Here is a 226,513-nt window from a genome sequence, read left to right as displayed (position 1 = left end):
CGACCTCCTTGATGAGCAGGAGGGCGGCGTTGCAGACCAGGAGCGCGTCGGTGGGCGCGCCGGCGCCGAACCCCAACGCCACCGTCAACGCCTCCCGAAGCTCCGGCGGCAGGCGCCGGATGTCGGCTTCGACCGGCAGGAACAGCTGGTTGAGGCAGGAGTAGCTGACGTCGGCCTCGAACTCGGAGCCGGACGCCCGCAGCACGCGCATCCCCGACGTGACGGCCAGCTCGGCCGCGGCGGCCAGGAGAGCGGACTTGCCGATGCCGGGGTCGCCCCACATCAGCCGCGCGTCGCCATGGCGCCGGGCCCCGTCGAGAAAGGCGGACAGCTCTTCGAGCTCGGCACGGCGGCCGAAGAGTGCGTTGCTGGCCATGGTCACCTCGCGGCGTCGGTCAGTGCCTCACCGGCTCCGGATGAAGACTGCAGCGATGCTAGTCGTCATTCGATCATCTTTGAGGGCTGCTGCCGCTTCTGTCCGGAGGAGAGCGTGATTGGGCAAATGAACGCGACCATCGGGCAAGTCTTCCCGCGTCGCCGTCCACGGGCAGAGGTGTCCAGAGTGCTGCCGAGCGGCCGGACCGGCCTCCGTGTGGTGGGAGCCTGGACACCTCCACCACATCGGAGGCTTTCGCCATTGATCGATCCGTACTGTCAACGTCTCGTGGTCACCACGGCTGGCGGGCTGCCCGCAGGATCAAGTTCGTCACCATGTCAGGGTGGCTCATCATCGCGACGTGTGAGCTGTCGATCTCGACGGTGGTGGCGCCGGCTCGCTTCGCCATCGCGCGCTCGGCTTCGGGCGGGATGATCCTGTCCTGCCGGGCGATGAGGTACCAGCTCGGCACCGACCTCCACGCAGGTGGACCGGACGGGGTGACGAGCGCCGTCGGCGCGCCGGGCCGCTGGGTCGCGGCCATGAAGCCGGTCGTGCTCCGCGGAAGATCCTGAGCGAAGAGGGTGCGGAAGTAGGCCGGGTCGATGTAGGCGTCCCCGTCTCCGGGGGGACCCGGGAAGGGGCGCACGATGAGGTGGTCGGTCACGTCTGTGTGGCCGCCGCCCAGCGTGTCGGCAGCAGCGACGCTCTCGCCCTGCTCCGGAGCGTGGGCCGCAACGTAGACCAGTGCCTTGACGTTCGGGATTCCGGTGGCGCCGTTGCCGATCACCGCGCCGCCGTGGGAATGGCCGACGAGCACGACCGGACCTTCGACGGCGGTCAGGAACTGACGGAGGTACTCACCGTCCGCCTGCGGCCCGCAGAGCGGATCGGAGAACGCGACCACCTTGTAGCCGGCGGCGAGCAACCGGCGGCGTGGGTGGTGGCGGTGCCGAGCGGGTCGAGGGACGTCTCGACGGCGCCGGCGACGGTGGCCCGCTGCTCACCGTGACAAGCCCCGACGTGCCCCGCTGCTCGCGTACGTCCTGGAAGCGAGCCGGTCAGGTGGCCTTGGGGGCGCAGCGCATGCCGATGTAGACACAGCCCGTCCCGTCCGGCAGCGTTGAGAAGACCACGGGTGTGTAGTCCTCGCTGAAAGCCGCGCCTACCCCCGTACCGGCGAAGACCGTCTCCGTCACCGGCGACAGGTCGATCGCGAGGGGGTCGGAGAAGGCCTTCATGCCGTCGACGAACTCATAGAGCGCGTGCCCCGCACTGTCCTTCTCGGTCACGGTGATGATCACGCCCTCGCGCCGGTACGTGCCTACGAGGGGCGCCCAGTCGACCACGGGCCGCGTGGCCGGAGGGGCGAAGGGCTCCGCCATGGTCACCCCCGCCAGCTCGGCGAGGAGCTCGCGGTAGAGCGCCGCGTACACCTCACGCGCACCGCCGCCGTTGGTGAGCAGAGCGACCGCCACGCCCGCCGAGGGCACCACGCGTAGGTAGCCGTACTGGCCGATGGAGGCGCCGTCATGGCCGTAGCCGGCGATGCCGTTCCAGTCGTACAGGGTCCAGCCCAGGCCCCAGCCGTCCGAGCTGACGGTCCACTTGTCGGGGCAGTCCACCGCCCGGAGCTGCATCTGCGCGACCGTCTTCTCGTCGAGCACGCGGGTGCCGTCCACGGCCACTCCGCCGGCGAGGTGCATCCGTGCGAACCGGGCGAGGTCCCCGGCGGTGGCTATGACCCGGCCGTACGGGCCGGCCGAGCGTGGCATCAGGTCCCAGGACGGCGCCGGTTCCGGCTCCTGGCCCGGCTCGCCCAGGTGCCCCATGGCCGCACGGAACCGCAGCGCTTCCTCGGGCAGCGTCATGGTGTGCGTGAGGCCGAGTGGGGCCAGGAGCAGTTCCTTGAGCGCTTCGTCCCAGACTCTGCCGGTCACCACCTCGATGATCCGGCCGAGCACGTTGTAGCCGACGCTGCTGTATGAGATCACGCTGCCGGGCGGGCAGTCGAGCGCCACGGCCTTCGCGGCCTCGACGTACTTGGCGAGGCAGTCGTCGCCGCGCCCGCTGTCGTGGGTGAAGTCGCAGGTCAGGCCGCTTGTGTGGCTGAGCAGCCGGCGGGTGGTGATCGCTTTGGTCGCTTCAGGGTCGGCGGCGGAGAACTCCGGCAGCACGTCCACGACCGGCGCGTCCAGGTCCAGTTCGCCGGACTCGGCGAGCTTCATGATCAAAGTGGCTGTGTAGATCTTGGCTATGGAGCCCATCTGGAAGACCGAATCGGTCGTCACGTTCACGCCGGTGCCGCGGTGCAGGACGCCGGTGGCCAGTTCGTGGACGGTGCTGTCGACGAGGATGGCGAGGGCCGCGCCTGGCACATGGTGCTTGGCGCAGAGTTGATCGAGACGACGTTGCCAGTGGGCGAGATCCAGCTTCCGGCCGGCGGAGTCCCGCGTTCCCCATGCCCCGTTCGTGGCCCAGTTGCCGTGCTCGTCCCAGCTCACGTTGTTCGGCATCGCAGATTCCCCTCTCGGATGTGCGTCGCTCTCGACGCTTGATGCGAACACTGTACGCAGAACGGAACAGCGTGCGCAATTGCGTACGGCGTGCGCTATGATGGTGGAGACGTACCGGCGGCAAGAAGGGGTGAGGTCGTATGCCGGCCAACACGAAGCCGATCGCATCGGTCTGGACCCGTTCGCGTCCTCCGCAGCGAGAGCAGCTGACCCGGGAGCAGATCGTGGCCGCAGCCATCGAACTGCTGGATGCGGAGGGGGTCGAGGCGCTCAGCATGCGCAAACTCGGCGCCCGGCTCGGCGCCGGGGCCACCTCCCTCTACCGGCATGTGACCAACAGGGACGAACTCATCCAGCTAGCCGTCGACGACGTGTGCGGAGAGCTCGATCTGCCGGCCCCCGCGGACCCCGCGCAGTGGCGCGCGGCGGTCGCCCACACGGCCACCGAAGTGCGGGCCATGGTCCTGCGCCACCCTTGGGTCGCCCTCGAGCTCGGTCAGATCGGACTCATCCACATCGGCCCGAACGCCATGCGGATGTCGTCGGAGCTGCTCGCGTGGTTCGAGGCGGCCGGCTTCCCGGCGCGCGAGAAGCAGCCGGCCGCGGGGACGCTGATGTCGTACGTCATCGGGATCGCAACCGCCGAGGCCGCGTACATCTCGCTGATCGCCCGCAGTGGTAGCACCGAGAGTGCCTGGGTGGCGAGCCGAAGCCAGGACTTCGACGAGGGCGCCGACCCGCGTCAGCTCCGCGAGGATCACTTCGCGTACGGCCTGGACCGTGTCCTCGACGGCCTGGCCGCCCGGCTCGACGGTCGTGGGTCTGGACGTCTTCAGCCCTGACAGATCTGACAGACGTGCCCGGCAAGATCATCACGCTCTGGCCTGCGTCGAAGGGGCTGGAACCCGAGCTAACAGTGGGACTGCCATGCCTGGCCTGGGCGACGGAGGCCGGGCCGCCACGCCGGACGTCTTCATCGGCATGAGCCGTTGGCGACATCTTGGGCCTCAAAGGCAGGCCCCTGACGTGTGAAAGGCGATGCACGCCGAGGCCCTCGGCGCCCCCCGGGGCGCAGAAGTCAAGACAAAGACGAGCCAGGGGTAGGGCTAGGTCCTTTGGAGTTCGCTACACGATGTCGATGCCGGCCGTGCGCATGTTTGCCTCGAACAACGCCGCCAGTCGGTCCAGGCAGGTTTTCTGCTCTTGTCCGTGCCGGCTGAGCAGGCTGTACCGGATCGCGGCGTCGTCGCGGTCCCGAAGTCCGGCCGGAGTCGGCGGCAGTTCGGGGTCTCACCCGCGCTTGTCCAGGGTTGTCTGACCTTCCAGCAGGTCAGAGGACGGCGCGAAATGCTGGGACGACGCCTTCCTCCGGGCCTTCGGGCAGGCTTCTCAGCTCTGCGGGCTCAGGCCCGCCACGGCCAGTCGGAACAGCCGGTCCGCGCGGGCGGCCGGGTCAGGGTGGTGCTCTGTGGCGAGGACGATGCCGACGATCAGTGCGATCAGGTCGGCGACGGTGATGCCTTCCGCCACCGCTCCGTCCTGCACGGCGCGCTGAAGCAGGGGGTTCCCCGCCTCTGCCATCATCGCCGAGCAGGTGTTCTCGTGTACGGGGTCGGGCTCGGCCCCGTCGTAGGCCAGTGTCGCCGCCAGCTCTCGGGCCGCGACGCAGTAGGTGACGACGGCACTGAGCCATTCCAGGAGCGCGTCACGGCTGTCTCTCTTGCCTGCCAGCTCGCGGGCGCGGGCGGCCAGGGCCTCGATCCGTTGATGGGAGACCGCCTCCAGCAACGCCCGGCGGGTGGGGAAGTGGCGGCGTACGGTGGCCGAGCCGACCCCCGCGATGCGGGCGATCTGTTCCAGGGAGGCGCCGGCCCCGTACGCGGCGACCTCCTCCTCGGCCACGGCGAGGATGCGCGCGTAGTTCCGCCGGGCGTCCGCGCGCTGGCGGTCGGACATGGCGTCATCTCCAGAGTTGCTAAGTGGCGGGGTCCGCCATATCGTACCGCAAAGAAAACGGCGGGCCCCGCCGTTTAATGCCCTGAGGAGCACCATGTCCGCAGATCCCGCACCCGTCCTGGTCAGCGGCGCCACCGGCAGACAGGGCGGAGCCACCGCGCGTGCCCTGCTCGCTGCAGGCGTTCCTGTACGCGCCCTCGTGCGTCACCCCGGCACCGACCGAGCCAAGGCCGTCGAGGCGCTCGGCGCCGAGCTGGTCACCGGCGATCTCCACGATCGCGATTCGGTGGTCCGGGCCGCCGAGGGCGTACGAGCCGTCTTCTCCGTTCAGATGGCCGCCCTGACCGCCGAAGGATTCGATTTCGACGGAGAGGTGGCCCAGGCCGTCAACCTCATCGAGGGCGCGAAGGCCGCGGGAGTGCCGCAGTTCGTACACACCTCCACCAGTGGCGCCGGTCAGCACACCGAGACTCCTGGCTGGATCGCAGGCCGCTGGGGCTCGCTGGACGGCAGCCTGGGAGCCAAGAGCACGATCCAGGACCGGGTTCGCGCGGCCGGCTTCTCCCGCTGGACGATCCTCAAACCGGGTTTCTTCATGGAGAACTTCCTGCCGTCCATGGCTTTCCTGTTCCCGCGCGGTGTCGAAGGCGGCCTGGTGAGCGTCGTGAAGCCGGACACCCGGCTGTCCCTCGCCGCGGTGGACGACATCGGCAGGGCGGCCGCCGCGGCCATCGCCGAGCCGGAGCGGTTCCATGGCGTCGAGCTGGAGCTGGCGAGTGACTATCTGTCGATGACGGAGGTCGCCGAGGTTCTCTCCCACGCGCTGGGCACGTACCTGTCCGCGCCGGACATGACCGAGGAGCAGGCGCTCGCCGCCGGAATGCCGGCGATGGGCGTCTCACACGAGTGGATGAACATAGCCGGCCAGCCGGCCCGCCCGCAGTACGCCAGGGACCTCGGCCTTTCGCTCACCAGCTTCGAGGAATGGGCGCGACAGCACCTGCGGCCCACGGCTTGACGCAAGGTCTGAGGCAAGCATTTCCGATCTCAGAACCGGCGGGTTACGGGCTGAACTACTGGAGATGCTGTTAGCGCGCCTGCTACACAGGACTATTCACGCCGCGGGTGAGTGCGAGCACCGCGGCGACCACGGCCCAGCCGGCCGGAGCCGCGAGGTCCTGGTCCAGAGGCATATCCCGTTGGATTTCCGGCCGAAGCTACGGGGACCTCCAGTGGGACCAGGCTGAGGGGAAGTAACGGCTCTTATGCCGTGGAGGTGTGAATGAGGTGGAGATCAGGGAATTGCCGGTACTTTGTCGCAGTCGCCGATCGTCGTCACGTCCTGGGCGAGGAACTCTGCGCCTTCTTCCGCCTCGTCCGCTGATCAGGCGGTCGAGACCGGTTTCCCGAGCCTCGGGCCGGGATGATCGTCAGCAGGTTATGGTGGCGTTCCGGTCCACCCAGATCTGTTCGACGCCCTTGTCGCCGAACACGGAGGCGAAGATCGTGCCATGGTAGTCGCCGCTGACGCACGGTACCGTGCTGCTCGCGGAGTGGGACTTCTCGGAACCGGTTCTCTCGCCGAACCACTCGTAATAGGGCGCGTCATTGTTCGGCTCCAGCCAGATGACCAGCCAGTCCACGGTGGCCGGGGCGGACTGGTCGCATTTCGCGCCGCCGGTCAGGCGTATCTTGCCGTCCACGACGTGGGGAGTGTCGAAGAATACCTCGCAGCCCGGGTATACCTCCGACGGCCGGGTTTCGTACGGCGGTTGGAGGGCGGCGCTCGCCACCCCGATTGAGGTGATGCTGAGCACGGCGGCGGTGGTCGCCGTGGCCAGTACGGCGAATGTTCGGAGCCGATTCATGAATCCTCCCATCGGGACCGATTGTCCTTGTGTTCGATCATCTTTCTCGGCAGCGCCAGGTACGTACCGTCGTCTCATGACAGCGCGGGACCGGACCGCGATCAACGACGGATCGCCGCACATGCGACAGGCTCCGCCTGTCGATCCTGGTCAAGCCCGCCGACGCGCTGGAACATGAGGGTGTGGATCTTCACCAGCTTGATTACGCCATCGCGGTCGCCGACGAACTGCACTTCGGCAGGGCCGCGGCCCGGATGCACGTCACCCAGCAGTCGGTCAGCGAGCAGATCCGCAGGCTGGAACGTGAGATCGGCGCTCCGCTGTTCACCCGCACCAGCCGCCGGGTGACCCTGACCCGGGTGGGTGAGGCGTTCCCGCCCGAGGCCCGCCGGGGCCGCCATCCGCCACGCCCTGGACACCGGCCGGTGGGCCGCCACCGGCCGCGTCGGCTAGCTCCGGATCGGCTACGCCGAGGACCTCGGCCCGCGGCTGTTCCAGCTCGCGGTGCCCGCGCTGCGGGACCGGTTCTCCGACGTACGGGCGCTTCCCTATCCGATGACCACGTCCAGCCAGATCGTCGCGCTCGGCGACGGCCGCCTGGACATCGGCTTCTGGTGGAACGCCGAGACCGGGCCCGGCCTGGACTCGCTGCTGGTGACCCGCGAACCGCTCGTCGTGGCGGTGGCCGCCCGGCATTCCCTCGCCGCCGAGTCCGCCGTCGATCCGGTGCGGCTCTCCGGCCTGCCGCTCATCGTGGTCGAGCGGGACGTCAATCCCTGCACTCCCAGCGCTTACAGGACGTCACCTCGGCAACGGACGTCTCACCGGCCGCCGGCGGAGGCTTACCCCTGGGCGGCGTGCTCAGGAGCGGATGTCACCGGCGAGCGCAGTGAAGCCGGTGTCAGGAGCGGGCCAGGTCGGCTTCGACGTTCCCCGCCATCACCGAGAGGGTCCGTATGGTCTCGGCGTACTGGTCGAGCGTCAGCCCGCCCAGTACGGTCGCCCGGCTCCCCTCCACGCGCTTGCTCGCCTCAAGGTGGGTGGCGCGACCCGCCTCGGTGAGCGCGACGGCGCCCCCGCCGGTCGAGACCGCCCAGCCGCGCGCGGTCAATCCTGCCAACGGGTCCGGCCCGCCGTCCGTGGAGAAGTGGGTCAGTGCGGTGGTGAGCTCCTCGCGCGTGGTGTCGCCACGGCTCAGAAGGTTGAGCGCCTGCCATTGACGTCTGCTGAGGCCGAGATCGGCGAGGGTGCGGGCGAACTGCTCCTCCAGCAGGTTGTGCAGGTGCATGAGCCAGTAGCCCAAAGGCTTGTCCACGAAGACCTCCATGTAAGATGACATATAGTTGTCTACTACTATGCATGGAGGCTCTGTGACCGGCAAATCGGACAGCTACGTGGCCGAGATCGAGGCCGCCGTCGTCGGCATCCGCCGCAGCCAGCGCCGCCGTACGCTGGCCCGGCTGTCCGAACGGCGTGGCGAAGCGGTCGGGCAGCACGCGGAACTGCGCGACGCCGTCTACGAATTGCTCGACGTGATCGAGGCCGCCGAGGCGAACGGCGACGCGCTCACGGTCACCGACGCCGCGGCCATCCTGGACGTGGATCAGCCGCGCTCCAGCAGACTCGCCGGGCAAGCCCTCCGGGCAGGGCTGCTACGGCGCGAGGCCGACCAGCTTGACGGCCGCCGCTCGCTGCTTGCGCTGACGACGGACGGCCGCGCTGTGCTCGCCCGGATCAGGGACTTCCGCCGCGCCGTCATCGCCGAGGTCACCGCGGAGTGGACGGAGGAGGAGCGGGCCGCGTTCGCCTGCCTGCTCAACCGGTTCGTCCGGGACTTCGCCACGCGCACCCGCTCGTAGCAGGCCCCCTACCCGGGTAACGCTCTTCGTCGGTGGATGTGGAGGAGAGCCGACGTCACCGGGGCCCTTCCTGGCACACCTCTTGAGGGGCACTGGCCCAAGATCAAAGGTTCGGCACCACTCTTGAAGGCCGCGGTGTCCGCTGCTGCGATCTCACTCGGGCGGTGAAGGCCTCGATAGCGTCCACGAGCGCCTCGAAGGCGCGCAGCGGTGGCGTCGAACCAGGCCGGGCGGGGCGCCAGTGTCCGGGGTGAGACCGGCATCGCCTGGCTCGGCAGTGGCATGTTCCACTTGCGCTGAGGCCGGCTCGTGAGGATCGGCCGGCGCGAGCGGCTGCCTGACCAGGGAGGTTCGGCCTGCCGCCCTGGCCCAGGGGCCGGGTTGTGCTGAGCGAGAACACGGTGAAGTCGCACGTCCGGGCCGTCCTGCAGAAGCTGGACCTGCGCGAGCGCGTGCACGTGGTGATCCACGTCTACGAGAACGGGCTCGTCGCTCGCCATGAATTCCATCCTGACGGGTGGTCCCGGGTTCACCCCTTGGGGTGAGGCCGGACCTGTTCCGCCCGGCCTAGCTTCGAGACTGTGCGTTTCCTTCGTCTCATACCTCTCAGCGTCGTCATGCTCGTCGGCTGGACAGCCCCGGCCTTTGCCGGTGACCAGGAGCTGATCGACGGGTCGTCCGTCGAGACGATCGTCCGCGTCCGGGATGGGGACGACAACGCGGTGACGCCCCGGATGCCGTTCCGTGCCGCGTCCTTGAGCAAGCGCCACACCAAGATCACTTATCGAGTTGGATCCTCGCGCTCGCCCGAAACGAGGTCTTCATGACTGCGTCCTCCACGCGCTCCAGTTCTGCCAGATCAACTGCCATCGATGTCACGTGGTTCTTCGCGATCGCCGTCCTGCTGTGTTTCGCGCTGTCCGTTCCGATGGTCTTCCGGCTCGTCCCGACGGACTTCTACAACCTGATCACTCCGATCCTGCAACTGACCCCGCTGCTCGCAGCGATCATCATGTGGCTTGCCCGACGACCCGGAACGTTCCGAGAGACGTTCGCCACCAGGTGGCGCGGCACACCCAAGTGGGCCGGCATCGGCATCGGCCTCATCGCCGCGATCGCCGCGATCCAAACCGCCATCGCACTGACATTGGGGATCTGGCGGCTCAACCCGCTTGACCAGATCTTCGCGGCGACCATATGGATCGTTCCGGTCTTCCTCATGCAGTCGGTCTTCGCCATCGGCGAAGAGTTCGGCTGGCGCGGCTGGCTGGCGACGCGCGCCGCGTCATGGGGATTCTGGCCGCTGGCCGTTGTCAGTGGTCTGGTCTGGATCGTCTGGCACCTGCCGGTCCTCGCCGTCATCGGTGATCGACCAACCTGGGACATCGTCGTCTACTTCGCGGGCATGCTGCCATGGGCGCCGCTGTTGCTCGCACTTCGCCGGCAGTCGGGGAGTGTCTGGCCCGCGGTTCTGACGCACGGGGCGATCAACAGCGTCCGGGTGTACCTGCTGCAATCCGTCCCCGACGCAACGGATCACCTGCTCATCGAAGTGATCGGCTGGGTGCTCACGCTCGCCGCTGCCGTGTGGCTGATGCGCCCGAGCCGGGCGCAGCCCGTCCGCGGGTCTTTTGAAGGATAGGTTGATTCCTGCTCGAGTTCGGCCGTTTCCTGGGCCAGACCTGATCCCGCGCACGCCGACCGGCGGCGGCACGGTCCGCGAGGAGGCGGTGGACGACCGGGCGGCGCTGGCCTGGTTCACCGCCGAGAGCACCGTGCTCGTCGCGGTGCTCTCCCAGGCCGCCGCCCAGGGGTTCGACGCCCACGCCTGGCAGCTCGCCTGGGCCGTCGCCGGCTTCCTCGACCGCCGCGGCATGCGGCACGAGCGCCTGGCCGTCCAGACCACCGCGCTGGCCGCCGCGCGGCGCGCCGGCGACCGGCTCGGACAGGCGTGCGCCCACGGCAACCTCGGCTGGGCCGACGCCGCCGCCGGCCGCTTCGAGGAGGCCCACGGCCACCTGCTGCTCGACCTGTACGGCGAGCTCACAGGTCAGGCCCGCGTCCACGGCAACCTGTCCACCATTTACGGCATGCAGGGCCACCGCCGCGACGCCGATGTCCGGCGGCAGGCTCGGGCCGCCGCCATGGCCGTTCTCGCGCCTGCTCTGTCTCGCTGCTCTGTCTCGCTGCGGTCGCGGGAACGCGACCGGCGGGCTCAGCTCCAGGTCGCCTGTTTGAGAATCGTGCCGAGCCGGCTGTTGCCCCACTGGTCGAAGATGAGGATCTTCGACTTGGGCAGGTGCCAGATCCGCTGCTGATAGGAGACGCCGGTCCGCTTGGCCGACTGCGTCGTGCAGCCGACGCGCCAGACGCGGTAGGCGGCCTTGTGTCCCGTACCGACCGGGCGGAGACCACGGGCGACGAGCTTGCCGGGGAAGTCCTCCACGTAGCGCTTGTCGGGTGCGCAGGCCGCGAGCCCGTTGCCCGGGTGGTACGGCTCCTCGGGGTCGTAGGGGTTGCCGTGGCGGGCCAGGGAGATGCCCTGCGGCCCGACGAGGTAGAACCCACGGCACTCGACGGCGAGCCGGTCGCAGCCGCCGGTCTTGACGTGGATGCCCCACATGTCTTCTTTTCCGACTTTCCAGGTCTTGGGGATCTGGAGCGTCATGCCGCGGAAGACGAGCGGCTTGGTCTCCGCGCTCTGCGCGGGTGCGCCGGTGAACAGGAGGGAGGCGGTCACAACCAGGGTCGTCAACATGATCCCGAGGCTAGGGAAGCCCGCTTGTGGCTCGGCTGCAACGCTCTTGTAGCACGCTCGAACGGCCACGCCGGACTTCCGGCACCGTTCCTTCCCCGGTCGTCCACCGGCGGTCAGCGCGTTCCGAGGGGAACCTCGAAGAGCCTGCGCACCGGGCCGACCGGCCCCGGCCTGTTCGGCGTCCTCGGCTCGCCGCCCAGCGCGGCGACCGTGCCGACCCGATGCCCGACCAGGTCTGGGAGGAGGCGGCACGGCATTACGACGAAGCGGGACTGGCCGCGATCGTGCTGATGGCGGCGGTCACGAACCTGGTGAACCGGCTCAACGTCGTCACCCGGCAGCCCGCGGGGCAGAAGCGGGGCTGAGCCGAGTGGCGAACACGGGGGATCGCTCATGACCACGCGCAGCCGGCCGCGATGGCTGTCCACAGTCCTTTACTGGTATCTGGCTGCGTCGTTCTTCATCGGCTTCGTCACCAAGTTCTGGCCCGGCCCGACCTTCTTCGGTCCGGCCTACGCGGAGAAGTTCGCCGACTGGGGTTGGCCGCCGTGGATGCGGTTCGTCGTCGGCATCATCATGATCGGCGTGGCGCTGGCGAACTGGCCGCCGGACTGGCGGGACCTTCTCCATCCCCTGGACGAGCGGAGTGCCCGCGTGGAGCCGGGCCCGTCCGTCCGGTAGGTGAAACCGGCGTGGCCGTGATCGAGGGGACGATCACGGCCACGCCGGTGTGCCGGCGTCAACGGGTCGCCGGTTCGGCACCTCCGTCGTGAGCCGGCGAGAGGTCGACGACGACCTCGTAGATGCTGGGCCGCGCGGCGATGTGCAGACCGGGGTCATTGAGCAGCCGTTGGGCGCTCTCCTGCCATTCGGGGCTGGGCGTCGTCGATCAACGATCGGTGCAGCCGGGCGCGGACGAACCCGGGCTGCCTGGCCATGATCTTCGCGTTCTCCTCCTTTGCCGAGACAGGGGAGAGCGTCAATTGGCCATGCCGATGACCTGCTGGACCGTTTCCGGCCGGTCGAGCACCGCGAGCATGGCGTGGGCCACGTCGGAGCGCGAGACGTACCGGCCGCCCGGCACGTTCTGCCCCATCGCCGTCCGGTAGGCGCCGGTCATCGGCTTGTCGGTCAGCTGCACGGGCCTGAGCACCGTCCAGTCCAGGCCGCTGTCGCGCACGGCGTCCTCCATGACGGCCAGATCCAGGTACTGCGGGCGCAGCGCGGCCTTGACGATCGGATACACCAGGTAACGCAGGAACGGACCGTCACCAGGGTCGTGCCGCGGCGGGTTGGGGCGGCCGGGCGAGGGGGTGGTCCCCACCGGGGCGGCGCTCACCACGATCAACCGGCGGATTCCGGTGGCCCGCATGGCCGCGAGGATCACTTCTGTGCCTCTGGACGCCACCCCGGCCGCGGCGTTGTTCGGCGGGCCGAGCGCCGACAGGACGGCGTCGGCGCCTTCGAGGGCGGGCAGCAGGGACGCGACCTCGGCCGTGGCCAGATCGGCCGCGCGCACGACGCGGACGGGCCGCCCGTCCAGCCTGGCCGGGTCGCGTACGACGGCCGTGATGTCGTGCCCCGCGGCCAGGGCCTGGTCGAGCAGCTGCCGGCCGACGCCACCGCTGGCGCCGAAGACAGTGAGTTTCATGGACGAATCCCTCCGCGTTCCGTTGAACGGTGTTGCCAGGGAGAGGCGATGCCGGTGAGTGCGGACACTCGCTCGCCTCTCCCCCCACGATGACGGTGGGGGTGCGGCATTGGTGACGACTCTCGCGGGGGATGGCCCGCGGGGCCGGCGCACGATGACACGGGCCGTCGGCACGATGACACGGGGCGCCGCGGAAATGTGACACCGGTCAGGCCCAAGTGTCGTACGTGGCCCAGGATGTGGCGGCGCTGACGAGGGCCACGCGGCCTGAGTGGGTGCTCATCTGCTCGAACGGCAGCCGGGCCTCGTCGAGGCGGCCGCTGCGGGGTCAGGGCCTCGGCGTACGGGAAGGCGCGCCGGGTGGCTTCGACAAGCTGCCCGCCCGGCCCGCGTACGGATCGTGGGGTCAGGCGTTGCCCAGAACGAGCCGTCCGCAACGGTCGCCGATCATCATCGACGGGGCGTTGGTGTTGCCGGAGGTGATGCTGGGCATGATGGCGGCGCTGGCCAGCCGCAGGCCGCTGACGCCGCGTACGCGCAGTTGGGGATCCACGACGGCGTGCCGGTCGGTGCCCATCCGGCAGGTGCCGACCGCGTGGAAATCGGCCTGCGAATAGGTACGCACCGCTTGGATCAGCTCCTTGCGGGTGTTGACGTCAGGGCCGGGGATCGCGTCGTCGTCGATCACCCAGTCGCGCAGTCCCTTCGAGTTGATCAGCTCGATGGCCAGCCGGTAGCCGTCAAGCTGCGTCTCGAGATCTTCTCTGGTCCGCAGGAAGTTCGGCTGAATGATCGGGGGTACGGCCGGATCGGCGGACCGTAGCCTGACATACCCTCGGCTGGTCGGGTGCAGGTTTATCACACCGACCGCCTGCGAGTTCCCGGAGAAGGGCGGATACCCTCCCTCGGCCAGGTAGTAGACCTGGCCCTGGAACCTCGGCGTCCCCGGCACCCGGCCCCTGCCGGTGAAGAAGCTGACGTCCATCGAGGTGAGGTGCGTCGCGGGCTCGGGTGTGCGGAGTCTCTTCAACGCCACCGAGACCAGGTGGTCGTGCAGGTTGGCACCCACGTCGGGCAGGTCGGCGACGACCGGGATGCCGAGTGGTTCCAGGTCCCGCGCCGCACCGATGCCGGACAGTTGCAGCAGGCGAGGGGTGTTGACCGTGCCCGTACTGAGGATCACCTCCCGCTCGGCCCGGACGGTGAACTGTCGGCCGCCGGCGTTGACGACGACACCGTCGATCGCGTTGCGGCGATCGAACCTCAGCCGCGCGACCTCCGCGTTCGTCATGATCGTCAGGCGCGGGTCGGTGAGGTACGGGACCAGGAACGCCGTGAACGCGTCCTGGCGAATCCTGTCCATCACGTTGAGCTGCGTGAAGGAGACGCCGAACTGGGTCGCGCCGTTGTAGTCGGGGTTGAACGTGTAGCCGAGGTCGACGGCCGCCTTCACCGTGGCCTGGGAGAGCAGGTTACGCCGCGTCAGCTCGTCCGACGGCTTGATGGGCCCGGACAGCGCTTCCAGCGACGGTCGCACGCTCGCGTAGTCCCAGCCGGTGGCGCCCTGGGCGGCCCACCCGTCATAGTCAGCCGGATTGCCGAGAACCCACACCATCCCGTTCACCGAGCTGCCGCCGCCCTCGAGCTTCCCGCACACGAACGACTGCCGCACGTTCGACAGCTCCCGCTGCGGCACCGACTCGTACGGCCAGACGAGCCCCGAGTTCGGCGCCGCCGCCATGGCCGACTTGGTGAAGTCCCGCACCACCGGCAGGTCGTTCGTGCCGCCGGCCTCGATCAGCAGCACACTCGCCCCCGAGTCCGCCAATAATCGCGCGGCCAGCGTGCACCCGGCCGAGCCGGCTCCCACGATCACGTAGTCGTGGCGGCGCGTTGCCGCGGCTGCCGTCCCCGTGGTCGAGGCGAACGCCACCGAGGCCGCGGACACACCGAACATCGCGAGCAGATTTCGTCTGGTGAGGCTCCCGTCCCGCACCCGGCGAGCGATCTCGTCCGGGTCCCGCCAGGTGTTCTGATCCTTACCGGCCATCAGCGTCCCTTCGCGTTGGAGTGGCGCAGCCGCGCCGCCGAGCCGGTCCTCGACCGACGGTGATGGGATGAGTACGAGGTTTCCCCACCGATGAACACCCGGGACGTCGGCGCGAAGCCAGGCGGCAAGGAGAGCTTGCCGTACTGTGGGTTCCCTGTCCTTGACGGCCCGCGCCATCATCTTGCCCGTCCGCGCCGTCACGTGACGTTGTCGCTCGCCCCTCACCGGAACCGCTGAAAATCGTGCCTGTGTTCGCTGGGGGACATCCCATAGGCGGCGCGGAAGGCGCGGCTGAAGTGAGCGGGGTTGCTGAACCCCCAGCGAGCGGCAATGACGTGGACGGAGCAGGTGCGCCAAAGGGGATCGACGAGGTCGCGGTGGCACTGTTCGAGCCGTCGTCGGCGTATCCAGCCGGCGATGGTCAGGCCGGCGTCGTTGAACAGCCGGTGCAGATGCCGGGTGGAGATGTGATGGGCCGCGGCTGTCATGCTCGGCGACAGGTCGGCGTCGCCCAGATGCTGGTGGATGAACGCTTTGGCCTGGTGCAGGAGAGTCAGCTGGTGAGCTGGACCAGCGGGTCGGCCGTCGTTGAGCTCGTTGGCCAGAAGCGCGCTCAGGAGCTCCAGCAGAACGGCACCCAATCGTGGGCCGTCGGCGGACCGGAACTGGCTCGTGTCGGCAAGAACCCGGCCAAGCGTCTGAGTGAGCAGCATGCCGACTCCGGTCCGGCCGGACAAGGGCCTGACCATGATTTCTCTCAGGTCATTCGCGGCCAGCGGCAACAACGTACGAGGCACCTGGAGAACCGTCACCCCGGCGGCTGTGCCGTCGTCCGCGGCCATGTGGGAATCGAAGGTATGTGAGCTGTCGAACGCCACCAACCCGCCCCGATGCAAGATCATGTCTCTGTCGAGTTGGGAGATGCCCATGTATCCGCATGGATTCAGGGCGAGCTGACAGGCCTCCGGGACAGCCCGCCGGATCAGCCTCTGGGGCCGACGTGATCGCATCGGCGGGAACTTCAGCACCGACACCTGAAGGACATGAAGATCCAGTACTCGCGTCTCGGCGCGGAAGTCGTCGGCGTGGTCACAGCTGATGGCGGTCGGGAGCAAGGATCGAGCGGTCATCTCGACCCAGGAGTCGTATCTGTCCGCTGCGGGCAGCTCATCCGTACGGAACACAGACTCGATCACGGTTCCCCCAGTGATCTGATGAAGGTGAGCCGCTCCTGCGCCGGCACCTCGGCGGAGCCGACCACGTCCATGGCTCTCCACATCGAAGCATCGCCCGGCGCCCGACCGACCCAGCATCACCCGATCAAGCTCCCGCACACAACCCGCACGGCCCCGAGCTCCGTTGACACAGCGGCACCGAAGTGTCACTGCGGCGCTGACACCGGCGCCGGCGGCCGGCGCGGTAGACCTCGCGGGCCTTACGTGCCCAACAAGAGCACATCTTTGTGACCTGCGAGAAGACACCAGAACCCCCGGGATGACCATCGCCTCCGCGCGGGCGCGACGAGCTCACGCACGTGCGCCTCTATGGCAGGGCGGGCACGGCCGGCGCGGTGTCGGTCCAGCCGGCCTCGAGCATGGTCTGGGTGCGGGTCTCGTTGAGGGACAGCTTGCCGCTGATCGTGCTCGTCCGGCTCTCGGACAGCAGGAGCATCGTGCTGGTGTCCACGATCAGGCCGGTCCTGTCCTTGATCGTCAGTCCGTTCTTCTGAACAGCCTTCGGATGGTCGATCGACAGTGCCGCGCCGGCTCTGCCCACGCTGTCCTTGGACTCTCCGCGCGAACGGACAGCGGGCATCGTCAGCAAGGCCTGGTAGGCCGCGGCGCGGACGTTCTTGGGCGCCGGAAGCTGAGAGAGCAGCCCCGGCAGCGCCCCGATGATGTACTGGTCCACGTTGTTCTGCTTGACCCGTGAGACCCGCGCGGCCTCGGAGAGCCAGGATTTCAACGCGTTCGGGTCCGCGGGTAGTCGCTGGACCTCGTCGTACGTCAGCCACTGCCCGGCCAGAAAGAACTTGTCGTCGTTGCCACGTATGGGCCCGACGCGGCCCTTGTCCGGCTCGGCCGACAGCGTCACGACCTGGCCGTCGGCCGTGCGGGTCCACTTGGCGGGCGAGCCGTCGCGGCGCCACGCCTTCCGGTCCGCCGCGCTCTTCGGGTACGCCCCCGCCTTCCGGTATCCGATCCACGCCTTGCCGTCGCGCGCGGTCCATATCTCGCTGAGCGTCTGCTCCACCACCCAGTAACGATTCGCGCCGCTGCCCATCTGGTGGGGACCGGTGAGCTGGGTCAGCACCCTCGTATGCCAGTAGGCGCCTTCCGAGGGGGCCGACGCGGCGGCCGCGAGCCGTGTCTGCGATGCCTTCATGACGCTCGGCAGGCCCAGCAGGGCGGCGGCGCCCACGGCGGCCAGGCCGGCGTCGGCGGTGGTCAGCGGCCGGACCGGTGCGGTCGCGAGCTTCATGTGTCTCCTCCAGAGGTTCCAGGCGATGTCCTCCAATACGCCTGCACCTGGGCCCAGCAGGCGGAACTGGGCTTCACCCAGCCCCAGTTCTGGCTTCTGCGCAACCTGTCGAAGAACGACATCTCATCCGACGGCCACGACATGACCATCCCCGAACTCCAGCAGGCCATGAGCTCTTACATCAGGCCCGAAGACGACCTGGAGGCGGAGGCGGAAGTCCTGGTGGAGCGCGGCTGGCTCACCCGTGACGGCGACGGACGACTGTGGATCACCGAGCGGGGGGACGAAGCTCGTGCCAGTCTCAAGCAGCACGCGCCGGCGATCCGGGCCCGCATCCACCAGGGCATCGACGAGGCCGACTACGTGACCACGCTAAAGGTGCTGCAGCGGATGATCGACAACGTCAGAGGCGAGGCACAGGCGTCATAGGCGCACTCCCCGAGCCTCGACCGAGCGAGCATTTTGAAGAAACGAGGAATACTCATGCTCAAAGTAGCCGTGATCATCGGCAGCACGCGCCCAGGACGTAATGGCGAGGCTGTGGCGAACTGGGTCCACAACCTCGCGGCCAAACGCACCGACGCTGAATTCGAGCTGGTGGACCTCAGGGATTTCGACCTGCCGCATCTTGACGAGGAGATGCCGGCGGTCACCGGCCGGTACAGCCGGGCGCACACCCGGAAATGGGCCGCGAAGATCGTTTCCTTCGACGCGTACGTGTTCGTGACACCCGAGTACAACCGGTCGGCACCCGGTGTGCTGAAGAATGCCATTGATTTTCTCTACACCGAATGGAACGACAAGGCGGCGGGGTTCGTCAGCTACGGCGTCGAGGGCGGCAGCCGCGCCGTGGAAGCGCTGCGACTGGTGATGGGCGAACTCCAAGTCGCGGATGTGCGTACCCAGGTCGGACTGTCGCTGGCCACCGACTTCGAGAACTACAGCGTGCTCCGACCGGCAGCCCGGCATGAGGACCTCCTCATGACGATGCTGGATCAGGTGATCGCTTGGGGTGAGGCGTTGCGGCCACTTCGTCACCAGCTCGCTGCGGTTGGTGATCAGGGGTAGGCAACGGTTCCTGAGTCGAGGGCGCTGCCATACTGCCTTCGAGACCGGCATCCTGGCAGGGTTCGTGCCGGCTCGCGCGTCGGCAGGGCTGACCGGCAGCGCCATCCGCAACGACGCCGATCATCTGGAAAGGTTGAGCTGCACAACCTCACCGGCCGTGTCGTCGAGTGCCCACTCGATGAGGTCGACCGGCCACCGCGGCAGTTGTCCTGGCCACCCCGGCACCGCCCACGACGAGGACCGGGCGGGAGCCGGTGCGGCGCTCACCCCGTCCTCGAAGGCCCGGTCCGCTGCGGGCAGGCGACCGGGCCTGGTGGTGGTCAGAAAATCGAGGTCGTTCCGCCGGGGTTCCCGAGCCAAGGCGTGTTGTAGGCGTAGTGCGCGCCTGTGGTGGAGATCATCACGTATCCGGGGGTTCCGTCCGTGCGGTAGCTCACGTCCGAGATCTCACCGGGGATTCCGGACGGAGAGCCGCCGATGTACTGCGCGTTCCCGTAGGCGTAGATCTCGCCCGCCTTGCTGACCAGCACGTATCCCTGGCCGTCGCGGGTGGGTGACATGGCGACGATGGCGCGGCTGTACCCAGCCGGGCTGCCGCCCCAGTACTGGGCGTTCCCATACGAATAGACCTGCCCTGTCGAAGTCAGCAGCCAGTAGCCGCCTCCGTCCGGCGTCATCTCGACGTCGACGAACCGGCCGCTGTAACCCGCCGGGCTGCCGCCACGGTACGCGGCCGTGCCGTAGGCGTAGATCTGACCGCCCGCGCTCATCATGACGTACCCCTGGTTGTCGGGCATGGCGGCCATGGCGACGATCTCCTGGAGGTAGCCGGTGGGGCTGCCGCCCTTGTACGGAGCGTTGCCGTAGGCATAGATCTGACCCGCCGAGGTCAGCAACCAGTAACCGCCACCGCCCGAGGTGACCTTGGCGTCGACGAACCGTCCCGTGTAGCCGGTGGGGGAGCCGCCGTAGTACCCGCCGTTCCAGGCATAGACCTGCCCGGTGCTGGAGACGTCGGTGTAGGAGTTGGCGCCCGTGATGTGCACGCCTCCGCCGTTCTGCACCACCTCCGGCGTCGTGGCGGTTCCGATGCTGATCGGGGACGGTGTGCGCCCCGTGATGGTCGTGCCGCGGCCGGCGTTGGCGGGACACTGCACGATGTTGTTCTTGATGGCTTCGAAATGCACATGCAGGCCGGTGGAGTCGCCGTTCATGGCGGTGTGGCCGATCAGCTGGCCGCGGGTGACGGTCGCGCCGTTCGGGACCAGCGGTTCGGTGGACGACTCCGCCAGGTGCGCGTAGCGGGTGACCCATCCGCCGGAATGCGCGATGTCCAGATAGTTGCCGTATCCCGCCGATTCGGCCTTATGCCAGACGACGGTGCCGTCGTAGGCGGCGTAGACCGGGGTCGAGGCAGGGCGGGCGATGTCGGTGCCGGCGTGGGTGTGCGGGTGGGGGAGGAGGCGTGGCTCCCCGCAGGTGCCCGAGACGATGCCGTCCGCCGGCCACCAGAGGTTCCCATCGGTCGCTGCCTGTGCGTGCGGGGCGGTGGTGAGGAGGAGGGCGGTCAGGAGCTTGATGGTGCTTCTGAGTCCGATCCTCGCGACTGGGGTGAGCATGGCAGGTCCTCTTCTCCTTGCAGTCATGACCGGCTCACTCAGAGGCCGGCGGACAGGTTGACGCCGGTTCCGACGGCCCGCTGGGTGGTCACGCCGCTGACGGCGTTGCCGGACGAGGCGACGGTGAGCTGGTTGGCGCCGCGCTGGTAGGACAGGCCGACGCCGGAGCCGTTGCCGCGTACGACGTTGCCGGTGACCGCGACGTTGCCGGTGCCGTAGTTCACCTGCTTGACGGCCAGGTAGGTCGTCCCGGTACCGCTGAACTGGAAGACGCGGTTGCCCATGAGCGTGCTCGCGGCGTCGCCCTGGACGGTGACGCCGATGCCGTTGGTGGCGAAGTCCTCGACGTAGTTGTCGCTGACGCTGGTCGCGAACAGCCGGCCGGCGTTGATGCCGGTGCCGCCGACGCCGTAGACGTGATTGCGTTCGACCGTCCAGCCGGCGGCGTTCTCGAGCTTGATCGCGTCGCCGCCGCTGGCCGCGACCCAGTTGTCGGTGAGGTTCCAGTCGGTCACCGTGTTGCCGCTGTCCTGGACGTAGATGCCGTGCTGGCCGGAGTCCTCCACGAACAGCCCGCGCACGCTGCCGTTGACCAGGGTGTTGGTCAGCGTGGTGCCGTTACGCGAGGTGTTGGTGATGCGCAGTCCGTTGGCCTTGGCGTTCTGGATGTAGAGGCCCTCGACAGTGCTGCGCCATGAGCGGAGCACGACCCCGTCGCCGCCCGTGGGGTTGTTGGCCGCGTTGCCGTCGATCGTGAGGTCGCGTAAGACGATCGGCTCGCCGGCGAAGGCGTAGTTGCCGGCCCACGAGTCGGAGGCCAGTACCGCGGCGAGGTTGCGGCCGTCGCCCTCCTTCAGGAGGGTCGACGGGCTGTCGCCGCGGTAGGTGCGGTTGCCGAGCAGGGTGATGGTGCTGATGATCGTGCACGGACCGTCGATGACGATCTCGTCGCCGTCGGCCGAGTTGTCGATCACCGACTGGATGGTGGCGGCGTCGCCGTTGTTGTTCGCGCAGGTCGCGGTGGCCCGCGCGGCCATCGCGGGACCCGCGCCGGCGAACATCGCGACGGTCCCGCCGACCGCGACCACCACGAGGGACGTGACCGTCAGGACACGGCGGCCGGCGCTTCTCAGGAATGCCATGGGATTCTCCTCCGCTTCCGCGATCGCCCGTGATTCGGGGGATCGCTCAGATGCTCAGAAGTGAACGGGGAAGCCCGGCGGCGCGACAGTGCACCCCCGCACCATCGCGACCGCCCAGGAAAATGACGCGACTTTCACCGCCGCGTTCTTCTGCCTTACCGAACGCGTACGAATCGCTATTATTTGAGGCGCCCGGTAATCGCAGGCAACGACTACCGAGGGTTGCCACGTCACCCGAAGGGCGGCCGTAATATGACGGACGCGGTGACCGGAAAGTCAGCCGAACCGGCCGGGACGGTACTCGTAACGTTCAAGGGCGAACAATGGAGGCTGGCTCGCGGGCGGTTGCTGACGATGGGCCGCAGCCGTTCATGCGACGTTCGTTTCCCGGATGACGAACACCTGTCGCGGCGCGCGGGTTCGCTGCTCGTCCTCAACGACTGCGTTCTGGTCCGCAACGACTCGCGACACAAACCCCTCGTCATCCGGCCACCGGCCGGCGAGGACCGCGTCGTCGAACCGGGGGCCGCGACGACCTCCCTGCCGTTCGTGGTCTTCTCGGTCCTGTTCGCCGGGCGCGGCGGATCGACCGTGACGGTGCGGGTGGACGCCCGGCCGGTGACGTCGCCGGCCGGCCGGCCCGCCGAGGTGGCGACCCGTTCTCCCGAGACGGTCACCTCGCCCATCACGTTCACCAACGCGCAGCGGACCGTGATCTCCGCGCTGTGCGAGCCGCTGCTGATGAGGACCGGCCCTCATGCGGCTCCGGCGACGTACGCGCAGATCGGACGGCGGCTGGGCAGACAGCCCCAGTACATCCGCAACGTCGTCAAATCGCTGCGGGAGAGCCTGGCCGGCCATGGGATTCCCGGACTGACCACCGACGACGAGGACGCCGCGCACGACGACTTCCGATGGGCGCTGGCCCGCTGGGCCGTACGCAGCGCGGTCATCAGCGCGGAAGACCTCCACGACCTGCCGCCCGCCCCGGAGACCGGTGAAGACCATGGACCCTGACCGCACGTCCGATCGTGGGACACCCGGGCCGAGCGACGAACCGGGCACCAAGGGCGGCCCGGACCTGCCCCCGCCCGCGTCCGGCGAGCCCAACGGCCTTTTCATCGGCCCCGTGGACGATCCGAACCGCTACGAGCTGCTCGGGGACGGCATACCCGGCGGTCAGGGCCTCACCTGGAAGGCCAGGTATCGAGGCGATCTGAGCTCACCCCTGCCGCTGGCCGTCAAGCTGCTCCGTCCACCGCAGGACGCCGGCCCGCACTGGCCCTCCGTACGCGATCGGCAACGCTGGCGCGACCACGCCGTACTGCTGCGGCATCTGCGGTTGGACCACGTGGTGCGGTTGGACGAGGTGTTCCTCGGCGCGGCTCCCCACCCCTCCGGCAGTCCGCCGCCCGAGACGACGGCCACGACCGTGACCATGGCCTACCTGGTGATGGAGTGGGTCGAGGGCCCGACGCTGCACACCCTCCTCGCGGGCAGCCGGGCGCGCGCCGACACGATCAGCGATCGCCTCGGCCACGTGGCCCAGGCGGGCGAGGCGCTGGCCGATCTGGCCTCCATGACGCGGTCGGGCGGCAATCCGAGCCTGCACCGGGATCTCAAGCCGGCCAACTGCATCGTGCACACCGGGCGCGGTCTGGTGCTCATCGACGTGAGCACCCTGCGTCTCATCGACGACGGATTCGACTTCGCCGGCTGGCACACACCGCCCTACACCGCGCCTGAGGTGCTGCGCGCGCCGCACCTTCCCCGAACCGTGGCCGCGGACGTCTACTCGCTCGGCGCGCTCGCCTTCTTCTGCCTCACCGGCCAGGATCCCCCTGCCGCCGACGCTCCTGGCAGCGGGGCGTCCATCGAGCGGGAGTTGCGCGCCGTGGCCGAGGAGGCCGGGGCCGGGGATCGCCTCACCTCGTACGTCCTGGCGGCGCTGGCCGCCGATCCCGCACGCCGTCCGGCCGACCTGCGACGCTGGAGCCGCGACTTGCTTCAGGCCGTCACCCCCGAGGGTGACGGCTCGCACCGATGGTCATGGCCGCGCCTCGCCACTGTGGTCGTCACGCTGGCCCTCGCCGGTACCGCGAGCGCTCTGGCGCTGCCCGTCCTCCTGGCCCGTACGCCGGCTCCGACCTCCTCGCCGTCCGCTTCCGCCGGCAGTACGGCGCCGGCGTCGACCACGCCGGCGACCCTCACCGGCAACGCGGTCAAGGCCGCCGGGACGATCACCTCGCCGGCCGACCGCGCCGACGTGAAACACTGCTCCTACTTCTCCGGCACGGCCGCCCTCCGGCCCGGCACCACGCTCATCCTCGCGATGCGAAATCTCGACAACGGCGACCCGACGAAATACATCCAGTTCGTCTTCGGCTACGAAAAGCCGGCCGGGCTGTCCACCTGGAGAGGGGCGCAGTTCTTCGGCGGCCCGCGCACCGGAATGGGCCAGCATTATCGGGTGGAGCTGATGGCGGTGGACCTCGCCTCCGCGCGACGCGTCCATGACTCGGGCAGCGAAGTCGACGAATCCCTCGTCAAGTCGGGGACCTCTTTGGCCGGCGTACGCGTCCGCCGGATATCCGGCCTGGGCCCGAACGGATGCGTCGGCCCACCCAACGGCTGACCGGCGCCATTCCAGGATCCACCGGACCGGGTCGGGTGTCCGCCTCGACGGCGAACGGTGCGGGATTGCCGCCAGCGGTATGGGCTGGGCGGTGAGAGGGACCTGACGTTCCTCGTGCGAGTCCCGCCTGGCGGTACGGAGGTGGCGTCGGGCTCCGCAGGAGTGGTCCCGTCGGCGGGGCGTGTACGGCATGCGTAGATACGCGCGAATCACGCCCACGTCCGTCTGGCGCAGTGCTGGGAGTGGTCTGCACTTGTGGCCTTCCTCATCGTCGGCCGGCCGGGCGGGTTCACCGCCGGAGATCAAGTCTCCGTCACCGCGCCCAGACAGGCGTGATGAGCTCGGCGGCCTCGGCCGCTTGCCGTACCCCTTCGTGGTAGACCGACGACCAAGCGGCACGGTCGTCGAGATCGCCGAGGGCTTTCTGCGCGGCCGGGTCCGGCGCGAGCCGTACCGCCATTGCGTGCTGTGGCATGTTCGCCGGGAACAGATGGGCCAGCGGTTCGATGACGATCATCGTCTGGAGGCTTTCGGCGAGGTCGGCGGTGGTGCCCGATCGGAGCGCGCCGTCCATGTAGCGTCGGCCGTTGATCGTTATCGGTGGGGCGCCGGCTCCAGGGTGGAGTCACCGAGGATGGCGAACACCTCGTTCAGCCGCTCGTGATCTGTCTTGACCGCAGGCTCGCCATCTGCCTCGGGCAGCACCGAGAGCCGCTCCAGGTCTTGTCCCGTGGCCGGCGCCGCACCGACGATCGCTCCTGACGTCCGCACGCCTGCCCGGGGTCGGCGCAGAGCTGCGAGGTCAAGGTGGTGCGGGCCCACTCCTCCCACGTGCCGGTGACCGGTCGCGGTCGCGTGACGAGCCCGCTCACGGGCGGGGCGTCATCCCGGCGAAGAGCGCGTCGAGGACGCGGTCGACGTACTCGTGGGTCAGCGGCTCCTGGGTGATCAGCAGCCGGAAGTACAGCGGGCCGGACAGGATCGCCATCGCCAGGTCGAGGTCGAAGGCGGGCGACAACTGGCCCTGGTCGCGGGCCGTCCGCAGCCGGGCGACGGTCTTGTCCCGCTGCGGGGCGATGAAGCGTTCGTTGAGCGACGCGGCGATCCGGTGATCGTGCTGCGCCTCGCCGACCAGAGCGTAGAACAGGGGACCGTAGGGCGGGCCGCTCAGCAGGTCCACGGCCGCGTAGATCTGTGCGCGCAGGTCGGCGGCGAGGTCGCCGGTGTCGGGATAGTCCAGGCCGGGCTCGTTCAGCGACAGCAGGGAGTCGAGCAGCAGGGCTCCCTTGGACGACCATCGGCGATAGAGGGTCTGCTTGCTGGCGCCGGCGCGGGCGGCGACCGCCTCCATGCTGAGGTTGGCGTAGCCGATCTCCTGGCCGAGCTCCAGCGTGGTCCGCATGATGGCCTCGGTCCGGTCGGCGCCGCGACGGTGGGGTGTGCGGGTCATGCGACCACCTTATCGGTACGGAACGTTCCGTACTTGACACCGGTGTCCATACGCCGACATCATCTTATCGGTACGGAACGTTCCGTACTGATAGCCATCCCTTGGAAAGAGCCGCTTTGTGATGCCCGTTTGCCCCAACGGTGATGCCCGGCGTGCGGGACCGGACGCTCCAGCTCATCACCGAACACGTCCGCACGATCATGTCGGGCAGCGTCGGCGACCCGGAGAAGGTGGCGCCCGCACAGGAGTGAGACCCGTCCGTTGACCCAGCACCAGAATCGAGTCATCAGCATGCCTGCCTCGTCCCACCCCGGCCCGTTCGCCGGCTGGCTGGGCGGCCACGCCGCCCCGCTCACCCACCTCGACCCCGAGGCGCCCCTCGACGACCTGGAGCCGCTGCGCGACCTCATCGGCGACGCGAGCGTCGTCGCGATCGGCGAGCACTCCCACTTCATCGACGAGTTCATCCGCCTGCGCCGGCGCCTCCTGCGTTTCCTGGTCGAACGCTGCGGCTTCACCGTCCTCGCCTTCGAGTACGGCTTCAGCGAAGGCTTCCCCCTCGACACCTGGGCCCAGGGCGAGGGCGCGGACGACGACCTGACGGGCCACCTCGCCGAGACGATCCCCGTGGGCGTCGACGACCCGCTGCGCTGGATCCGCCGGCACAACGCCACAGCCTCACAACCGGTGCGTTTCGCCGGCATCGACATACCGGCGGCCGGCGGGTCCCTGCTCCCCGCCCTGGCCCCGGTCGCCGACTACCTGCGCCGGATCGACCCCGAAGTCCTGTCGTCCATCGAGACGGCGATGCGGATCGCCGGATCGTTCGCCGGAACCTCCGCGCCCGCGGCCGCGCCCGCGTGGTCCCGCCTGCCCGCCGCCGACCAGGACGCCCTCACGGCCGCCCTGACGCGCCTGCTCATCCGGTTCCGCGCCGTCGAGCCGCTGTACGTCTCCCGCGGCGACCGGCTTGGCTACGACATCGCCCTGCGCCGCCTCGAAGGCGCCTGCCAGGCCGACTACGGCTTCCGCGCCATGGCCGGCCTGTTCGCCGGGGCCGGGCTGACAGCCGACACCTCGGCCCGCGACGTCTACATGGCCGGATCGGTCCTGTGGCACCTGGAGCGCTCCGAACCCGGAACCCGCATCGTGCTGGCCGCCCACAACGCCCACATCCAGAAGGCGCCCATCTCCTTCAACGGGCAGCTCACCGGCTTCCCCATGGGGCAGCACCTGCACGACGCGCTCGGCGACGCGTACTTCGCCCTCGGCCTGACCAGCACCGGCGGCCACACCGGCGAAATGATCCGCGACGAGGAGGCGCGCTTCGGCTTCCGCATCGAGGACACCGCGCTGCAGCCGCCCGAGCCGGGCAGCGTCGAAGCCGCCTTCGCCGACGCCGGCCTCGGGCTCAGCCTCGCCGACCTCCGTCCGGCGCGCACCCAGGCCGGCCCCGGCCCCGGCCCCGATCGCATCCGACTGCAGAGCACCTTCCTGCACACCCCCGTCCTGGCCGCCTTCGACGGCATCCTGCACACCCCGGCCTCCACCGTGGCCCGCGACCTCGAAGAAGGAAGAACCCCGTGACCCGAACCGACGTGATCATCGTAGGCGCCGGCCCCGCCGGCCTCATGCTGGCCGCCGAGCTGCGGCTGGCCGGCGTACGTCCGCTGGTGCTGGAGCGCAAGCCGCAGCGCCGCGACATCCCCAAGGCCGGCGGCCTCGGCGGGCAGATCCTGGAGCTGCTGCGCTACCGGGGTCTGCTGGAACGCTTCGAGGTGGCCTGCACCGGCCCCGTTCCACCACCCCGGTTCCCGTTCGGTGGCGTGCATCTGGACTTCACCCAGCTGGCCGACCCCCCGCTGCACGCCCTGCCGCTCCCCCAACAGCGACTGGAGGAGTTGCTCGACGACCGCGCCGGCGAGCTCGGCGCCGAGATCCGCCGCGGGCACGAGGTGACCGGGATCAGCCAGGACGACACGGCGGTGACCGTGGACGTGCTGGGTCCGGACGGCCCGTACCAGGTGGTCGGCCGCTACCTCGTGGGGTGCGACGGCGCGCGCAGCCGCGTCCGCGACCGGGCCGCCATTCCGTTCCCCGGCATCACCTATCCGGAGGTCAACCGGCTGGCCCAGGTCACCCTGCCCGACGAGGTGACCGTGCTCGGCAACGGCGACCTCGACGTCCCCGGCTTCGGCACGATCAGCGCGGGCTTCACCCGCACGGACCACGGCCTGTTCGGCATCGGCTCCTCACCCGGCTCCAAGGCCGTCTCCCTCTACACGATCGAGGACGAGAGCACCGAGTACGACGACGATGTCCCCATGACCGTGCCGGAGCTCCAGGACAGCATCCACCGCGTGCTCGGCGCGCGGCTGCCCGTGGCGGAGGCGACCCGGCTGTCGCGGTTCACCTTCAAGGCCCGCCAGGCCGAGCGCTACCGCGACGGCCGGATCCTGCTGGCCGGCGACGCGGCGCACCTGTTCCCCGCCACCGGAGTGGCGCTCAACGCCGGCCTGCTCGACGCGGTCAACCTGGCCTGGAAGCTGGCCGCCGACCTGCACGGCCGCGCGCCGGCTCGCCTGCTGGACACCTACCACGGCGAACGCCACCTCGCCGGCGCCCGTACCATGCTGCACACCCGGGCCCAGGTGGCGCTGCGGCGCGGGCGCGACGCGGCGGCCGAGGCACTGCGTGAGGTCTTCACCGAGCTGCTCACCGATGAGCAGCCGCTGCGCCGCATGGGAGCGCTCGTCGCCGGCACCGACGTGCGCTACCCCATGCCCGGTACCGAGCCCCACCCGCTGGCCGGCACGTTCGCCCCCGACCTCGTCCTGCACACCGACCAGGGCGTCACCAGCGTCGCGGAGCTCCTCCACGCCGCCCGGCCCGTCCTGCTCGACCTCGCCGGCCGCCCGGAGCTTCGCGAGCTCGCCCGGGAGTGGCACGATCGCGTGGACGTGCGGACCGCCAAGACCGACGAGCGTCCGGCCGACGTCCTGCTGATCCGCCCGGACGCCCACATCGCCTGGGCCGCGGCGGTCGGCGAGCCCGACGGCGCCGCCGCGACCGCGCTGCGAGAAGCGCTGTCCCACTGGTTCGGCGCCCCCTGACGGGCCGCCCGCGCCTGACTCGGCCGGCAGCGGCGGCGCGTCCGCCCGGGTCCCGGTCCTGGTGTGCTCCTTCCGCCGTGTGCCGGCGTCCGTCGGTCCACACCCGATGAATGGGAATTCTTCGAGAGAGTCATTCCGCTACTGGACAAATGTCGCTCGTTATGGCCATGCGGTGACGAGCCTGGAGACATTCATCTCATTGTATGGGGCGACATCTTGTGGCCTCCCCATCGCTGACCCCGTTGACCTGGGGCGCGACTTCTCGGAAGCGATTTTTTCAGCTTTTCGAGCGCCTGCGCCGCGCCATTAGGGTGCACATTCATGGATCGGCTTTTCCGTCATTGACCGCGTTCGAAGACGTGAGACCAGTGACCAATTGCTTCAGAAGGGATATGCGTGAAGGCGTTGCTCACCCTGACCTGCGCAGGTCAGTTCATGGTGCTGCTCGACAACACGATCGTCGGCGCCGCCCTGCCGGACATGCAGCAGCGGCTCCACACCGGGCTGACCGGCCTGCAGTGGATCGTCGACGCCTACGTGCTGCTGGTGGCCATGCTGCTGCTGTCGGGCGGCGTCTTCGCCGACCGGTTCGGCCGCAGGCGGGTGTTCCTGGCCGGGGTGGTGGTGTTCACGGTCGCGTCGGTGGTGTGTTCGCTCGCGCCCTCGATCGGCTGGCTGATCGCCGGGCGGGTGCTGCAGGGCGCCGGGGCCGCGGCGCTGAGCCCCGCCTCACTGGCGCTGCTCATCGCCGCGTACCCCGTCCCAAGAGAGCGCGTCAGAGCGATCGGCTTGTGGGCCGGGTTCAGCGGCATCGGCCTGGCCGCCGGACCGCTGGCGGGCGGGATCCTGGTGGAGTCCTTCGGCTGGCCCGCCATCTTCCTGGTCAACGTGCCCATCGGGGCGGTCCTGCTGCTGGCCGGGCTGCGCGTGCTGGGGGAGTCCCGCAACCCGGGCGCGCCGCCGATCGACGTCCCGGGCACGCTCCTGTCCGTCGCGGGCGTGGGCGCTGTGACCTACGGCCTGATCGAGGGCGGTTCCCGAGGCTGGACCTCGCCGGTGATCCTGGGCGGCTTCGCCGCCGGACTGGTGCTCCTGGCCGCGTTCGTCGTGGTCGAGGGTCGTGTGTCGACGCCGATGTTGCCGCTGCGGCTCTTCCGGCAGCGGCTGTTCACGGTGTCCAACACGGCGATGGTCGTGGTCGGGTTCGCGCTGATGGGGTCGTCGTTCTTCTTCTCCCAGTTCTTCGTCTACGTCCAGGGCACTTCGGTCCTGGTCGCCGGGCTGCGGACCCTGCCCGTCTCGCTGGCCATGGTGATCGTCAGCCCGTACGCGGGCCGGTTCGCGGCCAGGTACGGCTTCCGTGTCGTCGCCGGCGTCGGCCTGGCGCTGGCCGGGCTGGGGCTGCTGGCGCTGGGCTTCGTCCACGCCGACACCGGCTACGGGAACGTGTGGTGGCGGCTGGCGGTCGTCGGCATCGGGTTCGCCCTCACCTTGTCGCCGCTGACCGGGGCCGCCATCCAGGCGGTCAGCCCGCAGGAGGGCGGCCTCGCCTCGGGCGTCAGCAGCACCACCCGGCAGATCGGCGCGGTGCTCGGCGTGGCGGTGCTCGGGGCGATCGTTCACACGCGGGAGTCCGGCGGCGCCTCCTTCGAGTCCGGCCTCGACAGCGCCTTCCTCACGGCGGGTGCCGTGACGCTGGCCTGCGCCGTGTTCACCGGCCTGTGGCTGACCGCGGCCCGGACGCCGAGGGGCGTCCGGACGAACAATCAGGAGGCCGAGCTGTCAGTGAGCGGCCGCTGACGGCTCCTCCCGGTCGGCCCACGTCCTGAGCGGCCTCCGGGGAGGCCGAGTGCCGAAATCAGTGGCGGCGACCGGCGTGCGGCGTCGGGCTCCTGCCATCGGTTCCGTTCCCGCGGGATCAGGACGAGGCCGACCCCGGCCGTGGTGATCTCCTTCCACGGCCGGGGTCGTCCGGGGCGGATCGGGCGGCCACTCCGGTGGGAGCGACCGCCCGGCGACCCTTCTGGTCAGCCTCAACCTCCCCTCTCCGAAGCGGTTGATGCCGACTGACGCGAGGCGGGCCCGTTCGGACGGTTCCTCTTCCCGGGCCCACCTGGAAGGGCGCTCAGGGCGCGAGGTTGCCGAGAGCGACCGAGTAGACGACCCGCTGATCTTCGCCTTCGGTCAGCCCCCACAGCTCGCCCCCGGTGCCCGAGTACCAGAGCGACAGGTCCTCCGGCCGGTAGCCCCAGTCCGTACGGGCCGTCATCGTCATGGAGGCGAGGTCCACCGACGCGAAGCGCCTGGAGTACGGGACGTTGACGAACTTGCCGGCGCTCATGTTGACGTAGAGCCGGTTGTCGTGGAGCTGGACACCCTGGACGTCGCTGATGGCGTGGGTCTCCGCCGTCGTGGGCGTGGTGGATTCCCAGGCCGCCGTCGGGGTCAGGTTGAGCCGGTAGTCGCCGGTCTCGGCCGACCGGAAGGCATAGCGCGCGATCCGGGTGCCGTTCAGCGGCTGGGGCTGGCCGTCCAGCCACGTGGCCCGGTAGTCGCCCACCACGAGGGCCTGCTGACCGGTGCTCGTCCGGTCCAGCGAGATGTAGTCGAAGTGCAGGTCGGGGCAGACGAAGTTGGCCACCTCCGGCATGACGTACTGGTAGTCGTCGAGCTTGGTCTGATGGCGGTAGATCCTGCGGGTGTCGAACACGCGGATGGCGCTGCGCTTGGCGCTCGGGGCGCCGGTGCCGTCGGGCCAGCCGGGGGTGGTGGCCATGAACAGGTAGGGGCCGCTCCAGGCCAGGCCGCCGCCGTGCCCGTAGATCCGGCTCAGGGTCCCGTCCGGACGGACCCAGACCGGCAGGACGGTCCGGTAGCGCATGTCGTTCAGGTTCACCACCGACAGCCGCACCGAGTTGTTCAGCGAGTGGGTGGGCGGGTTCTGCCAGGACCAGCTCGTGATCAGCGCGTCCTTCGAGGTGGGCACCGGAGCGGCGTCGTTCCTCGCCTCACCGGAGGTGGCCAGGCCCTGCGGCACCCAGGCCGTCTCGCCCGTCAGGCCCTGCAACTTGGCGTCCCAGCAGAACGCCCTGCCGACGCCGCCGGTCGTCGGCCCGTAGGACTGCATGCGCGACGCGCAGGCCGGGTCGTCGGCGGGCGTCGGGAGCTTGGTCCGATCGTCGCCGCTGAGCACCTGGTCCAGGGTGGTCAGCGCGAACGCGTCCTCCATGGGCTGGGTGTACGGCTCGGCCCCGACCGTGAGCGACAGCCCGGTGAGCGCGTCGCCGGTCAGGCGCTTGAGCGGCGCCACCACCTGGGCCGCCGCCGCGGCCCCCGTGGCCGCGGCCTTGGTGGTCGCGGTCGCCTGCGCCGCCGGCGCGGTGCCCACGACCGTATTTTGCGCTGGTTTGTGGTTCTCATGGGACCTAGGGGGAGCGCATGGGACGTCGTGAACAGGTCGTGGATCCGATGGACGGCCCGGTCGCCGCCTTCGCGGTCGAGCTGCGCAAGTTACGGGAGCAGGCGGGCACCCCGCCCTACCGGGTGATGGCCGCGCGGGCTCACTTCGCCGCCTCCACGCTGGCACAGGCCGCCACCGGGGAGAGGCTGCCGACCCTGCCGGTCACCCTGGCCTACGTCGGCGCCTGCGGCGGCGACGAGCGGGAATGGCGGGCCCGCTGGGAGGAGACCCTGGCTGCCGACCGGGAGCGGGGGGCCGTGGCCGCCGCGTGCGAGCGGGTGCCGTACCTGGGGCTGGCCGGCTTCGAGGAGGCCGACCGGGACTACTTCTTCGGACGGTCCGCGCTGGTGGAGCGGCTGGCCGGCATGGTGAAGGCGCACCGGATGGTGATGGTGGTCGGTCCGTCGGGCTGCGGCAAGTCCTCGCTGCTGCGTGCCGGGCTGGTGCCGGCGCTGCGGCCGCGCGCGGCGCGCGTCCTCACGCCGGGCGTCCACCCGGCCCTCCCCGCCGCCGCGGAGCTGGTCGTGGTCGACCAGTTCGAGGAGGTGTTCACGCTGTGCGAGGACCCGGCCGAGCGCGGGGCGTTCATCGACGCGCTGGTGGCGGCCGGCGGCGGGGTCGTGCTCTCCGTACGCGCGGACTTCTTCGGACGGTGCGCCGACCATCCGCGGCTGATCGAGGCCGTCGAGGACTCCACCATCCTGGTGGGCCCGATGAGCCCGGCCGAGCTGCGCCAGGCGATCGTCAAGCCCGCGGCCACCGCCGGCCTGATCGTGCAGCGCGAGCTGACGGCCCGGATCGTGGAGGAGGTCACCGGGCAGCCCGGCGGCCTGCCGCTGATGTCGCATGCCCTGCTGGAGACCTGGAAACGCCACCACGGCAAGGCGCTGACGCTGGCGGCGTACGAAGCCGTGGGCGGGATCGCGGGAGCGGTCGCCCGCACCTCCGAGGAGCTCCACGCCGACCTGACCCCGGCCCAGCAGGACAGGCTGCGTCACCTGCTGCTGCGGCTGGTCATGCCCGGCGAGGCGGGCGCGCAGCCCACCCGCCGCCCGGTACGGCGTTCGGAGCTGCTGACCGGCGACCCCGGTGACCCGGGCCCCCTCCTGCTCGAACGCCTGACCGCCGCCCGCCTCGTCACCCAGGACGGCGACACGGTCAACCTGGCCCACGAGGCCCTGCTGACCGCCTGGCCCCGGCTGCGTGCCTGGGCCGAGGAGGACCGCGAACGCCTGAGGGTGCACCGGCGGCTCACCGAGGCGGCCGACACGTGGGAGGAGCACGGCCGCGACCCCGGCGCCCTCTACCGGGGGCTGCGCCTGGAGCTGGCCCGCGAACACCTCACGGCCCGGACCCTCACCCCGCCCGAACGCGCCTTCCTGGCCGCCAGCGACGGCGAGCGCAGGAAGGGCAGGCGGCGAACCGCGGTCCTGGCCGTCCTGGCGGTGGTCCTGCTGGTCACGACGTCCCTCATCTGGCAGCGGAGCCTGGTGAACGGCCGGCAGAAGCGGGAACTGCACGCCCGCCGCGTCGCCGACACGGCCGAGACCCTGCCCCTGACGAACCCGTCCCTGGCCATGCGGCTCAGCCTGGCCGCCTGGAAGCTGGCCGACCTCCCCGAGACCCGCGCGGCCCTCCGTACGGCGAGCCTCCAGCCGCAGCAGGACGTCTTCGCCGACCCGGACACCTCCCCGGACACCCGGCGCAGCCTGAGCGCCGACGGCCGCTCGCTGATCAGCGCCACCGCCACCCGGGTCACCCGCTGGGACCTGCGCACCCACCAGCCCCAGGTCAACGGCGCGCCCGTCCAGTCCGACGTGGGGGCGCCGCCGCTCGTGTGCAGCCCCGGCGAACCGCTGCGCCTGCCCGACCCCGCGACCGGCCGCCCGGCCACCCCTCGCTGGGCGCCCACCCCGACCGCCGAGCAGTGCCGCGAGGGGCGCCTGCGCCTCTCCCCGGACGGACGGGTGTTGCTCATGGCCACCCCCGCCCTGGTCAGAGTGTGGGACGTGGCCGCGGGTACGGAGGCCGCCGCACTCAACGCGCCGGGCGTGCGCGAGATCGGCTTCAGCGCCGACGGCGCCTTCGTCGCGACCGCCGGTGAGGACGAGCTCCAGGTACGCGCCACGAACCACCTCCAAGGGGTGCTCCTGCGCCAGCCGCTCCACGGCGACCTGGTCGACGACCTCTGGATCGACCCCGACGCCGGGGAGATCCGCTACCTGACCGGCCCGACCGTGCAGACCCTGCGCGTCGGCTCGGTCTTCACCCGCGACTGGCGCGAGGAGAGGGCGACCTCCGCCGCCTTCAGCCCGGACGGGAAGAGGCTGGTCCTCACCTACCGGGACCGGGTCGAGCTGCGCGACGGGAGGACCGGAGAAGAGCTGCCCGGTCCGCCCCGGCTCTCCTGCCCGACGCCCTGCTGGATGGAGGCCGCCCTCAGCCCCGACGGCCGGACCCTCGCCTACGGCGACGCCTACGCCGCCTCCTTCACCGCGACGTTGTGGGACCTGGCCGACCGGCGGATCACCGGCCAGTCGCCGCCCTCCCGCCACGGCGGGCCGCTCGCCTTCGCCCAACGCGGCGAGCTGCTGCTCATCAGCGGCGCCTCAGTCGCGGAGGAGGCGCTCACGAGCTGGGACACGCGCACCGGCGCCGTCACCACGACCCCAGGCGTCACCGGCAGCGGGATCGCCGTCGCACCGCGGGGAGGACGCCTGCTGACCACCCGGGGCGACGTCGCCTCGCTCCCGCCGCTGCGGCGGGCCGGCGGCGGCCCCGGCCCCGCGCAGGCGCTGGCCTTCAGCCCCGACGGCCGGTTCCTCGCCGCGGGCGACACCAGAGGACGAACCGCCCTCTGGGACGGCGACCTCCGCAGCAACCTGGGCACGCTACCCCCCGCCGTCTCGGGAGCCGTGACCGCGCTGGCCTTCTCCCCGGACGCTGGCTTGCTCGCCGTCGGCACCGAGACAGGCATCGTCCAACTGTGGGACACCGCCGGCCGCCGGCCTGTCGGTCCGCCTCTCGCCACGCCAGGAGGCGCGGTCCTCGCGCTGTCCCTCAGCGGCGACGCGCTGTCGGTGGCGGGCAAACACCTGCCCTTCCAGCGCTACGACCTCAGCGCTGCCGGGGCCGCGAGCACCGTCTGCCGGCGGGTCGGCCACGGGCTCGGCCAGGAGGAATGGGCGACGTACTTCCCGGACTTCTCCTACCAGCCGACCTGCGAGGCGGAGGACCGTTAGCGGAGCCATCCGTCTCCTGGCCGCCGGCGGTCTCCGTGCGCGAGCCGCGGGCATGCGCGTGGGCGCGGAACGGCTGTTCCGCGCCCACCGTCAATCCACCTGGTTCAGCAGCCGACCGGTACGTCCACCGTGACGGACGCGGGGCCGTAGAAGCTGGGGCCGCCGGGACCCACGGGCCCCTGGGACAGCTTGACCTCGGCGCGGACCGTCGATCCGCAGGGGGCAGTCGCGGTGACGCCCTCGACGGTCACGGTGTTGTTCCAGATGCTCACCGGCTGCCGCCGGGAGCCGAGGAACAGGCCACCGACGACTTGGCCGGATACCTCCACCTCTGCGCGCTGCGGGGTGATGACTCCGCCGGGTCCGGGCTCCGCGATGCCGGGCGCGCCGACGGTGCCGTAGAACCGCGCCTGGGTGCCGGTGAGATCCACGCAGGCCTTGGTGGAGAGGCCCGAGATCAGGACGCTGTCACTGCAGGTGGTCGTAGTCGTCGTGGCGGATGCCGGGCTGCTCGACGCGAGCGCCCCCGCGGCCGCCGCCCCTGCGGCGAGTACTGCGGCTCCACGCTTGACGATCTGCTTCAACGATTTCCCCTTTGATGGTCGGGCGTGCGGGCCTCGCGCCGCGCACGATCAGTAGCATGTCACACATGACATGATGAAATGCTGAGCGTCAGGAGAACTGCGTGAGAACCATCAGAAAAGGTTTGAACGTTCAAATCGGACACTCCAAAACCGCAAAATAGGATGGGTCGAACGCGGGATCACCCAAGAGTGGTTCACGCGAGCAGGAGAGTGGCCAGTGCCGGGCCGAAGGCGCCGCCCAACTGGTAGCACAGGGTGAGCAGGCTCACGGCGGTGGCGCGGTGCTCGTGCGGCACGACCTCGCCGACGCGGGCCGCGTACCAGGCCATCGCCGCTGTGGCGGCGAACACCGCGAACGCGGTGGACGCCGCGACGAGCACCGGCCACGGGGCGGCCGGCGCCAGCGCGACGGCCGCGGCGCCCGTGGCCGGCAAGACGGCCCGGGTGACGGCCGCGCCGAGCCGGGAGGTCCACCGGGTGAACGACAGCGAGGCGATCGAGCCGACGGTCAGCATCATGAGCGTCATCAGCCCGATCCGCTCGGTCGTCCAGTGGCGTTCCAGCAGCCGGGGCACGGTGTAGAGCAGGGCGAAATAGGAGGTGGACAGCGTGCCGGCCGCCACTGCCGCGCCTGCGAACGCTCGGGAACGTATCACCGGCCGAGGGGCGAACCCGGCGGGCTTCATGTGGACGTGCAGGGTCAGCATCAGGCCGGCCACGGCCGCGGCGGCAGCCGCCGCAAGTTCCAGGCGCGGGATCAGGACGATGGCGCTGACCAGTGTCATCACCAGAAGGATCCCGATGGCGTCGGTGCGGGTGGCGGTGGCTTCGCGGCTGTCGTGATGCGCGGCGTGGCGTAGGACGGCGGGGACGGCCAGCAGTGCGGGCAGGGACAGCAGCAGTGGCACCCGCCAGGAGATCACCGACAGGGTGGAGCCGGCCAGCGGGCCGAATGCGCCGACCAGTCCGACCCCGGCGGTGATGGCGCCTGCTCGCGAGGTGGTCCCGGCCAGGGTGATGGCGATGGTGACCAGACCTCCGCCGCCGGCGGCTTGGGCGGCGCGTCCGGCCGGCAACGTCGGCAGCGTCGATGCGCCGCCTACCAGGAGTGTGCCGAGGAACACGAGGGTGGCGTTGACGATTGTGGCGGCTCGGATGCCGCGGATGCGCAGCAGCGCGGCGGTGAGCGGAGCGCCGAGGACGCCGCCCCAGCCGAAGGCTGTGGCGGCCCAGGTGTGCCTTGTCCGGCAGCCTGCGCGCGGACTCCCACAACACGGCCCTGCTGCACGCGGCCCGCGCGCTCGATCCTGGAGGGTTCGCCATCGACATCGATCACGATCTGGGCCGGTTGCCCCTGTACAACCAGGACCTGGACACCGGCACGCCACCCGCGCCAGTCACCACGCTGCATGCCCGCATCGCCGAGGCCGACGCTCTGCTGATCGCCACGCCGGAGCACAACGCCTCCGTTCCGGCCGCGCTGAAGAATGCCATCGACTGGGCCAGCACGGCTCCCGAAGGGCTGCTGCGGGGTAAGCCCGTGGCCATCGCCGGCGCCTCGCCGGGGCCGTTCGGCTCGGTACGCGCCCAGCTCGCCCTCCGCCACATCTTGGCCGCGGTGGGAGCGGAAGTCGTCGTCAAACCGGAGGTGACGGTCTTCCACTGCGACACCCGCTTCACGCACGACCGCCGGCTGACCGACCCCTACACCGCCGATCTGCTGCGCGAACTGCTCGACGCCCTGGCCCGCAAGGGCCGCCGGTGCGCTGGGCGCCCCTACACTGCACCGAGGAGTCTCCAGCGGGAAGGACGTTGATGACCCTGCGCCAGGCCGAGCCGTACGGCCGACCGGAAAAGCGGCAGGCGATCACCCGTGCCGCCCGCCGCGTGTTCGGCCGCGACGGCTACACCCGGGCCGGTGTAGACGCGATCGCCGCCGAGGCGGGGGTGTCCAAACGCACCATCTACCGGCACTTCACCGACAAGGAGCATCTGTTCCTGACCGTCGCGCTGGAAGGCGCCGACGAGGTCACCGCGGCGATCGCGCAGATCATGGACCGGCACCTGCACAAGATCGTGGATCTGGAGCGGGACCTGATCGACTTCTCTCGACCGGGTGGCCGCGGTCACCGTCGTCCCCGACCACTTCGCCCTGGTCCGGGCCATCGAGGCTGAGGCGGCCCACATCCCGCCGCCGATTCTCAAGGCGTGGGTCGCGGCCGGCCCGCAGACCGGGCATCTGCGGCTGGCGCCGTACCTGCGCCGGATCGCCGAGCGCGGCCTGCTCCGGATTGACGACGCCGATGTCGCCGCCGCCCACCTCACCCTGCTGACCGTCACCGACGTGAACCAGCAGACCTTCTACGGCGCCATCCCGCTCCCCCCGGAGGAGGTCACCCGGCTCGTCACCGCAGGCGTGCGGGCCTTCCTCCGCGGCTACGCGGCCTCCGCCGCGTAGCCGGCGATCCCGGCGCCGCCAACTCAGCGGAAGGGACCACACTCCATGACCATCAAGATCCCTGAATGGTACTGCGATCTCCTGGAGCAGCGCTCTCACCAGGGCAATCGTACCGAGAAGCCCTAGGGCGTGCTTTAGAACGCTGTCGCGTTGATCGCGCCACGCCGAGATGATCTCGGTGTGGCGCGTGGGGATCTCACCGATGAACAGTGGGCTGTGTTGAACTTCTGCTACCGGTATCGACGGCGGGGCGACCAGCAGCCTCACGACGGCGCTGGACTTTCCCATAGGCCTGTCACAGCGCGGACCTATGCTCGTCGCCATGTCGATATCCGCCACCCCCGCATCCCTGTCCTATGCCGACGCCGACGCCCGTCTGAGCGGCGCGTTGTCCGCCGCGTTCGAGAGTGAAGGCGAGTCGTCCGACTATGACAGCGTGCTGTTCTTCGACGGCGATCTCGCGGTCGACGGGGACTTCCTGGACGCCGTCAATGCCCTGCGAAGCGGGGACGACGAGGACGACGTCGAGCTGATCGTGATCACCGGCAATCTGACGGTCAACGGCCCGATCGCGCTCTATGAGGACCAGCCCGGACTCTACGTCGGCGGTCGCACCGAGGCCGAGACCCTGGAGGCCGGCGACTGCGAGATCTACATCCACGACGGCGCCTTCACGCACCTCGTCTACGGCTATTACAACCACGGCTGGCTACGAACCGGGACCGTCGAGACCCCTTGGGTGATCGACTTCGAACACGCCATGGACGTGCACGCCGTCGGCGGGCGCTGGGTGGACAACCTCGGCGACGCCAAGGACGCCGACTACACCAAGCCGGGCATCGTCGAGGCGTTCGTGCCCGAGGTCGTCAACGCGGAGGACCGCTGTCTGGACGTCGATGCGTTCCTGGACCGGCTGCGGGCCGGGCTGCCGGTCCTGCGGCCCGGAGCCCGGACGGCGGCCGAGTCGGCCGAAGCCGACGTGTCCCGGTCCCGGACCGACCGGGTGGAGCACCTCGACCTGACCGATCGCAAGCTCAAGGAGTTTCCCGCCGAGGTGCTCCAGATGCCGTGGCTTCATACCCTGATCCTGGACGGCAACCCGATCGGCGAGCTGCCCGAGGCGCTCGGGACGCTCACCCGGCTGGAGCACCTGTCGGTGCGCAACTGCGAGCTGACCGCCCTGCCGGAATCGATCGGCGACCTGGCCGCGCTCCGGGTGCTGTGCGTCGCCGGCAACCGGGACACGGACCTGGACACGGTCGAGTTCACCCTGCCGGCCGCCATCGGCCGGCTCACCGCCCTGGAGGAACTCGACATCTCCTACCTGTCCGTCTCCGTCGACACGGAGTCGGGGTCGGAGTGGAACCTGCCGGAGGTGACGCGGTTCGTCCTGCCGGACGCCTTCGGCGACCTGGTCGCGCTGCGCAAGCTGGTCGCCGACGGGACCGACGTCGTGTTCCCCGACTCCGCACACGGGCTGGCCGCCGTCGAGGAGGTGTCCATAACCGGCGGGAGCCACTACTTCCTGCGGACCTTCCCCGAGGCCGTCACCACCTTCCCGAACCTGCGCCGGCTCGACCTGAGCGGCAACTACTTCGACACCGTCCCCGACAGCCTGCTGCGGTTGACCCGCCTCGAAGAGCTCGACCTCGGCGACAGCCTCGGTCTGCTGCGCGACCCGCTGCCCGACCTCGGCCGCCTGCCCGCGCTGCGGGTCCTCGGCTTCGGTGGATACAGCCGCCGCTCTAGCACGCCCCTGCCGTCGCACGATTTCCTGCGGGAGCTGTTCGCCATGGAGCTGCCCGGACTGGAGGAGCTCCGGATCAGCCGGTGGCAGCGGAACACCAAGCGCCTCAAGCTCAAGCCCGAGCACTTCGCCGGGATCGGGACGTTTCGTCGGCTGCGGATCGTCGACCTGAGGTTCAATCAGCTCAACGACCTGCCGGCGGATTTCGACACGCTCCCCGATCTGGCGGTGGCCAACTTGTACGGCAACCTGTTCCCAGGAGCGGTCCGCGACCGGATCACCGCCGCACACCCGACCGCCCAGATCGACTTCGAGTAGGCGTTCGAGGTCGGCGTGGCCGGCATGACAGCGGAGCCGGTCGCCGGGGATCACGGCCACTCATCAATCGCCGCGATCTGTACGGTGACCAAGTAGCAGACGGCGAGCTTGTCGTATCGGGTGGCCACGGCCCGGTGCCGCTTGAGCCGATTGATCCCGCACTCCACGGCGTGCCGCAGCTTGTAGTCCTCCCGGTCGAATACCGGCGGTCGACCGCCGGCGCTGCCGCGACGTTTCCGCCCGGCAATCTGGTCGCGGCGCTCCGGGATCGTGGCCCGGATGCCCCGACGTCGCAGGTAGACGCGGTTGGCCTTCGAGCAGTACGCCTTGTCGGCCCGCACCCGATCCGGGCGGCAGGGGGGACGGCCAGCACCCAGGCGGGGCACCCGAATCGCCTCCAACACGGGCACGAACTGTGGACTGTCGCCGCGCTGCCCAGCGGTGACGACCAGGGACAACAGTCGCTGTCCGTGTTCGCAGGCCAGATGAATCTTGCTGGTCAGGCCGCCGCGGGAGCGGCCCAGGCCGTGGTCGGCCGGTTCGATATCCACCCCGCCCGGCGGCTCCTTCTGGGCTGCGCCGTCGCGGCGGGCGCCGGCGGCGTGCTGATGGGCCCGGCTGATCGTGGAGTCCACCGACACGTCCCAGATAATCCGCCCGGCAGCATCGGCCCTGGTCTGCAGCTTGATGAGCAGCATGGCCAACACGCCCTCGCGCTGCCAGCGCCGGAACAGTGAGTACACCGTCTGCCATGGACCGTACTCCTCGGGCAGGTCACGCCAGGGCACACCGGTCCGCACGCGATGCCGAACCCCGTCGATCAGCCTGCGCTGGAACAACGCCGGTCGGCCCGTTGCCGCCACCGGCAACAACGGCTCCAGCACCGCCCACTGCGCATCACTTAGGTCCCCACGCGCCACACCGAGATCATCCCGGTGCAGCGCGATCAACGAGACAGGGTTCTAAGACACGCCCTAGCTAGGACACACACCCCTCACGCTGATCTCGTTCGGCTACCTGCACGGCCCGCCGCCCGAGGTCGCCCGCGAGGACCCGCGCCCAGATGGAGAGACCGTGCGCCGGGCTGTCGCGGACCGGACGGCAGTCGTCCCGGCGCCGCTGACGACGCCGACCACCCGGCGCCCATTCCGGGAAGAGCTCTGCGGCGCCGCGACCCATGGATTATGAGTGTGTTCTTTGGTATCGCTAGAAGTCGCCGTATGTCATTTCATTGCTGAGGCCGGGCCTCTCCCCGTCGTCGCGTCGCGCTGTGCTCATGAGTGCCGTGCTGCAACGGCCACACGCGAGCGACCGCGAACTCGATGGTCAAATCCACCCCCGAGCGTGTTCGAAGCGGTCGACTTCAGTATGCGCGTCTCGGAGAGGACTGCCGAGCCCGCGCCGGTCCGAACGCCAGGTCGGCGACGGAGGGCAGCCCGGCTGGACGGCGTCGCCCGGCCACTTCGAACGCGCGTCCGTGAACCGCTTTCCGGGCCATTCAACGGACGAAACAAAAAGGCGAATAAATGCGACCGGTAAAGGGGCTGGCGCTCTCCTCCGGCCGGGAAACGAGCTCTCACCTCGCATTCAATTCATTTCCCATTCATCTGCAAGAGCGCTTCGCGACTCTCGGATCCGCAGGAAAGCGGCGACAGTGGAAGCGGGTCACGTGGGCATGCATTCGGAAGACCCGGCCATTCTGCGCGACATCGTGACCGCCGAACTCGGGCGCGCGGGCGCACGGGACTGGTCGATCGCCGAGGACAACTTCTGGTGCAAGGTCACCCCCGACGCCTATCCGATGCCCGACCAGGGATGGAAGCTGCACGTCTCCGCGACGATGCTCTCCGCCCCACTGGCGCTCGCCCGCGTCTCGCGAGTACTCACCGAGGCCCGTTGCGCCTTCAAGTTCCCCGCCCGGCTGAGCGACTACTGGAAACTCCTTGAGCCGCACTGCAGCCGGGCGCAGGCCGGGAAGTTCATCACCGTCTATCCCCTCGACGACGCCGAGTCGGTACGCCTGGCCGCCTTGCTCGATGACGCCACCAGGGGACTTCCCGGCCCGGTGATCCTTTCCGACCGTCCGTACCGGGCAGGCGGGATCGTCCACTACCGCTACGGCGCCTTCAGCGGGCACCGTGTGCTCGGCAACGACGGGTTCTACGAGATTCGGCTGCGTTCGCCGCAGGGCCGGCTCGTACCCGACGAACGGCGGCCGAGCTTCTCCCCGCCACCGTTCGCGACCTGCCCGTTCGAGGTTCCGGTGGCGAGCCGGCGCCCGCGGGTGGCCGCGGTGATGCTCAACGACCGGTTCATCGTCCGTAAAGCCGTACGGCATGCCAACCGCGGTGGCGTCTACCTCGCCGAGGACACCACCACCGGCCACGACGTCGTCGTCAAAGAGGGGCGTCCGCACGCGTGCGCCGATCTGAGCGGCCGCGACGCGCGAGATCGGATCGCGGCCGAACGTTCCTGCCTGGAAGACCTCGCCACGGCCGGGATCACGCCGGCCGTGGTGGACTTCTTCGACCAGGGCGGCCACACCTTCCTCGTCGAGGAGTTCGTGCCGGGGATCACGCTGCAGCGCTGGTCGGACGAGAATGCCGGGCCACTGGGCGAGCACGGGTTCGGCGGCGCGCCGGCGCAGGTCCTGCCCATCATCAGCCGCCTGACCGCGGTGCTGAAGGCGCTGCACGGCCGAGGCTACGTGTTCGGCGACCTGTCGCCGAACAACGTGATGCTCTCGCCCGGCGGTGAACTACGGCTCATCGACCTGGAACACGCGGCCGTGCCGGGCACCACCGTCATGGTGGGCGGGACCCCGGGCTACCTCGCCCCGGAGCTGGCGGGCCACGTGGGGGAGTTCCGGCCCGCCCCGCACGCAGGCGCCGACCTCTACAGCCTCGGCGCGATGGCGTACTTCCTGGCGGTCGGCGCCCACCTGGACCCGCCAGGCCCCGACCAGGTGGCCTGGGTGGCAGCGGTTGCAGCGGCCAACCCCACGCTCGCCCTGCTTCGACCGCTCGTGGAGGGTCTACTGGCGACAGAACCGGAGCGGCGCTGGCCGCTGGACAGCTGCCTTCGCTTCCTCGCCGCTCTCGCCCCGGAGCGGGCCGTCCCCCACCACCGGTCCCGGCCGCCGCAGCGGATCGGCCGCCTGATCGACGACGGGATCGCGCACCTGGTGGAGACGATGCACACGAGCGAGGACGCCCCGTCGCCGTGGCCCGACGCCGCCGACGGCATCGAAGCCGATCCGTGCTCGGTGAACGGCGGCGCGGCGGGAATCCTCGGCGTTCTGACGCGGGCCGAACCGCACGCGAGGGCGGCCGCCGAACTCGCCCGATGGTTGAGGCGGCGGCTGGCGGCCGAGGACGTCTGGCCGCCCGGCCTTCACTTCGGGCGCTCCGGCGCGGTGTGGGTGCTGTACGACGCGGCGACGGCCACGGGCGACGCCGAGCTGGCACAGTTCGCGGTGCGGTCAGCGCGGCAGCTGCCGACCGACCACCCCAGCTGCGACGTGACGCACGGACTGGCCGGATGCGGCATGGCGCTCTTGCACATCGCACTGGCCTCGGGAGATCTCGTGCTTCGAGACCGGGCCGCCGAGGCGTTCCAGAACCTGCATCAGGCGCGGTCGTACAGCAACGGCCACCCGCAGTGGCCGACGCCGCAGATGTTCGACTCGGGCCTGGCCGGGGCCAACCACTTCGGGTTCGCGCACGGCATCGCCGGCATCGGGACCGCGTTGCTCCACGCGGGCCGGGCCCTCCACCAGCCTGACTGGACGGCGACCGTCCACGAGATCGCCCGCGCCCTCTACGAACACGCCGAAGTGGACGGCGACACCGCCTGGTGGCCGACACAGCGCGGCGACCTGTCCACGGTGCGCCCGCGCCGCCCGTACTGGTGCAGCGGTTCCTCCGGGATCGGCTCCTTTCTCGTGAGGTACTGGCGCGCCACCGACGACCCGCCCGCGTTGGACCTGGCGCGCAAGGCCGCGGCGGCCGTGCACCGTACTCGATGGCAGTCAGGGACGGTGCCGTGCCACGGACTGCCCGGCGACGGTGAGTTCCTGCTCGACATGGCGGATCTCACCGGTGACGACCGCTACCAGCGGTGGGCGCGAGATCTGGCCGGATGCCTGGAGATCCGCGCGGCCGATCGGCGCGGCCGCCTGCTCGTCCTCGGACCGCCGGGAGACTCCCCGCCGACCTTTCTCGCCGGTACGGCGGGGATTGTCGCTTTCCTCCTCCGACTGCGCGACCGGTCCGCCCGGTTGTGGATGCCGGAGGAGGCCCCCAAGCTCGCCGCTCCCGCAGCGGGACGGCGATGACAGACGGCCGCGCCACAGGCGGCCCCGGCATTCACAAGGAGGTGACGACCATGTCCTTCGACGTCGAGGACCTGCAGGCGCTCCAGGAGCTCGAGCCCGGCGCCAACGAGGCGCTCCGGCTGACCAACTGCATCAAGCACTTCGGCTGCACCGACAACTGACAGTCGAACCCGCCCGCCCGGACACGGGCGGGCGGGGCTCTGTTCGATCAACAGACGTTCGATCGCCAGACGTTCGAGCAACAGACGTTCGAGCAACAGACAAGGACAGGCCCGGCCCGTGCACGATCGTCCCCTCTTCGCTTCGGAGAAGCCTTCCGCCCCCGGGACCTGGCGCAGGGTCGTGCGGTTGTTCATGCCGCACCGGCTCGCCATCTGCCTCGTCGTCCTGCTCGTCGTGGCCTACTCCGCACTGAACGCCGCCGTCCCGTTGCTGACCCAGCTGGTCTTCGACCGGGCGCTGTTCGGCACGGGCGGTCCCGACCTGCCGCTGCTCGCGCTGATCGCCGGCCTGGCGGCGGCCACCGCCTGCGCGGTGGGTGTGGTTGACCTCGGCCAGACGTGGGTGTCGGCCCGCGTCGCGCAGCAAGTGGTGCACGCGCTGCGCGTGGAGCTGTTCGGCCGTCTCCAGCGGATGCCGCTGGCCTTCTTCGCCGCGACACGAGGCGGCGAGATCCAGTCACGGCTGGCCAACGACACCGCTCAGATCGAGAACGCCGTCAAGGACACCCTGCCCAGCACGCTGTCCGGCGTCATCGGATTCGTGGCCGCTGCCGGCGCGATGGTGGCGCTTTCACCCCGGCTCGCGGGGGCCGCCCTGATTCTCGCGCCCATCGTCGTCTGGGTGGCCTCCCGCTCCGGGCGAGCGCTCAAGAACCTGTCGGAGGTCAGCCAGCGCTCTCGCGCGCAACTGTCGGCCATCGTGGCGGAGCGGCTGTGCCTGGGCGCCGTCACCCTGGCCAGGGTCCACGGCAGAAGCGCGGACGAGGCAGGCAGGTTCGCCGCGGAAAGCCGGGAGCTGATCCGGCTCGGGGTACGCTCCGGACTGGTGGCCCAAGGGGTGCTGAGCGCGGGACACGTCTTCTTCGTGCTGACCCCCTATCTGGTGTTCGTGGCGGCGGGCCTGTCCGACGGGATCACCCCAGGCACACTGGTCGCCTTCACCGTGCTGCAGGCCAGGCTCTACCAGCCCCTTTGGCAACTCCTGCACATCTCCACCGAGTTCCGATCCGCCCAGGGAGCCTTCGAGCGGGTCTTCGACTACCTCGACCTGGAGCCCGAGCCCGAGCTGGAGCCTGGGCCTGATGCCCGGCCAGACCCCGCCCCCGGGCCCGGCGCGCTCGCCGTCCATGAGGCCACGTTCCGGTACGCCGCGGGGGAGCGGGGCCGTCCGGCATTGGACGGTGTGAATCTCGCCCTCCCGGCCGGATCCACCACACTGGTCGTCGGCCCGAGCGGCTCGGGCAAGACGACACTCGGCCACCTGCTGGCCGGCCTGCACACGCCCACCGAGGGCTCGGTCCGAATCGACGGGGCGAAGATCGCCCGTCCGTCGCCCGGACGGGTCTGCATCGCCACGCAGGAGCCCTTCCTCTTCCAGGGGTCGATCGCCGACAACCTCCGATACGCCGCCCCCGACGCCACCGCGGGCGATCTCATGCGTGCCTGCCGGCTCACCCGCGTCCACGAGCGGATCATGGCACTCCCGGACGGCTACGACTCGCTGGTGGGAGAGCGGGGGGCGCTGCTGTCCGGCGGTGAACGACAGCGCGTCGCCCTGGCTCGCGCGCTCCTGGCCGGCGCGTCGGTGCTGGTACTCGACGAGGCCACCTCCGCGCTCGACCCGATGACCGAGCTGGAGGTCGTCGAGGCGATCCTGGCCGAGCGGGCGGGACGGACGACGGTGATGATCACCCACAGGTTCGGCGTCCTTGAGTCCTTCGACACCGTCGTGGCCCTGGACGAGGGCCGGGTAGCGGAACACGGAGATCGCCTCGACCTGCTCGGCGACCGGCACGGGTGGTACGCGCGGATGGTCCGCGCCCAGACCGGCGTCGCATAGACCCCGCCATTCGCCCTGTACCGCGTCAAACTCATCGCATAGGGCTTGAGCCGCATGTTCTCCGAAGCAGCTACGCGGCTCGCGGGTACTCGTCGATCAATCCTCCGATCACCTCCCGGCGTCCGGTCCGGCGGTGACGCCACCAGGACGGTTCGGCGAACGGATCCTCGCGGTTGTCGAGGTGGTCGCCGCGGGTGAGCTGATGGCTCGTGTCGCGAAGCACTGTCAGAATCATGTCGCTCAACAGAAGTAGCTCACCGACCACCTGACGATTGCCGGAGCATGCAACCCTTTCGGATCGACGTACCGGAGCACGTGCTTGCTGACCTGCGAGTACGCCTGTCGCGCACCCGGTTCACCCCAGTCTCGGACCGCACGCGATGGAAGGCGGGGGTCGACCCCGCGGACCTGCGTGCCTTGGTGGAGCACTGGGCGGACGGCTTCGACTGGCGCCAGGTCGAAGCCAGGTTGAACAAGTACTCGCAGTACCTGACCGAAGTCGATGGCCAGCAGGTGCATTTTGTCCACGTCAAGTCTCCGCGACGCGGCGCGTTGCCGTTGGTGCTCACCCATGGGTGGCCGAGCTGCTTCGTGGAGATGCTCGCAGTGGCCGACCGGCTGGCCGCCGACTTCGACGTGGTCATCCCCTCACTGCCGGGCTTCGGGTACTCCGAAACACCCCACGGGCCATTTACCGGGCATCGGATCGCCGAGACCTGGCAGCACCTGATGACCACGACCCTCGGCTACCAGCGCTACGGCGCGTTCGGCGGGGACATCGGCGGCAGCGTCACCCAATGGCTCGGCGCCCTGTTTCCGGCCAGCGTGGTCGGGATCCACATGACCTCCGGCAGCCTCACCGCCGGCATCGACTCTTCGGCCGTGAACCCGGGCGAGCGGATCTACCTGGAGGCCGAACAGGCCTACGATGCCCAGGACGGCGGCTACAGCGCGATCATGCGAACCCGTCCGGACACCATCGCCGCGGCGCTGGCGGACTCACCGGCAGGGCTATTGGCCTGGATCGCCGACAAGTACCGCGACTGGAGCGACTGCGAGGGCGACCTCAAGGCCCGCTGGGAGGCCGACGACTTGCTCACCGTGGCCACTCTCTACTGGGCCACCGGCAGCATCGGTTCCTCCTTCCGTCCCTACTACGACCATCCGCACACCGGACCCCGCCCACCGATCACCGTTCCGACCGCGATCACCCTGAGCCACGAACCCCTGATGGCAGGCTTCCCCCGGAGCCTGGCCGAACGTGCCTTTCCCAACCTGCGACATTTCGCTCGCCCCGACCGCGGCGGACACTTCATGGCCCACGAGGAACCGGACTACCTGGCAGAACAGCTCCGAACCTTCTTCCGGCCCCTGACCTGAACCGGGGTTGAGTGACGACGCCCCATCGCAGCCGGCCGCGCCCCTGTGCCAGCACTTCGTCGAGCACCTGGACGGTCCGGTCGTGGTCGACGTCGGACGCGCGCACTACGACGACAGCCGGGCGAGCATCGCGGTGACATCGTCGGCGAGTGACTCGTCGACAGGCGCGTGGCGGTTCATCAACCGGTACCACATCGCGCCGAACACCATGTCGACCGCCAGCTCCAGGTCCACGTCCGCCGACAGCGTCCTGGCGAGCACGGTACGCAACGCCTGCCGGCGGGACTCTATGAACCCGCGCATGTGTACGGCGAACGCCTCGTCGCTCTGCGCGTCGGCCATCAGGCCCACGACCACACCGCCCACCGCGCCACCGCTCAACCGGAAGGTCTCGAGGAGGAACGTGCGCAGGTCCTCGCTGCCTGTGGGCGCCTCGACGAACGCGGTCAGTGCTTCAAGCATCACCTCCGCCTTGGTCGGCCACCAGCGGTAGACGGTCTGTCTGCCGGTGCCCGCGGCCTGCGCGATGCCCTTCAGCGTGACGTTCTGATAGCCGTCGCGCTCGCACAGATCCAGGGCCGCGCGCAGGATCGCGTGCCTGGACGTCTCGCTTCTCGGTCTGCCCACCATGGCCACCATTTTACAAGACACGATGTCTCGATTTATGATTTCGAGGCAAGGTGACTCGAAAGAAGGTCTCAACTATGCGTACTGTGATCATTGGCGGAACCACCGGCGTCGGCCTGGCCACCGCGGAGCTGCTGAGCAAGCAGGGCCACGAAGTGATCGTCACCGGGCGCACTCCCGAGCGGGTGGAGCAGGCGGCCAAGGAGATCGATGGCACGGGTTACGTCGTGGACGCCAGGGACGAGCAGGCCACACGCGACTTCTTCGACCGGATCGGCCCGGTTGACAACGTGGTGATCAATGTCAGCGGGCGCGGCCAGGCCGCCGGACCGCTCTCCGCGATCACCGCGGACGCGCTGCGCCAGGCCGTTGAGGACAAGCTGATCCCGCACTTCCTGACCGCGAAGGCAGCGGCGACGGCACTGTCGGAGCGCGGCTCGATCACCTTCATCGCCGCCGCCTCGGCAGGCGCGGCCTTCCCCGGCTCCAGCGGGCTGGCCGCGATCAACGGTGCGATCGAGGCCGTCGTCCCCGGCCTGGCCGTGGAACTGGCGCCGATCAGGGTGAACGCGGTCTCGCCGGGTGTGGTGGACACCGAGTGGTGGAGCTGGCTGGACGAGGCGGTCAGGGCCGAGGCCATGAAGGGCTTCGCCGCCGCCTCACCACTCAACCGCGTGGCCGAGCCGGCTGACATCGCCTCCGCGATCGCGTTCGTGGTCGGCAACGCCTTCACCACGGGGACAGTCCTCACCGTCGACGGCGGGGGGAAGCTGAAGGCGTGAGGACGATCCTGGTCACCGGTGCGGCCTCCGGTCTCGGCCAGGGCGCAGGCGTTGCGACGGCGACAGTCTCGTCGCCTGGTTCCCTTGCCGCTTTCACGTGACCTTCGGCGATTTCTACGGACCGTCCAGTCGCCTGGTCGCTGTGTCGAGTGTCGGCCAGGGAGGACCCTCACGCAGCAAGCGCAGAAATTCCTCGCCGAAGCGCCGCCCGTCCGGAAACTGGTCGCCGAGCTCCCAACGCCACGCGGCGACCATCGCGATGACGAGCTGCCGGCACTCGTTCAGCAGCCCTTGGTCAACGCTTGGGTAGTGCTCGCAGACCGCCTCGGGAACATGGGCGAGATCGAACTCGACGGGTCCACGGCAGCACGTCTCAAGGTCGATGAACAATGGGCCGTTCTTCGTGCTGAGCACATTGCCTGGATGTGGCTCGCCGTGGAGCAGCTGCTCCACGGCGCCGCGCTCGTCGATCGCTCGTCGCAGGCTTGCCAGCGTGCCGCTGAGGAACACGCGGTCCGCGTCGGCGAGCTCCGGCGAGCGTTCCGGGTCGGCGACGATCTCTTCCGCCTCCGTGATCCGGTCCGTGAACTTCGGGCTCGGCACGTCGACCTTGCGCATGCCGGCGTGCAGCTGCTCCAGCGCCGTGGCGTAGTCGACTGGTGAGGTGTGAGGTGTCACGGGCTCGTAGTAGGTCCACAGCGTCACGGCGAAGCCATCGCGCGTGTACACACGCGGGTCCGTCCGAGGCTCCAAGGGACACACCGGGCATCCGACCTCGGTGAGCCGCTGAGCGAGCTGGACCTCGAACTGTGCCACCTCTTGTCCCACAGGGGCGACCCGGGCGAAGACGTCGCATGGCGTCAGCCGCAGTGCGAGCTTGTTCGAGTTGTGGACGACGATTGCGTCGTCGGCCGGCAGGTCGAGCGACGCGGCGACCGAAATCGCAGCCGAGATCGCACGCGTGACGTCGGTCATCTCCACCCTCGAAATTCTGGCATGGATGAGCGTCGGGCACGTCCCGGCACTGGAGGTACCGGAGCGGGTGGCCCAAGGCCTGCGGGAGTTGGTGCTTGATCCACTTGGCCGGGGATCAGTAGGGTTGGGCGCTTTCCTCCTCACCCCGTCCCGGAGTGCCTCATGCGCCGCCATCGTTTCGGCCGGCTCGCCGCCGGTTTCGCGGCCCTCTACCTGGCCGTCGTGATCGTCCTCGCCGTCGTCGGACTGGTCACCGGCGACCTCGTCCCTCTGTGGAGAGTCGTCGCGGATCCGGACGGAATCACGGCGGACGAGATCCGGGCGTGGCCATGGCTGCCCGCCCTGCTGGTGCCGATCGCGGCGGTGCAGGCGTGGGCGTACCGGGAGGTGTTGCGCGGGCGGCTGCGCGGGGAACCGGCGCGGCACGGCCGGGAGGTACGACTGCTGCGGGTCGCTCTCTACGCCATGGTCGTGTACGTCCTGACCTGGCGGCTGCCGATCCCCTACCTGTGGTGGATGTCGCTGGTCGCCGATGTGATCGAGCTCGTGGTGATATGGCTGTTCTTCCGCGTGTTGTGGGGGAGCACCCGCCGATGGCCACAGGTGCTCATGCTCGTGACCGGCGTGCTCAGCGTGATGCACGACGTCGTCACCACCATCTCGTACCAGACGGGCGACTACCTCTTCGCCGGGCAGGACTGGACATGGGCGCTGGACGCCTTGTGGTCGGTGTGGCTGGTGTCGCTGCTGGTGGCGCAGGCGCGGGATCCGCGCTGGAGCGGCGCGACGGTACGGGCCGGCGTGATCGCGGTCTTCTTCTCCCTTCTCTCGTCCGGTTCGGTCTCGATCGTGGCGTTCGGCGGCTCGGACGCGGTGGCGTGGAAGCTGATGATGCCCTCGCTCCTGGGCGCGGTTTCGGTCTTCTCGCTGGTCTGGTGGGCGAGGTCCGCACACGACCTGGGCACGCTTCAGCCTTCCGCGCCCCGGACGAAGCCCGTGCGGGCGCGTGCCAAGTGGTGGCCGCTGCCGGCCGTGGCGATCGTGCTCCCGCTGGTCCCTGCCGCCGTCAACCTCGCACAGGGGGTGCCGTTCTGGCTCGGACCGAAGAACGTGCTGGGCGACGCGGTACGCGAGTACACCGGGTCGGAGGCCACCGCGTACTGGTTCGCGCTCGACCTCCTCGTCGGCGTCGGCGCGCCGGCGGTGCTGATCCTGGTCGCCGGGCGGCGGCGGACACGCACGTTACTGCGCGCCACGACGCTGAGCCTGTTCCTGCTGGGCGGGGCCGGCGCCGTGAGCACGTTCACATCGGGGCACTCCACCTTCTTCGGGGAACTGTGGCTCTACCCGGAAAGCCTCTACGTCGAGCGGGGCGCCGTCGTCCCCTACGACGGTACCGAGCTCCTGTCTCCCGGCATCTCCCCGCTCTGGTACGCCCTCGCGCTCACCGCCTCCGGCCTCATCCTGCTCTTTCTGTACGCCGCCCCGCCCGATCACCGCGTCCGCCACCATGTCCTCCTGGCGGGGCTCGCCTCGGCCGTGGCCCTGTGCCTGCTGCCCGCAGCGGACATGGCCCACGGCCCCGCCACGGACTGCGACATGCCCGAGTCCTGGGAGATCGACACGGGGGAGGCCGAGCCGCGCGAGCTGACGGCCGAGCAGAAGTTCGTGTGCTCCCTGCGCGGCGACCACCACGCACAGAGCCTGCACGTGTTCCCCGACACCACACCCGACCAGGTCGTGCTCGCCTACGGGCGCCACCTGTGCGGCGTCCACACCCGCAACGACCCACGGGAGCTGGCCCGGTTGAAGGTCGACCGCGCTTCCCTCACCGATCCTCTGGCCGGCATCTGTCCCAGCGCCACCACCATCGTCCAGGCCGCGAAGGCCGAGCAGGACCAGGAGATCGCGGCGATGCAGGCCGACTCCCAAGCCATGTGCGACGCCACGCCGCGCCACCGGCCGCGCACCAAGCCGGCCCGGGCGATCCGGATGAAGGAACCGCAGTGGACCGACTACGGGGTGCTGCAGACGTACGAAGAGGAAGGAGAGGAGGAGACCGAGCCGGACATGGACCCCGGCAACGGGCTGGTCTCCTCCGCGCGCGGGATCCTGTCCGTCATGACCCACCCCGACTTCGACCTCTGCGTCACCCTGGAGACCTACACCCGACGGCCGCCCGTCGAGACCAAGGGCTGGGACAAGGTGGTCGAGGTCGGCTATTTCAGCCCGGGCGGCCAGATCGTGCTCTACGACAGCCTCAGTGGCACCGAGCTGCCCAACCTCGCCCTCAACGGGAGCAAGGGGCACTACCGCATCCGCGTGCACTACGCCTGGTTCCCCTGGAAGGGCGAGGCGCAGAGTGGGCAGCGGCTGCTGATCATGGCGTATCCCGGCAAGGGCGACAGGGAGATCGTCCACCGGAACCGGAAGTCGACCTGACTCTCCAGTTGCCGAAGATCTCATCCGATGCGTCGAGGGTGACGACAGGCCGTCTCGGGCGTGGCCGCAGTGCTCAGGTTCTGACGCCTGTGGCCAGGACGCGCCCGACGAGGATGTCGGTGAACCTGTCCGGCTGCTCGTACAGCGACCGGTGCCCGGCGCCGGGCAGGACGGTGTGTTCCTTGTGGGGCGCCACGAGTGTGGCGTACCAGTCGTCCAGCAGCCGGCTGCGTGCCGGGACCTCGTCGGCGCCGTCGATGAAGTAGGCGGGTACGGCGAGCCGCGGGACGAGGGTCCGCAGGTCGAGGTCGCGGGCCTTCGGGTAGTAGCGATCGTAGGCGTCGAGGAAGCCGGTGACGAGGTGCACTTTGTCCAGCAAGGTGTATTCGGGCGCCGCCAGGCTCTCGTCGAGGCCGCCCTGGCCGTTCCCCGTCGCGTAGACCTTGCTCTCGGCGAGCAGCATCGGCTCGTAGCCGTACATGCCGGCATAGGGCGGGGGCCCGACGGCTTCCAGCGCGGCGGTGAGGTCGCGGTCACGGTGGCCGCGCGCCCAGGCGAGGGTGTCGGCGTACTGGACGCGGTCGGCGGCGCCGGTGTTCACTGCCTGACCGACGCCGACGTAGGCGTGGAACAGCTCGGGCCGCTGTTGCACGGCGAGCACCGCGGGCAGGGTGCCCCCGGAGTGTGCCAGGAGGTAGATGCGGTCCTTGCCGAATCGGGTTTTGAGGTAGTTCGCGGCGGCGAGGATGTCGCCGGTCTCGCTCGCCGGGGTCAGCGTGGCGGTGGGTTCGAGCGTCGGGTAGGAGCTGCCGCCGCCGCGGCGGTCGAGGGTGGCGACGACGACGTGGTCCTCCAGTGCGGACAGGTGCTTGCGCACCGCTCCGCGTTCGGCCGCGCCGGGCGCGCCGGGGAGGAACAACAGGACCGGCTTGGCCGTGTCCCGGCCGCGGATCATCAGCCCGAGCCGGTGGGAGCCGCTCGGGATGGCCGTCAGCTCGGCGACGGCACGCTCACCGGTGATCGGGGCGGTGCTCGCGGGCAGCGCGACGCCGATCGCCAGCGCGGCGACGATCATTGCGAGCACGCCGATCAGCGTCCGGCCGAGCCAGTGCCGGACGCGGCCTGCTCCCGATCCTGATCGGGCAAGGCCGGCTCCGCAGGCGGCGCCGACGAGCATCGGAAGCAACGCGAGCAGCCCGTGCACGCCCCGCCCGGCGAGGAGAGCGAGCACTCCGAACAGCCCGCCCTGCGGCGCGTCGACGCTCGGCCCTTCCGCGCCGGTCCGGACGATCTCGAAGACCACGGCGAACACCGCCGGCGCCGCGATCATCGCCCATCGCGACCTGGCGAGGTATCCGGCGACCCCGCCCACGACCAGGCTGAGCCCGATGCTGGTCAGCGCCGCTGCCGGGGTCAGTGGCCCGCGCGGCGTACTCACCCCCGCGACCGCTCCCCACGCCAGCGGTGGGAGTACGGGCGCCATCCTGTTCAAAATCATCGCCGCCCCTTTCGTATGTAGCAGACGCTACATGCATACGAATGTAGCATGCGCTACATTCGCGGGTGAGACTGCTACGGTCGAGCCATGGATCGTCGTGCCGAGCTGGCCGAGCAGGTGCTGGACTACGTGCTCGAACACGGTCTCATCGGGTTGTCGCTGCGTCCGCTGGCCGCCGCCCTGAACACCAGCGACCGCATGCTGATCTACCACTTCGGCAGCAAGGAACGGCTCGTCGGCGCCGGCGTCGAGCTCGCGCAGCAGCGGCTGGCCGCGGCGGCCGAACCTCCTGGCGAGGCGGTGCGCAGCGTCGCCGACCTCGTCAGGCATCTGTGGTCCAGCCTCGCGCACCCGAGCGGCACGCAGATCACCCGGCTCTATCTCGACCTTTCCGTCCTCGCCGCCAAGGAGCCCGAACGCTGGAGGCCCGCCGTCGAACAACTGCGCGGGCCGTGGCGCGAGCCGTTGCGGGGCGGCCTCCTCGCCCTGGGTGTCGCGGCGGCCGAGGCGGAGCCGCTCGCCGACCTCATCCTCGCCACACTCGACGGCCTGGCGCTCGACCGCATGGTCGCCGCGGACCCGGCGCGCGCCGACAACGCGGCGGCGGCCTTCGCCGACCTGCTCGACCGCCACCCCGGCTGACCACCAGGTCGGCGCCCCCCTGGCGGCGTCGGTGCCGATCAAGTAATCACAACTCAAAGTGAGTAAGCCGATACTCTGCGTGAAGGGCGCTTCCGGTGGGGAAGGCCCGCGACGAACGGAGTGCGCCAGATGGCAATCGGCGATGTCACGTACACCGACGCGCTCGGCGGTCGGGTCACCTTCACCCAGACCGAGGACTTCACGGTCCGCATGACCGGCCAGTTCAACGAAGGCTTCGACGACCAGGACGCGAAGGTCCTTCTCCACGTCGGCGACGTGCCGCCGGCCGGCTCCCTTGACCTGGGCATCAACCCCCCGGGAACGTCGGCGTTCGAGCACGACTTCAATGGCGTGACCATCGCCGATTTCACCGACGTGCCGATCCGGATCATCGCCGGCAACAGCGTCGTGGCCGTCTGCGACCCCACGGTGCCGGTCTTCTAGCAGGGCGGGCAGCGCCCGAGCTGCCGAGCCGGACATCGGTCCCGGCCGGCAGCAACCGCCGGCCAGGGCCCTCACGCTCGCGAGGGCAGGCTCCTGACCCGGTCAGCAGCTCTGACCAGCACCCAAATCGGGGCTAGCCGATCATGGGCAGGGTCAGGCGGTCCCAGGCGGGGGATGAGGCTCGGCGGGCCGAGGCGACGTCGAGTTCGGCTTCCCGTGCAGTAGTCGCGTCTCTCAAAGGCCCAGGCGAGCAGCGATGCCGTCGAGGACGCAGTCGAGGCCGGATTCGAACTGCCATTGCGTGTCGTCCTTGCGGGCGGCCGTGTGCAGGTACCGCTGAAAAGTGGGATAACGGCCGGTTCGCATGTGCCACATCATCAACGGGGCGAGGGTGTCGCGCAGTTCGTCCCCGTCGGACAGGTTCTGCTCGGCGATCAGGGTGCTGACGGCACCCTCGTAGTTCATGGAGCCGTGCACATAGGCGTCCACGGTACGGAAGGCGCTCATCATCGCGTCAGCGTCGAGCCCCAGGCCGTCGAGGGCCGCCAGGGCTCTTTCGGCCACGGCCATCCGGCGAGGTGTGAGGGAGAGCTTGGCCTGCGGGGGCAACTGGGCGAGCCATCGGTGGTCGAGCATCAGCCGGCGCGTGCGCACGGCAAGCGTTCGCAGGTTCTCGCGCCAGCCGAGGCCGTCGGGCAGGCTCAGGTCGGCGTAGACGTGATCGACCATCAGCTCCAGCAAGTCGTCCTTGCCGGACACGTGGCGGTAAGGCGCCATGGGAGCGACGCTCAGCTCGGCCGCGAGGCGGCGCATGGTGACCGCCTCCAGGCCCTCGGCGTCGGCGATCGCGACGGCGGCCGTGGCGATGCGCTGCGGCGACAACACCTGGCGGGGCGTGGGGGCGGGCCGCTCCAGCCGTTCCCACAGCGACACGTTCTCATCCGTGGCCACAGTCAGGGCCTCCCTTCCCGGCGCGACAGATACAACGTATCAGAAGTAGACAACGTACACAGTGATGCGTACATTGTCTCTCGCAAATACGTTGTACACATTGGGGAACGACATGCTCAACATCGCCGTCCTTCTCGGCAGTACCCGTGACGGCCGCTTCGGACCCGCCGTAGCCGGCTGGATCATGGACCATCTGACCCAGAGGGAGGACATGAACGCCGACCTGATCGACCTGGTCGAGACCCCGCTGCCGACCGTCTACCCCGTACTCGGGCAGCCGCCCGCCACTCAGGAGGCCAAGGACCAGCTGGCGGCCGTGTCACCGCGGATGGCGGCGGCCGACGCCTTCGTCATCGTGACGCCCGAGTACAACCACAGCTTCCCGGCGGCGCTGAAGAACGCCATCGACTGGCACAACACCGAGTGGCACGCCAAGCCCGTCGCGTTCGTCTCCTACGGCGCCTTCTCCGCCGGACTGCGCGCCGTGGAGCAACTGCGGCTCGTTCTGGCCGAACTGCACGCCGTAACCATCCGCGACAGCGTCGGCCTGCAGCACCCCTGGGCGCAGTTCGACGGCGACGGCAAGGCCGTCGACCCGGCCGCCGACGCCGCGGCCAAGGTCATGCTGGACCGGCTCGCCTGGTGGGGGCACTCGCTGCGCGAGGCCAGGACCGCCCGCCCCTACGCCGCCTGAACCGCCATGACCCGCCTCGGCATCTTCGGACTGCTCATCGGCATGTTCCTGGCCATGGTCGACGGCCTGATCGTGGGCACCGCACTGCCCACGATCGCCGGTGACCTCGGTGGCCCGGACCAGCTGCCCTGGGTGGTGACCGCGTACATGCTCGCCGGCGCGGCCACCACTCCGATCTGGGGCAAACTCGGCGACCTGTTCGGCCGCAAGGCCACCTTCATCACCTCGATCGTGCTCTTCCTGGCGGGATCCGCACTCTGCGGCCTGGCGCAGGACATGACCCAGCTCATCGCCTTCCGCGCCGTCCAGGGGCTCGGCGCGGGCGGGCTCATGGTCGGCGCGCTGGCCATCATCGGTGTCCTGGTCCCGCCGCGCGAGAGCGGGCGGCTGCAGTCGATGATCGGCGTCATCATGCCGGTCGCCTACGTCGGCGGACCTCTGCTGGGCGGCCTGCTCACCGACCACCTGAGCTGGCGCTGGACCTTCTACGTCAACCTTCCCCTCGGCGCCCTGGCCCTGCTGCTCATCGTCACCCGCGTCCATGTGCCGCCCGCCGTACGCGCCCGGCCTCGCATCGACTACGCCGGGGCGACCCTGCTGACCACCGCCACCGTCGCCCTGACCCTGCTGGCGGGCGGGACCTCGTGGATCCTCGGCGCGATCGGCCTGCTCGCCCTGGTCGCCTTCGTGGCCGTGGAACGTCGTACGGCGGAGCCGATCATGCCGCCCCGGCTCTTCGCCGACCGGAACTTCACCCTCGCCCAGATGCTCAGCCTCCTGGTCGGCGCGGTGATGCTCACCGTGACGAACTACCTGCCGCAGTACATGCAACTCGTCCAGGGCGCCTCCCCGGCGGCCAGCGGCATGCTGCTGCTCCCGCTGATGTTCGGCATGCTCGGCGCCCAACTGGTCACCGGCCGTCTCATCAGCGCCAACGGCCGCTACCGGATCTACCCCATCCTGGGCGGGGCGCTCATGACCGCGGGTGCGCCGGCCCTGCTGCTCCTCGACGGCGACACCCCTGGCGCCCTCGCCTCAGCCCTCACCCTCCCCATCGGAGCGGGAATCGGGCTGGTGATGCAGAGCACCACCCTGATCACCATGAACAGCGCCGATCCCCGCGACATGGGCGCCGCCAACGGCACACTCACCCTGGCGCGCACCGTCGGCGGATCGCTCGGCATCGCCCTGCTGGGCAGCCTGTACGCCTCCAGGATGGGGGACGGTCTGGCTGCCCGCCTGGGCCCGGCCGAAGCCGACCGCCTCACCACGGGCGGTGAACTCACCCCAGCTCTGCTCCCGGGCCTCCCCGAACGGACGGCGGGTGCCGTACGGCAGGCCGTCACCGACGGCCTGCACGTCATGCTCCTCGGCACCGCCGTTCTCGGTGCGGCCGTCTTCGCCCTTTCCTGTCTGGTCCGCGAAACCCCGCTGCGTTCCAGCGTTCCCGACGCGCCACCCCCGCCGGGCGCCGATTCCGGCTCAATCGCCTCAGGGTGAGTACGACCAGGTCACCGGCTGCGGCGTGACTCCCGGGTGACTGCCGGCGTGCGGCGATCGATCGGCCGGTGGCGTCAGAGAAGGCGTACGGGGCCCGTGGACTCACGCTCGATCAACGCCGGCCGCGACACCCACTCCCGTGCCTCCGTGCGCGCCTTGATCCGCTCCAGTGCCAGGTCGGCCGCGACGCGGCCCATGGCGGTGCCGTACTGGGCGACGGTGGTGAGCGAGAAGCGCGGGTGCGAGGCGAACTGGGTGTCGTCGTAGCCCACGACAGAGACATCATCGGGCACTCGCAGCCCATGCTCCGACAGCGCCCGCAGGCTCCCGAAGGCTCCTTGGTCGGACCCGACGAACAGCGCGGTCGGCGGATCCCCCCGGTCGAGCAGCGCCGCCGTGGCCCGGTGGGTCTCGGCCTCGCTGCCACCGCAGGTCACCACCGACAGGTACGCGTCGAGCCCCAGCCGTCGCATCGCCTCACGGTAGCCGGCCTCGCGTACGGCATGCGGGCTCAGCATGCCAGGCCCGGAGACGTTGTGCGAGAGGTGAGTGATCCGCCGGTGACCCAGCGCCGCCAGGTGCTCGACGGCCAGGGCCGCGCCCGCTCGGTCGTCGTTGACGACGCGGTCGTAATGGTCGCTCGCGTCGTGCCTGGCCACCACCACCGTCGGCAACCGCTGGGCGAAGGAGTCGAGCCAGGAGGCGCGCACCTTCGGCGAGACGACGATGACCGCTTCCACCTCACGGTCCCACAGCGACTCCATGCCGGGGTTCCGCTCGCTGGTCTCGTGGTCGAACGGCGAGACGAGCATCCGGTAAGGGCCGGCGTCCAGCTCCTCGTAGACGCCGTCGAGGATGTCGGCGAAGAACTGGCCACGCAGCAAGGGGACGGCCACCCCGATGGTACGGGTGGCGGTGCGCATGGCGCGGGCGGCCTCCCGGGGGCGGTAACCGAGCTCGGCGATGGCCCGCTCGACGCGTTCGCGCATGCGCGGGCTCACGCCGTAGGCGTCGCGCAGGACTTTCGACACGGCAGCCCGTGACACTCCTGCCGCGGCGGCGACGTCGGAGATCGTGGGGCGCGAGGAACTCATGTCAGCAACATAGCGGTCCGGAACTTCCCTCTTGAAAAATGTAGATCGATCCACAATAGTCGCTTCACACAACGCGGACCGACGGCGTGCGGGCCCGCGGAACCCCCTACACGAGGTATCGACGCAGATGACACAGACGACGGCCAGGCGTGCCTGGAGGACGGCCGCGCTCGGCGGCATGGCCTCCTACATGGACGCGGCCACCATCGTGGGGACCGGCACCGCGCTGGTTCTGTACAAGCAGCAGCTCGGGCTGAGCCCGTGGATGATCGGCACGGCGTCGTCCGTCCTGACGCTGGGTCTTGCCCTTGGAGCCGTGTTCGGCGGACGGCTCGGGGATCTGCTGGGCAGGCGCAGGGTGTTCACGTACGACCTGGTCGTCTTCGTCGCCGGTCTCCTGCTGCTCGCCTTCGCCGTCCAGCCGTGGATGATCTTCGTCGGTGTGGCCGTCACCGGTCTGGCGATGGGCGCCGACATCCCGACCTCCTTGGCGCTGGTGGCCGAGGAGGCGCCGGAAGGCCGGCGTGCCAGGCTTGTCGCCTTTTCGCAGGTGCTGTGGAGTTGTGGCGGATTCGCTGCCTACCTCATCGCGTTCCTGGTCTCAGGGACCGGAACGATCGGCGCGCGGATCATCTACCTGCACGTGATCGTCGTGGCCTTGGTGGTGCTCGTACTGCGCCGGAGGCTGCGTGAGTCGGAGGAGTGGGTACGCGAGCGCGACCGGCAGCAGGCCGGCCCGGCCGAGGGCGTGCGCGGCGATTCCTGGCGGGTGCTGACGTCCAGGCCGCTCCTCGGCGCCGTCGTCGGGCTCGGCCTCTTCTACGCCGTCGGCAACCTGGTCGCCAACACGTTCGGCCAGTTCCAGACGTTCCTGTTCACCGAAGTGGCCGGAGCGCAGGTGTCGACCGCCACCCTCGTGGGGATGCTGGCCTATCCGCTCGGATTCCTCACCATCCTGATCTTCATGAAGTACGTGGACGGGCCCGCCCGGATGCTGCTCTACACGATCGGTGTCGCGATCATGGCGATCGGAACGGCGATCCCGCTGATCGTGGGGCTGAACACGGTGACGCTGATCATCCTGAAGTTCGCCATCACGATCGGCGCGAGCTTCGCCGGCGAGGTCATCTTCAAGGTGTGGTCGCAGGAGTTCTTCCCCACCCTGATCAGAGGCACCGCGCAAGGCGTCGCCATAGCCTTCACCCGCTTCGTGGCGGCGGGCTTCGCGCTGGTCACCCCGGCGATCGCCGACGCCAGCCCCCAGGCGCTGATGGTGGTGCTGCTCGCCGCCGTGCTCATCGCCGCCCTGATCGCCTGGACGTGGATCTTCCCGATGCGCCGCCGCATGCAGGCGACCGCCGACCCCGTGGCGGTCCGGTGAGCGTCGACCTGCGGCTGCACGGCATGCCGGCGCCGCGACCGCGTCTGTCCTGGCGGACCACCGAGCCGTTCGACGCCTACCGCGTCGAGCTCACCCTCGCCGGCAGGCAGCCCGTCGTCCACACGGCGGAGGGCGCCGAACAGCTCGGCGTGCGATGGCCGTTCGCCCCACTGGACTCCCGCGCCGCCGGAGCGCTGCGCGTCAGCGTCGGCAGCCGAGGCCGCTGGGGCGACTGGAGCCGGCCGCTGGCCTTCGAGACGCCGCTCTTCGGCGCCGGGGACTGGAGCGCGCGCTTCGTCTCGCCGCGGACCCTCGGCGGGGTGCTCACCGCCGCACCGCTGCTGAGCCGTACCGTGAAGCTGCCCGCGGCGGTGACCCGCGCCCGCCTGCATGTCACCGCGCTCGGGCTGCACGTGACGCGGATCAACGGCGAGCGCGTCACCGACGAGGAACTGGCGCCCGGCTGGACCAGTTACGGCCGGCGGCTGCGTTACCGCACCCACGACGTGACCGCCCTGCTCAGGCCGGGCGAGAACGAGGTCACCGCGCTGCTCGGCAACGGCTGGTACCGCGGCAGGCTCTACTGGCGCGGCGAGCGAGCCCTGTACGGCGACCGGCTCGCGCTGCTGGCGCAACTCGAGATCGAGTGCGCCGACGGAAGCACGCACCTGGTGGTGACCGACGAGAGCTGGCGGGCGCACACCACGGGCGTCCTCGCTGACGACCTCTACGACGGACAGACCACCGACCTGCGGATCGGGCGCGGCGCGGGCGAACCGGTGGATGTGCTCGACGAGCCGCTCGACCAGCTCTTTCCCGGCGACTCCCCGCCTGTTCGGCCGGTCGCCGCAGTGCCGGGCGGCATGCGGTACGCGGCCCCGTCGGGGGAGCTGCTGGTGGATTTCGGGGAGAACCTGGTGGGCTGGGTACGGCTGCGCGTGCGCGGGCGTGCCGGGCAGGAAGTCGTCGTCCGGCACGCCGAAGTACTGGAGGACGGTGAACTGGGCATCCGCCCTCTGCGCAGTGCTCAGGCCACCGACCGCTACGTGCTGGCCGGTGGGCGGACCGAGGTGCTGGAGCCGTCGCTGACCTTCCACGGCTTCAGGTACGCGGGGCTGCGTGGCGTGGCTCCCGAGGAGATCGAGTCGGTCGAAGCAGTCGTGCTCAGTTCCGACCTGCGTCCCACAGGGCATTTCCGCTGCTCGGATCCCGATGTGCAAAAGCTCCACGACAACGTGGTGCGCAGCATGCGCGGCAACTTCCTCGACGTGCCGACCGACTGCCCCCAGCGGGACGAGCGGCTCGGCTGGACGGGCGACATCCAGGTCTTCGCACCCGCGGCCGCCTTCCTGGCCGACTGCTCGTCCTTCCTGTCCTCGTGGTTGCGGGATCTGGCGGCGGAGCAGTTCGAGGACGGCTGCGTGCCGTTCGTCGTGCCGAACATCCACCACAACATCCTTCCCGCCGCCGCCGCGTGGGGCGATGCGGCCACGATCGTGCCGTGGACTCTCTACGAGCGTTACGGCGACGCCGAGGTGCTGCGCGAGCAGTATCCGAGCATGCGGGCGTGGGTGGAACGGCTGCACGCCTTCGCGGGGGAGGACGGCCTGTGGGCCGGCCGGTTCCAGTTCGGCGACTGGCTGGACCCGGCCGCCCCGCCGGACGCGCCCGGCGACTCCCGTACGGACAAGGACCTGGTCGCCACCGCGCACTACATCCGCAGCACCGACCTGCTGGCCAGGACCGCCGCCGTGCTCGGCCTGAGCGAGGACGCGCGCCGCTGCCGGGACCTGGCGGCGGAGGTCAGGCGTGCGTTCGCCTCCGCCTACGTCACAGAGCGCGGGCTGATGGTCAGCGACACTCCCACGGCTTATGCGATGGCCCTTCACTGGGACCTGCTGCCGACGCCGGAGCAGCGGGAAGCGGCCGGAACGAGGCTGGCCGACCTGGTGCGGGCCAACGGCTTCCGGGTGGCGACCGGATTCGTCGGCACGCCGCTGATCACGGACGCGCTCACCGAGGCGGGATACCCGCACCTGGCGTTCCGGCTGCTCCTTGAACGCTCCTGCCCGTCGTGGCTCTACCCGGTGACGATGGGGGCGACGACGATCTGGGAACGCTGGGACAGCATGCTGCCCGACGGCTCGATCAACCCCGGCCAGATGACCTCGTTCAACCACTATGCGCTGGGCGCGGTCGCCGACTGGTTGCACCGGCGGGTGGCCGGCCTCGCGCCCGCCGCCCCCGGCTACCGGCGGATCGAGGTCCGCCCGCTGCCGGGACATGGGCTGACCTGGGCAGAGGCCGACCTGGAGACCCCGTACGGCACTGCGGGCGTGGCGTGGCGGATCAGTGGCGGCACCCTCGTCCTCGAAGCGCGGGTCCCGCCGGGGACCGAGGCGATCGTGCACCTGCCGGGGCAGGAACCGTTCCGAACCGGACCCGGCCATCATCAGTGGAAGGCCGAGCTGCCGCCGCCGGCGTCACCGGAAGTGATCGCGGACGCCGTCGACGACGCCCGGTTGTGGGAGCGCCTGACACGAGTGATGACCGCCCATGGCGTGATCGGCGATCCGGCGGCCCTGGCCGCTCGTGGGTTGCGCCTGCCGTTGTCCGAGCTGGCCTCCGTGGTCACCCCACGTGCCACACCGGAACAGGTCGCGCGGCTGCAGTCGGCCCTGGACGAGCAACTGCGGCCGTGAGCCGAGGTCGGGCGTGGACCTACCCGCATCGGCCCGGGCGTGCAAGAACGAGCCAGGAGCTTCGTGACCTGAGCATTCTCATGGTCGGCGCAGCAGCCCTCGCTCCATGGCCCGCACGACGGCGTGCGTGCGATCGTTGACCTCCAGCTTGGCGAACAGCCGCAGCAGGTAGGTCTTCACCGTGGCTTCCGCGATGACGAGCCGGCTGCCGATCTCGGCGTTGGTGAGGCCGTCGGCCACCGCGTTGAGCACATCGAGTTCGCGTGGCGTCAGCGTCGCCTGAGCGGGTCGTCGCATCTTGGCGATCAGCTTTTCCGCCACGCGCGGAGCCAGTACGGTCTCGCCGCGTGCCGCCGCGTGGATGGCGTCGACGAGTTGCTCGCGGGTGGTGTCCTTCAGCAGGTAGCCGATGGCGCCCGCCTCGACGCCGCGCTCGATGTCGGCGTCGGTGTCGTACGTGGTGAGGATCAGCACACGGGTGCGCGGATGCCGGGTGACGATCTCGGCGGTGGTCGCGACGCCGTCCAGGATCGGCATGCGCAGGTCGACCAGCGCGACGTCCGGATCGTGCCGCTCGACCAGGGCAAGCGCCGCCCGGCCGTCGCCGGCCTCGCCGACGATGTCGATGCTGTGCTCACCGGCCAGCAGGGCGATGACCCCGGCCCGCATCACGGTGTGATCATCGACCACGATCACGCGGGTCATACCGGCACCTCGCTCTCCAGGGGAATCATCGCCAGAACCCTCGTCCCGTCTCCTGGAGAGCTGGTGACGGTCAGCTCGCCGCCCAGCTCGGCCAGGCGTTTACGCATCCCGTCGAGGCCGAACCCCGGCGGACGCCCCACGTCGAAGCCGACACCGTCGTCGGTGATCTCCAGCTCGACCTCGGCCGCGTGCCGCGCCAGCACCACGCCCACCGTGGACGCCCGCGCGTGCTTGCGGACGTTGGCCAGAGACTCCTGGGTGCAGCGCAGGAGCGCGATGCGGGTCTGCTGGTCGCAGTCGACGTCGGCGAGTTCGGCGACGACGGCGAGCCCGGTGTCCTCGGTGAAACGATCCAGGGTGCGCCTCAATGTCTGAGCCACCGTGCCCGCGGCCGGCCATCCGGGTTCGCGTGCCGAACCGACGAGTTCCCGCGCCTCGGCGAGGTTCTCCCGCGCCGTCGCCTCGATCGAGCGCAGTTGCTGCTCGCTGCGGTACGGCGCGGAGTCGAGCCCGGAGCGCGCGGCGTCGGCGAGCACGACGATCGAGGCGAAGCCCTGCGCCAGAGTGTCGTGGATCTCGCGTGCCATCCGTTCCCGTTCGTCGGCCGCGCCCTGGCGCTGGTGCGCCTGCGACAGTTGCGCCTGAGCCCGCTCCAGCTCGCCGATCAGCCGAGCCCGTTCGCGGCTCTCCTCCAGTACTTGGTGCACCCAGGTCCCGATCAGGACGCTCGCCGAGTAGACGATCAGTGTGGAGATCACGTTGGAGCTGAAGAAGTCCGCGCTCCAGCCCACCCGCAGCATGCTGCCGGCCAGCGTGCCCACCGCGCCCAGAGCGCTGAAGCCGACCGACTCCCGCCACGATCTGGCCAGCACCCAGAAGTGCGGCAACGTCACCATGAACAGGGCCGCGTACCCGTCACGGAGATAGGACAGGCCGCTCAACGACAGGACGAGCACCCACAGATAGGCGTACGGCCGCAGCACCCGGTTGCCCGGACACCTCATGACGACCGCGTAGCAGGCGGCCAGGACACCCAGCAGGACCAGGGACCAGGTCTTGTCCTCACCGGCTGGATCGAGGACCACGACGGCCGCCGTGAACAGCCCGTACAGCAGCCAGGAGACGGCGTTCCACCGCTGGAGGGCCTTGCCCCAGACGGGGGGCGTATGCCGGTCACCGGTGCTCGACCACGACGTCATGTCGCTCAACCTACTTCGGCGGCCCGGCTCTCAGGCACGTCGCCGCGGCCTCCACCGGTTCGGCCGTCCCGTGCCACGCCCCGTGACGGCCACCAGCTCAGGCGTCCCAGCAGAAGCAGCGCCGACGGCAGCGCCAGGACGCGGACGACGAACGCGTCCAGCAGCACACCGGCCGCCAGCACGAAGCCCATCTGCTTCAACTCGATCAGGTCGACGAAGATGAAGCTGACGAACACGGTCACCATCACCACGGCGGCACTCGTGACCACGCTCGCCGAAGCGGCCACGCCGTCCAGGACCGCCGGGCGCGTGGGCAGGCCGCTCATCGCCGCCTCTCGGACCCGGCTCACCACAAAGACCTGGTAGTCCATGGCCAGTCCGAAGAGGATCACGATCAGGAACAGCGGAACGCGCGACCCGATCGACCCGGTGGAGGTGAAGCCGAGCAACCCCTCGGCCCAGCTTCCCTGAAAGACCAGGACGAGAACGCCGACCGCGGAGGCGGTGGACAGCAGGTTCAGCACGACGCCGAGCAGGCCCAGCACCACCGAGCGGAAGATCAGGACCGTCATCACGAACGTGGCCAGCAGCAGGGCCCCGAGCACCAGTGGGATCCTGTCCTGCTGATGGGCGGGGTAGTCCGTGAAGCGGGCCACGTCGCCGGAGACCGCCCACTCGGCGCCCGGTATGCCGCCGACGGCCGCCGGCAGGTAGTCGTTCCTGAGGTGTGCGAGTGAGGCGAGCGCCTGCGGCGAGTCGTTGCGATACGGAACCGACAGCGCGAGGGAGCTGACACGCGCATCGGCCGACGTGCGCACGTGTGGCGTGCCCGCGAACGAGACATCGGCCCGCGTCCGCCGGATCACCTCCGCCAGCGCTCTACGCACCTGACCCGCCCGGGCGGCCTCGGCCCGTACCACGACCTGATGCGTGACCCGCATCTCGGGGAACGCGGCGACGAGCCGATCGCGAACCTGCATGGCCGGGATCTGCCGCGAGTACGTCTCCAGACTGATCTCCGTCAGCTTCAGGCCCGTCACCGGGGCGGCCAGGGCGAGCAGCGCCAGGACCGATGCGGCCAGCGTGATCGCGGGATGCCGGACGGCGGGCCTCATCAGCGCCTGCCACACCCGGCCCGGTTCCCTTCCGGCCCGTACGAGCCTGCCGCCGCCGGCCCGGCCCGTTCGGCGCGCGCCGCGCCGCTCACGCCGCCGCCCGACCAGCACCAGCACCGCCGGCAGCACGGTCAGCGAACTGGCCACCGCCACCAGCGTGACCACAATCGTGGCGGTGGCCAGCGAGGAGAAGATGACATCGGAGGCGAGATAGAGCGTCGCGCCGCAGACGGCGACGGCCAGTCCCGAGCCGGCGACCGCCCGCCCGGATGTCGCCGCGGCCAGCTCCACCAACGCCTCAGGCCCGACCCGGCCCTCGGATCGGGCGCGTTCCTCGCGCTCCCGCTTGAGGTAGAACAGCGAGTAGTCGACGCCGACCGCCATGCCGATCAAAATGATCACATTGGTGCCCACCCCGGCGTCGGGAAAGACATGTGAGGCCACCATCGCCAGGCCCATCGCCGCCGCGATCGAGGACAGCGCGAGCAGCAGCGGAATCGCGGCAGCGACCACCGACCCGCAGACCAGGAGCAGCACCACCAGGGTGACGGGCAACGCGATCGCCTCCGAACGCGCCAGGTCCGCGCCACGCTGGGCGTTGACCCCCTTGCTGATCGAGGGAGCACCGGTCTCCTCGACACGCAGATCCGGGTGGCGCGCCTGCACCGCCGCAGTTTGCGCGATCAGCGGATCCACCAGCTTCTGCGCGCCCAGCTCCGGCCCACGCATGGTCACCCTGACCACGATCGCCCTGCCGTCCGCGGACCGTACGGGCGCCGCCACACTCTCCACCCCGGGCAGTCGCTCCATCCGCGCCTTGATCTCGTCCGCGGCCGCCTGCCCGGCCGAACCGGCAGGATCTCCGTTCCGCCGGGAGATCAGCACCTGCTCCTCGGGCTTGCGCTGCAGCCCTCCTTCGGCCGCCATGGCCTCGGCACGCCCCGCCTCGCCCACCCGGTAGTCCTTGGTGGTAGCGCTGTTGGTGCCGACCGCCATGCCGATGATCAGGCACAGAACCACGAACCCCAACCAGGAAACAAAGGCACGCCAAGGGTGGCGGGCGCTCCAGCGCGCCGCGCGTACAGCCAGTTCGCTCATACGAAGAGCGTTGCGGAATGGCAGGTGTCACCGGGAGCATCGTCCGGTCGTACCTGCTGTCCACCCAACGGTGGACAGCAGGTACGACCTCAGTACGGCCCGCTCAGGCGCCTGCTCGCTGTCACCGGGAGCGTCGTCACAGGGCCTCCACGCTCCTGCTGTGGCGGGCCCGCTCGGCGGCCCAGACGACCAGGTGCCCGGCCAGCGCATCGGCCGGCCCGGCGCCGAGCGCCGCCTGGTCCCCGTCGGTGACGGCGTCGATGAACGCCCTGACCAGGCCGCCGTCGCCGCCGCCGTGGCCGTCGGCCAGGGACGCGCCCGCCGCCGTCCCGGTGTCGATCGTCTCCTCGGCGCCGGTCACGAAGTCGACGACCCTGATGTCATGTCCGTCCCCTTCGGCGTACCCGTGGGTGCCGAAGATCCGGGTCTTGCGGTGCTCCAGCGGCGTGAACGCCGTCATGGTGAACGACGCGGTCGCGCCCTTCGCGAACTCCATCGTGACGACCTGCTGGTCGACCACGTCGTTGTCGCAGTCGTAGACGCAGCGGCCGTACGGGCCGCTCTCCAGCGCGCGCGTGACGCCCGCCTCGGTGGCGTCGGAGGTGACGGCGCCGAGCGGCCAGAACTCCCGCCGCGGATCACCGAGGCAGCCCAGGTAGAGCCGCTTGGCGGAGTAGGGGCAGTCCGGCTCGACCGCGCAGCTCACGCAACGCGTGCTCGCGCCCTCCGGGCGGTTCTCCGGCCGGAAGTGGGTCAGCGAGCCGAAGGACGACACCGCGACCGGCGCCTCGCCGAGGATGTGGAGCAACCAGTCGATGTCATGACAGGACTTGGTCAGCAGCATCGGCCCCGACTCGGCCGCGCTACGCCAGGAACCCCGTACGAAGGAGTGGGCCATGTGCCACCAGCCAACCGGCTCCAGGTGCTGCACGCTGGAGATCGTGCCAAGCCGGCCGCTGTCCAGGAGCTTCTTGAGCACCCGGGTGTAGGCCGTGTAGCGGAGCACGTGACAGACCGCGAACACGACGCCGCTGCGCTCGACCGCCTCGACGATGCGGCGGGCCTCCGGCTCGGTCGGCGCCATGGGCTTCTCCAGCAGGATGGCGTAACCGAGCTCGGCGAAGGCCACGGCCGGCTCGACGTGCAACCGGTCCTGGGTCGCGATGACCACGGCGTCGGCGAGCTTCGGCACGGCGGCCAACTCGTCCCACCCGGTGAAGCAGGCGCTGTCCGGCAGGCCGTGTTCGGCGGCCATCTTGGCCCGCCGCGCCGGGTCCGGGTCGGCCACGGCCACGACCCGCGCGCGGCCGTCCGCGGCGGCGGCTCCGGCGTAGATCTGGCCGCGCGCGCCGGCCCCGACGATGGCTATAGTCACTGTCATTCGCAATGCTCCCTTATTATGGTTTCCATAGATAGTCATGAAAACGGCGTCGCCGTCAAGATCTCTCGCCGCAGGACGATCGAGGTGGAAGCCATCGAGGCTTCAGCGATATAAGTCAGAGACCATTGATAGTGAGGAGCGATACCGTGCAGGTCAGTGGTGGGGACCTTCAGCGGCTGCGCCAGCTGAACTCCCTGAGCAGCATCCGCGCCCTGCGTGAGGCGCGCGATCCACTGACGCTCACCGAGCTGTCCGCCCGGACGGGGTTGTCGCGGGCCTCCGTCGGCGACGTCGTCACCGATCTGGAGCAGCGCGGCTGGATCGCCGAGGAACGGCCCGCGCCCGGCGCCATGGGCCGGCCCGCCAAGCGCTACCGCTTCCGCACCGACGCCGGTCACGTGCTCGGCATCGACGTGGGCGTCCACAAGGTCCTGGCCGTGATCACCGACCTCGCCGGCCGGGTCGTGGCCAGCGGGCGAGTCGCCGTCGACCGGCACACCGCCCAGCGGGAGCGGCTGGAGGCCGTGTGGCGGGCCGTCGACGCCGCGCTCATCGCCGCCGGCCTGACCGTCGCCGACATGTGGGGCGTCACCGCGGGCACCACCGGCGTCGTCAACCGCGAAGGGCTCGTCACCCGGGTCAACGACCTGCCCGACTGGCCCGGTGTCGACCTCGTCGGGCATCTCGGGCAGCGGCTTCCCTGCCCGATCGCCATCGAGAACGACAGCAAGCTCGCCGCCCTCGCCGAGCAGCGGCTCGGGGTGGCCGCCGGGGTCCAGGACCTCGTCTACCTGCACGTCGGCCGCCGGCCCGGTGCCGCGCTCATCATCGGCGGACGCCTTCACCACGGGTTCAGCGGGGCCACCGGCGAGGTCGGGCTCATGGAGATCACGGGCTGGAGCACCATGGCCGGGCGGCTGGAGAGCGGCGCGACGGCCGAGGGGGCCTCGCCGGAGGAGGCCGCCCGGCTGGTCTTCGGCGCGGCCCGCGGCGGCGACCCCGACGCCCAGGCCGCGGTGGACGCCTACGCCCGCCATCTCGCGCTCGGCACCGCCGCGATGGTGCTGACGCTGGATCCCGAACTGGTCGTGCTCGGCGGCGGCTTCTCCCGCTCGGCCGACGTGCTGCTGCCCGCGCTGCGCCGGGCGCTCGAACCGCACTGCGTGCGCGTGCCCGACGTCCGGCCCTCGACCCTCGGCGAGGAGTGCGTCGCGCTGGGCGGGGCCTGCCTGGCGCTGGATCATGTCGACGATCGTTTCTTCTCCCCGGCGGGCTCCATCTCCAGCCCCGCCGCCCCGCAGCGCCTCACCTGAAACGCCGCCCCACCTTCTCCCCGGCCGCACCGGGGGCCGCCGGCCGGGCGGGGGGAAGCTGCCCGGCCGGCGCCACCGGCGTCAGGACTTCTCGTACGGGATGATCTCGGCGAGGGCGGAGGCGCCGCCGATGCCATAGTCGGAGCGGAGCCTGATGTAGCGTGCCGAAACGCCATCGAGGCTGACGTCGTTGGGCGCGGTCATGCGCGGCCAGTTGACGGCCTTGACGTCGCGGAAGGCGACACCGTCGTCGCTGACCTGCACCATGCCTTCGAGGATGGTGCCGTTCATGTTGGTGCGCAGCTTGGGCTGGAACCGTACGGCCGACAGCTGCCTGACCCGGCCGAGGTCGACGGTGATGGTGTGCGGCTGGGCGGGCACCTCGGGGTAGTTGGAGTGGAAGTCGGTCGTCAGCTTGCCGTCGACGGCGTTGCGCGGGTCGCCGACCCCGGGCTTGAAGGTGCTGGCGGTGGCCTTGAGCTCGGCGGGCGGGACGCGGCGGCCGGCGGGCTCCGTCGGCCAGATGTCGCGTCCCTTGCCCGGCTCCTCGCTGACGGGCTCCCGATCGGGCCCGGTCCCCTTGCCGCGGATCAGGATGTCGGTGATGACGGAGCCGTGGTCGGAGTAGAAGGGGTACGGCCGGTCGAGCGGGGTCTGCTGGTGGCGGGGAAGCCGCCGGGTGTCGGCCCGCGACCCCAGGATACGCACGTCCTCGCCGCGGGCGAAGACGTAGTCGATCCGGCCCGGAATGGCGCCCATACCGTGATACGGGCTCCACGTCCGGCCTGGGTAACGCCCGGCGTCGGGGTTGGCGTACCGGAAGGTGTCCATGAAGCCGGCGTCGGTGTACAGCTTGGTGTACGGCCACGGGAGGACCACGCCGCCGTGGCCGGGGGCGTCGGCGAACTGCTCGCTCCAGTCCAGGTGCGACTGCGCGTTGAGGTCGCCGCCCATGAGCACGGGGGAGTCGTCGTCGCCGATGTACGACGGGATCGCCTTCTCCAGGATGGCCTTGCCCATGGCGACCCTGCGGAAGTTGTCGTCCTCCAGGATCTGCTCGTCGGTCTTGGTACGGGGCAGGCCGTGGGTGTTCTGCACGGCCGCGTCGTGGGTGTCGCCGTAGGCCCAGCCGTCGTGCCAGGTCCACAGGCTGAAGGCGTTGACGTGCTTGCCGTTGGGCAGGCCGAGGCGGGCGCCGCCGATGTTGAAGGAGTCGATGTCCGCGTCGGCGTAGCGCGGATACACCTTCTCGACCTTGAGCTTGGTGTAGAGCCACAGGTTGTCGCCGTTGACGCTGTAGTCCTCCGGCGTGGTGAGCTGCGTGCCGGTGAACCGGTCGCCCTCGGACCGTCCGGCGTTCAGTCCGTCGAGGATCTTCTGCCCGGACCCGTACCCCTCGACCACGAAGAGGATGTCGGGGTTGACCTCGTTCATGTAGTCGATCATCTGAGCGAGGTTCTCGCCGGTCTTCTCCTGGCGATCGAACGTGCCGCCCACGAACAAATTCCACGACATCAGCCGCAGTGGCACGCCCACATGCTTGGCCGGCATGGAGGTGACGGAGACGTCGACCGTGACCTCCTTGCCGGGCAGCGTGAACGGCCGGGTGCGTACCTGCCCCTCGCGGCTGTACATGGTGTCCCGCGCCCACACCTGGTCACCGCTCCTGACGGTGGTGACGTACTCCTCGACCTGGTTGGGCCGCGCCTTGCCGGTGGCCACCACGGTGCAGGTGCTGCCGGGGCCGCCCGTGCCGTCGCACTCCAGACGGTGGCTCGGCTTGTTCCCGCGGTCGGCCGCGGCCGCGGTGGTGTTCGTGGCGGCGAGCAGCCCGGTCAAGGCCACGGCGACGGCCAGGGACGGGGTTGAGAAGCGCATGAAGCATTCCCTTCGCGGGGGTCTCAGGGCATGGAAGGAGAGCTCGTCGGCTGGGCGGGTGAGGGGGTTGGGCGGCGCTCAGTTGAGTCGCGCGGGTCGTCCGGGCGGCCTTGAGATCGGCTGCCGGGACGCGTCACCGGCGCCCGCGCCTCCGGCCAGGCGCCTCGTGCGAGGCGGGGGTACGGCTGGCCGGCGCATGGTTGGTCACCACTATTTACAGACTCCATGGGAAGTTTGTCGAGCTACGACCTCTCCTGTTCGGGATCATCTCCACATTAAGCCCGCGTCGCAAGAGCCCTGAGATGAATATCTATGGACTCCAGAATAAAACAGCGCATGCACAGCCCCCGGCGCTCCCCTCGCGACCTCGGGGGGGGCACAGGGGAGCGCTCGCGCATGAAGGTCCACAACGGCCAGTCGGTCATCGGCAGCAGGCACATGGCGTGCGCCGCGCTCCCGAACACGGTCGCCGGGCAGGCCGGGCGAGAACTCAGGCGCGGCGCCGCAACGCCACCGCGACGAGCAGCGCAGGGGGAGATCCCAAGGTGGTCAGGACCCGGGCAGCTCTCGGGCGGTTGTGGCGTTGTGGCGCTGGTAGTGGCGTGCGGCCCGGGCGCGGTTGCCGCATGACGGCTTGCACCACTCCTGCCGCCCGTGGCTCTTGACGAAGTAGCGTACGCAGCGCGGCGCGTTGCAGGCCCGCAACTGCTCACGCTGCGGACCGCTCAGGAAATCGATGGCGGCCCGCGCCAGGGCCGCGATCAACTGGACGCGCGCATCGCGCTCGGTCGACAACACTTCCGTACGGGGTGTTCCGCTCGTGGGCCAGTCGAGTTGCGGGACGATCGCTTCACGGGCGGCAGCCGCGTTGAGGTGCGCCAGCGCCTGCTCGACCGGCATCAGCCGGTGGGCGTCGGCCCGGCTTGGGGGCGCTGGGCTGACCGCCTGCGCGAACAACGCCCGTACGGCCCGGCGGAGCCCGACGATCTCGCTCCTGAGCTCCTCGCCCACCGTGAGCTCTGCGACGTCGACGTGGCCGGGCAGCAACTCGGCCTGCTGATGGATCCAGCGGGTTGTGCCCTGCGCCGTTGCCAGGTCGTCGGCGACACCGCCGTTGCCGTCGTGGCGGATCGTGCTCGCCAGTTCCAGTGCCGGCCAGCGCTCCACTCGAACCTCCTGGTTGCTTACGTCCTCTTCCGTACTCTATGGTCCCTAACGCTAAACCCCATTTAACCATTAGACAGCTTTGGGGGATCGCACGATGACGTTGCTCTTGGCTCAGATCAGCGACCTGCACCTTGACGGCACCGACAGGGCGACCCGACGCGCCACCCAGGTCATGGGCCACCTGAGGGCGCTGCCCCGCCCGGTCGACGCCCTGCTGGTCACCGGTGACATCGCCGATCACGGCGCGGAGGCCGAGTACGAGCAGGCCGCCCAGATCCTGGCTGCCCCCTTCCCGGTGCTCACCTGCCCCGGCAACCACGACGTCCGTACGGCCTACCGCGAGGCGCTGCTGCGACAGCCGTCCGCGCCCGGCCCCATCAACCGGGTGCACCACGTCGCCGGCACCGCCATCCTGATGTGCGACTCCACCATCCCCGGGCGCGACGAGGGCCGGCTCGACGCCGAAACCCTCGCCTGGATGCACGCCACCCTCGACGGTCTCGCCCCGGACACGCCCGCGCTGATCGCCTTCCATCAGCCGCCCGTCGTACTCCACCACCCGTTGCCCGACTCCGGGCGGCTGGAGGCGCCCGGCGACCTGGCCGCGCTGCTCGACGCACATCCGCAGGTCGTCGCCGTACTCACCGGCCACGCTCACACCGCGGCCGCCTCCACCTTCGCCGGTCGTCCCCTGATCGTCGCACCGGCCGTCACCTGGACCCTGCGCCTGCCGTGGGAGGGCGAGCAGCCCGCCGACCGCGACCAACCGCCCGGCCTCGCCTTCCACATCCTGGACGACGACCACCGCCTCACCACCCACTTCCGCGTCGTGCTCCAGGCATGACCCACACGTACGCGGTCATTGCGTTCCTCCTGGCGATCCTGCCCATCATCGCCACTCCGGGCGCCAGCCTGACCCTGCTCATCCAGCACGTCACGGCCGGTGGTCACCGGCAGGCCCTCCCGATCATCCTCGGTACGGTCAGCGGCCTGTACGCCCACGCGACCCTGGCCATCGCCGGACTGTCGGCCCTGGTCATGCACTCCAGCCAAGCCTTCACCATCGTCAAACTCCTCGGGGCGGCCTACCTCATCGGCCTCGGCCTGTGGACCTGGCGCTCCACCACCCTGCCCCCGCCTCCCAAGCTGACGGATCGGCCGGAGCGTACCGGCTCCGTCTACACCCAGGCCCTGCTCGCGAACGTACTCAACCCCAAGGCGGCCTCCATCTACCTGACCCTGGTCCCGCAGTTCATCGTGCCCGGCCCGCCCCTCAACGGGCAGATCCTCACCCTGGCCACCGCCCATGCCCTTCTGATGGCGGTGTGGCTGCTGACCTGGACGGTCCTTGTCCGCCAAGGGGCACACATTCTGCACAAGGCCCGCTTCAAGCGGGCAGTCGGCAAGGTGACGGCGGTGGTGCTCGTCGTCCTCGGTGTCCGGGCCGCCACGATGTAGGCGATGTCGCGGTCGGCGGCGTCAGCGCAAGCTCGTGGCACGCTCGACTGATCCTGGGAAACGATCTTTCTCATTCCGCGAAGCGATCTTCTCAGCCCTCCCGTCGCCCCAGGCCATCCCCGCTCGTGCCCCGCCGGGATGGGCGGGGCCGGGCGGCAGCGGGAGCTTTGGATGCGCGCTGCCTGAGGCAGAGAGTCGGCCTCAGGAGACGAGGCCCGGGCGTGTGAGGCCGGCAGGTGTTCGCAGATGGCGGACGAGGAAGGCTGTCATTGATGACGGCCGTCATTGCCCCCGCCAAGGGCGCGGTCACGGTGGCACGATGTGGTCAAGCCTTAATTGGTGCGGGCCGCCCTGGCGGCCTGCTCGATCTTCGCGCAGTAGGCTGCACGGGCTTCCTCGTTGATCTGCTTCTCGTGTTCGGTGCGCAACCCGGTCCGGCCGTCGAGGCCCTCGCGCAGGATGTCGGCGTGCCCGGCATGCCGGGTGGACTCGCCGAGGACATGGACCATGATGGCGAACAGGTTCGTGTGCCAGGCCGGCGTTGACTCCGGCCACCACGGCACATGCCCGGGGGCGTCGAGGGGAAGCTCGTTGATCGTCGCGTCCGAGTGTTCCCACGTGCGCCGGTAGAACCCGATGATCTGATCGCGGGTCTCGTCCTCGGTCGCCCACAGATCGCTGCCGTTGGAGTCCTGCCACCGGGGCAGCGGTTCTGGGGAAGGGCGGTCGAAGACCTCGCCGAAGTACCTGGCCTCGATGGTGGCCACGTGTTTGACCAGGCCGAGGAGGTTGGTCCCGGTCGCTGTCAAAGGTCGGCGGGCGTCGTATTCGGACAAGCCGTCGAGTTTCCAGAGCAGCGCCTTGCGGTCCCGCCGCAGTCTCTCGTGCAGGTTGTCTTTCACGAAATCGTCGATCACGGGTCACGATTCTGTCAGGCTGCGCCGGTGGGCTCAGCTTGCGAGCCGCCTGGAGTCGTTCGGCTCCGCCGGCTATCGCTCACAGCCACACTGCCCGGGACTTGAGGTCCCGCAGGGCAGGAGGCCTAGGGTGTCGGGGGTTTCCCAGGCGATCAGGTGCCGCTCGGGCGCGCCGAGCCGAGGTCAGTCCGCACCCAGACCCTGGAGGGCCGGTCGTGTTGCGCGATCCGGCCCTGTCGCCAGCCCTGTCGGAAGACCCCCGTCATCACTGCGCAACGTCAGGGCCCTGCGGGGAACGACGACGCCGATCGCTTGGGAAGCGGATGTCCCTCAAGCGGTCGGCGACTGGTGTTCGTGCGTGCGTGGTCCCGCGGTGACCGGGCCCGGCTGCGTACGCCGAATCAGGCGAGCAGTGCGGTCGCCTCGACCTCGACGAGCACGTCCGGCTCGAAGAGGTGGTCGACGCCGATGAGGGAGGCCGGCGGCATGGGGAGCGCAAGGCCGATCTCCTCGGCGACGGCCTCGACTCCGGCCATGAAGTCGCCGATCTTCTCCGGGCTCCACCGGGTCACATAGAACGTCAGGCGCAACACGTCCGCGAACGAGGCGCCTGCGCCTGCCAGGCCGACGGCGGTGTTGCGCAGAGCGTGCGCGACCTGTCCGGCCAGATCGCCGGGGGCCACCGGGGTTCCGTCGGCCTGCCGTGCGACCTGCCCGCTGACATGGACGTGCGTCGTGCCCGTGCCGACGGCGACATGGTGGTAAGGGGTGGGCTGGAGCAGGCCTTCAGGGGTGAAGTGCTTGACGGCCACAGCTGTTTCTCCTTGTCAACGTAGGTATCTTCAAGCTACTTAGTAGGAGAAGGACACTTCAACGAGACCAGGTTTCACCATGGATACCGGCAGCGAACTCCGCATCGACGCCCCACACCGCGAACTCCTCGATCAGGTGCTCGACAAGTGGTCCCTCGGTGTGCTCAACGAGCTCTGCGAACGCCCCTGCCGCTTCAACCAGCTACGCCGGGCCATGCCCGCGGTCACGCAGAAGTCGCTGACCGCGACTCTTCGCCGCCTCGAGCGCAACGGGGTGATCGAACGCGAGGTCCTCTCCACGCGGCCGGTGGCGATCGAGTATCGGATCACACCGCTCGGCAAGACCTTGCGGCAGCCTGTTGACGTCCTGCTGGCCTGGGCGTCCGAGCACATGCCCGCCATCGAACACGCCCGCGACGTCTTCGACATGCGCGAGGACGCGGGCCTCTGAGACCTGTGTCCTGGCCCCGTTCGAGTCGGTGGCTGAGGCCTGTGCCGGGGCGGCCGTACGGCATGGCTTCCGGAAAGCCGAGCTCGCACGTCGCCGAGTTCGCCCGTGGGCGTGCCGACGACTGACGGGCGGTGGATGCGCTGCCCACCCTGGTGATCAGCGGGAGTGATCGGGACGGTCAGGGCATGCAGGTACGGGTGCCGGTCGAGCCGTCGACCCGATGGATCTTGACTCGGACGGAGCCCAGGGCGGTGCGAGTCGTTGTGCTGACCGTGTCGGCCACGGTGCACACCAGTTGCCGTTCGGCGGTACGGTCGAGGCCCCAGCCGAAGGACAGCCGGAGGTCCACCGGCCCGCGCGGGTCGATGCGGACAAGCGGGAGCGGCGCGCCCGGTGGGACGAAGCTGACCAGACCACGCGCGCGTTCGGCGGCGTCCGGGCCCCGCACCAGCGCCTCGAGCGCGGCGTGCAACGCGTCGGTGCCCCGGTAGAGGCGCGACACCCGTTCCAGCCCGAGCGCGGAGGAGAAGTACACGTGCACGGTGGCAGACCGGCTGGTCGCGCCCTCCAGCGCGGTGGCCGCGGGACCGGCGGGCGTCGGACCGGTGTCGTTGATCGCGCAGGCCGCCGTCAGCGTCACTGCCAGCAGAACTGCTGTCAGGCGGTGGTTCACGGCCGATTCCAGGGCAGGGTGAGGGTGAAGACCGCTCCGCCGTCCGGGGCGTTGGCGGCGCTCAGCGTGCCGCCGTGCAGCCGGGCGTTCTCGTAGGCGATGGCCAGGCCGAGACCGCTGCCCTCGCTGCGGGTACGGGCCGCTTCCCCCTTGGTGAACCGGTCGAAGACGTAGGGCAGCAGGTCGGCGGCGATGCCCGGTCCGTTGTCGGTCACGGTGAGGGCGACGCCGCCGGGGACCGCCCGGGCCCACAGCCGTACCGTGGCCTGCGGCCCGCCGTGGCGCAGCGCGTTGCCGACGAGGTTGGCCAGGATCACGTCCACGCGGCGGGGGTCGAGCCGCACGCGCAGCCCCTCCGGGACGTCGACCGGGACGCGAGCCTGCCAGTGCCGCAGCGCGAGCGTCTGGCCCACCAGCTGGGCCAGGTCGACCTCGTCGAGGGTGAGGACGGCGGCCCCGGCGTCGAACCGCGACACCTCCATCAGGTCGTCCACGAGCCGGGTGAGCCTGCGTGTCTCGTCGGCGACCAGGCCCACGGCCTCGGCGGTCTCGGGCGGCATCCGGCCCGCCGCGACGTCCTCGTCCAGCAGGCCGGTCACGGCGGTCATCGCGGCCAGCGGCGTGCGCAGCTCGTGGGAGACGTCGGCGGCGAACCGGCGGGCACGGGCCTCCATGTCGCGCAGGACGGCGGTGTCGCGTTGCAGGGCCGCGGCCATGGTGTTGAAGGTGCGGCCGAGGTCGGCCAGTTCGTCGTCGCCGGTGACGGTGGTCCGGGTGTCCAGTTCGCCCGCCGCCATGCGCTCGGTGGCCGAGCGCAGCCGCCGCACCGGGCGCAGCACGCTGCCCGCCGCGAGCAGCGCGGGCAGGATCGCGGCCAGGACGACCGGCAGCGCTCCGGCGCGCGCGGCGGTGACCAGCGAATCCACGTCACGTTGCTGGGCGGCCAGCGAGAAGGAGGCGAAGACCATCAGTGGCGGCCGGGCCGCGGGCCGCGTGGCGTCCCGTACCGGGACGGCGATCGCCAGCCAGGGCCGGCCGTCCCGTTGGAAGCGCTGGACCAGCGCCGTCGTCGTCCCGGCCGCCTCGCTCCTGAGTTGCGTGGGCAGCGCGGGAGCGGCCGAGGCGGCGACGACCAGCGGCCCGTCCTGGAACGACGCGGCGGTGCGCCAGTCGCGTGAGCCGCCCGCACGGTCCAGCTGGAGGGTCAAGGCGCGCAGGTCGGCAGGGGTCGGATCGGAGGGCAGGTCCGGCGCCAGCGAGTCGATCTGCGTGCGCAGGTCGTGCACCGCGCTGCTCTGGACGCCTTCCAGGATCGCCGAGCGGGCCTGGTGGAAGGTCAGCGCGGCGGTGGTGAGCGCGCCGAGCGCGGTGACCAGCACGAACCCGACCACCAGGCGGGTACGCAGCCCACGCGGCACCCTCACCTGCGGCACTCTCACAGCGGTCCGAACCGGTAGCCGAAGCCGCGTACGGTCTGGACGTAGCGGGGACGGCGCGGATCGTCCTCGATCTTGGCCCGCAGCCGCATCACCCCGGCGTCCACCAGCCGGTAGTCGCCGTGGAAGGTGTGCTCCCACACCTGCTCCAGGAGCTGCTGACGACTGTAGGTGCGTTCGGGGGAGGCCGACAGGAACAGCAGCAGCTTGCGTTCCGAGGGCGCGAGGGCGACCTCCGTGCCGTGCTTGAGCACGCGCAGCGCCGTCCGGTCGATCTCCAGGTCGCCGAAGAAGGCGCGGTCGTCGGCGGCCTCCGGCTGCGCGAGCGCGACGCGGCGCAACACCGAGCGCATCCGGGCCTCGATGACCTCGGCGCTGGCCGGCTTGACGACGTAGTCGTCGGCGCCCGACTCCAGGCCCACCACGACGTCCACGTCGTCGCCGCGCGCCGACAGGATCACGATCGGGAGGACCTGGCTGAACGCGCGGATCCGGCGGCAGACCTCCAGCCCGCTCATGCCCGGCAACATCAGGTCCAGCAGCACCAGGTCGGGAAGCGACGCCGAGACCTCCGCCAGCCCCTGCTCACCGGTGGCGACCGCCGTGGTCTCGTGCCCGCGCCTGCGCAGCCCCAGCGAGACGCCCCGGCGTACGGCCTCGTCGTCCTCGATCAACAGAACCCGCGTCATGATCCCTCCATCGAGCGTCCCGGTCACCGGGACGGGGTGGCGACGTCGAGCGGAACGGCCGAGCCGGTCTCGTCACAGGTGACCGGCCAGGCCTGGCCCGCGATCCCCGACTCGAAGACCCGCACGACCACGTCGGCCTGCGCGCGTCCGCCCGGCACGCCGGGCGCCCCGGCGGCGGTGCACACCAGCTGGCTCACCGCCGTGTGGTCGAGCTCGGACACCACCCACGGCAGGTACAGCTCCACCGCGCCGCGCACGGCCCGCGCCCGGACCTGCCGCGACCCGCCCGGCAGGGCGGTGGTCAGACCGCGCGCCCGTTCGGCGGCGGTGGGTCCGGCCAGCAGCGCGTCCAGCGCCTGCTGCGGCCCGGCGCCGGGCCTGGCCGGACGCGCGTCCGGCCAGGAGCCGTACGGCGTGCGGAAGTACACCCGCAGCTGACGTGCCCGGTCGGTGGTCAGGCCGCCCGTGGCGGGCGCGCCGGCCGCCATCGGCCCGGTCGCGCTCACCTCGGTCCCGCAGGCCGCGACCGCCAGGACGGCAGTCAGCAGCGCGACCGTCCGGATCAGCTGCGTGCCGCCCACGTCCCCCCTACTCGCGCGTGTCGTCATGGTGAGCCCAGCCGGCTCACGTCGACGGTGCCCGCTCCCGGGTTCGGCCGGGGAATCGCCGCCCATGTGCCCACGGCCAGGGTGATCGCGACGGCCAGCGCGGCCCGTCCCGGGCGGCCGACCGCCCATCGGGCCCGCGACCGTACCGGGTCCTCCACCAACAGCTTCGACACTACCGCAGCCAGCAACGACAGCCCGATCGCCACAGCCGTGCGACCCCAGCCCCCCACCCCGAGCACCTCCTGGGGCAGCAGCAGATAGATCGGCCAGTGCCACAGATACAGGCTGTAGGAGACCTCGCCCAGCCTGCGCGGCAGGGCGCCGCCGACGGCCCGCCCCACGAACCCGCCGGGCACGGCGGCCAGCAGCGCGATCAGCACGGCCGAGGCCAGCGAATGCGCGAACATCCCGCCCTGGAACAGCCCGGCGGCCTTCTCACCCGCGGTCAGCGTCCAGGAGAGCACCAGGCCGCCCAGCAGGACCGCGCACAACGCGTCCGCGGCCGCCCTGGGCACGCGCCCGGCCAGGTCCCGGACGGGCGCGGTCGCCGCGACCGCGCCCAGCAGCAGCGAGAACGCACGCGTATCGGTGCCCTCGTAGGCGCGGGTGGTGTCCACCGCGGTCCCGTACCTGACCATCAGCAGGAGTGAGACCAGCGCGCAGACCCCTGCGACGGCGGCGACTCGCCGATGCCCGCCGGCGCCCCCGCGCCCCACGGCCAGTACGACCAGCGGCCAGACCAGGTAGAACTGCCACTCGACGCCGATGCTCCACAGATGCGCGAACAGGCGGGTGCCGGCGGCGTTCCAGTAGCCGATCTGCTCGGCGATGTAGTGCCAGTTGGCGGCCTGGGCCGCCGCCCATGGCGCGTCCTGCGACACCGCCCGCAGCATCGGTGGCGTGGCGAACGCCCACGCCAGCAGCAGCGTCGCCACGCCCATCAAGGCCAGGGCCGGCAGCAGCCGCCGCGCCCGCCGAGCCCAGAAACCGGCCAGGTCCAGGCGGCCGCTCCGGTCGAGCTCGGCCAGCAGCAGCCCGGTGATCAGGAAGCCGGACAGCACGAAGAAAAGGTCCACACCGAGGAACCCACCGGACAGGTACCCGGCGTGGAACAGCAGGACCGCCGCGACGGCCAGGCCACGCAACCCGTCCAGCGGCCCGATGTGCGCACGCCCCGGGTTCTGCCGCCGATGGACCCCGGCGGAAGACAGCATCTCAACGACTCCCGTCCGAGTGGGGATCAGGCGCAGCCCAGCTTGGAGAAGCGCTCGTCGCCGACCCATGAGCCGTTGGCCCACGCCTCGGGCGCGGCCGGGGTGAAGCCGAGCCGCTCGCCCAGCTTGCCGGTGAACCATTTGGCGAACGCGGCCGAGCCCTGCTGACAGGAGTGGATGCCGTCCTTGGAACGCTGCGCCTTGGACGCCGACGCGTCGGTGCCCCACAGCTCCGAGGCGTCCAGGAACTGCGCCTTGCCGTCCTGGACGGCCTGCCGGGCGGTCTCGGGCGCGCTCTTGATCGCCGAGGCGTACTGCCGGTAGAAGTCGTCCAGCTTGAACGGCGGCGCCGAGACGATCACCAGCTCCCCGCCCGCCTTCTGGACGGTGGCCGCCAGTTTCCGGTAGGCGGCGAGCTGCTGCTGCCGGGTGCCCCAGTCGTAGGTGGTGATCTGGTAGGCGACGACGTCGGGCTTGTACTCGGCAAGGTTCTTGCCCAGTTGCTGCCAGGTGTCCTTGGCGCCCATCTTCGTCACCGGGTGCTCACCGGCGACGACGTTGCCGCCACCGCTGGAGGTGGCGTCCTTGAACTCCACGCCGCCGGCCTTCAACGCCGCGCCCAGCGCCGGGGCTTCGGCTCCGGCGATGGAGTCACCGACCCACAGAACCTTCTTCCCGGTCGATTCGGACTTGCCGGAGGTCGCCGCCGTGGTCTCGGCATCGTCGCCGCCGCCGGAACCCTCGCCGCAGGCGGCGAGGGCAGCGCTCAGGCTCACCGCGGTCAGGGCCAGCGCGGCTCTCTTGATCGTACGGCGTCGCGTGGGAAGGCTGTTGTTGTGCATGACTTCACCCAACCAGCGGAAAACTCCTGGTCAGTGCGGTCGTCATCAAACCATCACACAACGGTGGAACGCCCGTCATCAAGCGGTCTGCCCTCACCGGGCCGGCCCGGCGACGAGGAGCCCGACCAGGCGGCGGGGACAGCGACGCCGTGTTCGCCGAGCTGGAGGAGAACGTCGGCCCCGTGGACGTCGTCATCGCCAACGCCGGCTACGGCCTCGAGGGCACCTTCGAGGAGACCCCGCTGGCCGCGGTGCGACAGCAGGTCGAGGTCAACGTCTTCGGGGCGATGGCGACCCCGCAGGCGGCGCTACCTCACCTGCGTCGGCGCCGATCCATGTCACGTGCCGCGCACACCATCGACGACCACGACACGCTGTTCACCCCCATCCGCGAAGCGCGGCAGAAGGCGAGCGGCAACCAACCGGGTAATCCTGCTGAGGCCGCACTGCGACCTGCCACTCCTGCTGCCGCCGCCCTGGCTCAGGTGCAGCGAGCCAGGGTGGAGCTTCCTGTCCTGACGAGCCGTCTCAGGACAGTGTCGGCGCGTACCGTTGGAGCGCCGTCCGCCACCGTTCGCTCGTCAGGACCTCCTCCTCCAGGGCCAGCTCGGCAGGCGCGCCAGGTGCGCACACTCCGTAAACCTGGCTCGCCACCTCCGGTGCCAGCAAGTAGTCGTGCTGAAAGAGCCCTCGAACGCGAGCCATGCCACAACGGCGCCTTCGCACGCCCGGTCCAGGCATGCCTTCAGATAGGCCTCCAGGTCCTCGGGAACGGCATCGAAGATCAGGTCGTACTCGAACACGTGCCGCCCCGGCAGATAGTCCTCATCGGCCGTGAGGTCGTAGACCTTCACCTGTGAGGGCGCGACGTCGCCGTCACGATGAGCCCGTCCTCGATGAGGTGACGCATGGCGTGACCACCGCCTTTTCGCATGTTCTCGAAGGCGGACGAGACCGTGTCGGGGGTGAAACCGATGGGGCAGTTGTGAACCAGCGCGTCCTGGCCGCCGATCGCTACATGGTACGTAGGGATCCCGCCGACGCTGAGGTTGTGCACTCGCTGGTCGGCTGAGTTCCAGGCGGCGACGGCCGTGAGCTGGACCAAAGTCTTGGCCCCCGCGCTCGTGTGCAGCCCGATGGCTTTGCCCCAAGGGATGATGCCGGCGCAGGCGAGGGCGTCGCCCCGGGCACATTCGGGGTAGTCATCGATGAACAGCGCCCACAGGAAGTCTCGAACCATGAGCATGGCGCGTCTGTCCCGCTCGGCGAGCGTCTTCTTCACCCAGGCGTTGACTGCGTCCGGATCCGTCTGCCCCTTCCAGGCCATCCATACTGTTCGCTTCTGGTCCTTGCTCAGGTTGCTGTAATGGGTGTTGTAAACATGCTCGGCGACTTCCGCCTTGGTCAGGGGCTGTCGCTCATGCGGGTGGGGCTGCGGTCAGTGATGCCGTCCCGCACGGCTTGCTCCATGACGCGTACGAGGATGGCCAGGCGGTCGACCGCCCCGTTCGTGATCACGCGTACGGGAAGGTGCCCCAGGGCGGGCGCCACCCGCTTGCGCCCCCGGCCGTATAGGGGCCGGCGTTTGGGCTTCAGGCCGAGTACGGCCAGGGCTACGGACTTGGAACGCCGACCGCCGGTGACGGGATCGAACCATCGCGCGCGAACTTCCACATCGGAGGCGAGAGCGATGCCAGCCGGCGGCAGCTCGGGCCGTGACGCCATCAGGCCACCTCGCCGGGGTCGGTGCGGTGGTCGGCAAGCCACTGCCGCAGGTCGTGGACGTTGTAGAAAGTCAGGGGTGTTGTCAGCCGTACCAAGGGAAGGCCCTGAGGCGGCTTCGTCGCGCGTCGGCGGTGGAGGGGCGACGGTGAGAAGGGCTGTGGCTTCCTCGGTCGTGCGTCGGGGTCTTCCGGTCGCCGGGGCCGACGGACTATCATTGACGCCGCACGCGCGGATCTCCGCGATCTTTCAGATTTTCTTAAAGATCCGTTGCAGAACTCCTCGATGGACGCGTGCTCTCGCTCGCCAACAGACTCCCTTCCTGAGATCCACAGCGGACCCGACCGATCGGGGCCGCTTCACAGGAAGCGCGATCTATGGCGAATCGATCCCGGAGAGTGGTGCCCGCAGGGCTCGCGCTCGTGCTGGCCCTCGTGACGGCGGGCTGCAACGCGAACCCGCAGTCCAGCTCGCAGTCCGGCTCGCAGTCCACCGAGCCGACTACGAGCAAGAAGACGACGGGGCTCGAGTCCGTGCCCCAGGGCGGGACCCTGCATTACCTCTCGCGGCGCGCGACCGAGTCCTTCGAGACCGCCAACGCGCAGATGGTGCCGACCAGCCGGCTGCGATGGGTGCACCGTGGGCTGACGTCGTGGCGGACGCTCCCCGACAAGGACACGGTCCTCGTGCCGGACCTCGCCACCGACACCGGCAAGACGGACGACGGCGGCAAGACGTGGACCTTCACGTTGAAGGAGGGCTTGAAGTTCTCCGACGGCAGCCCCATCACCGCGCAGGACGTGAAGTACGGCATCGAGCGGTCGTTCGCGCCGATGTTCCAGGGTGGCCTTGGCTACCACAAGACGCTGCTGGTCGGCGGCACCGACTACGACGGCCCGTACGACGGCAAGGAACTCGACTCCATCGAGGTCGACGGCGACCACAAGATCGTCTTCCGTCTGAAGCGTCCGTTCGGCAACTGGCCGTGGATCGTCAGCATGCCGGCCTTCGCGCCGGTGCCGGCCGCCGCCGACACCAAGCCGGAGACGTACGGCGAGCATCCGGTCGCCAGCGGCCCGTACCAGGTGACGAGCTTCCGCAAGGGGTCGCAGGCGGTGCTGGACCGCAACCCGAACTGGAAGGCCGACAGCGACCAGGTGCGGTTCGCCGGCCCGGACAAGATCGTCCTTGACATGGGCCTGAACAACGACACGATCGTGCAGCGCCTCATCGACGACAAGGGCGAGGACCAGACCGCGATCAGCAACGCGCTCATCTCGCCGTCGCAGTTCCAGCGCATCGAGTCCGACCCGTCGATCGCCGGCCGCATGGCCAACAGCCCCTCGGGCTACTTCCGCTACCTCGCCATGAACGTCAAGCGCCCGGGCCTGTCCGACGTCCGCGTGCGGCAGGCGATCAACTACGCGATCAACAAGGCCGAGGTGCAGAGCGTGTACGGCGGCCCGAAGTTCGGCGGCCAGATCACCTCGACCATCATGACGCCCGGCATCCCCGGCCACACCGAGTACAACCTGTACGACGGCGGTGACACCGGCAACGTCGATAAGGCGAAGGAACTGCTCGCCGAGGCCGGCGTCTCCGACCTGAAGCTCACGCTGACCTATCCGACCGACGTGAGCACGATCGAGGAGAAGGAAGCCCAGAGCATCAAGAACTCGCTGGCGCGGGTCGGCGTCAAGGTCGAGCTCAAGGGCCTGGACGGCAACACCTGGTCCGAGCTCGTCTCGTCCGACGACGGCGACTACGACATGACGACGAACGGCTGGGGAGCGGACTTCCCGAGCGGCATGAGCACCATCCAGCCGCTGTTCGCGTCGAGCGAGATCGGCAACGGCGGCGGAAACGCCTCGAAGTACTCCAACCCCAAGGTGGACGCCGCGATCGACGCCGCGATCGCGGAGCCGGACCTCGACAAGGCCGCCCAGATGTGGGCCGCGATCGACAAGCAGATCATGGAGGACGCCCCGGTCGTGCCGATCCTCGTGCAGCGCACGCAGGCCCTGGCCGGTTCGAAGATCATGAACTACTTCATCCCCGCCTACCCGCCGTTCGCGAACGAGTTGGTCGTCGGTGTCGATCGCTGAGATCCAGCAGGCGGAGGGCCGGGGCACCTCGGTCCTCGGCCGCTTCCTCCGGAAGCGGTCCGGCGTCGCCGGCCTGGTCATGCTGGTGGTGCCGCTCGTCGCGGGGCTCTGCGCCCCGCTGCTCGTGTGGATGGAGGGACAGGACCCGAACACCCTGCACACCGACGTGCTCGACCCGGACGGCGGCCGTCCGCTGGGCGCCTTCGGTGGCGTCAGCGCCGACCACTGGCTCGGTGTCGTCCCGGTGACGGGTGTCGACCTGTTCGCCCAGATCGTCTACGGCATCCGCTCGTCGCTGTTCATCGCGTTCGGGGCGAGCATCCTGTCGATCGCCTTCGCCGCCGTCCTCGGTACGGCGATCGGGTACTTCGGCGGCTGGCTCAACGCCGTCGCGGGGCGGGTGATCGACTTCATGTTCGGTTTCCCGGGCCTGATGTTCGTCATCGCGATCATGGCGATCGTGCCGCCGGAGATGCCGCGGGCCCTGGTCCTCGTGCTGGTACTGGCCTTCTTCGGCTGGACCGTTCCGGCCCGGATCATCGGCGCCCAGGCCGGCGCCGTCAACGCCCGCGCCTTCGTCGAGGCGGCGCGCGCGACCGGCGCCGCGCCCTGGCAGATCATCCGCCGGGAGATGTTGCCGCACCTCTTCGGCCTGGTCGTCGTCCTGTTCGCGATGTCACTGCCCGGCAACGTCAGCGTCGTCGCGGGACTGTCGTTCCTCGGCGTCGGCCTGCGTGGCGATGTTCCCGACCTCGGCAAACTGCTCTCGGACTCGCTGCCGTGGATCTACAGCGGTGCGGACGTCTGGTACATGCTCTTCCCGGGCGCCGTGGTGTTCCTGATCGTATTCGGCGCCACGCTCGCCGGTGACGCGCTCCGCGACGTCCTCGACGTGCGCATGGAGGATTCCGCATGATCGTCTACATTGCCCGCCGCATGGCCACCGCGGTGTTCATGCTCCTCGCGATCGCCTTCGTGACGATAGCCCTCTTCTTCGGGGCCTCGAAGGACCCGGCCCGCGCCATGTGCGGCAAGCCGTGCCCGCCCGAGACCCGGGCCAAGGTCAGCGCCTACATGCAGACCGACCAGAGCCCGGTGTGGCAGTACGTCCAGTTCGTGAAGGGCCTGTTCACCGGCCGTACGTACGGCGAGGGCGCCCAGCAGGTGCACTGCCAGGCGCCGTGCTTCGGCTACTCGTTCCCGAACCGCAGCGACGTGACGACGCTCATCGCCGAGCGGCTGCCCGTCACGTTGTCGCTCGCGTTGGGCGCGGCCGTCCTGTGCCTCGTCGTGGGCATCGGCCTCGGCGCGTTGTCGGCGATACGCAAGGGCGGGATCGTCGACCGGTTCTCGATCGGCTTCGCGATGTTCGGGCTGTCGGTCCCGACCTTCCTCGTCGGCCTGCTCGTCGTCCAGGTCTTCGGCTTCATGCTCAACGCGCTGCCGTACTCCGGCTTCGTGTCGTTCTCGGAGTCACCGGCGGATTGGGCCTGGCACCTGATCGGCCCGTGGATGGTGTTGTCGTTCATCCTCGCCGCCGGCTACATCCGGGTCACCCGTACGCAGCTCCTCAACGAACTCTCGGCCGACCACCTCGTCGCGATGACCGCGCGCGGCGCGTCGACCCGGCGGGTGAACCGGCACGCCGTCCGCGGCGTGATGGTGCCGGTCGTGGCGATGTTCGCGCTCGACGTCACCGCGCTCCTGGGCGGCTCGGTGATCGCGGAGAAGGTGTTCAGCCTGCACGGGCTCGGCGACCTGCTGCTGTCCGGTGTGAACGAGTCCGACCTGAGCATCGTCGTCGGGGTGACGCTCTTCTCCGCCTTCCTCATCATCGTCGGCAATCTGATCGCCGACCTGCTGATGCCGCTTCTCGACCCGAGGATCCGCCGTGCCTGACCCCGTACTCCAGGTCGAGGACCTGTGTGTCTCGTTCACCAGCGGCGGCCTCACCGCCGATGTCGTGCGGGACCTCTCCGTGAGTCTGGACGGCGGCCGCACGCTCGCCGTGGTCGGCGAGTCGGGGTCGGGCAAGACGATGACCGGCCGGGCGATCATGCGGCTCCTGCCGCGCGGGGCGAGCGCCCGGGGCCGGATCGTCGTCGCCGGGCGGGAGATGCTCTCCGCCGACGAGCGCGAGCTGCGCCGGGCCCGTGGCTCCGACGTGGCCATGGTGTTCCAGGACTCGATGTCCGCGCTGAGCCCGTACCTCGACATCGGCGCGCACATCGCCCAGGCGGTCCGTCTGCACGACCCGTCGGTCACCCGTCGCGCCGCGCGGGCCCGTGCGGTCGAGATGCTCGACAGGGTCGGCATCCCCGAGCCCGCGGACGCCGTACGCCGCTTCCCGCACGAGTTCTCGGGCGGCATGCGGCAACGCGCGGTGATCGCGATGGCCCTGGTGAACCGGCCGGCGCTGCTCATCGCCGACGAGCCGACCACCGCGCTCGACGTGACGGTGCAGGCTCAGATCCTGGCCCTGCTCCGCGGGCTCCAGCAGGAGTACGGCATGGCGATGCTCCTGATCAGCCACGACTTCGGGGTGGTGGCGAGCGCGGCGGACGACGTCCTCGTGCTGTACGCCGGCCGCCAGGCCGAGTACGGCAGCCTCCGCGACATCTTCGATCAGCCCGCCCACCCGTACACCGCCGGTCTCCGCGCGGCCACGCCGCGGCTGGACGCCCGGCTCGACATCGGTGGCGAGCGGACGCGGCTGCGCGCCATCCCCGGCACGCCCACGTCGCTGCGCGACGCCGGACCGGGTTGCGCCTTCGCGCCGCGCTGCGGCTTCGCCGACCAGGTCGGCGAACGCTGTGTCGTGGAGGTACCGCTGCCCACAGTCCGCCCGGCCGGCGAGGACGGCGGCGTGCACCTCGCGGCCTGCCACCTCGATCGTCTCCCCGAACTGCAGGAGGTCGCCCGGTGAGCGCGATCCTGGAGATGACCGACGTCAGCAAGCGCTACCGCACCGCCGGTGGCTTCGGCCGCGGCCGCAAGGGCTTCCTCGCCGTGGACGGCGTCTCGCTCCATGTCGAGCGGGGCGAGGCGCTCGGTCTGGTCGGCGAGTCCGGCTCGGGCAAGTCCACGCTGGCGCGGATGGCCAACGGCCTGGTGGTGCCGACGTCCGGCACCGTCCGTACGGACGGGCAGGACGTCGCCCGCCTCGGCCGGCGAGGACTGCGGCGGCTGCGGCGCAACGTCGCCATGGTCTTCCAGGACCCGCTGGCGTCGCTGAACCCGTTGCAGACCGTGCGGCAGACGCTGGAGAACGTCTTCCACGCGCACGGCGAGACGACGTCGACCGCCGAACTGGTCGCGCTGCTGGAGTCGGTCGGCCTCGGCGCCGACTACCTGGGGCGCTACCCGCACGAGGTGTCCGGCGGGCAGCTCCAGCGCGTCGCCGTGGCACGAGCGCTCGCCCTCAAGCCGGATCTGATCATCGCGGACGAGCCGACCTCGGCGCTCGACGTGTCGGTGCGCGCCCAGATCCTCAACCTGCTGGCCGACCTGCAGCGCGACCAGGGGATCTCGTTCCTCCACGTCAGCCACGACCTGGCGGTGATCCGGCTCTACAGCGACCGCGTCGCCGTCATGCAGCGCGGCCGTATCGTCGAGACCGGCTCGTCCGAGGAGATCTTCCGTTCCCCGCAGCACCCCTGCACGCGCGCGCTGGTCGAGGCGACGCCGGAGGCGGAGCTGCTGGCCTGACCTGACCCGCGGGAGCGTTGCGCGACGCCGAAGAGGCGTGCCACGATCTTGACCATGATCCACCGAACGACAACCCCGTCGTGAGCCGGCCGGGGGCCGGCGCGACAGAGCAGTGAATGAGGACACGTGGGAACAGACCTGTTCGTCCGAGAGTATGGGCGGGACGCAGCAGATGCGCCGGCCATCCTCATCCTCCACGGCGCCGTGGAGTCCGGCGCGTGCTTCGGTGACGCCGTCGACCGCTGGGGCGGCGACTACCACATCGTGGCGCCGGACGCACGGGGCCACGGGGAGTCGCCCGGCCGCCTGCCCGAGCACGAGGGCGTTCCGTCCACCGACGTGATGGTGCAGGACGCGATCGACATCCTCAAGGACATGCTCGACGAGACCGGGCGCAGGACGCTCGTCGTCGGGCACTCCATGGGCGCGCGGATCGCCGCCTTCGTCGCCGCCGACGCCCCGCACCTCGTGGCCGGCGTCGTGCTGGAGGACCCGCCGTGGTGGGTGCCGGAGGCCGGTCCCAACCCGTGGCTCAGCGTCGAGCAGACCACCAAGGACCCCTTCGACTACGCCGACACGGCGTCGGTCGAGGAACTCATGGACATGCAGCGCGAGCTCAAGCCTCATTGGGCGGAGCAGGAGCTGCGCCCGCTCGCCGAGGCGATGAAGGCCGTCGACATCGACTACATGCAGCAGCGGGTCCACGAGAAGCGCCGGATCTGGACGCCGACCGCGCGGCAGATCACGGTCGGCCCGGCCGGCGTACCGGCGCTGCTCGTCACCGGCACCGGCGACGTCATCGTCGACAAGCACTCCCGTGATCGCCTGACGGCCGTCGCGCCCGGCTTCGACGTCGTCGTGATCGAGGGGGCCCACCACTGCGTACGCCGCGACAAGCCGGACGAGTACCACCGGCACGTGGACGCCTTCCTCCGCGAGAACGCGCCCTCGGCCGGGGCCGTCACTCGACACTGAAGGTGTCGGACCGCGCGAGCGGGCCGTAGACCTCCGAGTCCGGCTCGGCGACAGCGGCCCGCATCGCATCCAGCCCCGCCCGTACGACGGGGTGGCCCTGGTTGTCACGCCGCGTCGTCATGATCACCTTGCGCAGCGGCGCGATGCCGCGCGTCGGCAGGATCGTCACCCACTCGGCGTCGCGGGCGGAGAGCGCGGACTCCGGCACCAGGCAGATCCCCGCCTCGGCGGCGACCAGCGCCAGCGCGGCGCGGTAGTCGTCCGAGACGTGGGTGATCGGCGGGTGGAAGCCGAGCTCCGCGCACGCCTGCAGCACCATCGTGCGGCACGGATTACCGGGCGAGGGCATGATCCAGCCCTCTTCGGTGAGCTGGGTGAGCGCGATCCCCTCCTCGCCGGACAGCGGGTGCGCCTGGGGGAGGACGACCCTGAACCGCTCGATGTAGAGCGGGAACTTCACGATGTCGGGGGAGTCGCGCTCGGGGTCGGACTCGTACTCCATGGTGACGGTCACGTCGATGTCGCCGCGCATCAGCATCCGGTGGCTCATGTGCGCCTCCGCGTCGACGACGGTGACGTCGACGCCCGGGGCCTGGCGGCGCAGCTCGACGATGGCGGGTGCCACCAGCCAGCTGATCGCCGTGGGGAAGGCGCCGATCCGGAGCTGCCCGAGGACACCGCCCGCGTGCGCGGCCAGGTCGGCCTCGGCGATCTTCAGCCGGGAGCTGATCTCCTCGGCGTGCCCGGCGAGGATGCGCCCGGCCGGCGTGAGCGCCAGCTTGCGCCCCGAGCGTATGACGAGCGCGTGACCGACCTCGCGTTCGAGCGCCGCGAGTTGCTGCGACACCGCGGACGGCGTCAGGTGCAGCGCCGCCGCGGTCGCGGTGACCGAGTCGGACAGTACGAAGGCACGGAGGATGAGGAGACGTCGGGGGTCGATCGTGGGCACGCGGGCTCCGTGGCGGGTCGGCCGGGCGTCCGTCGCAGTGGGGGCATCCGCGAGGCGGGACCGGGGGACCCCGATGTTAGCGGGCCCTTCCGGACGCGGGCGCTCCGGCATGGGGTGCGCCACCTGTGGGCGCCGAGAATCGCCTCACCCGCTCTGACCTGGCATGTGTCCCTCAGATCGCGGCTGCGGTCCACGAGGTGCTGTCGATCCCCGTCCGCGTGCTTGATCGCCTTGTCCCGGCCGGGCATGCCGGGAGGAGTCCGTGGGCCGACACGGAAGGCGGCAGCCTGCCGGCCGACATGCAGGGGTGGTCTCCGACGAGGTCGCTGGCCATCATGAGCCGGCCGGCGCTGATCGCCGTGGGCAGATCTCCCACGGCGATCGCGTCGGTGCAGGCCACGTGGAGGGTGTCCACGACGGCGCGAGCAACTGGCCCTGGGACACCTCGCCCTGGAGGCGGCCCAGTCCACCGCCGATGGCCGCCACCCTGGTCGGGGTGGCGGCCATCGTGGTGTTGGGGTCATTGGGGCCGGTTGGCGAACTCGGCCTTGGAGGCTCTCTGCTCCCGAAGAGGCCTCAGCCCCGAAGCAGCGTCAGAGCGTTCTGCTGTTCACTTGACGTCGATCCAGTCGTAGGTGCCGCTCGAGAGCGTCGGCAGCGATACCCATCCGCTTTCGGATCCGTGGACGCTCGTCCCGCTGCTCGTCAGCGTGCCGGCGTTCTGGCGCCACCCCCAGACGGTGAAGGTCCTGATCTTGCCGACCGGGCCCGTGCAGTTGACGGAGAACCCTCTGATACCTCCACCACGGACAGTGAGCACCTTTTTGTAGCAGCTCAGGTCAGGGGCAATGTAGACGGTGGTGGCGGAGGCCGACCCCGCAGGGACAACGATGAATCCGCTCACTGCCACGAGCCCGATGATGAATGCACGGCGCATCGCCGTCGTAGGTCGCATGCGGCACACCGTAGAACGCAGCGCTATGGATCGGCTTTAGACGGCCCACAGTCCAAGTACGGCTGGAAGGGACAGCCGGTTGACATAGAGCTTCATAACGGGCAGCCCGACCTGCGAACACGCCCCGGTGATCGTTATCGCGCCGGACTCATCCCGCCATGTTCGAGCCGTGATCCTCGCGCGCACACCCGCCGTGACCAGGAGACTGTCCCCTTCGGCGTTACTCGGTCTGCGCCCCTCACCGGGTCGGTCACGCCTGGCGGCTGCGGTTGGCGGGGGCTTCGAAGATGAGTCCGAGACCTTCCTCTTCGTCCCAATCTTCGCCGACCTGGACGAAGCCGAAGCCGGCGATCGTGGCCAGGGACGCCGCATTGTCGGGACTGATCGTCGCCCGTACGGTCCTGACCTCCGGTTCGGCCGCGGCCCGACGCAACAGCTCGATCAGGATGGCTCGGCCATAGCCCTGGCGGCGGAAGCCAGGAGCGACGGCGTAGCCGATCTCCACCATGCCCGCCTCGTCGGGCGGTCCGTGAAACCCGGCATGACCGATGACGACACCTTCAGGCCCGGTCACCGCCTGCCGCGCCATCCACCGCGCGTGGCCGGGATCGGCGGCCATCTGGTCGATTCGAAGCTGCCACAGCCATCGCGCTCTATCTGTCACGAAGTACTCGGTCAGCGCGACCCCAGCCGTGTCGCCGGCTGCGGGCAGATCCCCATCGAGCAGAGCGGACATCGCAGCGCTCGACAACTCGACAAAGCGCACATGCTGCGAACTGGTGGGGAACGTCGTCTGGCGATCGGTTTCATCTGTCACGTGCGGATGATCGCAAATATGTCCGACAGATGCCCAACGAATTCCGGAGCGTTCCTGTCAGCCAGGCGACGCCCGGGGGCTCGGCGGTATCTGGACCGCTTTTCCGGCGCAGCCGCCCAGCGGTATGAAGCGCTGGGAATCGAGCGGGATCGCTGCATTGAACTCGGAGGCGTTCGGGGCGCCGGACGATGGGGACGCAGGGACGTACTTGCAGACGGTCATGTTGTTGCTGGGAAGGGGTCCATGGTTGCCCCAGGTGATGTGGACGATGTATAGCAAGACTGTCAGCCAGATGGTCGGATGACGGGCTCGTACTGTTCTGCGGTGTCTCGATGGGGTTCGAGAAGGAAGGCGTGCCACGGCTGCGTACAGGGTGGGCGGACATGATGGAGACAGTGAGCTTCATCGGAGTGTGAGCGCCAGACGGTCAAGATCCACAGGACCGGATCTCATGGCCGGGCTCGCCGACTGACCGACGCTCATGGCATGAGGCGCACCTCGCGCCGCTGATGGCCGGCTCCAAGATACCCGGATGAGGCGCTGAGGAAGCGGTACGCCTCGCCGATGTTGCCGATGTCCCACCGGTACAGGCCCCAGGCATGCCGGCCGTACGCCTGGATGATCGGGTCGGCGGACGCCCGTCCTCGCTCGTACACCCGGCGAGCCCACCTTCCACGGTCCTTCTCGATCGAGGTGTAGGCCCCGACGAGCCGAACGAACAGAAAGTGCACGGCCGCCTTCTCGCGGCCGAGCGTGCGGGCCAGGTACTCGGCCCGCTCCAGCAGGTCGAACGTCGAACCGCCGTATCCCCCGTGCCTGCTGGCGACAAGGGTGAGCAGTGACAATACCGACAGCTCCAGGTCCCGCAGGCCGGCCGTGCGCGCGATCTGGGCGGCCGAGTCCAGGTGCCGACCGGCGGCGGCGAACGCGAGTTTGGTCGCCGCACGGCGCCCGGCACGGGCCAGTGCCTGCGCGGTGCGAGCCGGGTCGGCGAGCGGGCCGGCGGCCCAGAGATGGTGGGCGAGGCGTTCGGCGACGGACTCGTCGTCCACATGGGTGCGTTCGAGGGCGTCGGCGACTTGCAGATGCAGGTGAACGGTCTGCTGCCGCGTCGTGGTCTCGGTGACCGACTCGCGGACCAGGTCGTGCGCGAACCGTAGCGAATGCGGGCTTTCCGGCTTGGTTTCCAGCAGACCGAGCGCCTGTCGCGAGCGCTGTCGTCGAGACCGGCCATCCGGTCGCGGACGACGTCTCGTACGGTGGTCGGTACCCCGGCCGGCACTGCTGCCTCGCCGTCGCGCAGCGAGCCGCCATCGCTCAGGAGCCGGGACAACTCCCGGACGAAGAACGGGTTGCCGGCCGTACGGGTATGGATGCCGCGGGCGACATCAGCGCCCGGGTCCTGGCCGATCTCGCGGCGGATGAGCTCGGTCACCTCGGTCAAGCCGAGCGGGCCGAGCCGGATCCTGCGATGATCCGGCAGCCGACTGGCCGCCGCCAGGACCCGCGACAAGTCAGAGCCGGGTACGGGTGCGCGATCACGGAGCGCGCCGATGATCACCGTGCCGGCGGGCAGCCGGGCCGCGAGGTGGCCTGAGCGACGCCGACAGTGACCGCGCCGGCGGTCAGGTTCTGCCGACGGTGAGCAGGAGAGAGTTCCCGGACGGACTCGTCATGACCTGATCGCGGGATCCTGCTGGTGTGCGTTCCTCTTCGTTGATCTCCATGACCGCTCTCCTGCCGGTGGCCTTGATCGCCCTCGTGGCATTGGGCGCGGTGGTGGCCTGGCTCGGACGGCTCGGGCATGGGCGGGCGATCCTGACTGCCTGCCTGCGGGCGGCCGTCCAGCTCGGCGTGGTGTCCGTGCTGATCGCCTGGGTGGTCAGCAGGGGCGCCGCCACGGCGGCGTTCATCCTGGTCATGTACGGCGTGGCCGTCCTCACCGCGGGCCGGCGTATCGCCGGCGGCCGGAAGGCGTGGTGGGCGGCGGTGCCGATCGCGGCAGGTGCCGGGCCGGTGCTGCTGGTGCTGGTCGTGAGCGGGACGATCTCACTCGACGGGCTTGTGGTGATCCCGATCGCGGGGATCCTGCTGGGCGGCTGCCTGACCGCCACCTCGCTGGCCGGGCGGCGGGCGGTGGAGGAACTGGTTCAGCGGAAGGGCGAGGTGGAGGCCGCCCTGGCGCTGGGCCTGCCGTACCGGGAGGCGGTGCTGGAGATCTGCCGTCCGGCGGCGGCGCAGGCGCTGGTTCCCGCGCTGGACCAGACCCGGACGGTCGGGCTGGTCACCCTGCCCGGCGCGTTCGTCGGGATGCTGCTCGGCGGGGCCAGCCCGGCGGAGGCGGGCGTGGTGCAGCTCGTCGTCCTGGTGGCGCTGCTGGCCGCCGAGGCGGTCGCGATCCTGGTGACGACGGAACTGGTGGCGCGCGGCCGCTTCACGTGAGCTACCGGACCGAGGGCGCGGCGGGACGCCCGAAAAGGCCGGCGGCGAGCTTCTGCAGCAGGCTGTAGGCCAGGATCGGCAGGAGGACCTGCGGGCGGTGGGCGAACCAGCTCGCCGCCAAGACCGCGGCCGCGCTGGTGTTGTTCATGCCGGTGGCGAAGGTGAGCGAGATGCCGTCGCGCGTGTCGCACCGGGTCCAGCGAGAGATCCACCGGCCGGCGAGGAAGGACAGGCAGCAGAGGGCCCCGGCGGCGCCGACGGCCAGGACCAGGAAGTCCGGGTCGGGCCGGGACAGCGCCTGCCCGAGCGCGCCGGCGGCGTTGAGGTAGCACAGCAGCAGGATGTTCACGAGGTTGACCAGCTTCTCGACCGGCGCGGCGCGCGCCACGCGCCGTTCGCCGAGCACGGCCCGCGCGATGATCCCGGCCAGGCACGGCGTCACGATCAACGCCATCGCGAAGACGCCCGCGCCCGCCGACCCGGCCAGGCCGTCGAGCCGCGCCGTGTCGTCGAGGCTGCCCGCGCCCCCGGGGCCGACCAGGGCGGCGGACACGGTCAGCCCCCACGGAACCGTGACAGGACTGAGCAGCGTCGAGCCCACGACCATGGCGACGACCAGGGACACGTTGCCGCCGGCGTGCTGTCCCCACGACGCGGCTCCTCCGGCGATCGGCATCGCGAGGACCAGCAGCAGCCCGACCGCGAGGCACTCCACCTCACCGGCGTCCGGCCAGGCCCGCAGGAGCAGCGCGGCGACGGGCAGGAGCGCCACCGGCAGGAGCGCGTTCGCCGCCACACCCGAGACCAGTCGCAGGGGCTTGCCCGCCACGGCGCGCAGGTCCCGCAGTCGTACCCCGAGACCCGCGGTCGCCACCATCACGGCCAGCAGGACCATGGGCAGCGTGATCGGACTGCCCGGTCCGAGCGCGACCGTGCGCAGGAACTGGCCAGGTCGCGGTACGACGGCGGCCAGCACGTAACAGACGATCATCAAGGCGAGCAGACGCCGCTGGACCGCTTCAACCACCTGCATCATCTGAACAACCTATCCGTCACCCTCCGTGACGGTCTGACGAAGGGCGGACCCTGATCGTGACGCTCATCACGGACCTGCCCCCGCCCCAGGCTGCGTCGGCCCCTCCGGCGTGGGGGAGGGCGTCCACGATTCTCAACATGGCGGCGTGCCCCGTCCGATCAGTGTTGTCGCCACGCCGGTCTTCTCAAAGATCAGAGGCCGGTCGGATCACTGTGTGACCCGACCGGCCTCGTGCGATCGAGGTCAGGCGGTGAGGGGCTGGACGGTGAAGTGGTAGTCGTACCGGATCAGTTCGTCCTCGCCGACGATGAGGACGACCCGGGCGGCCCAGGCGACCTCGCCGTCCGCGGTGGTCAGCTGAAGGGTGAACGTGACGCCGTCGTGGTGGCCGAACACGTCGTTCGCGGACGTGACCGCGAACTTCCGTTCCTCGACGAACTCCTTGTACGCATGGGTGACCCTGGTCTCGAGCTCCGCATGTCCCCGGAACAGGGTGGACTCCACGAGCTCCATGCCGTCCTGCGCCCAGAGGTCGGCGACGGCGTCGCGGCGCAGTACGGGGTCGGCCTCGTTCCATACGGCCACGTAACGGCCGACGAGATCTTCGATGTCGAAATCCATGCCGCGGACGCTAAGACGGGTTCCCTGACATCCGATGACAGCAGACTTTGGCAGACTTCACGACATGCGAGCGAGCCGGCTGGTGTCGATCCTGTTGATGCTGCAGACCCGGGGACGGGTGACGGCGCAGGAGCTCGCGGACGTCTTCGAGGTGTCGATCCGTACCGTCTATCGGGACATGGACGCGCTCAGCGCGGCAGGCGTGCCGCTCTACGGCGAGCCGGGTCATGACGGCGGGTATCGGCTGCTCGGCGGGTTCCGCACCCGGTTGAACGGGCTGACCGAGGGAGAGGCCGAGTCGCTGTTCCTGACCGGGCTGCCCGGCGCCGCCGCCGACCTGGGACTGGGTGCCATCGTGACCGCCACGCAGCTCAAGTTGATGTCCGCCCTGCCTGCCGAACTTCGCGAGCGTGCGGGACGGATCGCGGAACGTTTCCATCTGGACACCCCGTCCTGGTACGGCGAGGTGGACCGGACGCCTCACCTGACGGCGGTCGCGGACGCCGTGTGGGTCGAGCGCGTCGTGCGGATGCGGTACTTCCGCTGGGCCGAGCCGCATGAGGTCACTCGGGTCGTGGAGCCGTTGGGGCTGGTTCTCAAGGCGGGACACTGGTACCTGGTGGCCCGGTCGGATGAACGGATCCGTACGTACCGCATCTCACGCATCCTCGACCTGCACGTCCTTGCGGAACGGTTCGAACGGCCCCATCGATTCGCCCTGGCCGACTACTGGCAGACCTACCTGGAGTCCTTCGACTCGCGCCGCCACCAGGACACGGCGACCGTCCGGCTCTCCCCGGACGCTCTGAAGAACCTGCCCACCCTCATGGACCGGGCCGTGGTCCAGGCCGTGCACGACACCGTGACGGCTGCCGACTCCGACGGCTGGACCCAGGTGACCGTTCCGATCGAATCCGCTCGCCTGGATTCGTCCTCGCCCTGTGCCGCTTCGCGGAGGCCCGTGCCGCGCCGCTCCGACTTCAGTTCCGCTCAGGGGCGCCCCCGGAAAGCTCCGCCTTGAGGCGGTCGGCGATGTCGGTCCGGAGGGCCTTCTTGTCGATCTTGCCGACCTTGGTCCAGGCGAGTTCCCCGACGACGACGAGCCGTTCGGGAAACTTGAAACGGGCGACCTCCGCGCTCTCCATCTGCGCGCGGATCTCCTCCAGCGTGACCGTCGCCCCGTCCCGGGGCACGACGTACACGCACACACGTTCCCCGAGCAGGGCGTCCGGCATGGCCACGGCGGCGACCTGGCTGACGGAGGGAAGCTGGTACACGAGGTTCTCGATCTCCTCGGCGGAGATCTTCTCTCCGCCCCGGTTGATCATGTCCTTGTCGCGGCCGGCCACCACGAGGTTGCCCTCGGGGGTACGCAGGCAGATGTCGCCCGTACGGAACCAGCCGTCGCCCGTGAAGGAGCGGGCGTTGTGCTCCGCCGCCCGGTAGTACCCGCGAGGGGTGTACGGCCCGCGGGTGAGCAGGAGTCCGGCCTGGCCGTCCGGTACGTCCCGGTCCTGCTCGTCCACGATCCTGATCTCGTCGGCCGGGCACAGGGGACGGCCCTGCGTGGTGCACACCGTCTCCGAGGGGTCGTCCAGGCGGGTGAAGTTCAGCAGGCCCTCCGCCATACCGAACACCTGCTGCAGCCTCGCCCCGAGCACCGGCTTCACCTTGTACGCCAGCTCGTCCGCGAGGCGGGCGCCGCCCACCTGGACGACCCGCAGGCCGGCGAGTTGCCCGGCGCCGTGCTCGGCGGCCCGCTCCAGCCAGCGACCGGCGACCGCGGGCACCACCGCGGTGTGCGTGACGCCTTCCGCCGCGATCGTGGCGAAGGCCCGTATCGGCTCGGGCGAGGGCAGCATGACCACCCGCCCACCGGCGAGCAGCACGCCCAGGATCCCCGGGCAGGCCAGCGGGAAGTTGTGCCCGGCGGGCAGGCTGACCAGGTAGACCGACTCCGACGTGATCCCGGCGACCTCCGCGCTGGCCCGGGCGTTGTAGGCGTAGTCGTCGTGGGTGCGGGCGATGAGCTTGGGCATGCCCGTCGTACCCCCGGACAGCAGGAAGACGGCCACGTCCCGGGAGGAGGGAGGGGGCGCGTCGAAGCCGGCCCGGCCGTCGGGCGGCCCGCACAGGGCGCGCAGGTCGACGCTTCCGGGTTCGACGTCGTCCCCGGCGACCAGCACCCGCCATCCGGCCCCGGTGGCGGCGCGTACGTCGGCCGCCAGGTCGCGGGCCAGCTGCTGGTGGTCGAAGTCCCTGCTCCGGTCGGGGACGGCGATCGCCACGGCCTCGGCGTGCACGGCCAGATAGGTGAGCTCGGCCCGGCGATGGGCGGGCAGCGCCATCACGGGCACGATGCCGGCGCGCAGGCACGCCAGGAGGAGGACGACGAACTCCCACGAGTTGCCCAGCTGCATGATGATGCGCTCGCCCGGGGCGATGCCGAGGTCACGCAGGCGCCCGGCGGCGGCGTCGGCGCGGTCGGCCAGCTCGCCGTACGTGAGGCGGAGCCCTGTCCAGTCGGCCAGCGCCGTGGCGCCCGGATCGCGGTCGGCGACCTCTCGCAGCAGGGTGCCGATCGCGGCCCCGGCCCAGTAGCCCTGCTCGGTGAAACGGGCGACGTCGGCGGCCGGCCAGGGCACGGTGTGCTCAGTGATCGGTGTGGGCATCGTCGGCCTTCCTGGTGAGGATGACGGCGTCAAGCGCGATCAGACTTTGTGGCGTGAGCCGTAGCGGATTGACCTCGATCTCGTCCAGGAGTGGATTGGCGGCGAGCAGGTCGCCGAGCCTGGAGACGATCGTGCCGAGGAGGTCGGGGTCGAGGACGGGGCCGCCGCGCCATCCGGCGAGCAGGGCCCGCCCGGCCAGCTCGGACGGCATGCCGGCCGCCTCGCCGGGGGACAGCGGGGCGAGCCTGACGGCGACGTCGGCCAGGGCTTCGGCCACCGTGCCGCCCAGCCCCACGAGCACCAGGGGTCCGAAGACGACGTCGCGCCGCGCGCCGACCACCAGGTCGATCCCGGCCGGCGCCATGGCCTCGACCAGGTAGCGGCGTGCGCCGGCCGCGTCCAGCGCGTCGAGTGCGGCGTCCAGGTCGGTGTGGGTGGACACGCCCAGGTGCACGCCGCCGATCTCCGTCTTGTGCAGGACCTCGGCGTCCAGCAGCTTCACGGCCACCGGCGCCCCGACGGAGTCGAACGCGGCGTGGGCCGCCGCCCGGTCCGCGCAGGCGTGGCGTGGCATGGTCGCCACGCCCAGCCGTTCGAGCAGCTCCTTGCCCTCGTGTTCGTCGTACCGGGCGGCCAGGCCGGTCGGCGCCTTCCACGGGGCCGGGACGGCCGGGCGGGGCGTACGCGCGCGGGCGTCGGCCAGCAGCGCGGCGGTGGCGGCGGCGACGCCGCGGGCGTCGTGGGCCACGGGGACGCCCGACTCGCGCAGTGCCCTGCGGTCGCGGGTGACGTCGTCGCCCGTTCCCGCCAGCCCGAGGACGACGGGGACGCCCGCGGTCCCGCCTTCTGTGACGGCGGCGACGACGTCGACCGCGTCCGGTTCGTGCAGGACGTACCCGGCGATGACGTCGACGCCGGGGTCGGCGCCGGTGGCGGCGAGCACCGCTCCCAGCTCGGGCCCGGGGCGGCCGGTGTCGACCGGGTTGCGCTGGAAGGTCAGCGGCGGCAGCAGCCCGGCCAGGCTCCGGCGGGTGCCGGGAGTGAGCTCGGGCACCCGGATCCCGCGTCCTCGCAGGTCGTCGAGGAGCAGCAGCCCCGGACCCGCCTGGGCGGTGACGACACCGACCCCCGGGTCGGCACAGGGACGGGCCCGCGTCACCGCGAGCGCGCCGACGGCGTCGACGAGTTCGCGTTCGTCGTCGACGAGGACCGCCCCCGCCTGGGCCAGCGCGGCGCGCGTGGTGCGCCAGGAGGTCGCGAGCGCCCCCGTGTGCGACGCGGCGAAGGCTCCGACATCGTGGCGGCCGACGACCAGGGCGACGACCGGCCGGGTCGCGGTGAGGCGGCGCACGCTCGCGACCAGCCGGGGCCCGTCCGCCACCGACTCCACGTGCAGGGCGACGGCGGTGGTGCGGGGATCGCCGGCGAGGTGGTCGAGGACGTCGGGGGCCGTGACGTCGGCCGCGTTCCCGAGGCCGACGGCGAGGCTGACGCCGTGCCCCGCCTCGGTCAGCGCGAACGCCAGGGCGTGGTTGACGCCGCCGCTGGCGGCCACGACGGCGACGGCGCCGGGCGCCACCCGGTGGGCGCCCGGGACGAAGCTGGCGGTCAGCCGCGCGTGGGGGGCGAGGAAGCCGCTGGTGTTCGGACCGAGGAGCCGAAGGCCCGAGTCCCGGGCGACGGCGCCGAGCCGCCGCTGGTGCTCGATCCCGGCGCCGCCCGCCTCGGCGAACCCGCCGCCGCACACGACGGCGGCCCGTACGCCCGCGGCGGCCGCCTCGGTGAGCACGTCGGCGCAGGCCGCGGCTGGGACGCAGAGCAGCGCGAGGTCGACGGGACCCGCGTCGGCCGCGGCGCCGACGGCCGGGTACATGGTGGTGTCGCGCGTGTTCACCAATGCCAGGAACCCGCCGAAGCCGGACAGCGAACGGGCCATGGCGGCGCCGAGTTTGCCCGGGTCGCGGGAGGCGCCGACGACCGCGACGCCGCGCGGGGCGAACAGCGGGCCGAGGTCGGTCACGCGAGCACTCCCACCGGTTCCGAGGTCGGTCACGCGAGGACTCCGACCAGGTCCGCGCGGCCGGACAGCACCGTGGTCAGCGCCCGGTCCCGGTCAGGTTCGCCTTCGATCAGCAGTACGGGAAGTCCCGCGCGCATCCGTGCCTCCTCGCACAACCGGGTACGGGTCAGGGCCGTGCCGCCGTGCACGGCGACCAGCGCCGGGCCGGCGGCGATGGAATCGCACAGACCGGGCAGGCCGGCCTCGGTGTCCGGCGCCTTCAGCAGAGCGCCCCACGCGCCGGGCAGCGGAGTCGCGGAAAGCGGCAGATCGGTCGTCCCCCGGACGGCGGCCGGGGCGCCGTCCGCGGCGGCCACGACGTCGAGCAGCCGGCCGGGCGCCGACCAGCCCGCGGATTCGAAGCGCGTCTCCAGGGGAGCGGCGCCGTGCAGGTCCCGCCACCGGCGGTGGGCCCAGTCGGTGAACTTCGACGCGCGTCTGGCCAGCCGCGCGTCGGAGATGCTGCGGGACATGAAGTGGTAGGCGAACTGCCACGGTTCAAGGGCGTCGTAGTAGCTGCCGAAGCTCTCCCACCAGGCGAGGCTGGGCCGCGCCGAGTCCTGGATGTGCCGGACCGGCGGCTGGGCCGCCCGCTCGTAGCTCGCGAGGGCCATCCCGAGGTCGCCGGGGTGCCCGGCCAGCGCCCGCGAGAGCGCGACGGCGTCCTCCATGGCCATCTTGGTGCCCGAGCCCACGGAGAAGTGCGCGGTGTGCGCGGCGTCGCCGAGCAGCACGACGGGCCGCGGGGTCAGGGTGTGCCAGTGGCGGGTGCGGCGCGTACGGAAGCCGGCCCAGCGGGAGTTGTTGGTGAGCAGCCGTCCGCCCTCGATCTGCTCGGCGAACAACCTCTCCAGGTACGCCTTGGAGCGCAGGTCGCTCGCCCCGGGCGGCAGGCTCTCGTCGAACGCGTCGAGACCGGCACGCCGCCAGGACGCCTTGTCGGTCTCCACGATGAACGTCGACATGGTGTCGGAGATCGGATATCCGTGCACCGCGAAGACGCCGTCGGGGCCGCGTTCGTGGACGAAGGTGAGCCCGTCGAAGAGGTGGTCGGTGCCGAACCAGATGAACTTGGCCGTGGCGGTCTCCACCTGCGAGCCGAGGCCGGGGCCGAGCTCCTCGCGGATCCGCGAGGAGGCCCCGTCGGCGGCCACCACGAGGTCGTAGCCCGCCAGGTCGTCGAGCGTCACCTCGGTGGAGAAGCGCAGGTCCGCCCCGACCGAGCGGGCCCGTTCCTGCAGCAGCAGGAGCAGCGTGCGCCGGACGACCGCGGCCATGCCGTTGCCGCCGCACCTGATCCGCTCGCCCTTCAGCCGCACTTCGATGTCGTCCCAGTGCCTGCCGTGCTCGGTCAGGGCCGCGCGCAGCACGGGGTCCGCCTCGTGGATCGCCTCCAGGGTCCGGTCGGAGAAGACGACCCCGAAGCCGAAGGTGTCGTCGGCGCGGTTGCGCTCGAAGACGGTTACCGCGGACGACGGGTCCGCCTGCCGGATCAGCGCGGCGAAGAACAGCCCGCCGGGCCCGCCGCCGACCACCGCGATGCGCATGGCCCCCTACTCCTTGGTCGTCAGGCCGAGGATCCGGCCGAGCGCGGCGCTCAGCGCCGCCTCCGGATCGTCCGCCGCGGTGGCGGACCGCCAGGCGACCATGTGGTCGGGGCGGACCAGGAGGGCCCCGTCCTCCGCGACCTCGGAAAGGGCGCGGTAGTCGCCGTAGCTGTCCTCGAAGTCGCAACCACGGCCGATCGAGTGGACGCGGACGGGCACGCCGAGGCGCTCGGCGACGCATTCGGCCGCCTCCCGCCAGGCCGCGCCGTCGACGCCGGTGAGCAGGGTGAACCGGCCCCGGCCGCACAGGTCGAAGGTGGAGACACGCTGCTGGTCCTTGGTCAGCCACACGTGCGGCAGGTGGCGTCCCGGACGGGTGGAGGCGAAGTGGTAGATCTCCTCGTCACGCGGCGCGGGCTGCTCGGGTGTGCCGTCGGGGACGATCGCGCCGGAGGTGTAGTGCTGGTTGGTCTCGACGCCGTGCGTGTTGAAGCACATGATCGTGGCCCGCAGCGCGGCGTCGAAATCCCGCCGCCGCTGGGCGCCCTCGGCCGTCGGCCGCAGCAGGGCGTCGAGGGCGTCCCGCAGTTCCGGCGCGCCCGAGGCGGGCGGCAGGCGCAGCGCCATGAAGATCGGCGGCATCAGCCCGTCGCTGCGCTTGGCGCGCTGGACGATCTGCTTGGCGACCGGCAGCCGCTCGTCCCGGTAACTGTCGAGCAGCGCCGGCGCGGCCTCGCCACGCAACACCATCGCGAGCTTCCAGCACAGGTTGTAGCTGTCCTGGATGGAGGTGTTCGAGCCGAGGCCGTTCATGGGCGAGTGCCGGTGCACGGCGTCGCCGACGCAGATGACCCGGCCGGCCATGTTGTCGGTGGCGTAGACGTCGTTGACCGCCCAGGTGGAGATCGACTCGACCTTCACCGGCACCTGGTCGTCCCCGATCAGCTGGTGCGCGATGCGCACGCCGTCCTCCTCGGTGAGCGAGGGACGCCCGGCGTTGACGTCGTACCCCCACACACCGACCCACTTGGTCCACGGGCGCACCATGCGCAGCACGCCGATTCCGTTGCCGTCGTGACCGACGCCCGGCTGAACGAACCAGTACATGTCGCCTGGGCGGTGTTCGACGAAGCGGGTGAGGTCCGCCTCGAACACTACGTTGATCGAGCCGCCCAGCCCCATCTTGCCGACCAGCGGCAGGCCCGCCTGCGCGGCGACGGTCGAGTTGCCGCCGTCCGCGCCGATCAGGTACTTGCTGCGGATGCCGTACTCCTGGCCGGTCAGCCTGTCCTTGACCAGGGCGGTCACGCCGTCGTCGTCCTGCGTGAACGTCAGCAGCTCGGTGTTGAAGCGGACGGACGACCCGCGCGAGGCGGCGGCGTTGACCAGGATGGGCTCCAGCACGTGCTGCGGCAGGTCGCACACGGAGGTCGGGCTGGCGAGGTCGTGCTCGGCCTTGAAGTGCGGATGGGTGTACCAGGTGCGCAGGCGGCCGAGCTCCTGCCCGGCGAGGCTGGTGGCGTACACGTGCTCGCCCATCAGGTGCTGCGGGGTCGCGTTCCTGGTCACCTCGCCTTCCAGCCCGAGGTCGCGCAGCACCTCGACGCCGCGCTGGTTGGTGATGTGCGCGCGAGGCGTGTTCGAGACCCCGGCGTACTTGTTGAGCACCACGTTGGCGATGCCGTACGTCGACAGCAGCGCCGCGGCGGTCGCGCCCGCCGGGCCGGCATCGACGATCAGCACGTCCGTCTCCACGACGGGGGTGAGGGTTTCCATGTCAATGGCTCCTAGAAGGGTGACGTCAGTGCCGGTGGCCCCAGAGATCGGGGCCGGGGATCTCGGTGACCTGCCAGGTCGCGTCGTCGATGAGGACGCCGCCGCTGCCGAACTCGGTGTGCACCCCGACGGGGGACTCCGCGTAGAAGGAGAACATCTGGTCGTTGCTGTGCCGGCCGAGCGTCATGGTGACCGGGACGTCGCGGTCGAGCACGAGGTCGTAGGTCCGGCCGACCTGGTCCATGTCGGGGACCTCCAGCATGAAGTGGTGCAGGAACGGCTGGTGGATGCCGAAGAACGGGCCGTCCACGAAGGCGATGCTGTGGTGGCGCGGGTTCGTGTGCAGGAACGTGGCCTGGAACGGCACGCGCATCGTGTCGCTGATCTTGAAGCCGAGGACGTCGGTGTAGAAACGCTGCTGGGCCGCCACGTCCGGGCTGGCGAGCACGACATGCCCGAGGCCGAGGTCACCCGTGACGAACCGCTCGATGTCCCGCGCCGAGGTGAACTGCCCCTCGCCCCGCGAGGCCCCGTGGAACAGCTCGACCCGGTTGCCCGCGGGGTCGAGGAAGTGCGCCATGCCGGCCACGCGGCGGATCTCCAGCTCGCGCTGCGTCGCCTGGTGGGCCACGACGCCGTGGTCGCTCAGCTCGTCGAGCGCGGCGCTCAGCGAGTCGGCGTCGGCGATCTCCCAGCCGTAGTACGCGCCGCCGTCCTGCTCTCCCGCCTCGACGGTGACGCGGTGGTGCACGTCGTCGATGCGGAAGTGGGTGGCGCCGTCCTCTCCCGCGACCCGCTGCATGCCGAGGATGTCCGTGGCGTACGTGGTGAAGGCGTCCGGCTCGCGCGCGGACAGGCCGAGGTAGCCGAGCTGCTTGATGTCCATGCCTGTTGTCTCCTGGTCGTACGAGGTCAGAACGCGTCGGTGAGGAAGCCGCGCAGCAGCGCCGCGTACTGGGCGGCGCGCTCGATCTGCACCCAGTGGCCGCAGTGCGGGAAGATGTGCAGTTGCGCGTTGGGCAGGTGCTGCTGCAGGAAGACGCTGGAGTCGGGGGTGACGAAACGGTCCTCACGGCCGTGCACGATGAGGAACGGGTGGGGCATCCGGCGCAGCGCCGACGGCGGTACGGCCATCTCGGCGGGGGAGGAGGAGAAGAAGCGCTCGAACGAACGCTGCACCTCGGGCCGCATGACCTCCTTGTAGCGCGTCTCGGTGATCTCCGAGATCGACGTGCCCAGCGCGTCCTCGTCATAGACGAACCACTTGGTGAGGTTCTCCAGCGCGCTGATCGTCGGATCCTTGTAGAAGGACACCATCCGCATGACCTCGGGCGTCGGCTGCGAGTGCCCGCCCGCGCTGCCCATCAGGGAAATGCGGGCGAAGCGCTCCGGCGCCGTCATCACCAGGTGCATGGCGAGCGCGCCGCCCATCGAGTTGCCGACCAGGTGCGCCCGCTCGATCCCGCGGACGTCCATCAGAGCGAGCACCTGCTCGACCCGCAGGCGCATCCAACCTGTCAGGCTGCCCGGCATGTCCTCGGGATGGTCGGTGCGGCCGTAGCCGACGAGGTCGGGAGCCAGCACGTGATAGTCGTCGCTCAGGGCGGGAATGAAGCCGCTCCAGTTCGACACCGCGTTGGCGCCGGGGCCGCCGCCGTGCAGCAGAATTACGGTCTCGTGGGCCTCGTCGCCGCTTTCCAGGAAGAAAGTGGAATAGCCATGGGTTTCGACGGTGCGCTCGGTCACTAGAATGGGCTCCTTCCCGTCATGCACGGGCATTGCTCAGGATGCGCAGTGATCGGGTGAACGGCCGGGATCAGGCCCGCCGGGCGACGGCGGGACTTGGCCTTTTCACCCCTCGCATTGCTAACTTGTGCGCTGTCGCACCACCGTAGACAGACACCCTGTTGAAGCGCTTCGTACGATCTGTCGCTATTTGTTGGTGCCGATCCGACGTTGTGTCGCAGGAGAGGAGCAACCCCGGTGAGCCTTGATGACGCCGTCCAAGATCTGGCTGATCGCCTCGGCGTGGCGCTGGTGGTGCTCGACCACGACCTGAAGATCGCGGCGTTCAGCGTCCACGACACCGACGCCCGGCTCGCCCGGCTCGCGCGGTTGCTCGCGGGCTCGACGGCGCCGGTGACGAAGTCGCTGGTCAAGGAGCATCGGCTGCACCACGCCAAGCACGGCGTGCGGGTGCCGCAGGACGACGGCGAGTTGGTCGTCCTGCCGTTGCGTCACGAGCAGCAGCTGCTCGGCTACGTCTACTACGTCGAGGATCGGGAAACGCCGAGTCTCGACGACCTCGAAGTCCTGGAATCCGCCGCGCCGGAAATGGGCGCGCTGCTCTCGTTGCGGATCTCTGAACGCAGGCACGGCAAGGAGAATTCGAGGCACCTGCTCGCCGCATTGCTCGGAGGGGCACCGGAGGCCCGCTCGAAGGCGGCCGAAACCCTCGTGCGGGACGGCCTCATCGATGATGTCGAGAATTACTCGGTTCTCGTTCTCCAGGCCCCGGAATCGTCGCCGAAGTCGGTGACGCGACTTGCCGTCGAGGCAACTCTTGAATTCACCACGAGATCGACGACCGTGAAGATCGTCGGTGCCGTTCTCGGGGCCGAGGGAATCGTGCTCTTTCCGCGTCCGGTCAACCACGACAGGCTTGAACGCGCACTCGCCGGCCCCGACCTGGAAGAGGTCGTGGCGGGCGTGGGCAGCGTGAAACCGTCGTTGACGGAGGCGGTGGACTCCTACCACGAGGCCCAGCTCGCCTCCCGCGCCTCCCGGCTGGATCGGGACCGTTACGGCAAGCGGGTCTTCTGGGAGGACCTCGGCATCGACCGCCTGTTCCTGCAACTGCCGCTCGACCGGCTGACGCCGAGCCAGCTCCCCGCCGGAGTACGACGCCTGCTGAACGCGCCCCACGGCGTCGAACTCGCGACGACCCTGGAGGGCTACCTCGACAGCGGCGGCGAGATCCAGGGCACGGCACGACGTCTGCGCATCCACCGCAGCACGCTCTACTACCGGCTTGACCGCATCCGCGAGGTCATCGACTGCGACATCACGGACGGCGCGGTCCGCCTGGAACTGCACGCCGGTCTTCGCATCGCCCGCCTGGCCGGTCTATGGCCACACAAGTGAGATTCCGGTACCCACGCTCCAGCTGTGACATCGACCGGAGAGCCAGGCGGGGCGACCTCGAACACGACGGCGCGCTGCCCCCGGCGGCACACACGACCACCGCCTACCGGATGTACGGCGAGATACATCTGCAGACGTCTGGCCGGACAGCGCCGGGGACTCCGGCCGTTCACCGCCGGAACCTACCGCTCACGGCCTCGGCGCCGGCTTCGATCGTCACCTGTGCCATCCCCGCGAAGGCGCGTGAGAGGTGGATGGGCGTCACCGACTCGTATGCGCTGCTCGGGGCGGTGGTCACGTGTTCAGCCCTCCAGGGAGCTCAGCAGATGACGGGTGAGATCGCTGAGACGGGCGGCGGCCTCCGGGGAGAAGGAGGGGTGGTCCAGACTGATCGGCTCGGTCTGCATGAAGGCGCTGAGCGGAGCGGCGGGCGGGTCGTCGAGGACGGCGATGATGGGCTTGACCCCTTCGGCGACCGGTACGCCGTACCTCTTGAGCGACCTGACGTGGGCGGCGGAGGAGGCGTCGTACTCGCCGCGGAACGCGGTGGACACCGGCCCCGGATTGATCAGGACATATCGGGTACGGCTGGCCGCCCGTTCGGCGGTGAAGGCGGCGCCGAGCAGGTCGTTGGCGCGCCCGGCCTGCATCTGGGCCGCCACGCCGTCGTAGCCGCGTTCGAGCATCGGGTCGTCCCAGTGGATGCGGCCGATCGGGACGCCGGGTCCCGACACGTTGACGACGACCCCGGGATCGGTCAGGCCGTGGCTGAGCAGGTGGCGGCTCAGGTACTCCAGGGCGAAGGTGGCCTCGAAGCCCTCGGTGGTGACGAACCGGGCGGAACGGAAGTAGCGGGCGCACAGCACGAGTGCGTCGACGGCCGGGTAGGCGGCGTTGATCTCGTCGACGACGCGCCGGTTCTCGCTGACCAGGCTCAGGTCGGCCGCGATGAAATAGGCGCCGGGCAGGGCTTTGCCCTTGTCGCGTCCGACGATGACGACAGTGTCGCCGCGGCGCAGGTAGGTGCGGGCGAGCTCCCTGCCCATCCCGTCGGTGCCACCGGTGATCACGAGGGTCTTCACAGGGATGCCTTTCCGGTCAGAGCGGGTTCACGCGAGGGCAGGAGCGGGATGACGGCGAGAATGATCACGAACATGGTGAGGGTGAGCCAGAAGATGCCGTGGAAGCCGGTGATCGGGTTACCGGCGATCTGCAGGACGAGCGTGACCAGGACGACGCCCAGCGCGGCGCCGAGCTGGTTGAGCATGTAAAGGACAGAGCTGCCCTGAGCCACCAGCGGGCCGGGCAGGCTGCGGTAGAGCGACCCCATGGTCGGAGCGCTGAAGCAGCCCATGCCGAGCCCGATCGCCAGCGCGGCGAGCACGGGCCAGATCTCGGCGGTGTCGGCGCCGATGCGGGTGAAGGCCAGTGCGCTGAGCCCGGCCAGGATCGTGCCCGCCGTGGCCAGGCCGCGCGCGCCGAACCGGTCCGACAGCCGTCCGGCCAGCGGCATGGCGATCGCCCCGCCCAGTCCCACGGGAGCCATCAGCAGCCCGGCGGCCAGTACGCCGTGCCCGTGTGCCTGCTGGTAGTACAGCGGCAGCGTGAACAGCGTGGCGAAGTTGGCCAGGCCGCCGAGCCCCATGATGGCGACGCTGGCGACGAAGCCGCGGTTGGCGAACAACCTGGGCTCGATCAGGGGCGGCGCGCCGCGCTTCCGCAGCGCGTGCGCGGCGTAGCCGGAGATCAGCGCCGCGCCCGCGAGCAGCGGGAGGGCGACCTGCCCGCCCTGTTCGGCCGACTGCGACAGGGCCAGCACCAGAGCCGCGAAACCGGGCGCGAGCAGGGCCAGGCCCAGGACGTCCAGCCGGGTCCGTACGTGGTCCGCCGGCCTCTCGTCGGGCACCACACGCCGCGCGAGCAGGTAGGCGAGCATGCCGACGGGCACGCTGAGCAGGAACATCCAGCGCCAGCTCAGGGCATTCAGTACGGCGCCGCCCGCGACCGGCCCGAGGACGGGCCCCAGCGACAGCACGACTCCCATCAACCCCATCACCCGTCCGGCGTGTCGCGGTCCCGCGGCGCGGGCCAGCAGGATCAGCACCAGTGGGTCCAGGATCCCGGCGCCGACGCCCTGGAGGGCCCGGAAGGCGATCAGGCTGCCGACGTTCCAGGCCAGCCCCGCCGTCAGCGAGCCCGCCGCGAACACCAGCAGGCCCGCCAGCCAGAGCTGTTTGCCGCCGAACCTGTCGACCGCCCATGTGGTGAACGGGATGGTGGCGGTGACGGCGAGCAGGAATCCTGTCGAGGCCCAGCCGACGGTGCTGAGCGAGGTGCCGAAGGCGGTGGCCAGGGTGCCGGTGGCCACGGCCGCCATCGTGCTGTTGAGAATGCCCAGCAGTCCGCCGAGCAGGATCACGGCGATCATCGCCAGGAGCCGGGGGTCCAAACGATCGTCTATTGAACTCACGGGTTCAACATAGTTATCCGACGCGTATGCATGCAACTTGCTCGTTCAGCTCAGTGAACCCGTTGGTATAGTTGGCCCATGACCACATCGCGCGGACGGATCGACAAGCGGCAGGCGATCCTGCGGGGCGCGTTCGCCGTGTTCGCCCGGCTGGGCTACGCGCAGGCCTGCGTCCAGGACATCGCCGACGAGGCGGGCGTGGCCAAGCCGACGGTCTACAACCACCTCACCGACAAGGCCACCCTGTTCAAGCACGCCGTCCAGCACGCGGCGCAGGCCATCCTGCAGCGGCGCCTGGCAGCGCTGGAGCCGCTCGTCGAACCGGGCGACGACCTGCGCGCCACCCTTGAAGGCGTCGGCCATGAACTGCTGCGCCGGCACTGCGACGAGCACTCCTGCGCGCTGCGACGGCTGCTCTACTCGGAGCTCAACCGTTTCCCCGACATCCTCGACGTCGTCACCGAGTTCGGTCCGCACCGGCTCACCCAGGCGCTGGCCGATCGGCTGGCCCGCCTGATCCTGGCCGGGCGCCTGCGTGCCATCGACCCCGAGCTCGCGGCCGAGCAGCTGCTCGCCCTGCTCGTCGGCCCCTTGGAGGCGCGCAGCCGCATGGGCACCCGGGTCCTCAGTGACGACGAACTGCGGGAGCTGGCCCGGGTCGCCGTCGGCACCTTCCTCCAGGCTCACGCCCCCTCCGAGCAGCAGACGATCGCCTCCTAGAGTCGCGGGTCAGCGAACGCCTTGTCCGGTGCAGAGCTGAGTACGAGTGAATGCGCACAGCCTCAGGAGTCGTGGAGTGCCGGTCGGGCTGCAACCAACTCCGGGGAGGTGGGGTTCTCATGAGTGGTCTCGAGACAGGAGTGCGTAATGACCATGGGATCTTCCGCGGGAGAGCGACGCCTGACAGTGGATGCGGATCGGCAGCCGGGTGACGCGTGGGCGGTGATGGAGAAGTTCTATGCCGCCGAGGCGGCGTATGTGGCCGCGGGCGGGTACGGCAGGGCCAGTTATGACCGGGTCGCCGTCTACCTGGATCCGGAGGTGGTGTTGCATCAGGCTCCGGGTCTGCCCTTCACGGGGACGGGGACGTGGCGGGGCCGGGATGGTATGGAGCGGTTTCTGGCTGCCTTCAGTGAGGTCTGGGAATCGATGGAGTTCCTGGAACAGGAGCACTGGGGCGACGGGGACACTGTGGTGGTGCGCAATCGGGTGCGGTTCCGCGCTCGGGCCACGGGCCAGGAGATCGAGACACTGATCGTTCAGCTGATCACTGTGCGGAACGGTCGCATGCTCGAGTGCCGTCCCTTCTATTGGGATCCGACCGCCATCGCTCAGGCCTGCAACCCGGTGAGGCCACATTGAGCAGGGCGGGGACGATCAGCTGACGGCGGCGACCTCGGTTTCGACGGCGGCCAGGACCTCTTCGCCGAAGACCTGGCCCCACTCACTGACGGCCTTGTCACCGGTCAGCAAGATCGAACCCTTTCATGTCGTCCAGTGTGGTGAAGCAGACGCTGAAGCCGGCCCGCCGGGTCGCGACCGCCAGCGTGACGGCAGTGTGGGTCTTGCCCACCCCGGGCGGGCCCAGCAGGGCGGTGTCGGCCTTGGCCTGGACGAAGGCGAAGTCGTAGTCCGCGGCGAACGCCACCTCCTCCGGATGAAGCGGCGGCATACGGTCGGACGGGAGGTCCCTTGCTCAGGGCGCCAGCGTCGATGTCACCCCGGGCGGTAAGGCCGGGTTGGCGGCCGCGGCCTCCACCACCTGCCAGTCCGACAAGCAGACCATGAGTGCCGGAGCCGTCGCGTTGGGGTGCCGGGCGATCTCCCGCAGTGCCTTGCGCACCGGCGGCTCGTGTCGAGCCAGGTCCTCCAGCAACGCCGGTGCAGCCTCCGGGTTCTGCGCCACCTTGGCCACGACTCGTACCCATGCCGCTCCACCATGGCGCGCAGCCACGCGTCGGACAGGCCCGGATGCGGCGCGATGGACTTGACCACCTTGGCGTCGAGATCAGCGGCCAGCGCATCACGGATCTCGGGCGGCAGGTCCCGTCGTTCGGCCAGTAGCATCCGCACGACCGGGTCCGGCGAGGCGGCCAGCTCCTCGATCTCGGTACGCGAGGCGGTGGCGATCCGCGGCAGCAGGGTGGAACCGATTTTGGTGGTGCCCGCCAGGCGGGTGAGCACCTTCAGCGGCACCTGCGGGTTGAAGGCGAGGCCGCGCCGCACGTCGGGCTCAGGGGCGGCGGCCAGCGCACGGATCAGGCCGTCGCCGATCGCGGGGTTCTCGGCCAGGGCGGCCCGGACACCGGGCTCCGGGCTGGCGGCGAGTCGTTCGTAGACCAGCGCGGGCAGGTCGGGGCGGACGGCCAGTGGCCAGCGCATCAGCATCGCGGGGTGGTCGGCGAAGCCGATGACGGCCGCGGTGGGCGTGGCCGGGTTCCACAGGGCATTCACGTGCGTCTGGTGAACGGTGGACTCATGAGAGCCGTCGCATGCGGCGCCGGGCGGCAGATCGCAGTCGAACTTGGGGCATTCCGGATCGTGGGTGAATGGCGTCTTCTCCCGGTCACAGACCAGACACCGCCGCGCCGGCGGTAGCCCCTCGCCGGTGACCAGCGCGGCCAGCACCGCCGGCGGTGCCGCCTCGCTTCCGGCCACCGCGCAGCGGACCTCGGCATGGGGATGCGCCGCGAGCCGGGCTGCCATGTCCGCAGTCGCCCGCGACGCCAGCTCCGCGACGATCCGTATCTCCGGATCGGCGGCGAGGATCTCCTGCACCTCGGCGGGGAGGCCGGGACAGGCGGCCAGCCGTTCGATGGTCGGATCCGTCGCCAGCAGGCACGCCCAGGCCGGGCGGCCGACGCCCTCGGAGAGCAGCGCCAAGGCGGCGAACGGCTGTGCTACGGGGTCGACGTCATCAGCCGTCAGCACGACCAGATCGGGCAGCAGGGCTGGATTGGCAGCGAGGCCGCACAGGACAGAGTTGACCGGCTGATCATGGTTGCCGACGAGGACATCGCCTGGAGTCTGGCCGAGCGGGAGGACCTCACCCACGCGCAGGCGGTCGCGCTGGTCTCCCGCGTCGAACAGAGCGCCGGGCGGCTCGCGGAGCGGGGGCCCAGGCCTACACCCGCGTCGTGATCGGCCCCGACGGCCTCCTGCCCGTCCCCGACGACGCCGAACGCACCCTCACCGGATGGGAGTTCTACCCTGCGGCCCTCGGCGAGGCGGTGCGCCGGGCCGCCGAGCTCGCCCCGGGTGTCCCGCTCGTCGTGACCGAGAACGGCATCGCCACCGACGACGACACGCGCCGCGTCGCCTACACCGCAGGCGCCTGGCCGGCCTGGCGGACGCGATGGCCGACGGCGTCGACGTACGCGGCTATTTCCATTGGACCGCCCTCGACAACTACGAGTGGGGAAGCTACCGGCCCACCTTCGGTCTCATCCAGCTGGTGATCACGAGCCGATGGGGTGGGCGTCCGAGCGGAGGCTGGTGGCTTGGTTCCGCAGGGCGGTGACCATCGCCTGTGCCTGGGCGAGCGGGCGCGGCCTGGTCACGGCGACGGTCGCGCGGCCGGTCCAGTGGCTGTCGGTGACGGCCACGGCTCGTACGCCAGCCGGCAGGGCGGGCAGGGCCAGGTCGGGGATGACCGTGATGCCCAGACCTGCCGCGACCAGGCCGAGGCGTGTCGACCAACTGCGCGAGGTGTGGGCGATGTGGGGGGCGGACAGGGTCGGCCAGGCGCCGAACTGCGGCTCGCCCGGCCCTCCCTCTCCGGCGATCCAGTGCTCCTGGGCCAGGTCCTGCACGGTGACGCGGGCGTGGTCGGCGAATCGGTGCGTGTCCGGGACGGCCACCAGGAGGTCTCCTTGGAGCAGCGGGGTCTGCCGGAGTTCGTTCAGGTCATAGTCCGGCAAGCCGTGGCCGACCCCGATGACCGCCACGTCCAGCCGGCCGGTCCGTAGCCGCCGGAGCAGGGCGGGCGTCGAGGCCTCTTCCAGAACCACGGCGAGGCCCGGATGGCCGGCCGTCACCTGAGCCATCGCTCGCGGAACCAGCGCCATGGCGGCGGTGGGGTAGGCGCCGATCGTCAGGCGGCCGGCGAGCCGGTCGCGCAGGCCTGCGAGTTCGTGCTCGGTCGCCGCCAGGTCGGCGAGGATTTCCGTCGCGCGCCGGATGAGCACCTGACCGGCCGGGGTGAGCGCCACCCCACGCCGGCTGCGGTCGAAGAGCGGCCCGCCAGCCGCCGTCTCCATGGCGGCGACCTGGCGGGAGACGGCCGACTGGGTGTAGCCGAGCATCTCGGCGGCCCGAGTGAACGATCCTGCGGTGGCGACCTGGTGCACGACTCGGAGACCGGTAAGCGTGAACTCGGCCATGGCCAGAACCTACCATGCGCATTACTCATGGAATCGATGCGTAACCATCGTTGGACTGCATGACAGGAAATGGGCAGGCTGGTTGCCATGACAAAGCAATTCACTCGGGAAGAACTCGTGGCACGCCTGATCCGCGCCGGTGAGCTGGAGGTGTCGGGCGAGGATCCGGCCGAGGCGGCGACGTACTTCGACACCGACAAGTTCCGCTTTCACGGGCCGGACGGCTTCGAGTCCGGCTTCGCCGGGCTCGACGCCTACTTCGCGGCGGTACGCGAGGCGTTTGACGACCGGTCGATCCGGCGCGGCATCATTGTGGCCGAAGGCGACCACATGGCCTGCCAGACCTGGATCGAAGGCACCTTCGTCCGCGAGTTCACCCAGTCACCGGCCGGCCCGCTGCCGCCCAACGGCGAACGTGTCGTGTTCGACCTCATCAACATCTTCCGCTTCGATGACCAGGGGCGTCTCGTCGAGGAGTGGGTACGCACGGACAATCGCAGTCTGTTGCGCCAGTTGGGCGGAGAGGGAAGCCGGCTGAACGTCCATGAGGGCAAGGCCGCCTCGGTGTAGAGCGTCATCCCTGGTCACAAGCGTGCGGGCCACTGACCGAGAGTACGCCTCGCTCTTGGACACCCGACGACACCCTCCTTGCTGCACGAAGCTCCAGAGCCGTGACCTTCATCTGGCGTTCCTGACCGGCGTCCCGGCCCCTGGGATGGCGGTACCCCTGGCTGTACCTCTCTTTGGGGTGTGCGGGGGAATGATCAGAACGCCCGCGGCTGATGTGCTGATGAGCGTCCATCACACCCTCCCAAGGGAACAGCGAATGGCAGTCAACAGCCGATCGGCCGCCGAGCGCGATACGCCCCCCAGGGGTTTCATCCGCCGCCGTCCGTTGCTCGGTTTCTTCGTCCTGGCCAACGCGATGAGCTGGGCCGCCTGGACGCCCTATGTCCTGTCGGCGAACGGGCTCGGGATCCTGGACTTCACCTTCCCCACGTTGCTCGGCACCACGCAGTTCCTGGGCGTGCTCCCTGGCGCGTATCTCGGCCCCATCTTCGCCGCCTACATCGTCACCAGAGTCACGGAAGGGAAGGAGGGCGTCCGCCGCTGGATCGGGCGGATGACCAAATGGCGGGTCAATTGGATCTGGTACCTGGTGACCGCGCTCGGCGTCCCGACCGCCATCATCGTCACCGCGGCCTCCATGGCCGGCGAGAAGCTCACCATGCCGCCCGTCGCCGTGCTGGTGGCCTACGTACCTGGCCTGATGCTCCAAATGGTCACCACCGGGCTCGCGGAGGAGCCGGGCTGGCGGGATTTCGCCCTGGACCGCATGCAACGCAGGTTCGGCCCGCTGCGCGCCACCGCGCTCCTCGGCCCACTGTGGGGCGTCTGGCACCTGCCACTGTTCCTGACCGAGTGGGGCGGCTGGCCGGACGTCACCTGGATGCGGGTCGGCGAGTTCATCGCCTTCTGCTGCGCGTTCAGCGTGGTCGTCACCTGGGTCTTCAACCGGACCGGGCAGAGCCTGCCGCTGGTCATGCTGCTGCACGTCAGCATCAACAACTTCATGTCGATCGTCTACGCGGACATGTTCCCGTCCATCGCCACGCCGGCGCCGGCGTCCCGGGTCACGCTGCTGGCGGGCACCACGGCGGCGGTCCTGGTGCTCATCGCGACGCGCGGCCGGCTGGGTTACCGGCCCGCCTCGCCGCGATCGAACACCTCGTCGGCGGCATGAGCACCGCGATCCTGGGCCTCAGTCGGCGACGAGCCGGACCTGGTCCGCCTGCTCGCGCTGGCGACGCAGCTCGTAGGTGCCGGGTGCGATGCCGGTGAAGGCGTGTTCCGGGTGCGCGAGGTAGGCGGTCGCGCCCTCCTCGACGGTCAGTACGCCGAGCACCAGTGTGCCGCTGGACCGGTCAGGGGTGAAGAACGCCTTGCCGTCCGCGACCAGGAGGTGGGTGTTGGCCTGGGCCTGGCCGCGGACGACCGGGACGCCGGAGGCCGGGATGGGCGTACGGACCGGCTGCCTGGTGACCGGCACGACGGCGACGTCGCCCTGGAACTGCAGGCCGGACAGGACGGGAATCTCGGCCTGCCGGTCGAGGTGCTCGTCGACGTCGACGCCGAAGGCGGCGATGGCCTGTTTGATGGTGAGCATCTTCTTCGGGCTCCTCGGAGGTCAGGATCGGCGTTGTGCCTGGGCGTACTGGGCGGAGGTCAGACCGTAGGTCCAGGCGGCGGCCTCGACCGGGTCGGCGCAGTCTGCGGGGACGGTGAGGCCGAAGCGGCGGCGGGTGCCGTCCCGTTCGACGGTGCCGTTGGTGCACAGCAGGACGCGCACGCGCTCGGGATAGACGTCCGGGGGGACATCGTGCAGGGTGAGTGTCTGGCCGGGGTTGCCGGGATCGGGTACGGCGGGTCCGACCCTGGCCAGGCGGGCCTCGACGACGAATCGGTCCCAGCCCCGGCGTTCGATGGCGCAGCGGCGGATCTCGGCGTTGGGCTCGCGGACGATCTCGTCGGCGGTGAGGGTGTCGTCGATGACGACCCGGGGGACAGGGGTGCCGTGCCAGAAGTACAGCCCGAACCCGTCGGCCCAGGCGACCGCGGGGCCGTCGGCACGGTGCAGCCGGCTCCTCGTGGCGGTCCCCTCGCCGGGCTGTTCCCGGTGCGGCTCGTGCGGCGGGGGCGGGCAGAACAGGACGAAGTCACGGAACGCCCACCACCACCAGGCGCCCGCGGCGGATCGGTGGCTCGCCAGGCGGGCCGCCCGCAACCGGCGGATGGCGCCGCGGATCGTGTCCTGGCGCACGTCGCCCACCGCCGCGTCCACCGCCTCCCGTACGCCCCGGTCCGTGGCCTCGGCGATCGCGGCCCACACATCGGTGGGCGCGCCGCGCGACGCGGGGTGTCCCGTCGCGGCGATCTCGGCGTGCAGGGTGGTCGCCGCGGCCCCGTGCACCGGATCGTGCACCCCGCCGTCCGCCGCGACCTGGACGGCGTCGCGTACGGCCTGCCCGATCGCCTCGCCGGCCGTATCGTCCACCGCGCGGTAGACCGAGTCCAGGACGCGGCCGTTGCGGTGGCCGGTGGCCAGGCAGGCGGCGATGGGCGCGGCGAACGCGCCGACGAGCGGTGAGGACACCCAACCGACCCGTTCCGGGAACGGCACCCCGATCCGCTGGTAGCAGGCACGGGCGGCGAGCTCGAACGCCGCTCTTCCCTCGGCGGGACCGGCCGTCGCGCGGGCCGGAGCCGGTGCGTTCACAGTGAGGACCCTTCCTGCCGGCGATCACGCGCTCGTGACGACGGAACGCCTGCGCGCAAGGTCATGTCAGCGGTAGCTTATCGAGGCTTTGTCTTGACATGTCAAGATTGATCCGTACATTCGTTCGAATGGAAGTCATGGTCATCGAAGACGCGTTACGGGCTCAACCTGATGACTTCGCCGCGTGGCACGCGTACAGCGACCGGCTGCTGGAGCAGGGCGACGCCCGAGGCGCGCTGATCCGCCTCGAACAGCGCCTGCCGCGCACCCGCCCCGCCGATCGGCCGGCCGTGCGGCGCGAGATCGCCGACCTCGTCGCGGAGCACGAGTCCCGATGGGACGACGGGCTGCCGGACCAGGCGCGGGTGCTGGCCCGGCGGCACGGCTTCGCCGCTGAGGTGGCCGTCGAGTGGTCGGACGACGTCCGCGAGGTGGTGGCGCAGGTGCTGCGGGCCCCGTTCGTCACCACGCTGAGAATCACGCCGGCCCCCGCCCCGGAGGACGAGGAATGGGAGGGGGACGGCGAGGACTACCTGGCCGTGGACCCCGGCGAGCCGCGGCCGGGCAGCCTGGACGTGCGGGCCCTGGCCGGACTGGATCTCGGGCGGCTCACGGAACTGGACCTCGCCCATCTGAGCATCGGCTTCAACGGCGCCGAACTCCTCGCCACGCTGTTCACCTCGGACCGGTTGCGAGCGCTTGACCTGCGTTACTGCCGCGTCGCCGACACCGGCCTGGCGGCGCTCGCGGCCTCCCCGTCCCTGGGCGGGCTGCGCCGCCTGCACCTGCAGCGCAACAAGGTGAGCGCCGAGGGCGTGCGGCACCTGCACCGGTTCACCGGGCTGGCCGAGTTGGACCTGCGCTACAACGACCTCGGCGAGGCGGGCGCGGAGGCCCTGCTCGCCGCCCCGTTCGTGATGTCACTCACCCGGCTGTGGCTGTACGACGCCGATGTGGGCCAGGACGGCGTACGGAAACTGGCACAGGCCGAGAATCTTCCGACTGAGCTGCGGAGTTTGTGGAGGTGCGTGTGAGCGTCGAACTTCGGGACCGGTTCTTCGCCCTGTCGGCCGGGCCCGCCTCGGCCGAGGAGGCCGCCCGCTACCGGGCGGAGGTGGACGCGACCGACGCCGCCCCGGCCGCGACGGTGAACGGGCTGGACGTCTGCTGGCATCCGTCGGCGCGGTTCAAGGCCGTACGGTTCATCGACGCCGAGCACCTCGACGAGCGGGTGCGGGAGTTGTTCGCCCGGCCCAGCGCGGACGCGCCGTACCTGGCGGCCGTCTTCGCCGATCCGCACGAGTTGTCCTTCCGCACGTTCGAGAACATCGTCCCGCTGGACCGCCTCTTCGAGGCCGTGCCGCTGGAGATGGAGCTGGTCGAGCGGGCGGAGCGCGCGGAAGGGGTGCTCGCCTTCTCGCTGCGCCCGTCGGAGCAGGCCCGGGACCTGCTGACGCGGCTCGATGGCCTGAACCTGTACCTGCCGCCGCTGAACGCCGCCTCTCGGGGCGGCGAACGGTTCATCTTCCACTCCGCGCTGCTCGCCGAGGCGCTGACCGCGGCGGCGGCCGACGCGTTGCCGCCGTCGGTCGCGGAGGGGTTCTCGCATGTGAACCCGGTGTTCCGGTGCAACGGGTTCGAGCCCGGCGACGCCAACTTCCACCTGCACAGGGACACGCCGTACTACGACGCGGCCCGGGGGCACGTCTCCAGGTACACCATGCTGCTGTACCTGACCGGCGGCACCGGCTCACCGGCGCTGGACCTGGCCGGCGGCGCCGCGTTCGGCGAGATCGACGCGTTCACGTGCGTGATCTTCGATCAGCGGTACGAGCACGAGGGCGCCCCCTACCTCGACGGCCGCAAGGTGTTCCTGCGGACCGAGCTCATCTTCGCCGCCGGCGAGGTCACCGAGGAGCCGGAGATCGGCGCGCTGTTCAGCAAGGCCTGTTACCTGACCGGGGAGAGCGTGTTCGCGCCGGAACTGGCCCGGCACGCCGACGCGTACTACAACCAGGTGGCCGCCGCCCACTGGGGCGGCGCGGACGCGGGACCCGCCCGTGAGACCTTCGTGCACAAGGAGTTCCGCGGGGTGCACTTCGTGGCCAACGGCTACGACTTCTGGTTCCCCAAGACCGACGCACTGTCGGCGGCGGAGTGCGCGGCCATCACCCTGCTCGACTACTTCAACTGCAAGCTCGGCGGCACCGGGTTCCGCGCACTGTGCCGGACAGAGGTGATCGAGGCGGACGACGCCGGTTGGATCCCGGCGTTCCTGCGGGACAAGCACAGCCGGTCGGTCATGACCCGGGTGGACAAGTCCGCGTTCTTCCCCGAGCCGGAGCGGGCCGGCTCGATGTGCTGCCCGTTCCACACGGCGGGCGGTTTCGATCCCACGCGCTTCGACGAGGTCATCGACCTCTACACGGACGCGCAGTCCTTCGCCAAGGCGCACATCCTGCCCGCGCCGATCCTCATGCTCGGTGAGGACGTGGCCCTCGATCCGGACCGGTTCGTCATCCGCGACAACCTCATCCACGTGCTCGGCAGGAAGGCCCTCACGCCGGTCAACTTCGCCGCCTGCTGGAACGACGAGTCCATCCCCGAGGACTACCTGACCGTCGCGGCCAAGGTCGGCGTGGAGCAGTTCCTCGTACCGCCGATCATCTACAACGAGTCGGACGGCTGCCGTCACCTCAGGTTCGACTTCTTCCGCAACTCCTGGATGGTCGGACACCGGCAGGCCACCATCCCCATCCCCAGGATCATCGAACTGGCCTGGGCCGATCCGGAGACCAGTCATGCCTGGCGGCGCGAGGTCGATGAATCCCTCATCGACGCCGACACCCCACTGGAGCCCAGCGACCTGTGGGACGACGAGGACGACGACTGGGACGACGACGAGGACGAGGAGCACTCCTGAATGGCCCTCGCGTCGCCGGTCCGGGCCGCTACCGCCCGCGCGGGTGACCTCGCAGCGCTGCGGGCAGGTCGGGCTGGAGTCGGTCGGTGTGGAGTCCACGATCGTACGGGCGCATCAGGAGCCGGTCGGCGGTCGCGGGGGAGACGCCGGATGCTCTGGAGCAGGCGCTGACGGCGGGCCTTCCGCCTCGGCGACCCCAGGCTCCCCCAAGCGAAGCCGGCCGCCTCGCGCGTAGCCGATCTGAAGAGAGTGCTGTTACCGACCGTTCTGATCGGTAACGGGATGTCGAAGGCGACTGCTACTTCAGTATGTCCACGGCGACAGGGGACTGGTTGCCCTGCGCGTCGACCGCGACGACCTCCGCACGGTACTTCGCGCCGTCGCGCGTGACCGGGACCGGAATGTCCATGGAGTCGGCGGCGGGCACCACGTCGAAGCGGTTGGCGACCTTGGTGCTGAGCACCTCGGTGCCGTTGTCGGCCCGGGTGACGCGCACCTTGTAGTGGTACACCAGCTCGTCGTCCTTGGCCTGTTCGACGCGCAGCGCCAGCTGGCCGTCCTTGCCGGTCTGCGCCGAGAGCGGGTGCGATGACGCCCAGCGCGGAGCAGTACGGTTGCGGTTGGCGTCGGTGTAGGTGAAGTTCTCCACGACCTGGGCGTCGCTGCCGGCCGTCTTGATCTCCCAGGGCTTGCCGGCCAGCGTCCCGTCACTCTGGAACGGCGGCTTCCAGTTCGCCGACCACTTCCCGCCGGTGTAGATGTCGTGGAGGTCGGCGTTGAGGTTGATCCGGTTGATGACCGTACGGCCCGGATAGACCTCGACGGCCAGACCCTGGGCGGTGGGAGTCTCGAAGCGATCGGCCAGCCGGCCTTCCGCGTCGAGCATCTGGTACCCGTGGTCGATCTCGATGTACGACGAACTGGAGTCGTTGACCGCGGTGAAGTTCTTCTGGTGGATCGAGCGCGGGTCGTTCAGGTTCAGATGCGAATGGCCCGAGAAGTAGACGGCGCGCGGGAACTTCGACAGGTCCTCGGCCAGGCGCGGGTTGCCGGTCTGCTGGCCGTCCATCACGGTTCCCGGAACCGGCCGGTGTCCCCGGACGATGATCGCCTTCCCGGCCGGGATGTCTACCGTCAGGCGGTCTCCCACGCCGGTCGGGTATTGGGCATGCGGCGCCGGGCGAGCGCCAGGTAGAGCGGGATGGTGATCGCGAGACTCACGATCCAGCTGATGTCGGCTCCCGACAGCAGGTCGGCGATCGGGCCGGTGTACAGCGCCGTGCTCATGAAGGGAATCTCCACCAGCACGCCCACCGCGTACGCCACGAGGGCGGGTATGTCATACCTGCCGTATCGCCCGCCGTCCGCCCTGAACAGGTCCGCGACGTCGTAGTCGCCCTTGCGGATCAGGTAGAAGTCGATCAGATTGACGGCCGTCCACGGGATGAAGACGTATTGCAGCATGATGATGAGGTTGGTGAAGCTGTTCAGGAAATCCTGCGACATGAGCGCCGCACCCGCCGTGGCCAGCACGACGAGGAGCGCGCCGATGGCCGCCCTTCCCCGTGCCGTGGGCAGCCAGTCACTGCGGAAGGTCTGCACCATGGTGACGACGGTGAGGGTCGCGCCGTAGAGGTTCATGGCGTTGAAGTGCATGATCACGGCGGCGAAGCTGAACAGCACGATCGTGCTCAGCGGCTGTCCGAGTACGGCGGGCAAGCCGGTGAGCGCGTCGCCCTTGACCGAGATGGCCACGATGACACCGATCGCCATCGGCACCACGCCACCCAGCAGGGCCCCGCCGTACGTCCACCAGAACGTGGACTTCAGGCCGGCGGTGTGCGCGGGCATGTAGCGGGAGTAGTCGGAGACGTACGGCGCGAAGGCCAGCAGCCACAGCGCGCCGATCGCCATCGTGCCGAGGAACCCGCGAGCCGTCGGCACACCGATGGCGAACACGTCTGCGCCGATCCGGCCCATCACGACCAGTCCGACGATCACCACGGCCAGGGACGCGATCGACACGGCCGTGATGATGTGGCCGATGAGGTGGATGAGCCGGTAGCCGACGACCATGACGACCTGGCCGACCAGGGCGAAGACGACGGCCAGCGGGGTCAGCGGCAACGAGGGGAAGACCGCGTGCACCGACTGGGCGCCGGAGACGATGTTGGCGGCGTAGATGCCCTCGTACATGACGAGCACCACGACCAGGACGACCAGGCAGCCGCGGACACCGAACTGGCCGCGACTCTGGATCATCTGCGGGATGCCCAGCCGGGGGCCCTGCGCGCTGTGCAGCGCCATGAACAGCCCGCCGAGCAGCAGTCCAGCGATCAGTGCGATGACGCTCCACCAGAAGTCGAGCCCGTAGACGACCGGGGGCAGGCCGCCGGTGAGGATCGTCAGCGGCCCGATGTTGGCCGCGAACCAGATGCTGAACAGGTCGCGCGGGCGTCCGGTCCGCTCGTCGGCGGGGATGACGTCGATGGTCCTGCGTTCGACGAAGGCGCTCATGGCAGCGTCCAGGGGGCCGAGGGTGAGCCGAGGTAGGCGACCTTGAGCTGGGTGAACTCGCTGATCGTCTCGAGCCCGCCCTCCTCGCCCTGGCCGGACAGGCCATGCCCTTCGTACGGGACGTGGGCGTGGTCGCGATAGGGGCAGTTCGTCCAGACGATCCCGGCGTCGAGACGGTCGGTCAGGTCGAGCGCCTCGTCCAGCCGGTCGGTCCACACCGTGGCAGCCAGGCCGTACGGCGTGCCGTTGGCGATGCGTACGGCCTCGTCGAGGTCTCGGTAGCGCATGACCGCCACCACCGGTCCGAAGATCTCCTCCTGCGCCGCGGCCATGCCGGGGGTGACACCGTCCAGGACGGTCGGCTCGAGAAACGCGCCGACCGCGGAGGGATTCCCGCCGGCGATGATCGAGGCACCCTCGTGGACGGCGCGGCCGAGGTGCTCCTGGACCCTGGCCCGATGCTGCCGGCTGACCAGCGAGCCGACCTGGGTGGCGGGGTCGAGCGGGTCGCCGACGGCGATCCCCGCGGTGGCGCGCAGGAACATCTCCATGAACGGCTCGGCGATCTCCTCGTCGAGCAGGAGCCGGGATCCCGCCGTGCACACCTGACCGGCGTTGAAGAAGGCGTGGTGGACGGAGGCGCGGGCGGCGCTCTGAAGATCGGCGTGCTTGGTGACGATGTTGGCCGTCTTGCCGCCGAGTTCCAGGTGGCAGCTCGCGGTGCTCGCCCGCCGGATGCTCCGGCCGACGGCGGTCGAGCCGGTGAAGGTGATCTTCTGGACGCCCGGGTGGGCGGCCAGCAGCTCGCCCGTGCCCGCGTCGCCGTTGAGGATGTTGACCACGCCTGGTGGGAAACCGGCTCGAAGGCACAGCTTGCCGTACAGGATCGAGGTGAGCGGGGTCTGCTCGGCCATCTTCAGCACGACCGTGTTGCCGGTGGCCAGCGCGGGGGCGGTCTTGGTGACGGCGAAGAAGAAGGGGAAGTTCCATGGGGCGATGGCCGCGACGACCCCGTACGGCTCGCGCCGCGAATGGGTGAGGTGGCCGGGTTGTTCCGCGTAGGTGGCGCCCCGGATGTTCTGCGGGAGGGTGGCGTAGTAGTCGAGAAGGTCGGCGCAGATCGCGACGTCGTCGCGGCAGTCGGAGATGGGACGCCCGCTGTCGCGTGCCTCGGCCGCCGAGATTTCGGCGGCGTCGGCGCGGACCAGCTCGGCGAGGCGGCGCAGCAGGGAAGCGCGTTCCGCCGCGGACACGTGGCGCCAGCCGCGGCTAGCCCGGGTCGCGGCGTCCACCGCGGCGTCGACGTCCGCCTCGCCGCCGAGTGCGACGGTGCCGAGCTCCTCACCGGTGGCGGGGTTGACGGTCGTGAACGTCCCGCCCTTTTCCGAGGGGCGCACTTCGCCGTCGATGAGATGGCCGTTCATCGGGTGCTCCCGGCGACCGCGACGGGACCACGGGTGGTCAGCGACTCCTCCAGAGCCAGCGCCGCGGCCAGGGCGGCCCGTCCTTCCGCCCCGCTGACCAGCGGAGGCAGGGCGTCACGGGCTGTCGCGATGAACCTGGCCGACTCCGCGGCGTACATGCCGGTGTTCATCGCGTCCGGGTACTCGACGGTCCCGGCGCCGTTGATGACCACCCCGTGGTCGCGTTCCGTCAGATAGGCGCAGCCGTCCACTCCCACGTACGCCAGGGCGTGATCGCCGTTCGACAGGCCGGCCTGGTCGGGCAGCGCCCAGCTGGTTTCGTGCGCGCCGACGCACCCGTTGGCGAAGCGGAGCGTGGCCACGATCGACGCGGCCCCTTCGAGCCCGGGGATCTCGGTCTCCGAGGCCACGCCGTACACCTCGACGATGGGTGAGCCGGTGATCCACTGGAGCGCGTCGAGGTCGTGGACGGCCAGGTAGAGCGGCAGCGTGGTCTGATCCTGCTGCCGGCGTCCCTCGGACGCCGGCCAGTTGCGGCGAGTGAACGTGTGGACGGGGGCGCCCAAAGTCCCCTCCTGCGCCCGCTGCCGGACGGCCAGGTAACGGGGGTCGGATCGGAGCGAATGGCCGATGACCAGGCGGCCCCCGGGGTCGGCGGCGACCATCGCGTCGGCGTCGGCGAGCGTGGTCGCGATCGGCTTCTCGCAGAAGACGTACTTGCCCGCCCGCAGAGCCGCGATCACCGCCTCCCTGTGCAGGCCGTCCGGGGTGCTGACGAACACCGCGTCGACATCGTCCGCTGTGACGATCTCGGCGAAGTCCGTGGAGAAGCGGACCCCGTCGGGCACGTGTCCGGCCGCGCTCGGATCGACGTCGCAGCAGGCGATCAGCCGGGCGTCGCCGATGTCCGCCAGCGCGGCGACGCGAATCCTGCCCATCCAGCCCAGGCCGACGACGGCACAGTTCACCATGGTGTTTCCTTTCCTCAAACTCGACGGGCCGCGGGGAGCGCGACCCGGAGGCTGTTCTGCGCGAAGTCCCTGACGAGCTCGTGCATGTGCTCGCACGACATCCAGCGACGGCCCATGACCGCCGCGATGCCGAGGCCGTCGAGCAGTCCCAGGAGTTGCTCGACGATGTCCGCCGGGGAGTCCTCGGGGTGGAACTCACCCGAGGCGACGCCCTGTTCGATCACATCGAAGAAGTACTGCCGGAAGCGGTCGGCCATGGCGCTGTCCGCGTCGGCGATCTGGCCGTGGATGGCGACCCGGAAGTACTCGAACCAGAGGACGAATTCCTCGCGCTCGACCCCCGACTCCGGAATGGACAGCCGGATCAGGCGAGCGAGCCGCTCGGCCGCGCTCGACCCGGGGCCGCCATGATGGCGTCGCGGCGGCCGCACGCTTCGTCGTTGGCCTGGCGCAGCGCCTTGACCAGGATCTGGTTCTTGTTCTCGAAGTAGTAGTGCACGACCCCGGTGGACAAGCCGGCGTGCCTGGCGACCGCTCTGATGGTGGTGGCATCGAGGCCATCGGCGACGACGACGGCCCGCGCGGCCTGGAGGAGCTGTTCCTCCCTGCTCCGGCCGGTCTCGTCCGGCGCCGGCGCGACGGGCTTCACCTGCCAGGCGGGGGCGAGCGCGTCGATCTCGTCGCGGTGTTCGCGTACCTTCTTCAGCAGCCGCCACGCGGTGGCGTAGGACAGGCCCAGCTCATCGGCCAGGGACTGAGCAGTCAGCCGCCCGCCGGACGCGCGTTCCCTGACGATCGCGGCGAACCACAGGCGCAGCGGCGTCGAGGAGCCGTGGAAGAGCGTCTTCGCGGTCGGGCTGAGCTGCTCGCCGCAGTGGGCACAGCTGTAGACGCGGCGGTTGTGGAGCCGGTGGAACGTGCGTTCCTCGGCGCAGCGCCGGCAGCGGGCGTGCCGACCGTCCGGGCTGAACCGGACGCGCCATAGCTGTTCCAGGCAGGCGTCCTCATCCAGAATCATATCCATCTGACCACGTAATTCTGTGCGAATTGATTGCCTTAACCGGCTCGCAGAATTTGCAAACCAGCTATACGTGTTTATTTGAATAAACATTTATTGTGTGTTCAGGACCATAGTTTCGCGAGGATGGCAGTGTCAAGGTCGGACATATGGCCTGCGAAGGCGGGTCGCCGCCCTCTCTGTGATGAATTCCTGCCTGTGGCGGGCAGAACACAGAAGGTAGGGGCGGCCCAGAACGGGGGGATCTCAGCATGTCGCTCACACTGGCCCTCGCGGGCGACACGATGCTGGGGCGCGGCGTGGCCGACAAGCTGGAGCGCACCGCCGAGCCGGACGCCTTCTTCTCCTCGGAGGTACGCGATCGTCTCGCCGAGGCGGATCTCGTCCTGCTCAACCTCGAATGTTGTCTCTCCGACCGGGGGACGCCATGGCCCGGCAAGCGCTTTCACTTCCGGGCACCGCCGCGGGCCGCCGCCCTGCTGGCCGAGCTCGGCGTCGACTGCGTCACGCTGGCCAACAACCACGCCCTCGACTACGGTCACGACGCGCTGCGCGACACCTGCCGGCACCTCGCGCAAGCCGGGATCCGCCATGTGGGTGCGGGAGACCATCTCGCCGAGGCCCGCAGGCCGCTCCAGATCGAGGCCGGCGGCCTGCGGCTCGCGATCGTCGCCTTCGCCGACCACCCCGCCGACTTCGCCGCCGGCGCCTCCCGGGCCGGCATCGCCGACGCCGACCTGGCCGCCGGGACGCCCTCATGGGTCAAAGAGACCATCACAAGCCTGCGCGACCGCTCCGACCTGGTTCTCCTGACTCCGCACTGGGGCCCGAACATGGTCGCCGAGCCGCTGCCGTACATCCGCACCACCGCGCACACGCTGCTGGAGTCCGGGGCCACGCTGGTGGCGGGCCATTCTGCGCACGTCTTCCACGGCGTCGCCCCGCACATCCTGTACGACCTCGGCGACTTCGTCGACGACTACGCCACCGACCCGCTGGAGCGCAACGACCTCGGGCTCCTGTGGCTGGTCACCCTGGACGAGCACGGCCCGGTGCGGCTGCGCGCCCTGCCCCTCAAGCTGGACTACGCCCACACCCGCATGGCCACCGGCGACGACTGGCGCTGGATCCGCGACCGCTTCACCATCGCCTGCGCCCGCTTCGGCACCTCCGTCCGCGTGACCGGCCGTGACCTGCTCGTCGAACTCCGTGACCACCCTGGAGGCACACCATGACAGCGGCAACCGGGCGCGGGTTCAGGGGGGTTGCTCGTTCATCGGACGGTATGGACGACTCGCGCATCCGGCCCCGGAAAGACGAGGGTCTCGTGTTCGTCGTCCAGCCACCGAACCAGGTACGGCGGCGAGCCGTCGGCGTGTCCCACCTCCACGATGAGCCCCACGCGGCGATGCTCGCCGTCGCGCGTGCTCTCGACGATCAGCCGATCACCCGCTGCTGCCTTCATGTCGCCCCCCTCATGTCCTGTTCCATGAAGTCACCTCCGGCTGCTACTACCCTGCCGGACGCACCTCTCCCTTGGGGGCGCCGAAGATCTCTGGAACGGAAGGGTCATCGGTGCCATGACCTGCGGACAGGAACGTCGAGGTGGTGGCCACGAACCGGCCGGCGTCGTCGAGCCACGGAAAGTGTCCGGCCCCGGCCTGAACGACGAGCTCGGCCTGCGGAAACAGCTGGGCGAGTTCGGTCACCGCGGTGGGAGGGGAGTTCAGGTCCACCTCGCCCGCGAGCAGCAGCACCGGCGAGGAGAGGCCGGTGAGCGCGGCACGGGTGGCTTCGGGGGCGAAAGCGCCTTCGGAGCCGAAGACGGCTGCCGCCTCGCTGTTCCTCTGCTCGTCCTCGGCGGCCTTGTGCGCCTGGGCCGTCTCGTCCCAGCGGCCGTACCAGAACGGCGCGATGGCCTGGAAGGCGTCACCGGTGGCCTGGCCGGCCATGACCTGCTCCAGGGCCGCGAACGCCGCCGGAAACCAGGGCTCGCCCTCGCGTAGCCGGGCGCTCTTCCGTCGGGCCTCCTCGGTGATCGTGATGCCGACGGCGGCGATGCTCGGGGCGATCAGAGCGAGCTTCCTGACACGTTCCGGATGGCGAGTCGCATAGAGCACGGCCAGATTCGTGCCCCCGGAATGGGCGAGCAGGTCCATCCGGTCGAGCTCAAGGTGCTCGCGCAGAGCCTCGACGTCATCGACAAGGCGGTCGCAGCGGTACGAGGCGGTGTCCGCCGGCCTGGCGGACTGCCCGGTGCCCCGCAGATCCGCCATGATCAGCTGCCGGTACGCCGAGAGGCCGCCAAGGTCGCCGAGATAGGCGGAAGCCTGCATCGGCCCGCCGGGCAGGCAGACCACAGGGGTCCCGTCGCCGAATACGTGATAGGCGAGCTTGATGCCGTCGTAGGAGGCGAAGAAGTCCATGCCCGCAAGCCTGCGGGGAGACAACGCACCTCGGCTATCGTTTAGCCACAGCTACATGATGAGGGCGGATGGCGGTCGAGATCAGGTTCACCGCGGCGTCGGTCGCGAAGGTGCGATTCGCCGTCTCACCGCTGGGCGAGACCGTGCTGGCGCTGCGGATCTTGTTCGGTACGGGCGGTCATGCCGTCCACCGGCCCTGGGTGCGCCAGGCGCGCCCGCTGCTGACACGCGAACGCGAGTTGCCGCTGCTGCGAACGCTGATCGCCGGACCGCTGCCGTCGTTCCTGTTCCCGGCGCCGAGGCAGCGCCTGCCTTCGATGGCTACGGAACTGGACCTGGTGCGGGCCACGCAGGAGGACTTCTTCCGGCATGAGTACGGCGCGGTCCTGGGCATGCCGGCCGAGGATGCCCCCGAGCCCGCGACGGTGCTGCCACGGCTGGTCGAGGCGCTGCATCGCTGCCATGAGCTGCTGATCGCGCCGCATTGGGGCAGGATGCGCGCCGTGCTGGAGGCCGACCTCGGCCGGCGCGCGCTGACCCTGGTGGAGGGCGGGGTGCAGGCGCTGTTCGCCGAGTTGCACCGGGACATCGCCTGGGACGGCGGCCAGCTGGTGGTGCACGGCCGGCGCACCCCGCATTCCGCGTACACGGTGGACGCCGGCGGGCACGGCCTGGTCCTGCAGCCCAGCGTCTTCAACTGGCCGGACGTGGGTGTCGACAAGGCCCCGGTCACCGCCGCGTCGATCCGCTATCCGGCGATGGGCGTCGGCCTGCTCTGGGAGCCACCCCGACCGGCGCTGACGGGCCTGACCCCTGTGCTCGGCCACGCGAGAACGCAGATCCTCGCCGCCCTGGCCGAGCCCCTGACGACCGCGGCCCTGGCCACTCGCCTGAGCATCACCCCGAGCGCGGTCTCACAACACCTGGGCGCGCTGCGCGGGGCGGGTCTGGTGGCAACGCAACGCAGGGGCCGTACGGCACTCCACCTGCGCACGGAACGCGCGACCCATCTTCTGGGCAGCCCGGCCCCGAACGGTCGTTGACGCAGCGGCGGCAAGGGCCCGCGCGCGCAGGGTTGGAATCGACTCCTCAGCTCCGCCGCGGTCGTCGTGATCAACGTGGTTCTGGCCGTCCGAGCAGCATGACGAGCAGCCGGACGGCCGATACGGCGCCTGCGGCGGCGCTGATCAGGGTGAACCAGAACCAGAAGGAGCTCCAGGCGGCCGGGATCGGCAGGAGCGCCGTGACCAGGATCGGAAGGCCGAGCACCAGCATGCGCAGCCGCCGCTCGTCCTTGAGCTGATGGCCGGGTGCCGCCGCCGGGCGCAGGCCGGTGACGATCGCCAGGCGCCAGGCGCGCAGCGCGGTGACATAAAGCGCGACGGCCATCGCGAGCCCTGCCAGCTGCGCCCATTCGAGCGCGTCAGGGTCGGCCGGTGATCTGTAGAGCAGGGCGGTCGAGATGAACGGCACCGTGCTGAGCGCCTCGACTGCGATCACCCGGCTCGCCGGCCTCTCGCGGAACAGCGGTGAAGCTGTTATGTTCATCATGCTAACTATCGTAGATCATTCGATAGATTAAGTCGCGATCCTTTGGGAAGTCGATGAGAGTGCTCGCCCTTGGCGGAGCCGGAGCGACGGGGCGGGTCGCGGTGCGCGTGGCGGCCGGTCTGAGCGGGATCGGGGAGATCGTCGGCGCCGACCGCGACCTCGACGCGGCCCGGGCGCTGGCCGAAGAGCTGAAGGGCGCCCCGGTACGGCTCAGCGCCCGCGACGTCGACGTCACCGACGGGAATGCCCTGTCCGCCGCGCTGGCCGAGGCCGACGTCGTGCTCAACACGGTTGGCCCGTGCCACCGGTTCGGGCCGCTGGTGCTGCGGGCCGCGATCGCCGCCCGTACCCACTACCTGGACGTCTGCGACGACTGGGAGCCCACTTCGGAGATGCTCGGCCTCGACGCCGAGGCCCGCGCGGCGGGCGTGTGCGCGGTGATCGGCATGGGCGCCGGTCCGGGGGTCGGCAACCTGCTCGCGGCCAGAGCGGCGGCATGCCTGGACATCGTGATCGACCTCTACACCGCCTGGCCCGTCGACGTGCCGGGCTCCGGCGCCGGCCGGACCGGCCTGAGCGGGCCCGACGGCCGCCCGATCGCCGCGCTGGTGCACTGGATGCGGCACATCAGCGGCACGATCGCCGAGGTCGGCGGCGGCCGGCTGGTACGGCGGCCACCCCTGCGGCCGGTCGTGCTCGAACTTCCGGGCGGCCGCGTGGGCGCCGCGTACACCGTGGGTCACCCCGGGGCCGTGACGCTGGCGCGCGGCTACCGGGTGGCGGGAGAGTCGGCCGGTCTCATGGTCGTCACCCCCGGGACCGCGGCCTATCTGGACGTGCTGCGCCGCGACATCGACCGTGGGAGGCTCACGATCGGGACGGCCGCCGCCGAGGTGAGCGAGCCCACCATGTGGCGGGCCCTGCGCGCCGCCGTACGGGCCTTCGGATTCAGGGGGCCCGGCTCGCTGCCCGCGTTCTTCGCCGCCGCCAGGGGGGTGGCGGACGGGCGGCCGGCGACCGTTCTGGCCCATTTGACGGGCGCGTCGCCGCTGCTCCGGGGCGTGGCCGAGGCCACGGGCGTGCCGGCCGCGCTGGGCCTCGCACAGCTGATCGCCGAGGCCGGGAGGCGACCCGGCGTCCATCCGCCGGAGGCGGCGATCGATCCCGGCCGGTTCTTCGCCGACCTGGCCGGACGGACCGGCTCGGTGAAGGTCGTGGTGGAGGTGGTGTGACGGCCCGTCAGACGCCCGCCGCCGCGCGGCTCAGGCCGCCGTAGAGACCGAACAGGCGGACGGCGCCGTCGTCCTTGCCGGCCTGTTCCTCCAGCAGCGACCAGCAGCGCGCGGTCAGCGTACGGGCCCGGGCGCCGGGCCAGGGCCGGGGGAGCAGTTCGGGAGGGAGCAGCGGGTCGGCCTCCATCGCGCGGGTGAACTCCGCGGCCAGTTCCACCGCGATGGTCAGCCGCCGCGCCGCGGACGCCGCGGACGCCGCGGACGGTTCGGACGGTTCGGGCGTCGCGGACGGTTCGGGCGGCTCGGCGTGGTCCTGGAGGAGCCGGAGCCGGGGCTCCGCCACCGCGGCGAGCCGGTCGTAACGTCCGGCGATCTCGTCCAGCGGCCACATCGTCCGGGCGAGCGCGACGGGATCGTTCTCCTCGCCTCGGCGGAGGTCCCGGGTGGTCAGGAAGGTGACGTGGCCCAGGACGTCCAGGCGGCGGGCATGCTCCTCGACGTAGGGCTCCCACGGATTGGCGCTGACGTAGAGGCCCCCGTGGACGGCGGCGACGCGCTGGTGGGTGAGCGCGGCGCGCAGCGCGTCGCGCGCGGGCCGGGCGCTCTCCGGGACGGTGAACGCGACGAGATGCCACGTGCCGTCCCAGGGGGCGAGCCCGGCGTCCTGGCGGAAGGCGTGGGTGACGAACTCGACGTCGAGCCCCAGCGCGCGTCCGGTGTCGCCGGTGGCGCGCAGGATCGCCTTGCGCCCACGCCCTTCCTGGACGAACCGTCCCTCGGCGACCAGCCGTTTGATGCACAGGCGCACCTGCTGATCGTTCATGTCCAGAAGGCTGGCGGTCGCGTAGAGCTCGCCGGCGTCGACCGTGAGATCGGTGCGGACGAGCGCCTCGACGAGCATCCGGGTGGGGACATGGACGTCCATGCGGACTATCGTATCCAATCCGATCGTTACCGGCCGATGACCCGCGTCACCGCGTCGAGCAGGGTGCGGTGACGGGCGTCGGCCAAGGCGTCGGCGGGCATTGTACGCGGCAGGAAGGCCAGAGCCAGACCCCGGCGCGGATCGCCCAGACCCAGGGCGCCGCCGATGCCCGGATGGCCGAAGGCCGTCGGGGACCCGAGGCGCCACGCGCGGCTGGGCAGCGCGAACCCGCACCCGAAGGCCGAGCGGACGCCGAGCACCCGGTCCCGTCCGGCGGCGCGCGGCCGGACGGCCGCGCGCCAGGTCCGCTCGCCGACGAGCGGAGGCTCGGCGCCGGACGGGGATCCGGCGCCGGGCGAGGATGTGGCGTCAGGCGATTCGACGCGGGGCAGAAGCAGGGCGTAGAGGCGGGCCAGGGAGCGGGCCGTGGCGACGGCGTTGGCGGCCGGCAGGTGGGCGGCGAGGGTCTCCGGACGGGCCGCCCACCGGTCGGGCGGTTCGGTGAGCGCTCCGCCCACGGTCATCGCCGCCCACAACGGCGTCCCGGGGCGGGCGACGACGGCGGTGGTCATCCGGACCAGGAACGGGACGCGCGTGGCGGCGTGCACGGGCGCGGGCGGCGGGCCCGCGTGCGCGCCGCCGATGCCGATCGCCAGGCCGCGTGGCCGGCACACCAGCTCGTCGAGCACCTCGCCGAGCCGTCCGCCGGTGACGCGGCGGACGAGTTCGTCGGCGAGCGTTCCCCACGTGACCGCGTGGTACCCGGGCCGTCCCGGTGGCCAGCGCGGCGGCTCGGCGGCGAGGACGTCGGCCAGCGGACGCCCGTCCAGCACCTCCGCCAGGGTGACGGCGCGTGCGGGAGCGACGAGCCCGGCCTGATGGCTCAGCATGTGGGCGACCGTGATCCCGGACTTGCCGCGACGGGCGAACTCGGGCCAGTACCTGGCCACGGGCGCGTCGAAGTCGAGGTCACCGCGGTCGGCGAGCACCGCCAGGCAGGCGGCCGCGATGCCCTTGGAGGCGGAGAAGACCACCTGCCGGGTCTCCGGACCGTAAGGGCCGGAGGCGTCGTTCCCGGCATACAGATCGACGACGGCCTTGCCGCGGTGGATGACGTGCAGCCCCGCGCCGTGCTCGCCCGGCCTGCCCATGATCGCGGCGAACGCCCGCCGGACCGGCTCCCACCCGGGGCCGACGTCGCCGCGAACCACGGGGACCGTGCGATCGGCCGCGCTCATGGGGTCCGGTCCACTCTGACCACCTCGTCGCGGCCGGTGAGCGGCGGGTCGCAGTGGGCGGACAGTTCCTCGAAGTACCTCTCCGGGTCGAGCACGGCGTCCGGGGGATGGACGCCGGCGGCGCGCACCGAGCCGTCGAGGATCTGCGCGGCCGCCAGCGACAACGGGATCCCGGTCGCCCTGGCCATCCCGCGCGGTGAGCCGATCAGCCGCGCCCCGACCCGGCACGGCCGCCCGTCCCGGACGCCGGTGGCCAGCGCGAAGAAGGGCGGCAGCGCGCCGGGGCCGCGCAGCGAGAGCCGGCGCAGGGCGGAGCGGGCGAAGCGGCCGGCGGTCGGGCTCTCGATCGCGGCCGCGGCCTGTTCCAGGGAGAGGCTTCCCCGGTCGATCTCCTCGCGCAAGGTCATCAGGTACGCGGCCGTCTCCGGCCTGACCACCATGACGCAGGCGGAGTCACGGATGATCGAGCAGGTCACCGGGAGGGTCAGCGGCTCGGGATGGCCGACGGTGTAGGCGGTGCCGGCGCCCAGCCCCGGGTAGTCGAGCCTGACCGGTTCGAGCGGCGGCCGTTCGGCGGGTGCGCCGCCGGCCCAAATGCGGATCGTGCCGGACAACTGCTGCATCCAGTGGACGACGGCGGCCGACTCCCCGCCCGCCGCGCCGTCAGCGGGGTCGTCGCCGACGAACGGGACGTCCACCGGCCAGGCGGTGTGGACGTCCTCGACGGCGTCCAGCTCACGGGTCGCCAGCGCGGCCAGCATGTTGCTGGTGCCCGGGCTCGCGCCGGCTCCGATCACGGCGATCACGCCCGCGTCCCGCGCCTGGGCGTCCATGGCGAGCATGTCCAGCGTCGGCTCCCAATCGTCGCAGATGTCGGCGTAATGGGTGCGGCTCTCGATCGCCGCCCGCAGGATCGGCACGCCGAGCCGGAAGAACGGGCCGGTGGTGTTGACGACCAGGTCGGCGTCGCGGAAGAGCTCGCGCAGCCGTACCGGATCGGAGGCGTCCACCGTCGCGGCCGAGGCGTTCGCGTACTTGACGGCCAGCCGCGCGGCGGCGGCGGTGTCGCGGTCGGCGATCATCAGCTCGGCGATGTCCGCCCGCCCGGCCAGCCGGCCGACGACGGGCCTGCCCATCGCTCCGGCGCCACCCAGAGCGACCACCCGGTACTGCTCACCCATCGAAGACCATCCCCTTACGGACGTCGAGGAACGCCGACCTCAGCCTGTCGGTCAGGTAGTTCTGGCCGACCGTCCACGGCGCGCGGTCACCCTGCTGCGGGAACAGGTGTGCCGCGCGCTGGACATAGGCGGAGGTCAGGCCGAGCAGCGGACGGCGGGCCAGGCCGCGCGGAAGCGCGGGCATCGCGGTGGTCAGGCCGTGCCGCCTCATGTGGTCCAGCAGCCGGACGACGTAGCGGGAGGACAGCTCCGCCCGCAGCGTCCAGGACGCGTTGGTGTACCCGACGCAGAAGGCCAGGTTGGGCACGCCGCTCAGCATCAGTCCGCGGTAGGCGGTGGTCCCGGCCAGGTCGACCGGGCGACCGTGCACCGACACGGCGATCCCGCCGAGGGGGATCAGCGACAGGCCCGTCGCGGAGACGATCACCTCCGCCTCCAGCCTCCGTCCGGACTCCAGCTCGATCCCGTCCTCGATGAGACGGGTGATCCGGTCGGTGACCACCGACACGCGCCCGGCGGCCACCTCGCGGAAGAGGTCGCCGTTGGGGACGACGCACAGCCGCTGGTCCCACGGCTGGTACCGGGGGGTGAAGTGCCGGTCGAGGAAGGCGGGGTCGGGCAGGTACCGCAGGATGCCCTTGCGCAGGTGCCGCTTGGTCTGCTCCGGGAAGCGCCTGCTCAGCCAGTAGGTGAGCTGGCTGCTCAGGACGTTCTTGGCGCGGACGAGCCGGTGGACCGTACGTGCGGGAAGCAGGCGGCGCAGCGTGTCGGCCGCCGGGTCCACGTCGGGCAGGGAGCTCAGGTAGGTCGGGGAGCGCTGCAGCATGGTGACGTGCCCCGTCCGCCCCGCCCGCCCCGCCAGCGCGGGCACCAGGGTGACCGCGGTGGCCCCGCTGCCGATCACCACGGTCTTCCTGCCGGCCACGTCGAGGTCGTCCGGCCAGAACTGCGGGTGCACGAACCGGCCGCCGAAGTTCTCGACGCCCTCGAACTCCGGCTGGTGGCCGTGGTCGTAGTCGTAGTAGCCGGCGCAGACGTACAGGAACGAGCACGTCCACGTCCCGCGGGTGGTGTCCACCGTCCACCGGCACCGCTCCCAGGACCAGTCGGCGGCCAGGACCTTGGCCTGGTGATGGATGTGCCGGTCGATGCCGTGGTCCCGGGCGGTGTCCTCGATGTAGCGGCGGATGTCGTCGCCGTCGGCCAGGGACTTCCGGCCGCGCCAGGGCTGGAAGGCGTAACTGAGGGTGAAGATGTCGGAGTCCGAGCGGACGCCTGGATAGCGGAACAGGTCCCAGGTGCCGCCGGGACGGTCTCTGGCCTCCAGCACCGCGTAGGTCCTTCCGGGTTGCCGCTGGAGATGCCACGCGGCGCCGATACCGGACAGGCCGGCGCCGATGATCAGTACGTCGACATGACGTGGGGAATCGGCCGCGTCAGCTTCGCTCGTCATGAACGCCACCTCTCTTTCGCGTTCAAAACTATCGTATGCAAAACGAGCGTAGCAGTTTCGATACGTTGCAATCACGGCATGACGGACCAACGGCACGTGCGACACCCGGCGCGCCCGCCAGGTCCATGCCGCCGGGGCGCCGGCCCGGTCGAAGGCGGTGGTGAACGGCGCGCATCCGAGCGCTCAAAGGCGGCCCGAAACCGGTCCGAGCCTGGTGGCCGTGCCCGCGCAGGCTCCAAGCGCCACCTGATCACCGAAGCGCACGGCATCCCGTCGGCCGTCATCCTGACCGGCGGTAACCGCAACGACGTCATCCAGCTCCTGCGTCTGATCCAGGCCGTCTCGCCGGTGCGCGGCCGGCGAGGGCGACCCCGGCGACGTCCCGGCACAGCTCTGCCGGCGCCGGCGGATCTCCGTCAGGAGTGGTCAGAACCGGTAACGGTCAATCGCGGTGAACTTCCTGGCCAGCTTCGGGCTGAGGCCGATGAGCCGGTTGGCCAGGCGGTAGACCGCCGGCATCCCCGGCGGTGCGGGGAGCCGGGCGGCCAGCAGCTCTTCGACCAGTTCCAGATCGGGGTCCCAGCGCTCGGGCTCGTGCGGGTCGTCGAAGCCGCCGTGGCGTACCAGGGCGCCGAGGGCCCGGGTGCGGCGCATCCGCTTGAGGATCCGTACGGCGTAGCGCGGGTAGTTGTTGAACGCCACCTCCCCGTGGGGGAAGTGGCCGGTCAACCGGTTGAGCAGGGCCGTGAACTCGGCCTCGGTGAGGAAGGGGAGCAGTCCGTCGCAGACGACGACGGCGGCCCGGTCGCCGGGGAGCGCGTCGAGCCATCCCGGATCCGTCACGTCGGTGGCGACGGCGTGCACGTTCGCGCGGTGCGGCAGGACCTGCTCGCGTACCTTCACGACCCCGGGCAGATCGACGTCGTACCAGTCCACGGTCTCCGGAGGGGCGACGCGGACGACCCTCGTGTCCAGCCCGGCGCCCAGGTCCAGCACCACCGCGTCCGGATGCCGGGCGATGAACCCGCGCACCACGTCGTCCAGCATCTTGGACCGCATCGCCACGTCCGCCGCCTTGGCGCGCGGCACGGCGATGTCGTCCGGGTTGTAGCCGATCTTCATGGCGATCTCGTCGGACAGGGTGTCGCCGAGGACGGAGAAGCGGGAGCGGCTGTCGAGCGCCCTGCCGGCCAGCGTCACGTACAGGGTCTCTTCCACTGGCGTCAAGGCCGGGAGATCGGTTGCCATGGTGTGCCCCTTCGTCATCCACGCGTTGGCCGATGGTTTCGGCCGTGGGAAACACATTCTGTGTTTCATCCTAGGTCAAGAGAAGGTGCTGCAGCGATGCTCATTTGTACTGGTGATACGGCCCATTCGTTGCAATGACTGTAGGCTGTCCTGGATGCGTGAAGGACGACCGATGTTGCAATGAGGAGCGAGGGGAGCGCGCATGCCAGGGGCCCGGCTGACTCATGAGGAGCGGCGGCGGATCGCCGACGGGCGCGGCGAGGGGCTCGGCTACGCGGAGATCGCCAGGCGGCTGGCGCGGCCGACCTCGACGATCAGCCGCGAGGTCGGCCGCAACGGCGGTCTCGACGGCTATCGCGCGGACCCCGCGCAGAAGGCGACCGGCGAACGCGCCCGCCGGGTCAGGAAGACCGCGCCCGAGCCCGCCGCCGTCCGCGCCTTCGAGGAGGAGTTCGCCGCGATGATGGTACGCACCGGCCTGCCACGGATGCCCGCCAGGGTGCTGGCCGGCCTGCTCAGCAGCGAGCACGGCGCGCTGACCGCCGCCGAGCTGGTCCACCGCCTCCAGGTCAGCCCGGCGTCGGTGTCCAAAGCGGTCACCTATCTGGAAGGCATCCGGCTGCTCAGGCGCGAGAAGTCGGGGCGGCGCGAGCTCTACAGCACCGACGACGACGTCTGGTACGAGGCGTGCGTCGGAGTGACGCAGGTCTGCGAGGTCTGGGCAGGCTCGGCGCGGCGCGGGGCCGCGCTGTTCGGCGGCACTCCGGCCGGCCGCCGCCTGGATGAGGTGGGCCGCTACTTCGAATGCGTCGGCGCCGACATGAACGAGGCGGCCGAACGCTGGCGCCAGGTCTTCACGGCTCGGCGCACCTCGGGGAACCTGCTCTAACGCGCTCAGGACGACCCCCGGCCCGGCCTTCTAAGGTGAGAACCACCAGTGGGCGAGTGGGCTCCCGCCGTCCCGCCGCCGCCGGCATCCGTACGAGCGCCTCCGGTGAAGCCGCCGGCGGGTGGCGCGCGACGTCGATCTAGCGGGGAGTGCTGTCAGTGTCAACCTCCGGCGGGCCTTGACCTCCCCTCCGGGTGGACGGGTGCTTCCGTCGTACGTAGGAAGGTCGAACTCATCTCCGGTGGGGAGTTTCTGGACAACGAGCGCCCCTAGCGTGGTGATCATGAATCACGCATTGCTCAGACGGGGTGTGGCCGCTGCGGTGGCGGTCGGACTTCTGGTCACCGGGCCCGCCGTACAGGCCAAGTCCAAGCCCGTCACTGTGGCCCTGCCCCAGCCGACAGGTTCACGCGAGATCGGCACTGTCGCGCTGCACCTGCGTGACAGCTCCAGGGGCGACCCATGGATCAAGGCACACGACCGGCGTGAGCTGATGATCAGCCTGTGGTACCCCACCCGTCGTCCGGACGGCCACCCCGCCGCGCCTTGGCTGCCGCCGCGCGCCGCCGAGGCCTTCTACCGCAACAACGGCCTCTCGCCCGCGGCTGTCAGCCTGCCCATGACCCACGGCCGAGAAGGGGCCCCCGTGGCGGGTCGAGAGCTGCCCGTCGTACTGTTCTCACCCGGCAACGGCGCCGACCGTTCCATGAACACCGCCACGGTCGAAGAACTGGCCAGCCGGGGCTACATGGTGGTCACGATCGATCACCCAGGCGATGCCGGCGAGGTGGAGTTCCCTGACGGTACGGTCACCGGCCGCGTCCTGAAGCCGGTCCCGGTGAGCCGGCTGGGCGAGAAGGCCGAAGAGATCAAGGTACGGGTGGCCGACACGCGCTTCGTACTGAACCAGCTCAAGGAGCTGAACAAGGGGCAGAACCCTGATGCTGAAGGCCGGAAGCTGCCGAAGGGGCTGCGCGGCGCGTTCGACCTGGGCAGGGTCGGCATGTTCGGCCATTCCGCGGGAGGTGCGACGGCCGCCGCGACGATGCTGGAGGATCGGCGGGTCAAGGCGGTTCTGAACCTGGACGGACCCGCCCTCGGCAAGGTGGCCACCAAGGGATTGGCCAAGCCGTACATGCTCATGGAGGCCGAGATCTTCGACAAGCCCATCCGCGGGCAGAAGGCCTTCTGGTCCCGGCTCAAGGGCTGGCGGCTGCACGTGAAGACCAAGGGCGCCAAGCACAACTCCTATACCGACCTGCCGCTGGTGTACGAGCAGGCGGCGCCGGTGCTCGGCCTGTCGAAGGAGCAGTTGCAGGCGGTGAACGGGACACTGTCGGCGGCACGTTCCGTGGCCGTAACCCGCGTCTACACCGCGGCCTTCTTCGATCTGCATCTACGGCGCAAGGGCGACCTGCTCGACAGGCGTTCCTCACGGTATCCCGAGGTACAGATGATCGCCCGTTAGGGCTCACACGACCATCCGGCGGCGCGTTCTACGTGCGTTGTTCGCAGGTCAATGTAAGAACCGGGTGTTCACGTGCACTGAACGCCGGGATAAGTCGTTGTCCAGTAGGCCCGCGTAGCCTGCCGGGCATGCCAATCCGGCTCAGGTGTGGCGGTTCCGGCCCATGTGATCGATGGTCTTCTGGGGCATCGCACGACCTTCCTCTACCACGCGTGATCCGAGCCCGGAGGAACCTTAGATGCCAACCCGAGTCAACCGGCAGACCGTCGATCTCTCCGCCTATCCCGACCTCCTCGTCCTGTATCTCGGAATGCGGGTGAACCGGCTGTACGGAATCCGGACCTTCTTCAGCTTCGGCCGGAAGATCAGTGAGTCGGTCGCCGGCAAACCGGACGGACTGCTGCTGCACGAACCCGTCTACACCGCGACCTGCTGCGGCTCGCCGCGCTGATCGGGCGCGAGGTCGACCTCCGGCTGCTCGCCCGCGCCGCCGGTGTCGACGTCGCGGACTGCCTCGAACGCCTCGAACCGCTGCGCGCGCTCGGCCTGCTCGAAACGGGGCCGGACAACCCGTTCTCGTGGCGGTTCACGCACGACCTGGTTCGCGAGTCGGTCATGGAGACCACAGCGCGGCTGGAGGCCATCCGGCTGCACCTGCGGATCGCGGACGCGCTCGAAGAAAGCCAGGCGGACGACGAGTCCATCACCGAACGCCTCGCCTTCCACCTGTCTGCCGCCGGTCCCCTCGCCGATCCGGTCCGTACCGTGGAAGCGCTGAAGCGTGCCGGTCGTCGAGCGGCGACCAAGCTCGCGTTCGCCGCCGCCGATCGGCACCTGGAGTAGGCCGCCCAGATCGCGCGGACCGCCGGGCTCCCGGAACTCGAACTGTCCGCCCTCTCGTTACTCGCCATCGCCCCGCGTCGGCAGGCCGGGTTCGGCGGCACGACGTTCGATCTGCTGGAGCGTGCGGAGCTCCTGGCCTGTCGGCTCGGCCGGGAGGTGGAGGCCGCCGGGCTCCTCTTCGCCCGCCTGTTCGGGGCCTACACCTTCCTGGAGTGGGACCGCCTGCGTCTGGTCCGCCGGGTGGCGCACCATGTACTGGGTCGTGGTCGCCATCGGCCTGCTCGCCGGCATCGCCCTGGTGACCTGGCTGCCCCGTACCCATGACCTGCACGGCGGCTCCATCACCGCGAGCTGCAGGCCGTACGCCGGCTCAACGTCTGGCTGATGGTCATCGTCGCGGCACTCGGCATCTCCAGCATCTTCGCCGTCTACACCTTCATCGGCCCGTTCATCACCGACGCGGCGCGGCGGGACGCCTCGCTCATCCCGATCGCGCTCGCCGTCTTCGGCCTCGGCATGGCGGCCGGCAACCACCTCGGCGGACGCGTCGCCGACCGGTACGAGAACCGCGGCCTGATCTGGGGCTACAGCGCCGTCCTGGCACTGCTGGCGCTGATCGGCGTGGCCGGCGGCAATCTGTTCGTCCTGCTGCCCTGCCTGTTCGGCGTCGGCGCGACCATGATGTACGCGATCCCCACCATCCAGGTGCGGCTGACCGGCTTCGCGCCGGACGCCCCGACTCTGATGGGTGCGCTCAACCTGGCCGAGCTCAACCTGGCCAACTCGCTGGGCGCGATCGGCGGCGCGATCACCCTCGACGCCGGTTGGGGGACCTTGTCCACCGTCTGGGCAGGGTTCGCCCTCACCGGCGCCGGCCTGCTCCTGTACCTCGTGACCGTCGCCCGGGTGAAGCCCGTTCCCCGTTCCGCCGAGCAGCTCAGCTGGAGCGGAACTCCAGCCGGGGGACGCGCTCTGACCCCGTGCGACCGGCGCGGCCACCACACCGCGCGGTGGGTTTCCACGCTGTGCGCCAGATCATCTTGCTCTGACCTCGGACAGGCCGGGCGTGGGCTGGAGGCCGCCTCGGTCGAGGTCGTCCGGTGGTGAGGTCGCACCGCGTTCAAGAACAGCGAGGAAGTTGGCCGTCATGGGCTGAACACGATCACGGTTCCACACCACGGCGATCTGCCACTCCGCCACCGGATGACGGAGCGGGGTGACGGTGACCGGCGGGGGCGCGATGCGGCCGGCACGGGCCGGGACGAACGCCGCCCCCACCCCGGCCGCCACGAGCGCCAGTACGGTTTGCAGGTCGTCCGCCTCCTGGATGACGTCGGGACGAACCGACAGGGCCCCGCACAGCCGTTCGATCTGCCCGACCAGACCCGACCCTCTCTCCTTCCGCAATTGCACGAACCTGTGACGAGCGACCCAACCTGGCAGGTCTGACGTGTCCTGCGGCGGCGAGGTGTGCTCGCCGGTCGAGGCGAGGGCGAGGCGATCGGTGTCCAGCACCATGTGCGCCCAGTCGTCCCCCTCGGGCAGCCGGACGAAGCCCACGTCGAGTTCGCCGGTCGCGAGCCGGTCGAACTGCTCCTGGGAGGACATGTCGTCCAGGGTGACGTGCGCGTCGGGATGGCACCGGCGGAAGGCGGCCACGGCGCGCGGGGCCAGATCGATGCTCGACAACCCGAAGCCGACCGACAGGCGCCCGATCTCCCCCGCGGCCGCTCTGGTCATGCGCAAGGCCAGGGCATCGGCGCGTCGTACCAGTTCCTGTGCCTCGGGCAGCAGGATCGCCCCCAGGTCGGTGAGCGTGGCACCGTGCCGCCCGCGGTGGAACAGCCGGCCTCCCACCCGTGCCTCCAGGGACTGGATCTGCTTGGTCAGCGTCGGCTGGGTCACCAGCAGCTTCTGCGCGGCCGAACCGTACGTGCCCAGCTCGGCCACCGTCAGGAAGGCGCGGAGCAACATCAGTTCCATTCCTTGAGTCTATAGAAACCCGAATGGAATTCATTGGACGCATGGAATGCGTGTGTGGTCACCTGCTGTCGAACCGGCGACGTGAAGGAGTCAGCAGTGGAACAAGGTGACGTGGCGGTGCGGGGCGCGACCGTTCAGTTCGAGCCCCGGCCCGACGACAAGAGCTACAACCTGGCCAGGATCGAGCACTACGTACGCGAGGCAGCCGCCGCACACGTGCAGATCCTCGCCTTCCCGGAGATGTGCCTGCTGGGGTACTGGCACCTGCGCCGGCACCCCGGCGACCGGCTCCGCGCGCTGGCTGAGCCGCTGGCCGGGCCGTCGATCTCGGCCGTCCGGCAACTGGCCGCCGAGCACGGCATGGTCATCGGGGCAGGCTTCCTGGAGATCGACGAGCAGGGTCGGCTGTTCAACAGCTACGCCGTGTGCATGCCGGACGGGAACGTGCACTGCCACCGCAAACTGCACGCCTTCGAACACGAGGCGATCAGCAGCGGCGATTCCTACACCGTCTTCGACACCCCTTGGGGCGTACGCGCGGGCGTACTCATCTGCTGGGACAACAACCTGGTCGAGAACGTCCGGGCAAGTGCGCTGCTGGGCGCTTCGATACTGCTGGCCCCCCACCAGACCGGCGGCACCGACTCACGCAGCCCCCACGGGATGCGGCCGATCCCCGCGCAACTCTGGCACGATCGCCGCCGCGCCCCGGAGGCGATCGAAACCGCGCTGCGCGGCCCCAGCGGACGCGAGTGGCTGATGCGCTGGCTGCCCGCCCGCGCCCACGACAACGGCCTGTTCCTCCTGTTCAGCAACGGCGTCGGCCAGGACGACGACGAGATCCGCACAGGCAACGCGATGATCATCGACCCCTACGGCCGTATCCTCGCCGAGACTTGGAAGGCGAGTGACGACATGGTGATCGCCGACCTCGACCTCTCCCTGCTGCCACTGTCGACGGGCCGGCGATGGATCCAGGGACGACGCCCGGAGCTCTACGACATCCTCACCCGCCGGTTCGGAGACGAACGCGAACCTCGCGCCGCCCGATTCGCCACCGATTCGGTGCCGCTTCACCGCGGCCCCCACGAGTCGACTGCCTGAGGTACGGACCGGCCAGTCATCGCCCAGACGGCCCGGGATGACGGCACGTAGGAGAGCGAACCGCTCACCGCGAGTCGCCTCTACCCGATGTGACTCCCGCTTCGGTCAGGGAGGTGGCGTCTCCCGGTGGTCTCGGTGGGACGCCTTCAGCGGAGGCGACCGGAAGCGGGGGCGCGTCGGCGGACGTACGCTGCTCGCGTTCCCGGAAGGCCCGCGGGGAGACGCCCGTACGGCGGGTGAAGATGCGGGAGAAGTAGGCCGCGTCTTCGTAGCCCACTCTGCGGGCCACGGCCGCCGGCGGCTGCCGGGCCCTCAGGCGAGGTGGTCGGCCTGCTTGAGAAGGTATTGCTGCTCGATCCGGTTGCCGGTCAGGGAGGCCGCCTCGCGGTACAGCCGTGCCGCGCCGGGCGCGTCGCCGGTCATCGAAAGCAGGTGGGCGCGTACGGCGTGTTCGCGTCGCCGGACCAGCGGGTCCTGGTCGAGCTGGAAGCGGCGGTTGAGGTCGTCGAGCAGGGCCAGTCCCCGGGCCGGCCCGTACGCCTTGGTCACGGCTACCACCCGGCTCAGCCGTACCGGCGCGGTGGGGTTGAGTCGTTCGAGCCACAGGTAGAGCGCCGCGATCTGCGGCCAGTCCGTCCGCTCCGGCGACGCGGCCGCGGCGTGGACCGCCGCGATCGCCGCCTGAAGCTGGTAGGGACCCACCTCGCGGCGGGTCCAGACGCCGTCGATCAGCTCGGTGCCCTCGCCGATGAGGTCGGCGTCCCATCGCGTCCGGTCCTGCTCGTCCAGGAGCACCAGCTCGTCGCGGCCACCGGTGCGGGCGGGACGGCGGGCCTCGGTGAGCAGCATCAGCGCGAGCAGGCCGATGACCTCGGCGTCGGCGGGCACGGAGGCGTGGAGCATGCGGGTCAGCCGGATGGCCTCGCCGGTCAGGTCGACGCGGGCGAGCCGGTCGCCGGCGGAGGCGGTGTAGCCCTCGTTGAAGATCAGGTAGAGCACCTGCATGACGGCGGCCATCCGGCCGTCGCGGCCGAGGTCGGCCGGCGGGGTGAAGCGGGCGCCGGCGCGGGCCAGCTGCTGCTTGGCGCGGCTGATCCGGGTGCCCATGGTGTTCTCGGCGGTTCCGTACGCGTGCGCGATCTCGGCGGTCGTCAGGCCGCCGACGGCCCGCAGCGTGAGCGCGACCTGGGAAGTGGCGCTCAGCGCGGGGTGGCAGCACAGCAGCAGCAGGGCGAGGCTGTCGTCGGTCTCCCGCGCGGGACCGGGCCGGCGGGCCGGTTCCTGGAGGGCCAGTTCGGCGACCCCGGCCTCCTGCTCGCGCCGACGCCTGGCCTGGTCGGCGCGGAGCACGTCGACCATCCGCCGGTAGCCGATGCGGATCAGCCAGCTGCGCGCGTTGTCCGGTACGCCCTCGGCCGGCCAGGCGCGGCTCGCGGCCAGGAGCGCCTCCTGCACCGCGTCCTCGGCGACGTCGAAGCGGCCGAAGCGGCGTACCAGCGCGCCGAGCACCTGGGGCGCCTCGACGCGCAGGAGGTGCTCGATCTCGGGGTTCAGGCTGTTCCCGTTGCCCTGCCGGCCGTCCGCTCGCGCCGGATGCCGCCCGGCTCGGTCGTTCACCCGGTGAAGTCCTCGCCCATGATCGGCCGGATCTCGATCGGCTCACCCAGCACCTCGACGATCCGGGAGGCGATCTCCACGGCTCGCTCCTGGCTCGCCACGTCGATCACGGCGAAGCTGGCCAGGACCTCCTTCAGCTCGGCGAACGGCCCGTCGGTCGCCACCACGCCGTCGCCGGACCTGCGGACCGTGGTGCTGACCGCCGGATGGCCGAGCCCCTCGCTGCCGACGAACTCGCCGGTGGCGATCAGTTCCTGCTCGAACCTCTGGTAGGCGGCGAACGCCGCCAGCGCCTCCTCGGACGGGGCGTCGGCGGTGGCGGCGTCCCAGGCGGCCGCGGGGGTGTAGCCGAGCAGCAGGTACTTCATGGTTGATCCTCTGGTCGTACGTCGGTACAGGGTATGCGAGGTCACGCGGAGCGGCGCAGGGACAGGGGCAGGACGGTCGTCCAGGTGAAGGCGACCAGGCCGTTGACGGCGATCTGGACGCTCATGTGCTCCGGCGACATGGGCAGCAGCAGGACGAGCGCGGCGACGCCGTTGCCGACCGCAGCCGTTACCGCGCGGCGGCGGGCGTATCGCACGGCCAGCACGATGGCGGCGATGGCCAGCGCCGTGAAGGAGAGGGCGGCCGCGGCCGAGTGCGCCACGCTGTGCCAGGACATCTGTGCCACCGGCCGGTCTGGGGTTCCGGCGGGGAAGCCGTTCTCCGGGTCCATGGTGAACGCGCCGGCCGCGATCATCCCGACCCCGAAGATCCCGACCAGGACGGGCAGCGCCCGGCGGCCGATCCCCTCGGTGAGGGTACGCCCGACACCGGCGGCCAGCGCCAGGCCGCCCACGCCGGCAAGCACGAACGTGATGATCTGGATCCAGCCGAGGCTGCCGGTGGCAAGCTGGCTGATCGGATGGCGGGTTATGTCGAAGCCTTCGCGGGTGAGCATCTGGGCGACGGCCGAGGTGAAGAAGACCGGCCCCGCCAGGGCGCCGGCGAGCAGCAGCTGGCCGGACGGGCGGGTGGGAACGTGGGTGCTGGTGGCTGTGGCGGCCATGACTTCCTCCTCGATGGGGTCTTGCCGCTACCTCGTGGCGCGATCCGGTTTCTCGACACCGACGGCGATGTGATCTGAATCACTTCCGGGATGTGTCGAGGATCGCGGGCGGCCTCCGAGGTACCGGCGAGCACTGACCAAACCCCAAGGAGGATGAGATGTCCGAGATGTCGGAGACCTACGAGCCGAGCGCTGCCCTGAAAGCCCTGGACCGCTTGGTCGGCAGCTGGACGATCACCGGCGGTGCCGAGGGAACCGTCCGGTACGAGTGGATGCCCGGCGGCTTCTTCCTGCTCCAGCACGTCGACCTCACCCAGTTCGGCCAGCCCGTCACCGGCCTGGAAGTGATCGGCAATCTGCGCCCGTTCGGCGAGCCGGCCGGCGCGGACGTGGTGTCCCGCTTCTACGACTCGACCGGCAACACGCTCGACTACGTGTACGAGCTGTCCGGCGACAAACTGACTATCTGGGGCGGTGTGAAGGGCGGCCCCGCCTACTACGAAGGCACGTTCAGCGCTGACGGCACCACCGTCACCGGCGCATGGGTCTACCCCGGCGGAGGCGGATACGAATCCACCATGACCCGGATCTGACTCGGGGGCTCGCATCGACGAGGCTCACACGCGGAACGGCCGCAGGTCGCATATGCGCTGGGTCGAACCGATGCCGGAAGATCGAGCGGGCCCTCTCCGGAAGCTCTCCCGCCGTCTCCGGCAAGCGGAGGCAGCCGCCGACCCGAGCCGGTGACCAGCCTCGCCCGCGTGATCGAGAACACCGAGAACGAGCCATGCATCCCCGTCCCGATGCCGTGACCCGCTGATGCGACGTCAACGACGTGATGGTCCAGCCTCCTCTCGCCCCCTACAGCGAGAGGAGGCACAACCCCATGGAACGGGCCGACGTCACCGCGGCGCTGCCGCCGTACAGCGGCTTCCACTGTGACGAAGCCCCGTTGAACGCGCCGCCCCCGGCCCGGACGCCGTGGCCGTCCCGTCGACCACACCGTCGACCGTGCCAGTCCGGGTGCCGCGGTGTTTGGTGTCCGGGTGGCCAGCGTGGTCGGGGTCGCGTACGAGCATCGGGCCGCGGGGGATGGGGGCGCTGTGGCGGACGAGCTGGAGAACCTGATCGCGGGCATGCTCCTGTTCGGCAGCATCGGATGCCTGATGGGTGCCCTCCTCGGCGACTCTCTCTGGGGCGTCCGGCGCGGGCGGCGACTACGGCGGCCGCTGACCGTCGCTGGTCCAGCCCGTCCCGGCTCGGGATCAATCGCAGGTGGAGTTATTCGCCCTCTGCCGGATGGCTCCACCGCCGGCCGCGAGAGTCGAGGACGGACGGTCACACGAAACCGCCTCCACGTCCAACCGGGCCGTTCTTGAGACGGCCGGACCGAAGTTGACAGGCTCCCGTCTGATCATCGTGATTGGGCAGGATTCCGTGTTCCCTGTCCTGTCGCAGCGAAAACTGAGCATTGTCATCGAAGGTTGATGACCACTACGGTGTCTCACCGAAGGTTGAGTGACTGCTGGGGCTTGATGTCCGTTGCACCTCACCGACAGCGCGTTCGAGGTCCGCTACGTCGTGGAGGGCCCGCGGGTTGAATTCACAGGTTGGCGGGAGGCCGTCTTCAAACGATCGCATGCGTTGACCGCGACCATGGCGGCGAGCTGGCTCGTGGTCGTGACCGGGCGGTATCTGCTGTGGCTGGAGTACTACGATCGGATCATCGAGCAGCTGATCCTTGGGATCGCGTTCGTCGTGGCCGTGCTCTCCACGTCGTGGTGGGCGCAGAGACTCGTACGCCGCCGTGGTGACATCCGCAGTTACGTCGCGGCCGGTGCGGCGGTCGTCCTGTGCGCCGCCGTTGTGGTGCTGCCCTGGAACGGGATCTTCGGACGTACGTGGTTCGCGGTCCATCACGGCAAGTTCACCGCGCTGGCCCAGCTGGCCAAGGACAGGAAGCTGTCGGCGGACATGCCTTCGGGTGGCTGGGTGCATCTGCCTGATGAGTTCGATGTCCTGCATTTTGACCATGTCAATACGCAGGATGTGCCGATCGAGCTTCACCCCGGACGTGTTCTCACGATGGGTCTGTCGAACGAGGAAGTGTCGGAGAACATGTTCCTCTACATCTATGACCGGCCTGACGCCGCGCGGGTAAGTCCCTGTGATCTCACCGCGACCACGTTCGACGATTACTGGTGGTGCAGCCGGCTGGGTGACGGCTGGTGGTGGCTGGCGCGCAAGTCGAACTATCCGAATGTGGACGAATAGGCGCGCGAAGCTGGGCGGTGCCGGCATCGTAACCACGCCGCGACCACGACGCTGAGCCCTGGCAGGGGCGCCATGGAATCGACCGGAAAAGGGTCATTCCTCGGCCAGGACGGCTTCCCCGACCGATGCGCGTAGCGTGTCGTTGGCCTGTTCCAGGGCGTTCAGCACGATCTCGCGCTGCTCCACGCTCACCTCGCCCAGCGCCTCCTCGGCGAGCTCCGCCCACGCCCGTTCGATTTCCGGCACCAGCTTGTGACCGGCGTCGGTGACCACGACGCGCACCTGACGGCGGTCGGTGGCGACCGGCTCGCGCCGGAACCAGCCGCCGCTCTCCAGACGGGTGAGGCTGCGGGTGGCGGTCGGCTGCTCGATACCGAGCCGGGCGGCCAGCTGGGAAACCGTCATGCCGTCGCGTTCCTGCGCCAACACCCACAGCAGTACGTCCTGGCCGGGATGCAGTCCGAGCGCCGCGAGTTTGCGTGCCTTTGCGGCCCGGTAGAGCTTGCTCATCTTGTTCAGCGCCCGATTGACGCGCATCGCCTCGCTTGCATCCACATCCCTCAGTCTACTATATCTATAGTCGGCTATTAGATAGTCGGCTATGAATGGAGGGATGATGGACCTCGTACTGAATGGACGGGTCGCGCTGGTCACGGGTGCGTCAGGTGACATCGGCGGTGCGATCGCCATGGCATTGGCACAAGAGGGAGCCCTGGTCGCCGCCGCCTGGCACCGTAGCGAAGGGCGAGCCCGCAGCCTCGTCGACTCGATCACGCGTACGGGCGGAAGGGTGATCGCGGTCCGGATCGACCAGCGTGACCAGGAGTCGATCCGGACGGCCGTCCACCAGGTGGAGCGCGAACTCGGCGACATCGCGATCCTGATCGCCAACGCCGTGTCCTGGCCGACCCGGACACCCGAGACGTGGGAGACCCTGACCGACGACTTCACCGCGAACGTGACCGGGACACTGTCCGTGATCGCCGCCGCTCTGCCCGGTATGAGGGCAGCGGGATGGGGACGCGTGGTCATGATCTCATCGGACGTGGTCAGCCAGCCCATGCCCGCAGGCGCGGCCTATCCTGCCGCGAAGGGCGCGCTGGAGACGGCCGCAAGGGTCCTGGCTTCCCGGGAGGCCCAGTACGGCATCCTCACCAACGTGGTCAGGCCGGGCTTCACCCTGACCGAACGGGCACTGACCTATCCGGGATTCGGGCAGGAGGTCGTTGACGCCGAAGCCGCCATGACGCCGACCCGCCGCATCTGCACCCCCCAGGACGTCGCCTCCGCCGTCGCCTATCTCGGCTCGGCGGCGAACGGGCACGTCAACGGAGAGGTCCTCTCCGTCGCAGGTGGACGCCACCTCACCCGCTGAAGGCCGGAAGAACGGGTCCGCAAGGGCGCGCATCGCCTCGCCGGCGGCACAGCGACTGATCGGACGTGGCGCCTCCATTGCGTGGATGAAGAAACAGCCGAGAACAAGTGGACGACAGGCAGGGACGCTGAGCTTCGTGTTCCTGCTCGGGCCGGAACTGGGGGACGAGCCTGCGCCCGGCGCGATGAACTGGCTCTGACACAACGGGGAGATCCCGGCGACGAAAGGATGTAACCATGCGGCATCGGATCCGAGCAGGCAGGATCAGTATCATGGCGCTCGGCCTGACGGGACTGCTCATGGCTGCGAGCAGCCCCGCATCGGCCAACGCGATGCTCGTCGGGCAAGTGATCAACAGCTCCTCCTGGGGCATGCACATCACCTACAGCCTCGGGCAGGGCGCTGACCGCTGCGACGTCTGGAACTACAGCGGAGGAACCACGCCTGACTGGGTCTACGCCCCGTGCAAGCAGGTGTCACTCCCGGCGCACAGCACGAGCGACTACAGCAAGGACGCGGACGCCTTCACGTTCAACAACGACGACTACATGCTGAACTTCAAGGGCACACAGTCCTGGAGGACCAAGGGCGTCTGGACGAAGATCAACAGTTGGCAGGCGGCGAAGTGCACCGTCCATGCGGACTTCGGCGTCCCGTACTGCGTCGTGACAGGGTAGCGGAGCGACCTGATCACTGTGATCCTCGGCGGAGGATGCCGGGGCGACAACGGAACGACCCCTGGCGTCGGCGAGATCGCGCCGGGCCGGTCGCATGGCGCGCGACGTACTGAGCCTCCGGGCCCCTGTTCGCGAGCATCAGCGGCGGCGCCCGGCGACATGCGGGCGGGACCGGCGGTCGCGGGGACTCCGGCCCGAGGGTCAGCGGACGACGGCACGGACGAGGAGGCGCTGCAGGGCGTCCTGCTCCTCGGAGGAGAGCGGGGCCAGCGGGGAATCGGTGGAGAGCAGCTCCAGGAGGCGCTCGCGTAGTTCGGTGCCCGCGGGCGTCAGGACGAGATGCTTGGCGCGGCGGTTGCCGGGGTGTGGATGGCGTTCGAGGTAGCCCTGTTCCTCAAGGCGATCGGCGACGAAGGTGGCGTTGGAGGGCTCGCAGCTCATCCGTTCGGCGAGATCGCGCAAGGTCATGGGGCCGGTCAGCTCGCGCATCGCGACGCCTTGCGAGGCGGTCAGGCCGAGGGTGGCCGCGCGGGTACGGACGTGCGCCTCGATCTGTTTGGCCAGGCCGTTGATCAGGCCACAGAGCTCGCGGTCGGCCTGGGCCTGGGTGTCGTGCTGGTCGGTCACGGCTCAAGTCTAGTACAACTCGAATGATTGCAATTGGAATGATTCGAGTTGTAATGTTCGGGAGGCGTCACCGCCCCGGCGGCGCCTCCTTCGAGCACTGGGCAGGCATCATGGCCACGACGACCGCTTTCGACCGCACGCGCCTGAGTCGTGCGCCCCGCGTCCGCTCTCTCCAGCTGGGCGACCTCACGATCACCTACGTCCCGGACGGAGTGGTACGGCTGAAGCCGCGCGGCTGGCTGCCCGCCGCCACCGCCGCCGACTGGGCCGCCTACCGCGACCACCTCGACGACGACGGCTACCTGGTGGCCGGGATCGGCGGCCTGCTGGTCGAGCGAGGCGACCGGGCGCTGCTCATCGACACCGGGTTCGGCCCCGAGTCCCACCCCGACGACCCGGCCAACCCGCTGCTGGGGAAGTTGTACGGCGGCCAGCTGCTGGACAACCTGCGGCGACTGGGCCGTACGCCGGAGCGGATCGAGGCCGTCGCCATCACCCACCTGCACTCCGACCACCTCGGCTGGACCTGGAGCACGGCGCCCGGCGAGGACGCACCACCCTTCGCCCACGCCGCGCATCTCGTCGCGGCTCCTGAGTGGGAGCGGCGCGACCTCGCCGACGAGCCGCGACTCGCCGTCATGGAACCCCGCGTCCGTACGATCGAGGACGGCGAAAGCATCTTCCCCGGCGTCCACGCCTCGTTCGCGCCCGGACACACCATCGGGCACACCACCTACACCATCACGGGCGGCGACCAGCGGCTCATCGTGTTCGGCGACGCCCTGCACGCGCCGGTACAGGTCACCCACCCCGAATGGTCCTGCGGCATCGACCACGACCCCGCCGAATCCGCCGAGCACCGCCACCGCCTGGTCGAAGAACTGAGCCGTCCTGACACGATCGGCTACGGCGGCCACTTCGCAGACGTGACCTTCGGACGCGCCGAACCCCGCCCCGACGGCCGGTTCACCTGGACCCCCGTCGCCTGACCGCCTCGTGCGGACATGGCCGAGTTCGGTGAACTCATTTCGCCAAGGTCGAGCCGCTTCTTGCCGCCACCGCCCCGGAGGGTTCGTGCGGGTCGCGCAACAAGACCACCGAGACGATGGCGGTCAGCCAGAGCAACGCCGCGGCACCGGCCAGCGTCGCGCTGAGCCCGGAGCGAAACGCCTCGTGCGCCACCTGGAGCAGCTCGTACGCCTGGGTGGGGGCGAGGGCGGCCGCCACCTCGGCCGCGGCGCCGAGTGATTCCCGCGCCCCGGCGGGCGCGGCGGGCAGCGCCGCGCGGTACACCACGGTGAGAACCGTGCCCAGTACGGCGACCCCCAGCCCCGCGCCCAGCTCGAACGAGGTCTCCTGGATGGCGGCGGCCTCGCCCGCACGCTCCTGGCGGGCCGCCGACATCACCAGATCCGCGCCGAGCGTCATCACCACCCCAGCCGCCGCGCCCGCGACGACCAACGCGGCGAAGACGGCGGGCCCACCCGGCGCCGCCGCGAGCACGGCCAGCGCGCCGCCGAAGATGACGAGCGACGCCGCCACGGCGGACCGGCGCCCCCAACGCCCTGCCAGCCACGGCGCCCCGGCCGCACCCACGGCGTTCGCCGCGGCCAGCGGAGCAAGCGCCAGGCCCGCTTGGAGGGGAGTGAAGCCGTCCACGAGTTGGAATCGCTGGGTGAGGAAGAACAGCAGCGACGTATAACACCCGAAGCAGGACAGGACGCAGACGGTGGCGGCGGTGAACCGGCGGTCTGCGAACAGCGAGAGATCCAGCAGCGGATGAGTGGTACGCCGCTGCCGTACCACGAAGATCACGAGCAGCGCCACGCCCGCGGCCCCTGTCAGCGCCGTCGCGGCGGACGGGTGGTCGCTCACCTGCTTCCCGGCGTAGACCGTCAGCCCGAGGCCGGCAATGGAAAGCGCCGCGTCCGCCGGATTCCACCGGCGCGGCGCCGGATCCTTGGACTCGGGGATCAGCCAGGCGCCGGTGATCAGCGCGAGGGCCACGAGGGGTACGTTGACCAGGAAGACCGCGCCCCACCACCAGCGCTCCACCAGCGCGCCGCCGAGGACCGGCCCGACGGTGGCGCCCGCGCTGTGCGCCGCGGTCCAGACCCCGAGAGCGATCGCCCGCTCGCGGCCGTCGGAGAAGGTCGTCCTGATGATCGCCACCGTGGACGCCATGATCATTGCGGCGCCGACGCCCAGCAGCACCCGCGCGCCGATGAGCTGCGCGGTCGTGCCAGAGGCCGCCGCGGCGGCGGAGGCGACGCCGAACACGGCGAACCCGGCCAGTACCATCCGTTTCCTGCCGAGCCGGTCGCCCAGTGTTCCACATGTCACCAGGAGCGCCGCCACCGTGAGCGAGTAGACGTCGACGATCCACAACACCTCGGTCGCGCCGGGCATCAGCTCTTCGGTCAGGCTCGGCAGGGCGACGTTCAGCACGGTCAGGTCGATGCCGACCAGGAACAGACTCGCGCACATCACCGCGAGAACCGCCCACCGGCGAGGTGTGTCGTTCGAACGCATGATCCCAGCCTGGTGAAGGTACTACGGAATCGACAAGTACTGTCTTTCTTGTGACATAGTGCCGATTTGTATACCAATAGAGGTGGCGGAGATGCGAACGGATCTGACGGACAAGCCGGACAACTGCATGGTCGAGGTTGCCATGGAGATCCTCGGGGGTCGCTGGAAGCTGGCAATCGTCTACAAACTGCTCCAGGGCACGCATCGGTTCGGCGAACTCAGACGGGAGATGCACGGCATCACCCCGCGCATGCTCACGCGGCAGCTCCGCGAACTGGAGGAGGACGCGATCGTCGAGCGGATGGTGTACCGGGAGGTGCCGCCGCGGGTCGAGTACTCGCTCACGGAGACGGGCAAAAGCCTGGAGGAGATCGTGTACCTGCTGGACGGGTGGGGCAGGCGGTACCTCGATCGCACCACGAGCCCGCGAGAGGAGTAGGCCACCACCGCCGGCGACGCCACGGAACCGCCACCCTCGTTGCTGCGAGGCGCTGAACTTTCGGCGTCCCGTTGGTCGGCCCGACCGGGACTTGGCGGCGCTTGCTCTGGCCCGTCGGCGGCGGGATCACGTCGGAGTCATCATCAGTGGGAGCGCGGGGGCCGAGGGAGCGCGCTGCTTGCCGGCGGATCGGGTAGTCGAATGAAATCAGGCGTACCGCGGGTTCAAGGACCTTTAGGCGGAGTGGCGCAGTTCCAGGAGGCCTTCTGCGATCCTCGCCACACCTTCGGCGATCACGTGTTCGTCCGCGGTGAGGCTGATCCGAAAACACCGCTTGGCGTGGGGCGCCTCTGAGGTCGTCGACGCCGGCTTCCCGAAGAAGTGGCGACCGGGTACGACGAAGACCTTCTTGGTTTTCATCAGCCGATACAGGGCCATGTCATCGAACCAGTCGTGGTCGATCCACAGCCAGCAGAACATCCCGCCCTCTCCCGCATGCAGGCGCCAGTCGATGGAGTCCGGCAGGAGATCGGCCAACAGGCGCTCCGCGTAGAGGCGACGCGTTCGGTAGAACGGGCTGATCACCGTGGAGGCGAGCCGGTCCAGCAGCCCTGAGGACAGCGCCCTGGCCGCCACCCGTTGCATGAGCTGTGGAGCATGCAGGACGGAGTTGGCCATGAACGACACCATCGCACGGATGTATCGGGACGGCCCGATCGCGAAGCCGATGCGTTCGGCAGGCAGACCCGCCTTGGACAAGGTGAAGCAGTTGATCAGGTGCTCGTCCCACTGCGGCGCCACTCTGGAGGCGGCGACGCGGGGGAACGGGGTGCCATAGGCGTGGTCGACGATCAGCGGTACGTCACGGCGCCGTGCCACGTCGATCAGCCGGGCGAGCTCGTCGCCGTCGATGCTACGGCCGGTCGGATTGCTCGGGCTGGACAGGAGAAGCATGCCGATCTCGGGGCATCGTTCCAGCGCCTCGAAGTCGAAGGCGTACTGAAAGGACCTGTCGCCGGTCAGCTCGATCTTGGGGGCGATGCCGGTCACGCCGTCGGGGTCCATGGACAACCCCAGGTAGCCGGGATAGTCCGGTGTCATGGGCAGGACCACGCGCTGGAACGAGCCGTCGGTGACCTCGCCGGCGAACAGCGCGGTGGCGATGAAGAAGAGCATCTGGCTGCCCGGTCCCACGGCGACGTTGTCCGCCGTTATGCCCCAGCCGTAGCGGGTGTTGAAATGGGCGACGATCTCGTCGACCAGGGCGGGCATGCCGCGCGAAGGGCCGTACCGGCTGCTCGTCAAGGAGAAATCCTCTGCCACGACCGTTGCGGTCAGGTCGCGCCAGGTGTCTACGACCTCCTTGATCTGGGCGGGGTTGCCGATGCTCAGGTTCAGCCAATCGGAGGCGCCTGCGGCGGTGGAGGTCGCGACGTCCTCCATAATGCTGCGCAAGCCTGACATATCAGACATCTTCTCGCCGCTCTTCGATAACTTCATTCCTGCGTGTCCCTTCTCGGATCCGGCCAGAAATCGGCGTATGGCCCCGGTTTCTGGTGGCCAGGTGAGTCCATCGCATCCGTCATCGCCGCACAAGGGGCGGTGGCGACGTGCGCCGGCGGGTTCGTGGCCCTTGTGCCGGGCCGTCGGGTCCGCGTCAACCAGCGCCCGCTTGCTCGCGTACAAGATCGCCGGAAGCGCCGTCAGGGGTTCGCGACGGAGGAAAACCGTGCAAGCTGCGGCAGAACGTCCGGTCCGGGCTCGTCGTGGCGTCTGGCCGCAGCCAAGGCGAGACCTCCACCCGCCAGCACGATCCACCCGCCCGTCGCCCGAGGCGTATGTTCGCACCGGCCCGTCCGTGCACGACACCGCGAGCGCCCCACCGCGCGCAAGATCGGCCATTGTCCGGGGATTCCGGAAACGTCCCCGTGGGACGATCGACGTATGGAGGAAAGAGTCGGAGTGGTGAGCGCGGGGCCTGTGGGCGACCAGGCCGGGAAGCGCTGGCTCTGCATCTCGGACGGCAGCGGGGAGCGCATCGACGCGAGCCTCACCGACGATCAGATCCGAGTGCGCTTCAACCTCGATCGCGTCACACAGGCACCGAAGATCGACTTCTGTGAAGGGCTCCTCCTCGACGGGCCACTCGCCGGGACGACTGCCTACGCCGTCAACGAACTCGGCTTTCTCGTCCAGCTGACACTCCCGCCCCGACGGCCAGGCGGGCCGGTGGTCACCTACGAAGTCGTCACACTGAGCACCGATGACAGACCCGCCGAACTCCGCCATGCACCCGAGGCACCCCAGAAAAGTTAGAGAGGCTGGGATTTCGCGCACGAGCAGCGCACTGTGTCTGGACATCGTTTCCCCACCTTCGAGCGGCAGGGGCGGCTGATGTCAAGGAATGGGGATCGAAGCAGGCGACGGGGCCGCGTGGCGCAGTTCGGCAGTGTCCGCGGCGTTGTGGCGTCGCAGGATCTGCGAGATCAACGACAATCCTCGGGGCAGCTCGTCCCGGACAAGGATGGCAGCCGAGGTCGAGACGTTGACCTGGCGTCCGAGGGCGTCGCGGCGAGTTGTTCCGCCCGTGATCTCGGCGCGGCCCAGCCCTTCCTGTTTCAAGGCGTCGTTCAGGTCGGAGATCAGGAGGCGCGCGTGTTCCGCCGGACGGTCCTGGGTGGCGAGCGTCAGGCACAATTCCCATGACTGTGCGCCGGCCAGGGGACTTGGCCCGTACCACTGCTTGACCAACGTGCCACCCGGGAGCCCGGCCAGCGTCTCCACGGCCCAGCAGGACTCGGCCCTGCTCACCGGTTCGGTCAGGGCACGTACGAGGACGGGGTGGACCGCCTTCGCGGTCTGCAGCGCCGCGGCGAGCGGTTCGAGGTGAGCTCGGCCTTCGGCGGTGGTGCAGCGATCGAGGGCGGTACGGATGGCAGGAGCCCGCAGGGAAGGCGCGGCCGTCGCACCGGCGAGGATCTGTTCTGCCCGATTGACGAGAGCGGTCCAAGCGGCGAAGGGGAAGTCTGAGGATCCGGGGGTGCGCAGTGAGTAGAGGTCGTGTGGGGCGGAGTCGGGATCGGCCTGCTCGACGGCCAGGCAGCCGTTGTCGCCAGTTGTCCAGCGCAGGCCGCAGCCACGCAGGTCCCGTAGTTCGAACCAGTCGCGGGTCTCTGGCCGCAGTCCGGTTCCCGGGCGGGGGCGTACCAGCTGAAAGGCCGCGTCCATCAGCGGGGTGATGACGTCCGGGTCGTCCTGCTCGTCGAGAACGACGAAGCGGGCCAGCAGCGCAAGCACCGGCCCGGGGTGGCGGAGTCGGGGATCGTGCAGCGCCAGGGCCCGGGCAAGCAGGTCCAGTTCGCTCCAGCGCATGGTGTGGGGGTGGAAGTGGGCCTGGTCGTCCCAGCCGACGGTGATGGGTTCGGCCAGTTCGGGTGCGGTAAGAGCGAGGTCGAAGTACCCGGTGACAATGTCCAGATCAAGGACGAGTCCGAGTCCTTCGCCCACCTGGAACTCCGCGATGAACGATTCCTCATCGTCCTCGTCGTCGAGGTCCGGCTCGGGCGCGTCATCTTCGAAGAGGTACGCCGCCCAGAAGTCGGGGTCGGCCATGCGAGTCGTTAAGGCGTCGTCCAATGGCATGTCGCGCATGGTAGCGGTGTCCGCCTGGCAACAGGCCGGCAGCCGGGGGAGTGCACGAGATGCCGGGGCGGGGGTATGCCAGAAGCGTCCCCATAACGTCTTGCCGCTGGGCCGCGGGAAGTCGAGAGAGATCAGCCGGTCAGTCACCGAATCGCCCCGCCCACCATCTCCCCGGCCGTCGGCGTCATGGAACGGACCGGGACGCAAGCCGTCACCCACCGGAGGGCACATGTTGTTCATGGTGATCGAACGATTCCGTCGTCAGGACGCGAAGGCCGTCTATCAGCGTTTCCGGGAAAGGGGCCGCATGACCGACGAAGGGCTCGTGTTCGTCTCCAGTTGGGTGACGGCCGATCTGAGCCGTTGCTTCCAGCTCATGGAATGTGACGACATCGCAGGCCTGCAACGCTGGGTTGCCGAGTGGTCGGACCTTGTCGAGTTCGAAATCGTCCCGGTGGTGTCCGGAGCCGCGACTGCTGTCGCGCTCGATGGCTGATTCGGGGAGCCGGTCCTGGTCGTGCCGACGTACGCTCGGCTGCGCCAACAGGTTGATCTCGTGGATCCGTGGCGTCGCCTACGGCCGTTCAGAGCATTGGGCGGGGGTAGCCGCTCGGGGGAGTGCTCAGCTGCCACGGCTGATGGACGTGGGCGGCAGGTACGTCGGTGAGCTCGGGGACGTAGCGGCGTACGTACTCACCCGCCGGGTCGAATCGCTGCGCCTGGCGCAGCGGGTTGAAGCCGCGGTTGGGGCGCGTGTCGTTGCCGGTGCCGGCGACCCACTGCCAGTTGCCCGAGTTGTTGGCCACGTCGCCGTCGAGGAGGTGCTCGAAGAAGTGCCGGGCGCCGGCGCGCCAGTCGATCCCGAGAACCTTGACCAGGTAGGAGGCCACGATCAGGCGGGCCCGGTTGTGCATCCAACCCTCGGCGAGGAGCTGGCGCATGCCGGCGTCCACGATGGGGAGTCCGGTCATGCCCTCCCGCCAGGCATGCAGCGCGTCCTCGTCGTCGCGCCAGCGGTGGCCACGAGGGCGGTAGTCTTCCCGGTTGATTCGCGGGAAGGCGTACGTGACCTGGTGGTGGAAGTCGCGCCAGCACAACTGGCGGAGGAACGCCTCGCCACCCGCGGCCAGGTGGGCCAGCTCCAGCGGAGACAGGCAGCCGAACCTCAGGTACGGGCTCAGGTGGGAGGTGCGGTCACCGGCCAGATCGTCGTGGCCGTCGGCGTATCCCGGCAGGTCGCGACGGATCCACCGCCGGGCGCGGGCGCGGGCGGCGGTCTCGCCGCCCGGCACGGGTTGCGGCCGGGCCGGGCCCGGCAGCCGCCCGGCGTCGAGGTCTTGAGGCGTCGGCACGCGGTGAGGCGCCGCGAGCACGGGACGATGCCGGTGCCCGCTCCAGGAGCGCCAGTACGGCGTGAAGACCCGGTAGTGATCCCCGCCCCCGGACGGCTTGAGCGTGCCGGGCGGCACCACCGTGACCCCGGGGAAGAGCTGGTACGAGATGCGTTCGCGGGCCAGCCGGTCCTGCCTGTTCCTGGCCAGCAGGCTGACGTCGGCACTGGCGAAGACCGCCTCGGCTCCGGTTCCGCGTACGAGCTTCATGGTCTCGGTCACGACGTCGCCGTGCCGTACGATCAGGTCCCCGCCGCGTGCCCGGAAGGACGCCCGCAGGTCGGCCAGGCACTCCAGCAGGAAGCCGCGGCGGTGGCCGGCGGGGACGGCCTCGTCCAGCACGAACAGGGGGATCACGGCGCGGGCGCCCTCGCAGGCGGCCGTCAGGGCCGGGTGGTCGTGCACCCGCAGGTCCCGGTTGAGCAGGACGATCACCGTATCCATCGACGGCTCCTTCACGACGAGACGGGCTGCGTCGCTGGTCGTGTCACATGACGTGGTCGCACAGGCCGAGCTCGTCCGGATCCGTGGACAAATGGGGTTGTTCTCGTACGTAGGTGCCGGCTGTGATGGCGGACGGGGCACAGCAACTCGCGCGGCCGCGCGTGGGCGAAGATCCGCTCGACGGACGGCGGGACCGCGTCGTGGAGCCGCCCCTCGTCCTCGACGGGCAGTGGCGGATGGGCCTCAACCACGGCGCCGGCGAACAGGCCGCGGTCGCGGCGGCTCGTCGGCCGCGGCTGCGGGTGCTGTTGGGCCGTATCGGCTCGTCGAGCAGGCGGCTCGACACCGCCACCAGCGGCCTGCCACAACCGTGCACCTCAGCCATGTCTCACAGATGCCCACGGGCCGCGCCCGCACGCCTGCGGAGCGTGATCGGCGCTGACGGCGTCTCGGGGTTCGTCCTCAGGCGGATCCGTCGCGACACCGCTGATCGCGGGGCCGCGGCCGGACTGCCGCGGCCCCCAAAGACCGATCACCCCGCGAGAGCGGTCGCGGGCGCGTGGCCGCGCGCGGTCCGGAGCATGAGATGTGGGGGACGGGGAAGGCTCGTGGGCATGGCATTGTGCCTGGTCACCGGGGCTACGGGGTACATCGGCGGGCGGCTGGTGCCTGAGCTGCTGGCCGCCGGTCATGACGTGCGATGCATGGTGCGCTCGGCCGGACGCCTGCGTGATCTGCCGTGGACGGAACGGGTGGAGGTCGTCGAGGCCGACGCCACCGACGCCGAGCGGACGCGCCGGGCGTTGGACGGGGTGGAGGTCGCGTACTACCTGATCCACGCGATGGGGACGAGTGGCCGGTTCGCCGAGCGGGACCGGCTGGCGGCGCGTACGTTCGCGGCCGCGGCGGCCGCGGCGGCCGCGGCGGCCGCGGCGGCCGGGGCGGGCGTGCGGCGGATCGTCTATCTGGGCGGGTTGACAGCGGACGAGAGGCTTTCGCCGCACCTGGCGTCGCGGGCCGAGGTGGGGGAGATCTTCCTGCGCGGCGCGGTGCCGGCGGTGGTGCTGCGTGCCGCGGTGATCATCGGGTCGGGGTCGGCCTCGTTCGAGATGCTTCGGTACCTGACCGAGCGGCTGCCGGTGATGACGACGCCGCGCTGGGTGCGCAGCCGTACGCAGCCGATCGCGGTGCGGGACGTGCTGCGCTATCTGGTCGCTTGGGCGGAGGTGCCGGGGACGGTCAACCGGGGGTTCGACATCGGCGGGCCTGATGTCCTCACGTATGCCGACATGATGCATGGTTATGCCGCGGTGGCCGGGCTACCGCCGAGGTTGATCATTCCGGTGCCGCTGCTCACCCCCCGGTTGTCGAGCCTGTGGGTGGGGCTGGTCACGCCGGTGCCCGTGAGCATCGCCCGCCCGCTGGTGGAGTCGCTGCGCAACGAGGCCGTGTGCGGCGAGCACGACATCGTCCGGTACGTACCTGACCCTGCGGGCGGGCTGGTCGGCTTCCGGCAGGCGGTGTCCCTGGCGCTGATGAAGATCAAGGAGGCCGATGTCGCCACGCGCTGGTCCTCGGCGTCCACGCCGGGCGCGCCGAGCGATCCGCTGCCCACCGATCCCGACTGGGCGGGCGGCAGCCTGTTCGTGGACGATCGCAGCCTGGCCGTACAGGCGAGCCCGGAGGCGTTGTGGCAGGTGATCGAGAGCATCGGCGGCCGTAACGGCTGGTACTCGCTGCCGATGGCGTGGCAGCTGCGGGGCCTGGCCGACCGGCTGGTGGGCGGGGTGGGGCTGCGGCGCGGCCGGCGCGATCCGGCCCGGCTGCGGGTGGGCGACTCGATCGACTTCTGGCGGGTGGAGGAGGTGCTTCCCGGACGGCTGCTGCGGCTGCGCGCCGAGATGCGGCTGCCCGGACTGGCCTGGCTGGAGCTCGGCGTCACCCGCTCCGACGGCCGGACGATCTACACGCAGCGTGCGATCTTCCATCCGCACGGACTGCTCGGCCACCTGTACTGGTGGGCGATCTCGCCCTTCCATGGTCTGATCTTCGGCCGGATGCCGGTCAACGTGGCCGCCGCCGCCCGGCGCAGGGAGCGAATGTCGCTCTGAGGCGCCTGCGCCGAACCTCAGCAACAACAAACCTTCCCGCCGTATAGTCCGGGCCATGACTGTTCGCGACCGTCATGCCCGCCATCGTGCAACGTCCCTGGCTGCGGGCCACCCGCTGACGCGAGGGTGACCAATGTCGAGAATCGCAAACATTCCCAGCGAATCGACCTGCACATGAATGTAGAAACTCCTGAGAATGCCAAGCTGCTGGCGAAACGTTGGTTATGAGCGCAGTAAGTGCTCAAGTCGTTTCCGCTCGCACTGCGTAGTGGACGCGGAGGCCGACCGCCGGGCCGTGAGCCTTGAGCGTGACGAACGTCGCGCGCGCATCTACCAGGGCGAACAGGGCATTGATGGATGATCTGGGGGCCTGTGGGGGCTTGCGGAGGAACCGCTGGTTTGGATCTTGTCAGGTCATGGCATATGTGATGTGATATCTCACCTTGCACACTTTTGAATACAAAGTTCAGGAGGTGGCTTGCATCGGCTCAGGGGCACGAACGGTGGACAGTGCCGCGATCGCGACGAACACCAAGGGCAACCACAGTCGCCGGCGCTGATCGAGCAGCCATACCAGTACCGGCGGCGGACCTTGGCCGAGCCGACCTCGCCAAGGACATCGAGCGGTCGGCCACCATGCCGATGTTGTTGCCCCCGCAAGTGCTCAACACGATGGTCCCCGGGATCGCCGATACCCGGTCCGCTTCATGGACCGACGAGTTCTATGCCGACCCATCCGCCGCTGTATGCTCCCGGCCCACTCCGACAGACGGCCCGACTGGCCGTCGCATCCGTTCGAGCCGCGCTGCTGACCGAGATCCCCGGTGGTCTCCTGTGAGCATCGCAGTGATCTTCCCCGACCAGGGGTCCAGGTTCCCGGCATGGGACAGGACCCGTACCGAGGCGACGAGCAGGTGCGCGGCCTCGGCGAGCTGTCGGCCCTGGACAGTGTGGAGGAGTTCCTGCTGGCGGCCCTCCGCCTGATCGTCGGCACTCCCGCCCTCACGATCTTGTCCTCCGAAGCGTTCGAAACGGAGATCCGAGAGCCCTACGCGCCTCTGGTGGACCGGCTTGAGGCGGTCCGCGCCGGCCGCGTGCCGGTGCTGGACCAGGCCGTCCGCGACGTCGGCGGCGTGCTGCGGGCCAAGGGCTTCACCGACCGGCAAAGCCACGCCGCGATCCAGCGGGCTCTGGCTTCGGCCACTGCCCCGGCTCGCCGCCGTCCCGTATCTGATCAGGCGGGTCCGACCGCCGAGGAGCTCTGAGATGGTCTTCGCCGACCGATCGCGTGTCAATCCGTACCGCCTGTATCTGGGGATGCAGGTCGGCATGTCCTTCCTGGTCACGATGGGGTTCACCACCTCGGTGGTGTACTACGTCGACGAGGCGGGGCTGAATCCCTTCCAGCTCGTGATGCTCGGGACCGTGCTGGAGGCCGTGTACTTCCTGCTCCAGCTTCCGACCGGGGTGCTGGCGGACCTGGTGAGCAGGCGGGCCTGCGTCGTCGCCGGCGTGCTCGTCTACAGCGGCGGCATGGTGCTGCAAGGGATGATCCCCACCTTCGTCAACCTGCTCATCGCTCAAGGGGTGCTCGCCTTGGGCGCCGCGTTGATGAGCGGCGCCCAAGAGTCGTGGGTCGCGGACGAGACCCGCGAGGCGGAGATGGCGAGGGTCTACCTGAGGGCCTCCCAGCTCGGCTCCGCGGGGACGATCGCGGGCAGCCTGCTCAGCGGCCTCGTGGCGATGATGGCCCTGAGCACGCCCCTGGTCGTCGCCGGTGCTCTCATGGCCGCCGGTGGTGTGGCGCTGGCGCTCTTCATGCCGGAGAACAATTTCCACCGGCCGGAACGGGCGTCCGGGTTCGGAACGGTGTTGCGGCAGGCCGGTTCGGAGCTGGGCGGTCAGATGCGGGACTCCTACCGCATCGGCCGGGCCGTTCCCGGCCTGGTGTTCCTGCTCGGGATGACCTTCTGCTTCGGGCTGTGGAGCGAGAGCTTCGACCGGCTCTTCGGCGCCTTCCTGCTGGAGGACATCACCTTTCCCGACGTTCTGGGCCTGGAGCCCGCCATGTGGTTCAGCATCCTCACCTGCGCCACCGGACTGGCGAGCATGATCGCCGCGGGGTGGACCGCCCGGCGTGCCGAGCGGCTCGGCTCCGGCGCGATCATCGGGATGCTCGTGCTGTCCACCCTGGTGACGGCGGCGGGCGCGCTGGCCATGGGACTGTCCCGGACCTTCGCACTGGCGGTGGCGTTCCTGATGGTGGTCTCGGCCGCGCGGCAGCTCTACGGGCCGCTCGTCGACGGCTGGCTGGTGACCCGGGTGGACCCCAAGGCGCGGGCGACCGCGCTGTCGGCCAGGGACATGTTCGACAGCGGCGGCCAGATCATCGGCGGCCCGCTGGTGGGCGCGATCGGCAGCGTGATCTCGATCCGGGCCGCGCTCACGGCCGGCGCCGCGCTCCTGGTCCCAGCGGTTCTCTTCCTGGCCGGGGCCGACCGCCGGATCAAGTCCGCTCTCGCCGACACCGCTCGGGCCGAGACCGCTCCGGCCGACGCCGCTCCGGCCGACGCCGCTCCGGCCGACGCCGCTCCGGCAGGCGCGGACAAGGAGGCGTGGTGAGCAAGGGATCGACCTTCCACGGCACGGGCACCGACCCGGACGCCCCCGCGGTCATGTACGCCAGGAGAAGCCGGAAGACCTCCCCGTGCTCGCCGAGCGGGGGAGGTCTTCGGGTCGCTGCGTCAGTGGTGGTGGTGGGTGGCGGGCGGCGCGTGGTGATGGTGGTCCGCCGGTACGGCCGGCCGCTGGTCCACCAGCCTCCAGGTGGCCAGGGCGGTCAGCAGTCCGGCGGTGGTGAGCAGGCCGCCGACCCAGTTGACCGAGCTCAGGCCGAGGCCGCCGTCGATGGCCGCCCCGCCCAGGTAGATGCCGATGGCGCTGCCCAGCGTGAAGGCGGAGATGTTGGCGGCGGACGCCACGTCGGGCGCCTGGCCCGCGGCCATCATGACCCGCAGCTGCAGGGGAGCGACCACGGCGAAGGCCGCGGTCCCGAAGACCAGCATCATCACGACCGTCGCCGGCCTGCTCTCGATGGCGAACGTCATCGCGAACAACACGACGGCCAGCGCGCCGAGGGTCGCGATCACCGTGGGCATGACCGCCCTGTCCGCGAGCTTGCCCCCGAGGTGGTTGCCGAGGAAGAGCCCGATCCCGAACAGCAGGAGCAGCGGCGTCACCCAGCCGGCCTCGAACCCGGTCACCTCGGTGATCTGTGGCGCGAGGTAGACGTAGCTGGTGAAGACGCCTCCGTAGCCGAGCATCGTGGTGAGCAGCGCGCCCCACACGGCCGGACGGCGCAGGGCCGCGAGTTGCTCGCGCATGGTCGGCCCCTGGCCGGCGCCGCCCAGGTGAGCCAGCGCGTGCGCGTCGAGCCCTTCGAACTCGGCGCCGGGCCGGGAGTCGTGGTGGTGTTCGTGATGGACGTCCGCTGTGCCGCGGCGGCCCAGCGAGCCGATCAGGCCGAGCAGCGCGATCCCGCCGAAGACCACCAGGGTCCAGAACGTGAACCGCCAGCCGAACGCCTGCCCGATCGCCGCCCCGATCGGCGCGCCGAGCACCGTGGAGGCCGTCAGACCGGAGAAGACGATGGCCACCGCACGTCCCTTGCGCGACGGGTCGACCAGTTCGGCGGCGTACACGGCGGCGATGCCCAGGAAGGCGCCGTGGGCCATGGCGGAGATGATCCGCCCGGCCATGATGGTGTCGTAGGCGGGGCCGAGGGCGGAGACCAGGTTGCCCAGGAGGAACACTCCCGTGGTGGTCAGGAGCATCGACCGCCGGCCGAACCTGGTGCCCAAAGCCGTGAACACCGGCGCGCCGATCGCGACCCCGAGCGCGTAGACACTCTCCAGCGCGCCGACGGCGCCGATCGTGACGTTCAATGACTGGGCGATCTCACGGACGACACCGGCGACGATGAACTCGTCGGCGCCCATCGCGAACGCTCCGACGACCATCGCCCAGATCGCCAATGGCAGCTTTCTCATAGCGCGCTCCCTGCGTGGAGGGCCGCCTGCCGGGGATTCGTGCCCTCGGCGGGCCTTGCGCCGCGGTAAGCAATATACCCGCCGGGGGTATTCCTGAACGGTGGAAAATTCTGTGGCGAAGTGGCGCGTGCGGTCGGCGGGGCCAGGTTCGCCGAACGGTCGTCGGTACGAGGCCGCCGCCCCCCTCGGGCCGTTCGGTCCGGTGGAGGCGGCGGTCGGCCCGTGACCGCGGCGATCAGGTCTGCTGGTAGCCGAGGAGGGTCATCATGCCTGACTCGGCGTGGTAGATGTTGTGGCAGTGGATCATCCAGAGCCCCGGGTTGTCGGCGTCGAAATCGACGTTCAGCGTGCTGCCGGGCAGGACGATCACGGTGTCCTTGCGAACGCCGCCGTCCGCCAGGGCGAAGGTGTGGCCGTGCAGATGCATGGGGTGCCACATGGTGGTCCGGTTCACGAACGACAGCCGCACGCGTTCGCCCGGCCGTACCGGCGAGATGATCTTCGGGTCGTACTTCTTGCCGTTGATCGCCCAGTCGTAGGCCATCATGGTGCCGGTCAGCTCCAGCTTGACGGTGCGGTCGGGGTTCTTGGCCGCCAGCCGCACGCCTTCGACCGGCTTGAGCTCGGCATAGCGCACGACATCGCCGTCCAGTTCGCGGGGGCGTAGGCCGGGCTTGGGGGCGGAGGCGCCGGGGCTGGTCCGGATCAGGCCGTGGGCCACGGCGCTCTTGCCTTCGGCCAGGGCGACCAGCGGGAAGACCCCGTCCTTGAGGGTGACCAGCACGTCGTAGCGCTCGCCCATGCCGATCAGCAGCGCGTCGGTCTCGGTGTGCTGGACGGGGAAGCCGTCGGTGTGGGTGACGGTCAGCCGGTGTCCGGCCAGGGCCACCCGGAAGGCGGTGTCGCCTCCGGCGTTGATGACGCGGATGCGCAGCCGTGCTCCCGGCTTGGCGCGGAAGGTCTCGGCGGCGCCGGGGACGCGGCCGTTGAGCAGGAAGTACGGGTAGCGTACGTCGCCGGCGTCCCCGCCGAGCAGCGGGCTCGTCGCGCCCATGAGCATGTGCTTGGCCGGGCCTGACGAGGGGGCGGAGGTCGCGCTGTGGTCCATCCCCGGCATGTCGCCCATGCCGCCGGTGGGGGTGGTGGCGCCGTGGTTCATGCCCATGCTCATGCCTCGGGACAACTCGGCCAGGACCTCCTCGGGCGTGCCGGTGACGCCGTCCAGCCAGTCGTCGAGGACCACGACCCATTCGGCGTCGTAGCCGAGCGGCTCGTCGGGGTCCTCCACGATCAGCGGGGAGTACAGCCCTCGGTCCAGCTGGGTTCCGGAGTGCGGGTGGAACCAGTAGGTGCCGGGGTCGGGAGCGGCGAACTCGTAGACGTACTCGGCTCCGGCGGCGACGGGCGGCTGGGTGACGCCGGGCACGCCGTCGGCCTCGTTGGTCAGCGCCAGGCCGTGCCAGTGGATGCTGGTGTCATGGGGGAGCCGGTTCGCCAGGCGGGCGCGGACCACCTCGCCGGCCTTGACCCGGATGGGCGCTCCCGGGACCTTCCCGTCGTACGCCCAGGTGCGTACGGTGACGCCGCCGAGGTCCACCTGGCTCTCGGCGGCGGTCAGGCGGAATTCGCGGACCGGGCCCGTGCGGCGCGCGCGCTCCGCCCGCCGGACCTGCTCGCTGGTCGGGGCGACGAACGCCGGCCCGGTGGTGGCGGGCTCACCGGCGCACGCGCTGAGAGCGCTGCCCAGAATGCCGAGCCCGGTGGCGCGCAGCATGGTACGTCGATCGATCTGCATGTTGATGCCTCGCTGAGAAGTCGTGCTCACGGATGGACGCAGCCGGATCCGGCCGGGGCGCGAACGCCACGGCGATCCGCATCCGCGACTCAGGTCCGCAGGACGACGGTTCGTCTCAGTACGAGAGCGTCAGGCGGTCCGCGAAGCCATCGGGCGACGCGCCACCCCATGCGCGCAAGACCGCTGGACGACGAGGTGAACAGGCCCGCCACATGGAGCAGCAGCAGCGGCAAGGCGAGGGCGATGAGGCCGGCCGCGACGGCCAGACAGATGGGGGCGGTGTCGTGACCGCCGTCCGGCGTTCCACCATGGCCGGGCATCGAAGACTGGCCGTCGTGGGCATGGACGACACCGGCGGAGACGGGCAAGGGCTGGTTCTGGCCGCCGACGTGGCCAAGGGTGTGCATGGCGGCCAGGCCCAAGGCGATGAGCACGGCCAGCAGCAACGGTGGCAGCAAGCCCACCGGCCGACCCTTCCGCCTCGAAGTCACGTCTGCAGAATACCCCTCCCTAGTATGAGTCGTGCTCGTGGCGGCGGCGCGGCTGCTGGTCGCCGCCGTTGGACCGCCGGCCGACCGGACCTCGGTCTGATCAGGCCCGTGGCCTAGCCGGTGACGTCGAGTTCGGCGTACATGCCGGCCGCATAGTGGCCCGGGAAGTTGCACAGCAGCTCGTACCGGCCTGGTCGCAGTGTCAACGTGGTCCAGCTCGTGGACCCGGGAGCTATGCCGTTCCCGGCGCCCGCCCCGCACGTACGAGACGCCTCGCCGAGGCTGCCCGTCTCGCTGACGCGCCCGTCCGAGCCGGTCACCCGCCGCCCCGGCGTCTGCCCCGCCGGGAGCGGCAGCACGACGACTTCGTGGGCGAGGGCCCCCGCGTTGTACGCACGCAGCGAAACCTTGCCGGCTGGAACGCTTGAAGGCGTGACCGTCAGTCTCATCCGCGTGCCGTGGGAGCCGGGATTGGGGCCAGGGCTCATCATGCCCGACCCCATCTCCGAGAGGGACACATCCACCACACGACCCTGAAGCGGTGGCGCCGTGCACGCAGGCTGCTGGCGTGGCGTGATCGTCGCACCCGTCGCCACTCCTCCCAGGCCGAGGCCCGCGTACATGACGGCGCTCATCGCTGTGTAACTCATCTTGTGCAGCCACATGCTCGGCACCTCCGTCGCTCTGCCTCCGCTCGAGGCCGGCCGTCCTGAGGCCGTGGGTGAGGACACCTCTTCCCAGGTCACCTGCCCGAACGGAGTTACGGCATGCCCACGGCCACACCCACCCCGTGGCTCGGCTGTCTGCCACACGGTGGTCTCGGACCTGAATCAGCCTGGCGCTCGAACGGTGCGAGCGGGTCAGCCAGGCAGCAACTCGCCGAGCAGCTTCTCCACTTGGGAACGAATGTCGTCACGGATGAGGCGGACGGCATCGATGTCCTGCCCGGCCGGGTCGTCGAGCTGCCAGTCCTCGTACCGCTTGCCGGGAAAGACCGGGCAGGCGTCGCCGCAGCCCATGGTGATGACCACGTCGGAGGCCTGGACCGCGTCGACGGACAGGACCTTGGGCCGGGCGGCGGTGATGTCGATGCCGACCTCGGCCATGGCCTCGACGGCGACCGGGTTGACCTGCCCGGCCGGGGCGGAACCGGCCGAGCGCACCTCGACCCGGTCGCCTGCCAGGTGGGCGAGCCATCCGGCGGCCATCTGGGAGCGTCCGGCGTTGTGCACGCAGACGAACAGCACGCTGGGCTTGTCAGGCATGTACGGGCTCCTTGGCGAACAGGCGGCGGCCGGCCAGGCTGACGTACACCAGGGCGACCAGGACGGGCACCTCGATGAGCGGGCCGACCACTCCGGCCAGTGCCTGGCCGGACGTGACACCGAAGACGCCCACCGCGACGGCGATGGCCAGCTCGAAGTTGTTGCCCGCGGCGGTGAAGGCCAGCGTGGTGGAGCGCTCGTAGCCCAGGCCGATCAGCTTGCCGGCCAGGAACGATCCACCCCACATGAGTGCGAAGTAGGCCAGCAGCGGCAGCGCGATGCGCGCGACGTCGCCGGGCTGGGAGGTGATCGTGCCGCCTTGCAGGGCGAACAGGATGACGATGGTGAACAGCAGCCCGTACAGGGCCAGCGGGCCGACACGTGGCAGGAAACGGCTTTCGTACCAGTCCCGGCCGCGGGCGCGTTCGCCGAGCCGGCGGGACAGGTAGCCGGCGGCCAGCGGGATGCCGAGGAAGATGAGCACGTACTGGGCGATGTCCCAGGCCGAGACCTCCAGCGCGGCCTGCGCGAGCCCGAGCCATCCGGGCAGCACGTACAGATAGAGCCAGCCCAGCACGCCGAACGCGACCACCTGGAACACCGAGTTGAGCGCCACCAGCACGGCGGCGGCCTCACGGTCGCCACAGGCCAGATCGTTCCAGATGAGCACCATGGCGATGCACCGGGCCAGCCCGACGATGATCAGGCCGGTGCGGTACTCGGGCAGGTCAGGCAGGAAGATCCAGGCCAGCGCGAACATGACGGCCGGGCCGAGCACCCAGTTCAGCACCAGCGAGGCGAGTAGCAGGCGGCGGTCGCCGGTGACGGTGCCCAGGCGGTCGTAGCGGACCTTGGCCAGCACCGGGTACATCATCAGCAACAGCCCGAGCGCGATCGGCAACGAGATCTCGCCGACCTTCACCGCTTCCAGCCCGGTGTTCAGCCCCGGGACGAGCCGTCCGAGCAGCAGCCCGGCGGCCATGGCCGCGATGATCCACACCGGCAGGAACCGGTCGAGCGTGGACAGGCCGGCGACGACGCCCCGCGCGGGCGCGACGGCCGACGGCGACGCGGAAGAGGACATCACGGTGCTTCTCAGACGGTCGCGGGCACGTCGAGCAGGGCCGACAGCTCACCCAGCGTCTCGGGCACCAGCCGGTAGTACACCCAGGAGGCACGCCGTTCCGAGGTCAGCAGCCCGACCTCCTTGAGCACCTTCAGGTGGTGGCTGATGGTCGGCTGGGACAGCTCGAACGCGCCGGTGATGTCGCACACGCACACCTCGCCGCCCGCCCGGCTGGCCACGATGGACAGGATGCGCAGCCGTACCGGGTCGCCCAGCGCCTTGAACACCCGCGCCACCCCGGCCGCCCGCTCGGCGTCCGGCGGCTCGCGCGTCAGCGGCGGGCTGCACTCCAAGAGCTCCAGAGGTTCCACATCTTCTCCGTATAGACAGTCATCGAAATCGACGTCTCTCTATATTGACACACATCAAACTCGGGAGGTTGGGAGACCCGGTAACAGCGAAGGCCCCCGCCGACTCGGCGAGGGCCTCCAGCCACGTGTGCGTACCGGTGTGCGTGTCGCCTCTCGGCGAAGGGCGCAACGCGGCTCCAGCCGAACGGTAGTCCGCGAAGGCGATAGGTGAGGCCCGGGGACACTGGGCACACCGGCCACGACGGACATAACCATCAGGAGGCCACCTGTGTTCCCGAGTGGCGACCCAGTTCCCGGTCAAGGGGCTGCGGCGCTCGATCAGGTGCAGGGCCAGACCAGCGGCGTTCTCGGGGGAGATGCGTCGACGCGAGGGCCCGCTGCTCGGTGTACGGCGTGTCGCGAGCCGATCACGGCCAGGGTTGTACGGCATGACGATGCGGATGCCCGCCGATGCGGCGGCTGTGCTGCCGCAGGTGCTGGAGGTTCTGGGCTGGCAGGGCCGGCGCGTGGTCCAGGCCAGGGCTTTGAGCAACTGGCGATGGGTCGCCTGTGAACTGGACGAGGCCGAGCACGAGACCCGGGTGCGTGAGGGGCTGCCGCCGGCGGCTGACGCCATCTTGCTGCGTTGCCTCGCTCATCGCTACCCGGACTTCCTTTCGCGCCCGGCGCCGGTGCGTATCGAAGGTGCGATCGCGCCGCGTAGGACCTGGGCGGCCGCGAGGAACAACCTGGGTGGGTTCGTGTCGTTCGGTGCGCGGGTGGCCCTTGTGCCGGCCGCGGTGGCGCGAGGTCTGCCCGTCGCGGTGGACGCCGTCTACTATGGTTTCGGCGTGGTGGCGCTGGAAGAGCCTGATCGGTTGGTTCATCCACCTGAGCCCGTTGCCGCCACGGAACGTACGTGGATGAAGCGACTGGTTGAGGAAGTGGTCTATGACGCCGTGCTTCGTCAGGCCGGTCAGCCTCTTCCCGTCGCGCTGAGGGTCGGGTAGGACTTCACCCACGCCTGGAGGTACCTGGGCACCTCCCACGACAGCCGGCGCTGGGCGTTCAACTCGTGGTGCCGGTGAATGGCGTTCTTGCACTTGGCCAGCCAGGAGTCCGGCCGCTGCTGCGGGAACAGAGTGGTGATGCCCTCATGGAGGTGCAGCAACGGCTCGAACGTGTGCGCGGCGAGCTCGGTGGGTGAGGCGGTGGCCAGCCATTCCATGGTGCGGTTGCCGCACACGCGGCAGTCGCAGGTCCACACATCGTGCATCAGGTTCGGATCTTCGAGGGTGGCCTGCACGCCTTCGAGGATCTTCTCCACGGTCATCAGTGCCAGAAGCGGCAGGACGAGCGTGTGCCGTCGGCGCGTCCCGTTGTCCGGGGGAGGGGGCGACGAGGCGTCGGCCGGATAGAGATGGCGCAGCGAAGAAGTGGCGCCCACGGCCGCCCAGAGGGCGCCGTGGGCGATCGCTCCCAGCCCGGAGATGTCCGTGCTCAGCAGGCTCACCGGGACAGTGGCACGTTCCAGCAGGCATTTGAGGCCCGCGACCGCTCGGATGTGGCCCAGGGGGTCGCTCCGGTGCTCCAGTACGAGAGCCACCGGCGTCTCGTGCGAGCAGATCTCGTCGACGAGATGGTCCGTCCAAGGTGCCAGCAGCCAGCTGCTGTGCAGGGGCAGTACGGCGGTGACGTCGGCGCCTGCCCCCTTGGCCTGGCTGAGCACTTTCCGTAGTGCGGCCTTGTCCTCCTTGCCCACGTATCCGGAGTCTGTCAGGACGCTTGCGACGCCCAGCGCGCTGGGCGTCGAGCCAGTCGTGGCTGATCGGCTCCGTGCCGGCCTTCCGGCGGGATTTGCCGCCCGCGTAGCAGCGCCGGTCGACGAGCAGGGGTCCGCAGAGGCGCTCTCGCAAGGAAGGGTGAAGGGTGGTGGCCTTCTCGCCTGTGAGCACGATGCCGCCGGCGGATGACGGGATGATGTCCAGCACGTCGGACATCTGGGCAGCCGGGATCTGAAGCAGGAGGCGATCTGTAAGTATCGTGTTCGCAGTACGGACTCTTCCGGGCGTGGCGTTCACGACCTTGACGGTGACTGTCTGCCGAGACGTCGTCAAGGTAACGATTAACTACAGTCAGAACAATGAGTGACTGCGGTTACCAATGCGCTGTCACGTCACGATTCGCTCCGCTGTCTCAGTTCTTCTGAAACGAAATCGGAACGGCTGCGCAGTGAATACATGCCGGCGGTTCTTGTGCCACCTCATTCACCGGGTGGGGTGGCGCCGGTTCGTGAAGGCCCTGCCGGGGGTCGTAGTGGGGAGTGCGGCGTTCTGGGTCCAGCGGCGGCGGTAGTCGCCGGGTGTGGTCCCGTACCACTGGCGGAAGGCCAGGTGGAAGCCGACCGTCGAGTGGTAGCCGACGCGCTCGCTGATCCGGCCGTGGGCGAGCGTGGTCTCGCTCAGCAGGCGTGCGGCCTCCTGCATGCGGCGGGCGGTCAGGTGCCGGATCGGCGCCTCGCCGACCAGCTCGCGGAAGGTCGCCGCGAACGCCGAGCGCGACATCCCGGCCTGGGCCGCCAGTGACTCCACCGTCCAGGGCTCGGCGAACCTCGTCTGTACGGCGTGCAGCGCCGTCCCGATCGCCGGGTGACGCAACGCCCGCAGGACCGGCGAGCCCTCGGCCAGCTCGCTCACCGCGGCCCGCAGCGCCAGTACGAAGACCAGCTCGAACGCGCGCAGGGCCACCAGCGTCGCGCCGGGTTCGGCCAGGTCCCACTCGCCCGCCAGCCGCCCGAGAGTGCCGCCGAGCAGCCCGTGACCTTCCAGCGTGGCCTGGTCGAGCACCAGGACGGGCGGCAGCGCCCGGTAGATCGGCGAGATGGCGGCCCGGTCGTAGTGGAGCCCGCCGCAGAGCAGGACGGTCCGCTCGCCGGGTCCGCCGAGCTCGAGGGTGCTCACGCCGCCCGGCGGCCGGTCGGGCAGCACGGCGGCGAGCGGCACGGCGGGGCGTCCCGGCCGGTCGCCCAGCCGGTGGGCGCTGCCGTGCGGGAAGACGGCCAGGTCCCCGGCGCGCAGCAGGACAGGCTCGGCACCGGGCAGCTCGACGGCACAGGTGCCCTCGTGCACGTAATGCAGCAGCGCGCAGTCCTCGGCCTCGCCCGCGATGCCCCAGGGCGAGCCGGCCTGCCAGCGGCTGTGGAACACTCCCTCCAGCCGCAGCGGGGCCAGCAGAGCGCTCAGCAGGTCACCATCCACGGGACGATCCTTAAATAACCCAATATTTCCCTTTATCGAGCGTATCGCGGACTGAGCGGAGACTGTCCGGCATGACCTTTCTTGTGATCGGCGCGGCAGGCGCCCAGGGCGGCGCGGTCGCGCGGCGGCTCGTCGCCGAGGGCCACACGGTGCGCGGCCTGACCAGGAGCGGCCGAGTGCCGCGCGGAGTGGAGCCGGTCGCCGGCGACCTCGACGACGCCGAGGCGGTGAAGGCGGCCTTCGCCGGGGTGACGCACGCCTCGGTGACGCTGCCCATGGTCTACGAGCCGGACACGGTGGCCGCTCACGTCCACCATGTGCGCGACGCCGCGCTGGCGGCAGGGGTGCGGCGGCTGGTGTTCAACACCGCCAACCGGCTGCCCGAGGCCACCACGCAGGTGGCGGCCTTCGAGACGCGCCGGTGGGCGGTGCGGACGCTGCAGTCGGCCGGTCTGCCGCTCGTGGTGCTGTGCCCACCGATCTACCTGGACAACCTGGCCGCGCCGTGGGTGGCGGGTCCGCTGGCGGCCGAGGGCGTGCTGCGCTACCCGCTGCCCGCCGACCTGCCGGTGCCCTGGCTCTCGCACGACGACCTGGGCGCCGCCACGTACGCCGCGCTCGTGCGTGACGATCTTGAGGGCGCCGTGCTGAAGCTCGGCGGGCCCGACGTGGTGACCGGCGACGAGCTGGCGGCCGCCTTCGGCGCCCGCTACGCCGCGCAGGATCCGGCCGAGTTCGAGTCGGGCCTGGCGAAGGCGCTGGGCGCGCCGACGGCCGCCGCGGTGGCGGACACCTACCGCTGGGCCGCCGCCGACCGCGACCTGTTCGCGGCCGACCCCGCGGTGGCCGATCTGCTGGACGTACGGCTGACGCCGCTACGCACCTGGATCGCCGCCCAGCCCTGGGCGACCCGGTGAACGGCGTCGAGGCGGCGATCGTCCGCCACCACGAGGTCATCGAACGCTGGCTGAGCGGTGTCGCCGCGCGGGAGGAGTTCGCCCGCTTCGCCCACGCCCACGCCCCCGGCTTCACGCTCATCACCCCCGACGGCCGGACGCTCTCCCGCGACCAGATCCTCACCGAGGTCGAGGCACTCTACGGCAGAGCGCCGGGGCTGACCGTCGAGATCCGCCACGTGCGGATCGTCGCCTCCGGCGGCGACCTTCTCGTGGCCGCCTACCAGGAGGTCCAGCCGGATCGTACCCGGCAGTCCACGGTGGTCTTCCAGGACACCAAGTGGTTGCACCTGCACGAGACCTGGCTCCCGTGACGACCCGGCCCGCCCGGACCTCCCGGCCCGCCCGGAGCGGTTGAGGCGCCTGTCGTCGTGTCCCGCGAGATCCCGACGCTGACGATCAGGGATCCGGCCGTCTCTGACGAGTATCCGGCACCGTGGCCACCGGGCGCGCCGGCGGCGAACACCGTGCGGCCGGGTGCTGAGGCGGCGCGGGCGTCCGGCATCCAACCCCACCAGCACCGCCGAGAGATTCGGGACTCTCCGGCCCTGCGGTCGGCACCGGATGTGATCTACGTTGTAAAGGCGCCGGGTTGGGAGTTCACACTTTCGCGCACGACCGTCCGACCGCGGAAGGCGGTGACCTGGAGCGCCCCCGCGCAACTGATCACTGGTTAGACTGCTCAATTCTGTCGTTTGGAGGAAATGATGGAAGACGCCAACACAAGGGCGGAGAAGGCGGCCGAGCGAGGAGAGGCGCATCGGCTGGCGGGGCGCAACGAAGCGGCCGTCAAAGCGTTCACCAGGGCCATCACCATCGTCCCCGGCTACCCTTTCGCCCTCGGCTCGCGCGGCCAGGCGCTCTGGGCCATGGGCGACCTCGACGCCCCGCTCGCCGACTTCGACCGGGCCATCGAGCTGGATCCCCGCCTCGGCTGGGTCCACCTCGAACGAGGGCGTCTCCTGACCGGCGCAGGCCGCGACCAGGAGGCGCTGGCCGACTACGACCAGGCGATCGAGCTGGAGCCCGACCACGCCCCGTCGTTCCTCGATCGGGCCCTCCTGCACCGGTTCGCAGGCCGCCTGGAGGATGCGCTCGCCGACCTGGACAGCGCCGCCGAACTGGAGAGCCGCCTGCCGTACGTCTTCGGGGAGCGCGGCGAGGTCAAACGGAGGCTGAAGAGGTACGAGGAGGCGCTGGCGGACCTGACCCTGGCGATCGACCTCGACCCGGACAGCAGCGACTTCTACCTCGAGCGCGCGTGGGTGAGGCATGAGCTCGAGCAGAGCGAGGAGGCGCTGGCCGATGTGAACGTGGCCCTGGCCGCGCGCCCCGACGACAGCGACGGCCTCGAACTGCGTGGCATCCTGCATCGGCTCGCGGGCCGGACCGTCGAGGCGGTGGCCGACCTGGACCGGGCGATCGAACTCAACCCCGGGGCGCTGCTGGCCATCACGGTGCGCGGCGGAGCCCTCTTGGCGCTCCGGCGGCCCGACGCCGCGTACGCCGACTTCAGCAGGGCCATCGAGCTCGGGTTGGACGACGCCGACACCTGGGTCGGCCGTGGACGGGCGGCCCTGGATCGCCACATGCTGGAGGACGCGCTGGCGGCCGCCGAGGCGGCGCTGGAACGCGAACCGGATCTTGACGACGCGCTGCTGTTGCGCGGGGCCGCCAACGAGAAACTCGGCCGCTATCCCGAGGCGGCCCGGGATCTGAAACGGTTCAGTCTCGTGGCGCCTGACATCTTCCTCAGCTGGGTCGCCGAGGTCAGTGAGGGCGATTCAGACCTGGGCCACGCGATGGGGGAGAGCCTCAAGACGGCCATGGCCGAGACGCTCACCGACGCCGCGCGAGATCTCGTGGCCGGCGCGGAGGCACAGACGGTGAACACGGCCGATTTCGCCGAGGTGGGGGCGATCTTGCGCGTGGGGGACACCGACGACGCCGCCGTCGTGGAGACACGCCTGGCGCGCGACCCGGGCGACGCCTTCGCGCTGGCGTTACGGGCGGTGCTGGACCGGTCCGCGGGCCGCCGCGACACCGCCCTGGCCGACCTCGACGCGATCGTACGTGCCGACCCTGCCGCCGAATGGGCCACAGCACTGCGACGCACGATGGACCCCGGCGATCCAGGCGGGGCGGACCGGCTGACGGGACTCGGGTTGCCGCCCACCATCGAGGCGATCTGCGTGCTGGCCATGACCGGTGGCGTCGACCTGGTGCGGACGGCGCTTCCCGACGGCACATGGATACTGTCGGACATGCTGGAAAACCCGCCGATACCCCCTCCCGCCTGAAGCCGATCACCAACACCCACCCCGCCCCGGCGACGGGCACTGCCCGGGTGCCTGTCGCGTGCAGACCGCCTCGCGGTGGTCTCGGCGGCCCTGACGGCCGGCGACGCGGGGTTTCAGGCGGGCCGTCAGTCGATGCGCTGGCAGATCGTCACCGGCAGACGCGGCGACCAGGTACGGGTGGCCTCGTCGTAGGCCTGCGCGTAGCCGTTCTTGCTTCCGTTGCAGGGGGCGGCGATGGTCGTCTCCACGTAGATGGCGCCGCCGGGCGTGACGGGGTGGGTACGGGCGATCGCCCACCTGGAGAACTTCGTGACGCCGTTGTTGAACTTGACCGTCAGGAAGACGCGGCGGTCGACGGTGAAATTGCCGCCGGCGACCTTGAGATGGCCGTTGAAGGTGTAGGTGAACAGGAAGGAGCGCGCCTGCGCGAGGTCGCGGGTGTGGCTGGTGTTGCTGAGGTCGGAAGGCGAGGCCGGTGACGCGTTCGCGGCACTGCTCATGGCCGGGACGGCCAGGGCGATGGCCGCGGCGGTGGCGGTCAGGCCGAACAGGGTGCGCAAGCTGCGGTTCATCGGGAGCTCCTCTCGTATGGGACTTGAACACCATTGACGGGCAGGCCGCCTGCAGCGTGCTTTCAGCGGACCGACCGGGGGTTGCATATCGGAATCGGAACTTTCGGACGCAGCGAAAGGCCGTCCCGTACCGGAGTACGGTCTGAGCCGGCTGCCGGTACGGGCCGAGAGCGGATGGGGGCTGACCGTCCTGGCCGTGGGCGGGAATGCCGGGCTGCCAGGCCTGCTTGCCGCGTCGGCACGACCGCGACCCGGGCCACCGCCACCGCCCACCGCCAGACGGGGACATCGTCACGCCTGGTGTACCGGTCACGTTCGGCGGCGGTGCGGGCCTCGGCCTCGCTCTCGGCACGGCACGCGGCCTCCCGCACGTCGTAGCTGGCGGCGTCCAGGGCATGCAGGCCCGCCTGGCGCCACCCCTTCATGTCGCGTTCCTGCCCGAGGCCGACCGTGTCGAAGAGGTCCGACGTACCCGCTCTGACCACTCCGAGGCGCGCGAGCACGGCGTTGATCGGCCAGTCCTCGCGTGGCGGTCCGGCCTGGATCGATGCGTACTCGGGACCCCAGCTCTGACGGCCGTTCTCTCACAGCTCATGTCCCTGGGGTTCGCCGAGAGACTGCGCCGCCGCGTGACCAGTCCTTTCTCCCGGTGACTGACGAGATCTTCGCCGAGTGGCGGCGGCCTGCGGGCCGTTCATGCCCCCAGGCGTTGCCGGAGGGGCGCCACCACGGCCCGTGGCACATCGTCCGACAGGGAGCGGAGACGGTCGAAATCACCGACAACACCGTGGAGCACGTAGGACATGCCCGCACCCTGGATCGGGCCACGGCCCACGATCATCACATTTCATGGGCCGGACGCCCGCGGTGATAGCTCCAGTGGGCACGCTGCTCGTGTCGTGTCCGCATCCGGACAGCGAGCGATGCCAACTTTCCGTGAGGGGAGGACGTCCCACTGTTACAACGCAGAGGAGCGTAAAGGGGAATCCGAATGCCGAACATCGGACGCCGTACCGCCTTGCGGCTCGTCGCAGGGGCATCGCTTGCCGCCGTCGGCGGGCTCGTCGTCACCGCGCAACCCGCGCAGGCCCTGCAACATCTGTGGGGGACCTGCACACGGTGCCGCATCCTCTGGTTCACCGGGAACGGCACCCGAGGTGGCTGCCCGGCAGGCGACATCCTCGACGGCGGACACCACTTCCTCGGCATCGACTGGATGCTCAAGACCGTCGACGACGGCGGAGCCGGGCAATCCGGCTGGCAATGGTGCGGTTATTGTCAGGCGCTCTGGTTCATGGGCAACAGCACCTGGGGGGCCTGCCCCTCCCACCCGAACGGTCACTGGCCGGCCGGACCGTCAGGAGGCGCCTCGACGGTCTACATCCTGGAGGACATCACCAACAGAGACCGGCCCGGCGGCGCCTCCGGCTTCCGCTTCTGCATCAAGTGCAACGGGCTGTGGGACGCCGTCAACAACAGTCTGTACACCAACAACGTCTGCCCGCTCGACCGCCGGCCGCATACGCTCTGGGGCAGCGGCAACTACGTGCTACGCCGCTTCGGCAGCACCCGGTGACCCGAATCCGTCGAGCCCGGACGTGATGTGAGCGCTCATCGGCACCCCTTCGGCCATGCGGCTCTTACTGTGCGGCTAGTGCATTGCCCTGAGCAGGTTCAACTACTTTAAGTGGGTAGTCGGCTACACAAGGCATTTGGTCTTGGAGAGCAACGACCGCCCTCCAAGGCGTCCACCGCCTCACCCCTGCCGTGACCAGCACTGCAACCGCAGCCGCAGCCGCAGCCGCCAACCGCAGATCTGCGGGACGCCGCCACCACGCTCACGACCCGACAACCACACCCTCAGCTGCGCCGTTCCCCGTCTTCGACTCCGCCCGCGCACCACGCGAGGCCATTCGATCATGCGCGCAGACAGTTCCCCACCAGCTCGACGAAGGGACACCTCGTGGCCGTACCCCAGAACCCCTCACCCGGCGGTTGCGGACAACGCATCGCCCTGGTCAACGGCAGCTTCGAAGCACCCGTCGTCACCAACTTCGAGATACGGCCCGACGCCTCCCACAACGACCCCCGCGCGGTGCCCGGCTGGCGCACCACCGCCTCCGACGGCCAGATCGAACTCTGGCACACCGGCTTCCAGAACGTGCCCTCCGACGACGGCCAGCAGTTCGCCGAGCTCAACGCCAACATGGTCTCCACCCTGTACCAGGACCTGCCCACCACGCCCGGCACCAAGCTGTACTGGCGGCTCTCGCACCGCGGCCGCCAGGGCGCCGACACCATGGCACTGCAGATCGGCCCCCCGAACGCCCCGGTGGAACAGGCACAGATGACCGACGGCAACACCGCCTGGGGCCACTACACCGGCGAATACGTCGTCCCGGCCGGCCAGACCACCACCCGGTTCGCCTTCAAGTCCATCTCCGCCGCCGGCGGCAACCCGGCGATCGGCAACTTCCTGGACGGCATCGTCTTCGGCACCGCCCCCTGCGTCGTACTCACCAAGGCCGCCATCCCCGAGGGTGAGGTCAAGGTCGGCGACGTCATCACCTACCGGGTGAACGCCAAGAACGAGGGCGGCTCCCCGGCCGACAACCTCGTCCTGACCGACGACATCCCGGCCGGCACCAGCTACGTCCCCGGCTCCCTGCGTGTCATCGACGGCCCCAACAGCGGCGGCAAGAGCGACGCGGCCGGCGACGACCAGGCGTCCGCCGACGCCGGCCATGTCGTCTTCCGCCTGGGCCAGGGCGCCACCGCCCAGCAGGGCGGCCGCCTGGCCTCGACCGCGGACGCGCCCAACGGAACCACGGTGGAGTTCCGGGTCCGCGTCGAACGCGCCGGCGCCGGCCGCGAGATCGAGAACCAGGCCCGCGCCACCTACGACAACACCCTCGGCAAGGCGCCCGACCACCTCACCTCCACCTCCAACGCCACCACCACGCCCGTCAAGCGTGTCGTCGAGCTCGCCGTCGTCAAGGCCGCCGACCGTACCAAGGCCGCTGTCGGCGAGGCGGTCACCTTCCACGTGGCCGTCACCAACAAGGGGCCCAACGACTCCGCGGGCGTCACGGTCACCGACCGGCTGCCCGAAGGGCTGACCTTCATCTCCGCCACCGCCACCGCCGGCACTTACGACCCGGCCACCGGCCTGTGGGACGTCGGCGCGATGGCTGTCGGCACCACCCGCACCCTCACCCTGCTGGCCAAGGTCACCAAGCCCGGCCCGCTGACCAACACCGCCACCGCCACCGCCGGCGAAGCCGACGGCCCGGTCACCGACGAAGTCGTCGTCTGCGCCCACCCAGCGGCCCCCTGCCCGCCCCAAGGCGGCGGGTGCGGTCGCGGGGGAGGCTGCGGCGGCTGCTGAGCCGTTGAGCGCCGGGCCGGATTTCCGGCCCGGATCTTGAGCAAGGCCAGGCTCGCGCCCTGTCAGGGCGCGAGCCTGACGCTTGTCGGTATGAGTGATCCTGTCCCGGGACGCCGCGGCCGAGTGCTGCAGGCTGGACGCCTGTGTCGAGATCATCGGCCTCGCCGCATGTGCGAAGATCATTTCGTGATCAGAAAGAGACTTGCCGGTTTTGGCATGGCTGTGCTCGGCTTAGGCTTCGTTCTGCCCGCGGCGCCGGCGTCGGCCGCGCCGGCCCTCCTTGTGCGCGACGGACGGACTGAGCCCGCTTTTTCGTACGAAGAGGCGGTGCGTGAGACTGTGTACGTCGAGACGCCGATGGACAGCGATCATGACGGCCGCCGTGATCGGGTCGCTGTGGCCGTGATGCGGCCCGCGGAGACCCGGAACGGGATGAGGGTTGCCACGATCATGAAGGCGACGCCCTATACGGGCCGGGTGACGCCATCGACGGTGCCCGACCCGGGGGTGTTCTCCGACTGGTACGACGAGTACTTCGTGCCCCGGGGTTACGCCGCGGTGGAGGTCGAGGTGCAGGGGACGGGCGCCTCGGAAGGGTGCCCGACGACCGGTGGCCGTGAGGACGTTCGCAGCGCGACCGCGGCCATCGACTGGCTCAACGGCCGGGCCCGTGCCACCCATGCGGACGGGAGCGCGGCGGTCGCCGACTGGAGCACCGGCGCCGTCGGCATGATCGGTCTCTCCTACGACGGCACGCTCGCGGAAGCGGCCGCCGCTCAGGGGGTGAAGGGGCTCAGGACCATCGTTCCGGAAGGGGCGATCTCCAGCTGGTACGACTACGCGCGAGATCAGGGGATCGCCTATGCCGGTTCGCTGGGCAACCGCTATCCGGAGTACCAGGCAAACCGGGTCATCAGTGAGAACGCCCTGGCCAAGTGCGGGGACGTCCTGGCGAAGCTGGGGGACCGCGCGGCCGATGACAGCGCCGAATACACCCCCTTCTGGGCCGAACGGAACTATCGGCGGCATGTTTCCCGTGTGCGGGCCTCCGTCCTGCTGGCGCAAGGTCTGAACGACACGAAGGTTCGCGGTCGCCAGTTCGCCGAATGGTGGCAGGGGCTGGAGGACGCCGACGTGCCGCGCAAGCTCTGGCTGCACAACGGCGGACACGAGGACCCGCTGGTCACCGGCGCCGGTGCCTGGCAGGAGACCCTGCACCGCTGGATGGACTACTGGCTCTACGACCTCGACAACGGGATCATGCGAGAGCCGCGGGTGACCGTCCAGCAGGCGGACAACTCCTGGCAGACCTCCGCCAACTGGCCGCATCCCGACTCCCGGCCGGTTCGTATGTGGTTCGGTCCGGCTGACTCGTCAGCCGTGGGCACCCTCGGAGACACGCCCGCCACCGGCGCGACCCAGACCTTCACCGACGACCCCGCGCGGAACGAAGCGGAAATGATCGCCAACCCGTCGGTCGGCGTACCTTACCGGCTCGCCTACCTCACTCCGCCTCTGACCCGGCCCACGCGTCTGTCCGGTACGCCGGAGGTGAGCGTACGGATGACGAGCACGTCGACCAGCACTCCGCTGACGGCCCTCCTGGTCGACTACGGCCCGGCGGCTCCGGGTACGTCGGCACCTCAGCCGGAAAGCGCTGACTTGTTCGCTCCTGCCCCGAGAGGCAAGCCGACCAAGACGCCGATCGTCACCCGCGGTTCCGTCGACGTCAAGAACCGGGACTCGGTCACCCGTCCAAGCCCTGTCCGTCCCGGCCAGGCGTACACGGTCAGTTGGCGCCTGCATGCCACGGACTACGTCTTCCCGGCGGGCCATCGCATCGCGGTCGTGATCGTCGGAAACGACAAGGACTACGTCACCGTCGACCCCGCCGCAAAGTCCGTGACCGTCGACCTCGGCTTGAGCAACGTGGTGCTTCCCTTGGCGAACTAGCCCCGACCGTCTGACCGCTGTTCGGACGTACGAGCCCCGGCCTGCGGTCGTCGACCACCGTTTCGGGACGGGTCTTCACGAAGGTGGCGATGACGAGGTCGGGGTGGCGGGCGAGGCGAAGGCGGCGTCGCCGTACCACGGCCCGACGGCGTGCGTCAGGGATCCCCGCTCCGCGCGCGCACCGCGCGGAGCCAGTGGTGGAACGCCCGCAGGAGCACCGCTGCGAAGATCCTCGCTGAGGACGAGTTCGGGCAGTCGGGTGTTCGTGACCAGGGCCAGTTCATGAGGATGACGGGTGCCGGCGCGCCACTGGCCGCCGATGAGCGGGATGGCGGCGATGTTCGGAGCGGGCCCCTTGGCCCAGTCCAGCGGGCCCGCGACGGTGTCCACCCTGGTGGTGGCGAGGGTGGCGGCGATGTCGCCGCGATCCTCGGCCGAGGACAGTACGTGGGCGGCCACCTCGAACAGGGCATGGGCGACGCCCAGTGGCTGCAGCCACTGCCTGCCGGTATGTCGCTCGTACAGGGCCGCGAGATCTGCCGCCGTCATGTCGCCCAGCGACGAACGACAGGGATGCCGGGGAGACCAATAGACGATGGTGGCGATTCCGTCGGGGCCCGGCGGCTCCGGCGGCGTGAACGGGTAGGTCAGCCACCGGGAAGAGGTGATCAACCGAGGCCGCAGCCCCAGCCGATCGGCGTGACGCCGGAACGCGGCCAGGTCGTCGGTGGTGGCGGCACTGGTGACGATCTCCACTCCGTTGCGCAGGAAGTGCGCGGCACAGGCCTCGAAGTCCCCGTTCGCCTCGGTGTACCCGCCGGGATCGATCAGTCTGTGCCCCCGCCGCGCCGCCACCGCCTCGAACACCCCGTTGCGCAACGTCGTCCCCTGGAAGTGGGTGTTCCAGAGGCAACCGACGGTCATTCCGGTTCCCAGCCGTTCCCACATGTCCGCGAACACGTCGGCGATGTCGTCCAGCCCCCACCCGAAGTGGTACGTCCAGCGGAACGTGTGACCGGGCGGGACCCCTCTCGCGGCGTAGTACGCCTGCCAGGGGAACGTCGTCGACAGGCAGGGCGTCTCCAGCTCCTCGCAGGTGGCGGCCACCGCCGGGAGTACATGGGACCCGGCCATCGTGAGGATCAGGTGGACGCCCTGCTCGCGGACGAGCTCGGTGGTGACGAGCCGGGCATGGTCGGGATCCGATCTGCTGTCCCGCCACAGCAGGCGGATGGGACGTCGCCCGCTGCCCCGGCCGGGGTCGGCGAGCGTGGGCTCCAGCAGTTCTCCCGCGAACGTGAGGGGCAGGCCCAGCTCGGCCAGCCGGCCCGTCCGCGGGACCACCACGCCGACTCTCGCTTCTGTCTGCCGAACCATCACGCGATTCCCCCTTGCGGTTGTGTGTGCCGAAGGGGGGAGACGTGCCCGGTGAGAGCGCCGGAGGCGATCAGGTCACGGACCTCGGTCTTGCGGACCTTGCCCAGTGAGGTACGGGGCAGCGAGTCGGAGATGACCAGGCGGGCGGGCAGGTACTGCTCGGTCATCCGGCGCCCGCGCAGGAAGACGCGCAGATCCTCCAGCGACGGCGGCGTGCCCGTGGGGACGACGACAGCGCACGTCTCCTCGTGCCCGTCGGCGTCGGGGATGCCGACGATGGCGACCTCGGCGACCGCCGGATGGCCGTGCAGTTCGCTCTCGACCTCGGCGACGGGGATCAGCAGCGTGCTGCCGATCCGGTCCACGGCGCGTGACTGATAGTGGAGCCGGCCGTCCTGGCCCATGCGCATCAGGTCGCCGGTGTCGTACCAGCCCTCATCGGTGTCGGGCGTCCATGTGCATCGGCCGGTGCGCATGTCGACCATGGCGTGGCACAGTCCGGGTGATCGTACGTGCAGTGTCCCCTCGTCCTGCCGGAGCTCGACCTCGACGCCGTCCACCGGTCGGCCGATGCTGTCTTCTGCCGGGTCGCCAGGCGAACTGCGGGAGATGAGGCCGCATTCGCTCATCCCGTAGGCATTGATCAGGTGCGGGGAGAGCACGTCGCGGATGTCCGCGGCGGTGGAGGCGGGCAGGGCGGCCGCCAGGCTGACGACCCGGCTCAGCGAGGACAGGTCTCGGGGACGACGCCGTTGCGCCGCGACCAGCTGCCCCCAGAACAGGGGCGGTTTCACACAGCAGGCGATACGGTGCCGCTCGATCAGATCCAGCCAGTGGCCAGGATCTTTGGAGGTGGAGAACACCGACGGGCGGCCGGTCAGAAGCGGGGCGAGGACGTTGATGCTGAGGCCGAGGCTGTGGCCGATCTCACTGCTGGTGCCCGAGATCTCCGAACGCCCGAGCAGGCGGGCGATCAGCCGTACCGTGGCGTACCGGCTGTTGAAGGTGTGCAGGACGCCTTTGACGCGGCCGCCGGTGCCTGAGGTGAGCAACATCTGGCACAGGTCGTCCGCGCTGACCTGCGGACGTTCGCCCTGCTCAAGGGGTGTGAGAGTGGCCGCCCGCGCCAGCAGGTCACTGATCCCGACCGTGGCCGCGACACCGGCGCTGTCGTCATCGGCGGCGGTGATCAGCAGATCGGCAGGGGTGCCCTTCAGGACGAGATCCCTCTCGCGGCCGCCGAGGCAGTGATCGAGGACCAGCGTGATCGCACCGACCCGCCCGCAGGCCAGCCACAGTGCCGCGGTCTCCCAGATCTCGGGCAGGTGGAAAGCGACAAGATCGCCCGGTCGTACGCCTGTCTCCCATAGCGCCGCGGCCAGCAGCTCCACCTGTTCGGCCAGCTGAGCAAAGGTGACGGTGACACAGTGATCGTCGTCACGGACTGTGATGTAGGCGGGCTCGCCGGGCCGTACGCGTGCCTGGCGGTGCAGATCGTCCAGGAAGGTCTCCCGGCGCCACCAGCCTTCGGCGTAATAGGCGGCGGTCTTTGCGGGCAGCGGTGGTGAAGGTGTGGTCAGGCCGCTCATAGTGGGTCCCCTCCATGTGCGCGGTGACGTGGTCTCCCGTCCAGAGCCCTGGCCGGAGAACCCATGATTCACTCTTGCCGCCATACCCACGTCCGCTACGGAACGTAACCATCGTTGTGTGTTCTGCGGCATGAGCAGGCGCACGCTCGAGGGCGCCACGGCCCGCTCCTGTCGCCTTTCGCGGAGGCGACGACGCCGCACAGGTCGGCCGTGAACCTGCAACCGCAGGCGCAGAACCGGCAGGCGATCATCGGCCGGTATGCCACCGCAGGTGTGTCGGCGGCGGTCCTGACGCACGCGATGGTCGATGTCACCGCCGCCTGCATCCCGGGCCAGAGAGCCGGCGAGGGCTGCACGACCGGCAAGGTTGAGTGCTCGCCTGGACCGCCTCCGCTCGGTCCACGCCACGTCCAGGCCTTGGGTACACGTCGCCTGGTCGGCCGTCGGCCCGAAGGAGGCGAACCAGCGGGCCATCGTTACTGAAACCCTCATGCCGCCGGGCCGTCATAGCGCCGCCGGGCCCGCTCGACCTGCTCGAGGTTGGCGGTGCCCCATTCGGCGACGTACGCGAAGAGGGGGGCGAGGCTGTGGCCGAGCTCGGTGATCTCATATTCGACGCGCGGCGGCACCTCAGGATGGTAGGTGCGGACGACGAGGCCGTCACGCTCCAACTGGCGCAGGCGCTGAGTGAGCACCTTGGGACTGATGCCCTCGATGCGCCGCTCCAACTCGACGAACCGGTGACGGCCGAAGGTGTGGAGCGACCAGAGGATGGGCGTCGTCCATCGACTGAACACGACGTCGATGACCGGAAAGATCGGGCAGGCCAGCTCTGGAGCGGTCGTTGCATCGGTGGCCGGCCACCTTGTCTTGGACGCCATGGTTCACACACCTCCGGTTAGTCACTTTCCTCTAGGTACCTACTAGATCGCCGCTGTTAGCGTCGCCGCTGTCGTGAGAAATCACCGGAAGAACTGAGGAGTCGATCATGATCGTGGTGACGGGTGCGACCGGGAACGTCGGTCAGTGGCTGGTGAAGCACCTGGCGGCAGCGGGGGAGCGGGTGACGGCGGTGTCGAGGGGACTGACTCCGGTGAACCTGCCGAACGGGGTCGAACATGTGCGGGCCGACCTGTCCGCGCCGGGGACTCTGCGGCCCGTCCTCGCCGGCGCCGAAGCGTTGTTCCTGCACGACGGCGGCACCGGTGGTCACGGGCTCACGCCTGCAGACATCCTTGACGTGGCCAGGACGGCCGGGGTCCGGCGGGTGGTGCTGCTGTCCTCGCAAGGTGTGGTGACCAGGCCGGAATCGCCCTCGCACGGAGGCATCATGCATGCGATCGAGGAAGCGGTTCGCGAATCTGGCCTGATCTGGACGATCCTGCGGCCCGGCGCCTTCGCCTCCAACGCCTTCGCCTGGGCGGAGTCGGTACGCACCGAGCGGACGGTCGCCGCTCCGTTCGGCGACACCGGGATTCCAGTGATCGACCCGGCGGATATCGCGGAGGTCGCGGCCGTCGCCCTGCACAAGGACGAACACGCGGGGCGCGCCTACGAGCTGAACGGGCCGGCGGTCGTCACACCTCGGCAGCAGGCCGAGGCCATCGGCGCGGCGCTCGGTGAGCCCGTGCGGTTCGTGGAGTTGACCCGCGCTCAGGCGCACGCGCGGATGGTGGAGTTCATGCCGGAGCCGGTCGTGGAGACCACGTTGGCCGTCCTCGGCGCGCCCAACCTCGCCGAACTGCGGCTCAGCCCGGACGTCGAACGCGTGACGGGCCGGGCGCCGCGATCCTTCGCCGAGTGGGCTCGCCGCAATGCCGCAGCGTTCCGCTGAACGCTCACCTGCCCCTCGTGGCCCTCGCCGCCCCTCGCCGCCCCTCGTCGGCCGCGAGCAGAGCGCGGGCTCGCCTTCGACGGCCGGTCACGCCTGCTTGAGGCGTGACCGGCCAGGGGCGACGTGTCAGAGGATCTGGATGGAGGCGACCTTCGGAGGGCGGTTGGGGAAGGAGATGTCGTGCCAGCGCTCGATCTTCACTGAGTCGCCGTTGGCGTCGTAGTAGATCAGGTCGTTGTTACCGGTGGAGATCCGGTCGACCCACCATCCGCCGAAGTCGGACTTTCCTCTTGCTCGTCGAGATCACAGACTCTCCTCCTGCGGAGATCGGCGCGTACGGGCCGGCCCCGTTGATGATGTCGCGTCCAGACGGAACACCGCATCCTCGGGCCGGCAGGCAGCCGGCTCCGGGGGGTCCGCCATGGTTTCGGTTGCAGCCGTTGACGTGCTTCTCGACCACCGTGGCGTCGATCCGCCGAACCCTCGGAGCCGGGTCAGCGGTTCGTCGGTGGGATGCGGCGCAGCAAGTACGTGTCCATGATCCAGCCTTTGCGGGCGCGGGCCTCCTCGCGCACGGCGCGGATGCGTTCGCCGACCTCGGACACCGGTCCCGACACCAGGATCTCGTCCGGTGTCCCCAGGTAGGCGCCCCAGTAGATGTGGAAGTCGTCGAGGCCGGTGAAGGAGCAGTGGGCGTCGAGCATGACGACCACGTCGTCGGCGGTGGGGCCCCGCTCGGCCAGGCGGCGGCCGGTGGTGAGGTGCGTGGGCCGGCCGACCTGGGTGAGGCCGATGCGGTGGCGGGCGGTGAGGGCGGCGACGCTGCTGATGCCGGGGATGACCTCGACGTCGAGGACGACGTTCCCGCGGCCCAGGATCTCGTCGAGGATGGCCAGCGTGCTGTCGTAGACGGCGGGGTCGCCCCACACCAGGAACGCGCCGGTCTCGCCGTCGTCCAGCTCGTCGCGGATGAGCGCTTCGCAGGCGAGTGAGCGGCGCGAGCGCCAGTCCTCGACGGCGGCGGTGTAGGCGGGGGAGGTGCGGTCGCGTTCGGGGTCGCGGGCCTCGGCGATCCGGTACGGCTCCCGGCCGTGCTCTGCGATCAGGTCGAGGCGGAGCTGGACCAGTTCGTGCTTGACCTCGCCCTTGTCGACGACGAAGAACACGTCCGTGGCGGCGATGGCCTTGACCGCCTGGAGGGTGAGATGGTCGGGGTCGCCTGCGCCGATCCCGATGACGAGGAGCCGTTTCACCCGCCAAAGTCTGCCAGACGGGCACATATACGATGTCCATCGCGAAACCGCTTTGAGGAGGATCGTGAACCTGGCCGAGCAGGGCGGCGCGTCCGCCGCCCGGTACAAACCGCCCCGGGCCAACCCGTCGCGCGTGCTGGGCAACGTGTGATCACGGTCGTCGGGGTCGGCGCGGACGGCTGGGCCGGACTGGCCCCAGGTACGCGGCGTGCGGTGGAGGCGGCCGGGGTGCTCATGGGCGGCGTCCGGCAGCTCGATCTCGTTCCGGCCTCGGACGCCGAGCGGGTGGCCTGGCCGTCCCCGTTGCTGCCCGCACTGCCCGCGCTCATGGACCGGTACGCCGGGCGCGAGGTCTGCGTCCTGGCCAGCGGAGATCCCCTGTTCTTCGGCATCGGCTCGACGCTGGTCCGGCTGCTGGGCGCGGAGCGCGTACGGGTGCTGCCGCACGTGTCGTCGTTGTCGCTGGCCTGTGCCCGGCTGGGCTGGCCGGTCGAGCAGGTGGACGTCGTCAGCCTGGTGGGCCGCCCGTCCGCGGCCCTGGCTGCCGCGCTCGCGCCCGGCCGTCGCGTCCGCGTGCTCGGCGCGGGACCCGGCTCCCCGTCCGTGGTCGCCGAGCTGCTCGTCAGGCACGGCTACGGCCCCAGCCCGATGACGGTGCTGTCGGACCTGGGCGCGCCGCAGGAGTCCGAGCTCCGGGGAACGGCGAAGGACTGGGCGGTGGGCGAGGTGCCCCCGCTCCACGTGATCGCCGTCGAGTGCGTCCTCACCCAGGACGCCGAGCCCCTGGCCAGGGTGCCGGGGCTGCCGGACGGCGCGTACGAGCACGACGGGCAGCTCACCAAGCGGGAGGTCCGCGCCGTCAGCCTGTCCCGCCTGGCCCCCATGCCCGGCGAGCTGCTGTGGGACGTGGGCGCGGGAGCGGGCAGCATCGCCGTCGAGTGGATGCGCAGCCACCCGTCCTGCGCGGCCGTGGCGATCGAGAGCAGGGCCGACCGGGCCGCCGTCGTCCGGCGCAACGCCGAGCGGCTCGGCGTGCCGTCGATGCGCGTCGTCGAGGGCAAGGCCCCCGGGGCGCTGGACGGGCTGCCCGAGCCGGACGCGGTGTTCGTCGGCGGCGGCGCGACCGCACCCGGCCTGCTGGAACGCTGCTGGTCGGCGCTGCGCCCCGGCGGCCGGCTGGTGGTGAACGCCGTCACTGTGGAGTCCGAGGCCGTCCTCGCCCACTGGTACGGCAGGCTCGGCGGCGACCTGGTGCGCCTGAGCGTCCAGCGGGCGTCGCCGGTCGGCGGGTTCACCGGATGGCGGGCGGCGATGCCGGTGACCGTGTGGTCGATCACGAGGAAGGACCAGCCGTGACCGTGTGGCCGATCGCGAGGAAGGATCAGCCGTGACCGTGTGGCCGATCATCGGGAGGGGCCGGCCGTGACCGTGTACTTCGTCGGAGCCGGTCCTGGCGCCGCCGACCTGATCACGCTGCGTGGCCTGCGACGGCTGGAGTCGTCGCCGGTCTGCCTGTACGCCGGGTCGCTGGTGCCGCGCGAACTGCTCGACGCCTGCCCGCCGGGGGCCAGGCTGGTGAACACGGCCGACCTGACGCTCGACGAGATCGTCGCCGAGCTGGCCGCCGCGCACCGCGACGGTCTCGACGTGACCCGGCTGCACTCGGGCGACCCGTCGGTGTTCAGCGCCGTGGCCGAGCAGATGCGCAGGCTGGACGCCCTCGGCGTGCCGTACGAGGTGGTGCCGGGGGTTCCGGCGTTCGCGGCGGCGGCGGCCGCGCTGGGCCGGGAGCTGACCGTGCCCGGCGTCGGCCAGACGGTCATCCTGACGCGTACCTCCGCCCGCGCCACGCCCATGCCGGACGGCGAGGACCTCGGCACGCTCGGTGCGAGCCGGGCCACGATGGTGCTGCATCTGGCCGTGCAACGGATCGAGGCGGTGGTAGCCGAGCTGCTGCCCTCCTATGGTGCGGACTGCCCGGTGGCCGTGGTGGCGCGGGCGAGCCGGGCCGACGAGGTCGTCCTGCGCGGGACGCTGGCCGACATCGCCGGGCAGGTCCGCCGGGCCGGGATCCGGCGGACGGCCGTGATCGTCGTGGGGCGGGTGTTGTCGGCGACGCAGTTCCCCGACAGCCATCTCTACAGCGCGGCGAGGGAGCGGGCGTGCGACGGGTCCTGATCCTCGGCGGCACTGCGGAGGCGCGGGCTCTGGCCGCGGAGCTGGCCGCCGATCCCGGGCTGCGCGTGGTGTCGTCGCTGGCGGGGCGGGTGAGCAATCCGCGGCTGCCGGTCGGCGAGGTGCGGGAGGGCGGGTTCGGCGGGGCGCAAGGGCTGGCGGACTGGCTGGTGGAGGAACGCGTCGAACTGGTGGTGGACGCCACCCATCCGTTCGCCGAGCGGATGACCGCCTCAGGGGTGGCGGCCTGCGCGGCGGCGGGGGTGCCGCTGCTGGTGCTGCGGCGTCCGGGCTGGCGGGAGGGGCGGGGCGATGCCTGGCTGCGGGTCGGCTCTTTGCCGGCCGCGGCCGAACTGCTGGCCACCGACGGCTGGCAAGCCGGTGCGGCGGGCTCTGCGCGGACCGGTGCTCGCGGGGCTGAGCGCCTGGGTGGTCGCGGGGCGGAGCGCATGGGTGTTCGCGGGGCGGAGCCGGTGCGGGTGTTCCTCACCACCGGCCGGCGCAGCCTGCCGGTGTTCGCGCCGCTGCCCCGGGTGTGGCTGCTGGCCAGGTCGGTGGACCCGCCGGAGGGGCCCGTGCCGGCGAACGTGCACGTCCTGCTCGACCGTGGACCGTACACCGTCGAGGGCGAGCGCGCCCTGATCCGGGAGCACCGCCTGGACGTGCTGGTGACCAAGGACAGCGGCGGGAGCATGACCACGGCCAAGCTCGACGCGGCGCGCGAGGCCGGCCTGCCGGTGATCATGGTGAACCGGCCGCCGCTGCCCGCGGGCGTCCGGGTGACGGACAGCGTGGCGGCGGCGGTGGCCTGGGTTCAGGGGTAGCGGCGCGGGGTGTAGACGACGCCGCCTTCGGTGGCCCGGGTCGTGGACGAGCCGATGATCAGCAGACAGCGCATGTCCACCTGGCCGGGGTCCAGCTCGCCGAGTGTGGTGACCGTGACGCTCTCCTCCGGGCCGCCGACGTCGCGGCCGATCACCACGGGGGTGTCCGGCGTGCGGTGCTCCAGCAGCAGGTCCCGGGCGGCGGCGACCTGCCATGTACGGCTGCGCGAGGCCGGGTTGTAGATCGCCAGCACCAGGTCCGCCCGCGCGGCGGCGGACAGCCGGTCGGCCACCACCTCCCAGGGCTTGAGCAGGTCGGACAGCGACAACACGCAGTAGTCGTGACCGAGCGGCGCGCCCGCCCTGGCCGCCACCGCCTGGGCGGCGGTCAGTCCCGGCACGACCCGCACCGGCACGTCCGGGAAGTCGGCGGCGGCTTCGAGCACGGCGCTGGCCATGGCGAACACGCCCGGGTCGCCGGACGACACGACCGCCACGCGGGCTCCGTCCCGGGCCAGCTCAAGGGCGTGCCTGGCACGTTCGGCCTCCACCCGGTTGTCGGTGCGGTGGCGACGCTGGCGCGGGTTGGGGGCCACGCGGTCCACGTAGGGGCCATATCCGACGAGGTCGGTGGCGGCGGCCAGCGCCTCCTGCGCCTCCGGCGTCAACCACGGCCGCCCGGCCGGGCCCAGCCCGACCACGGTCACCTCGCCGGCTCCCTCCGGCGCCGGGCGTTCGGGCACGAACGTGCGCTCCGCCGGGCTGGCGAGCAGGGCCAGCGAGAAGTACGGGACGCCGGCCGGGTCCACGTCCTTGAGCGGCGCGACCCGTTCTGCACCCATGGTGGCGCGCTCGACGTACCAGGCGTCGTCGAGCCGCCCGGCCTCGGCCAGAGCGTCACGCACCTTCTCGAACGTACGGCCCAGCTTGAGCACGGCGGCCGAGTCGTCGTCGCGCAGCCGCTCGGCCAGCGCCTCGGCGGGCAGCGTGCCGGGCAGCACGGTCAGCACCTCGTCCCGCTCCACCAGTGGACGCCCGAGTACGGCGGCGGCGGCGCTGACCGAGGTGACCCCCGGTACGACCTCGGTCGGATAGCGGTGGGCGAGGCGCTTGTGCATGTGCATGTAGGAGCCGTAGAACAGCGGGTCACCCTCGGCCAGCACGACCACCGTGCGGCCCGCGTCCAGGTGGGCGGCCAGGCGTTCGGCGCAGTCGGCGTAGAAGTCGTCGAGCGCCCCCTGGTAGCCGCCCGGATGGTCGGTCGTCTCCGTGGTCAGCGGGTAGAGCAGCAGCTCCTCGGTCTGACCCGCGCGCATGTACGGCAGCGCGATCGAGCGGGCGATGCTGCGGCCGTGCCGGGCGGCGTGGTAGGCGATCACGTCGGCCTCGCCGATCAGCCGGGCGGTCTTGACCGTGACCAGCTCGGGGTCGCCGGGACCGAGGCCGACCCCGTACAGGCGCCCTGTCATAGTCCTCACTCCGTCTCGCTCGCGATGGCGTTGACCGCCGCCGCCGTCATCGCACTGCCGCCGCGACGGCCGTGCACCACCAGGTATTCCAGGTCGCTGTCCGCCAGCGCCTGCTTGGACTCGGCCGCGCCGATGAAGCCGACCGGGACGCCGAGCACGGCCGCGGGGCGTCCCGCGCCCTCGGCCACCAGCTCCAGCAGCCGGAACAGGGCGGTCGGCGCGTTGCCGATCGCCACCACCGCGCCCTCCAGGCGGTCGCGCCACAGCTCCAGGGCGGCGGCGCTGCGGGTGGTGCCGAGGTGTCCGGCCAGCTCCGGCACGCGGGGGTCGCCCAGCGTGCACAGGACCTCGTTCCCGGCGGGCAACCTGCCTCTGGTCACGCCCGAGGCGACCATCATGGCGTCGCACAGCACGGGCGCGCCGCCGCGCAGGGCCTCCCTGGCACGTACGACCACCTGCGGGGACCAGTCCAGGTCGGCGACGAGGTCGGTCATGCCGCACGCATGGATCATGCGCACCGCCACCTGGGCCACCTCGGACGGCAGGCCCGTGAGGTCGGTCTCGGCGCGGATGGTCGCGAACGAGCGCCGGTAGATCTCGGCGCCGTCGCGGATGTAGTCGCTCACTCCTGGTGTTCCTCATATCCGTTGGTGGTCGCGATCATCTGGAGGACCTGGCCGCGTGGCAGGCCGCAGCGCCGCCCGCAACCGGACCAGTGGACCGGCGTGGCGGGTGCGCGGCCGAGGCCGTGCACCCAGCGCCGGGCGTCCGCCTGCACGTCGGCGAGCGCCTTCACGCAGCCGGGACGGCCGGCGCAGGCGGTGACCCCGGCCCAGGGGGAGTCCGGGTCGGTGGTGAGCCCGATGGCGGCGAGCGCCTGCTCGGCCCGGTCCGCCTCGCCGGGGGAGAGGTCCGGCAGGACGACGGTCCGCCAGGGGGTCAGCCGCACGGCGTGCCCGGTGTGGGCGAGGGCCCCGGCCTGGGCGGACGTCAGACGGCCGAGCGGTACGAGGGCCTCGATCGCCACGCTGCCGTCCCGCTGCGCGATCCTGCCCGCGCACGGGCGACGCGCGGAGGCGGGCGGGGCGTCCATCCGGCCTGGTCGGCCGTCGGGCGGGCGGGTGGCGATCCCGGATGGGGCGTCGCGCAGGCGGGAGGCGATCCTCGCGGGACCGTCCGGCAGTTCGCGGATGCGCCAGGCGCGGGGGCCGTCGGTGGACAGCTCGTCCAGGAACGCCTCGGCGGCGTCGATCATGAGCGGGACCGCCGTGTCCGGGGCGACGGTCAGCCCGATGTCCCTGCCGGCGAGCAGCAGCCGTCCGGTCGCCAGATACGTGACGTCCGCACCGAGGCCGGCGACGTCCCGCGTGCCGTCGTCCAGGGCGAACAGGAAGCGTCCCGGCAGCGCGGCCAGCCGTGGCCGCGCGCACAGCGCCCGGTCCAGGGCGTACGCCGTCGCTAGGACGTCCAGCAGCCCGTCAGGCCCGCGCCCGCTCAGCGGCGAGGCCAGGATGTTGCGGACCCGCTCGTGCGCGGGCGACGGCAGCAGCCCGGCCGCGGCGACCCGCCCGGCGAAGATTTCCGGCGAACGCAGCCCCCGCACCTGGACGTTCGCCCGCGACGTCAGCTCGATCACGCCCGCGCCCAGCTCGGCCGCGCACACGGCGAGCACGCGGAGCTGCGCGGCCGACACCGCACCGCCGGGCAGGCGCACACGGGCGAGCAGGCCGTCGGCGGCCTCGTGCACCTGGAGCGCCCCCGGACAGGCATCGGGGCGCGAACGTCCGGAAGATTCACCTACGGGCACGAAGGGATCGTAACGCCACTTCTGGGACGGGTCGCTCCTGCCGTAAGCTTCGGCGTAGGCGATGGCAATGGGAGGAAGCCGGTGCGAAACCGGCGCGGTCCCGCCACTGTGACCGGGGAGCGAACCCCACCACGAGGCCACTGCCCGGAGACGGGTGGGAAGGCCGGGGTGAGCGTCGATCCGGGAGCCAGGAGACTCCTGCCGTCGCATCACCCGCGACCGGGGCGAGGACCCCGAGGGAGGAATGCGCCGTGCCTGGCGACAGCCGTACCGTTCTGCTGCTCTCCACCTCCGACACCGATCTGCTGAGCGCTCGTGCCTGCGGCGCGGGCTACCGTCTGGGCAATCCCGCCCGGCTGACCGCCGAGGACGTCCCCGGCCTGACGGAGGGGACCGACCTCGTCGTGGTGCGCCTGCTGGGCGGGCGGCGGGCCTGGGAGGAAGGGCTCGACGCGCTGCTGGCAGGGCCGCGCCCGGTGGTGGTGCTGGGCGGGGAGCAGGCGCCCGACGCCGAGCTGATGGAGTTGTCCACGGTCAGCGGCGGGGTGTGCGCCGAGGCGCACGCCTACCTGGCCCATGGCGGCCCGGCCAACCTGGCCCAGCTGCACGCGTTCCTGTCCGACACCGTCCTGCTGACCGGGCACGGGTTCGAGCCGCCCGCCCCGGCGCCCACCTGGGGAAGACTGGAACGCCCGTCCCGGACCACCGGCGGCCCCGTGGTCGGGGTGCTCTACTACCGGGCGCACCACATGGCCGGCAACACCGCGTTCGTCGAGGCGTTGTGCACCGCGGTCGAGGACGCGGGCGGGCAGGCGCTGCCGATCTTCTGCTCGTCCCTGCGCGCGGCCGAGCCGGAGCTGCTCGACACGCTGCGCGCGGCGGACGCGGTGGTCGTCACCGTGCTGGCGGCGGGCGGCTCCCGCCCGGCCACCGCGGGAGCGGGCGGTGACGACGAGGCATGGGACGTCGGCGCGCTGGCCGAGCTCGACGTGCCGATCCTGCAAGGACTCTGCCTGACCACCACCCGGCAGGCATGGGAGGAGAACGACGACGGGCTGTCGCCGCTGGACGCCGCCTCCCAGGTGGCGATCCCGGAGTTCGACGGGCGGATCATCACGGTCCCGTTCTCGTTCAAGGAGATCGACCCCGACGGGCTCACCGTCTACGTCGCCGACCCCGAGCGGGCCGCCCGGGTGGCGGGCATCGCGGTGCGCCACGGTCTGCTGCGGCACACGCCGCCCGCCGAACGGCGGCTGGTGGTGATGTTGTCGGCGTACCCGACCAAGCACTCCCGCGTCGGCAACGCGGTCGGGCTGGACACCCCCGCGAGCACCGTCCGGCTGCTGGCCCGGCTCGCCGAGGCGGGCTACGACCTCGGCGACGGCTTCCCCGGCGTCGCCGGCCAGGACGGCGACGCGCTCATCCACGCGCTGATCGCCGCCGGCGGCCAGGACCAGGACTGGCTGACCGAGGAGCACCTGGCGGGCAACCCCGTCCGCATCTCCGCCGCCTCCTACGAGCAGTGGTACCGCACCCTGCCCGCGGAGCTGCGGGAGGAGATCGAACGGCACTGGGGGCCGCCGCCGGGCGAGCTGTTCGTGCACGAGGGCGACAGCGGGACCGACATCGTGCTGGCCGCGCTGCGGGCCGGGAACCTGGTGGTGATGGTCCAGCCGCCGCGCGGCTTCGGCGAGAACCCGATCGCCATCTACCACGATCCCGACCTGCCGCCCAGCCACCACTACCTGGCCGCCTACCGCTGGCTGTCGGCCGAGTTCGGCGCACACGCGATGGTGCACGTCGGCAAGCACGGCAACCTGGAATGGCTGCCCGGCAAGGCGGCGGGGATGTCGGCCGCGTGCGGCACCGACGCCGCCATCGGCGACCTGCCGCTGATCTACCCCTTCCTCGTCAACGATCCGGGGGAGGGCACGCAGGCCAAGCGGCGCGCGCACGCCGTGCTGGTGGACCACCTGGTGCCGCCGATGGCCCGCGCCGACACCTACGGCGACATCGCCCGGCTGGAGCAGCTCCTCGACGAGCACGCCACGATCGCCGCCATGGACCCCGCCAAGCTGCCCGCGATCCGGGCGCAGATCTGGACGCTGATCCAGGCCGCCCGGCTCGACCACGATCTCGGGCTGGCCGACCGGCCGCACGACAGCGAGTTCGACGACCTCATCCTGCACGTGGACGGCTGGCTGTGCGAGGTGAAGGACGCGCAGATCCGCGACGGCCTGCACGTCCTTGGCCAGGCGCCCACCGGTCAGGTACGGGTCGACCTGGTGCTGGCCATGCTGCGCGCCCGGCAGATGTGGGCCGGCAGGGAGACGCTGCCCGGTCTGCGCGAGGCGCTCGGCCTGGCCGAGGACGGGACGGCGGGGCTGGGCGACGTGGACCGGGCGGAGTCGACCGCCCGCGCCCTGGTCGAGGCCATGGAGGAGCACGCCTGGGCCCCGGAGGCAGCCCCCGCCGTCGCCCGCGCGACGCTGGTCGGGGCGCCCGGCGTCGCTCCCATCGCATCGGGTCGTGTGCCCGAGGAGCGGGTGGAGCTCGTGGCGCGCGTGCTGGCCTTCGCCGCCACCGAGATGGTGCCGCGCCTGGCCCGCACCACCGACGAGCTCGACCATGTCCTGCACGCCCTGGACGGCGGCTACGTCCCCGCCGGACCCAGCGGTTCGCCGCTGCGCGGCCTGGTCAACGTGCTGCCGACCGGCCGCAACTTCTACTCCGTGGATCCCCGGGCGGTGCCCAGCCGCCTGGCCTGGGAGACCGGCCAGGCCATGGCGGAGTCGCTGCTGGAGCGGTACCGCGCCGACACCGGGGAGTGGCCGCGCTCGGTCGGGCTGTCGGTGTGGGGGACCAGTGCCATGCGCACGGCGGGCGACGCCGTCGCCGAGGTGCTGGCCCTGCTCGGCGTCCGCCCCGAATGGGACGAGGCCTCGCGCCGCGTCGTCCGCCTGGAGCCGATCCCGCTCGCCGAGCTGAGCCGCCCGCGCATCGACGTGACGATCCGCATCAGCGGCTTCTTCCGGGACGCGTTCCCGCACGTGGTGAGCATGCTGGACGACGCCGTACGGCTGGTCGCGTCGCTGGAGGAGCCGGCCGAGGACAACTACGTACGCGCCCACGTGGCCGCGACGGGCGGGGACGAGCGCCTGGCCACGATGCGCGTCTTCGGCTCGGCGCCCGGCGCGTACGGCGCGGGGCTGCTGCCGCTCATCGACAGCCGCAACTGGCGCGACGACGCCGACCTGGCCGAGGTGTACGCCGTGTGGGGCGGCTACGCCTATGGCCGCGACCTCGACGGCGTCGCGGCCCGCCCCCAGATGGAGGACGCCTACCGCCGCATCGCCGTCGCCGCCAAGAACGTCGACACCCGCGAGCACGACATCGCCGACTCCGACGACTACTTCCAGTACCACGGAGGCATGATCGCCACCGTGCGGGCGCTCACCGGCAGGGCCCCGGCCGCCTACGTCGGCGACAGCACCCGCCCGGACGCGGTCCGCACCCGCACCCTGTCGGAGGAGACCTCGCGGATCTTCCGCGCCAGGGTGGTCAACCCGCGCTGGCTGGCCGCCATGCGCCGCCACGGCTACAAGGGCGCCTTCGAGCTGGCCGCCACCGTCGACTACCTGTTCGGCTACGACGCCACGACCGGCGTCGTCGCCGACTGGATGTACGACAAACTGACCGAGACCTACGTGCTCGACCCCGAGAACCAGGAGTTCATGGCCCGCTCGAACCCCTGGGCGCTGCACGGCATCGCCGAACGCCTCCTGGAGGCCGCCGAACGCGGCATGTGGCAGCACCCCGACCCGGAGGTCCTGCGCGGCCTGCAGGAGGTCTACCTCAAGACCGAGGGAGACCTGGAGGACGACACCAGCCGCTGAGCCAGGCGCGGCGCACCCGCCCAGTGCAGGTGCAGGTAGGACGCGGTCACACCGGGGTCGCCGTAGCCGTCGTGGCCGCCGTCCCAGCTGAACAGGGGCTCGCCCGCGTACCGGACGGCGGTGCGGTGGAACTCGTGCCCGCGCAGCCGCTCGCCCGTCCTGGTGAGCGGCGAGCGCCGCAGCGCGACGGCGTCCCGGTAGCCGAGCGTCAGCCGGGACGTCATCCGCGCCCGCCCGGGGACGCGCCCGCACATGCGTTGCCCGTCCAGCTCGTCGCACAGGTACAGCAGCCCCGCGCACTCGGCGGCGATCGGGCCGGGGAAGGCGGCGACCTGCTGCCGTAGGGGCTCGTTGGCGGCCAGTTCGGCGGCGTACACCTCCGGGAAGCCGCCGCCGATCACGATCGCGCCGGTCCCGTCCGGCAGTCGTGTGTCGCGCAGCGGATCGAAGACGGCCACGTCCGCGCCCGCCGCCCGCAGCAGCTCGGCCTGCTCGGCGTAGCCGAAGGTGAACGCCGCCCCACCGGCCACGGCCACCACCGGCCGGTCGCTCGTCGCGCCGGGCGCCGGCGGCGCCCAGGCGGGGCCGCCCAGCGGGGGAGCCGAGCGCGCCAGCCGCAGCAGCGCGTTCAGGTCGCACGAGCGCGCCACCAGGGCGGCCAGCCGGTCCACGGCGGCGACCGCCTCGGCCCGGCGCTCCGCGGCGGGCACCAGCCCCAGATGCCGGGAGGGCGTGGCCACGGCGTCCTCGCGGCGGATCGCCCCCAGCACCGGTACGCCCGCCGCCGCCAGCGCGGACCTGCACAGCTCCTCGTGCCGGTCGGAGCCCACCCGGTTGAGCACCACACCGCCCACCCGCACGTCCGGGTCGAAGGTGGCGAACCCGTGCACCACCGCCGCGACCGACCTGCTCTGCCTGGCCGCGTCCACGACCAGCACCACCGGCGCGTCCAGCAGCGTCGCGACGTGCGCGGTCGAGGCGAAGCCGGAGTCCCCCTTGCCGTCGAACAGGCCCATCACGCCCTCGACCACCGCCACGTCGCACCCGGCCGCGCCGTGCAGGAACAGCGGCGCGATCAGCTCCTCGCCGACGAGCCAGGGATCCAGGTTGCGGCCGGGACGCCCGCTCGCCAGCGCGTGGTAGCCCGGGTCGATGTAGTCGGGCCCCACCTTGTGGGGCGAGACCCGCAGCCCGCGCGCCCGCAGCGCCGCCATGAGCCCCGTGGCCACCGTCGTCTTGCCGCTGCCCGACGACGGGGCCGCGACGACGAGCCGGGGAACTACCACTCGATGCCCTTCTGGCCCTTCTGCCCGGCATCCATGGGGTGGCGCACCTTGCCCATCTCGGTCACCAGGTCAGCGGCCTCGACCAGCCGCTCGGGCGCGTCCCGGCCGGTGATCACGACGTGCTGGTTGCCCGGCCGGGAGGTCAGCGCCGCCAGCACGTCGTCCAGGTCCAGCCAGCCCCACTTCAGGGGGTAGGTGAACTCGTCCAGGACGTAGAACCGGTACGTCTCGGCCGCCAGGTCGCGCTTGATCTGCTTCCAGCCCTCGCGGGCGTCGGCCGCGTGGTCCTCCTCGGCGCCCGGACGTTGGATCCACGACCAGCCCTCGCCCATCTTGTGCCAGGTCACCGCGCCGCCCTCGCCGCTCCTGCCGAGCACCTGGAGCGCCCGTTCCTCGCCGATGCGCCACTTGGCCGACTTGACGAACTGGAACACCCCGACCGGCCAGCCCTGGTTCCAGGCCCGCAGCGCCATCCCGAACGCGGCCGTGGACTTGCCCTTGCCAGGGCCGGTGTGCACCATCAGCAGCGGACGGGTGCGCCGCTGGCGCGTGGTGAGGCCGTCATCAGGCACGACGGCCGGCTTTCCCTGCGGCATGATCAGATCGCCTTCCTGTGGTCACGGACGACCGTCCCGAGGTCGGCCATGGAGTCGAGAGAGACCAGACGGGCACCCAGCCGGGACGCCAGCCGGACGGCCAGGCCGAGCCGGACCGGCCCGTTCTCGCAGTCCACGACCACCGACGCGATGCCCGCCACCAGCCCGGCGGCCCGGTCCACGTCGCCGCCCGCCGTGGCCCGCCCATCGGTCACCAGCACCAGCAGCGGACGCCGGGCCGCGTCCCGCAGCCGCTCCACCCGCAGCACCTCCGCGGCGCGGGTCAGCCCGGCCGCCAGTGGCGTGCGGCCGCCGGTGGGCAGGGACCGCAGCCGGGCCGCGCCCGCCTCCACCGAGGACGTGGGAGGCAGCGCCACCTGGGCGCCCGCGCCCCGGAAGGTGATGAGTCCCACCTTGTCCCGCCGCTGGTAGGCGTCCAGCAACAAGCTGAGCACGGCGGTCTTGACCGCGGTCATACGCTTGCGGGCGGCCATCGAACCGCTCGCGTCCACGACGAACAGCACGAGGTTGCCCTCCTTGCCCTCGCGTACCGCCTCGCGCAGATCGTCGCCACGCAGCACCAGCCCCGGCCCACTGCGCCCGCGCTTCCGCTGCTGCGGCGCCGCGGCCAGCACCGTCGCCATGACGTGCAGGTCGCGCACCGAGCCGGACGGACGCCGCGCGCCGATGCTCCGCCCGTGCCGGGTCCGTGAGCGGGACCGCCTGCCCGCCGTGCCTTCCCCGATGCCCGGCACCGCCAGCAGCGGCACCCGGAACGGAGCGCTCACTCCGGCGACCCGCACGGCGGCATCCGTCTCCGCGGCCGGGGCTGCCGCCTGTGCGCTCTCAGCCGCGGGACCTTCAGCCGTTCCCGGTTCCGGCCCTACGGGGTCGCCCGGACGCTCGTGCGACGCGGCGTCCCGCGCGGGATCGCCGCCCTCAGGACGGGCCGGCGGTTCCGCGTCCGGCGGCGGCGTGCCGTCGGGACCGGCGTCGTTCCCCGGCCCCGGATCGTCGGGCCCCTCGTCTTCCGAGGTGCGCCTCAGGAGCTCGTCGAGCAGCTCCTCGTCCAGGCCGGGCGCGTCGAACGGGTCGCGCCGCCTGCGGTGCGGCAGCGCCAGCCGGGCCGCGGCCCGCACGTCCTCGGTGGTCACCGTGTCCCGGCCCTGCCAGGCGGCGTGGGCGATGGCGGCGTTCGCCGTGACGAGATCCGCCCGCAGCCCGTCCACCTCGAACGCCGCGCAGACGGTCGCGATCTGCCGCAGCCGCGCGTCAGGCAGCCGCACCGCGGAGACCCGCGCCCTGGCCGCGACGATGCTGCGGGCCAGCGCCGCCTCCTCGGCGGCCCAACGGCCGGCGAACGCCGGGGCGTCGGCGTCGAAGGCGAGGCGGCGTCGCACCACCTCGGCGCGTTCGGCGGGGTCGCGGGAGGCCTTCACCTCGACCGTCAGCCCGAACCGGTCGAGGAGCTGCGGCCGAAGCTCCCCCTCCTCGGGGTTCATGGTCCCGACGAGCAGGAAGCGGGCGGCGTGCCGGACCGACATCGACTCGCGCTCGACGTAGCACGTGCCCAGCGCGGCGGCGTCGAGCAGGAGGTCGACGAGGTGGTCGTGCAGAAGGTTCACCTCGTCCACGTACAACACGCCGCGATGCGCCGCCGCCAGCAGCCCGGGCTCGAACGACTTCACCCCCTCCGTCAGCGCCCGTTCCACGTCGAGCGAGCCGACCAGGCGATCCTCCGACGCGCCGACCGGCAGCTCCACCAGGACGGCGGGACGGCTGACGCCTTCGGCATCCGGCCCGTGGGGGCCGTCCGGGCACTCGGGATCGGGCGCGGCGGGATCGCAGGCGAACCGGCAGCCCGGCACCACGTCCACCGCGGGCAACTGCGCCGCCAACGCCCGCACGATCGTGGACTTGGCGGTGCCCTTCTCCCCGCGTACCAGCACCCCGCCCACCCGCGGCGAAACCGCGTTCAGCACCAGGGCCAGCTTCAGGTCCGTCAGCCCGACGACGGCGCTGAACGGATACGTGATGATCAAACCTCAGACCTTCCGGTTGACATGAACGATCCGCCAGCCGTCCCGGGCGACGACCAGCTCGGTGGTGGACAAGGGGGCCACGTCGAAGCGGGCGGCGCCGAGCGGGTCCAGCCGCAGGGCATGGGCGAGCGCCGCCCTGATGGTGCCGACCTCGCAGACGGCGACCTGGTCCGGCTCGTCGCGGACGGAGTCGAGCCAGTTCGCCACCCTGACCGCGTGTGCCGCACGGGACTCGCCGCCGTGCGGCGCAGCGCCGGGCTCGGTGAGCCAGCACGCCAGTGCCTCCGGCTCCTCCCGCGCCACCCGATCGAAGGACAGGCCGCGCCACCGGCCGCAGTCCGCCTCCGCGAGAGCGGCGGCCTCGCGGGAGGGCAGCCCCATGGCGCGGGCGGTCTGCAGGGCCGCCCTGGCAGGGGCCGCCCACACCGCGGAGGCCGCCATGAAGGTCGCCGTCGATCTCAGCGCGCCGGCCTTGGCCAGGCCGGCCGGATCCGCCTCCTCGTCGGAGGGGAAACACGCGGTCCGCATTCCCGGCGTCGTCGCGTGCCGGACGAAGAGCACTCTCCTCAGCCCGGCACGGCGACGCGCGCCGGAGCCGCCGTACGCCGGGACGCGCGATCGCTCGCCCAGCCGAACAGCACGCCGAACGCCGTCCAGAAGACGAGCTGGGTGCCGATCGAGGCGAGCCTGAACTGCCACAGCAGCGTCGCCGGGAAGCCGTCGGGCACCTCGTTGACCGTCGGCAGCAACCACCAGGCGGCCACCACCGGCACCAGGAAGGCGACCACCGCGCCCACCCAGCGACCCCAGGGGTTCACGGTGATCCGGCGGGCCGTCGCCACGGCGATCGCGGTGGCGGCCAGGCCGACGAGGATCATCACCACGTAGAGCAGCGTGCGGCTGTTGATGGTGTCGGGATCGCCGACCGCCGGTGGATTGGCTGGATATTTCACGAACGGTACGAGGATGACGGCGGCGAAGGCCGTCCCGGCCGCGGCCAGGGCGAGCCGTCCGTCGGATCTCGGCCCCACCCGTCCGCGCAGGCCGGCGAACGCGAGCGCGAAGACGCCGCCGACGGCGAGTCCGTACAGGCCCGTGGCCAGGAAGAGCCCGCCCTTCTGCACGGGCCTGCTCACTTCGGCCTCTTCGCCGTGGCTGTGGCCGGCCTCCTCGGCGGGTTCGGCGTGCTCAGGCGGGGCCGCCTGGGCGGCGGCCTCCTCCAGGGCGATGGCGTCGTCCACCCGCGGCTCACCGAAGGCGAAGGCGAAGCCGCCCGCGAACAATCCGGCCAGCAGCCCCACGAGCAGGCCCCTGACCAGCAGGATGCGTACCATCCTGGCCTCTAGTGGCACGGCACGCCGAGCAGGTGCCGCCCGTCGTGCATCAGTTCGTGCAGGAACGTGCCCGTCTGGGAGATGGCACCGTTGTCCATCAACACCAGGTACGCCACGAGCAACAACACAGGTACGGCCAGCAGCCAGGGCCGCAGGCGCGGAAAGGGAATGGTCGAGGGGGTGGACAACCCACTCATGCGAAGCCTCCTCAGGGTGACGCGTCCCATCTAGCGAGGTCACGGCTGCCCAGCGACCTGGCTCCCGGGATCTACGTCCCGGATACAGTGGCGCGTCCGCACCGGCATCTCACCGGATTTCCCTTGGACAACCGTGAATCGTTCGGAACGTACCCTTCTCCTCTCGTTCCCGTCAATGCGCCCCCGGGACTTCTGGGACAAGAGGCTCATATGAGACGATGCGGTACGAAGGCGACGGCGGCACGAGGAGGCCGGTGTGAATCCGGCGCGGTCCCGCCACTGTGATCGGTGAGCGACCTCCGGCATGGCCACTGCCCTGACCAGGGCGGGAAGGCCGGTGCGAGCGTCGCCCCGAGAGCCAGGAGACTGACGTACGTCGACTTCGTGACGAGACTCCACCCCGACCGGGTGACAACACGCCGCGGGGTACCGCGCTGATCGCGCACCTGGCGTGGGCAATGTCGGAAATGTCGGCGAAGTCCGCCACCCCGGAAAAGGACGGCCGCCTGGTGCTACGAGGAGCGGCACGGCGTGCACTTTCAAGAAACACCCGGCTTTCTACCGCGTCGAGTGCACAGATTTAGCAAGCGTTGGCGGGTCGGCCGCATATCGGCAGTCACGTCGGGCATCGAGCGGGTGGGGAGGATCTGGTGCCATGAACGTTGCCCGCGAGATACGCGATCGGTATACGGCCGCGTTCAACGCTCACGACATGGATGCGCTACTTCGCACCGTCAGCCCGACCGGGGTGTCCATCAGCCCTGAAGGGGTGTCTCAGGGGCATGCCGAGTTGGCCTCCTACCTGGAGGAGTTCTGGGCGGCGTTCCCCGACGTCCAGGCGGTGATCATGGAGTCCTCCGAAAGTGAGGCCACAACCGTTGACGAGATTCTCATGGTGGGCACACACGGGGGGCCGTACACCCTGGCCGACGGTCAGGTGGTTTCCGCGACGGGTCGTCCCATTCGGTTGCGATGCTGTTATGTCTGCACAGTGGAAGACGGACTCATAACGAGTCTGCGCCTTTATTTTGATCAATTGGAGCTGCTCACCCAGCTCTCCTGCTCCATGACTTTGCCCGGTCCTTAGCGGATTATTTGATTCGGTGCATCGCACAGCATGCCGCGCGACACGGAGTGGCGCACCAGCTGCGCAGCATCGAGGGCGTCCGGGCGTCCGGGCACGGGGGTCCTCCTCATCGGCTTCGGCCGCGCCGACAGCCACCCGTAGGGCGTCCGCCTGCGGCCCTCTCCGGCCCTGCGTGATCTCGAATTCAACGCCACGATGAGCCGACCGTGTGCAGGCAACATCCCGCACCAGCCGTCGAGCGGGTTCGATGCGGTGATGGGCCGCATTCTCGCGCAGGCCGCTGTGATGACCTCGCCGAGGACACGTCCGCGCGGATGAGGGGAGGCCGGATCGTTGACCGGATCGTTCCGCAGGGTGACCTGTTCGCACCTTCAGCCATCGTCCCTCGTCACCCCACCCTTGAGGGGTGAACAACGCACTCGTCGTCATCGACGTTCAGGAGTCCTTCCGGCAGTTGCCCGACTGGGAGTTCGTGTCGCAGCCGGACATCGTCGGTCAGGTCAACCGTCTCGTCAGCGCGGCCCGTGCCCAGGACGACCTGGTGGTGTGGGTGCTCGGCTCCCGGCCGGGGGCAGGGACCGTGTTCGATCCGGCGCTGGGGTTCGTACGCCTGATGGACGGGCTCGACCCGCACCCGGGCGAGCCGCTCATCACCAAGAGCGCCCACAACGCCTTCACCACTACGAACCTGCACCAGATCCTCACCAGCCGCGGCATCCGAGGGTTGACCGTGTGCGGCATCCGTACCGAGCAGTGTTGCGAGACCACCACCCGGGTCGCCTCCGACCTGGGGTTCGACGTCGTCTTCGCCACCGACGCCACCGCGACCAGCCCCCTCCCGCACCGCGACGCGCCGCAGGACGTGCCGTTCTCGCAGCTGGTGAGCGACCCGCGGACGCTGAGCGTGGCCGACGTCGTCGAGCGCACCGAGTACGCGCTCGCGGGCCGGTTCGCCACCATCCGCACGGTCGACGAACTGACCGGGGCATAGGCTCGACGGTCATGCCCCGGGTTGTCTTCCTGCTCATCCCACAGGTGCACCTGCTCGACGTGGCCGGGCCGGCCCAGGTCTTCTCCACGGCGGCCGACCTCGGCCACGAGCACGCCCTGTCGTACGTGTCCGAGGACACGCGCGTCGCCACCGTGCAAGGGCTGCCCCTGCACGCCGACAGCGAATGGCCCCACCTGGAGCCCGACGACCTCGTCATCGTGCCGGGCTGGCGCGGCCCGGCCCGCACGGTCGGTGCCGACACCGTTGACCGGCTGCGCGAGCACCACGCGGCCGGCGGCACCGTGGCGGGCATCTGCGCGGGCGCCGACGCGCTCGACCGGGCCGGCTTGCTCGACGGCCGCCGCTGCACCACCCACCACACCGTCCAGGACGAGCTCGCCCGCCTGTATCCGACGGCCAAGGTCGTACGCGACGTGCTCTACGTCGAGGACGAACGGGTGGTGACCTCCGCGGGCGTGGCCAGCGGCATCGACGTGGCGCTGCACTTGCTGAGCACCAGGCGCGGGCCGCACGCCGCCAGCCAGGTGGCCCGCGCCATGGTGGTGTACGCCCGCCGGCAAGGAGCCGCGCCGCAGATCAGCGCGATGCTCCGGCATCGAAGCCACAACGACGAGACGGTGCATCACCTTCAGGACCTGATCGACGCGCGTTTCACCGAGCGGCTGCCGCTCTCGACGCTGGCGGACGCGGTCGGCTGCAGCGAACGGACCGTCACCCGGCTCTTCCGCCACGCGACCGGCCTCACGCCTCTGGCCTACCAGACCGCGCTGCGGCTGGAACGGGCCGAACACCTTCTCGGGCAGGGCGCGACGACCGAGACGGCCGCCCGCGAGTCCGGCTTCGGCGACCCGCGGATGTTGCGCCGCCTCCGCGCCCGGATGTAGGCCCGCCGGCCGGTACGGCCCCGGCGGCCCGTCGCCGCAGGTGGTCGCCCGGGTTCTGGTGGAGATGCGTCAGCGGGGGGCGTCCGACGTGATCTGCGCGCCGATCCCGTTGAGCACGCGGTCCAGACCGTGCTGGAAGCGCTCGGTGGCGGCGAGGTGCGCGGTCGCGGATTCCAGCACCGATCGGCTGAACATGGGGTAGGCGCCCGACGCCACGACCTGGCGCACGTACGGGCCGATGTAGTCGCGTTTCCAGCTCTCCGCGTCGAGGCCGGTACGGCGGGCCTCCTCCAGCCAGCCGATCTCCCGGCGGACCACGCTGTGGACGTAGTCGTCGACCATGCCGACGAAGCTCATGATCTCGTCGATGTCGAGGCCGAGCCCGTCGAGCGCGCCCAGGGCGAACTCGTGCACGCGCAGGAGTTGCGGGCCGAGGGTCGGGCGGCCGGAGAGCAGCCCGGCCAGCCAGGGGTGGCGCTGCCCCGCGGCCCGGCTCCGGTGCGCGACCAGCGAAAGATCGGCCCGCCAGTCGCCGGACGGCTTCTCGGGCAGGTCGACCTCGCCCATCACCATGTCGATCATGAGGTCGAACAGGTCGTCGCGTCTCGGCACGTACCGGTAGAGCGACATGGCGCCGGTCCCCAGGTCGGCCGCGATCCGGCGCATGGTCGCGGCCTCGACCCCTTCGGCGTCGGCGATCCGGACGGCCGCCCGGGTGACCTGCTCCCGGCTGTAGCCGGGCCGCCGACCGGGCCCGGAACGTTCCTGTCGTTCCGGGCGCATCCAGATGCTGATCAGTTCCTCGTCGGCCACCTGCCACCCTTCCGGTCGATTGCGTACATCGTACCTGAATGGCTATAGTCCGTTTTTGGGTACGTCGTACGCGAATGGAGCCCTTCTCGACCAGGTGACCTGGTGCGACGCCAGGACCGCCACCCCCCACAGGGCCTGACAGGAAGGCATGATCAGAATGACGACATTGACCGGCAGGACGGCGCTGGTGACCGGCGCGAGCAGGGGGATCGGCCGGGCCATCGCCACCCGGCTCGCGCGGGAGGGCGCCCGGGTCGCCGTCCACTACGGCAACAACGAGGCGGCGGCCAAGGAGACGGTCGCGGCCGTCGAAGCCGCAGGAGGGCAGGCCTTCGCCGTACGGGCCGAGCTGGGCGCGCCGGGCGACGCCGAAACGTTGTGGGCCGCCTTCGACGCCCACGCCGACGGCCTGGACATCCTGGTCAACAACGCGGGCATCCTCGGCGACCAGGGCGAGATCGGCGGCGTGACGAGGGAGGGGTTCGAGCGGCTGTTCGCGGTCAACACCACCGCCGCGTTCTTCGTCACGCAACTCGCACTGCCGCGGCTGCGGGACGGTGGCCGGATCATCACCGTCGGCACGATGCTGACCCGCGGCGCGGCCATGCCCCGGGCGATCGACTACGCCATGTCCAAGGCGGCGCTCGACGTGCTCACCCAGGCGCTCGCCAGGCAGCTGGGGCCGCGTGGCATCACGGTCAACACCGTGGCCCCCGGCGTCATCGACACCGACATGCACCAGGGCCGCCTGGTCGGCGAGGCCCTGGCCTGGTTGTCCTCGTTGTCACCGCTGGGCCGGCTGGGCACCCCGGAGGACGTCGCCGGCACGGTGGCCTTCCTGGCCTCCGACGACAGCCGCTATGTGACCGGGCACCGCCTGGACGCCTCGGGCGGGACGACCATGTGACCCTCGGACGCCCCGGCAGGCCGCGTCGTGCGCCGCCTGCCGGGGGCCGCCCTCTGGCCGGCGGGTCAGCCGGGCAGCTGGTCTGTCCATTCGGTGGCGATCGTCACGGGGCCGCTGGAGTGCGCGGTGCCTCCGGAGAGCATCGCCCAGACGGAGGTGCTGCGGAGCTTCCCGGTCTCCGGGTCGATGATGAGCGTCTCCTGACCGTCGAGCACCGGCACCTGGAAGCGCCGTCCGCCATCAGCGTCGCCGAGGTCCTGGACGCCGGGCCGGGCGGCGAGTGCCCGGTAGGCGGCGGCGCGGACGTCGGGTGCGACCGGGGCCTCGCTGACCAGCGACAGGAGGGTTTCCATGGTGGCCCACTCCTGCTGCTCGGCGTTCAGCTCGCCGGCGCTGGTGCGCAGATCGCCGGCCGCGACCGCCGACTTCAGCTTCTCGTACAGGCTGTTCGCGTCGCCGGGGAGCTGTCGCAGCTCCTCGAAGGTCATCCGCAGCGCGCCTATCGAGAACGGCTGGGGCTTGACGGGGAACTGTGTCAGCTTGCCCTCACCCTTGAGCCCTTCGCCCTTCAGCCAGAACTGACCGTTCTTCTTGTACCAGTACTCCTGCTGCGGCTTGCCCTCCTGGGTGATGGTGATGTGCCAGTACGTCCCTGACCCCTCGGGGGCGCGTTCGGCGGAGGTGGCCGCGACGAGCAGGACGTCTCGCGCACTGGAGGCCGCCGGGGAGTTCCCGGCCTGGCCGGGGACGATCACCAGAGCGGCTGCGACCGCCGCTGCGGCCAGCCCCAGCGCGGGGACCAGTACGCCGGCGCGCAGCAGCTTGCGGCGGGGCCTGGCCGGCTTCGGCTCGTCTTGCAGAGCGGTCATCACGAACTCCTTGAGCAGTTGGTGACGGCCCTCAGGAAGATCCCGTTCTTCCGGGAAAATGTTCATCGGGTGCTCCCCTGCATGGACCGGACCGCTTCGTCGCGGTCGCCATTTATCTGTCGCCGGGTCATGGCCAGTTCCAGTTTTTTCCGGGCCCGCGACAATCGGGATCTGACAGTCCCGATCGGGATGCCCAGCGCCTCGGCCGTCTCGGCGTAGTCGAGCCCGGCCCCGACGCACAGCAGCAGCACGTCCTGCTCGTGCTTGCGCAGCCGTCCGATCGCCGTACGCACCTCGGCCAGCCGTTCCTTGTCCGCGATCTGCTCGACCAGCTCCTCGGTGAAATCCGGGACGACGTCGTTCCGGGGAATCCTGACCACGACCTCCTCGTGACGCCGCCTGGCCCGTCGCAGGTTGCGGGCCACGTTGGTGGCCACGACGAGCAACCACGGCCGCAGCGAACCGCCGTCCGGGGAGAGCCGCTGCCGTAGCCGCCACGCCTCCAGGAAGGTCAGCGACACCACGTCGTCGGCCACCGACCAGTCGCCGGTCATCCGGTAGGCGTGGTTGTAGACGGCTTTGGCGTACTGGTCGAAGAGCTCCTCAAACGCGCGTTGATCGCCGTCTCGTATGCGGGCACGCATGTTCACATCCACACACTGCACTGTCCGGGGACGCGGGCGAGTTCCCGATCGTCACGCCTCGGCCTGCTCCGGGGTGGACGGGATCGGCCGAGGTGTCTCGGGCGTACGGCGGCGTGCGGTCGTCAGGTGGTAGAGCAGCGCCAACGTGGTGACACCGGCGGCCGGCAGCCCCAGCGCGGCGGGCACGATGGCGAACCACTCCTGGACCAGCCCGCCCAGTCCGCCGCCGAGAGCAATGCCGATGTAGATGGCGGAGGAGTTGAGGCCGAGCAGAACCGGCGCCGCGGCCGGGCCGAGGGCGATGAGCCGGTGCTGCTGGGGCACGACGACGACGCCCAGGGCCGCGCCCCAGATCGCGGCCCATACCAGGGTGGACACGAACGTGGCGGTCGCCACCGAGGTGAGGGCGAGGGCGACGGCAGCGACGAGGAGAGGGCCGGTCAGCACGTGCGCGGGGTCGTGCCGGTCGACCAGCCGTCCGGCGACGACGTTCCCGGCCAGGACGCCGATTCCCCAGGCCAGCAGGACGGCGGCGAGCAGCGTTTCGGAGCCGCCGGTCACGTCCCGCAGGGCCGGGCCGATGTAGGTGTAGAGGGTGTAGGCGCCGAGGAAGGCCAGCGTGGTGACGGCCAGCAGGGCGAGGACCCGTCCCTGCTTGAGCGGGCGCAGCCGGTCGCCCAGTGACGCGGCGGGGAGCATCACCTTGGGCAGTCCGGCGGCGATCCCGAGGGCCGCGACGAGGCCGACCCCGGCGACGGCCCACAGGGTGACGTGCCAGTCGGTACGGCCGATCAGGATGCCGAGCGGAAGACCTGACGCCGTCGCCAACGTGAGACCGCCCAACACGAAGGCCAGGGCCCGGCCCCGGCGTTCCGGGGGCGCGATGGCACCGGCGGTGCTGGAGGCGGCAGAGTTGATCATGCCGGCTCCGATGGCGGTGACGACACGGGCGATCATCACCACCGCGTAGCCGGTGCCCAGGGCGGTGACGGCGTTGCCGACCACGAAGACACCCAACGCGATCAGCAGCGCGGTCCGCCTGTCCAGCCCACTGGTGAGCGCGCCCATGACAGGTGCGGACAGGGCCATCACCAGGGCGAACACCGTCACCAACTGCCCGGCGGCGGGAGTCGAGACCCGCAGGTCGGTGGCGATGGCCGGGAGCAGGCCCGCGATCACGTAGCTGTCGGTGCCGACGGCGAAGGTCGCCAGGGCCAGTGGAAGAAGTCGTCTCAACACCGGGTGGTGCCGCCTTTCCGGAGGAGCCTCAGAAGTGCCGAGGGGAACCTTAGGCAATATATGGATGCTTGTCCATGTATCCATATATTGGTAGCGTGGCCGGTGTGCGGAACACAGGGGGCGGCGATGCGTGAGGTGTCACAGCCGGCGACCGAGGCGATCCGGCTGGTGGAGGTGCTGCGCGCGCTGGCCGATCCGGTACGGCTCGACCTCGTCCAGCGGCTCGACCGGATGGGTGAGGACTTCTGCAACGCGATCGGCGCCGAGATCGACGTGCACCAGACGACGTTGTCGCACCACTACCGGGTGTTGCGCGAGGCCGGCGTGACGTGGACGAAGGTGCAGGGCCGGTCCCGGCTGGTACGGCTGCGCCGGGAGGACCTCGACGAGCTGTTCCCCGGCCTGCTCGACTCCGTACTGGGCGCACAGCGCCGGACACGTGACACCACGACCATCGGCACTGCCGAGGCGCCGTAGACCCGGGAACGCCCGGTGAGCGGTCAGTCCGAGAAGATCGCGCGGCGCAGTGGAGGCAGTACGCCGCACAGCCGGAAGAACGTCCGGGCGACGGTCCGGACCGTACGGCTGGGCAGGGTGGCCGGCCGCAGGTACATGGTCGCGGCCCGTACGGCGGCGAAGCCGTTCTTCAACATCGCGCGCTCGTACGCGGCGACCGCGGGGAGCGGGTCGTGTTCACCCCGGCCGACCGCGATCAACGCCCGGCGCAGCACGTCGGCGTCGTACAGCGCGGCGTTGCCGCCGAGGCCGCCGACCGGCGGCATGGAGTGGATGGCGCCGCCCAGCACGGTCACGTTCGTGGTCGGCCAGGGCTTCACCCGTTCGGCGGTGGCGAAGTCGAATCGTTCGACGGTGTCCGCGGGCGTCCGGGCGATCAGCTCGCGCAGGCCGGGATGCCAGTCCGTCAGGTGGGCGGCGACCAGTTCGCGCAACCGCCGCCCGCGCCCGCCCGCCGGAACGTCGGGCAGGTCGGCGGGCAGGTCGGCGGGCAGGTCGGCGGGCAGGTCGGCGGGCAGCGCGAGGCGGTGGGCGACGTAGGCCCACATGACGTAGTCGTCGTCCTTGGCGTCCTGGACGAGGAGGTCCGGGTCCAGGCCGGCGGCCCGCAGCTGGTCGCCGACGCGGTCGCCGGTGGCTGAGGTGCCGTCGGCGAAGAGGGCGGTGACGGCGCCGTCGGCGTTCTGCCGGTAGCCGGTGAACTCCTTGCCGAAGTGCACGACGTCGTCCAGGCCGGCGAGCAGCAGCCGCCGCAACGTGACCCGGCTGACCGCGTGCGTCTGCTCGGACGGGTCACGCTCCGCGGGCAGGGCGTCCTCCCGCATCAGCAGGCGGATCCGTTAGGTGAACACCCCCATGCCGGGACCGGGATCCCCGGCGGTGGCCACCAGGAGGTGCCAGAGGTGCGCGGGAAGGCAGTCGTGCAGCGCCCGGCTGCCGACGGGTTCGATGTTGAGCCGGTATCCCTGTAACCGGGCGTCGGGCGCGGTGTCGCGTTCGAAGACCGCGACGTCGATCCCGGCGGCGTGCAGGCCCTGCGCCAGGCACAGGCCGCCGATGCCGCCGACGACGACGACCCGGAGCGGGCGTGTGGACATGAGATGGTCCTCCTGAGGGGCGGCGGCCTGGGGTCAGGCGCGGATCAGCAGGTGGTCGAGAAGTTCGAGCACGTCGCCGGCATGTTCGGCGGCCAGGCTCGCGCCCTTGACGGTGGCGATGACCAGCTCGGCTCCCGTCGCCGGATCGACGCCCGGGGCCAGCGCTCCGGCGGCGGCGGCGTCGGTCAGCAGGGTGCGCAGTGAGTTCCGCCAGCCTTCCTTCCGGCCGGCGATGATCTCCCGCAGCTCGGGGTCGCGCCGGGCCCGCAGATCCAGCTCGCGCAGGACGATGTGGAGCTCGGGCTCGTCGCTGATCTTCTGGCGGAGCGTGGCCAGGTGGTGCCGCAGGCGTTCGACGGGGCCGCCGTCCGGGGGTGTGGTCGCCCAGAACTGCCGGGTGGTGTGGTCGACGACCGCCACGACCAGGTCCTGCTTGGTGGGGAAGTGGTGATGGATCGAGGAGTGGTCGATGCCCACCCGGGTGGCCACGTCCCGCATCCGCAACCGCTCGAACCCGCCTTCGGCCAGGCATTCGTACGCCGCCTGCACCAGCGCGTTCCAGCGCTCCGGACCGGCCGGGGGCCTGCCTCGTCGCGTCGCCGTCATGCCGACCTCCATTAATCCACCAACCACTTGGTGGAGTGAAATCAGACACGCCGACGCGACGTCAATCCGACAGGTGAAGCAGGCCCCCGCCGGTCGGTTCAGGCGTTCTCGCGGGTGTCGTTGCGGAGGCTGAGGAAGATCAGTACGGCCGCGATGTACGTGCACAGCCGCACCGCGTCGGGAATGCCGTTCCAGGTGCCGTTCATCCACATGCCGAACCATTCGCCGCCGATGGCCTGGAAGCCGAAGAACCACAGCAGCAGGCCCACGGTGCAGCCGACGACGCCCCAGCGCTTGGCCCGGTGGAAGGCGGCGTGGTCGCGGCCGACGGCCCTGGCCTGCTGCCAGGCGGACACGAGACAGGTCACCATGATGACCGCCTCGGTGAGGATGACGCCGATGTAGGCGACGTGGTGCGCCCACGTCCACGGGATGGCGCGGTAGTTGATCTGGCTGACTGCGGCGAGCTCGGGCTTCTGCGCGTCCATGGCCAGCACGTGCCGGACGAACTCGAAGTTCGTGCCGTAGTCGGTGAGGTTGCCGAACACGACGAGCAGCGCGAAGCCGCCGACGGTGAAGGTGAGCAGCGCCTTCGCGATGCGAAGGGCGGAGATGGTGTCGAAACGGGCCACGGGTCTTTCCTTTGACATCTCTGATCGAATGAGCACGCGAGCCCAGAGGAGGTGTCCGAAGAAGGGAAAGATCCACGGGGCCCGCTCGCCCGGCGTGGAGGAACGCGCCGGGCCGCTCCACTGGCTCCGTCACTGGTGGTGACGTCGCGGGCCCCTCAGCCTGAGGTGGAACGACGTGCCCGATTGTAGCCGCGCCCGACCCGTGACCGGCGCGGCTATCCGGCGGGCTCGGGACGCAGGAGGTCGAGCAGGGCCCGTACGGCCGGGTTGCTGTCGTGGCCCGCCCGGGTGACCAGCGTGACGGTCCGGTCCGCGGTGTTCCCGATGATCGGGACGGCCGTCAGGCCGGCCTGGTGGGCCACGCTCACGGGCAGGACGGCGATCCCGAGCCCGTGCCTCACCAGCGAGGCCGGCAGTTCGAGCTGGGTGGTCCTGAGCACGATGCGCCGTTCGAGCCCCGCGTCGCCTCCAGGTCGGCCGGCCGGACGTCCGGCTGCCCCGCCCGCACTTGAGCCTTTTATCGGCAGGCTCTTGGCTGGTCCGGTATACCTTGCATGAATTATCAGCCCTGCGGTTCGATGCATGGTCCGGAAAGTGTGCTTATGGGATGCGTCCCTTTTGTGGTCGCCGCTTTGGGATTCGTCGCCACTCTCCAGGTCACGGGTGTCGCGACGGCGGGGCCGGCTCCCGTCACCTGCGAGATGGGGGGAACAGGGCAACTTACATTGGAATCACCCCCAATGATGCCAGCCGGCGCAGTCAGCGCCCAACCGTTTCAGGCACGGCTCGACATAAGTAATGTCGCCTCTGCGCCGCAGAAGTTTCCCGGTGGGGATATTCAGGGCCTGCCCGCGCAGATCTCCGGCAGAGTGACGTTCTCCCTGGAACCTGGCAAACAGGACGAAGACTCCGACCACCGTACGGCTGAGATGCTGATCCACCTCAGTGGGACAGCGGTGGGCGGCCGTGCCGTCCTGACCGGTTTCGGCACCCTGGGCGACGGCACGTGGAAGGCCGTTCCCGGCACGTACCGGCTGCACGCGACGAACCTCGCACTCACCATTCCCGGCGCGGGGCCCTGCCACGTGAGCGACATCGAGCCGGTGGGCGAGTTCTTCGTGCAGCCACCAGCCACAGGCGAGGACGAAGACCCGACGTCGGCGCACGTGGTGGCGACCATCCGTCGCATCATGATCGCGCTTGTCGTCGGAGCCGTCGGCGTCTTCCTGTACGCGAACAGACCGAAGAGGTTCAGACGCGCCCGAAAGCCACGTCCGGCCACCCCTCGCGCCCCGCGTTCCGAACAGGCCGCCCACGCCCCGCGACCCGAGCAGGCTCCCCGCGCCCCGCGCAAGGTGCCGGAACTCGCCGGCTTCGAGTCCCGGCCGCACCTGCGCCTCTTCCGGACCTTCGCGTCGATCGCGGGAGGCTGCCTGCTCACGCTAGGGCTCGTCGTGAGCTGCGCGATCGACCGGCGTACCACCCTGGACGACCTGCCCGGCCTCCCGGTCCGGCCGCCCCCGCCCGTGCCGGATCGCGCCTGGCCGACGGCCGTTCCCTCGCCCGCCGGTGCCCGGCAGGAGCCGCCCGGGCCGCCGCTCTCCGGGACCCGGCCCGCGAGTCCCGGTCCGCTCGTACAGCCCGGCAGGTGACCATGACCGACGAAGCGCACACCCACCTTCTGCCGGCCTGCCCGAGGCAGCGCCTGGCGCTGCTCGTCCTGGTGTCGCTGCATGTGCTGGTCGCGCTGACCATGCTGATCAACCAGGTCCGTCCGCCGCAGATCGACGTGGCACAGGCGGGCATTCCCGAGCTGACCAAGATCTCGAACTTCCTCAACTCACTCGTCTACTGGCAGTACCTGCCGGGCTGGGCGCTGCTCGCGGTGTTGTCGGCCGTCGCCTGGGGACATCTGCGGTACGCGAAGGCCCGGCACGTGCCGCCGGACCGCCGCGCGCGGGTCGCACGGCGGTACCGCGGAACGCTCGTGTTCATGCTGCTGGCGCTGCCCGCGTTGAAGATCCCGTCCCTCGTCGACCTGCTCGCCTGGCCGCGCGCCCACGCGCTGGCCTTCCTCCTGTGCCTGCCGACGACCCTGTACGCCCTGTGGCTGGTGCACCACATGCAGCGCTTCCGCCGGGTGCCCGTGCCCCTGCTGATGAGAGCCCTGGGATGGGGAGCGGTCGTCGCCGGCGGTTTCGGCCTGACCATGAACGAATGGTGGAAGACCTTCTCCACCCTGCATTTCCCGCTCCCGGAGAACCCCCTGGACTTGACGCTCCTGAAGGACACCGGCCTGCCCATGATCTCGGGGTTCTCCGAGGAGCTCGGCAAGGGGGCGGGAGTGGCGATCCTCTTCCTGCTCTACCGGCGGCATTTCGACTCCGTCGTCTCCGGCGTCGTCGTCGGCGCCACGACCGGGCTCGGCTTCAACCTCGGCGAGAGCATCACGTACATGGCCGCCCTCGACGGGGCGGGTGCCGGCTTCCACTTCTGGGCCCGGCAGGTCGCCGGGCTCCTGGCCGCGCACACCGCGTTCACCGCCGTCACCGGCGCCGCCTTCGGCATCGCCCGGCAACTGCACAGCCGCCCCCAGCAGATCACCACGATCGCCCTTGGCCTCTGTACGGCGGCAAGCGCGCACTTCTGCAACAACGCCATGCTCGACTACGTCGCCAAGGAGTCCCGCAAATGGTTCACCAGCAGTGACACCCTCAACGTCCTGGTGCTGACCCCCGCCCAGTTGTTGCTGTTCCAGAGCCCCTTGGTCATCCTGTACGTGCTCCTGCTGCGCCACGGACTGCGCAGCGAGGCCGGAGGTCTGCGAGTAGCGCTGACCACCCTGCCGCCCTCCTCCCGCGACGCGATCACCGAGCCGGAAGCGGCAGTGCTCCTCTCGCCCGCCCGGCGCTTCCGGCTCAAGGTCGACGCACTGCGCGCCGCGGACAATCCGCGCCACGGCATCACCGCCTACCGCCGCCTGGCACGCCTGCACGCGGCCCAGCTCGACCTTGCCGCGGAACGCTGGCACAGCCTGCGTGGCGAGGCCGACCCGCTCGCGCCGGACGAGGCGTCGTCGCGGGCGCGCGTCCAGGCGATCAAGGCCGATCTCGCCAGGAGCGGCCCGTAGCGCCCGGCCCGTCGTCCTGTTCCGCCTCCACCGTCAAGCCATGAAGGACCGCCGATGAACGAACGTACGCACCGGCTGCTGGCACGATGCCTGCTCACAGCCGTGGGAGCGGCGTGGATGCTGCTGCTCGGTGCGTCCCCCGCGGCCGCCGACTGCGGCACCATCACGTACGAGCAGCGTCAGGACCCCAGGCGGCCCGAGCCCGCGAACGAGTGGATCGTACGGCCCTGCGACCAGTCCGTCCCCGCGGTCGCCGCCGCCGTCGTGGGCGCGCTGGGCCTGGTCGCCACCGGCGTGCACACCTGGCGGCTGCACAAGGCCGGCGCCGGTGAGATCGCGCCCGCCGGACAGGGAGACGTCGAAGTGATCGGTCCCGGTGAGGTCAGGCACGGCGACGTGGACGGTGACGTCGTCGTCCGGGGCGGGACCCTCGTGGGTCACGTGTCCGGCACGGCGGTGATGGTGGAAGGCGCGACCCTCATCGGAACGGCCGGGAACGTGGTCCAGATCGGCGGACGCAACAGCGTGATCGGCGACGTCGAGGGCAACCTCGTCCAGGCCCGATCGATCCTCGGCGGCATTTTCTCCAAGGGCCGCAAGCTGTGGCCGCCCGACTGACGCTCGGCCGGTTCACCTGCCCTGGTTGGAGCCGCGGGAGAACGGGATGAGGGCGGTCAGATCCCTGATGACGACCCGGGAGGTGTTCATGGGCCCGATCGCGTCCCATTTCGCGTTCTCGATCAGGTTGCGTTCGATCCAGATGTCGCTGTGCACCGCGCCGGCGGCGCCGGTGTGCGAGCCGGTGAGCTTGCCCCAGCCCGGGTACTCCTGCGAAGGGCCGCAGTAGTTGTCGATGATCCGGATGTCGGTGCTCGGCGTGTTGTCGGCGATCCCGCCCCAGGTGGTGCCGGCGGTCGGTAAGTCGAGTTGGACCGCCTCGCCGTGCCACAAACCGGCCGTCGGCGCCTCGATCCAGCCTTCGAACCGGCATTCGCTGACGGTCGCGGTACGGACGGCGTTCAGCTCGACCCCGTGCCACCACTTGACGTTGCGTACGGTGACTCCGGACAGCTCGACGCGCTGCGCGACTTCGTCGGGGGCGCCCACCTGTACCAGTTGCCGGGACAGATCCGATTCACCCCGCTGCTCGACCAGGTGATCGCGGGCACGGCCGTCGCCGCCGCGGCCGAGGGCGCGATGAAACGCTGACCCGACCCGGTCGATCGCTCCACCCCTTCGCGTCGTCCGAAGATCCCGGGAAAAGATCGCCGGGCGATGCAACGTCTTCGTCCCTTCGGCCGTCTGGGACGTGACTACCGAAGGGACGACAAGTGGATGACGAACCCGGCTTCGACGACTTCGTGGCAGAGCATACGGACGCGTTGCTCCGCTACGGATACGTCCTGACCGGAAACCCTCATGACGCCGCCGACCTGCTCCAGGAAGCCCTGGTACGGCTGTGCGGCGCCTGGCCGAGGGTGAGACGCAAGGACAGCCCGCACAGCTACGTCCGGACCACGATGGCGCGGTTGCACATCAGCGTCTGGCGGCGTCACAGGCGTGAACGTCTCAGCGGAGAGCCGCCGGAGCGGGCCCACCACGAAGTCTTCCCTCCCGACGAGGAACAGGATCTCTGGGAAGAGCTGGCCGCGCTGCCCCGCAGACAGCGTGCCGTGCTGGTGCTGCGCTACTACGAGCAGCTCAGCGACGCCGAGATCGCCGACGTGCTCGGCATCTCTCCCGGAACCGTGCGCAGCCAGGCCTTCCGGGGCCTGGACAAGCTGCGTTCCTCCCTGTCCTCCGCACCGGCGACCCACAGGAGCATGCGATGACCGATCTGGAAGACAAGCTGAGCCGCGCCCTGTCCGGGGCGGCGCATCGTGCCCCGCAGGCGCCGGCCGGGCTGGTCACGACGGTCAAGACGCGCCATCGCCGGCGGCGGGCGCGGGCCGCGGCCGTACGCGCGGCAGCGGCCGTGGTCCTCGTGGCGGGCGGGACGGGCACGGCGGTGAGTGCACTGGGCACGGCGGCCGAGCCGCCCCCCGCGGCGAGCGCGACCGGCGGGGCCGAACCGTCGGCGGACAGGATTCCGCCGCCCGTCGAGAAGGTGTGGCCGCAGGCCGTGCACAAGATCCCGGCCAAGCTGCCCGACGGCCGTGCGTACGAGCCGCAGCTGCTCCTCGACGATCGCACGCTGCTGGTCATGACGGGTGTGACGGACGGGAAACGTCCGTTCCTGTGGACCTACGACCTTGTCACCGGGCAGCCCAGGCAGATCGCGGAGATCCCCCCGACGAAGGGATCGGCGATCTTCGCCGACGACGTCGCCGCCGGTGGCGGCAACATCGTGTGGTGGGCGTCCTACAAGGAGCCGGGCGGCGCGCGGGTCGCCCGGATCTGGACGGTGCCGGCCGCCGGTGGCCGCCCTCGGCCGGTGACCGACGTCCCTCTCGGGAACGTCATGAAGCAGGGGCACATCAACGGGCTGACGGTGACCGGCGCGGACGTGGCCTTCGCCTACGAGAAGGGCGGGGTCTACCGGGTGCCCCTGAGCGGGGGTAGGCCGCAGCCGGTGGAGGGCGCCGAACGGCACCAGATCCTGCGATGGCCGTGGGTGGGCGTCCTCCGGAAGAAGGCGCTCTTCCGCGAGCTGCTCAACGTCGAGACCGGTGAGCGGCGCGACGCCGTGGTCAAGGCCGACGAGGAGGTCAGGTGCGACGTCGACCGGTGCGTGGGCATGGCCGTGCGATACGAGACCGTCAAGGTCGAACACCGCGACCGCTCCGGCAAGGAGATCAAGTGCCCTACTCGCCGGTGCCCGGACACGGCGCAGATCCCGGTCATTCTGCGTAGCTTCGTCCGCGACCGCGACGGCTCCCACGAGCGCCGCCTGCCGGCCACCTTCCGGCCGGGCGACGGCGTCCGCCTGGAACGCTTCTTCAGCGTCATGCTGATGGTGCCGGGGCAGCGGGGCGTCCCGGCGCTGTACGACGCCGACACCGGCAGGTCCGCCGACCTCGGCATCCGGCCCGACGCGAAAGGGGCCATGGCGCTCCCCGACGGCGGCCTCGACCGGCTGATGACCTACCAGATCAAGGACGAGATGTACGTCCTGGACCTGGCCGCGATCAAATAGAGCCCGCCCGCACCGACCTGAGCGCGCCCGACCAGGCGATGACCTCGTCCAGCAGCTCGACCAGCGTCGACTCCTGGGCGTGCGCGTGTTCCTGTACGGCTACCACCGCTGACCACGGCGGACGTTCAGACGCTGTAGGCGGGGATGGGCCAGGCGGGCAGCCGGTACGGCAGGGTCACCGCGTACCCGCCCGCCGCCATCATGAGCCCCGCCTCGGCGAGGTGGCGCACCGCGGCGGGCAGCGGGCTGCGTTCGATGTCGATCACGGCTTGCCCGGCTTCGAGCGCGTCCACCAGGCGCTCGTCGGTGATGACCATCCTGAGCGGCTTCCGGTGCAGGCTCCTGCGGTCGTGGACGATCCTGAAACCGGGGCCCTTGCGCAGGAAGTACACCCCCTTCTTGTACGCCGTCCGCCACCCGCCGAACTGCTCGCCCAGCTCCGCGCCGAGAGGCGCGAGCGGCGGCGGCACGTGGGTCAGGGCGTTCGCGACGGAGGGGTCGGAGCAGCGCCCGGTCCAGCGGACGCTCGTTCCGCACGCGGCGCAGTCGCGCAGGAAGCGCACCGCCTCCAGCAGTTCCTCCGGATGCCCGGGGTCGAGGCGGATCTCCTCGGGAACGTCGATGACGTGGCCGGGAGGGAGCCGCAGGAGTTCCGGCCGGCTCGGATAGCGCATGGTGTCGGCTCCGACTTCGTTCGCGGCTCGCCGGTCAAGGCAGCCGTCGCAGGTGACGCATGGGAGAGAGGAAGTAGGGGATCCAGGCGGTGGCCGTGATGGCGGCGGCCACGTAGAGGGCCTCGCGCACGCCGGCGAGCTGGCCGATGGTGCCGGCCAGCGCCGCGCCGAGCGCGGTGGCGCCGGTCAGCGTGAAGCGCATGGTGGCGTTCATCCGGCCGAGCAGGTCGCCCGGGGTGATGCGCTGGCGGAAGCTGACCAGCAGGACGTTGTACATGCCGCTCTGGTAGCACACCACCAGCCAGGCCGCCATCGAGATCCACTGCCAGGGCCCCCGGCCGGCCGAGGCGACGAGCACCGCGAACGGCATGATGACCAGGCCGAACATCCACAGGACGCGCCCTTCGCCGACGCGTCGCGCGAGCCGGTGCCCCGTGTACGAGCCCAGCAGCGCACCCGCTCCGCCCGTCGCCATGAAGAGGCCGAGCGCCCCGGCGGGGAGCGCGAGCACCCGCTGGTAGAGGATCGGCATCAGCGTCAAGGTCATGAGCGCGCCCACGTTGGAGACGGCGCCGGAGACGGCGATCGGGCGCAACATCTCGTGCGTGAAGACGTACCTGAGCCCGCTCATGATCCCGCTGGTCATGCGCTGCTTCTCGGCGACGGGCTCGGGCGTGCGTCCGATGAGGGCGATGACCGTGCCGGACCACAGGTAGCTGAGCGCGTCCAGGACGATGACGACGGGCGCCGTGACCAGCTGGATGAGCAGGCCGGCGAGCGCCGACCCGGCGATCCCGTTGCCCTCCCTGAACGACGAGAGGACGGCGTTGGCCTCCGCGAGCCTCGCGGGCGGGACGATGGAGGGCAGGAAGCTCTGCGACGAGACCGAGAAGAACAGGGTCAGCGTGCCGTTGACGAACGCCACCGCGTACATCTGCGTCAGCGTGAGCCCGTCGAGCAGCCAGGCGACGGGGATGGAGAGCAGGACGAGCGCGCGGCCGAAGTCCGCGACGACCATCAGCGTCCGGCGTGACACGCGGTCGACCAGCACCCCCGCGGGCAGCCCGAACAACATGAACGAGATGGTGGTCAGCGTGCCGAGCAGGCCCATCTGGGCCGCGTTGGCGTCGAGCAGGCCGAGCGCGGTCAGCGGGATCGCGAGCGCGGTCATCGGCGTGCCGAGCGTGCTGACCGCGGACGCGGCGAAGACCCGGCGGAAGTTCCGGTTCCGGAGGATCGAGCTCTTCTGTCCGGCGCCGGGGGAGAGGGACGCTTCCGCCTGGCCCGCCATCATCGGGTTCCGGCGCCCGCGTTCGCCGGTTGCGGGCGGGCCGGCGCGACCCCGGGACGTTCGGCGGTCGCGAGTGCCACGTAACGCCCGGCTTCGGTGAAGACGAGCCCTGCCGCCACGAACTCGTCCAGCCACGTGGCGAGCCGCGGCCCGCAGGCCAGGCCGTGGGTCTCGCGCAGGTACGCCTCCAGCGACTGCGGAGTCCGTCCCCGGTCCAGAGCCTGGTACGCCTCGGCCCGTCCGCCGGGGGCCAGCACGTGATCCTGGACCGGCCAGCCGGCCCGGCGGTCGCGGATGACGAGGTGATCCCCGGACCTGGTGACGACGAGCGTGCTGTTCCCCGTGTCATGTCCGGCCCGCCACGTGTCGACGGCGGCTCCTACGCGCTCCACCGTCTCCTCGCTCACCCCGTGCAGCGGGCTGTCGAAGAGGTAGACGAGCTGTTCGAGCTCGGCACGCGGCAGGTCGTAGACGATCTCGAAGACGCGGGCCGGTCCGGCGTTGACGAATCCCAGCTCGGGGCGCTCGAAGTAGGGGCTGAACCGCTCCAGCGCCACCCGGGAGACGCCCAGCGGCGGTTGCAGGTGCACCAGGGCAGGGAACTGGCCGATGAGGGCGTCGTACTGGCTTTCGTCCTCCTTGGGGAAGCCGCAGAGCCAGTTCCATTCGACGGTCAGGCCCTCCTGCTGGCAGTCGCGCAGCAGGCGGACGTTCTGCACACCGGTCACGCCCTTGTCCATGAGCCTCAGCGTGTCGCTGCTCAGGCTCTCGATGCCGGGCTGGATGTTCACCACACCGGCGTCGCGCA

The 226,513-nt window shown here is 70.5% G+C and carries 217 protein-coding genes, 4 pseudogenes and 3 riboswitches (2 of these 224 only partly in view); of the genes and pseudogenes, 97 read left to right on the top strand and 124 right to left on the bottom strand.

What is annotated here, in order from left to right; genetic code table 11:
* The 3 genes from DMB42_RS01270 to DMB42_RS01260 form a co-directional block, all read right to left on the bottom strand.
* Positions 1–376, bottom strand: partial view of an AAA family ATPase gene (locus DMB42_RS01270; protein ID WP_125629758.1) — the start only. It extends 2,384 nt beyond the left edge of the window; 376 of the gene's 2,760 nt are visible here — the first part of the coding sequence; it begins with the start codon at positions 374–376; its stop codon lies off the left edge, out of view.
* A 292-nt stretch (positions 377–668) separates the two neighbouring features.
* The gene (locus DMB42_RS01265; protein WP_125629756.1) at positions 669–1,304 is read right to left on the bottom strand and encodes an alpha/beta hydrolase; all 636 of its coding nucleotides are present in this window, start codon (positions 1,302–1,304) and stop codon (positions 669–671) included.
* A gap of 133 nt (positions 1,305–1,437) precedes the next feature.
* On the bottom strand, positions 1,438–2,892 hold the full coding sequence (locus tag DMB42_RS01260) for a serine hydrolase (protein WP_125629754.1): 1,455 nt from the start codon (positions 2,890–2,892) through the stop codon (positions 1,438–1,440).
* Between the two features lie 140 nt (positions 2,893–3,032).
* Here DMB42_RS01260 and DMB42_RS01255 point away from each other — a divergent pair, with 140 nt between their 5' ends.
* The gene (locus DMB42_RS01255) at positions 3,033–3,734 is read left to right on the top strand and encodes a TetR/AcrR family transcriptional regulator (protein WP_125629753.1); all 702 of its coding nucleotides are present in this window, start codon (positions 3,033–3,035) and stop codon (positions 3,732–3,734) included.
* A gap of 547 nt (positions 3,735–4,281) precedes the next feature.
* Here the strand turns inward: DMB42_RS01255 and DMB42_RS01250 are convergent.
* The gene (locus DMB42_RS01250) at positions 4,282–4,848 is read right to left on the bottom strand and encodes a TetR/AcrR family transcriptional regulator (protein WP_125629751.1); all 567 of its coding nucleotides are present in this window, start codon (positions 4,846–4,848) and stop codon (positions 4,282–4,284) included.
* A 94-nt stretch (positions 4,849–4,942) separates the two neighbouring features.
* Between DMB42_RS01250 and DMB42_RS01245 the strand changes: the two genes are divergently transcribed.
* A complete protein-coding gene (locus tag DMB42_RS01245) occupies positions 4,943–5,866 on the top strand; it encodes an NmrA family NAD(P)-binding protein (RefSeq protein ID WP_125629749.1) in 924 nt (307 codons plus the stop codon).
* A gap of 412 nt (positions 5,867–6,278) precedes the next feature.
* On the opposite strand, the gene DMB42_RS01240 is transcribed toward DMB42_RS01245, so the two are convergent.
* Positions 6,279–6,728, bottom strand: coding sequence for a hypothetical protein (locus tag DMB42_RS01240; RefSeq protein WP_125629747.1), 450 nt, complete (start codon positions 6,726–6,728; stop codon positions 6,279–6,281).
* Between the two features lie 170 nt (positions 6,729–6,898).
* On the opposite strand from DMB42_RS01240, the pseudogene DMB42_RS55905 reads away from it, so the two are divergent.
* Both DMB42_RS55905 and DMB42_RS56250 read left to right on the top strand, forming a co-directional pair.
* A pseudogene (locus DMB42_RS55905) lies at positions 6,899–7,024 on the top strand (LysR family transcriptional regulator); the annotation flags it as partial.
* A gap of 196 nt (positions 7,025–7,220) precedes the next feature.
* Positions 7,221–7,424 (top strand): annotated as a pseudogene (locus tag DMB42_RS56250) (LysR substrate-binding domain-containing protein); the annotation flags it as partial.
* Between the two features lie 193 nt (positions 7,425–7,617).
* On the opposite strand, the gene DMB42_RS54640 reads toward DMB42_RS56250, so the two are convergent.
* A complete protein-coding gene (locus tag DMB42_RS54640) occupies positions 7,618–8,031 on the bottom strand; it encodes a MarR family winged helix-turn-helix transcriptional regulator (protein WP_185844407.1) in 414 nt (137 codons plus the stop codon).
* Positions 8,032–8,086: 55 nt separating this feature from the next.
* Between DMB42_RS54640 and DMB42_RS01225 the strand changes: the two genes are divergently transcribed.
* From DMB42_RS01225 to DMB42_RS01205, 4 genes are all read left to right on the top strand, one after another.
* Complete coding sequence (locus DMB42_RS01225; protein WP_260477413.1) at positions 8,087–8,575, top strand: MarR family winged helix-turn-helix transcriptional regulator; 489 nt, start codon at positions 8,087–8,089, stop codon at positions 8,573–8,575.
* Between the two features lie 383 nt (positions 8,576–8,958).
* Positions 8,959–9,120, top strand: a complete 162-nt coding sequence (locus DMB42_RS01220; protein WP_312024710.1) for a LuxR C-terminal-related transcriptional regulator — start codon at positions 8,959–8,961, stop codon at positions 9,118–9,120.
* A gap of 278 nt (positions 9,121–9,398) precedes the next feature.
* Entirely contained in the window at positions 9,399–10,217 is an 819-nt protein-coding gene (locus DMB42_RS01210; RefSeq protein WP_125629741.1) for a CPBP family intramembrane glutamic endopeptidase, read from the top strand.
* Position 10,218: 1 nt separating this feature from the next.
* Positions 10,219–10,893: a hypothetical protein gene (locus DMB42_RS01205; protein ID WP_125629739.1), complete on the top strand. Its 675-nt coding sequence runs from the start codon at positions 10,219–10,221 to the stop codon at positions 10,891–10,893.
* On the opposite strand, the gene DMB42_RS01200 is transcribed toward DMB42_RS01205, so the two are convergent.
* A complete protein-coding gene (locus DMB42_RS01200) occupies positions 10,791–11,333 on the bottom strand; it encodes a hypothetical protein (RefSeq protein WP_125629737.1) in 543 nt (180 codons plus the stop codon). The two genes, DMB42_RS01205 and DMB42_RS01200, sit on opposite strands and share 103 nt — an antisense overlap.
* A gap of 221 nt (positions 11,334–11,554) precedes the next feature.
* Between DMB42_RS01200 and DMB42_RS01195 the strand changes: the two genes are divergently transcribed.
* Together DMB42_RS01195 and DMB42_RS01190 are read left to right on the top strand one after the other, a co-directional pair.
* Positions 11,555–11,698, top strand: coding sequence for a hypothetical protein (locus DMB42_RS01195; protein ID WP_221761961.1), 144 nt, complete (start codon positions 11,555–11,557; stop codon positions 11,696–11,698).
* 28 nt (positions 11,699–11,726) lie between these two features.
* Entirely contained in the window at positions 11,727–12,014 is a 288-nt protein-coding gene (locus DMB42_RS01190; RefSeq protein ID WP_125629735.1) for a hypothetical protein, read from the top strand.
* A gap of 298 nt (positions 12,015–12,312) precedes the next feature.
* Here the strand turns inward: DMB42_RS01190 and DMB42_RS01185 are convergent, their stop codons facing one another.
* From DMB42_RS01185 to DMB42_RS01170, 4 genes are all read right to left on the bottom strand, one after another.
* Positions 12,313–12,984 carry an NAD(P)-dependent oxidoreductase gene (locus DMB42_RS01185; protein ID WP_125629733.1) on the bottom strand — a complete coding sequence of 224 codons (672 nt, stop codon included), beginning with the start codon at positions 12,982–12,984 and terminating at the stop codon, positions 12,313–12,315.
* A gap of 406 nt (positions 12,985–13,390) precedes the next feature.
* On the bottom strand, positions 13,391–15,034 hold the full coding sequence (locus tag DMB42_RS01180; RefSeq protein ID WP_185844406.1) for a GMC family oxidoreductase: 1,644 nt from the start codon (positions 15,032–15,034) through the stop codon (positions 13,391–13,393).
* Positions 15,035–15,255: 221 nt separating this feature from the next.
* Complete coding sequence (locus DMB42_RS01175; protein ID WP_185844405.1) at positions 15,256–16,230, bottom strand: helix-turn-helix domain-containing protein; 975 nt, start codon at positions 16,228–16,230, stop codon at positions 15,256–15,258.
* A gap of 346 nt (positions 16,231–16,576) precedes the next feature.
* Positions 16,577–17,515 (bottom strand): hypothetical protein, encoded by a 939-nt coding sequence (locus DMB42_RS01170; RefSeq protein WP_125629728.1) that lies wholly within the window; start codon positions 17,513–17,515, stop codon positions 16,577–16,579.
* On the opposite strand from DMB42_RS01170, the gene DMB42_RS01165 reads away from it, so the two are divergent.
* Both DMB42_RS01165 and DMB42_RS01160 read left to right on the top strand, forming a co-directional pair.
* Entirely contained in the window at positions 17,516–17,944 is a 429-nt protein-coding gene (locus tag DMB42_RS01165) for a MarR family winged helix-turn-helix transcriptional regulator (protein ID WP_221761960.1), read from the top strand.
* Positions 17,945–17,998: 54 nt separating this feature from the next.
* A complete protein-coding gene (locus DMB42_RS01160; RefSeq protein WP_125629726.1) occupies positions 17,999–18,583 on the top strand; it encodes an NADPH-dependent FMN reductase in 585 nt (194 codons plus the stop codon).
* Between the two features lie 320 nt (positions 18,584–18,903).
* Here DMB42_RS01160 and DMB42_RS01155 read toward each other — a convergent pair whose 3' ends face one another.
* Both DMB42_RS01155 and DMB42_RS01150 read right to left on the bottom strand, forming a co-directional pair.
* Positions 18,904–20,202: a M23 family metallopeptidase gene (locus tag DMB42_RS01155; protein ID WP_185844404.1), complete on the bottom strand. Its 1,299-nt coding sequence runs from the start codon at positions 20,200–20,202 to the stop codon at positions 18,904–18,906.
* 38 nt (positions 20,203–20,240) lie between these two features.
* A complete protein-coding gene (locus DMB42_RS01150; protein ID WP_221761959.1) occupies positions 20,241–21,344 on the bottom strand; it encodes a right-handed parallel beta-helix repeat-containing protein in 1,104 nt (367 codons plus the stop codon).
* 354 nt (positions 21,345–21,698) lie between these two features.
* On the opposite strand from DMB42_RS01150, the gene DMB42_RS01145 reads away from it, so the two are divergent.
* Both DMB42_RS01145 and DMB42_RS01140 read left to right on the top strand, forming a co-directional pair.
* Entirely contained in the window at positions 21,699–22,361 is a 663-nt protein-coding gene (locus DMB42_RS01145; protein ID WP_221761958.1) for a hypothetical protein, read from the top strand.
* Complete coding sequence (locus tag DMB42_RS01140; protein ID WP_125629720.1) at positions 22,351–23,979, top strand: protein kinase domain-containing protein; 1,629 nt, start codon at positions 22,351–22,353, stop codon at positions 23,977–23,979. Before DMB42_RS01145 ends, DMB42_RS01140 begins: the two co-directional genes overlap by 11 nt.
* 313 nt (positions 23,980–24,292) lie before the next feature.
* On the opposite strand, the gene DMB42_RS01135 is transcribed toward DMB42_RS01140, so the two are convergent.
* A complete protein-coding gene (locus tag DMB42_RS01135; RefSeq protein ID WP_125629718.1) occupies positions 24,293–24,553 on the bottom strand; it encodes a hypothetical protein in 261 nt (86 codons plus the stop codon).
* 294 nt (positions 24,554–24,847) lie between these two features.
* Entirely contained in the window at positions 24,848–25,429 is a 582-nt protein-coding gene (locus DMB42_RS01130; protein ID WP_260477412.1) for a TetR/AcrR family transcriptional regulator, read from the bottom strand.
* Positions 25,430–25,720: 291 nt separating this feature from the next.
* Here DMB42_RS01130 and DMB42_RS01125 point away from each other — a divergent pair, with 291 nt between their 5' ends.
* From DMB42_RS01125 to DMB42_RS01115, 3 genes are all read left to right on the top strand, one after another.
* Complete coding sequence (locus DMB42_RS01125) at positions 25,721–27,016, top strand: erythromycin esterase family protein (RefSeq protein ID WP_125629716.1); 1,296 nt, start codon at positions 25,721–25,723, stop codon at positions 27,014–27,016.
* Positions 27,013–28,542 carry an FAD-dependent monooxygenase gene (locus tag DMB42_RS01120; protein ID WP_125629714.1) on the top strand — a complete coding sequence of 510 codons (1,530 nt, stop codon included), beginning with the start codon at positions 27,013–27,015 and terminating at the stop codon, positions 28,540–28,542. The genes DMB42_RS01125 and DMB42_RS01120 overlap by 4 nt, the downstream gene beginning before the upstream one ends.
* Before the next feature lie 396 nt (positions 28,543–28,938).
* Positions 28,939–30,342, top strand: a complete 1,404-nt coding sequence (locus tag DMB42_RS01115; protein ID WP_221761957.1) for a DHA2 family efflux MFS transporter permease subunit — start codon at positions 28,939–28,941, stop codon at positions 30,340–30,342.
* 325 nt (positions 30,343–30,667) lie between these two features.
* On the opposite strand, the gene DMB42_RS01110 is transcribed toward DMB42_RS01115, so the two are convergent.
* Complete coding sequence (locus DMB42_RS01110) at positions 30,668–31,930, bottom strand: hypothetical protein (RefSeq protein ID WP_125629712.1); 1,263 nt, start codon at positions 31,928–31,930, stop codon at positions 30,668–30,670.
* Between the two features lie 50 nt (positions 31,931–31,980).
* Between DMB42_RS01110 and DMB42_RS01105 the strand changes: the two genes are divergently transcribed.
* Complete coding sequence (locus DMB42_RS01105) at positions 31,981–35,244, top strand: AAA family ATPase (RefSeq protein ID WP_125629710.1); 3,264 nt, start codon at positions 31,981–31,983, stop codon at positions 35,242–35,244.
* 104 nt (positions 35,245–35,348) lie between these two features.
* Here the strand turns inward: DMB42_RS01105 and DMB42_RS01100 are convergent, their stop codons facing one another.
* Positions 35,349–35,828, bottom strand: coding sequence for a hypothetical protein (locus DMB42_RS01100; protein WP_125629708.1), 480 nt, complete (start codon positions 35,826–35,828; stop codon positions 35,349–35,351).
* A gap of 194 nt (positions 35,829–36,022) precedes the next feature.
* Positions 36,023–37,048 (bottom strand): annotated as a pseudogene (locus DMB42_RS01095) (MFS transporter); the annotation flags it as partial.
* Between the two features lie 20 nt (positions 37,049–37,068).
* Here DMB42_RS01095 and DMB42_RS54635 point away from each other — a divergent pair.
* From DMB42_RS54635 to DMB42_RS01080, 4 genes are all read left to right on the top strand, one after another.
* The gene (locus DMB42_RS54635) at positions 37,069–37,644 is read left to right on the top strand and encodes an NADPH-dependent FMN reductase (RefSeq protein WP_260477411.1); all 576 of its coding nucleotides are present in this window, start codon (positions 37,069–37,071) and stop codon (positions 37,642–37,644) included.
* Complete coding sequence (locus DMB42_RS54055; protein ID WP_221761956.1) at positions 37,644–38,003, top strand: TetR/AcrR family transcriptional regulator; 360 nt, start codon at positions 37,644–37,646, stop codon at positions 38,001–38,003. Before DMB42_RS54635 ends, DMB42_RS54055 begins: the two co-directional genes overlap by 1 nt.
* Positions 37,945–38,286, top strand: coding sequence for a TetR/AcrR family transcriptional regulator C-terminal domain-containing protein (locus DMB42_RS54050; RefSeq protein WP_221761955.1), 342 nt, complete (start codon positions 37,945–37,947; stop codon positions 38,284–38,286). Before DMB42_RS54055 ends, DMB42_RS54050 begins: the two co-directional genes overlap by 59 nt.
* Before the next feature lie 322 nt (positions 38,287–38,608).
* Positions 38,609–40,351 carry a leucine-rich repeat domain-containing protein gene (locus DMB42_RS01080; protein WP_125629701.1) on the top strand — a complete coding sequence of 581 codons (1,743 nt, stop codon included), beginning with the start codon at positions 38,609–38,611 and terminating at the stop codon, positions 40,349–40,351.
* Between the two features lie 50 nt (positions 40,352–40,401).
* Here DMB42_RS01080 and DMB42_RS01075 read toward each other — a convergent pair whose 3' ends face one another.
* A complete protein-coding gene (locus DMB42_RS01075; RefSeq protein WP_125631105.1) occupies positions 40,402–41,271 on the bottom strand; it encodes an IS5 family transposase in 870 nt (289 codons plus the stop codon).
* A 755-nt stretch (positions 41,272–42,026) separates the two neighbouring features.
* On the opposite strand from DMB42_RS01075, the gene lanL reads away from it, so the two are divergent.
* Both lanL and DMB42_RS01065 read left to right on the top strand, forming a co-directional pair.
* On the top strand, positions 42,027–44,687 hold the full coding sequence (gene lanL / locus DMB42_RS01070; RefSeq protein ID WP_185844402.1) for a class IV lanthionine synthetase LanL: 2,661 nt from the start codon (positions 42,027–42,029) through the stop codon (positions 44,685–44,687).
* 279 nt (positions 44,688–44,966) lie between these two features.
* Positions 44,967–46,748 (top strand): ABC transporter ATP-binding protein, encoded by a 1,782-nt coding sequence (locus DMB42_RS01065; protein ID WP_125629697.1) that lies wholly within the window; start codon positions 44,967–44,969, stop codon positions 46,746–46,748.
* A 70-nt stretch (positions 46,749–46,818) separates the two neighbouring features.
* On the opposite strand, the gene DMB42_RS52895 is transcribed toward DMB42_RS01065, so the two are convergent.
* On the bottom strand, positions 46,819–46,971 hold the full coding sequence (locus tag DMB42_RS52895) for a hypothetical protein (protein WP_185844401.1): 153 nt from the start codon (positions 46,969–46,971) through the stop codon (positions 46,819–46,821).
* A gap of 59 nt (positions 46,972–47,030) precedes the next feature.
* Here DMB42_RS52895 and DMB42_RS01060 point away from each other — a divergent pair, with 59 nt between their 5' ends.
* Positions 47,031–48,128, top strand: coding sequence for an epoxide hydrolase family protein (locus DMB42_RS01060; protein ID WP_125629695.1), 1,098 nt, complete (start codon positions 47,031–47,033; stop codon positions 48,126–48,128).
* Positions 48,129–48,233: 105 nt separating this feature from the next.
* Here the strand turns inward: DMB42_RS01060 and DMB42_RS01055 are convergent, their stop codons facing one another.
* Positions 48,234–48,758, bottom strand: a complete 525-nt coding sequence (locus tag DMB42_RS01055) for a TetR/AcrR family transcriptional regulator (RefSeq protein WP_125629693.1) — start codon at positions 48,756–48,758, stop codon at positions 48,234–48,236.
* A gap of 83 nt (positions 48,759–48,841) precedes the next feature.
* Between DMB42_RS01055 and DMB42_RS01050 the strand changes: the two genes are divergently transcribed.
* Entirely contained in the window at positions 48,842–49,537 is a 696-nt protein-coding gene (locus DMB42_RS01050; protein ID WP_221761954.1) for an SDR family oxidoreductase, read from the top strand.
* A 114-nt stretch (positions 49,538–49,651) separates the two neighbouring features.
* Here DMB42_RS01050 and DMB42_RS01045 read toward each other — a convergent pair whose 3' ends face one another.
* Entirely contained in the window at positions 49,652–50,512 is an 861-nt protein-coding gene (locus DMB42_RS01045; RefSeq protein WP_125631103.1) for a phosphotransferase family protein, read from the bottom strand.
* A 162-nt stretch (positions 50,513–50,674) separates the two neighbouring features.
* On the opposite strand from DMB42_RS01045, the gene DMB42_RS01040 reads away from it, so the two are divergent.
* The gene (locus DMB42_RS01040) at positions 50,675–52,954 is read left to right on the top strand and encodes a hypothetical protein (RefSeq protein WP_125629690.1); all 2,280 of its coding nucleotides are present in this window, start codon (positions 50,675–50,677) and stop codon (positions 52,952–52,954) included.
* Between the two features lie 73 nt (positions 52,955–53,027).
* Here DMB42_RS01040 and DMB42_RS01035 read toward each other — a convergent pair whose 3' ends face one another.
* Entirely contained in the window at positions 53,028–54,452 is a 1,425-nt protein-coding gene (locus DMB42_RS01035) for an alpha/beta fold hydrolase (RefSeq protein ID WP_125629688.1), read from the bottom strand.
* An 87-nt stretch (positions 54,453–54,539) separates the two neighbouring features.
* Here DMB42_RS01035 and DMB42_RS01030 point away from each other — a divergent pair, with 87 nt between their 5' ends.
* Together DMB42_RS01030 and DMB42_RS01025 are read left to right on the top strand one after the other, a co-directional pair.
* Positions 54,540–55,094 carry a TetR/AcrR family transcriptional regulator gene (locus tag DMB42_RS01030; RefSeq protein ID WP_125629686.1) on the top strand — a complete coding sequence of 185 codons (555 nt, stop codon included), beginning with the start codon at positions 54,540–54,542 and terminating at the stop codon, positions 55,092–55,094.
* Positions 55,095–55,223: 129 nt separating this feature from the next.
* On the top strand, positions 55,224–55,538 hold the full coding sequence (locus DMB42_RS01025) for a hypothetical protein (protein ID WP_125629684.1): 315 nt from the start codon (positions 55,224–55,226) through the stop codon (positions 55,536–55,538).
* A gap of 234 nt (positions 55,539–55,772) precedes the next feature.
* Here the strand turns inward: DMB42_RS01025 and DMB42_RS01020 are convergent, their stop codons facing one another.
* Positions 55,773–56,489 (bottom strand): TetR/AcrR family transcriptional regulator C-terminal domain-containing protein, encoded by a 717-nt coding sequence (locus tag DMB42_RS01020; protein ID WP_125629682.1) that lies wholly within the window; start codon positions 56,487–56,489, stop codon positions 55,773–55,775.
* A 100-nt stretch (positions 56,490–56,589) separates the two neighbouring features.
* On the opposite strand from DMB42_RS01020, the gene DMB42_RS01015 reads away from it, so the two are divergent.
* Positions 56,590–57,183, top strand: a complete 594-nt coding sequence (locus DMB42_RS01015) for an NADPH-dependent FMN reductase (protein ID WP_125629680.1) — start codon at positions 56,590–56,592, stop codon at positions 57,181–57,183.
* Between the two features lie 6 nt (positions 57,184–57,189).
* Positions 57,190–58,683 carry an MDR family MFS transporter gene (locus DMB42_RS01010; protein ID WP_125629678.1) on the top strand — a complete coding sequence of 498 codons (1,494 nt, stop codon included), beginning with the start codon at positions 57,190–57,192 and terminating at the stop codon, positions 58,681–58,683.
* 74 nt (positions 58,684–58,757) lie between these two features.
* Here DMB42_RS01010 and DMB42_RS01005 read toward each other — a convergent pair whose 3' ends face one another.
* On the bottom strand, positions 58,758–59,777 hold the full coding sequence (locus DMB42_RS01005; protein WP_125629676.1) for a LacI family DNA-binding transcriptional regulator: 1,020 nt from the start codon (positions 59,775–59,777) through the stop codon (positions 58,758–58,760).
* Between the two features lie 127 nt (positions 59,778–59,904).
* On the opposite strand from DMB42_RS01005, the gene DMB42_RS01000 reads away from it, so the two are divergent.
* Positions 59,905–61,158, top strand: coding sequence for an MFS transporter (locus DMB42_RS01000; RefSeq protein ID WP_125629674.1), 1,254 nt, complete (start codon positions 59,905–59,907; stop codon positions 61,156–61,158).
* Positions 61,155–63,860, top strand: a complete 2,706-nt coding sequence (locus tag DMB42_RS00995) for a family 78 glycoside hydrolase catalytic domain (RefSeq protein ID WP_221761953.1) — start codon at positions 61,155–61,157, stop codon at positions 63,858–63,860. Before DMB42_RS01000 ends, DMB42_RS00995 begins: the two co-directional genes overlap by 4 nt.
* Positions 63,861–63,938: 78 nt before the next feature.
* On the opposite strand, the gene DMB42_RS00990 is transcribed toward DMB42_RS00995, so the two are convergent.
* The 4 genes from DMB42_RS00990 to DMB42_RS00975 form a co-directional block, all read right to left on the bottom strand.
* On the bottom strand, positions 63,939–64,565 hold the full coding sequence (locus DMB42_RS00990) for a response regulator transcription factor (protein ID WP_125629672.1): 627 nt from the start codon (positions 64,563–64,565) through the stop codon (positions 63,939–63,941).
* Positions 64,562–65,764: a sensor histidine kinase gene (locus tag DMB42_RS00985; protein WP_125629670.1), complete on the bottom strand. Its 1,203-nt coding sequence runs from the start codon at positions 65,762–65,764 to the stop codon at positions 64,562–64,564. Before DMB42_RS00985 ends, DMB42_RS00990 begins: the two co-directional genes overlap by 4 nt.
* A 5-nt stretch (positions 65,765–65,769) precedes the next feature.
* The gene (locus tag DMB42_RS00980; RefSeq protein WP_125629668.1) at positions 65,770–67,977 is read right to left on the bottom strand and encodes an MMPL family transporter; all 2,208 of its coding nucleotides are present in this window, start codon (positions 67,975–67,977) and stop codon (positions 65,770–65,772) included.
* Between the two features lie 136 nt (positions 67,978–68,113).
* Complete coding sequence (locus tag DMB42_RS00975; protein WP_125629666.1) at positions 68,114–69,358, bottom strand: Gfo/Idh/MocA family protein; 1,245 nt, start codon at positions 69,356–69,358, stop codon at positions 68,114–68,116.
* A gap of 146 nt (positions 69,359–69,504) precedes the next feature.
* Here DMB42_RS00975 and DMB42_RS00970 point away from each other — a divergent pair, with 146 nt between their 5' ends.
* Entirely contained in the window at positions 69,505–70,671 is a 1,167-nt protein-coding gene (locus DMB42_RS00970; RefSeq protein ID WP_125629664.1) for an ROK family transcriptional regulator, read from the top strand.
* Positions 70,672–70,752: 81 nt separating this feature from the next.
* Here DMB42_RS00970 and DMB42_RS00965 read toward each other — a convergent pair whose 3' ends face one another.
* Both DMB42_RS00965 and DMB42_RS00960 read right to left on the bottom strand, forming a co-directional pair.
* Positions 70,753–72,549, bottom strand: a complete 1,797-nt coding sequence (locus DMB42_RS00965) for a discoidin domain-containing protein (RefSeq protein ID WP_125629662.1) — start codon at positions 72,547–72,549, stop codon at positions 70,753–70,755.
* Positions 72,550–73,098: 549 nt separating this feature from the next.
* Entirely contained in the window at positions 73,099–73,716 is a 618-nt protein-coding gene (locus tag DMB42_RS00960; RefSeq protein ID WP_125629660.1) for an ABATE domain-containing protein, read from the bottom strand.
* Between the two features lie 94 nt (positions 73,717–73,810).
* Here DMB42_RS00960 and DMB42_RS00955 point away from each other — a divergent pair, with 94 nt between their 5' ends.
* Entirely contained in the window at positions 73,811–74,560 is a 750-nt protein-coding gene (locus tag DMB42_RS00955) for a metallophosphoesterase (RefSeq protein ID WP_125629658.1), read from the top strand.
* A complete protein-coding gene (locus tag DMB42_RS00950; protein ID WP_125629657.1) occupies positions 74,557–75,174 on the top strand; it encodes a LysE family translocator in 618 nt (205 codons plus the stop codon). Before DMB42_RS00955 ends, DMB42_RS00950 begins: the two co-directional genes overlap by 4 nt.
* Positions 75,175–75,506: 332 nt before the next feature.
* Here DMB42_RS00950 and DMB42_RS00945 read toward each other — a convergent pair whose 3' ends face one another.
* Positions 75,507–76,091, bottom strand: a complete 585-nt coding sequence (locus DMB42_RS00945; RefSeq protein ID WP_125629655.1) for a DinB family protein — start codon at positions 76,089–76,091, stop codon at positions 75,507–75,509.
* Between the two features lie 401 nt (positions 76,092–76,492).
* Positions 76,493–76,903 carry a RidA family protein gene (locus DMB42_RS00940; protein WP_125629653.1) on the bottom strand — a complete coding sequence of 137 codons (411 nt, stop codon included), beginning with the start codon at positions 76,901–76,903 and terminating at the stop codon, positions 76,493–76,495.
* Positions 76,904–76,982: 79 nt separating this feature from the next.
* Between DMB42_RS00940 and DMB42_RS00935 the strand changes: the two genes are divergently transcribed.
* Complete coding sequence (locus DMB42_RS00935; RefSeq protein ID WP_125629651.1) at positions 76,983–77,354, top strand: helix-turn-helix domain-containing protein; 372 nt, start codon at positions 76,983–76,985, stop codon at positions 77,352–77,354.
* Between the two features lie 178 nt (positions 77,355–77,532).
* Here DMB42_RS00935 and DMB42_RS00930 read toward each other — a convergent pair whose 3' ends face one another.
* From DMB42_RS00930 to DMB42_RS00905, 6 genes are read right to left on the bottom strand one after another with little or no spacing between them, the layout of a single operon-like run.
* Complete coding sequence (locus DMB42_RS00930; RefSeq protein WP_125629649.1) at positions 77,533–78,027, bottom strand: GerMN domain-containing protein; 495 nt, start codon at positions 78,025–78,027, stop codon at positions 77,533–77,535.
* Positions 78,024–79,451: a cell wall metabolism sensor histidine kinase WalK gene (locus DMB42_RS00925; RefSeq protein WP_221761952.1), complete on the bottom strand. Its 1,428-nt coding sequence runs from the start codon at positions 79,449–79,451 to the stop codon at positions 78,024–78,026. Before DMB42_RS00925 ends, DMB42_RS00930 begins: the two co-directional genes overlap by 4 nt.
* An 11-nt stretch (positions 79,452–79,462) precedes the next feature.
* Positions 79,463–80,152 carry a response regulator transcription factor gene (locus DMB42_RS00920; RefSeq protein ID WP_125629645.1) on the bottom strand — a complete coding sequence of 230 codons (690 nt, stop codon included), beginning with the start codon at positions 80,150–80,152 and terminating at the stop codon, positions 79,463–79,465.
* 23 nt (positions 80,153–80,175) lie between these two features.
* The gene (locus DMB42_RS00915) at positions 80,176–80,733 is read right to left on the bottom strand and encodes a GerMN domain-containing protein (RefSeq protein WP_221761951.1); all 558 of its coding nucleotides are present in this window, start codon (positions 80,731–80,733) and stop codon (positions 80,176–80,178) included.
* Between the two features lie 23 nt (positions 80,734–80,756).
* The gene (locus DMB42_RS00910; RefSeq protein ID WP_125629643.1) at positions 80,757–81,974 is read right to left on the bottom strand and encodes an acyltransferase; all 1,218 of its coding nucleotides are present in this window, start codon (positions 81,972–81,974) and stop codon (positions 80,757–80,759) included.
* Between the two features lie 26 nt (positions 81,975–82,000).
* Positions 82,001–82,816, bottom strand: a complete 816-nt coding sequence (locus DMB42_RS00905; RefSeq protein WP_125629641.1) for an SGNH/GDSL hydrolase family protein — start codon at positions 82,814–82,816, stop codon at positions 82,001–82,003.
* Positions 82,817–82,965: 149 nt separating this feature from the next.
* Between DMB42_RS00905 and DMB42_RS54045 the strand changes: the two genes are divergently transcribed.
* Complete coding sequence (locus DMB42_RS54045; protein ID WP_260477410.1) at positions 82,966–83,676, top strand: SDR family NAD(P)-dependent oxidoreductase; 711 nt, start codon at positions 82,966–82,968, stop codon at positions 83,674–83,676.
* Here DMB42_RS54045 and DMB42_RS00895 read toward each other — a convergent pair.
* On the bottom strand, positions 83,667–84,143 hold the full coding sequence (locus tag DMB42_RS00895) for a hypothetical protein (protein ID WP_125629639.1): 477 nt from the start codon (positions 84,141–84,143) through the stop codon (positions 83,667–83,669). The genes DMB42_RS54045 and DMB42_RS00895 overlap by 10 nt on opposite strands.
* Before the next feature lie 77 nt (positions 84,144–84,220).
* The gene (locus DMB42_RS00890) at positions 84,221–84,541 is read right to left on the bottom strand and encodes a hypothetical protein (protein ID WP_125629637.1); all 321 of its coding nucleotides are present in this window, start codon (positions 84,539–84,541) and stop codon (positions 84,221–84,223) included.
* 374 nt (positions 84,542–84,915) lie between these two features.
* Between DMB42_RS00890 and DMB42_RS00880 the strand changes: the two genes are divergently transcribed.
* The 6 genes from DMB42_RS00880 to DMB42_RS00855 all read left to right on the top strand — a co-directional run bounded on the left by DMB42_RS00880 (position 84,916) and on the right by DMB42_RS00855 (position 91,326).
* Positions 84,916–86,643: an ABC transporter substrate-binding protein gene (locus DMB42_RS00880; protein WP_125629635.1), complete on the top strand. Its 1,728-nt coding sequence runs from the start codon at positions 84,916–84,918 to the stop codon at positions 86,641–86,643.
* Entirely contained in the window at positions 86,630–87,559 is a 930-nt protein-coding gene (locus DMB42_RS00875; protein ID WP_125629633.1) for an ABC transporter permease, read from the top strand. The genes DMB42_RS00880 and DMB42_RS00875 overlap by 14 nt, the downstream gene beginning before the upstream one ends.
* Entirely contained in the window at positions 87,556–88,542 is a 987-nt protein-coding gene (locus DMB42_RS00870) for an ABC transporter permease (RefSeq protein ID WP_125629631.1), read from the top strand. Before DMB42_RS00875 ends, DMB42_RS00870 begins: the two co-directional genes overlap by 4 nt.
* The gene (locus DMB42_RS00865) at positions 88,535–89,569 is read left to right on the top strand and encodes an ABC transporter ATP-binding protein (protein ID WP_125629629.1); all 1,035 of its coding nucleotides are present in this window, start codon (positions 88,535–88,537) and stop codon (positions 89,567–89,569) included. Before DMB42_RS00870 ends, DMB42_RS00865 begins: the two co-directional genes overlap by 8 nt.
* Complete coding sequence (locus DMB42_RS00860; protein ID WP_260477409.1) at positions 89,566–90,351, top strand: ATP-binding cassette domain-containing protein; 786 nt, start codon at positions 89,566–89,568, stop codon at positions 90,349–90,351. Before DMB42_RS00865 ends, DMB42_RS00860 begins: the two co-directional genes overlap by 4 nt.
* Before the next feature lie 126 nt (positions 90,352–90,477).
* Positions 90,478–91,326, top strand: a complete 849-nt coding sequence (locus DMB42_RS00855; RefSeq protein ID WP_125629627.1) for an alpha/beta fold hydrolase — start codon at positions 90,478–90,480, stop codon at positions 91,324–91,326.
* On the opposite strand, the gene DMB42_RS00850 is transcribed toward DMB42_RS00855, so the two are convergent.
* From DMB42_RS00850 to DMB42_RS54040, 4 genes are all read right to left on the bottom strand, one after another.
* On the bottom strand, positions 91,313–92,275 hold the full coding sequence (locus DMB42_RS00850; protein WP_185844398.1) for a LysR family transcriptional regulator: 963 nt from the start codon (positions 92,273–92,275) through the stop codon (positions 91,313–91,315). The genes DMB42_RS00855 and DMB42_RS00850 overlap by 14 nt on opposite strands.
* A 610-nt stretch (positions 92,276–92,885) precedes the next feature.
* A complete protein-coding gene (locus DMB42_RS00845) occupies positions 92,886–93,230 on the bottom strand; it encodes a hypothetical protein (protein ID WP_125629623.1) in 345 nt (114 codons plus the stop codon).
* A 250-nt stretch (positions 93,231–93,480) separates the two neighbouring features.
* Positions 93,481–94,047 (bottom strand): GNAT family N-acetyltransferase, encoded by a 567-nt coding sequence (locus DMB42_RS00840; RefSeq protein WP_221761950.1) that lies wholly within the window; start codon positions 94,045–94,047, stop codon positions 93,481–93,483.
* 479 nt (positions 94,048–94,526) lie between these two features.
* On the bottom strand, positions 94,527–95,099 hold the full coding sequence (locus DMB42_RS54040) for a hypothetical protein (RefSeq protein WP_221761949.1): 573 nt from the start codon (positions 95,097–95,099) through the stop codon (positions 94,527–94,529).
* 673 nt (positions 95,100–95,772) lie between these two features.
* On the opposite strand from DMB42_RS54040, the gene DMB42_RS00825 reads away from it, so the two are divergent.
* The gene (locus tag DMB42_RS00825) at positions 95,773–96,489 is read left to right on the top strand and encodes an ABC transporter permease (RefSeq protein ID WP_125629621.1); all 717 of its coding nucleotides are present in this window, start codon (positions 95,773–95,775) and stop codon (positions 96,487–96,489) included.
* 1 nt (position 96,490) lies between these two features.
* Here the strand turns inward: DMB42_RS00825 and DMB42_RS00820 are convergent, their stop codons facing one another.
* Positions 96,491–97,525, bottom strand: coding sequence for a bile acid:sodium symporter (locus DMB42_RS00820; RefSeq protein WP_125629620.1), 1,035 nt, complete (start codon positions 97,523–97,525; stop codon positions 96,491–96,493).
* 243 nt (positions 97,526–97,768) lie between these two features.
* Positions 97,769–98,146 (bottom strand): hypothetical protein, encoded by a 378-nt coding sequence (locus DMB42_RS00815; RefSeq protein WP_125629618.1) that lies wholly within the window; start codon positions 98,144–98,146, stop codon positions 97,769–97,771.
* Between the two features lie 64 nt (positions 98,147–98,210).
* Here DMB42_RS00815 and DMB42_RS00810 point away from each other — a divergent pair, with 64 nt between their 5' ends.
* On the top strand, positions 98,211–99,167 hold the full coding sequence (locus DMB42_RS00810) for a YafY family protein (RefSeq protein WP_125629616.1): 957 nt from the start codon (positions 98,211–98,213) through the stop codon (positions 99,165–99,167).
* Here DMB42_RS00810 and DMB42_RS00805 read toward each other — a convergent pair.
* The 6 genes from DMB42_RS00805 to DMB42_RS00780 are packed head-to-tail and all read right to left on the bottom strand — an operon-like array spanning position 99,127 to position 107,946.
* Complete coding sequence (locus DMB42_RS00805; protein WP_125629614.1) at positions 99,127–100,818, bottom strand: (2,3-dihydroxybenzoyl)adenylate synthase; 1,692 nt, start codon at positions 100,816–100,818, stop codon at positions 99,127–99,129. The two genes, DMB42_RS00810 and DMB42_RS00805, sit on opposite strands and share 41 nt — an antisense overlap.
* Positions 100,799–102,838, bottom strand: a complete 2,040-nt coding sequence (locus DMB42_RS00800) for an acetate--CoA ligase family protein (RefSeq protein WP_125629612.1) — start codon at positions 102,836–102,838, stop codon at positions 100,799–100,801. The genes DMB42_RS00805 and DMB42_RS00800 overlap by 20 nt, the downstream gene beginning before the upstream one ends.
* 29 nt (positions 102,839–102,867) lie before the next feature.
* Complete coding sequence (locus DMB42_RS00795) at positions 102,868–104,424, bottom strand: FAD-dependent monooxygenase (protein ID WP_125629610.1); 1,557 nt, start codon at positions 104,422–104,424, stop codon at positions 102,868–102,870.
* 6 nt (positions 104,425–104,430) lie between these two features.
* Complete coding sequence (locus tag DMB42_RS00790) at positions 104,431–106,200, bottom strand: FAD-dependent monooxygenase (protein ID WP_125629608.1); 1,770 nt, start codon at positions 106,198–106,200, stop codon at positions 104,431–104,433.
* A 25-nt stretch (positions 106,201–106,225) separates the two neighbouring features.
* Positions 106,226–107,086 carry a VOC family protein gene (locus tag DMB42_RS00785; RefSeq protein ID WP_125629606.1) on the bottom strand — a complete coding sequence of 287 codons (861 nt, stop codon included), beginning with the start codon at positions 107,084–107,086 and terminating at the stop codon, positions 106,226–106,228.
* Between the two features lie 26 nt (positions 107,087–107,112).
* Positions 107,113–107,946 carry an alpha/beta fold hydrolase gene (locus DMB42_RS00780; RefSeq protein WP_221761948.1) on the bottom strand — a complete coding sequence of 278 codons (834 nt, stop codon included), beginning with the start codon at positions 107,944–107,946 and terminating at the stop codon, positions 107,113–107,115.
* Between the two features lie 282 nt (positions 107,947–108,228).
* Between DMB42_RS00780 and DMB42_RS00775 the strand changes: the two genes are divergently transcribed.
* A complete protein-coding gene (locus DMB42_RS00775; RefSeq protein WP_125629602.1) occupies positions 108,229–109,344 on the top strand; it encodes a CdaR family transcriptional regulator in 1,116 nt (371 codons plus the stop codon).
* 302 nt (positions 109,345–109,646) lie between these two features.
* On the opposite strand, the gene DMB42_RS00770 is transcribed toward DMB42_RS00775, so the two are convergent.
* Complete coding sequence (locus DMB42_RS00770) at positions 109,647–110,426, bottom strand: SDR family NAD(P)-dependent oxidoreductase (protein ID WP_125629601.1); 780 nt, start codon at positions 110,424–110,426, stop codon at positions 109,647–109,649.
* A complete protein-coding gene (locus DMB42_RS00765; protein ID WP_125629599.1) occupies positions 110,423–111,814 on the bottom strand; it encodes a DHA2 family efflux MFS transporter permease subunit in 1,392 nt (463 codons plus the stop codon). Before DMB42_RS00765 ends, DMB42_RS00770 begins: the two co-directional genes overlap by 4 nt.
* A 78-nt stretch (positions 111,815–111,892) precedes the next feature.
* Here DMB42_RS00765 and DMB42_RS00760 point away from each other — a divergent pair, with 78 nt between their 5' ends.
* Together DMB42_RS00760 and DMB42_RS00755 are read left to right on the top strand one after the other, a co-directional pair.
* Positions 111,893–112,534, top strand: coding sequence for a TetR/AcrR family transcriptional regulator (locus tag DMB42_RS00760; RefSeq protein ID WP_125629597.1), 642 nt, complete (start codon positions 111,893–111,895; stop codon positions 112,532–112,534).
* 147 nt (positions 112,535–112,681) lie between these two features.
* Positions 112,682–113,176 carry a nuclear transport factor 2 family protein gene (locus DMB42_RS00755; RefSeq protein ID WP_221761947.1) on the top strand — a complete coding sequence of 165 codons (495 nt, stop codon included), beginning with the start codon at positions 112,682–112,684 and terminating at the stop codon, positions 113,174–113,176.
* A 97-nt stretch (positions 113,177–113,273) separates the two neighbouring features.
* Here the strand turns inward: DMB42_RS00755 and DMB42_RS00750 are convergent, their stop codons facing one another.
* Both DMB42_RS00750 and DMB42_RS00745 read right to left on the bottom strand, forming a co-directional pair.
* Positions 113,274–113,486 (bottom strand): ATP-binding protein, encoded by a 213-nt coding sequence (locus tag DMB42_RS00750; protein WP_221761946.1) that lies wholly within the window; start codon positions 113,484–113,486, stop codon positions 113,274–113,276.
* A 44-nt stretch (positions 113,487–113,530) separates the two neighbouring features.
* Positions 113,531–114,868, bottom strand: a complete 1,338-nt coding sequence (locus DMB42_RS00745) for a DUF2336 domain-containing protein (protein WP_221761945.1) — start codon at positions 114,866–114,868, stop codon at positions 113,531–113,533.
* Positions 114,869–115,010: 142 nt separating this feature from the next.
* On the opposite strand from DMB42_RS00745, the gene DMB42_RS55900 reads away from it, so the two are divergent.
* A complete protein-coding gene (locus DMB42_RS55900) occupies positions 115,011–115,334 on the top strand; it encodes a family 1 glycosylhydrolase (protein ID WP_312024709.1) in 324 nt (107 codons plus the stop codon).
* On the opposite strand, the gene DMB42_RS00735 is transcribed toward DMB42_RS55900, so the two are convergent.
* Positions 115,273–116,196, bottom strand: coding sequence for a LysR family transcriptional regulator (locus DMB42_RS00735; protein WP_125629595.1), 924 nt, complete (start codon positions 116,194–116,196; stop codon positions 115,273–115,275). The two genes, DMB42_RS55900 and DMB42_RS00735, sit on opposite strands and share 62 nt — an antisense overlap.
* Before the next feature lie 117 nt (positions 116,197–116,313).
* Here DMB42_RS00735 and DMB42_RS00730 point away from each other — a divergent pair, with 117 nt between their 5' ends.
* Together DMB42_RS00730 and DMB42_RS00725 are read left to right on the top strand one after the other, a co-directional pair.
* The gene (locus tag DMB42_RS00730; RefSeq protein WP_221761944.1) at positions 116,314–116,766 is read left to right on the top strand and encodes an ester cyclase; all 453 of its coding nucleotides are present in this window, start codon (positions 116,314–116,316) and stop codon (positions 116,764–116,766) included.
* Between the two features lie 256 nt (positions 116,767–117,022).
* On the top strand, positions 117,023–117,940 hold the full coding sequence (locus DMB42_RS00725; protein WP_125629591.1) for a CPBP family intramembrane glutamic endopeptidase: 918 nt from the start codon (positions 117,023–117,025) through the stop codon (positions 117,938–117,940).
* An 18-nt stretch (positions 117,941–117,958) separates the two neighbouring features.
* On the opposite strand, the gene DMB42_RS00720 is transcribed toward DMB42_RS00725, so the two are convergent.
* Positions 117,959–118,363 carry a hypothetical protein gene (locus DMB42_RS00720; protein ID WP_125629589.1) on the bottom strand — a complete coding sequence of 135 codons (405 nt, stop codon included), beginning with the start codon at positions 118,361–118,363 and terminating at the stop codon, positions 117,959–117,961.
* A 21-nt stretch (positions 118,364–118,384) separates the two neighbouring features.
* Positions 118,385–119,473, bottom strand: coding sequence for a DUF6745 domain-containing protein (locus DMB42_RS00715; protein WP_125629587.1), 1,089 nt, complete (start codon positions 119,471–119,473; stop codon positions 118,385–118,387).
* Positions 119,474–119,610: 137 nt separating this feature from the next.
* Between DMB42_RS00715 and DMB42_RS00710 the strand changes: the two genes are divergently transcribed.
* A complete protein-coding gene (locus tag DMB42_RS00710; RefSeq protein WP_125629585.1) occupies positions 119,611–120,507 on the top strand; it encodes a hypothetical protein in 897 nt (298 codons plus the stop codon).
* Complete coding sequence (locus DMB42_RS00705; RefSeq protein ID WP_125629583.1) at positions 120,504–122,396, top strand: hypothetical protein; 1,893 nt, start codon at positions 120,504–120,506, stop codon at positions 122,394–122,396. Before DMB42_RS00710 ends, DMB42_RS00705 begins: the two co-directional genes overlap by 4 nt.
* A 298-nt stretch (positions 122,397–122,694) precedes the next feature.
* On the opposite strand, the gene DMB42_RS00700 is transcribed toward DMB42_RS00705, so the two are convergent.
* The 6 genes from DMB42_RS00700 to DMB42_RS00675 are packed head-to-tail and all read right to left on the bottom strand — an operon-like array spanning position 122,695 to position 128,332.
* Positions 122,695–123,546 (bottom strand): hypothetical protein, encoded by an 852-nt coding sequence (locus DMB42_RS00700; protein WP_185844397.1) that lies wholly within the window; start codon positions 123,544–123,546, stop codon positions 122,695–122,697.
* Entirely contained in the window at positions 123,531–124,913 is a 1,383-nt protein-coding gene (locus DMB42_RS00695) for a cytosine permease (protein WP_125629581.1), read from the bottom strand. The genes DMB42_RS00700 and DMB42_RS00695 overlap by 16 nt, the downstream gene beginning before the upstream one ends.
* The gene (locus DMB42_RS00690) at positions 124,910–126,337 is read right to left on the bottom strand and encodes an aldehyde dehydrogenase (protein WP_125629579.1); all 1,428 of its coding nucleotides are present in this window, start codon (positions 126,335–126,337) and stop codon (positions 124,910–124,912) included. Before DMB42_RS00690 ends, DMB42_RS00695 begins: the two co-directional genes overlap by 4 nt.
* Positions 126,334–127,308: a Gfo/Idh/MocA family protein gene (locus DMB42_RS00685; protein WP_125629577.1), complete on the bottom strand. Its 975-nt coding sequence runs from the start codon at positions 127,306–127,308 to the stop codon at positions 126,334–126,336. Before DMB42_RS00685 ends, DMB42_RS00690 begins: the two co-directional genes overlap by 4 nt.
* A 14-nt stretch (positions 127,309–127,322) precedes the next feature.
* Entirely contained in the window at positions 127,323–127,739 is a 417-nt protein-coding gene (locus DMB42_RS00680; RefSeq protein ID WP_125629575.1) for a TetR family transcriptional regulator C-terminal domain-containing protein, read from the bottom strand.
* A complete protein-coding gene (locus tag DMB42_RS00675; protein ID WP_185844396.1) occupies positions 127,673–128,332 on the bottom strand; it encodes a TetR family transcriptional regulator in 660 nt (219 codons plus the stop codon). The genes DMB42_RS00680 and DMB42_RS00675 overlap by 67 nt, the downstream gene beginning before the upstream one ends.
* A gap of 245 nt (positions 128,333–128,577) precedes the next feature.
* Here DMB42_RS00675 and DMB42_RS00670 point away from each other — a divergent pair, with 245 nt between their 5' ends.
* Complete coding sequence (locus DMB42_RS00670; RefSeq protein ID WP_125629571.1) at positions 128,578–129,561, top strand: CapA family protein; 984 nt, start codon at positions 128,578–128,580, stop codon at positions 129,559–129,561.
* Positions 129,562–129,599: 38 nt separating this feature from the next.
* On the opposite strand, the gene DMB42_RS00665 is transcribed toward DMB42_RS00670, so the two are convergent.
* Both DMB42_RS00665 and DMB42_RS00660 read right to left on the bottom strand, forming a co-directional pair.
* Positions 129,600–129,791, bottom strand: a complete 192-nt coding sequence (locus DMB42_RS00665) for a DUF1918 domain-containing protein (protein WP_125629569.1) — start codon at positions 129,789–129,791, stop codon at positions 129,600–129,602.
* Between the two features lie 46 nt (positions 129,792–129,837).
* Positions 129,838–130,752 (bottom strand): alpha/beta fold hydrolase, encoded by a 915-nt coding sequence (locus tag DMB42_RS00660; RefSeq protein ID WP_125629567.1) that lies wholly within the window; start codon positions 130,750–130,752, stop codon positions 129,838–129,840.
* 68 nt (positions 130,753–130,820) lie between these two features.
* On the opposite strand from DMB42_RS00660, the gene DMB42_RS00655 reads away from it, so the two are divergent.
* Positions 130,821–131,795, top strand: coding sequence for a DUF5937 family protein (locus DMB42_RS00655; RefSeq protein WP_125629565.1), 975 nt, complete (start codon positions 130,821–130,823; stop codon positions 131,793–131,795).
* A gap of 70 nt (positions 131,796–131,865) precedes the next feature.
* Here DMB42_RS00655 and DMB42_RS00650 read toward each other — a convergent pair whose 3' ends face one another.
* Positions 131,866–132,303 (bottom strand): hypothetical protein, encoded by a 438-nt coding sequence (locus DMB42_RS00650; RefSeq protein ID WP_125629563.1) that lies wholly within the window; start codon positions 132,301–132,303, stop codon positions 131,866–131,868.
* A 53-nt stretch (positions 132,304–132,356) separates the two neighbouring features.
* Here DMB42_RS00650 and DMB42_RS00645 point away from each other — a divergent pair, with 53 nt between their 5' ends.
* Positions 132,357–133,535: a saccharopine dehydrogenase family protein gene (locus DMB42_RS00645; protein ID WP_125629561.1), complete on the top strand. Its 1,179-nt coding sequence runs from the start codon at positions 132,357–132,359 to the stop codon at positions 133,533–133,535.
* Positions 133,536–133,542: 7 nt separating this feature from the next.
* Here DMB42_RS00645 and DMB42_RS00640 read toward each other — a convergent pair whose 3' ends face one another.
* The 5 genes from DMB42_RS00640 to DMB42_RS00615 all read right to left on the bottom strand — a co-directional run bounded on the left by DMB42_RS00640 (position 133,543) and on the right by DMB42_RS00615 (position 139,580).
* Positions 133,543–134,460, bottom strand: a complete 918-nt coding sequence (locus DMB42_RS00640; RefSeq protein WP_221761943.1) for a PaaX family transcriptional regulator C-terminal domain-containing protein — start codon at positions 134,458–134,460, stop codon at positions 133,543–133,545.
* 26 nt (positions 134,461–134,486) lie between these two features.
* Complete coding sequence (locus DMB42_RS00635; protein ID WP_125629559.1) at positions 134,487–135,698, bottom strand: serine hydrolase domain-containing protein; 1,212 nt, start codon at positions 135,696–135,698, stop codon at positions 134,487–134,489.
* Entirely contained in the window at positions 135,695–136,879 is a 1,185-nt protein-coding gene (locus DMB42_RS00630) for a saccharopine dehydrogenase family protein (RefSeq protein WP_125629558.1), read from the bottom strand. The genes DMB42_RS00635 and DMB42_RS00630 overlap by 4 nt, the downstream gene beginning before the upstream one ends.
* Positions 136,872–138,332 carry an NAD(P)/FAD-dependent oxidoreductase gene (locus DMB42_RS00625; protein WP_125629556.1) on the bottom strand — a complete coding sequence of 487 codons (1,461 nt, stop codon included), beginning with the start codon at positions 138,330–138,332 and terminating at the stop codon, positions 136,872–136,874. The genes DMB42_RS00630 and DMB42_RS00625 overlap by 8 nt, the downstream gene beginning before the upstream one ends.
* 426 nt (positions 138,333–138,758) lie before the next feature.
* Positions 138,759–139,580, bottom strand: a complete 822-nt coding sequence (locus DMB42_RS00615; RefSeq protein ID WP_185844395.1) for a class I SAM-dependent methyltransferase — start codon at positions 139,578–139,580, stop codon at positions 138,759–138,761.
* 202 nt (positions 139,581–139,782) lie between these two features.
* Between DMB42_RS00615 and DMB42_RS00610 the strand changes: the two genes are divergently transcribed.
* The 3 genes from DMB42_RS00610 (at position 139,783) to DMB42_RS00600 (ending at position 142,388) form a co-directional block, all read left to right on the top strand.
* Entirely contained in the window at positions 139,783–140,469 is a 687-nt protein-coding gene (locus DMB42_RS00610) for a helix-turn-helix domain-containing protein (RefSeq protein ID WP_125629552.1), read from the top strand.
* A 283-nt stretch (positions 140,470–140,752) separates the two neighbouring features.
* Positions 140,753–141,937: a hypothetical protein gene (locus DMB42_RS00605; RefSeq protein ID WP_125629550.1), complete on the top strand. Its 1,185-nt coding sequence runs from the start codon at positions 140,753–140,755 to the stop codon at positions 141,935–141,937.
* Positions 141,938–142,175: 238 nt separating this feature from the next.
* Positions 142,176–142,388 (top strand): hypothetical protein, encoded by a 213-nt coding sequence (locus DMB42_RS00600; protein ID WP_125629548.1) that lies wholly within the window; start codon positions 142,176–142,178, stop codon positions 142,386–142,388.
* Here the strand turns inward: DMB42_RS00600 and DMB42_RS54035 are convergent.
* Positions 142,355–142,531 (bottom strand): hypothetical protein, encoded by a 177-nt coding sequence (locus DMB42_RS54035; RefSeq protein WP_221761942.1) that lies wholly within the window; start codon positions 142,529–142,531, stop codon positions 142,355–142,357. The two genes, DMB42_RS00600 and DMB42_RS54035, sit on opposite strands and share 34 nt — an antisense overlap.
* A 21-nt stretch (positions 142,532–142,552) precedes the next feature.
* Here DMB42_RS54035 and DMB42_RS54030 point away from each other — a divergent pair, with 21 nt between their 5' ends.
* A complete protein-coding gene (locus tag DMB42_RS54030) occupies positions 142,553–142,780 on the top strand; it encodes a hypothetical protein (RefSeq protein ID WP_221761941.1) in 228 nt (75 codons plus the stop codon).
* Between the two features lie 57 nt (positions 142,781–142,837).
* On the opposite strand, the gene DMB42_RS54025 is transcribed toward DMB42_RS54030, so the two are convergent.
* Entirely contained in the window at positions 142,838–143,032 is a 195-nt protein-coding gene (locus DMB42_RS54025) for a hypothetical protein (RefSeq protein WP_221761940.1), read from the bottom strand.
* Here DMB42_RS54025 and DMB42_RS54620 point away from each other — a divergent pair.
* Together DMB42_RS54620 and DMB42_RS00590 are read left to right on the top strand one after the other, a co-directional pair.
* Positions 143,031–143,165 carry a hypothetical protein gene (locus DMB42_RS54620; RefSeq protein WP_260477407.1) on the top strand — a complete coding sequence of 45 codons (135 nt, stop codon included), beginning with the start codon at positions 143,031–143,033 and terminating at the stop codon, positions 143,163–143,165. The genes DMB42_RS54025 and DMB42_RS54620 overlap by 2 nt on opposite strands.
* Complete coding sequence (locus tag DMB42_RS00590; RefSeq protein ID WP_221761939.1) at positions 143,165–143,887, top strand: MFS transporter; 723 nt, start codon at positions 143,165–143,167, stop codon at positions 143,885–143,887. The genes DMB42_RS54620 and DMB42_RS00590 overlap by 1 nt, the downstream gene beginning before the upstream one ends.
* Here DMB42_RS00590 and DMB42_RS00585 read toward each other — a convergent pair.
* On the bottom strand, positions 143,816–144,763 hold the full coding sequence (locus DMB42_RS00585; RefSeq protein WP_125629546.1) for a LysR family transcriptional regulator: 948 nt from the start codon (positions 144,761–144,763) through the stop codon (positions 143,816–143,818). The two genes, DMB42_RS00590 and DMB42_RS00585, sit on opposite strands and share 72 nt — an antisense overlap.
* A gap of 96 nt (positions 144,764–144,859) precedes the next feature.
* On the opposite strand from DMB42_RS00585, the gene DMB42_RS00580 reads away from it, so the two are divergent.
* Positions 144,860–145,867, top strand: a complete 1,008-nt coding sequence (locus DMB42_RS00580; RefSeq protein ID WP_221761938.1) for a nitrilase family protein — start codon at positions 144,860–144,862, stop codon at positions 145,865–145,867.
* Between the two features lie 64 nt (positions 145,868–145,931).
* On the opposite strand, the gene DMB42_RS00575 is transcribed toward DMB42_RS00580, so the two are convergent.
* The 4 genes from DMB42_RS00575 to DMB42_RS00560 are packed head-to-tail and all read right to left on the bottom strand — an operon-like array spanning position 145,932 to position 148,535.
* Positions 145,932–146,156, bottom strand: a complete 225-nt coding sequence (locus DMB42_RS00575; RefSeq protein ID WP_260477406.1) for an AraC family transcriptional regulator — start codon at positions 146,154–146,156, stop codon at positions 145,932–145,934.
* Between the two features lie 23 nt (positions 146,157–146,179).
* Positions 146,180–147,484 carry an RNA polymerase sigma factor gene (locus DMB42_RS00570; RefSeq protein WP_125629544.1) on the bottom strand — a complete coding sequence of 435 codons (1,305 nt, stop codon included), beginning with the start codon at positions 147,482–147,484 and terminating at the stop codon, positions 146,180–146,182.
* The gene (locus DMB42_RS00565; protein ID WP_125629542.1) at positions 147,481–147,852 is read right to left on the bottom strand and encodes a YciI family protein; all 372 of its coding nucleotides are present in this window, start codon (positions 147,850–147,852) and stop codon (positions 147,481–147,483) included. The genes DMB42_RS00570 and DMB42_RS00565 overlap by 4 nt, the downstream gene beginning before the upstream one ends.
* A 41-nt stretch (positions 147,853–147,893) precedes the next feature.
* Entirely contained in the window at positions 147,894–148,535 is a 642-nt protein-coding gene (locus DMB42_RS00560) for a DUF998 domain-containing protein (protein WP_125629540.1), read from the bottom strand.
* Positions 148,536–148,702: 167 nt separating this feature from the next.
* On the opposite strand from DMB42_RS00560, the gene DMB42_RS00555 reads away from it, so the two are divergent.
* Both DMB42_RS00555 and DMB42_RS00550 read left to right on the top strand, forming a co-directional pair.
* The gene (locus tag DMB42_RS00555) at positions 148,703–149,128 is read left to right on the top strand and encodes a hypothetical protein (protein ID WP_185844393.1); all 426 of its coding nucleotides are present in this window, start codon (positions 148,703–148,705) and stop codon (positions 149,126–149,128) included.
* A gap of 949 nt (positions 149,129–150,077) precedes the next feature.
* Positions 150,078–150,809 (top strand): hypothetical protein, encoded by a 732-nt coding sequence (locus tag DMB42_RS00550; RefSeq protein ID WP_125629537.1) that lies wholly within the window; start codon positions 150,078–150,080, stop codon positions 150,807–150,809.
* A 93-nt stretch (positions 150,810–150,902) separates the two neighbouring features.
* Here the strand turns inward: DMB42_RS00550 and DMB42_RS00545 are convergent, their stop codons facing one another.
* The gene (locus DMB42_RS00545; RefSeq protein ID WP_125629535.1) at positions 150,903–151,364 is read right to left on the bottom strand and encodes a MarR family winged helix-turn-helix transcriptional regulator; all 462 of its coding nucleotides are present in this window, start codon (positions 151,362–151,364) and stop codon (positions 150,903–150,905) included.
* Positions 151,365–151,422: 58 nt separating this feature from the next.
* Between DMB42_RS00545 and DMB42_RS00540 the strand changes: the two genes are divergently transcribed.
* Both DMB42_RS00540 and DMB42_RS00535 read left to right on the top strand, forming a co-directional pair.
* Positions 151,423–152,184, top strand: coding sequence for an SDR family NAD(P)-dependent oxidoreductase (locus tag DMB42_RS00540; protein ID WP_221761937.1), 762 nt, complete (start codon positions 151,423–151,425; stop codon positions 152,182–152,184).
* Between the two features lie 236 nt (positions 152,185–152,420).
* The gene (locus tag DMB42_RS00535) at positions 152,421–152,861 is read left to right on the top strand and encodes a hypothetical protein (protein WP_125629533.1); all 441 of its coding nucleotides are present in this window, start codon (positions 152,421–152,423) and stop codon (positions 152,859–152,861) included.
* A 201-nt stretch (positions 152,862–153,062) separates the two neighbouring features.
* Here the strand turns inward: DMB42_RS00535 and DMB42_RS00530 are convergent, their stop codons facing one another.
* Positions 153,063–153,488: a MarR family winged helix-turn-helix transcriptional regulator gene (locus tag DMB42_RS00530; protein ID WP_125629531.1), complete on the bottom strand. Its 426-nt coding sequence runs from the start codon at positions 153,486–153,488 to the stop codon at positions 153,063–153,065.
* Positions 153,489–153,598: 110 nt separating this feature from the next.
* Between DMB42_RS00530 and DMB42_RS00525 the strand changes: the two genes are divergently transcribed.
* A complete protein-coding gene (locus DMB42_RS00525; RefSeq protein WP_125629529.1) occupies positions 153,599–154,477 on the top strand; it encodes an MBL fold metallo-hydrolase in 879 nt (292 codons plus the stop codon).
* A gap of 34 nt (positions 154,478–154,511) precedes the next feature.
* On the opposite strand, the gene DMB42_RS00520 is transcribed toward DMB42_RS00525, so the two are convergent.
* Positions 154,512–156,020, bottom strand: a complete 1,509-nt coding sequence (locus DMB42_RS00520; protein ID WP_125629527.1) for an MFS transporter — start codon at positions 156,018–156,020, stop codon at positions 154,512–154,514.
* A 91-nt stretch (positions 156,021–156,111) separates the two neighbouring features.
* Here DMB42_RS00520 and DMB42_RS00515 point away from each other — a divergent pair, with 91 nt between their 5' ends.
* Positions 156,112–156,459 (top strand): helix-turn-helix domain-containing protein, encoded by a 348-nt coding sequence (locus tag DMB42_RS00515; protein ID WP_125629525.1) that lies wholly within the window; start codon positions 156,112–156,114, stop codon positions 156,457–156,459.
* Positions 156,460–156,693: 234 nt separating this feature from the next.
* On the opposite strand, the gene DMB42_RS00510 is transcribed toward DMB42_RS00515, so the two are convergent.
* Complete coding sequence (locus DMB42_RS00510) at positions 156,694–158,145, bottom strand: valine--pyruvate transaminase (protein WP_125629523.1); 1,452 nt, start codon at positions 158,143–158,145, stop codon at positions 156,694–156,696.
* 258 nt (positions 158,146–158,403) lie between these two features.
* Between DMB42_RS00510 and DMB42_RS00505 the strand changes: the two genes are divergently transcribed.
* A complete protein-coding gene (locus DMB42_RS00505; RefSeq protein WP_125629522.1) occupies positions 158,404–158,775 on the top strand; it encodes a hypothetical protein in 372 nt (123 codons plus the stop codon).
* Between the two features lie 81 nt (positions 158,776–158,856).
* Here the strand turns inward: DMB42_RS00505 and DMB42_RS00500 are convergent, their stop codons facing one another.
* A complete protein-coding gene (locus tag DMB42_RS00500; protein ID WP_125629520.1) occupies positions 158,857–160,101 on the bottom strand; it encodes a hypothetical protein in 1,245 nt (414 codons plus the stop codon).
* A gap of 229 nt (positions 160,102–160,330) precedes the next feature.
* Here DMB42_RS00500 and DMB42_RS00495 point away from each other — a divergent pair, with 229 nt between their 5' ends.
* Positions 160,331–160,597: a DUF3303 domain-containing protein gene (locus DMB42_RS00495; RefSeq protein WP_125629518.1), complete on the top strand. Its 267-nt coding sequence runs from the start codon at positions 160,331–160,333 to the stop codon at positions 160,595–160,597.
* A gap of 88 nt (positions 160,598–160,685) precedes the next feature.
* Here DMB42_RS00495 and DMB42_RS00490 read toward each other — a convergent pair whose 3' ends face one another.
* Positions 160,686–161,936 carry a deoxyribodipyrimidine photo-lyase gene (locus tag DMB42_RS00490; protein WP_125629516.1) on the bottom strand — a complete coding sequence of 417 codons (1,251 nt, stop codon included), beginning with the start codon at positions 161,934–161,936 and terminating at the stop codon, positions 160,686–160,688.
* 614 nt (positions 161,937–162,550) lie between these two features.
* Here DMB42_RS00490 and DMB42_RS00485 point away from each other — a divergent pair.
* The 3 genes from DMB42_RS00485 to DMB42_RS00470 all read left to right on the top strand — a co-directional run bounded on the left by DMB42_RS00485 (position 162,551) and on the right by DMB42_RS00470 (position 166,669).
* The gene (locus DMB42_RS00485; protein ID WP_125629514.1) at positions 162,551–164,047 is read left to right on the top strand and encodes an SDR family oxidoreductase; all 1,497 of its coding nucleotides are present in this window, start codon (positions 162,551–162,553) and stop codon (positions 164,045–164,047) included.
* An 881-nt stretch (positions 164,048–164,928) separates the two neighbouring features.
* Positions 164,929–165,312, top strand: coding sequence for a hypothetical protein (locus DMB42_RS00475; protein ID WP_125629512.1), 384 nt, complete (start codon positions 164,929–164,931; stop codon positions 165,310–165,312).
* Position 165,313: 1 nt separating this feature from the next.
* On the top strand, positions 165,314–166,669 hold the full coding sequence (locus DMB42_RS00470) for an MFS transporter (protein WP_125629510.1): 1,356 nt from the start codon (positions 165,314–165,316) through the stop codon (positions 166,667–166,669).
* 122 nt (positions 166,670–166,791) lie between these two features.
* On the opposite strand, the gene DMB42_RS00465 is transcribed toward DMB42_RS00470, so the two are convergent.
* The 7 genes from DMB42_RS00465 to DMB42_RS00435 all read right to left on the bottom strand — a co-directional run bounded on the left by DMB42_RS00465 (position 166,792) and on the right by DMB42_RS00435 (position 173,084).
* A complete protein-coding gene (locus DMB42_RS00465) occupies positions 166,792–168,096 on the bottom strand; it encodes an MFS transporter (protein ID WP_221761935.1) in 1,305 nt (434 codons plus the stop codon).
* A 235-nt stretch (positions 168,097–168,331) separates the two neighbouring features.
* Positions 168,332–169,891 (bottom strand): multicopper oxidase family protein, encoded by a 1,560-nt coding sequence (locus tag DMB42_RS00460; protein ID WP_125629508.1) that lies wholly within the window; start codon positions 169,889–169,891, stop codon positions 168,332–168,334.
* 89 nt (positions 169,892–169,980) lie between these two features.
* Positions 169,981–170,355 (bottom strand): hypothetical protein, encoded by a 375-nt coding sequence (locus tag DMB42_RS00455; RefSeq protein WP_125629506.1) that lies wholly within the window; start codon positions 170,353–170,355, stop codon positions 169,981–169,983.
* Between the two features lie 140 nt (positions 170,356–170,495).
* Positions 170,496–170,906, bottom strand: a complete 411-nt coding sequence (locus tag DMB42_RS00450; protein WP_221761934.1) for a sulfocyanin-like copper-binding protein — start codon at positions 170,904–170,906, stop codon at positions 170,496–170,498.
* A 336-nt stretch (positions 170,907–171,242) separates the two neighbouring features.
* Positions 171,243–171,647, bottom strand: a complete 405-nt coding sequence (locus DMB42_RS00445) for an arsenate reductase ArsC (protein WP_125629502.1) — start codon at positions 171,645–171,647, stop codon at positions 171,243–171,245.
* A complete protein-coding gene (arsB, locus tag DMB42_RS00440; RefSeq protein ID WP_125629501.1) occupies positions 171,640–172,731 on the bottom strand; it encodes an ACR3 family arsenite efflux transporter in 1,092 nt (363 codons plus the stop codon). Before arsB ends, DMB42_RS00445 begins: the two co-directional genes overlap by 8 nt.
* A gap of 11 nt (positions 172,732–172,742) precedes the next feature.
* Positions 172,743–173,084, bottom strand: a complete 342-nt coding sequence (locus tag DMB42_RS00435) for a helix-turn-helix transcriptional regulator (RefSeq protein ID WP_125629499.1) — start codon at positions 173,082–173,084, stop codon at positions 172,743–172,745.
* Positions 173,085–173,512: 428 nt separating this feature from the next.
* On the opposite strand from DMB42_RS00435, the gene DMB42_RS00430 reads away from it, so the two are divergent.
* A complete protein-coding gene (locus DMB42_RS00430; protein ID WP_125629496.1) occupies positions 173,513–174,073 on the top strand; it encodes a hypothetical protein in 561 nt (186 codons plus the stop codon).
* On the opposite strand, the gene DMB42_RS00425 is transcribed toward DMB42_RS00430, so the two are convergent.
* On the bottom strand, positions 174,040–174,825 hold the full coding sequence (locus DMB42_RS00425; protein ID WP_125629494.1) for a hypothetical protein: 786 nt from the start codon (positions 174,823–174,825) through the stop codon (positions 174,040–174,042). The genes DMB42_RS00430 and DMB42_RS00425 overlap by 34 nt on opposite strands.
* Positions 174,826–175,330: 505 nt before the next feature.
* A complete protein-coding gene (locus DMB42_RS00420; RefSeq protein ID WP_125629492.1) occupies positions 175,331–176,320 on the bottom strand; it encodes an AraC family transcriptional regulator in 990 nt (329 codons plus the stop codon).
* A 71-nt stretch (positions 176,321–176,391) separates the two neighbouring features.
* Here DMB42_RS00420 and DMB42_RS00415 point away from each other — a divergent pair, with 71 nt between their 5' ends.
* From DMB42_RS00415 to DMB42_RS00405, 3 genes are all read left to right on the top strand, one after another.
* Positions 176,392–177,237 (top strand): SDR family oxidoreductase, encoded by an 846-nt coding sequence (locus tag DMB42_RS00415; protein WP_125629490.1) that lies wholly within the window; start codon positions 176,392–176,394, stop codon positions 177,235–177,237.
* Complete coding sequence (locus tag DMB42_RS00410; protein WP_185844392.1) at positions 177,234–177,590, top strand: DUF4440 domain-containing protein; 357 nt, start codon at positions 177,234–177,236, stop codon at positions 177,588–177,590. The genes DMB42_RS00415 and DMB42_RS00410 overlap by 4 nt, the downstream gene beginning before the upstream one ends.
* 393 nt (positions 177,591–177,983) lie before the next feature.
* Complete coding sequence (locus DMB42_RS00405) at positions 177,984–179,576, top strand: tetratricopeptide repeat protein (protein ID WP_185844391.1); 1,593 nt, start codon at positions 177,984–177,986, stop codon at positions 179,574–179,576.
* A 125-nt stretch (positions 179,577–179,701) separates the two neighbouring features.
* On the opposite strand, the gene DMB42_RS00400 is transcribed toward DMB42_RS00405, so the two are convergent.
* Positions 179,702–180,148 (bottom strand): hypothetical protein, encoded by a 447-nt coding sequence (locus DMB42_RS00400; RefSeq protein ID WP_125629485.1) that lies wholly within the window; start codon positions 180,146–180,148, stop codon positions 179,702–179,704.
* Between the two features lie 991 nt (positions 180,149–181,139).
* Between DMB42_RS00400 and DMB42_RS00395 the strand changes: the two genes are divergently transcribed.
* The 3 genes from DMB42_RS00395 (at position 181,140) to DMB42_RS00385 (ending at position 185,489) form a co-directional block, all read left to right on the top strand.
* Entirely contained in the window at positions 181,140–181,724 is a 585-nt protein-coding gene (locus DMB42_RS00395; RefSeq protein WP_125629484.1) for a hypothetical protein, read from the top strand.
* Positions 181,725–182,111: 387 nt separating this feature from the next.
* Positions 182,112–183,536: a DUF11 domain-containing protein gene (locus tag DMB42_RS00390; RefSeq protein ID WP_125629482.1), complete on the top strand. Its 1,425-nt coding sequence runs from the start codon at positions 182,112–182,114 to the stop codon at positions 183,534–183,536.
* A 186-nt stretch (positions 183,537–183,722) separates the two neighbouring features.
* The gene (locus tag DMB42_RS00385; RefSeq protein ID WP_185844390.1) at positions 183,723–185,489 is read left to right on the top strand and encodes a CocE/NonD family hydrolase; all 1,767 of its coding nucleotides are present in this window, start codon (positions 183,723–183,725) and stop codon (positions 185,487–185,489) included.
* A gap of 75 nt (positions 185,490–185,564) precedes the next feature.
* On the opposite strand, the gene DMB42_RS00380 is transcribed toward DMB42_RS00385, so the two are convergent.
* The 3 genes from DMB42_RS00380 to DMB42_RS00370 all read right to left on the bottom strand — a co-directional run bounded on the left by DMB42_RS00380 (position 185,565) and on the right by DMB42_RS00370 (position 189,336).
* Positions 185,565–186,866 (bottom strand): ABC transporter substrate-binding protein, encoded by a 1,302-nt coding sequence (locus tag DMB42_RS00380; RefSeq protein ID WP_125631081.1) that lies wholly within the window; start codon positions 186,864–186,866, stop codon positions 185,565–185,567.
* Positions 186,866–188,455 (bottom strand): AMP-binding protein, encoded by a 1,590-nt coding sequence (locus DMB42_RS00375; RefSeq protein ID WP_185844389.1) that lies wholly within the window; start codon positions 188,453–188,455, stop codon positions 186,866–186,868. The genes DMB42_RS00380 and DMB42_RS00375 overlap by 1 nt, the downstream gene beginning before the upstream one ends.
* Before the next feature lie 488 nt (positions 188,456–188,943).
* Positions 188,944–189,336 carry a helix-turn-helix domain-containing protein gene (locus tag DMB42_RS00370; RefSeq protein WP_125629476.1) on the bottom strand — a complete coding sequence of 131 codons (393 nt, stop codon included), beginning with the start codon at positions 189,334–189,336 and terminating at the stop codon, positions 188,944–188,946.
* Between the two features lie 107 nt (positions 189,337–189,443).
* Here DMB42_RS00370 and DMB42_RS00365 point away from each other — a divergent pair, with 107 nt between their 5' ends.
* Positions 189,444–190,289, top strand: coding sequence for an NAD(P)H-binding protein (locus tag DMB42_RS00365; protein ID WP_125629474.1), 846 nt, complete (start codon positions 189,444–189,446; stop codon positions 190,287–190,289).
* Positions 190,290–190,415: 126 nt separating this feature from the next.
* Here the strand turns inward: DMB42_RS00365 and DMB42_RS56245 are convergent.
* A pseudogene (locus DMB42_RS56245) lies at positions 190,416–190,565 on the bottom strand (beta/gamma crystallin domain-containing protein); the annotation flags it as partial.
* A gap of 218 nt (positions 190,566–190,783) precedes the next feature.
* Entirely contained in the window at positions 190,784–191,542 is a 759-nt protein-coding gene (gene cobF, locus DMB42_RS00355; RefSeq protein WP_260477405.1) for a precorrin-6A synthase (deacetylating), read from the bottom strand.
* Between the two features lie 147 nt (positions 191,543–191,689).
* On the opposite strand from cobF, the gene cbiE reads away from it, so the two are divergent.
* The 3 genes from cbiE (at position 191,690) to DMB42_RS00340 (ending at position 194,541) form a co-directional block, all read left to right on the top strand.
* A complete protein-coding gene (cbiE, locus tag DMB42_RS00350) occupies positions 191,690–192,898 on the top strand; it encodes a precorrin-6y C5,15-methyltransferase (decarboxylating) subunit CbiE (protein ID WP_260477404.1) in 1,209 nt (402 codons plus the stop codon).
* Between the two features lie 66 nt (positions 192,899–192,964).
* Positions 192,965–193,720 carry a precorrin-4 C(11)-methyltransferase gene (gene cobM, locus DMB42_RS00345; protein WP_125629468.1) on the top strand — a complete coding sequence of 252 codons (756 nt, stop codon included), beginning with the start codon at positions 192,965–192,967 and terminating at the stop codon, positions 193,718–193,720.
* Positions 193,705–194,541, top strand: a complete 837-nt coding sequence (locus DMB42_RS00340; protein ID WP_125629466.1) for a cobalt-precorrin-6A reductase — start codon at positions 193,705–193,707, stop codon at positions 194,539–194,541. Before cobM ends, DMB42_RS00340 begins: the two co-directional genes overlap by 16 nt.
* Here DMB42_RS00340 and DMB42_RS00335 read toward each other — a convergent pair.
* The 3 genes from DMB42_RS00335 to cobG are packed head-to-tail and all read right to left on the bottom strand — an operon-like array spanning position 194,532 to position 197,817.
* Positions 194,532–196,010: a precorrin-2 C(20)-methyltransferase gene (locus DMB42_RS00335; protein ID WP_125629465.1), complete on the bottom strand. Its 1,479-nt coding sequence runs from the start codon at positions 196,008–196,010 to the stop codon at positions 194,532–194,534. The genes DMB42_RS00340 and DMB42_RS00335 overlap by 10 nt on opposite strands.
* A 5-nt stretch (positions 196,011–196,015) precedes the next feature.
* Entirely contained in the window at positions 196,016–196,636 is a 621-nt protein-coding gene (locus DMB42_RS00330) for a precorrin-8X methylmutase (RefSeq protein ID WP_125629463.1), read from the bottom strand.
* On the bottom strand, positions 196,633–197,817 hold the full coding sequence (gene cobG / locus DMB42_RS00325; RefSeq protein WP_125629461.1) for a precorrin-3B synthase: 1,185 nt from the start codon (positions 197,815–197,817) through the stop codon (positions 196,633–196,635). Before cobG ends, DMB42_RS00330 begins: the two co-directional genes overlap by 4 nt.
* A 71-nt stretch (positions 197,818–197,888) precedes the next feature.
* Positions 197,889–198,015, top strand: a riboswitch (cobalamin riboswitch).
* 53 nt (positions 198,016–198,068) lie between these two features.
* Between cobG and cobN the strand changes: the two genes are divergently transcribed.
* Complete coding sequence (gene cobN, locus DMB42_RS00320; RefSeq protein WP_125629459.1) at positions 198,069–201,713, top strand: cobaltochelatase subunit CobN; 3,645 nt, start codon at positions 198,069–198,071, stop codon at positions 201,711–201,713.
* Here cobN and DMB42_RS00315 read toward each other — a convergent pair.
* The 6 genes from DMB42_RS00315 to DMB42_RS00290 are packed head-to-tail and all read right to left on the bottom strand — an operon-like array spanning position 201,668 to position 207,168.
* Positions 201,668–202,999 (bottom strand): cobyrinate a,c-diamide synthase, encoded by a 1,332-nt coding sequence (locus DMB42_RS00315; RefSeq protein ID WP_125629457.1) that lies wholly within the window; start codon positions 202,997–202,999, stop codon positions 201,668–201,670. The genes cobN and DMB42_RS00315 overlap by 46 nt on opposite strands.
* Positions 202,993–203,595 (bottom strand): cob(I)yrinic acid a,c-diamide adenosyltransferase, encoded by a 603-nt coding sequence (gene cobO, locus DMB42_RS00310; RefSeq protein WP_125629455.1) that lies wholly within the window; start codon positions 203,593–203,595, stop codon positions 202,993–202,995. Before cobO ends, DMB42_RS00315 begins: the two co-directional genes overlap by 7 nt.
* Positions 203,596–203,597: 2 nt before the next feature.
* A complete protein-coding gene (locus DMB42_RS00305) occupies positions 203,598–205,637 on the bottom strand; it encodes a putative cobaltochelatase (protein WP_125629453.1) in 2,040 nt (679 codons plus the stop codon).
* 3 nt (positions 205,638–205,640) lie between these two features.
* Entirely contained in the window at positions 205,641–206,198 is a 558-nt protein-coding gene (locus DMB42_RS00300) for a histidine phosphatase family protein (protein ID WP_125629451.1), read from the bottom strand.
* Positions 206,199–206,203: 5 nt separating this feature from the next.
* Positions 206,204–206,971: a CbtA family protein gene (locus tag DMB42_RS00295; RefSeq protein ID WP_125629449.1), complete on the bottom strand. Its 768-nt coding sequence runs from the start codon at positions 206,969–206,971 to the stop codon at positions 206,204–206,206.
* An 8-nt stretch (positions 206,972–206,979) separates the two neighbouring features.
* Positions 206,980–207,168: a CbtB domain-containing protein gene (locus DMB42_RS00290; RefSeq protein ID WP_125629447.1), complete on the bottom strand. Its 189-nt coding sequence runs from the start codon at positions 207,166–207,168 to the stop codon at positions 206,980–206,982.
* 33 nt (positions 207,169–207,201) lie between these two features.
* Positions 207,202–207,319: riboswitch (cobalamin riboswitch) on the bottom strand.
* A 53-nt stretch (positions 207,320–207,372) separates the two neighbouring features.
* A riboswitch (cobalamin riboswitch) is annotated at positions 207,373–207,557 on the top strand.
* Positions 207,558–207,823: 266 nt separating this feature from the next.
* Here DMB42_RS00290 and DMB42_RS00285 point away from each other — a divergent pair.
* From DMB42_RS00285 to DMB42_RS00275, 3 genes are all read left to right on the top strand, one after another.
* A complete protein-coding gene (locus tag DMB42_RS00285; protein WP_125629445.1) occupies positions 207,824–208,255 on the top strand; it encodes an ester cyclase in 432 nt (143 codons plus the stop codon).
* A 406-nt stretch (positions 208,256–208,661) separates the two neighbouring features.
* On the top strand, positions 208,662–209,246 hold the full coding sequence (locus tag DMB42_RS00280; protein ID WP_125629443.1) for a cysteine hydrolase family protein: 585 nt from the start codon (positions 208,662–208,664) through the stop codon (positions 209,244–209,246).
* 11 nt (positions 209,247–209,257) lie between these two features.
* Positions 209,258–210,151: a GlxA family transcriptional regulator gene (locus tag DMB42_RS00275; protein WP_125629441.1), complete on the top strand. Its 894-nt coding sequence runs from the start codon at positions 209,258–209,260 to the stop codon at positions 210,149–210,151.
* Positions 210,152–210,220: 69 nt separating this feature from the next.
* Here the strand turns inward: DMB42_RS00275 and DMB42_RS00270 are convergent, their stop codons facing one another.
* A complete protein-coding gene (locus tag DMB42_RS00270) occupies positions 210,221–210,964 on the bottom strand; it encodes a TetR/AcrR family transcriptional regulator (RefSeq protein WP_125629439.1) in 744 nt (247 codons plus the stop codon).
* Between the two features lie 157 nt (positions 210,965–211,121).
* On the opposite strand from DMB42_RS00270, the gene DMB42_RS00265 reads away from it, so the two are divergent.
* Positions 211,122–211,871, top strand: a complete 750-nt coding sequence (locus tag DMB42_RS00265) for an SDR family oxidoreductase (RefSeq protein WP_125629437.1) — start codon at positions 211,122–211,124, stop codon at positions 211,869–211,871.
* A 65-nt stretch (positions 211,872–211,936) separates the two neighbouring features.
* Here DMB42_RS00265 and DMB42_RS00260 read toward each other — a convergent pair whose 3' ends face one another.
* The 3 genes from DMB42_RS00260 to DMB42_RS00250 are packed head-to-tail and all read right to left on the bottom strand — an operon-like array spanning position 211,937 to position 214,620.
* On the bottom strand, positions 211,937–212,806 hold the full coding sequence (locus DMB42_RS00260; protein WP_260477403.1) for a CU044_5270 family protein: 870 nt from the start codon (positions 212,804–212,806) through the stop codon (positions 211,937–211,939).
* Positions 212,803–213,384 carry an RNA polymerase sigma factor gene (locus DMB42_RS00255; RefSeq protein ID WP_185844388.1) on the bottom strand — a complete coding sequence of 194 codons (582 nt, stop codon included), beginning with the start codon at positions 213,382–213,384 and terminating at the stop codon, positions 212,803–212,805. Before DMB42_RS00255 ends, DMB42_RS00260 begins: the two co-directional genes overlap by 4 nt.
* Before the next feature lie 51 nt (positions 213,385–213,435).
* Positions 213,436–214,620 (bottom strand): MFS transporter, encoded by a 1,185-nt coding sequence (locus DMB42_RS00250; protein WP_221761932.1) that lies wholly within the window; start codon positions 214,618–214,620, stop codon positions 213,436–213,438.
* A 129-nt stretch (positions 214,621–214,749) separates the two neighbouring features.
* Between DMB42_RS00250 and DMB42_RS00245 the strand changes: the two genes are divergently transcribed.
* Positions 214,750–215,100: a helix-turn-helix transcriptional regulator gene (locus DMB42_RS00245; RefSeq protein ID WP_125629431.1), complete on the top strand. Its 351-nt coding sequence runs from the start codon at positions 214,750–214,752 to the stop codon at positions 215,098–215,100.
* A 23-nt stretch (positions 215,101–215,123) separates the two neighbouring features.
* Here DMB42_RS00245 and DMB42_RS00240 read toward each other — a convergent pair whose 3' ends face one another.
* The 5 genes from DMB42_RS00240 to DMB42_RS54615 form a co-directional block, all read right to left on the bottom strand.
* Complete coding sequence (locus DMB42_RS00240; RefSeq protein ID WP_125629429.1) at positions 215,124–215,963, bottom strand: NAD(P)/FAD-dependent oxidoreductase; 840 nt, start codon at positions 215,961–215,963, stop codon at positions 215,124–215,126.
* 15 nt (positions 215,964–215,978) lie between these two features.
* Positions 215,979–216,236 (bottom strand): NAD(P)-binding protein, encoded by a 258-nt coding sequence (locus DMB42_RS00235; RefSeq protein ID WP_125629428.1) that lies wholly within the window; start codon positions 216,234–216,236, stop codon positions 215,979–215,981.
* Positions 216,237–216,269: 33 nt separating this feature from the next.
* Entirely contained in the window at positions 216,270–216,842 is a 573-nt protein-coding gene (locus DMB42_RS00230; RefSeq protein WP_185844387.1) for a TetR/AcrR family transcriptional regulator, read from the bottom strand.
* 98 nt (positions 216,843–216,940) lie between these two features.
* A complete protein-coding gene (locus DMB42_RS00225; protein ID WP_260477402.1) occupies positions 216,941–217,474 on the bottom strand; it encodes a DUF2165 family protein in 534 nt (177 codons plus the stop codon).
* Positions 217,475–217,689: 215 nt separating this feature from the next.
* On the bottom strand, positions 217,690–218,058 hold the full coding sequence (locus DMB42_RS54615) for a LysR family transcriptional regulator substrate-binding protein (RefSeq protein ID WP_125629423.1): 369 nt from the start codon (positions 218,056–218,058) through the stop codon (positions 217,690–217,692).
* Between the two features lie 345 nt (positions 218,059–218,403).
* On the opposite strand from DMB42_RS54615, the gene DMB42_RS00215 reads away from it, so the two are divergent.
* The 3 genes from DMB42_RS00215 to DMB42_RS00205 are packed head-to-tail and all read left to right on the top strand — an operon-like array spanning position 218,404 to position 221,222.
* Entirely contained in the window at positions 218,404–219,126 is a 723-nt protein-coding gene (locus tag DMB42_RS00215) for a hypothetical protein (protein WP_125629421.1), read from the top strand.
* Positions 219,127–219,128: 2 nt separating this feature from the next.
* The gene (locus DMB42_RS00210) at positions 219,129–220,604 is read left to right on the top strand and encodes a PrsW family intramembrane metalloprotease (protein WP_125629419.1); all 1,476 of its coding nucleotides are present in this window, start codon (positions 219,129–219,131) and stop codon (positions 220,602–220,604) included.
* Positions 220,605–220,658: 54 nt separating this feature from the next.
* Entirely contained in the window at positions 220,659–221,222 is a 564-nt protein-coding gene (locus DMB42_RS00205) for a hypothetical protein (protein ID WP_125629417.1), read from the top strand.
* A 12-nt stretch (positions 221,223–221,234) separates the two neighbouring features.
* Here DMB42_RS00205 and DMB42_RS00200 read toward each other — a convergent pair whose 3' ends face one another.
* Complete coding sequence (locus DMB42_RS00200) at positions 221,235–221,711, bottom strand: hypothetical protein (protein ID WP_185844385.1); 477 nt, start codon at positions 221,709–221,711, stop codon at positions 221,235–221,237.
* 224 nt (positions 221,712–221,935) lie between these two features.
* Here DMB42_RS00200 and DMB42_RS00190 point away from each other — a divergent pair, with 224 nt between their 5' ends.
* Together DMB42_RS00190 and DMB42_RS00185 are read left to right on the top strand one after the other, a co-directional pair.
* On the top strand, positions 221,936–222,436 hold the full coding sequence (locus DMB42_RS00190) for a SigE family RNA polymerase sigma factor (protein WP_125629413.1): 501 nt from the start codon (positions 221,936–221,938) through the stop codon (positions 222,434–222,436).
* Positions 222,433–223,740 carry a hypothetical protein gene (locus DMB42_RS00185; protein WP_125629411.1) on the top strand — a complete coding sequence of 436 codons (1,308 nt, stop codon included), beginning with the start codon at positions 222,433–222,435 and terminating at the stop codon, positions 223,738–223,740. The genes DMB42_RS00190 and DMB42_RS00185 overlap by 4 nt, the downstream gene beginning before the upstream one ends.
* A 125-nt stretch (positions 223,741–223,865) precedes the next feature.
* On the opposite strand, the gene DMB42_RS00180 is transcribed toward DMB42_RS00185, so the two are convergent.
* The 3 genes in view from DMB42_RS00180 to DMB42_RS00170 are tightly spaced (at most 34 nt apart) and all read right to left on the bottom strand, a layout consistent with a single transcriptional unit that may run on beyond the window.
* Positions 223,866–224,414 (bottom strand): DUF5825 family protein, encoded by a 549-nt coding sequence (locus DMB42_RS00180; protein ID WP_125629409.1) that lies wholly within the window; start codon positions 224,412–224,414, stop codon positions 223,866–223,868.
* 34 nt (positions 224,415–224,448) lie between these two features.
* Complete coding sequence (locus DMB42_RS00175) at positions 224,449–225,708, bottom strand: MFS transporter (RefSeq protein WP_125629407.1); 1,260 nt, start codon at positions 225,706–225,708, stop codon at positions 224,449–224,451.
* Positions 225,705–226,513 carry the final stretch of a RiPP maturation radical SAM C-methyltransferase gene (locus DMB42_RS00170; protein WP_125629405.1) on the bottom strand. The gene runs 1,081 nt beyond the window's last position, so the window shows 809 of its 1,890 coding nt (coding positions 1,082–1,890); its start codon lies beyond the right edge, outside the window; the stop codon is at positions 225,705–225,707. Before DMB42_RS00170 ends, DMB42_RS00175 begins: the two co-directional genes overlap by 4 nt.

This window comes from Nonomuraea sp. WAC 01424, from assembly GCF_003947315.1.
In the GTDB taxonomy this organism is placed as follows: Bacteria; Actinomycetota; Actinomycetes; order Streptosporangiales; family Streptosporangiaceae; genus Nonomuraea; species Nonomuraea spiralis.
This window is presented reverse-complemented; position numbering and strand designations above follow the sequence as displayed.

Coding starts and splice junctions, on each gene's coding strand:
- DMB42_RS01260 (WP_125629754.1), bottom strand. CDS start 2,892: ATGCCGAACAACGTGAGCTGGGACGAGCACGGCAACTGGGCCACGAAC.
- DMB42_RS01255 (WP_125629753.1), top strand. CDS start 3,033: ATGCCGGCCAACACGAAGCCGATCGCATCGGTCTGGACCCGTTCGCGT.
- DMB42_RS01250 (WP_125629751.1), bottom strand. CDS start 4,848: ATGTCCGACCGCCAGCGCGCGGACGCCCGGCGGAACTACGCGCGCATC.
- DMB42_RS01245 (WP_125629749.1), top strand. CDS start 4,943: ATGTCCGCAGATCCCGCACCCGTCCTGGTCAGCGGCGCCACCGGCAGA.
- DMB42_RS01240 (WP_125629747.1), bottom strand. CDS start 6,728: ATGGGAGGATTCATGAATCGGCTCCGAACATTCGCCGTACTGGCCACG.
- DMB42_RS01210 (WP_125629741.1), top strand. CDS start 9,399: ATGACTGCGTCCTCCACGCGCTCCAGTTCTGCCAGATCAACTGCCATC.
- DMB42_RS01200 (WP_125629737.1), bottom strand. CDS start 11,333: ATGTTGACGACCCTGGTTGTGACCGCCTCCCTCCTGTTCACCGGCGCA.
- DMB42_RS01195 (WP_221761961.1), top strand. CDS start 11,555: ATGCCCGACCAGGTCTGGGAGGAGGCGGCACGGCATTACGACGAAGCG.
- DMB42_RS01190 (WP_125629735.1), top strand. CDS start 11,727: ATGACCACGCGCAGCCGGCCGCGATGGCTGTCCACAGTCCTTTACTGG.
- DMB42_RS01185 (WP_125629733.1), bottom strand. CDS start 12,984: ATGAAACTCACTGTCTTCGGCGCCAGCGGTGGCGTCGGCCGGCAGCTG.
- DMB42_RS01180 (WP_185844406.1), bottom strand. CDS start 15,034: ATGGCCGGTAAGGATCAGAACACCTGGCGGGACCCGGACGAGATCGCT.
- DMB42_RS01170 (WP_125629728.1), bottom strand. CDS start 17,515: ATGAAGCTCGCGACCGCACCGGTCCGGCCGCTGACCACCGCCGACGCC.
- DMB42_RS01160 (WP_125629726.1), top strand. CDS start 17,999: ATGCTCAAAGTAGCCGTGATCATCGGCAGCACGCGCCCAGGACGTAAT.
- DMB42_RS01155 (WP_185844404.1), bottom strand. CDS start 20,202: ATGCTCACCCCAGTCGCGAGGATCGGACTCAGAAGCACCATCAAGCTC.
- DMB42_RS01150 (WP_221761959.1), bottom strand. CDS start 21,344: ATGGCATTCCTGAGAAGCGCCGGCCGCCGTGTCCTGACGGTCACGTCC.
- DMB42_RS01145 (WP_221761958.1), top strand. CDS start 21,699: ATGGGCCGCAGCCGTTCATGCGACGTTCGTTTCCCGGATGACGAACAC.
- DMB42_RS01140 (WP_125629720.1), top strand. CDS start 22,351: ATGGACCCTGACCGCACGTCCGATCGTGGGACACCCGGGCCGAGCGAC.
- DMB42_RS01135 (WP_125629718.1), bottom strand. CDS start 24,553: ATGGACGGCGCGCTCCGATCGGGCACCACCGCCGACCTCGCCGAAAGC.
- DMB42_RS01130 (WP_260477412.1), bottom strand. CDS start 25,429: ATGACCCGCACACCCCACCGTCGCGGCGCCGACCGGACCGAGGCCATC.
- DMB42_RS01125 (WP_125629716.1), top strand. CDS start 25,721: ATGCCTGCCTCGTCCCACCCCGGCCCGTTCGCCGGCTGGCTGGGCGGC.
- DMB42_RS01105 (WP_125629710.1), top strand. CDS start 31,981: ATGGGACGTCGTGAACAGGTCGTGGATCCGATGGACGGCCCGGTCGCC.
- DMB42_RS54055 (WP_221761956.1), top strand. CDS start 37,644: ATGACCCTGCGCCAGGCCGAGCCGTACGGCCGACCGGAAAAGCGGCAG.
- DMB42_RS01080 (WP_125629701.1), top strand. CDS start 38,609: ATGTCGATATCCGCCACCCCCGCATCCCTGTCCTATGCCGACGCCGAC.
- lanL (WP_185844402.1), top strand. CDS start 42,027: ATGCATTCGGAAGACCCGGCCATTCTGCGCGACATCGTGACCGCCGAA.
- DMB42_RS01060 (WP_125629695.1), top strand. CDS start 47,031: ATGCAACCCTTTCGGATCGACGTACCGGAGCACGTGCTTGCTGACCTG.
- DMB42_RS01055 (WP_125629693.1), bottom strand. CDS start 48,758: ATGGTGGGCAGACCGAGAAGCGAGACGTCCAGGCACGCGATCCTGCGC.
- DMB42_RS01045 (WP_125631103.1), bottom strand. CDS start 50,512: ATGACCGACGTCACGCGTGCGATCTCGGCTGCGATTTCGGTCGCCGCG.
- DMB42_RS01040 (WP_125629690.1), top strand. CDS start 50,675: ATGCGCCGCCATCGTTTCGGCCGGCTCGCCGCCGGTTTCGCGGCCCTC.
- DMB42_RS01035 (WP_125629688.1), bottom strand. CDS start 54,452: ATGATTTTGAACAGGATGGCGCCCGTACTCCCACCGCTGGCGTGGGGA.
- DMB42_RS01030 (WP_125629686.1), top strand. CDS start 54,540: ATGGATCGTCGTGCCGAGCTGGCCGAGCAGGTGCTGGACTACGTGCTC.
- DMB42_RS01025 (WP_125629684.1), top strand. CDS start 55,224: ATGGCAATCGGCGATGTCACGTACACCGACGCGCTCGGCGGTCGGGTC.
- DMB42_RS01010 (WP_125629678.1), top strand. CDS start 57,190: ATGACCCGCCTCGGCATCTTCGGACTGCTCATCGGCATGTTCCTGGCC.
- DMB42_RS01005 (WP_125629676.1), bottom strand. CDS start 59,777: ATGAGTTCCTCGCGCCCCACGATCTCCGACGTCGCCGCCGCGGCAGGA.
- DMB42_RS01000 (WP_125629674.1), top strand. CDS start 59,905: ATGACACAGACGACGGCCAGGCGTGCCTGGAGGACGGCCGCGCTCGGC.
- DMB42_RS00990 (WP_125629672.1), bottom strand. CDS start 64,565: ATGACCCGCGTGATCGTGGTCGATGATCACACCGTGATGCGGGCCGGG.
- DMB42_RS00985 (WP_125629670.1), bottom strand. CDS start 65,764: ATGACGTCGTGGTCGAGCACCGGTGACCGGCATACGCCCCCCGTCTGG.
- DMB42_RS00980 (WP_125629668.1), bottom strand. CDS start 67,977: ATGAGCGAACTGGCTGTACGCGCGGCGCGCTGGAGCGCCCGCCACCCT.
- DMB42_RS00975 (WP_125629666.1), bottom strand. CDS start 69,358: ATGACAGTGACTATAGCCATCGTCGGGGCCGGCGCGCGCGGCCAGATC.
- DMB42_RS00965 (WP_125629662.1), bottom strand. CDS start 72,549: ATGCGCTTCTCAACCCCGTCCCTGGCCGTCGCCGTGGCCTTGACCGGG.
- DMB42_RS00955 (WP_125629658.1), top strand. CDS start 73,811: ATGACGTTGCTCTTGGCTCAGATCAGCGACCTGCACCTTGACGGCACC.
- DMB42_RS00950 (WP_125629657.1), top strand. CDS start 74,557: ATGACCCACACGTACGCGGTCATTGCGTTCCTCCTGGCGATCCTGCCC.
- DMB42_RS00935 (WP_125629651.1), top strand. CDS start 76,983: ATGGATACCGGCAGCGAACTCCGCATCGACGCCCCACACCGCGAACTC.
- DMB42_RS00920 (WP_125629645.1), bottom strand. CDS start 80,152: ATGACGCGGGTTCTGTTGATCGAGGACGACGAGGCCGTACGCCGGGGC.
- DMB42_RS00910 (WP_125629643.1), bottom strand. CDS start 81,974: ATGCTGTCTTCCGCCGGGGTCCATCGGCGGCAGAACCCGGGGCGTGCG.
- DMB42_RS00905 (WP_125629641.1), bottom strand. CDS start 82,816: ATGCACAACAACAGCCTTCCCACGCGACGCCGTACGATCAAGAGAGCC.
- DMB42_RS00895 (WP_125629639.1), bottom strand. CDS start 84,143: ATGGCCTGGAAGGGGCAGACGGATCCGGACGCAGTCAACGCCTGGGTG.
- DMB42_RS00890 (WP_125629637.1), bottom strand. CDS start 84,541: ATGGCGTCACGGCCCGAGCTGCCGCCGGCTGGCATCGCTCTCGCCTCC.
- DMB42_RS00880 (WP_125629635.1), top strand. CDS start 84,916: ATGGCGAATCGATCCCGGAGAGTGGTGCCCGCAGGGCTCGCGCTCGTG.
- DMB42_RS00870 (WP_125629631.1), top strand. CDS start 87,556: ATGATCGTCTACATTGCCCGCCGCATGGCCACCGCGGTGTTCATGCTC.
- DMB42_RS00845 (WP_125629623.1), bottom strand. CDS start 93,230: ATGCGACCTACGACGGCGATGCGCCGTGCATTCATCATCGGGCTCGTG.
- DMB42_RS00825 (WP_125629621.1), top strand. CDS start 95,773: ATGACCGCTCTCCTGCCGGTGGCCTTGATCGCCCTCGTGGCATTGGGC.
- DMB42_RS00820 (WP_125629620.1), bottom strand. CDS start 97,525: ATGATGCAGGTGGTTGAAGCGGTCCAGCGGCGTCTGCTCGCCTTGATG.
- DMB42_RS00815 (WP_125629618.1), bottom strand. CDS start 98,146: ATGGATTTCGACATCGAAGATCTCGTCGGCCGTTACGTGGCCGTATGG.
- DMB42_RS00810 (WP_125629616.1), top strand. CDS start 98,211: ATGCGAGCGAGCCGGCTGGTGTCGATCCTGTTGATGCTGCAGACCCGG.
- DMB42_RS00805 (WP_125629614.1), bottom strand. CDS start 100,818: ATGCCCACACCGATCACTGAGCACACCGTGCCCTGGCCGGCCGCCGAC.
- DMB42_RS00795 (WP_125629610.1), bottom strand. CDS start 104,424: ATGCGCATCGCGGTGGTCGGCGGCGGGCCCGGCGGGCTGTTCTTCGCC.
- DMB42_RS00790 (WP_125629608.1), bottom strand. CDS start 106,200: ATGGAAACCCTCACCCCCGTCGTGGAGACGGACGTGCTGATCGTCGAT.
- DMB42_RS00785 (WP_125629606.1), bottom strand. CDS start 107,086: ATGGACATCAAGCAGCTCGGCTACCTCGGCCTGTCCGCGCGCGAGCCG.
- DMB42_RS00760 (WP_125629597.1), top strand. CDS start 111,893: ATGACCACATCGCGCGGACGGATCGACAAGCGGCAGGCGATCCTGCGG.
- DMB42_RS00755 (WP_221761947.1), top strand. CDS start 112,682: ATGACCATGGGATCTTCCGCGGGAGAGCGACGCCTGACAGTGGATGCG.
- DMB42_RS00750 (WP_221761946.1), bottom strand. CDS start 113,486: ATGCCGCCGCTTCATCCGGAGGAGGTGGCGTTCGCCGCGGACTACGAC.
- DMB42_RS55900 (WP_312024709.1), top strand. CDS start 115,011: ATGGGAGTTCTACCCTGCGGCCCTCGGCGAGGCGGTGCGCCGGGCCGC.
- DMB42_RS00735 (WP_125629595.1), bottom strand. CDS start 116,196: ATGGCCGAGTTCACGCTTACCGGTCTCCGAGTCGTGCACCAGGTCGCC.
- DMB42_RS00725 (WP_125629591.1), top strand. CDS start 117,023: ATGGCAGTCAACAGCCGATCGGCCGCCGAGCGCGATACGCCCCCCAGG.
- DMB42_RS00720 (WP_125629589.1), bottom strand. CDS start 118,363: ATGCTCACCATCAAACAGGCCATCGCCGCCTTCGGCGTCGACGTCGAC.
- DMB42_RS00710 (WP_125629585.1), top strand. CDS start 119,611: ATGGTCATCGAAGACGCGTTACGGGCTCAACCTGATGACTTCGCCGCG.
- DMB42_RS00695 (WP_125629581.1), bottom strand. CDS start 124,913: ATGAGCGCCTTCGTCGAACGCAGGACCATCGACGTCATCCCCGCCGAC.
- DMB42_RS00690 (WP_125629579.1), bottom strand. CDS start 126,337: ATGAACGGCCATCTCATCGACGGCGAAGTGCGCCCCTCGGAAAAGGGC.
- DMB42_RS00685 (WP_125629577.1), bottom strand. CDS start 127,308: ATGGTGAACTGTGCCGTCGTCGGCCTGGGCTGGATGGGCAGGATTCGC.
- DMB42_RS00675 (WP_185844396.1), bottom strand. CDS start 128,332: ATGGATATGATTCTGGATGAGGACGCCTGCCTGGAACAGCTATGGCGC.
- DMB42_RS00670 (WP_125629571.1), top strand. CDS start 128,578: ATGTCGCTCACACTGGCCCTCGCGGGCGACACGATGCTGGGGCGCGGC.
- DMB42_RS00665 (WP_125629569.1), bottom strand. CDS start 129,791: ATGAAGGCAGCAGCGGGTGATCGGCTGATCGTCGAGAGCACGCGCGAC.
- DMB42_RS00660 (WP_125629567.1), bottom strand. CDS start 130,752: ATGGACTTCTTCGCCTCCTACGACGGCATCAAGCTCGCCTATCACGTA.
- DMB42_RS00655 (WP_125629565.1), top strand. CDS start 130,821: ATGGCGGTCGAGATCAGGTTCACCGCGGCGTCGGTCGCGAAGGTGCGA.
- DMB42_RS00650 (WP_125629563.1), bottom strand. CDS start 132,303: ATGATGAACATAACAGCTTCACCGCTGTTCCGCGAGAGGCCGGCGAGC.
- DMB42_RS00645 (WP_125629561.1), top strand. CDS start 132,357: ATGAGAGTGCTCGCCCTTGGCGGAGCCGGAGCGACGGGGCGGGTCGCG.
- DMB42_RS00640 (WP_221761943.1), bottom strand. CDS start 134,460: ATGGACGTCCATGTCCCCACCCGGATGCTCGTCGAGGCGCTCGTCCGC.
- DMB42_RS00635 (WP_125629559.1), bottom strand. CDS start 135,698: ATGAGCGCGGCCGATCGCACGGTCCCCGTGGTTCGCGGCGACGTCGGC.
- DMB42_RS00630 (WP_125629558.1), bottom strand. CDS start 136,879: ATGGGTGAGCAGTACCGGGTGGTCGCTCTGGGTGGCGCCGGAGCGATG.
- DMB42_RS00625 (WP_125629556.1), bottom strand. CDS start 138,332: ATGACGAGCGAAGCTGACGCGGCCGATTCCCCACGTCATGTCGACGTA.
- DMB42_RS00615 (WP_185844395.1), bottom strand. CDS start 139,580: ATGGCAACCGATCTCCCGGCCTTGACGCCAGTGGAAGAGACCCTGTAC.
- DMB42_RS00610 (WP_125629552.1), top strand. CDS start 139,783: ATGCCAGGGGCCCGGCTGACTCATGAGGAGCGGCGGCGGATCGCCGAC.
- DMB42_RS00605 (WP_125629550.1), top strand. CDS start 140,753: ATGAATCACGCATTGCTCAGACGGGGTGTGGCCGCTGCGGTGGCGGTC.
- DMB42_RS00600 (WP_125629548.1), top strand. CDS start 142,176: ATGCCAACCCGAGTCAACCGGCAGACCGTCGATCTCTCCGCCTATCCC.
- DMB42_RS54030 (WP_221761941.1), top strand. CDS start 142,553: ATGGAGACCACAGCGCGGCTGGAGGCCATCCGGCTGCACCTGCGGATC.
- DMB42_RS54620 (WP_260477407.1), top strand. CDS start 143,031: ATGTACTGGGTCGTGGTCGCCATCGGCCTGCTCGCCGGCATCGCCCTG.
- DMB42_RS54025 (WP_221761940.1), bottom strand. CDS start 143,032: ATGGTGCGCCACCCGGCGGACCAGACGCAGGCGGTCCCACTCCAGGAA.
- DMB42_RS00590 (WP_221761939.1), top strand. CDS start 143,165: ATGGTCATCGTCGCGGCACTCGGCATCTCCAGCATCTTCGCCGTCTAC.
- DMB42_RS00585 (WP_125629546.1), bottom strand. CDS start 144,763: ATGGAACTGATGTTGCTCCGCGCCTTCCTGACGGTGGCCGAGCTGGGC.
- DMB42_RS00565 (WP_125629542.1), bottom strand. CDS start 147,852: ATGAAGTACCTGCTGCTCGGCTACACCCCCGCGGCCGCCTGGGACGCC.
- DMB42_RS00560 (WP_125629540.1), bottom strand. CDS start 148,535: ATGGCCGCCACAGCCACCAGCACCCACGTTCCCACCCGCCCGTCCGGC.
- DMB42_RS00555 (WP_185844393.1), top strand. CDS start 148,703: ATGTCGGAGACCTACGAGCCGAGCGCTGCCCTGAAAGCCCTGGACCGC.
- DMB42_RS00540 (WP_221761937.1), top strand. CDS start 151,423: ATGATGGACCTCGTACTGAATGGACGGGTCGCGCTGGTCACGGGTGCG.
- DMB42_RS00535 (WP_125629533.1), top strand. CDS start 152,421: ATGCGGCATCGGATCCGAGCAGGCAGGATCAGTATCATGGCGCTCGGC.
- DMB42_RS00525 (WP_125629529.1), top strand. CDS start 153,599: ATGGCCACGACGACCGCTTTCGACCGCACGCGCCTGAGTCGTGCGCCC.
- DMB42_RS00520 (WP_125629527.1), bottom strand. CDS start 156,020: ATGCGTTCGAACGACACACCTCGCCGGTGGGCGGTTCTCGCGGTGATG.
- DMB42_RS00515 (WP_125629525.1), top strand. CDS start 156,112: ATGCGAACGGATCTGACGGACAAGCCGGACAACTGCATGGTCGAGGTT.
- DMB42_RS00505 (WP_125629522.1), top strand. CDS start 158,404: ATGGAGGAAAGAGTCGGAGTGGTGAGCGCGGGGCCTGTGGGCGACCAG.
- DMB42_RS00500 (WP_125629520.1), bottom strand. CDS start 160,101: ATGCCATTGGACGACGCCTTAACGACTCGCATGGCCGACCCCGACTTC.
- DMB42_RS00495 (WP_125629518.1), top strand. CDS start 160,331: ATGTTGTTCATGGTGATCGAACGATTCCGTCGTCAGGACGCGAAGGCC.
- DMB42_RS00490 (WP_125629516.1), bottom strand. CDS start 161,936: ATGGATACGGTGATCGTCCTGCTCAACCGGGACCTGCGGGTGCACGAC.
- DMB42_RS00485 (WP_125629514.1), top strand. CDS start 162,551: ATGGCATTGTGCCTGGTCACCGGGGCTACGGGGTACATCGGCGGGCGG.
- DMB42_RS00475 (WP_125629512.1), top strand. CDS start 164,929: ATGGGACAGGACCCGTACCGAGGCGACGAGCAGGTGCGCGGCCTCGGC.
- DMB42_RS00470 (WP_125629510.1), top strand. CDS start 165,314: ATGGTCTTCGCCGACCGATCGCGTGTCAATCCGTACCGCCTGTATCTG.
- DMB42_RS00465 (WP_221761935.1), bottom strand. CDS start 168,096: ATGAGAAAGCTGCCATTGGCGATCTGGGCGATGGTCGTCGGAGCGTTC.
- DMB42_RS00460 (WP_125629508.1), bottom strand. CDS start 169,891: ATGCAGATCGATCGACGTACCATGCTGCGCGCCACCGGGCTCGGCATT.
- DMB42_RS00445 (WP_125629502.1), bottom strand. CDS start 171,647: ATGCCTGACAAGCCCAGCGTGCTGTTCGTCTGCGTGCACAACGCCGGA.
- arsB (WP_125629501.1), bottom strand. CDS start 172,731: ATGTCCTCTTCCGCGTCGCCGTCGGCCGTCGCGCCCGCGCGGGGCGTC.
- DMB42_RS00430 (WP_125629496.1), top strand. CDS start 173,513: ATGACGATGCGGATGCCCGCCGATGCGGCGGCTGTGCTGCCGCAGGTG.
- DMB42_RS00415 (WP_125629490.1), top strand. CDS start 176,392: ATGACCTTTCTTGTGATCGGCGCGGCAGGCGCCCAGGGCGGCGCGGTC.
- DMB42_RS00405 (WP_185844391.1), top strand. CDS start 177,984: ATGGAAGACGCCAACACAAGGGCGGAGAAGGCGGCCGAGCGAGGAGAG.
- DMB42_RS00400 (WP_125629485.1), bottom strand. CDS start 180,148: ATGAACCGCAGCTTGCGCACCCTGTTCGGCCTGACCGCCACCGCCGCG.
- DMB42_RS00395 (WP_125629484.1), top strand. CDS start 181,140: ATGCCGAACATCGGACGCCGTACCGCCTTGCGGCTCGTCGCAGGGGCA.
- DMB42_RS00380 (WP_125631081.1), bottom strand. CDS start 186,866: ATGGTTCGGCAGACAGAAGCGAGAGTCGGCGTGGTGGTCCCGCGGACG.
- DMB42_RS00375 (WP_185844389.1), bottom strand. CDS start 188,455: ATGAGCGGCCTGACCACACCTTCACCACCGCTGCCCGCAAAGACCGCC.
- DMB42_RS00370 (WP_125629476.1), bottom strand. CDS start 189,336: ATGGCGTCCAAGACAAGGTGGCCGGCCACCGATGCAACGACCGCTCCA.
- DMB42_RS00365 (WP_125629474.1), top strand. CDS start 189,444: ATGATCGTGGTGACGGGTGCGACCGGGAACGTCGGTCAGTGGCTGGTG.
- DMB42_RS00335 (WP_125629465.1), bottom strand. CDS start 196,010: ATGACAGGGCGCCTGTACGGGGTCGGCCTCGGTCCCGGCGACCCCGAG.
- cobO (WP_125629455.1), bottom strand. CDS start 203,595: ATGCCGCAGGGAAAGCCGGCCGTCGTGCCTGATGACGGCCTCACCACG.
- DMB42_RS00295 (WP_125629449.1), bottom strand. CDS start 206,971: ATGGTACGCATCCTGCTGGTCAGGGGCCTGCTCGTGGGGCTGCTGGCC.
- DMB42_RS00290 (WP_125629447.1), bottom strand. CDS start 207,168: ATGAGTGGGTTGTCCACCCCCTCGACCATTCCCTTTCCGCGCCTGCGG.
- DMB42_RS00285 (WP_125629445.1), top strand. CDS start 207,824: ATGAACGTTGCCCGCGAGATACGCGATCGGTATACGGCCGCGTTCAAC.
- DMB42_RS00275 (WP_125629441.1), top strand. CDS start 209,258: ATGCCCCGGGTTGTCTTCCTGCTCATCCCACAGGTGCACCTGCTCGAC.
- DMB42_RS00265 (WP_125629437.1), top strand. CDS start 211,122: ATGACGACATTGACCGGCAGGACGGCGCTGGTGACCGGCGCGAGCAGG.
- DMB42_RS00260 (WP_260477403.1), bottom strand. CDS start 212,806: ATGAACATTTTCCCGGAAGAACGGGATCTTCCTGAGGGCCGTCACCAA.
- DMB42_RS00255 (WP_185844388.1), bottom strand. CDS start 213,384: ATGCGTGCCCGCATACGAGACGGCGATCAACGCGCGTTTGAGGAGCTC.
- DMB42_RS00245 (WP_125629431.1), top strand. CDS start 214,750: ATGCGTGAGGTGTCACAGCCGGCGACCGAGGCGATCCGGCTGGTGGAG.
- DMB42_RS00240 (WP_125629429.1), bottom strand. CDS start 215,963: ATGCGGGAGGACGCCCTGCCCGCGGAGCGTGACCCGTCCGAGCAGACG.
- DMB42_RS00235 (WP_125629428.1), bottom strand. CDS start 216,236: ATGTCCACACGCCCGCTCCGGGTCGTCGTCGTCGGCGGCATCGGCGGC.
- DMB42_RS00230 (WP_185844387.1), bottom strand. CDS start 216,842: ATGACGGCGACGCGACGAGGCAGGCCCCCGGCCGGTCCGGAGCGCTGG.
- DMB42_RS54615 (WP_125629423.1), bottom strand. CDS start 218,058: ATGCATCGAACCGCAGGGCTGATAATTCATGCAAGGTATACCGGACCA.
- DMB42_RS00215 (WP_125629421.1), top strand. CDS start 218,404: ATGCTGATCCACCTCAGTGGGACAGCGGTGGGCGGCCGTGCCGTCCTG.
- DMB42_RS00210 (WP_125629419.1), top strand. CDS start 219,129: ATGACCGACGAAGCGCACACCCACCTTCTGCCGGCCTGCCCGAGGCAG.
- DMB42_RS00205 (WP_125629417.1), top strand. CDS start 220,659: ATGAACGAACGTACGCACCGGCTGCTGGCACGATGCCTGCTCACAGCC.
- DMB42_RS00185 (WP_125629411.1), top strand. CDS start 222,433: ATGACCGATCTGGAAGACAAGCTGAGCCGCGCCCTGTCCGGGGCGGCG.
- DMB42_RS00180 (WP_125629409.1), bottom strand. CDS start 224,414: ATGCGCTATCCGAGCCGGCCGGAACTCCTGCGGCTCCCTCCCGGCCAC.
- DMB42_RS00175 (WP_125629407.1), bottom strand. CDS start 225,708: ATGATGGCGGGCCAGGCGGAAGCGTCCCTCTCCCCCGGCGCCGGACAG.